This is a genomic window from Burkholderia sp. NLJ2 (genome assembly GCF_049487195.1).
Lineage (GTDB): Bacteria > Pseudomonadota > Gammaproteobacteria > Burkholderiales > Burkholderiaceae > Burkholderia > Burkholderia pyrrocinia.
Genome location: NZ_CP137810.1, coordinates 1,998,897 through 2,225,390, shown reverse-complemented (window position 1 = coordinate 2,225,390; position 226,494 = coordinate 1,998,897). Strand labels below are relative to the sequence as shown.

Genomic DNA, 226,494 nt, shown 5'->3' with positions numbered 1-226,494 from the left:
CGCGGCGGCGACCGCGTCGGCGGTGATTTCGCCGTCGCGCGTGGGCGTCAGGAAGCTGACCGACATGCCGCGCTTCGACAGGTTCGCCATCGTGTCGAGAATGGCCTTGTGCTCGAGGCGGCTCGTGATCAGGTGGCGTTTGTCGGTCGCGGCTTCCGCATAGCCCTTCAGCGCGAGGTTGTTCGATTCGGTGGCGCCCGACGTCCAGACGATCTCGTCGGCGTCCGCGCCGATCAGCGCGGCGACCTGCGCGCGGGCGTGCTCGACCTGTTCCCGCGCCAGCCGGCCGGCGGCGTGCGAGCTCGATGCGGGATTGCCGAAGATGCCGTCGAAGCCGAGGCAGGCCGTCATCGCTTCGATCACGCGGGGATCCGCGGGCGTCGTTGCCGCGTAGTCGAGGTAGTGCAGCGTGGTGGTATCGCTCATGTCCTTCTCTTGCTCTTTCTCTTTCGGAATGGGAGAAATGATACGGGGGACAGGAGGGAAAATGGATCCAAAATTCCTTGGGAAACCCGCCTGATATGGAATAACGTTTTCTTCTGGAGTGGAATGGGGGAAATGGTTTCTTTGCGGGCCGTGAGGGGCCGTTCGCGGCGGCCTCGATGTCTATGAGGGATTCCCCCGTGTCGCAGGCGTCAGCGCCATTCCAGCGCTGCGGCGATTCGCTCGATGCTTCCCCGCCGACACTTTCCGCCCACCGCGCCCGATTATTTGCATTTCGCGAATGGCGCGTTCGCCGGTTGTTCCATACCCGATCCGCAGCCTTGCCCCTATCGTTGTGGCGTCGGTTGACCGGATTCGATGCGTCGAACCGGAAAGGCGGCCGGCACTTCGTCGCGATTCGCGTCGCACACAAAAAACATCGGACCTGGCCCATGCGCAGGCGCTGCGGCGCGCGCAGGCAAGCCAGTCCTCGGAGACGGAAATGAAAGCAAACGAGTGGGATACCTCCTATGAGTGGAAGGCGGTGACGCTGCTGGCGCTCGGCTTCGGGCTGGTCGGCCTCGACCGCTGGCTCATCGCGCCGCTGTTCCCTTCGATCATGAAGGACCTCAACCTGACCGCGCAGGACGTCGGCAACTGCATCGGCGTGCTCGGTCTGTCGTGGGGCGTGTTCGCGGCGCTGATGGGCGGCATCTCGGACAAGATCGGCCGCAGGAAGGTGCTCATTCCCGCCATCATCGCGTTCTCGCTGTTGTCGGGTTTTTCGGGGCTCGCGGGCGGCCTGCTCGGGCTGATGGCGATTCGCGGGCTGATGGGCGTCGCGGAGGGTTCGTTCTGCCCGACGAGTTTCGCGGCGACCGCCGACGCGTCGCATCCGCGGCGGCGCGGCCTGAACCTCGGCCTGCAGCAAAGCGGCTTCGCGCTGTTCGGCCTGGCGCTGTCCCCGATCATCGCCACGCAGTTGCTCGGCTTCGTGTCGTGGCGCTGGGTCTTTGCGCTGGTGGCGATTCCCGGCCTGATCCTCGGCGCGATCATGTGCTTCGTCATCCGCGAACCGAAGGTCACGAAGGCGGTCGCGTCGGAACACGCGCCGGCTTCGCTCGGCCATGTGCTCAAGAGCCGCAACATCCTCGTCGCGATGGCCGCACTGTGCTGTGCGATGACCGGCGTCTTCGTGCTCGGCGCGCTGCTGCCGCTGTACCTGACCGATTACCTGTCGCTCGGCACGCAGAAGATGGGCCTCGTCGTGTCGGCGATCGGCTTCGGCGGCTTTCTCGGGCAGTTCGGGTTGCCCGGCCTCTCCGACCTGGTCGGCCGCCGCCTTGCGAGTATCGTCGGCTTCGCGGGAACGGCCGTGATGCTCTATATCTTCCGCGGCCTCGGCCCGCAGCCGCTCGTGTTGTTCGGGGTCCTGTTCGTCGCATCGTTCTTCACGCTCGGGCTGGTGTCGCTGCTGTCCGGCCCGGTCGCGACCGAGGCTGCGCCTGTCGGTCTCGTGTCGACGTCCATCGGTGTCGTAGTCGGCGTCGGCGAGATCTTCGGCGGCGGCATCGCGCCGGCGATGGGCGGCTACGTCGCAGCACACTTCGGTATCCAGAACATTATGTGGTTGCCGATGTGCGCGGTCGTGCTGGGTATCCTGGTCAGCATGCTGTTGAAGGAAACCGCGCCTGCCGTGCTGCAGCGTCGCGTGGTCGTGCAACCGGAGCTGGCTGCCGGAAAGCAACCGAGGTAATGCCTGAGCGGGCGCACCGGCGAACGCCGGTGTCGGTGCGCTCCGCGATTGACATCGATTCGGCGACACAGTGACGCCTTCCGCATGACACAGCCCGTTGCCCGGTGCAGGTAGACTGCCGGTTTCGCTGTCGAACAAGGGCGCGGTATGGACCGGTTTCTGAGCATCGAGGCATTCGTGAGAGTCGCGGAGGCGAGCAGCTTCGCCGAGGCCGCGCGGCAGCTTGGTGTAACGAGTTCGGTCGTGACGAACCGCATCCAGCAGCTCGAGAAGTTCGTCAATGCGCCGCTGTTCCATCGCAGCACGCGCCACGTGCGCTTGTCCGAAGTGGGCGAGGCGTTCTATCGCGAGTGCGCGGAGGTGGTGGGGCGCGTCAACGAGTTGACGGACCAGATGCGCGAGCTGCGCGCCACGCCGACCGGGCGGCTGCGCATCCAGATGCTGCCCGGTTTCGCGCTCGATCACTTCGGCGCGCCGATGGTCGAGTTCAATCGACGCTACCCGGGCATCCAGCTCGACGTGATCGTCAACGACCGCGTCGTGGACCCTGTCGAAGAAGGGTTCGACATCGCGTTCCAGATCTTTCCGCCGATTTCGGAGTCGCTGATCGAGCGACGGCTGTTCACCGTCAGGCGTCTCTTCTGCGCGTCACCCGCTTACCTGGAAGCGCATGGTGCGCCACACCATCCGCGCGATTTGCTGCAGCACACCACCGCGCTGTATTCGGGTTATCCGTCGCGCAACCGCTGGACGATGACGCGCGACGACGAGGTCGTCGAAATGGAGCTGCCGGGCATGATTCGCTCGAACTCCGTTCACCTGCTGCGCGAGTACGCGCTGACGGGCGGCGGCATCGTTTGCCTGCCCACGCTCGTGGCGAGCGACGCGCTCGTCGCGGGCCGGCTGGTGCCGATCCTGACCGACTACCAGCTCGCGCCGCTGAGCTTTGCCGCCGTTTATCCCGCAACGCAGCGACAGGCGCTGAAGGTGAAGGCATTGGTCGAATTCCTCGTCGAATACATCGGCGACGAATCCCCGTGGGATCTTCCGCTTCTGGAGCGTGGCTGGGTGCGGTGACCCGCGCGATTATTCGCGAAACGCAAATGCCGTAATCGCCATCCGTTGCCTTGTTGCTGTTGTCCGTTGCCCCTAGAGTGGAATCCAACAAGCGGTTCAACTCAGGAGACAGACATGACCGACACGGCATACCACACCGTCTTTGGCTCGCTCGACAACTACAAGAAGGGCGAGATCGAAATCACCAGCGGCAGCGCCCAGCACTACGCCTTCTCGAACGTCTTCGAGGTGGCATCGAAGTCGGCCCCTTACGAAAAGGTCGTCGCCGGCAAGAATCTCGAATACGTGATCGAAGTGCTGAGGACCGAGGGCCAGTCGCCCTGGTTCGCATGCGCGCATGACGAGTTCACGATCCAGATGGACGGCGAAGTCCGGATCGAATTCATCAAGCTCGACACGCCGCCGGCATCGGGCCGCGGCACGGTCAGTGCCGGCGCGCAACCGGTCGGCCGCAAGATGGGGTACGTCGTCCTGCGCAAGGGACATCAGGCGCTGCTGCCGGCCGGCTGTGCGTACCGCTTCGTCGCCGGCAAGCCGGGCGTCGCGCTCGTGCAGACCATCCTCGGCGAGCTGTCCGTCGAGAAGTGGGCCGAGATCTGCCTGCACTGATCCGTCCGACCGCTCACATTCGACTATCCCAGGAGACACGTTATGGCCACCCTCGAAACCCTCGACCCTTCCGCCGGCTTTGCAGCCGATCTGGTGCGAGCCACGGAAGCCGATGCCGTTACCGGCTACCGCCGCTTCCAGCTCGGCGAGTTCGCGTTCCAGCGCGACGAATATTTCGTGAAGATCAGCTGGCCCGCGAAAGGCCAGAACCGCACGCATGCGATGCCGGCGGACGCGTTCCTGCGCGCGATGATGCGCGACGTGGCGTGGGGCTTCTTCTACGGCTGGGTGAATTTCGATCACGTGTTCGGCACGCGCAATCACTACGGCAAGGTGGACATGTATGCGGGCACCTTCAACGGCATCCTGAAAGACGCCGGGGTCGACTACACCGAGACGTTCGAAACGCCGACGATCATGGCGACCTTCAAGGCGATGCTGCACGACTGGACGAACGAAGGCTTCGATCCGTTCGCGGCGCCCGAGGAAACGGGCACGGCATTCGGGCGCAAGCACGGCGACAACGGTTCGGCGATCGAGCGCACGCGGATCGCGACGCGCCGCATGCCGGGCCTCGAAGGCGATTCGCCGCTGCGCGACGAACTGCCGGTCAACCGCGCGTTTCTCGACGTCGCGCAGGACGAGCCGGAAGTGCATGCCGAGCCGGGCTTCGAAGGCGAACTGCACGCGTTCAACCTGTTCAAGTATCTGTCGCGCTCGGACGTGACGTGGAATCCGTCGGTCACGTCGGTGTGCGGGCGCAGCCTGTTCTGCCCGACCACCGAGGAATTCATCCTGCCGGTGTTCCACGGCAACGATCGCGTCGAATGGTTCCTGCAACTGTCCGACGAAATCGTGTGGGACATCGGCGACAAGAACACCGGCGCACCGCGGGCACGCGTCACGATGCGCGCCGGCGACATCTGCGCGATGCCCGCCGACATCCGGCACCAGGGCTACTCCACCAAGCGTTCGATGCTGCTGGTCTGGGAAAACGCGACGCCGGACCTGCCGCAACGCTACGAGAGCGGCGAGCTCGCGCCGTATCCGATCGCGTTCTGAGCAGCGCTTCAGCTTCAGCTTCAGCAACATACCGAGGACGATTCATGCAAACCCAACTCTTCATCGACGGGCGCTTCGTTGACGCCGTCGACCGCGGCACGATCGACGTGCTGAATCCTCACGACGGCTCCGTCATCACGAAGATCGCCGCGGCCACCGCGGCGGACGTGGACCTGGCCGTCGACGCGGCGACCCGCGCGTTCCCGAAATGGTCGGCCATGCCGGCAGCCGAACGCGGCCGGCTGCTGCTGCGCCTCGCCGATGCGATCGAGGCCCATGCGGAGGAGCTGGCGCAGCTCGAATCGCTGGACACCGGCCACCCGATTCGCGATTCGCGCGCGCTCGACGTGCCGCGCACGGCAGCCTGCTTCCGCTATTTCGGCGGCATGGCCGACAAGCTGCAAGGCTCGGTGATTCCCGTCGAAACCGGCTTCCTGAACTATGTGCAGCGCGCGCCGATCGGCGTCGTCGGTCAGATCGTGCCGTGGAATTTCCCGCTGATGTTCACGAGCTGGAAGATGGGCCCGGCACTCGCCGCCGGCAACACGGTGGTGCTCAAGCCGTCGGAAATCACGCCGCTGTCGACGTTGCGCATCGTCGAACTGATGGCCGAGGTCGGGTTTCCCGCGGGTGTCGTCAATATCGTTCCCGGCTACGGGCATACGGCCGGCCAGCGGCTCGCCGAACACCCGGGCGTCGGGAAGATCGCGTTCACGGGTTCGACGGCAACCGGCCGCCGAATCGTCGAAGCGTCGCAGGGCAACCTGAAGCGCGTCCAGCTGGAGCTGGGCGGCAAGGGCGCCAACATCGTCTTCGACGATGCCAACCTCGACGCGGCCATCAACGGCGCCGCATGGGCGATCTTTCACAACCAGGGGCAGGCGTGTATCGCGGGTTCGCGTCTCGTGCTGCACGAACGCATCGCGGACGCGTTCATCGAGCGATTCGTTGCGCTCGCATCGTCGATCCGGATCGGCAACCCGTTCGACGCCGATACCGAGATGGGCCCGCTGACGTCGAAGCAGCACCTCGAGCGCGTGCTGTCGTTCGTCGACGTCGCGCGCGAGCAGGGCGGCCGCGTGCTTACCGGCGGCAGCGTGCCGCAAGATCCGGCGCTGGCCAATGGCTACTACGTGCGCCCGACGGTCATCGAAGCCAAAAGCGCGACCGACCGCATCGCACAGGAGGAAGTGTTCGGCCCGTTCGTCACCGTGCTGCGCTTCGGCAGCGACGAGGAAGCGCTTTCCATTGCCAACGCGACGGAATACGGGCTGGGCAGCGGCCTCTGGACCCAGAACCTCTCGCGTGCACACAAGATGGCGTCGCAGATCAATGCGGGCATGTGCTGGATCAACTGCTACAAGCGCGTCAATCCGGGCAGCCCGTTCGGTGGCGTGGGCAAGTCGGGTTACGGTCGCGAGATGGGCTTCGAGGCGATGCACGACTACACTGAAGCTCGGTCAGTCTGGGTCAATGTCGACGGCAACGTGCCGCCGCACTTCAAGCGCTGAGGCTTGCATGGAACGCTTCGTCTATCAAGGTACGCCTTCCCGCGTGGTGTTCGAATGGGGGGCGCTCGCCAGGCTGCCGGACGAACTGTCGACGCTTGGCGCGCGCCGCGCGCTCATCCTGTCCACGCCCGAGCAGCGGCCGCTCGCCGACCGCGTGAAGGACGTGCTGGGCGAGCGTGCGGCCGGCGTGTGCGCACAGGCGGTCATGCACGTTCCGGTCGAAGTCGCGCGTGCAGCTCGCGAGATGGCGGCCGAACTGGGCGCGGACTGTTGCATCGCGATCGGCGGCGGCTCGACGATCGGGTTGGGCAAGGCCATTGCGCTCGAATCGTCGCTGCCGATCCTGGCCGTGCCGACGACTTACGCCGGCTCGGAGATGACGCCGATCTATGGGCTGACGGAAGGCCGGCTGAAGCGCACCGGTCGCGATGCACGCGTGCTGCCGCGTACCGTGCTCTACGACCCGTCGTTGACGTTGTCGCTGCCGCCGGGCATTTCGGCGGCGTCCGGCGTCAATGCGATGGCGCACGCCGTCGAGGCGCTCTATGCGGAAGACGCGAACCCGGTGATCAGCCTGATGGCCGAAGAATCGATTCGCGCGCTCGGCGAAGCATTGCCGGTCGTGGTGCGCGATCCGGAAGACCGAACGATGCGCAGCCGCGCGTTGTATGGCGCGTGGCTCGCGGGAACCTGCCTGGGCGCGGTCGGCATGGCGCTGCATCACAAGCTCTGTCACACGCTCGGCGGCACCTTCAACCTGCCGCATGCGCAGACGCACGCGGCGATGTTGCCGCATACCGCGCACTACAACCACGCCGCCGCGCCCGACGCGCTGCGCCGCGTCGCGCGGGCGCTGGGCGGGAACGATGCGGCTGACGCCGGCCCGCTGCTGTTCAGGTTGAACGAGGCGCTCGGCATCGCGCCGGCGCTCGCCGACATCGGGATGCCGCAAGACGGCCTCGACGAAGCGGCCGACCTCGCCTGCCGGAACCCGTATGCGAACCCGCGGCCGATCGAACGCGCGGCGATTCGCGCGTTGCTCCAGGACGCGTGGGAAGGGCGCGCGCCGCATTGAACGGCTGGATGCACAAACGGAGACAGACGTGATGAATGACCACCATGACAGCGACACGAGGCTGACCGAGCAGGTCGTCGCCAGCTTCGACGGCACGCCGAACCCGCGCTTGCGCGTGCTGATGCAGAGCCTCGTGCGGCATCTTCATGCGTTCGTACGCGAAACGGAGTTGACGGAGGCGGAGTGGATGGCGGCGATTCGCTTCCTGACCGAGACGGGGAAGATGTGCGACGACGTCGTGCGGCAGGAGTTCATCCTGTTGTCGGACACGCTCGGCGTCTCGATGCTCGTCGACGCGATCAACCATCGCTTTGCAACCGGCGCAACGGAAACCACGGTGTTCGGCCCGTTCTATATCAAGGGAATGCCCGAGCGTGCGTATGGCGAGAACATGGCGCTTACGTCGGGCGCACCGGTCGTCGTGCGCGGTCGCGTGCTGACCACCGACGGTGTTCCCGTGAAGGACGCCGTGCTCGACGTGTGGCAGACCGCGGAGAACGGCATGTATTCCGGGCAGGACACGGCGCAACCGCACGGCAACCTGCGCGGCCGCTACCGGACCGATGCCGAAGGCCGTTATGCGATCACGACGATTCTGCCGGTCAGCTATCCCATTCCGACCGACGGCCCGGTCGGCAAGATGCTCGACGCGACCGGCCGCCATCCGTGGCGGCCCGCGCATCTGCACTTCATGATCGACGCGCCGGGCTTCCGTACGCTCGTCACGCATCTTTTCGACGAGGACGACCCGTACCTGAAGTCGGATGCCGTCTTCGGCGTGAAGCCGTCGCTGATGGTCGCGTATCGCCCGCGTGCCGCGCATGACGAGCTCGCCCGCCAGATCGGCGTGAACGGCCCGTACCGCGAAGCGACGTACGACTTCGTCCTCGACCGGAGCTGATCGAATGGCTCGATTTTTCGCGGTATTTGCGACGGACCAGCCCGGTATGCGCGAGGTGCGCGACCGCGTGCGCCCGAGTCATCGGAGCTACCTGCGCGCGGCTGCGCAGCACGGCGTGTATGTGCGGCTCGGCGGCCCGACGCTGGACCCGCAGGGCGACGCGATGAACGGAACGCTGCTCGTCGTGGAGGCGGACGATATTCATGCGGTGATGCAGTTTGTCGGAAACGATCCGTATGTGAAGGAAGGGTTGTTCTCGCGCGTGGAAGTGCGTCCGTGGGACTGGAGTCTCGGAAACCCCGAGCAGAGAGTGTGAGTCATGGATGCAACGCAACTCTGCCGCTTTTCCGATGTGCCTGATGGCGGCGCGCGGGTCGTCGACGAAGCTTGCATCGGGCGTCCCGTGATCGTGGTGCGAAGAGGCGAGCAGGTGTGGGCGTACGTGAATCGTTGCCCGCATTTCTCGGTGCCGCTCGATTTCGTGCCGGGCAATGTTTCCTGCTATCGGTCGCAGGTATTGATGTGTGCCCATCACAGTGCGTTGTTCCGGTTCGATGACGGTGTCTGTATCGATGGGCCCTGCTCGGGCTCGGCGCTGGAAGCCGTGACTGTCGAGGTGGATGCCACATCTTGGGTTGTCTGTCGAGGCGCTTGATTCGAGTGTTCTGATCGGGACGGTTGGCGCCAATCCATGTGGCGTTTCTCATATTTATAACTCAGTAAAACTAATCATATTTTCGACGTTGTCATATCTGCCGGGGTGAAGGCGTTGTTTGACGAAGCATAAAGCGAGTACCCGCCACGTAGCGGGTAGCAGGCTCGCATTTCCACAAAAAGACGGAGACAAAATGAAACTCAGGTTTGGAGCAGTGGCGATTCTCGCCGTAGCGCAGGGCGCATGGGCGCAGAGCAGCGTGACGATGTTCGGTCTGATCGACTCCGGCATCTCGTATGTCAGCAACGAGGGCGGCGGAAAGAACGTCAAATTCGACGACGGCATATTCGCGCCTAACCTTTTCGGCTTCCGCGGTACGGAAGACCTCGGCGGCGGGTATCGCGCCACATTTGCGCTCGTGAACCAGTTCTCGATGGCGAACGGCGCCATCATCGGGTCCGGAGTCTTTGGACGTAATGCATACGTGGGCCTGGAGAGCGACCGGTTCGGCAGCATCACGCTGGGCAATCAGTACGACTTCATGGTCGATTCCCTCTTTTCCAAGGGGAATGCGATTGCGAGGGACATCAATGGGCTATACGGTTTCCGGAATGGCCCGTTCCAGCGTCTCGCGCTGCCGAACAATCCGACCGGTGCGTTCGATTGGGACCGCACCGCAGGCAGCAAGCCGATCGCGAATTCCGTCAAATACAGTTCGCCGATGGTCGCGGGCCTGTCCGGCGGCGTGATGTATGCGTTCGGCGGGGTGGCCGGCGCGATCGGCGCGGACAATGCCGTCAGCGCCGGGCTGAATTATGAACTGGGGCCTTTCGGGGTGGGCGCGGCCTATACGAACGAGAAGTACGGTCCGGCTCCGGGTGTGCCGTCGACGAGCGTGCGGAACTGGGGCGTCGGGATGCATTACGACTTTGGTGTCGTGACAGCGAGTGCGCTGGTGACTACCGTGCGGAATTCGTTCAACGATGCCGGGGTGTGGATGGCCGAAACGGGTGGTGTGTGGCACGTCAGGCCGGACGTCGTCCTCGGTGCGAAATACATGTACATGAAGGGGAATGAAGCGGTGAGCAACAACCATGCTCATCAGCTCAGCGTGGCGCTTCAGTACCTGTTGTCGAAACGGACGATGGTGTATGTTTCGGCTGATTATCAGCGTGCGAATAGTGGCGCGAATGCGCAGGTCAATGGCGTGCTGGATCCGAACGGGGCTTCAAGTTCGGCGAGCCAGGCGGTGGCGCGGGTGGGGTTGCATACGGTGTTTTGATTGGGGGTGGGGCGGCAGGCGGAACTTGCGTCAAGGTCCGCCCGGCACTGGACCAGTCGCGCGGCGACATGCCGACATGCGCGCCGCCGCTCGCTTCCGGTCGGTTGTTGTCGCCCGGGCAACACTGCAGTGTGCCCGTCGACCTGCTGCCGGGCCGACAATGCGCTTACGATGAGGCATGCCGGCCATCGGTGAATGTCGAGCGGTGGGTGCGTTGCCGATCATTCCACCCTATAGTGCTCGTCGTTGACCGATCTGCGAGAAAATCAGGAGTTCGCCGTGTTTCACCGGAAATCCAAGTTGGTTCGTTCGAACTTCGTGTGCGTCGTCGCGCTGACGATGATGCTGGCGCCAGTCGCGGCGCATGCAGAGGCGGAGGCTGTCGACGGCACGACGCGCATCGCGCCCGCTGTCAATCACGACACGTCACCCGCACGACCGATTGTCGGCGACGACCCGGTTGCAATTCGTGATGCCTTGAAGAAGCAGCACATCAGCCCCATCCCACCTTCGTTGAGCAACCGGGTTCGCGGCCTGGTCTCCGGCGCTGCCGAGCGGCATGGCCCGAATCCCGACCTGGCGGCCGTCGATCTGGATCGTGACGTGACGTTCGTGGTGCCGGTGCGGTACGGGCTGAGGTACCGGTCACAGCGACAGCTGTTGACGCTGGACGTCGACCTGTTCGACGCAGAGCGCGACGACCGGACGGGCATCCTGCTCAGAAAGGTCACGACGGGGCCACGAGGGCGAGGGCTCGTGATTGCACCCGAAGCGAAGGCAAAAGGGTACATCCAGCAGGTCGACATCATCGAACTCGTGTCCGGGAAAGGCAAGATGACCACGGTTCGCAGCCGCATGCAGCTTTCGCCCGCCGTGTACGCCCAAACGCATGGCGACTTCGCACTCGTTTTTTCCGGGCGCCTGGTTCGGCCTTACCTGACCGACCAAACCGAGCATGTCGATCCAAGCATCGACGAGCCGACGGACATTACGACCAGGATCTCCCGGTTGCACATGGATATCCATGCCATCTCGCTGGTGAGTCCGTCGAGCGGTGTCGTGCTGTCGAAGAAACTGCGTCTGTCGAAGTAGCGTGTTTTCCTGTACGAGGCGATGATCTTGACTGGCTTCCGGCGTGCGCTCATGCAAGCGGTATTCTCGAGCGATGAATGCGTTCCCGAGAAACCGCGGACGCTCCCGCGCCAGTTCGCGCAGACGCCGTCGAACGGCCTGATCGGCGTCTGCCGGAACCGGTTTGGTGTTCGGGGGAGCCAGCCCTCCTACTTGACGATATCGACCAGCTCCACCTCGAAGTTCAGCGTGCTATTCGGTGGAATCGGGCCGATGGTGCGATTGCCGTATGCCGTTTCCGGCGGGCAAGTGAGTTTGGCCTTTCCGCCGACGCTCAGCTTCTGCATGCCTTGGGTCCAGCACGGAATGACTCGATTGAGCGGGAACGTGGCGACGTCACCGTGCTTGGCGGAGTTGTCGAATTCCGTTCCGTCGGAAAGCGTGCCTCGATAGCGGACCTTGACTACGTCGGTTGCGGTTGGGTGTGGGCCGGTTCCCGGCTGCGTGATTTCCACTTTGATGCCCGACGGCAGTGTTTCGACGGTCCCGGCAGCGTGCGTTGTCGACGCGAAAATTGCCAGGATAGCGATTGCAAGCAACGGCTTTTTCATATGTTCTCCCTCTTTGACAATGGAAATAAACGCCTTGAGCGGTCGTCAGTCGAGGTCGTCTTCCTGCTGGCGGCAAAGGGCCACCCAATGACACGGCGCTGACAACCTCCTTCGTCGGATGAGCGCCCCGCACGGGTTCGCCGGCATCAGTATGCCGTGAAGGCCGCGCTATCCCAAGTGGCGTGTTGATACCGAGCGCCGGGTTGCCATCGGTAGCGCAGACGGAGGGGCACGGACGCACGGCAGCTACCGTAGCCTCGAAGGTCCCGGCTATTAAAATTCGTCCGGGGCTTATCGCTCTCATGGACCACATTGGGCTGCATCGGTGGTTGGGCTTGCACTCGACCGAAGAGCTCTTTGGCGATGCGGTCGACCTTGCCAAGGGGAAACTCATCCCGCATTGATGACTCATTCTTTGTCGGTGCGACTACCTGTCAGATCGAGTCCCGGCTAATACATTTAAGTAAAACTATGAGAACTTGCCACACCGTTCCGGATTCAACCGTTACCCATCACTCCACCGTCACCGACTTAGCCAGATTCCTAGGCTTATCGATATCCGTCCCTCTTGCCAACGCCGCGTGATACGCCAGCAACTGCATCGGCACCGTATGCAGAATCGGCGAAAGCGGCCCGTAGTACTCGTTGAGCCGAATCACCTCGATCCCGTCGCTCGGCACCAGCCCGCAGTCCACATCCGCAAAGACAAAAAGCCGTCCATTCCGCGCACTGACCTCATGCATGTTCGACCTGAGCTTTTCCAGCAGCATGTCATTCGGCGCCACGGCGATCACCGGCATCTCGTTACTGACGAGCGCAAGCGGCCCATGCTTCAACTCCCCGGCCGGATACGCCTCCGCGTGAATATATGAAATCTCCTTCATCTTCAGCGCACCCTCGAGCGCGATCGGATAATGCATCCCGCGCCCGAGAAACAGCATGTTGTCGCGTCGCGCGAGCAGTTCCGACCACGCCATGATCTGCGGCTCCAGCGCGAGCACTTTCGACATCGCATCGGGCAGATGCCGCAGCGCACGCAAATGCTCCTTCTCCTCGTCGTCACTCAACCGCCCGCGCACCTGCGCAAGCGACAACGTCAGCAAGAACAACGCAACAAGCTGCGTCGTGAACGCCTTCGTCGAAGCCACCCCGATCTCGATCCCCGCACGCGTCACGAACTGCAGCGCACATTCACGCATCAACGCACTTGTCGCAACGTTGCAGATCGCGAGCGTATGCACCATCCCGCGCTGCTTCGCGACATGCACGGCGCCGAGCACATCGGCCGTCTCGCCGCTCTGCGACACCGCGACAACCAGCGTGCGCGGATTCGGCACGCTGTCGCGATAACGAAACTCGCTGGCAATTTCAACACTCGCGGGCAGCTTCGCAATGCTCTCGATCCAGTATTTCGCGGTCAGCGCCGCGTGATAGCTGCCGCCGCACGCAAGCAGCAGCACCGAATCGACATCGTTGAACACGCGCCACGCACCGTCGCCGAACAGCTCGGGCATGATCGACGCGACGTCGAGCAGCGTATCGGCCACCGCCTGCGGCTGCTCGAAGATTTCCTTCTGCATGTAGTAGCGGTACGACCCGAGATCGGACGCGCCGCTATGCGCGGCGACCCGCTGCACCGCGCGCTCGACGCGCTGGCCGGCCGCATCGACGATCCAGTAGCGATGCAACTGGATATCCGCGACGTCGCCGTTCTCCAGATACGCAATGCGATCCGTAATGCCCGACAGCGCGATCGCATCGGACGCCAGGAAATTCTCGCCTTCGCCGACGCCGACCACGAGCGGCATCCCGTCGCGCGCACCGACGATCCGGTGCGGCTCGTCGCGGCACATCGCCGCGATCGCGTAGCTGCCGCGCAGCCTTGCGACCGCGCGCCGGACCGCGTCGAACAGGTCGCCGTCGTACAGGTGGTCGATCAGGTGCGCGATCGCCTCGCTGTCGGTCTGGCTCGCGAACACATAGCCGTGCGCTTGCAGTTCCGCACGTAACTGGTCGCAGTTCTCGATGATCCCGTTGTGCGACAGCGCGATGCGCGCGTTGGCGTCGCTCGGCGAGAAGTGCGGATGCGCGTTGAGTGTGACGGGGGCGCCATGCGTGGCCCAGCGCGTATGCGCAATGCCGGTGTAGCCCGACAGCGCATGCTCGGCGATCTCGCGCTGCAGGTTGGCCACGCGATCGACGCTGCGAGCGCGCGCCAGCGCACGGTCACGGTAGACCACGACGCCGCACGAATCGTAGCCGCGGTATTCGAGCCGCTTCAGGCCGTCCACAAGGTTCGGCAGGATGTCCCGCTGGGCGACCGCCCCGACAATTCCACACATATCGCGCTCCGTAAATGTCCTGTCTGGATCAGTGAGAGCGATGGTAGAACTGGTCGAATGGAATTAAATTTCAAAATAGCAAAATAAATGAAACGGACCGCAGATCGTCTATCATGTTGAAATTAAATTTCACCGCCTGACCGGAAGGAGCCGCCGATGGCCGGCATCACCCTCGACGATCTCGACCTGCGCATCCTCGCGATCCTGCAGGACGACGCGTCGGTGTCGAACCTGCAACTGGCGGAGCGCGCGCTGTCGTCGCCGCCGACCTGCATGCGCCGCGTGCGCCGGCTGACGGAAGCGGGCGTGATCCGCCGGCAGGTCGCGGTGCTCGATCCGGTCGCGATCGGCACGGCCGTCACGGCGCTGATCGAGATCAGTCTCGACCGGCAGACGGCCGAAGACTACGACGCGTTCGAAGCGTACGTCTGTGCGGAGCCGGCCGTCACGCAGTGCTACCGCGTGTCGCCGGGGCCCGATTTCGTCGTGGTGGCCGATCTGGCCGACGTCGCCGAGTACGACGAATTCGCACGGCGGCTGTTCACCGGCGCGTCGAACGTCCGCAACGTGCGGACTTTTTTCTCGACGCATCGCGCGAAATTCGAGGCGAACGCGCGGGTCGCGCATGCGATGCGCAAACGCGTGTGATCGTATCGTTCACGCTGCATCAGGCGGCGGCCGCGTCCGCCAGTTGCAGCGGCTTGCCGTACCCGAAGCAATGGGCCGGCTCGGGAAACACGCGTTGCCGCACGTCGTGCGCGTACTGACGGATCGCGTCGCGCATCACCGCATTCGCATCGGCGTAACGCTTCACGAAGCGCGGCGTGTATGCATCGAATGCGCCGATCATGTCCTCGGTCACGAGCACTTGCCCGTCGCACGCGGGCGATGCGCCGATGCCGATCGTCGGGATCGTCAGCGTTTCGGTCAGATGACGCGCAAGCGCTTCGGCAGTGCCTTCGATGACGACACTGAACGCACCGGCCCGCTCGGCCGCGCACGCGGCGTCGAACACCTGCGCGGCCGAACGCGGGTCCATCCCCTGCGCGCGGAAGCCGCCCGTTGCGTTGGCCTGCTGCGGCATCAGGCCGACATGCGCCATCACCGGAATGCCGCGCTCGGTCAGGAAGCGGATCGTGTCGGTCATCTCGCTGCCGCCTTCGAGCTTCACGGCCTGCGCGCCGGTCTCGGCGAGCAGGCGCGCGGCGGAGCGATAGGCTTGAGCGGGCGATTCCTGGAACGTCGAGAACGGCAGGTCGACGACGACGCACGCCTGCGCGGCGCCGCGTACGACGGCCGCGCCGTGTGCAATCATCATGTCGAGCGTGACGCGCAGCGTATCGGGCATCCCGTACAGCACCATGCCGACGGAGTCGCCGACGATGATCACGTCGGCCACGTCGTCGACGAGCTTCGCCATCGGCGCGGAATACGCGGTCAGCGACACGAGGCTGCCGATGCCTTTGGTCGAACGGATCGCGGTGACGGTCTTGCGGGTGGTGCGGGTATGAGCGCTCATGTGCGGAAGCCGTGTGAAAGAAGAGCCGCCACGGTAGCATCGCGCTCGTTCGTGCAATGACCTTCGGAGGACGTCTTATGTTGCTGGCGGGACAATCGGGTGCCCCTTATGCAGTAGTGCCGCCGATGGCGCGCCTGCCGAGGCCGCTGTATGTGCGTGCGTTCGGGATTCCCGGCAACGTGAGCGTCGATGCGCACAGTCATCCGTGGGCCCAGCTGATGTATGCGACGAGCGGCGTGCTCGAGGTGTCGACGCCGTCGGGCCGGCAGCTGCTGCCGCCGCACTACGCGATGTGGATTCCGCCGCACGTGCCGCATGCGGTGTCGACGCGCGATTGCGTCGCGTTCCACAGCCTGTATCTCGACGAAGCGATCGCACGCAGCGAGGCGAACGACGATTGCACGATCCTCTGCATGACGCCGCTGCTGCGCGAACTGGTGATTGCCACGGCCGAATTGCCGGTGAACTACGACGAGACGGGGCCGGACGGCGCGCTCGTGTGCCTGATCGCCGACCGCATCGCACGGATGCGGCCGGCGCCGCTGACGGTGCCGCTGCCGCGCGATCCGCGTCTGCTGAAAATCGCACGCGCGTTGCATGCGTATCCGGGCGATACGCGCAGTCTCGACGAATGGGGCCATCAAGTCGGTGCGACGCGGCGCACGCTGTCGCGGCTGTTCCGGCAGGACACGGGGCTGTCGTTTACCGAATGGCGGCAAGCCGTGCGGCTGCTCGCGTCGCTGCCGCTGCTCGATGCCGGCGAGCCGATCGGCACGGTGGCCGCGCAACTGGGCTACGACTCGACGTCGTCGTTCATCGCTCTGTTCCAGGCGAAATTCCGCGTGACGCCCGGTGCGTATGCGAAGCGTGAAGCGCGCCGGCCTGTATTGACTGCATGACGCGGCAACGCGTGCCGCACACCGTCACTCAGAACGCGAGCGCTGTTTGCACCGGATGATGGGCACCGCGCTCGAACCCGGCGCCTTCGAGCGACAGCAGCGCGCGCTTGCGGTCGATGCCGCCCGCATAACCGGTCAGGCTGCCCGACGCGCCGACCACGCGATGGCACGGCACCATGATCGATACCGGGTTTCGGCCGACCGCACCGCCTACGGCGCGCGCGGCGCTCATCGGCAACCCGACGCGTTCGGTGATGTCACCGTACGTCACGAGCTCGCCGAATGGAATCGCGAGCAGTTCCTTCCACACACGCCGCTGAAATGCGGTGCCGCGCAGGTGGATCGGCACCGAGAACGTCTCGCGCATGCCCGTGAAGTATTCGGCAATCTCTTCCGCAACCTTGCGCGCGATCGGCGAAATGACGAGCGCGTTTGCTTCCGGCGCGATCGCAAGCGACGGGAAGTATTTCTGGCCGACGAAGAACAGGCCCGTCAGCGCATCGTCCTCGATGCGCACGGCGATGTCGCCCAGCGGGCTCGGAATCAGGTGAGCGGGAGTCATCGCGATACATCTCCTTGAAGGCGCCACACATGCAGTGCGGCATACGCGCGCCACGGCGCCCAGTGCGCGGCATGCGGCGCAGATGATGGCATGCGCGTGTGTTCGGTGCGTTCGATGCGTTCGACGTGTTCGGTGCGTGCGGGAAGCAATGTATCGTCGGCAGGAAACGCATTCGGCCAGGCCAATGCACGCATCGCGACGTATTGCACCGCGCGCTCGTCGAAGCCGGGCATCGTGCGCAACGCGGCGAGCGTCGCGTCGAGCGGCGCCATCGGTTCGAGTGCGAGTATGCCGTCGGCGACCGCGCGTGCGAGCGACACGATGGCCTGCGCCGTTTCGCGCGCAATGGCGAGCGCTTCAAGCGCCGCCGGCGGCAGGGTGGCCAACGTCGCGGCAGAAGGCAGCGCGTGCGTTAGGCCCGGCGGCGCGCCTTCCAGCTTTGTACCGAAACGTTCGGCGATGCGCGCGAGTACCGCACTTGCATGCGCCGCCGCGAGCCGTTCGCCTGCGATCGCGCGTAGGGCGATTTCGAGGCCGTCGAACGCGCCGGGCACACGCAGGCCGGGCGAGCCGCTCGCGAGTTCACCGAGATGCGCGTCGATCACGTCGGGGCGGCTGTCGAGATCGAACAGCCGCCGCACGCGTGCGAGCACGGCCGGCACGACCGGCGTCAGCGCGGGCGACACGGTGACGGCCAGCGCGAACCGCTGCGGTACGTGCGCGACGGACAGCCAGCCGGTTACGCGGCCACCATCGTTTCGATTCGGCAATGCGACGACACGCGCATAACCCTGTGCATCGATCCGCTCGACACCGTCGATCTGCCGCTGCGCGAGAAAGCGCATCAGGTCGGCCCACGCGAACGGCGGCCGGTACGGCAGCGGGAACGTCATGTCGCCATCGGCGGACGCGCCGGCCCCCTTGCGAAGCCGCAGCGGATTGAGGCCATAGCGCTGCCGGAACAGATCGTTGAAGCGCCGCACGCTGCCGAACCCGGCCGTCGACGCGACGACGGCCACCGGCAGCGCGGTGTCGGTCAGCAGCCGCTTGGCCATCAGCAGCCGGTGCGTCTGCGCGAACTCGACCGGCGATACGCCGAACTGCGCGGCGAAGATCCGGCGCAGATGGCGTTCGGTCACACCGACGCGCCGCGCGAGCGCGTCGACGGAATGCGCGTTCAGGAAACCGTCCTCGATCAGCGTGGCGGCCGCGTCGGCGAGATTGCCGGACAGGTCGAGCAGCCCGTGACCGGGCGCGAGCTCGGGGCGGCAGCGCATGCACGGCCGGAAGCCGGCTTTCTCGGCGGCCGCGGCGGTCGGGTAATAGCTGCAGTTCTGCGCTTTCGGCGGCTTCACCGGGCAGACAGGGCGGCAATACACGCCCGTCGTCGCGACGCCGACGAAGAACCAGCCGTCGAAACGGCGGTTCCGCGAAAGCAGGGCGTCGTAGCAGGTGTCGGGATCGAGGCGCATGAAACGACTGTAAACCATCCCCGTCATCGATTCTGGCCGGAATCGGACATGTGGTTCGGCGGCCGTGCCCCAATTTGCGCGCTGGAAAATCCGGGAAAAACGGTTAATGCCACGCTACGAAACAGTCGTCTCTTTTGCCACGACCAATTTGAGATGACTCATCGAAATCCCCGACTGACAGCGTGCCGGCTGACGCCCTATCCTTTGAAAAACGTTTTCCAGATTAGTTGGCGATCGGCCGTGCCGCGATAGCGCGCCCCGGCCGGCCGCCCCGGCGCCGGTCGCCGATCAACGAATATCGTGCGGCGCGACGGGCGTGGCCGCGCATCGGAGACATTCATGCAATCTGCCGTCGTCGGCACGGTGCGCGCCGTCGCCAGCCGCTACCGCTGGACCGTCTGTGCGCTGCTGTTTTTCGCGACCGTCATCAACTACATGGATCGGCAGATCCTCGGCCTGCTCGCGCCGATGCTCCAGCACGACATCGGCTGGAGCCAGGTGCAGTACGGCCGCATCGTGATGGCGTTTTCCGCGTTCTATGCGCTCGGGCTGCTCGGCTTCGGGCGCATCGTCGACTGGCTCGGCACGCGCGTGTCGTACGCGGTGGCGATGCTGGTGTGGAGCATCGCCGCGATGCTGCACGCGGCGGTCGGCTCGGTAATGGGCTTCGCATTCGTGCGTGCGCTGCTCGGGATCGGCGAGGGCGGCAATTTCCCGGCCGCGATCAAGACGACGGCCGAGTGGTTCCCGCGCCGCGAACGCGCGCTCGCCACCGGCATCTTCAACTCGGGCGCAAACATCGGCGCGGTGTTCGCACCGGCGATCATCCCGGCGATCGCGGTGGCCTACGGCTGGCGCGCGGCGTTCGTGATCATCGGCGCGATCGGCATCGTGTGGCTCGCGGTGTGGCTCGTGCTCTATCGCCAGGCCGATACGCGCGCGCTCGCCGCGGAATACGACGAGCCGCGCGACGAAGCCGAAGCGCTGGATGCGGCGAACGCGAACGCCGGTGCGCCGCGCTGGGGCGAACTGATCCGCAAGCGCGAGACGTGGGCGTTCCTGATCGGCAAGTTCCTGACCGACCCGGTGTGGTGGTTCTATCTGTTCTGGCTGCCGAAGTGGCTCAACGAGTCGCGCGGGATGGACATGCAGCACATCGGCCTGCCGCTCGTCTGCATCTACGCGCTGACGACGGTCGGCAGCATCGGCGGCGGCTGGCTGTCGTCGATGCTGTTGCGCGCGGGCTGGAGCGTGAACCGCGCGCGCAAGACGGCGATGCTGATCTGCGCGTGCTGCGTGCTGCCGATCGCATTCGTGTCGCAGGTGCAGAGCCTGTGGATCGCGGTGCTGATCGTCGGGCTGGCCGCCGCCGCGCACCAGGGTTGGTCGGCGAACCTGTTCACGACGGCCTCCGACCTGTTCCCGCGTCGCGCGGTCGCGTCGGTGGTCGGCATCGGCGGGATGGCCGGTTCGATCGGTGGCGTGCTGTTCTCGGAAGTGATCGGCCAGGTGCTGCAACGCACGGGCCACTACTGGGTGCTGTTCGCGATCGGCGCGTCGGCCTACCTGATCGCGTTGGCCGTGATGCACGTGCTCACGCCGAAGATGAAGCCTGCGAAACTCGACGCTTGATCGCAGGTCGGCAAACGAACGCGCCGCTTAGTGCGGCGCGTTTGCTTTTGTGGAACGGAGGAGTGGTGCGGAGCAGGTATATCAACCGGCCGCCGCAGCCGTCGACGCACGCATGATCAACCGCGGCTCGAACGTCGAATAGCTCGCATCGGTGCGCCCCGCGAGCGCGTCGATCAGCTTCTGCATCGCGAGCTCGCCCATGTTCTCGCTCTGGATGTCGACGGTGGTCAGCGCGGGCGCCGCGTATTCGCCGTACGGCACGTTGTCGATGCCCGCGACCGATACGTCCTGCGGCAGCCTGAAGCCGAGCGACGCGGCTTCCTTCATGAAGCCGAGCGCGATCAGGTCGTTGTAGCAGATCACGGCCTGCGGGCGCTGCGGCCCGAGCATCACGCGCGAGCACGCGCGTTCGCCGGCTTCGGCGGTCGGCGCGTGCGCGTCGTGCACGTCGAGCGTGAGCCCGGCTTCGGCGAGGCAGTCGCGCGCGCCCTGGATCCGTTCGTCGTTCACGCGTGCCGTGCCGAAGCCGAGATACGCGATGCGCGTATGCCCGAGATTGAGCAGGTGGCGCGCGAGCATGTAGGTCGACAACCGGTTGTCGATGCCGACGCTCGGAATCGGCAGGCCGGGGCTGCGACGCAGCAGCACGAGCGGCTTGTTGAGATCCATCATCCAGCCGGCTTCGTCGTCGGGCATCCGCGTGCTGACGATCAGCCCGTCGACGCGCTGCGCGAGCGCCTCGATCAGCGAGCGTTCGCGCGCCTGGTTCTCTTCGGTATCGACGAGCAGCAGCGTGTAGTCGTGCTGCAGCGCGATGCGGTTCGCGCCCTTGACCACGTTCGTGAAGTGCGGGTTGCTGATATCGAGGATCACGAGGCCGATCGTGCGCGTGCGCCCGGTGATCATCGAACGCGCGAGCGGGTTCGAACGGTAGCCGAGCCGCTCGATCGCTTCCTTGAGCCGTGCCTCGACGGTCGGCGAGAAGCGCTGCGTGCCGTTCACGTACTTCGATACCGTCGCGACCGACACGCCGGCTTCCGCTGCCACGTCGCGGATCGTCGGGGAAACTTTTTTCATCGGAAGGGTAACGTTTTCGTTCGATAACGCCGGATTGTGGCAGAAAAAGCCGGCACACGGCCATGCGTCGATATCGGGAAAGTGCGGATGGCTGCGAACAGGTTCGACCATTGACGTTCGGTTGCGGTCCCGCGTATAGTTGGAAAACGTTTTCCGATTTGGGTCGAATACCGGATCGGAGTCCAGGTCAGATTCAAGGAGAAGGAGATTCGATGAACGCCTCATCCACCGGCGCGCGCAAACCGTTCGGGCGCCTGCTGCTGACGGGCGCGGCCGGCAACCTCGGCCGCCAGTTGCGCGGCGCACTCGCGGAATGGGCCGACGTCGTGCGCGTCAGCGACATCGCGGCGCTCGGCGACGCGGCCGCGCATGAAGAAACCCGTGTCGTCGATCTGGCCGACCGGCCGGCCGTGATGCAGCTCGTCGACGGCGTGGACGCGATCGTCCATCTCGGCGGCATTTCGGTCGATGCGCCGTTCGACGATCTCGTCGGCGCGAACATCACCGGCACGTACAACCTGTATGAAGCCGCGCGCAAGCACGGCGTGAAGCGCGTCGTGTTCGCGAGCTCGAACCATGCGATCGGTTTCCATCCGGTTACCGAAGTGCTCGACGCCGATTCGCCGCTGCGCCCCGACAGCCTGTACGGCGTGACGAAATGCTTCGGCGAATCGCTGTCGCGCTACTACTTCGACCGCTTCGGGATCGAAACCGTGTGCCTGCGGATCGGCTCGTCGTTCGAAGTGCCGAAGAACCCGCGCATGCTCGTGACGTTCCTCAGCTATCGCGACTTCATCGAGCTCGTGCGCTGCTCGCTGCTGACGAACCGCGTCGGCCATGCGATCGTCTACGGCGCGTCGGACAACCCGGTGAAGTGGTGGGACAACACGAAGGCCGGTTTCCTCGGCTTCCGTCCGCGCGACAGCTCCGAGCAGTTCGCGGAGCTGTTCCCGGTCGCGGCGCCGACCGCCGACTACGACGATCCCGCGCAGCGGTTCCAGGGCGGTGGTTTTGTCGTCGGGGAGCCGATGGAGCGGAAGGCGTAGGCGGCAGCGCGTTCCGAGGGGCGCTTCATTGACGACGGATTTGCGGTTGCGGTAAAAGGAAAGCCATCCGGTGCGACAGGTTCCGCCATGCGGAGCCGCAGAATGACGACACACGCCGGACGGCAGCATGCGGTGCGCGACGCTCGAGGGTACGACGTCGCGCTTCGCCGCGATCCGATCGAACAATCACAATATCGAGAGCAATGAAGAAAACCCTAGTGGCGCTGAGCCTTGTGCTGGCCATGGCGCCGGCGTTTGCCGACCTGCAGGGCGGCCTGGCCGCCTATAAGAAGAAGGACTACCAGACCGCCATTCCCGAACTGACGACCGCGGCGAACGCGGGTAACGCCGAAGCGGCTGCGCTGCTCGGCGAGTACTACCGTTACAAAGACGCCGAGCAGGCGGTGAAGTGGAGTTTCGTCGCCGCGCAGCATGGCGACGTGAAGATGCAGTACGACATGGGCGTGCGGATCGACGATATCGCGTGGAAACTGTTCCGGCACGGCGACGATCCGGCCAAGCGCTATTTCCGCGTGGCCGCGGATTGTTTCCAGCTGGCGGCCGACCGTGGTTACGCGCCCGCGCAGAGCACGCTCGGCATGTTGTACGACCAGGGGATGAAGCTGCCCCTCGACGTCGACAAAAGCGTCGTGCTGTATCGCGCGGCTGCACGCCAGGGCTATCCGCAGGGTCTCGAAAGCATGGGGACGCTGTACGAGCGGGGGCGAGGCGGCGTGCAGAAGAACCTGCTGACCGCCTACACGTTCTATCTTGCCGCGGTGAAGGCCGGGAACGGCAGTCGCGACGTCGAATTCTCGGAGGTGACGGCTCGCGAGCTCGAAGCCGTATTGTCGGCACGCGATCGCGCGCGGGCGAAGGCGACCGTCGACGCGTGGGAGCCGGGGCAGCCGCTCAACGGGATGTAACGCGGTAGCCGGGTGTGCGCACCGGCCCGCTTTGCGGGCCGATGGAGTGCAACGCGTCGCAAGCGCTGCCGGTGCCGCCGGTGTCGCAGATCACCGCAGGATGTCGGTCGCCTTGTGCCGTTCGTCGACGCCGTCGATCAGGATCAACGGGCCGCTCGCGTGCCGTGCGCGCAGCGGCTGGATCTGCCGGTACGCGTCCGACTCGTACCACGCGCGCGCCGTGTCGAGATCGGGAAACGCGATCGAGATCAGGTCGCCGCGCCACACGCCTTCGCGTACCTCCGGCCGCGCACCGTGAATCACGAAATGGCCGTCGAACGGCGCGAGCGTGCCGTCGATGCGTTCGAGGTATTCGACGATGTCGTCGCACATGTCGACGTCGTGCAGGTGGGCGATGGCGTAGGCGGGCATGGCGGGCTCCTTGGCGTGACGCGGTGCGGCGGTCGATGGAGCCATGATCGCGGCGCGGGTGTCGCGCGTCGATTACCTGCGACGTAAGCGAATCCGCACAGCCGCGCGCAAGCGTGCCGACCTGTACACCGCTCGCATGGTGCGACGGCATTCACGCGTATCTGTCGATGTCCGGCCCACTCTGAACCGGTGAAGGCTGTCGAGCAACGAGTTTCCGGAAGCTTGTTCACTGAGCGCTGAACGCGTAGTTCATTCAGCTTTGAACGATCAATGGTGCGGTTCACTTTATTCTGAACTTTCCGTGGCGAGAACCACGCGCTGCCAACGTCAGAAATAGCACAGCAGGTCGCTGTCGACCCTTCTGAGACGTTCGGCTGCTTCGAGGCGAGCGGCAGGTTCGGCCGGTGGATTCAACCGGCCGTTTGCACAGGCTTGCGTCGACGTCCGAGACGGGCCGGGTCGCGCCGATCGGTGAGCAGATGTCATTTGAACACCCATCGGCGCCCTCGCGGAATCCGGCCGTTGCGCGCTCCTACGCGAACGACAACTCAATGCGCATCGATGAACGCCAACACCGCAGCGTTAAACGCGGTTGGATTGATCCGCGGCATGGAGTGACTGGAGTTCATGATGCGCATCTGCTCTGCATGCTTCAGGCAGGGCAGGAGGTTGGCCTGGACCTGACTCATCGAGGGTGTGATCTTCTCGGAACGCAGCAGCAGAACCGGTGCTTCGATGTGCTGGGCGTCCTCACAGGTGTACGGCGCCCAGTGGTTGCCTTCGTTGTCGGGGGCAATGAAAGTCCACGCATTGTCCCGGTACCACTGCCTGGCGCTCTCCGGCATGGCATCCCAGGCGCCTGGGCCGTTGACGAATGTCGCAAAGGCGATCAGGCCGGCATCCTTGTCGCCCTGCTTGAATTTCTCGGCCATCTCGCGGTACAGCGCCCGCCGCTCTTCGCCGGCAGAAGAAGTCGAACTCGCAGGCATAAAGGCGCGCATGCCCGACGCGGGCTCGCTCAGCGAGAGACTACGGACCAGCTCAGGCGCGGCCTTGGCGACATACAGTGCCAGGGTGCCACCGCGCGAATGGCCGACCAAATGCACCGGTCCGGCCTTGAGTTGACGGATGAACGTGACCAGGTCATCGGCGTGCTGCTCCAGGCTGAACTCACCTTCACCGTTCCAAGGCTCCGGATAGAAATGCCGTAGGCTGACGGAGATAACCCGGTACTTCTGGGCAAACGGGCCCATCTGGGCGCCAAAGAAGCGGTAGTCGGATCCTGCTCCCGGGATCAGCACCACCGGGACGCCGGAGCCCTGCTCTATGTAGGCCATGTCGTAGCCATTCACAGGCATCGATTTCACGCCGGGTGGGAGGGTCCAGGTACGTGCGGTGGGCGCCGTAGCCGAGGCGGTTGGCAGTGGAGGCCGGCAAGCGGCCAGGCATAGAAACATCAAGGCCAGGAGCGTTGTTCTCATGAGACTCCTCCGTTTTGCGATGACGTGGAGGCCCCGTCTGTGTGACGGCAACCCTAGCCAAGCATAGGCGACGGCCAGCGACCTGAAAGCACGAAGAATGACCTGTGAGCGATCGGCAGGCTAATGGGGGGCCGCGGTCTGGGCGACGGGGACGCCTGAATGTCGGGATGAAGGTGTCGGCGAACGTCTCTTCATGGCCGGCAGGCGACGGCGAGATCGATGCAGCCGACCAGGTGGGATCGTGACTAGTCCTGGCGATTAGTCAGCTCGGTGCCACCGACCTGACTTGTCACACACGCTGACTCGTTCATCATTCAGCCGGACTTGCTCCTCATTTACCTTCAGCGAGGTCGAAAGATCAATGTCGAAGGCGACATTGAGCGCCTGCCTGACATGGATAGCCTCAACGGGAAGCTCCCAGGTCAGGAATAGCTGAGTGCAATCCTGGTCGGGCGGGAAGTCGTCCACATCAAAACCGCTGCTGCCGCGCCGAATGACGCCATGAGGCTGGCAGGTATCGAATATCAGAACCGAACCCCGGATCAGGGGGATTCGAAGACCCAACGACGGAAAGTGTACGTCCTGACCCTTATCCTCGCTCAGGAAGAGATTGCAGAAGGCCGCGCCGCCATACTGCTCTCCGTCGTGGTGATACCTCGCGCCGCGGCAAGCCATGAGAGCGACGTCACTGGAGGCAAGTACACCGGGCAGTCCAAGCTTGCTCGCCCAATCAGCCACTGCCTGCACGCAGTGCGAGTAGTCCGGCCAGCGCGCTCGTGCTCGTGCCAGAGGTAACGCCTCAACATCCCCAGGTTCCAGGGTCATGCGGGACGAAATCTCCCTGGCCCAATCCGCGAGCAGACGCGCCGGCGGCTCTGGCACGTCGACCGTGCCGGACAGCACGATGTCACTTACGCGCCGACTGCGGATGGCGTCGCCGCTCCAGAAATAGGAGGTGAGGACGTTTTGGGGCTGGGGTTGCAGGGAAGGGTAGCTCATTTGTCGCAGTGTAAAGCAGCTACCTTGGTCGCCGTGCCATCTCGCGCCAGCGAATGGCGCTTCCCGACCCATACCTGCCGGTTGACTAGCTTCCAGCCAGCGGCCGTTTCCGCACGCAACAACGGCCATTCACCCGTGCGGCCGATCAGCGAAATCTAGGGAATGTCACGAGCGTCTACTTGCGCGGCCTTGTGCTTTTTATCTCCAGATAATTCCGCTCGTATGCGTCTAAAAGCGCCCCAACTTGCTTATCAACGGCATCGTGCTTTTCTAGACTTCTCAGCTTTAAAAGTAGCTTGCAAATATATTTTGCCGGGAATTTCATAATAACGACATTGTGCGATTTATTTAGCTCCTTAATCCAATCAAGATCGCATATCGCCATAGCAGTCGGGTTGACGCGCGCGCTAAATTGAACGATGTCGAGAATGGCTTTAACATCGACCTGAACCTGATTACCTCGTCATCCTCAGGTGCGAATCCGAGGACATGAACGCGTTTGTCCGCCTTCCAGTGACGCTGAAGTTCTAAAAACAGGGCGCTCTTCCCTGTACCTCGTCGCCCGACGACCACCGTGCGCTCGTCAGACTCAATCAATGACCGAAAATCGGCGGTGGGAACAAATGCTGACGTGAGCATCCGCCGGTCGTTTTCGGCGGTTCCGTCTCCGAGCCGGTTCGTTTCGATCGTATTCTTTGAATTAGGGTCAGCCATTTCTGCTTCGCGTATGGACGGTATTGGGATTTGTACGTCAACCGATACTTTTCGAATAGGGCGGCATCGACTTTAGCGGCAAACAAGCTCCGCCGCCAGCTCCCGCACGCAAGCACAATCCACTACCGAACGGCAGTTTCAAGGAGTGATCCGACGTTCGAGCGTCCCAGTGTGGATGCTTCCGAACGGCCGCTCCTGGCCGAACGCGGCCGGCGCAGATCGACCCACAAGAGCCGCTCGACCGGCTTGAAAGCGGTCGCTTACGAAGTACGAGGTTGCGAGTGGCGATGCCACTCGTTAGGCTGCTGATGCTGCCATCGCCTCGGCAAGCGCGAACTTCGTGGACGAGGCATACCCTACTTCGTAGTCGCAACAACGCCCCTGCTTAAACCGGAAGCGTCTGCCCGTTTCTGCAGTCGTACCGTTAATCGACCATTCGCAGGAAGGGCTGAGATCGTCTACAGAGATATCGATGTTCCAGCACCGTTGCAACGCAAGCGCGAGGACATTGGCGCGGTTGAAAAGGTAGCGCCAATTTGCAGGGCTGGCCAGCAACAGCAACCGTAGGCGATGACGGCGTCATTCGCTTGTCGGAAATCACCTACACATGAAAGCGAAAGCGGCTACACAGTCTTCAGCAGGCGCTGACTATTAACGAGTTGTACGGTGAGCAAACTCGTCTTAGGATTGGTTGAAGGTGCATGCAGCAGCGCGACTGAGTGCCGACAACAGGATGCGCGAGAAGCAGGGTCACCCGTCGTACGAACGAACATTTGCGAACGAGTCGCCTCGGTCGCACTCCCGTGAATTTGCGTCGACGATTGGGAGGCCGGTGTAACCAATGAAGACAATTGCAAAGGCAGCGCTTGCCGAACGCAGGCGGTTTCGCAACCTGTTGCTATTCGTCGTGATCGGCTTGTCGGTCATGGGAAGCATCGTGGGCTTGGAAATGTACGGCGTATTGCAAGACGTTGCGACCGTGCGTCGGTCGACGACTGTGCTGCCCGCAGCGCGCAACCTTCTGGATGCGTTAAAAGACGCCGAAACGGGTCAACGTGGTTATCTGCTCACTGACGATCCAAAGTACCTGGAACCGTATCGCCAAGGTACAAGAAACGCAGTGACCGCATCCGAAGCGCTTCGGGGTGCACTGGCTAACGAACCTGCGGATCTGCCTTTGCTTGAACAATTGATGCATGACCGGGACGCGAAGCTGGCTGAGATGGCACAGACGATCGCACTGCGTGATGATGTAGGCCACGCTGCCGCGCTTGCCGTCATACGTACCGACGTGGGCCAACGCGTGATGGACCGTTTCCGCGCAGGCATGGCCGACCTGCTCGGCCAATGGTTCAACCTGCGAGAGGAGGCGTTCGTCGATCTCAATCGGCGCCTGACGAAGATGGGGGCGGCGTTTTCTGCTTTCGGATTGCTTGTCCTCGCTCTGCTGTTGGTGACAGCTCACCTGCAGCGCCGGTCGATGTCTGCGATCTCCTCTCACGTGGCCGCACTCGATTCCGCGTCGACCAAGGACGCACTGACCGGATTTGCCAATCGCCGCGGCTTGCTCGCCTACCTTCAAACGAAGTGCGAGTCAGCGACGATTGACGCGCGACGGGTCGGACTGATGTACATGGACCTTGATGGATTCAAATCGGTCAACGATGCACTCGGACATGCCGCCGGTGACGATGTCCTCCGTGCAGCGGGGACCACTTTCGCTAGGTGCCTTCGGCAAAACGACTGCTTGGCCAGGATCGGCGGGGATGAATTTGTCGTTGTCCTTCCCTGCATCGACTCAGACGAGGAGCTTCACAAGATTGCGAAGCGACTCGTTACAGAGGCACAGGCTCTCGGTCGAGACATGCACAGCGGGCGTTTTCCTATCAGTGTCAGCATTGGAATTGCGACGTATCCCGATCGGATCGCAGATCCGCACGATCTGCTGGCAGGTGCCGACAGCGCCATGTATGTCGCGAAGCAAGCCGGACGTTGCCGCTACCACTTTTATGAGGGCCAGCGTGCTGCTAATGTTGTGTGTCTGGATCGGGTCGTAGCCGACCGCCATATACAGGGAGAGTCCCGAGCACGGAGCACTGACACCTCAGCGGCGGGGAATTACGTTTCCTCATCCGGCGATGCTCATGAGAATCGCTGAAGAACGCCTGTTGTGTCGGACCTTTGCAGGCAGTCAAGGCAACGTTTCCCGGTCACATGAGCACTCAACCCATCGATCCACCTGCAAGCAGCGGTACCTGCGCCTTGTTTGATCAGGCGTCGATTGGAAAGCCACGCGAAGACCTACGCTTGCTTCTTTTTCAGGGACGGCCGGTGTCGACCTCAACCGCTGTCCGTGATCTCAACCGTAACGACCGCTTCCATGCGTCAGCGAGGCGCGGAAACGCTGAAGTTCTTCAACTGAGCGTTCGGCAACGGCACTCAGGCCGCCACGGACCTCGACTACATCTTGCTTCCCGATACTGTGGTGTCCGAAATCCGCAAGCAATGGAGGGCGAAAATCAAAGACGCCTCCGGTAAAGCGCTTGTGGAATGAGAGCGCCGAGCGGGATGCGATATCACCGCATGCGTCCCTTGGCGAACCGGAAACGGCCCTTCAGGAATTCTTCCCAAATTGCCGTTTGTGGCCGACCAGCGACTGTGGCCGTTGACACCGTGGGGCGTCGCGCGACAAGGCGGCACTCAGGGGATTTTCATGTCTACGCGCTGCTGAACCGCGGCATTCATCGCCTCAAAGTTCCGTTGAGTTTCCTCGATTACGTCTTTCGTCAACCGCCCAACGAGCAGTCCCGAAAAGGACTCCGTTTGCTCCAGACGGGTACCGCCAGTTACGGCCGTGAGGTGGATGCAATGTGTACCGTCGAAGACGCCGCGAATCCATACACTGCCACGCCAGCACAGGTCTTGCTCCGGATGAACGATCAGAACAGTCGGATTAAATATCATCGCATCCGGTCCAGTGCCTAGCACGATACGGATTGTCTCTCCCTCCCTGAACTCGCCGTCAACACGAGTAATGAAGGGATTCCAATCGGGATACGCGGTGCTGTTCGATACGACCTTCCAGACATCGGCAGGCGTCCGATCAATGAATGTTTCAGCATGCGCGCTAATATCTTCGTGCAGAAAAAACAGGGTTCCAATAATCCCGACGACAATGACAGCGATGCCTTTCAGTAGCAATCCCCACAAGCCCATATTTGCCTCGTAATCGGTCGAAATTACACCGCTGCAGTTTTGAACGCACAGATTGTTGACGATCTAGCCAGCGACGTCGAGTGTCTGAAGCTGGCCGAACCCGAGTCGGATGACCCGACGTCCGCGTCGCTTCCTATTGCAGGCCCGACCCAGCCGCGTGCTCGATGGCTTCGGTTGCTACGCCTGCGCCCAATCACTTTCGGCCGCCAGTGTGCGCTGCGCCGAGTTCAGCGTTACGTGAATCTCGACAGTACCAGCCTCCATCGTCATCAGCCGCGCCGCCGTCAATGCTGCTTGCGGCAAGCCGGATCGGTCTTGCGCCGCTCGCTCGATTCGCACCAGTAACTCGGCCGCCACGCTTCGAACGCGACGGCCTTGGTCGCGTTGGCGCGCGTGACGCGGACCGGATCGGCCTTCAGCGCGTCGCCGTCTTGCTCATAGTTGAAGCGCCAGTTCCGGAACACTTCGCGATGGAACACCCACGTGTGGCGCGCGACGTCATAGCGAAACGTCACGCGGTCGCGCCAGTGGTTATGGCCCGCGAATACACCCTGTTCGATCGTGAACGTACGAGGCTCGACCGTGAGTGCGTTCTCGGCGACGCCATCGAGATACGGGTCGCCCATGCCGCCTTCGTCGGCTTTCATGATGACGGTGTCGTTGCGCGCGGCCAGCCGGTAGCGCCCGTCCTTGCCCTGCAGGAAGATCAGCAGCGGACGCGGCCCAGGCTTGCGCATCGAATCGCCGGGCACGTGCGCGACGACGACGTAGCCGGTGCGGGCGCTGTCGGTCAGGCGTCCGGACGCGGCGTCCAGTGCTTCGTAACCGGCGGGAAGCTGCGCGACGATGTCGTCGGGGAGATCGGACGTGTCCGGGCAAGTGAGCGACGGCGGCGTGTCGCCGCACTGCGTGGCGTATGCATTGCCGATGCCGAATGTCAGCAGCGCGGCGACGAGGAATCCTTTGAAGCGGAGGATCGTCATGCGGATAAGGTCAGGAGATCTCGGTGCGGAAGCCGACGCATACGCGTCGACTCGTCTCGTCGCAGCGCGGGTTGATGGATCGGTGGGTGACGCAGTGTAATCAGTCTCACGCGCGCTTGCGCGTCGGCCGTGCGACGGGGGCCGGCGCCAGCGGTTCGCTGGCCTGCTCGCACAGACGGTCGAGCATGCGTTGCGCGGCGCCCGCGCAATCCTCGCCCGCCGGCTTGTTCTCGATCTCGTCGATCAGCGTCTCGAGATGACGCCGGTTCTGCGCGAGACGCTGTTCGAGCAGCGCGATTTCGTCGACCTTGTGCCGCAGCGCGACCAGCAGTTCGTCGCGCGGCCACGTGCCGAGATCGGGCGGCAGCACCGCGCGGATTTCGTCGAGCGCGAAACCCGCGCGCTGCGCGCGGTCGATGATCGCGAGCCGCGTCAGCGCTTCCGGCCCGTATTCCCGATAGCCGTTCGCCTGCCGGCGGGCCGGTTCGAGCAGGCCGCTCGCTTCGTAGAAGCGGATGCGCGACGCCGCGAGGCCGCTGGCCCGCGCCAGTTCGCCGATTTTCATGGGGGGCTCCTAAGGGGCTTGACCTTAAAGTTGACTTTAAAGTTATCGTTGGGCATCGTCAATCGAGGATGCTCTCCATGAACCTGTTTACGCCCCTGACACTGCCCAACGGGGCGGTGATCCCGAACCGGCTGGCCAAGGCCGCGATGGAAGAGAACATGGCCGATGCGGACCACGCGCCGTCCGACCCGTTGCTGCGCCTGTACCAGGCCTGGGCCGACGGCCAGGTCGGGCTGATGCTGACCGGCAACGTGATGGTGGACGGCCGAGCGATGACGGGGCCGAACGGCGTCGTGCTCGACAGCGACGCGCCGCTCGAACGCTTTCGCCGCTGGGCGCAGATCGCGCGCTCGGGTGGCGCGCAGGTGTGGATGCAGATCAACCATCCGGGGCGCCAGATGCAGGCGGCGCTCGGCCAGACGACGCTCGCGCCGTCGGCCGTGCCGCTCGAGCTCGGTGCGCTGTCGAAGCAGTTCCCGGTGCCGAAGGAAATGACGCAAGCCGATATCGCCGATGTGCAGCAGCGCTTCGTGCGCGCCGCGCAGCTCGCGGAGCAAAGCGGTTTCACCGGCGTGCAGATTCACGCGGCGCATGGCTACCTGCTGAGCCAGTTCCTGTCGCCGCTGACGAACCGCCGGCAGGACCAGTGGGGCGGCAGCATCGAAAATCGCGCGCGCCTGCTGCTCGACATCGTGCGGGCCGTGCGCGCAACGGTGTCGCCCGCGTTCGTCGTCGCGGTGAAGCTGAACTCGGCCGATTTCCAGCGCGGCGGCTTCAGCGCGGACGATGCGAGGCGCGTGGTCGAACTGCTGAATCCGCTCGACGTCGATCTCGTCGAACTGTCGGGCGGCAGCTATGAAGTGCCGGCGATGCAGGGCGAGGCGCGCGACGGGCGCACGCTTGCACGCGAAGCGTATTTCCTCGAATTCGCGCGCGACATCGCGGCCGTCGCGCGGATGCCGCTGATGGTCACCGGCGGCATCCGGCGCCGCGCGGTCGCCGAACAGGTGGTCGAAAGCGGCGTGGCGATGGTCGGCATCGCGACCGCGCTGTCGATCGATCCGAATCTGCCGCGCGACTGGCGGGCCGGCAAGGACAGCGCGCCGGTGCTGCAGCCGATCCGGTGGAAGAACAAGGCGCTGGGCGCGCTGGCCAACATGGCCGTCGTCAAGTTCCAGCTCGCGCGGCTCAGCGAAGGGCGCCGCACGAATCCGCTGGTGTCGCCGCTGCGCGCACTGGTCGGGCAGCAACTGGCCTCGCAGTGCCAGACGCGGCGCTATCGGAAGTGGATGGCGGGGCGCGCGGCGGGCACGCGAGCGTGACGGTGGTTGTTCGTGGCCGGGTGGTTGGTTGCCCGGCGGGGTGTGTGCCGGGCTGCTGAACCCGCTGATGCCGGGTATCCATGCGGTTGCGTTCAATGGCAGTCGCGGTCGACAGCCATTGCACGCAGAGTTGCCATGCATTCACGATGCAGCAACGATAACCGCGCTCGCCGACGCACACGCGCCGGCGAGCGCTCGCATCGCACCGCGCGGCATCAGAACCGGTAGTTCGCGAGCACCTCGAACCGCCGGTCGTTGCCGAGCAGATACTGCGTCTGGTTGTAGTACGCGGACTGCACGTAGCGGCGGTTGAACACGTTGTACGCACGCGCCGTGATCGTCGTGTCCTTGCGCGGCTTCCATGCGAGGCCAAGGTCGACCGTGGTGTACGACGGCATCACGAGCTGGTTCGCCGTGTCGGCAAACCGCTTGCCGACGTACTTGACGCCGGCAATGCCCGTCCAGTCCGGCGCGAAGCGCCAGCTTACCCACAGGTTCGCGAGCCGCTGCGGCACCGATACCGGTACGTTACCCGCGCGCGAGACCGTCGCGCCGCCGGACGTCTGCTGGAAGTCGTCGTATTTCGCGCGCAGGATCGACACGTTCGCGTCGACGCGCCAGTCCTTCGCGATCTCCGCGCCGACCGTCGCCTCCAGCCCGCGCGACGACTGCTGGCCGACCTGGATCGACTGGTTCGGGTTCACCGGATCGGCCGTCAACAGGTTGCTCTTCACGATCCGGTACGCGGCGAGCGTCCATTCCGCGTTGCCGCCGAGGAACGACTGCTTCACGCCGATCTCGATCTGCCGGCCGGTCGCGAGCGTGAAGTTCGCCTTCGACGCATTCAGCGACAGCAGCGAGCTGACCGGATCGGCCGCGACCGAGTACTGGCCGTACACGGCGAGACCGGGCTTCACGTCGTACACGGTGCCGATGCGCCAGCCCGTGTTCGCGAACACTTTCGTGAACGCGCCGCCGTTCACGAGATCGTCGCGGTTCACGCTCGCATGGTCGTAGCGCAGCCCGCCGATCACCGACCAGCGCGGCGTGAGCGCGAGGCGGTTCTCGGCGAACAGCGCGTACTGGTTCGACTGGCTGCGGTACTTCGGATACGTGCCGGCCGTGTTGATGAAGCTGCCCGGGTCGAAGCTGAACGGATCGACCGTCGACGTGCCGGAATACGGCGAGTTGTTGTCGTGCTGGAACGTCGTGTGGTTGAACTCGAAACCTGCCGAGAACGTGTTGCGCATCCCGAGCAGCGTGCTGCTTACGGTGGCTGTCGTCACGTTGCCGTACTGTTCCTGGTCGTGGAAGATCTCCGTGTAGCTGCTGCGCCGGACCTGCGCGGTCGACGGCAGGTACGTGTAGTACTCGGCGTCCTTCCAGTGACGGTTGCTTTTCATTCGGTAGAGCGTGGTCGTCACGTTCAGGCTGTCGCTCGGCTGCCAGTTCGCCGATACGGTTGCCCAACTGTCGCGGAACGCGATGTCGCTGTCGCCGACGTTGTAGTTCTTCTTGTCGAGCGCGCGATCGCGCGCGCCGTTCACGAGCGGTACGCCGAAATACTGCATCGGATGCTGGAAGCCCTGCGCATACGATGCCGTTACGTACAGGTCGGGCGTCACGTCGTAGCGCAGCGCGCCCGAGATCGACAGGTTGCGCGAATCGCCGCGGTCGACCCAGTTCGACGAGCGGTTGCCGCTGATGTCGAAGCGATACGACAGCTTGTCGTTGATTGCGCCGCCGCTGCCGAACGCGGCCCGCGCCGTGCCCTCGGAGCCGCCGCCGACCTGCAGTTCGTTGCGGATCGGCGTGCGGGCCGGCTTCTTCGGCACGACGTTGACGACGCCGCCGATCGCGCCTTCGCCATAGATCACCGACGCCGGGCCGCGCAGCACGTCGATATGGTCGACCGACCACGTGTCGAACGGAAACGTGACGCCGATCGCGCCGTACGGGCGCACGCCGTCGTAGAGCTGCGTGACCGACGACGCGCCGACGAAGCCGCGCGCGCCGAGCTCCGAGCCGCCGTTGCCGGGATGCGGCGATTCGCTGATACCGGCTGCGCGGCTCACCGCGTCGACGATCGAACTGTCGCCGCGCGTGTCGAGCGTCGCGCGGTCGATCTGCTCGACGCTCGCGGGCGTTTCGAGCGACGACAGCCCGAGACGGCTGCCCGTGTCGAGCGGCTGCGTCAGCGCGGCCGCCTTCGGTGCGTTGATGCGAATCGGCGCGAGCGTGGTACCGGTGCCCTTGATGTCGTTTTCCTGGGCCTGCCCGGCCGGCGCGAAAGCCGCGAGAACGGCAGCGGGCAGCATCAATCTGAACTTCATGCTTCGGAATCCTTTGATTTGGCGGAATCGCTTTGCGATCACGCTGCCGCGCGCGCCGCACGGCCGAACAGCAGGCGGTCGATCAACCAGACCGCGACGATCGTCATCCCCATCAGCGGGAATACGATGCCGAGCAGCACGAGCCCCGCGATCCAGCCGCGCATCGGCGGCGTGCCGCGTTCGCGCGACGGCGCGCCCAGCTTGGCCGCAGGGCGGCGCTTCCACCACATCACCGTGCCCGTGACGGCCATCGCGGCGAGCCCGAGCGACAGCACCGCGCAGACGATCTGGTTCGCGAGCCCGAAGTAGCGACCCATGTGCAGCGACGTGCCGTACGACACGGCTTTCGACACCGCGCCGTAGTCGTCATAGCGGATGTCCTTCAGCACTGCACCGCTGTACTGGTCGATGTAGATCGTCCGTTCCGCCTTAGGGTCGGCCGGGAAGTACGACGCGGTGAACACGCCGTCCGCGCCCGACGGCAACGCGAGCGTGTAGCCGCTCGTCACGCCGAGCCCCGCAACGATCCCGATCGCGCGTGCCAGCGGCAGCGGTGCCGGCGTCGGCGCCGACGGCGAATGCGGAACGGGCACATTGCCGACCGCCCACGGCGTTTGCGGCAACGGCAGGTCGTCCATCACCATCCCCGGCATCGACTCGTCCGATTCGTGATGATGGCCGGACGGCGCAGCGGCCTGCGCGTGCGCAGGCGCCGCGGCGGCGCCCGGGCGCGTCGAACGCACCGACGCGCCGCCCCATGCGCCCTCCGGTGCGCCGAGGTTCACGGTCGCGGCGAGCGCCTTGAAGTTCTTGCCCCACGAGCCCGACCACGGCAGTCCCGACAGGATGAATGCGACGGTGCCGGCCGCGAGCCAGATGCCCGCCGTCGCATGGATGCTCTTCCACAGCGGCCGGCCGCGCAGCGACAGGTCGGGCTGCAGCGCACGCCCGATGCGCGCCGTGCCACGCGGCCACCACAGCGCGATGCCGGTGCCGATCATCACGAACGTCCAGCATGCGGCGAGTTCCATCAGCAACTCGCCCGTCTTGCCGAGCAGCAGCTTGCGATGCAGCATCCGGTCGACCTGCATGAAGCGGCGCTCGACGCTCAGCGTGCCGAGCACGCTGCCGTCGTACGGGTTCACGTACACGCTCTCGCGGCTGCCGTCGCGAAGCCGGAATACATATTCGGCGCTGCGGTCCGGCGCTGTGGAGACCTGGACGGAAGCCAGCGTTGCTCCGGCCGGCATCGCGGTACGTGCGCGGGCGAGCAGCGTGTCCGGGTCGAGCTTCGGCGTGGCACGCGGCTCGACGACCAGCCGATGCGGATACAGAAGCGGCTCGATCTGCGGCTGGAAGCAATAAAGGGTTCCCGTGATCGCGAGGATCACGAGAAACGGCATGACGAACAGGCCGGCATAGAAATGCCAGCGCCAGAGTGTCCGGTAACCGGTGCTTGCGGAATGGGCGGGCGAGATCGTCCGCTCGATGGTGGTCGACATGGTGTCAGCTCCTCGTGATCGTCGTGATCGTCGATCGGCGAGGCCGGCGCGGGCCGGCCGCCGTCAACGCGCCACACACCGGCATGCGAGCGTCGACGTAACGGGCAACGCGGCCTGATGCGCAGGCCATGCGCAAGGCGGCGTTGCCCGCGCGACGCGGGCAGTCGGGTGAACGCTTGAATCAGGTGTGGTGAAACGAACGGCATGAAGGCCCATGCACATCGACGTGCACGAGCCGCTTGGCGGAACGTTCAGCAGAACAGCGGAGGGGCGCGGGAGGGCGGGCGATCGTCGAATATCGATCGCACGAAAGGAGGACAGTCGAGGTGAATCCGGAAACGCCGCGGCACCGCGGCGGGAAACAACAGCACCAGCAGCACGAACGACGCCAGCGCCGTGAACAGCGCGGCACCGAATGCGCAGAGGCTGTCGCCGTTTCCGGAGGACGCCGTCTTGTCGGCGTGCGCGTCATGTTTGAGCGCATCGACGAGCGCCAGCGCGTCGTTGGCCGGCGTGATCGGCGCGCCGGCATCGAAGCGGGCGGCGAGCGCGGCTACGCTGACGATCAGCGGGCCACGGCCCGAACACAGCACCACCGAGCCCGCATCCGGACCGTCCGGATCGAGCATCACGGCGCCCGACATCAGCGCGCGGGACAGCAGCGTCACGAGGAGGAAACCCCACAGTAGCTGTCGCGCGACGCCTGGCCGGAGCAGGAAGCGGCGAAGTGCGTTCATGGCGCGCGATTGTACATCGGTTAACGGGGAGGGACCGGCGCGCAGCGCTGATGAGCGGGATAAGCCGGCCAGCGAGCGGACGTGTGCGCGGGGTTGCCGCGTCGTGCGTCGCCCGGCTTCGCGATCGCAGCGACGATCGCTGCGCGCATGCGCCCGTTTCGGGAGCGCGTTCTATGGCAGGCGGGTCGTCAAGCCGCCTCGTCAAGCATGCGTCATGCCGGATACGCGTCGTCGACCTTCAGGTTCGCGAGCCGGAACAGCGTGCGCAGCGTCTGCGGATGAATGTCGCGGCGCGCGGCGAGCGACGTCAGCATGAAGTCGAGCACCTTCGCGTAGCGGAGCAGCACGAGGCAGCGCGGAAGATCGGGCGTGCGGCCGCGCATCTCTTCGGCGAGGTGGACCATTTCGGTCGACAGCGTGCGTGCCATCTCGAGTTCCATCTGCTGTTTTTCGGTCCAGTCGGGCAGCGGCTGTTCGAGCACCTTTGCGAGAAAGAGCTGGAACGCCGTGTCGGACGAATTGGGCAGCGCATCCATGAGGGGCCTCGTCGCTTGTGCGGATCGTTCGGGCGTATTCGTGGATGCGCCCGAGGTTGATGTGTGTCCGCGCGGGTCGTCGGCGCGGCTTTACCCGAACGGAATGCAGGTTCCGTACCAGCGCCGCGATCCGATTGTTGAGCAATGTTGAGCGGCGCTCCCGCGGCGGTCGGCGAGTCCCGTCGGTACTGGGTTGCGCAGACGGTCGAGGAGGATGTCGACAGGCAGGGCGCGATGGACGTCGGTCGCACGGAGCGGCTCGGCGACGCGAAATGCTTCACGGATGTAACGTAACGCCGCGACAAAACGCGCGGCACGTTTTTGCCGGCGAACGGCTGAAAGGTGCCCGCCTGCGCGTTCCGCCCGCGTCTGTCGTGCGTTCGCCGACGGGAAACGCCGGTACGGGACGACCTCTGTTGTACAGCGGAAACCGGCGGCGAATGCGCCAGTTGTTTCATAAACGAGACGGTTTTACGAACGGCGATTCGACTGGCGTGGTCATCGAACTGGCCCAGCGATTGGCCGCGCAATTGTCCATGGGCAGACGGCGCGCGTTTGCCAACAATCTCCGAACCCACCCTGCGAGATTCGACATGAGCGTCCACGCCTTCTTCTCGGCCAACCTGCTGCTGGCCTACACGGCCTATTTCATCGGTACGGCCAGCCCGGGGCCGAGCAATCTGGCGATCATGTCGGTCGCCGCGAACCACGGCCGCAAGGCGGCGCTGGCGTTTGCGCTCGGCGTCATTTCGGGGTCGATGTTCTGGGCGACGGTGGCGGCGCTCGGCGTGTCGGCCGCGTTGCTCGCGTGGTCGAAGCTGCTGGTCGCGATCAAGATCTTCGGCGGGCTGTACCTGCTGTGGCTCGCGTTCAAGTCGGGGCGCACGGCGCTGTCGGGCACGGCGGCGGCATCGCCGAACGCGGCCGGCGAGCAGCGGCTGTCGCGCTTCTACGCGCGCGGCGCGATGCTGCACCTGACCAATCCGAAAGCCATCCTCGTGTGGGTGTCGATCGTCGCGCTGTCGTCGAACGGCGCGGGCGCGTCGCACGGCGCCGTCGTGCCGGGTTGTGTCGTGATCGGGTGCCTGGTGTTCGGCGGTTATGCGCTCGTGTTCTCGATGGACGGCGCGCGCCGGCTGTACGTGCGCGGCCGGCGCGCGATGGAAGCGTGTCTTGCGGTCGTGTTCGGCGTGGCGGGGATCAGGTTGCTGGCGTCCAACGTATAGCAGTGTGCTGCTCGCTGAAACCCTCCGCCGCATCGACGTGCGGCGGAAGGCTCCCGCTTCACGATGGCTTCAGAAAATGAAGCCCGTATTGATGAACTTCGACGTGTGATCCGACACGATCGAGTCGAGCAACTGCTTGCTGCTGTCGGTCTGCTTCGCCGCGACCATCGAGCGGATCGAGAACGCGCGCAGCGCGTCGCTCACCGACAGCGTGCCTTCGGCCGAATCCTTGCGGCCCGCGAACGGGAACACGTCGGGCCCGCGCTGGCACTGGCAGTTGAGGTTCACGCGGCAAACCTGGTTCACGAGCGGATCGACGAGCGCGCCGATCTGCACCGGATCGGAACCGAAGATGCTGACCTGCTGGCCGTGATCCGACGTCGTCACGTAGTCGAGCGCGGTGTCGACGTCGTCGAACGGCGCGACCGGAATGATCGGCCCGAACTGTTCCTCGCGGTACAGCTTCATCCCTTCGGACACCGGATACACGACGGCCGGATTGAACAGCGTCTTGCTGAACTCGCCGCCCGAGTGGTTGACGACCTGCGCGCCCTTCTCCTTCGCATCGTCGATCGCGTCCGTCATGTAGGCCGTGCGATGCATGCCGGGCAGCGGCGTGATGCTGACGCTTTTCTCCCACGGCATGCCGATCTTCAGCTGTTCGAGCGCGGCGGTGAAGCGCTTCAGGAATTCGTCGACGATCGAGCGGTGCACGAGCAGCATCTTCAGCGCGGTGCAGCGCTGGCCGTTGAACGACAGCGCGCCGAGCAGGCATTCCTTCACGGTGAGGTCGAGATCGGCGTCGGGCAGCACGATCGCCGCGTTCTTCGCGTCGAGACCGAGGATCGCGCGCAGCCGGTGCGACTTCGGGTGCTGTTTCTTCAGGTGATCGGCCACCTTGCTCGACCCGATCAGCGCGAGCACGTTGATCTTGCCCGACGCGAGCATGTGCGGCACGACCACCGCGCCCGGCGCGTAGATCGTGTTGATCACGCCCTTCGGGAACGCGTCGCGGAATGCTTCGAGCAGCGGCTCGAACAGCAGCGTGCCGTACTGCGGCGGCTTGAACACCACGGTGTTGCCCATCAGCAGCGCGGGGATCAGCGTCGCGAAGGTTTCGTTCAGCGGATAGTTGTACGGGCCCATGCACAGCACGACGCCGAGCGGCGTGCGGCGGATCTGGCCGATCGTGCCTTCCGCGATCACGAAGCGCGAGTTCGCGTTGTCGAGCTCCTTCAGCGCATCGATCGTCTGCGTCATGTACGTGACGGTGCGGTCGAACTCCTTCTGCGAATCGGCGAGGCTCTTGCCGATCTCCCACATGATCAGGTTCACGACCAGCTCGCGCTGCGCGACCATCCGCTTGATGAAGTCCTGCATGCACGCGATGCGCTGCTCGACCTTCATCGTCGGCCACTCGCCGCGGCCCGAGTCGTACGCGCGCACCGCGGCGTCGAGCGCCGCGTCGCTCTCCGTTTCGCCCATCACCGGGTAGCTGCCGATCTCGACCTGCTCGACGCTGCCGTCCGCCTGCCGCACGCAAACGGGCGACAGCACGGTTTTGGTTGCACCGTCCCACGGTCGCAACTCGCCGTCGACGAGCGACACGCGCTGGTGAATCGGCGAAGCGAGCCGGAACTCGGCGGGGATGTCCTGATAGGCGGGAAACAGTTGCTGCAGGGAGGCGGAATCGGGCATGACGGTCTCGTTTGACGGGGTGTCCGGGAAGGACGGGCGATGCGAATCCTGAGCTGAGCGATCCTCGATCCTGAATCGGCATGATGACGCGCACACGACGACGCGTCACGCGGGAACATGGCCGAATCAGCGATTGGAACCAGTTCCATTAAAAAGGAACGCCGACGCGAATGCAAGAATTGCCGAATCGGCTCATGCGTATCGTAAGCATTTGGAAAGACTGTTTCCGAATGGCCGGTATAACGCGTCCGGTGCAACCGCAAACGTTTCACTCCGGCTGGATTGGGCGGATAATGGCGCGGCGCGACGAAGAAAAAAATGAAGCGAGCCTGAGAGAGCAGACGTAGTGAACAAAAGAAGAAGGTCCGCCGCGCTGCCGATGCGAGGTCGGCTGCCCGGAGCGCCGGGTCGGGGTTGCCCGGCTCGGCGCGCACCGGACCGTTGAATGCGTCCCGCCTGCTTTACTGGATCCTTCGTGATCCTCTCCAATCCCTCCGTAGTCGTTTTCCGAATCCCGTCTTCTGCCTGAGCGTTTCCGCACGATACGGCCGGTCGAATTCTTTCGTCTAGCTTACGCGTGCACGATCCAGTTACGCGAAAATGAAAGGCATTCGTCAGGAATGCAGAACGCAACGCGTCCGCACGTTGCGGGCAGGCGACACGTTAAAAATTAATCGAAAACACGAATCATTCTCGTTTATTATTTCGCACCATTACGAGCCGTGACGGGAAGTCACGGCTTTTTTCGTGCCGGTCGTGCCGGCCGGCATCCACCCGCGCCGGCCGTTCGCCCGCCGGCATGCGTGACGGGGCGATCCCCCGCGCGCGCCATCTTCCTTACGGAAAGGGCTTCGTCGGTCGATTCGCCGCGCGATTCGCGCGTCGGCCGGATGCGTTTCCGTTCGCCGTTTTTTCTTCACCCTCTACGTTCACGATGAAACTCAACACGAGCGCGTGCCATGCGCTTCTGATCGTCACGTCGCTGGCCGGCGCCCGCACTTCGTTCGCGCAGGCGAGCGACGCCGCAGCGACCTTGCCCGCGATTTCCGTCAAAGCGGCCGCCGAGCATGCGTCGTACGACGCGGGCCGGTCGCGCGCGGCGACCAAGACCGACATGTCGCTGATGGACGTGCCGCAGACGGTGAACGTCGTCCCGCACGCGGTGATCGAGGACCAGAACGCGTCGTCGATGCAGGACGCATTGCGCAACGTGCCGGGCGTCGGTTTCTCGGTCGGCGACGGCCAGCGCGACCAGATCACGATCCGCGGTTTCAACAGCATCACGGATCAGTACGTCGACGGCATTCGCGACGACGCGCTTTACTATCGCGACCTGTCGAACGTCGAGCGTATCGAGGTGCTGAAGGGGCCGGCGGCCGTGCTGTACGGGCGCGGCTCGGCGGGAGGCATCGTGAATCGCGTGCTGAAGCGGCCGGAGGCGAACCCGGTGCGCGACGTGGGCGTGACGCTCGGCACGCGCGGCGAGCGGCGTGGCGAATTCGACCTCGGCTGGAACGCGAACGACGCGGCGCGCTTCCGCATCACCGGCGCGGCCGAGAACTCGAACAGCTTTCGCGACCAGTTCCAGCTCAACCGCCAGGCGATCGCGCCGTCCGCGCAGTTCAAGCTCGACAGCGACACGGTGCTAAACGTCGAATTCGACTACCTGCATGACCGCCGCACGTCCGACCAGGGCCTGCCCGCCTATCGCGGCCGGCCGGTCGACGTGCCGATCAACACGTATTACGGCTCGGCCGACGCGGCGAGCAGCTCGTACAACGACGTCTCCGCGAAGAGCGCGACGGTGTCGCTCGATCACCGCTTCAGCGATTCGCTGTCGTTCCACGGTGCGATCCGCGCGTACGACTTCTCGCTCGAACGCAAGAACTACGTGACGTACGAGCCGATCAAGACCGCCACGCATCCGGTCGTGACGCTCGACCAGTCGACGCGCCAGCGCACCGACCACGGCATCGACGGCCTGTTCGAGCTCACGCAGAAGACGTCGCTGTTCGGCATGCGCCACGAGGTGCTGTACGGGCTGGAACTGTCGCAGCAGCAGAAGTTCGACACGATCTACAGCGTATCGAAGGTCGCCACCTACGATCTCTTCAATCCGCAGCAGGTGATCCTGCCCGGCGTGCCGACCGGCGCGCGTCCGAAGACGAACGCGTCGACCGTCGTCGGGCTCGCGGGCGTCTACGCGCAGGACCTGATCTCGCTGACCGAACACTGGAAGGTGCTCGCCGGCCTGCGCTTCGACTACCTGAACCAGATCCGCCACGACTACACGTCGTCGAACGTCAACCTCGACCGCACCGATCACGCGTGGAGCCCGCGCGTCGGCCTGATCTACGAACCGCTCGACTGGCTGACGCTGTACGGCTCGTTCAGCCAGTCGTTCTCGCCGCTCGCCGATACGCTGATCAGCTCCGGCGCGTTCGCGAACGGTGCCGCGCTCGCGCCGCAGAAGACCACCGCGTACGAAGTCGGCTCGCGTTTCGACCTCGGCGGCAAGGCGACGGCCAGCGTTGCGCTGTTCGACATGCGCCAGACGAACCAGCAGATCGGCGACCCCGCGAATCCCGGTTATGCGCTGCCGATCGGCACGCAGCACGTGCGCGGGATGGAGCTGGGCTTCACCGGCGAGATCGCGCCGAAGTGGTCGGTGTATGCGGGCTACGCGTACCTGAACGGCACGGTCGACGGTTCGCCGCAATCGACGGCGGCCGGCCTCGCGCTGTCGAGCAACACGCCGGGGCTGATGCCGCGTCACAGCGCGAACCTGTGGCTGAAGCGCGAGCTGCCGTACGGCTTCTATGCGGCGGCCGGCATGCAGTTCCAGTCGGCGCGTTACACGTCGGCCAGCGATCTCGTCACGCTGCCATCGTTCACCGTGTTCAACCTGGGTGCCGGCTATCGCAGCAAGAAGGTCGACGTGACGCTCACGCTCGACAACCTGTTCAATCGCCGTTACTTCATTGCCGCGCACGGTAACGCGGACCTGTACAACATGCCCGGCGATCCGCGTACGCTGACCGCGACGGTGAAGTGGCACATGTAACGCTCGTCACGCGCATCACGCGTGCGTTGCGCGACAATGCGGGTCATCGTCACGATGGCCCGCCTTTCACGACCCATGATCCGCCAAGCGTTTGATGTATCGAACCTGACCGGCCGCGCCCGCACGCTGTGCGCCGTGTTGTTGCTGGCGTGCGGTCCGGCCGCGGCGGGCGAGCAGCCGATCCTGGCCGATGCGGAGCCGGAATGCCATGCCGTGCATGTCGACCGCGCGATCACGCTGTCGGGTCGTTACGCAGTCGATTACGACGATGAAGCGATCGGGCCGGACGTGTGGTTCGAAGAGGACGATGCGTCGGCGAAGCGCTTGCCCGACCGCTCGCAACGCGCGGGCATGATCGTTTTCACGAACCAGGACGTTGCGCGACGCGGGCTGAGGCTGCCCGCCGCGCAGCCGCACGGCGTTTGCCTGCTCGACGGGCGCGCGACGCTCGTGATCCGCGATTTATATACCGCGTGCCCGGGGCTGGAAACGCCCGATAGCGCGCGGCTAGTGAAGGTCGTCATGGCCAGCGTGCCGGCGCGGCACGCCTGCAACGCCACCGCGCCATGACGCTGACGCAACCGCGCCGTTACTCGACGTCCTCGTCATCCTCCGCGTCGGCGTCATCCGCATCCCCCTCCGGCGCCGCATACGCGCTCGCCTGCTCGAGCAGCCAGCCGCGAAACAGCTCCAGCGGCTTGCTGTGGCTGAGCTCCGTCGGATACACGAGGTAGTACGCGGAATCGCCGACCGTTGCTGCGTCGCACGGCACGACCAGGCCGAGCTGCTGCAACTGTTCCTCGACGAAGAACTTCGGCACGAGCGCGATCCCGAGCCCGGCCGCGGCCGCGCTGATCAGCATCGTGTGCAGCTCGTAGCGCACGCCCTGCATCGTGCGGATGTCCTCGACGCCATGCGTCTCGAACCACTGCGCCCACGCGCCGGGGCGCGTCGTCGAGTGCAGCAGCGGGTAAGCGAGCAGATCCTCCACACGCTCGACGGGCCTGTCGAGCAGCGCGGGCGAGCAGATCGGCACGACTTCCTCGCCGAACAGGTAGTCGGACGACGTGCCGGGCCAGGTCGGCTTGCCGTAGTGGATCGCGGCCTCGAAGTGCGTGTCCTCGAACGAGAACAGGTCGGTGCGGCTGCCCATGTTCACGCGCACGTCGGGCGTGCGGTCGTAGAAGCTCTTGATGCGCGGGATCAGCCAGTGCGACGCGAACGTCGGCAGCACCGCGAGCTCCAGGTAGCCGCCGCCGCTGCCGTGCGCGATGATCGACAGCGTGTCGCGGTCGAGCGCTTCCAGCGCGCGCCGCACCTGCGTGCCGTACAGCTTGCCGGCGCGCGTCAGCACGACGCGCTGCTTCACGCGCGCGAACAGCCGCACGCCGAGGCTCGCCTCGAGCGTCGCGATCTGCCGCGATACCGCGCTTTCGGTCAGGAACAGCTCCTTGGCCGCGTGCGTGAAGCTCTCGTGGCGCGCGGCGGCCTCGAAAGCCACGAGCGCGCCCATGTTGGGAATCTTGAATTTACGCATGATGCTCTATTCGTCTGATGAACGGACCCGCTCGGCGCGGGCCGGCGAGCGGGATCAGGGACGGACAATAATTCCAAAAACTCATCACATCTCAATTTAATCTCGCTTTACGCCCGCCTGCAACCCTTTGAATAATGCTTGCCACGCAAGGTTGGCGCCCAATGGGCCGCCGGCCGACGAGTTGCCGGCACGTTTGCCGGCGGTCCCCCGAGACGAGAATCCTGATGCGCAATCCGAATATCGAGAGCTTGCTGACGAAGCTGCTGGGACAGGCGAAGACCGACGCCCTGTTCTCGACCCTGAACATGCCCGCCATCCTCGAAGAATGGGAAGACGGCGTCGTGACGCGCGCGGAGATCGCGCAGGCGATGAACATGGCGCTGTTCGAAGGGCTGCTCGAGCGTTCGGCGAACGGCCGCGCGTACACGGCCGACGCGATCGAAAGCGGCGGCTCGGTCTACTTCGACCACGGCGCGCTGCGCACGGTGCGCTGGCCGCACACGGGCGCGCTGCCGCCGGGCGAAGCCGCGTTCACGCGCATCCTGCGTCCGCTCGGCTTCCGCCTGAACGGCCGTTACCCGCTCGACAAGCTCGGCATGACCGGCCGCGCGTATGCGCACGAGGACGCACCGGACGAAATCGCGCAGTTCTTCGTCAGCGAACTGCATCCGGAGCGTTTCTCGAAGGAATTCCAGCAGGCCGTGACGAACGTCGTGAGCTCGTCGCGCGATCCGCTGTCGCCGGCGGCCGTTGCGCTGCTGTGGGAAGTCGAACGCGAAGGCTGGCTGTCGCTCGACGCCGCGCACGCGCTGCTGCCAGAGATCGTCGGCGCCTTCGCGCGCCAGCACGACCTGCCGAACGAACTCGACTACGAAACGCTGCTGATGGAATCGGCGGAAATGGCGTGGATCTCGACCGAAGGCAACGCGTTCAACCATGCGACCGACCGCGTCGCCGACGTGTTCAAGCTGTCCGACGACGAGAAGGCGAAAGGCCGGCCGATGAAGCCGGAAGTCGAGCGCTCGCGCTCGGGCCGCGTGTTCCAGACCGCGTATCGCGCGGATACCGTCGAGCGCGAGTTCCGCACGCGCGACGGCGGCACGGTGAAGCGCAACGTGCCGGGCTCGTTCTACGAATTCATCACGCGCAAGCGCACGTTCGACCAGGCGGCGCGCCGCTGGGTGACGGACCTGCGTTTCGACGCGGGCAACGCGCAGGGCATCTTCAAGATGACCGCGAACGCGGCGAAGTAATCGTGCGGCGAAGCGGGTGGTGATGCGGCGGCGGCATGATTGCCGCTTGCGTATCGACTCTCGGCTTTGCATGCAGCGAATCGATCGGGCGGGGCGTGCAAGCGCCTCGCCCGATTGAGTTTGGCCGCGGCCGAAGAACGACGGGGCGCCGGCCCGCCGACGCACGTGCCGCGCGCTTGTCGCGCACCGGAACTTGATGACGAATTCTCACAACATAGTTCCGATAATTCGTTTGCTGCACGGGTATTGGCTACCCACAATCCATTCACCTCTTTCGCGGTGAAAGGTTCTACAGAGACGGAACCACGGTGATCGGCAGGCCGGTTCTGCGCCTTCGTTGAATGGCGCGCTGGCAGCGGACGACTTCACCGGCACGCAGGAGGTTGCCGACGCGCGGCAGCCGCGCGTTGCATCCCGACCCACAGAACAAGGACTGCCATGACGTTCCGCATTCGTTCGCTTTCCGGCATTGCATTGACCGCCGCGATCCTCGCGTTCCAGACAGGCGCGGCCGATGCGCAGGAGACGGTCGTCAAGGTCGGCGTGGCCGGCCCGCTGACGGGCGGCGGCGCCGCATACGGCAAGGACATCGAGAACGGCGTGCGCATGGCCGTCGACGAAGCGAATGCCGCGCACACGACCGTGGGCGGCAAGGCCGTGAAGTTCGTCGTCGCGTCGCAGGACGACCAGAGCGATCCGCGCACCGGCGTGCAGGCCGCGCAGCAACTCGCCGATGCGCAGGTGGCCGTCGTGATCGGCCATTTCAATTCGGGCACGACGCTGCCCGCGTCGAAGATCTACGCGAAGGCCGGCATTCCGATGATTACGCCGTCGGCGACCAATCCCGACATCACGCGTGCCGGGCTCGGCACCGTGTACCGCGTGATCGCGACCGACACGCAGAACGCCGGCAACGCAGGGGCCTACGCGGCGAGCGTGACCAAGGCGAAGCGCATCGCGATCATCGACGATCGCACTGCGTTCGGCCAGGGCGAAGCCGACGAATTCGAGAAGTCCGTGAAGGCGAACGGCGGCACGATCGTCGCGCGCGAATTCACGAACGACAAGGCCGTCGACTTCAGCGCGCAGCTCACGAAGATCAAGAGCACGAATGCCGACCTCGTATTCTTCGGCGGCCTCGACGCGCAGGCCGCGATGCTCGTCAAGCGCATGCGCCAGCTCGGCATCCGCGCGCAGTTCCTCGCGGGCGGCGGCGTGATGAACGCGAACTTCATCAAGCTGGCCGGCAATGCGGCGGAAGGCGCGGCCGTGTGGGAATACGGGCAGCCGCTGTCGCGTCTCGCGAAGGGCAAGCTGTTCGAAACGAAATTCAAGCAGAAGTACGGCGTCGACATGCTCGCGTATGCGCCGTTCGCGTACGACGCGACGTGGATCGCAATCAACGCGATGCAGAAGGCGAACTCGACGAAGCCGGCCGATTTCAACGGCGCGCTGAAGGGCACCCGCTACGACGGCATCACCGGCACGATCGCGTTCACGGACACGGGCGACCTGAAGAACCCGAGCTCGACGCTGTACGAAGTGAAGAACGCCGCGTGGCAGCCCGTCACGACGAAATCGTCGGATTGAACGCACGCGCGCGCGGACTTTCGCGGCGATGCCGGACGTGCTGAAATACCGTGAGCGATCGGTTGCGATCGCGGCGCACGCCGGGGCGATCGCCCGGGAAGCCTGCAGACGCGACGCCGCGCGCGACGCGGCACGAACAACCAACGGGCGCGGCCGGCTGGCCGTGCCTTTTACGTGCAACTGGAGTCAGTCGTGAGTTCTCAAGTCGTCATCGTTGGCGGTGGTGTGATCGGCAGCTCGATCGCCTATTTCCTGCGCGCCACCGATCCGACGGTCGCCGTGACCGTCATCGAACGCGACCCCACCTATGCGCGATCGTCGTCGGCGCTGTCGGCCGCGTCGATTCGCCAGCAGTTCTCGACGCCGCTGTCGATCGAGATGTCGCTGTTCGGCATCGACTTCCTGCGCACGATCGGCGAACGGCTCGAAGTAGACGGCAACCGGCCGTCGATCGATCTGCACGAAGGCGGTTACCTGTTCCTGGCAACGCCGGCCGGCGATGCGACGCTGCGCGAGAACCATGCGCTGCAGATCAGCCTCGGCGCCGATATCCGGCTGATGGATCGCGATGCGCTGCGTGCGAAGTTTCCGTGGCTGAACGTCGACGATCTCGTGTCCGGCGCGTACGGCGTGAGCGGCGAAGGCTGGTTCGACGGCTACGGGCTCGTGCAGGCGCTGCGCAAGAAAGCGCAGGCGCTCGGCGCGCGGTATGTGGCGGCCGATGTGAAGTCGGTTGAACGCGATGGACGGAAGGTCACGCATGTCGTGACGGGCGACGGCGAGCGCCATGCGTGCGACACGCTCGTCAACGCGGCGGGTGCATGGGCACGCACGCTGTCGTCGATGATGGGCATCGACATCCCCGTGTATGCGCGGCGCCGCAGCATCTTCAACGTGTCGTCGCCGGCGAAGCTCACCGATTGCCCGCTGCTGATCGATCCGACGGGCGTGTATTTCCGGCCGGAAGGGCGCACGTATATCTGCGGGACGTCGCCGAGCCCGGACCGCGACCCGGACGATCTGCCGCTCGACGAAGTCGATCACGACCTGTTCGACGAGGTGATCTGGCCGACGCTCGCGAATCGCGTGCCGGAGTTCGAGGCGCTGCGCGTGGAGAACTGCTGGTCCGGGTACTACGAGTACAACGTGTTCGACCACAACGCGATCATCGGGTATCACCCGGAACTCGACAACGTCGTGTTCGCGAACGGCTATAGCGGCCACGGGCTGCAGCAGGGGCCGGCGACGGGGCGTGGCGTCAGTGAACTCATTCTGGGCGGGCGTTATGAAACGCTCGACCTGTCGTCGCTCGGCTGGGCGCGAGTGCTGGAAAACCGGCCGATCGTCGAAAAGAACGTCGTGTAGCGCGACGTAACCGCCCGCTGCAGGGGGCGGGATTCTCCTTGTGTCTCAAACCCATTGGCCCGACTTTGTCGGGCCTTTTTTCCTTATGGATTTCGGTGGAGGGGCGCTTGGCGATCGCCGCCTCGATACCGCGGTTGTGGACTGCATGTTCGATGTCACCCGGAGTCGTAACAGCGATCTGCGTAGAACCGCCCTTTCTTACCGGGCACCGCCAGCGCTAATCGTGAATGCCGACAGCAGCGTGTCGTGGCTATTCCGGACTCGGCAAGCCCAGCCGCCAGCTCAAATTCCTGCGCGCTCGCGTCTCGCAGCGCGTATGGAAGAAATCGGTCAGATAGATGCGCGGGCGGTCGAGCAGCCCGCGAAGAATCGTCCGTTCATGAAGGTCGTAAGCCCGGTCGTCAAGATCGGGGCGCTCTGCCCGGAGGTGCCGGCCGTCTTCGCGAAATCGGCTGCGAGAAGCGCCCAGCACGGCCAGGTCGATGTCGCATGCGAAACGGGTATCCAGTTCCGCGGCAATGCCCAGGTGGGTCGTCGCGAGAATCATCGCGCAGATACGGTCGCACGCGTGGATTCGCCCCTCTGCCTCGCGTCTGAACCAGTCCGCGCTACGCTGCTCGTTATCTTGCGCACCCGGAACGAAAATCGCGTCATGGAACCAGAGCGCGAGCTCGACGGCGTCCGGTTCGGGAATCGAGTCGCGCGCCAGGTCGAGATGACGCAAGCATCGCCGGACATGCACGAGCGTATGGTAATGGCGCGCCGGCTCCATATAGCATTGCGCCAGCATGCGATAGACATCCTCGGCATGTGTCCCGCCGCTGCACGACCACAACGCGACGAACCGCGCCTGCGTCCGGTTCACGTTCGCTCCTTGGCCCGGGACGGCCGCGCATGATCGCCCGATGCCGACATTACCGCGATGCGCTCAGAGAAATTCACTGCGGATGTCGATACTCGACCGCTGTCCGATGTTTCCGTAGTGATGCGCGAGCCACGCATCCGCTTCGCGTCGCCCGTAGTCATGCAGTTCGCTGAGAAATCCCCAATCCGCGTTGTACTTGCTCGATACGCTCAACGCGCACAGGGCGTCGTCGGCGCGAATGGAATGGATCAGCATTTCCTTCATCTCGCCACGTTTTATCGTGCCTTGCCGGATCAGGTCAGTGACAAACGAGATGGCTCGCATCTCGCGCATCAGCGACGAGTTGAAACTGATCTCGCTGATACGGTTGAGAATTTCCGCTGCCGTGATTGGCACGCCGCGGCGCACCAGCGGATTGATGTGCACGATCACGACGTCGCGCGTCGCGCAATTGTAGATGAGAGGATAGATGGCCGGATTACCCATGTAACCGCCATCCCAGTAGTACGCGCCATCGATCGTAACCGCCTGGAACAGTGTCGGCACGCATGCCGATGCAAGTACCGCGTCCGCACTGACATCCTCTCCGGTGAAGATGCGGATTTTCCCCGTCTCGACATTGGTTGCGCACAGGTACAACCGGATCGGACAGTGTTTGCGCAGCGCGTCGAAATCGACCTGGCTTTCGAGCACTTCGCGCAGCGGGTTCAGGTTGTTCGGATTGAACTGATAGGGCGAAAAAACGCGCAGCATCATGTCGGCGAATGCATAAAGCGGCGAATGATCGAGCCCGAAGCTGTGCGTGCCCTTCAGCCACGGCGCCCAACGCAGCGGGTTGTAGCGCTCCGCCGAGCGTGAGACTGCCTGCCAGAAGTCGTGCAGTGCCTGGCGCGCACCGTCTTCGCCCCCTTGTTGCAGCCCGTATGCGAGAACAGCGGCGTTCATCGCGCCGGCGCTGGTTGCACTGACACCCTCTATTTCGAGCCTGCTGTCGTCGAGCAGACTGTCAAGCACACCCCAGGTAAAGGCGCCGTGCATCCCGCCACCCTGCAAAGCCAGCGCGATCTGTTTGCGCGGTACATCGTTGCTGCGTCTCGTGTGCGTGATTGTCATGCCAGTCTCCCCAGCTCTCCGTGATGCGAAGGCAGGTAATGGACGGTACGTCGTCACGCGATACGTCGTCGTGCGCCGCCGGTCCATTCATCCTGCGCGCGCGTCCAACGCATCCAGCAGCGCCTTCGCCTCTCGCAGGTCGCTCGTGTCGAATCCTTCCGTGAAGCAGCGGTACACCTCGGACAGCGCCCGCTGTGCCTCCACAGTCTTCCCCTGCCGTTGCAATAGCCTCGCAAGGTCTGACGCTGCCCGCAATTCCAGCGCTCTGGCACCCTGCCGGCGCGCTCGCGCGATCGCTCGGTGAAAACAGTCTACGGCTTCGTTATCGCGTGCAGGTGCCGTGCCGTCCTTGCTTGCCTCTCCAGCCAAATAGATTCCCGTGAGCCGGCAGAGCTCGACTTCGTAGCAATGCTCGCCGGATTTCGCGACGATCGCCATCGCCTCTTCCAGCACGTCTCGTGCTGCCCGCTTATCACCCGCACGCCAGTAACTGTCGGCGAGCAACGCGAGCGCATAGGGCCGCAGGTCTGCGCCACCCGCTGCCCGCTGCGCGTCGAGGCCCAGCCGCATCTGCGCGATTCCGTCCCGGATGTTTCCTTGCTCGCTCGTCGCCCAGCCTCGCAGAATCGTTCCCCATGCGAGCCAGTAAGGCAATCCGTGCTCGGTCGATACGGCAATGACCGCATCTGCACGCTCACCGGCCAGCACCGGCTCCCTCCGCAGTTGATGCAGGTGGGCTGCGTAGGTCAGACTGAACGCGAGAGATGGCCCATAAGAAAGGCCCTGCGCGAGCGTGAGTGCTTCGGCGCTGCGTTTGAGCGCTTGTTCCGGATAGCCCTGAAACCACAAGGTCAATACGAGGTAATTGAGCGCCCGGATACCAGGATCCACCCCGTGTGCGAAGACGTGTGCCTGATGCTGCTTCGGATCGTAGATCGCACGGGCCTGTTCCAGGTTTGCGCGAGCAGCGCCGAAATCGCCCTGCAGGAAAAAGCAGGCGCCCAGCGCACCATGTGCCTCCACGAGCAAGCCTGGATCATTCGCATCCCGGGCAGTATCGAGCATCTGGTGGCTCAGATCAGTCGCGATTGCATACTCGCCGCGCACCAGATGGTGTATCCGCAAGCCCAGCTGCGTCGCAAAGCGTTGCGATGCCTCACCCGTCCGCTCGCATAACTCGAGCGCGCGCCTGTATGTCACGCCCACCTCGGTCGAACCGTACCCACGGACGTCCATCAAGACTGGCCCAAGGGAAAGCAGCAGCGTCAGTTCCCAATGCGCCTGCATGGGTGTATCCGGCAAACGCTTGAGCAGCGCAAGCGCCGCGCCGAGGTGATTCATTGCATCGGGGTGGGCAGCATGACGTAGCGCCTGCTGCGCCGCACGATGCAGATATTCGACAGCCTTGGGAATGTTTCCGCTCTGACTGTAGTGGTGCGCAAGTTCGCTGCAGTAATCGGCGATGCGTGTCGGGAACAGCACCTCGATCGCCTGCGCAGTGCGCTCGTGCAGTGTGGTACGCCGCTCCGTGAGCAACGAGCGCCCGGCCACTTCCTGAGTCAGCGCGTGTTTGAATGAGTAATTGACCTCGGGAAAGGCGGGGCGCTCGTAGATGAACTCCGCGGCTTCCAGATGGGCGAGCAGACGACGTAGTTCATCGTCCCGCGCCGGCGCTTCACTGCAGATTCGCTGGATCAGGCTGAACGGAAACTCGTGGCCTATCACTGCGAGCGCCTGCAGCAGTTCCTTTTCCTCGATGGGAAGACGATCGATCCGGGCAGCCAGCACGCCCTGCACGGTGGTGGGAATATGCAGCGTCGCCGGGGTCTCCACGATCCGATAATGCCCGGTATCGCCGAGCAGCGATTTCTCTTCGACAAGCGTCTGAACCACTTCCTCCATGAAAAACGGGTTGCCCTCCGTCTTCTCCAGAATGAGCTGCTTCAGAGGCACGAGTGTGCGATCCTCGCCGAGCAGTGCCGTAAGCAGTCCTTGCGCATCGGATGGACCAAGCGGTTCGAGACGGATCTTGCTGCAATGAACCGCGCGGTCCCACGCGGGCCGATACTCGGGCCGGTAGTTCACCAAAAGGAGCATTCGCTCGTCCGGCACGCGGTCGACCAGGTAGGTGAGGAAGGCTTCTGTCTCACGGTCCAGCCATTGCAGATCCTCGAACAGCAAATGGACCGGCTGATTCCGGCTCTCTCGCGCGAGAAGCTTCCCGATTGCGTCGAAGGTACGGTCGCGCCGGATCTGCGGATCCATCTCGACCAGTATCGTCCCGCCTTCACCGATTCCAAGCAGATAGAGGACGTATGGCACGAGGTCCTCGAAACTGCGCTCGAGCGTGAGCGCCTTGCCGATGACTTTTTCCCGGCAGCGCCGCTCGTCGTCCTGCGTCGTGATCTGGAAATAGTTCTTCAGGAGTTCGATGAGCGGCAAATTGGGAAATGCCTTGCCGTGCGAGACCGAAAATGTTTCCAGCACCAGCGCGCCACGCCGTGAACGCTCCTTGAACTCGTGGAAAAGGCGCGACTTTCCGACGCCCGCCTCACCCACGATGCCGACCACGCGCCCATGCCCGCCCCGCATTTCCTCCAGCGCGCGGTTAAGATGTTCCATTTCCGTTTCACGGCCGACAAACCGCGCGAGGCCGCGATGCGCCGCCCGCTGCAGGCGCGTGCGCAACGCCCCCAAGCCAAGCAGCTCGTATACGCACAGCGGCGCGGGAATGCCCTTGAGTTGCGTTGCCCCCAGCGCCTTGAACTCGAAATAGCCTTCGGCCAGCTTATGGGTGGACTCGCTGACGAGAATGGACGTGGGTGTGGCGATTCCCTCGATCCGCGACGCGATGTGGATCGTATGCCCGAGCGGATCGTATTCGGTGTGCAAGTCGTCGGTGCGGATGGAACGGACGACGACCTCGCCCGTATGAACGCCGACGCGAATTTGCAGAGGAATGCCTTCCTGCAGACGAATGCGGTCGCCGTGCTGCCGCATCGCCTGCTGCATGCGCAAGGCAGCGAACAGTGCTCGTTGCGCATGGTCTTCGTGGGCGATCGGTGCGCCGAACAGCGCGAGGATGCCGTCGCCGAGCGATTTCGCGACGTACCCTTCGTAGTAGTGGACCGCTTCCATCATCAACTCGACCACGGGCACGATCAAGCGATGCGCCACTTCGGGATCGAGATCGTGGATCAACGCGGTCGATCCGGCCATGTCGGCAAACAGCGCAGTAACGGTCTTGCGCTCGCCGGCGGGCTCGCCGCGCGCTGCCATGGCCGCGTGTTCGGCACGGATCCGCTCGGCCAGATGATCGGGCGTGTAATGAACGGGTGTCGGCGGCGGCTCCCGACCCGAAGGTAGAGAAAACGACGGCGCAGCGGCGGCTGGTGCCAGCGACGTCCCGCAATTGCTGCAGAAGCGAGCTGCTGGCTCGGCCGCATGTCCGCATTGCGGACAAGTGCGGGACAGCACGGCCCGACATTCCTGGCAGACCCTCGCACCGGGAGGATTCTCGGATCCGCATAGTGTGCAGCGCATAAAACCCTCTTCCTGCCAAGGGTCGACATCAAAACATTATGCGCCACTATCCGCGGGTATTCAGGCCGGCGAGCGTACCTTCGCATCGCTTCACGACTTCAGACGCCTGCGCATCCGGTTTGAACGCATCGCGGCCCTCCACGAGGCATTCATGAAGATCGCCGCCTGCGTCGTTTGCCGGCGACCGCTTCAAAATTCATTTTGTTGAGGCTTCCTATACACGGAACGTGAGACCGGTAGCGGCAGGCGATTCGCCGAGCGACGCGCAATCGGTTCGCGACGCGCCCGGCCATCGGCCGGGCCACGCCGGAACCTGGATCAGCGCCCGCTCTTCAGTTGCGCCCACAACCGGCTTTCGAGCCGCATGATGTCCGCCGGCATCGGCGACCCCAGCGTGAGCGTCTTCAGGCGTTCAGGGCCGGGATAGATCGCCGGGTTCTTCAGGATCTCGGCTTTGATCAGCGGTCGCGCGGCCGCATTGGCGTTCGGGTAGAACACCTGGTTCGTGATCGCGGCGCTCGTTTTCGGCTGCAGGATATAGTTGATCCACTGCATCGCCGCACCGGCGTGCGGCGCGTCCTTCGGCACGGCCATCAGATCGAACCAGAGCACGCCGTCGCCCGGTGGAATGACATAGCTGATCTCGTAAGCGCGATGCGCTTCGGCGGCGCGCGCCTTGGCGATCGCGACATCGCCCGACCACGCGAGCGCGAGGCAAATGTCGTTGTTCGCGAGGTCGTTGATGTACCCCGACGAATTGAACTGCGTGATGTAGGGACGAATGGTTCGATAGAGCTGGTAGACGGCCTGATAGTCGGCGGGATTCGTGCTGTTCTGATTCTTGTGCAAATAGGCAAGGCCAACGGCGAACGCATCTTCGGGCGAATCGAGCACCGACACGCCGCAATGCTTGAGCTTCGACACGTACTGCGGATTGAACAGCAGATCCCAACTGTCGAGCGGTGCGTCCTTGCCGAGGACGTCCTGGACCTTCGTCGCGTTGTAGCCGAGACCGTCGGTTCCCCACGACCAGGGCACGGCGTACTGGTTGCCCGGGTCGACGGTCGCCATCATCTTCATCAGCACCGGATCGAGATTCGCGAGGTTCGGTATCTTGCTCTTGTCGAGCTTCTGATACACGCCTGCCTGGATTTGCTTGCCCGCGTAGCCCGACGACGGAACAACGATGTCGTAGCCGGACGAACCGGCGAGCAGCTTCGCCTGCAGCGTTTCGTCGCCGTCGTAGACGTCGTAGCGCGTATGGATGCCGGTCTGCTTCTGGAAGCCGGATACGGTGTCGTCGGCGATGTTGTCCGACCAGTTGTAGACGTTCAGCTCGTCGGCGCGGGCGTGCGGGGCGGCCGTGGCGAGCCCGATCAGTGCGGCGGCGACGGCGGCCGCGATCGGCGTGATGAGGCTGGGAGCGGTCATGGTGGCTCTCGTTCGATGATGACGGGTTGCGGGAATCTGGAAGTCGATTGGATGCGCTATGCGCGTTGCGCGTCGTGGCGCCAGCCCACGCGGTCGAGCGCATGCAGCAGCCGCTCGGCGCCGAGCGCGCTCACCTGCACGCCCTGACCGTCGGCGTCGGTCGCGGCGAGGAGCGCATTGAGGATCGCTTCCTCGACGGCCTCGGCCGCGGCGACGAACAGCGGTGTCATGTAATCCGGATTGACGCTCTGCACGGTGGACAGCGGTGCGCTCAGGCGGCTGTAGTCGGCAACGGGTAATCCGCGATTACCGGTCGAGAACGCGACGAAGATGTCGCCGCTTGCGTATTCGGTGCCGCCGCCGACACGTGCGAGACCGACACCCGCACGATGCGCAACCTGCGTGCACTGGTGCGGCAGAAGCGGCGCGTCGGTCGCGAGCGCAATGACAATCGAGCCCATGCCGGGCACGCCGGCTTCGCGATTGCGGAACGGCGACGGTACGTCGCTCAGTACTTCGCCGACCGGGTAGCCGCCGACGCGAAGTTCCTCGCGGACACCGTAGTTTGCCTGCACGAGCGCACCGACCGTCCAGCCACCGTCGTCGCCGGTCAGCCGCCGCGACGCCGTGCCAATGCCGCCTTTGAATTCATGGCAGATCATGCCGGTGCCGCCGCCGACGCACCCTTCGGCAACCGGGCCGCCGCGCGCCGAGGCCAGCGCATCGCGAACGTGCGCGGCCGTCACGTGCTGGCCCCAAATGTCGTTGAGCACGCCATCGAACGTCTCGAGCACGACCGGCATGCACCAGTACTGATGCGAGCCCGCCGACGCGCGCTCCGCCTGCACCAGTGCGTCGCGCACCACGCCGACGCTGTGCGTATTCGTGAATGCAATCGGCGTAGTCAGCAGACCGGATTCGCGAATCCATTCGAGTCCGGTCGCATCGCCGTTGCCGTTGAGTACGTGGTAGCCGGCGTAGCAGGGTTCGAGCCTTGCCATGCCCGCGCGCGGCTCGATGACCGTCACGCCGGTCTGGATCGACACTGTTCCTTTTTTTTCGATCACGGTACGATGGCCGACGCGAACGCCGTCCACGTCGGTGATGCTGTTCAGCCGGCCGGGGGTGCCACGCCCGATCCGGACGCCGATGTCCCTGATGCGCATACCTGTTCTCCTGGGCACCATGACGGCGCCCTGTCGTTGAGTGCGACGGTTGAATGTCGAGGTACGGCGATGGTAGGCGGCGCAGCGCGGCACGAACATCGGTCCGGCGGGCTAGGGGTGCGGGTGCGAAACTACACCTTTGGGATTAGATGGCATGAAGCTCGACATTGCGGACCTGGCGTTCCATCAGCGGCTCGGACGCCTGATCGAACGCCTCGACGACCGGCAGTTCTGGAACGCGCTGATCGACCTGCTGCGCGGCGCGGTGCAGATCGACAACTGGGTGGCGATGGTCTTCAGCCCGACGCAGAAGCCCTGTCTGATCGCCGAGAGCGCACCCGGCGCGAAACCCGACACGCTGTTCGAGGGCTACCTGAACAGCGTGTATTTGCTGGATCCTTTTTATCAGTTCAGCCTCGGGCCGATCAGTCCCGGCGTGTATCGGATCGATGAGGTCGCGCCCGATCAGTTTCGCGAGACGGAGTACTTTCGGCGCTATTTCTCCGTGAATGTACGGGAAGACGAAATACAGTTTCTTGTGCCGCTACCGGGCGGGGAGCGTGTTTCGCTGTCGCTCGGCAGCCGGCAGCGCTTTAGTGCCGCGGATGTCGGCACGCTGTGCCTGTACGGCACCTGGATTCTGCCGCTGATGCGGCGCGCCGTGCCGTCGCCGGCCTGCGAGCGGCCCAGGACCGATCGCGCGACCGCCGAAAGCGAGCGGCGCGCGCATTTCGAGCAGGCGCTGCGCGAGCGCGCGAGCACGCGCTTGACTGCCCGGGAGATCGAGGTCGCGCTGAAGATTCTGGCGGGACATTCGAGCAAGAACATCGCGCGGTTACTGGGCATTTCGCCCGCGACGGCAAAGGTTCACCGTACCAATCTCTACCGAAAGCTCGATATTTCGTCGCAGGCTACGCTGTTCGGTCTCTTCATGGACGAAGTGCCGCAGGCAGAGTAGGAAGCGCTGACACGATGCGTTTTGAAGCCTGACTTCATTTCGTCGTCGAGTATCGGTTTGGGCATGGCCGCCTCGTTGGCGAAACAACGAGAAGGACGTTAACCGGGCGTGCGGCGGGTTGACCGCCCCCACAACGCATTGTGTCGGAGCGTGTCAGGGCATGATTGCGCGGTCTGTTCTGTCAGTTGGCCGGTGCTCGCTTGCCGGTGCTTCCCGGATGCATTTTCCGTAACACGAGGCGGCGAGGTTTAAAGCCGCGAGTGGGGCGAACCATGGATCAAGACGGTGACTTTATCGTGCGCACCATGTCGGCCGACGAGCTAGCCATGTCGGTCGAATGGGCGGCTGCGGAAGGGTGGAACCCCGGCTGGCATGACCCGCTCTGTTTCAGGGAAGCGGACCCGGCCGGTTTCTTCGTCGGCGTTTGGCGCGGTGAGCCGGTGGCATGCCTCGCCGCCGTCGCGTATGACGAGCGCTTTGGCTTCATCGGTCTTTATATCGTGAAGCCCGGGTTCCGCGGCAAAGGCTTCGGTATGCGGATCTGGCAGCACGGCATGCGTTATCTGGGAGACCGCAACGTCGGTCTCGATGGTGTCGTCGCCCAGCAGGCGAACTACAGGAAGTCCGGGTTTCGGCTCGCGTACCGCAACATTCGCTATCAGGGGCGCGTGGGCGGCATCGGGTGCGCGCATGTAGCGGCAGCGGCCGACGTGCCGTTCGAGCAGCTGCTTGCCTACGATCGCCAGTGTTTTCCCGCGGCGCGCGAGCGTTTCGTCTCGGCGTGGATCGCACAGCCGGATGCCGTTGCGCTCGCAACGGTCGACGCCGGCCGTGTCGCCGGATACGGGGTTGTGCGCCGCTGCAAGGCGGGCTGCAAGATCGGCCCGCTCTTCGCCGATGACGCAGGCGTCGCCACCGGGTTGTTTCGCGCGCTGGCGGCCAGCATGCCCGGCGAGGTCATCGTGCTCGACGTGCCGGAAACGAATCCCGCGGCCGTCGCGCTGGCGGAACGGCACGGCATGACAAGGGTCTTCGAAACCGCGCGGATGTACACGAAAGACGCACCCGCGATCGCGATCGATCGCGTGTTCGGGGTGACGTCGTTCGAGCTGGGGTGATGGGGCGGACAGGGCTGCCGCCGATGGCTGCATGTGGCAACATCGCGGTCATCCGTCCATCACGTCGGGGCGCGGGCGGGCCCCACTATCCGAGGGGGAACTCATGTTTGACCACGTCAAATTCGGAGTCAGCGATTTCGCAGCGAGCAAAGCGTTTTTCCTGAAGGCACTTGAACCGCTTGGCGTGGTAGTCGCGGGGGAGGGGGAGCCTTCGTACGGCGTCGAGCTTTGTCCGCCGGGGCCGTGGCAGCCTTCGTTGTGTCTGTTCCAGACTGCGGAGAAGCCCGCGCATCTTCACATCGCATTCAAGGCCGAGAATCGGCGGCAAGTCGACGAGTTCTATCGCGCGGCGCTGGCGGCGGGCGGGAAAGACAATGGGGCGCCGGGGTTACGGCCGCGTTATAACGCGAACTACTATGCGGCGTTCGTCATCGGGCCGGACGGGCACAATATCGAGGTGGTTTGTCAGCGGGCGGAGGAGTGATCCTGCCGGGCGAGGACCGGCGCTGCGGGATTATCTCGCGCGTGACACGTCGATAGATGGCGGCTGATGGATGTCTTCACGCTTGTCACGACGGTTGCCTTTCTCGCGATGGCGTTGCCATTCAATGTGAACCTGTTCGACGTGGCCTTGTTCGCCAATGCGATTGCAACCGTCCTCATTTACCCGGGGCCGTGTTCGCGTTGGTTTCAGCGTACGGCTTCGTAACATCGCCGCGCCGTTGCGATCGCGAATGCAGACGTGCGCGATAGCGGCGTTTGAGCACGACGTGAAGCTTCAACGGAGAGACGAGCGATGACCTCAAAAAGCGTCCGCAGAGCAACGGCAGACGATGTACCGGCGCTTACACAGATCCGGAACGACGCGCATGCGAAGAAGGTTGCGCACGGTGACTACGCGTGGGGCAAGGACGGCGACGGGTTCTCCGAGCGATGGGTGCGAAACAACGTCGCTGAAAAAGAAGTGTATGTCGTCGAACTGGATGGCGCGCCGGTCGGGACGTTTTCATTCGGTCTGGACGATGACAAACACTGGGGGCCTCAAGAGCCGATCGCCGGTTATGTCCATGGGCTGTGTGTGCGGCAAGGTTTTAACGGGCTCGGGCTCGGCAGCTTCATGCTTGATTGGTGCGCTCGCAAGGTGAGCGGATTGAACCGGCGCCTTGTTCGACTCGACTGCGCCACCGAAAACACGAAGCTCTGCGCTTACTACGAGTCGCTTGGTTTTACCCGCGCGGGAATGAAATCGGACGGCTATGTCTGGTCACTGTACGAGAAACTGGCTGACTAGTTTCGATCGGAGCGTCGACAGGTTTTTCGTACATGCCTGGCCAGATGACCGGATGTAGTCGGCTGCAATCGTCCGTTCGACAGAGGCCGCCGGATCATCGACAATCTGCGGAAATTAACGGAAGAGAGAGGAAGAGGGCATGCGCTGGATCTGCAAGACGCTCGGGGTGATCTTGAGCATTTCCGTCATCGGCATCGCCGATGCTCAGGCGACATCCAGCGAACCTGCTTTCCCGCGCTTCACCCAGACGGAAGGCAAGCATGATGCCGATGGGCTCCCGTTGTCCGGGGTGAAACTCTGCGTGCTTCCTGGTCGTGCGCCGTGCTTCGAGATGCCGCCTGCTCCTGTTTCCGGTTCTTCCAGGGAGCTATATCAGTTCGGACTGAATCCACGGTCCGAACGGTTGCCGATTGAATCGGGCGGTTCCTGGGTGTTCTTCTCGGGGATGTTCTCGGGCGGTGGCAGCGGGATGCTGGAGCGCGTAGCCGTACTGCGTTATGGCGCGAACGGAAAGATCGACAATCTGATGCCGGAAATCACCGAAACAGAGATGGCCGATCGCGCGATGTGGAAGGTGCCGGAAGTCTCGCCCTATCCGCTGTTTGTCCGGGCGGATTATGTCTGGGGCAAGGACGAGAGTCATTTCGAAAAGCACTTCTTCGAAGTGGATGCGTGGATGTTCGATCCCGCAACCAGTCAGTACAAGAAGCGGTTTTCCTACCGGACAGCCAAGCGCTACGACAGGGGCGAGGGCTCGGATCGTGTGCTGAGCGCCGAGCGCGGGGAAATCATGCGACGCCTCACCGCCAGCAAGTAGCCTACCGCAGACGCTCCGAGTCATGCCTGCTTTCGGCGGGCCTGCAACCTTATCGCCGCGCTTCCCCATACGTCTCTTTACACACCTCGCGTAGCGCGTCGACGAGCAAATCCCGCGCCGGCGAGCGCGAGTCGGCGGCGCGGGTAAACAGCGCAATCGGCGGAAGCGTCCACACCAGCGAGTAAGGCACGATCGCTACGCCTGCAATCCGCACCAGTTCCTCCGCGATATCGGCCGGCACGATCGAGACGGCTTCGTCGCTCGACGCAATCATTTCGCCGATCAGCTTGGACGAGTAACTTTCGACGACCGGAACCGGCGGCGGGATGCCGGCCGACAGAAACAGGTCGGTTACCTGTTCCCGCATCGGCGTATGCGGCGCGCCGAGAATCCAGTCGAGCGCGTGCAGCTTGTTCCAGTCCAGCGCCGTGCGAGCCAGTTTCGCGGCAAGGCGCCGGCTCGCGATCATCCGCGGCTGCTGCTGGTACAGCACTTCAAAGGAAACCTGCCCCAGATCGACCGCCGACGACGCGCGCCCGATCACGATGTCGACGCTGTGGTCCTTGAGCTGCAGCAGCAGTTGATCGCTGGTGCCTTCATGAATCGTCACGGTCAGGCGCCGCTCCATCCGCGCTTGCAGCCGCTTCAGCGCCGCCGACAGCATCTGGCCGGAGATGAACGGAATCACGCCGATGTGCAGGTGGGCCGCATGCCCGGCGGCGACGGCCTCCATCTCGCGGGCGAGGTGGTCGAGATCCTTGATCATCGCCTTCGCCCGTTCGAGCACGACCGCGCCGAGCGCGGTCGGCCGCATGCCGCGCGACGAGCGTTCGAACAGCGGCGTGCCGAACATGCTCTCCAGCTCGGACAGCGCGTTCGTCACGGCGGGCTGGCTGCTGGCCATGTGCTCCGCGACGCGCGTCAGCGACCCGTGCTGCTGGATCTGCAGCAACAGCACCAGATGCCGAATCTTCAGACGTGCGCCCAGCCGCCTGACCACGTCGTTTGCGTCAAAAGTCATTGACTGGTCATGCATTCATCATGAAAAAGTGATGGACCGATATTAAAACAGAATCATCTCCTTATGGCGGATCCCTAGAATCCCCTTCATGGATCGCGCCGGGACTGGCCTGGCGCCCGTGCCCGGACCGAAAAACATGAAACAGACAGAGACACAGCAGCAGGCAGCGTTCGACTATCACGAGTTTCCGACCCCGGGGAAGATCTCGGTCGTCGCCAGCAAGCCGCTCGTGACCCAGCGCGATCTCGCGCTGGCTTACACCCCGGGCGTAGCGGGGGTGTGCGAGGCGATCGCGGCCGATCCGCTGCAGGCGCACCGCTTCACGAGCCGCGGCAACCTGGTCGGCGTGATCACGAACGGCACCGCGGTGCTCGGTCTGGGCAACATCGGTCCGCTCGCATCGAAGCCGGTCATGGAAGGCAAGGCCGTCCTGTTCAAGAAGTTCGCCGGGATCGACGTCTTCGACATCGAGATCAACGAGACCGATCCGGACAAGCTGGTCGACATCATCGCCGGCCTCGAACCCACGTTCGGCGGCATCAATCTCGAGGACATCAAGGCGCCGGAGTGCTTCACGGTCGAGCAGAAGCTGCGCGAACGCATGAAGATTCCCGTCTTCCACGACGATCAGCACGGCACCGCCATCACCGTATCGGCCGCTTTCATCAACGGGCTGAAGGTCGTCGGGAAGTCGATCAAGGAGGTGAAGGTCGTGACGTCGGGTGCCGGTGCGGCCGCGCTGGCCTGTCTGGACCTGCTGGTCGACCTCGGGCTGCCGGTTGAAAACATCTGGGTGACCGATATCGAAGGCGTCGTCTATCGCGGCCGTACCACGCTGATGGACCCGGCAAAGTCGCGCTTTGCGCAGGAAACCGATGCGCGCAAGCTGTCCGAAGTCATCGGCGGCGCGGACGTGTTCCTGGGCCTGTCGGTCGGCGGCATTCTGAGCGCGGACATGCTGAAGCAGATGGCGGCGCGTCCGCTGATTCTCGCGCTGGCCAACCCGACGCCGGAAATCTTCCCGGAACTGGCGCATGCGACGCGCGACGATGTCGTGATCGCGACGGGGCGCTCGGACTACCCGAACCAGGTCAACAACGTCCTGTGCTTCCCGTACATTTTCCGCGGCGCACTGGACGTGGGCGCGACGACGATCACCCGCGAAATGGAAATCGCCGCTGTTCACGCGATCGCGGGGCTTGCCGAGGAGGAGCAGAACGAAGTCGTGGCGGCGGCCTATGGTGCGTACGACGTGGCGTTCGGTCCGCAATACCTGATTCCGAAGCCGTTCGATCCGCGCCTGATCGTTCGTATCGCGCCGGCCGTGGCCAAGGCGGCGATGGAGGGTGGTGTGGCGACGCGCCCCCTGGCGAACCTCGACGCGTATGTCGAGCAACTGCAGCAATTCGTCTACCACTCCGGCGCGTTCATGAAGCCGCTGTTCGCGACGGCGCGTCAGCTCGTGCGTGACGGCGGCAAGGCGCGGATCGTCTTCACCGAAGGCGAAGACGAGCGTGTGCTTCGTGCCGTGCAGGTGATCGTCGACGAGAAGCTGGCGCGTCCGATCCTGGTTGGGCGCCCGGAGGTGCTGCTTGCCCGGATCGAGCGGTTTGGTCTGCGCCTGCGACTCGGTCAGGATGTCGAAGTGACCAATCCGGAGTATGACGAACGGTTCCCGCAGTACTGGACGACGTATTGGGAACTGCGGTGCAGGGATGGTATTTCGAAGGAGATGGCGCGCGTCGAAATGCGGCGTCGCCTGACGTTGATCGGCGCGATGATGGTGCGGCTCGGCGATGCAGACGGGATGATTTGCGGGACCGTTGGCGAGTATCACAATCACCTGCGCTTCGTCGACGAAGCGATCGGCAAGAAGCCGGGTGCTTCCACGTATGCAGCGATGAATATTCTGCTGCTCGATCAGCGGACGGTGGCGCTGGTGGACACGCACGTCAACGATAATCCCGATGCGGAGCAGATCGCGGAATTCACGATTGCTGCGGCTCGGCAGATGGAATGGCTGAATCTCACGCCGAAGGCTGCGTTGCTTTCGCGGTCGAATTTTGGGTCAGGGAGTGCGGCTTCGGGTGTGAAGATGCGTCGGGCGCTGGAGATCGTTCGGGAGCAGGCGCCGGATATCGAGGCGGACGGCGAGATGCACGGCGACTGTGCGCTCGATGAAGGGCTGCGGTCGAAGCTGCTGCCGATGTCGCCGCTGAAGGGGGCTGCGAATCTGCTCGTTTGTCCGAACGTCGATGCGGGGAATATTGCGTACAACCTGCTCAAGACCGAGGCAGGGAGCAATGTGGCGGTGGGGCCGTTCCTGCTGGGCGTCAACGCACCCGTGAACATTCTCACTTCGAGCGCGACCGTGCGGCGGATCGTGAATATGGCAGCGTTGACGGTGATTGAGGCTAATCGGAGTGCTTCTGTCTGATTGATTGTGTGATGTGGGGCGGCTACGGCCGCCCCTGCGTTTGTCGGTACTCGGCCACAAACGGCCGTTCGACACAGCTTTTAGATCGTCGACAATCGGTGCAGATAAGGGCGTAGCCTTTAGCGGTTACCGTCGATCAGATCGTTCAGCAGCGCATCGAACGCGGCCTGTGCGTCTTCAAGTTCCTGCAGGGCGGCATCGAAGGTTTGCAGCGCGAACGGCGAAGGCTCGCCGCTGCCTTGCGGCGGAAATTGCTTCTGCATCGAGGCGAACGTACTCTGCACGCGCAGCGTGGCGGCCACCATGCGCTCCATCGCCTGGGTTTCTTCGGCTCGGGCCTGTTCCGGATTCATTCCACTCCCCTTGGATGGTTTTCTTGAAGACCAGATCGTACACGCTGTGTCCGTTCTTGCCGCCCTTGGCAGAACGACTCCGTTGAAGGTTCCAACGGCACGCTGCGCGAGAAGCGATTTAATCGGGAATGATTCCGCAGTCGCGCCGAGGCCAAGATACTCATCGAGCGTGGCTACAAAATCCGGCCGCAGGTCACAACGATTGGCCGCTTTGGATGAATCTGAAGGGCCGTTCAGGGTCGGCAACGGTCGTTGTTCCCCACTCGCTTGTCGCGGTGAACGCGACATTCACGTTATTTGATGCGAAGAAACATCCCCGCTTTCTCCGGAAGCACCGAAGGCTGGAAGCCATAGCGCTCATAGAACTTCGGCGTTCCATGGTCCGCCATCAGACTGACATAAGCGGTAGGTAGCGCATTCTCGTGAATGTAATCCATGAGCGCTCGCATGATCAGATCGCCCACGCCCTTCTTCTGGTGAGCCGGCAATACCGCAATATCGACGACCTCGAAGAAGCAACCACCGTCGCCGATAATCCTGCCGATCCCGACCGGGGCACTGCCCGAGTACGCTACTACGCTAAAGAGTCCGTTCTTCAACCCGATCGTCGCGGCTTGCTCCGACTTTCGGCTTAACCCGGCAGCAAGGCGGATCTCGATGTAAGTCGATACGGACGGTACTTCTTGATGGACGACGTAATCCATGTGAACCCTTCAAATTGGTCGTTTCGGCCGAGGGGCCGTGCTCGTTGAGAATCGCCGGGTCAGATTAACTCAGTTGAAGAATGGCATGCGCGTCCGCATCCAGTCTGATGTCGAGGGAGGGAAGGAGATTCTGCTTTTCCTGCCATCTCCGTTGTTGTCGTAGTAGGTGATGTCATCGCGACTGTATTCGAGTGCGTTCGGATATCAGCGGCCAAAAGCTGACCAGCGGCGGCGCCCCCCCATCCCTATACCCTTCGGCCAATCCCCCCCAACTCCCCATTTCTGAGATGCCAGCGCGACTACACTGGTCATGAAGCCTTGCTTCTCGCCCATCGGAGTTGGTCGCAGCACCCTTCGCACCGATGGTCGAAGAATCCGTCTTGCCCAACAAGACGCAGCGAAGGGGGAGAGAGAAGGGAAATCCACGGCAACAAAAAGCGCGGGCCGCATGGGCTGCAACCCATACGACCCGCTGACCACCACCAACTCACACCAGGAGTCGGAAATGGCTAACGCCTATAGTAAGTCACGTCCCAAGAAGCTCAAACGGTACCCCGAGGTTGAACTGACCCTCGACAACAAGCCCGATCTTCCCCAAGAGGGCCAGCCGTACATGCGATGGATGCGCGCCATCGACGCGCATTTCGAGATGTTCGGATTCAAACCGGGTGATCACGTCTATCTCGAGTTCAATTTCGATCTCCGAAAGGTCACCATCACGCCTGACCACAGCGCGCTGAACTGGCGAGAGCAGCCCTACGGTCAGGCTGCCCAGGAAGACGAAGCGGAATAAACAGCAAGGGCCGCTTTGCGTGGCCCTTGCGGGTGCATTGCAAGCTTTGCACGAACGCGACTGACTGCCGGGGCGCAACTGCCCCGGCCATGGCCTCGAATATTGCGATTCGCACTCACAGCCAGCTTCAACAACTGTCACGACCGCAAGGATCGTGAGGCCGCACAGCGCCCGACGAAACAATCGCCCGGATCAAACACTGGCGCGAATAAACACACTTAAAACCCCGCATTCCCCGTCCCCCGATGCCCCCCAATTAACGACCAAACCGCAAGACCTAGTGCATAGGTATCGTTTGCCGCGGCCTTACTGACTATCGACAATCGTGGCTCGAATTCGCCGCCGCGGCGCCAGAAGCATCACGGCGGCAGGCACCTGACGGCTATCTCGGCCGTCCGCGCCATCCAGCTCACGACGACATGTACGCGTTCACTTCCTCATTCCAGAATCCCGCCGGCTCGCCGATTCGCGAGTTGTTCAAGTACCTGTCCGAGCCGGGCATGATTTCCTTCGCGGGCGGCTATTCGGCCAGCGACCTGTTCGACGTCGACGGCCTGAACATGGCCGCCGAACACGGGTACGCACAGGCCATCCGCTGCCTGCAATACGGCCCGACTGCCACGTTTCGAGCGGCTTGCCGTAAATGGAATCGATCGTGTTCGGGTCAGACTGCGGAGTCAGATGCACTGGGAGACGATGCAGCATCGAGCACCGGCGGATGCGTGACCATCGACTTCAGGTCGACGTCCGATGCACGCAGCTTCGTGGCATCGGGAATCGGGCGGCGTGTTTCGTCGGACGACGCGAAGAGCGTTTCGAACGCGCGGGCCGCATCGAGCAGTGCGAGATCGCCACGGAAAGCGCCGATCATCTGCAGCCCAAACGGCATGCCCCGATGATCGACTCCGCACGGCAGCGACAACGCCGGATTCGTCGCGAGCGTCACGACGTACGTGAGCGACAGCCAGCGATAGTAGTTCTCCAGTTCGACGCCATTCACCGATTTCAGATACGGCTGCGTCCACGGGAACGGCGAGACAGGTGTCGTTGGCGAAAGAATCACGTCATAACGGTCGAACAGCGTCTGGAAGCGGCGAAACAGTCGCGTCTGGTCGCCGTGCGCACGCACGCAATCCGCAAGACCGAGGCCGATACCCATTTCATAGTTCGCGCGCGGATTCGGGCCAAGCGAATCGGGGTCGGTCTCATACGCCTTTTGAAGGCCGGCGACGAAGGCCTCCGCGCGAAGTACATCGAAGCAGCGATGCGCACCCTCGAAGTCCACTTCGATCGGCTCGCATACGGCCACCTCGCGACGGATAAACTCGATCTTGCGTCGGAACGTGGCACGGATGTCGTCGTCCACTTCGCACACGCCGAAGTCTTCCGTGTAACCGATGCGCAGTTTCGACACGTCCGTGGGCGCGCGGCCATCCATCGTCGGATTCATCGCGAATGGATAGCCGAGTGGATCGCTGCCCGACAGGCCGACCGTCGCCGCGAGTTGCAGCCACGTGTCGTCGACGGTGCGCCCCATCGGCCCAACCACTGCAATCGGCGTCCAGCCGAGCGGCTTTCGATCGCTCGGCACGAGTCCCGGCGACGTGCGCATTCCGACCACGCCGCACTTCGCTGCGGGAATGCGCAGCGAGCCGCCGGTGTCGGAACCGCTGGCCAGCGGCACCATGTCGAGCGCGAGCGCCACCGCCGAGCCGCCCGACGAACCGCCCGCGTTCAGGCGCGGATCGAACGGATTGCCCGTCGCGCCCCACACGGGATTGAAGCTGTTCGCGCCCGCGCCCATTTCCGGCACGTTGGTCTTGCCGACGACAATCGCGCCCGCCGCGCGCAGCCGACGCACCAGCGTGTTGTCGTGGGCGGGTACGTTCGCGCGATAGAGCGGCGAGCCGTAAGTGGTCAGAAGACCTTCGGTCTCTTCGAGATCCTTGATACCGATCGGCAAGCCGTGCAAGGGACCGACGGCATCGCCGCGTGCGAGCGCGATATCGGCAGCACCGGCTTCGATGCGCGCGCGTTCGAAGCTCGTCGCCGTGATGGCGTTGACATACGGATTGAGCCTTTCGATTCGCGCGATGCAGGCTTCGAGCAATTCGACGGCGGAGATTTCGCGTGCCTGCAAAAGCGAGCGCAGCGCAACGGCACTATGACGTGTGAGTTCGTAACGGTCGTTCACCGGACAGTCCTTCAAGCGACAATGCAAGAGTCCGCTCAATGTAGACGACGAGAAAAACGATCGCTAGTGATGTTTATCGAACGGTCAGTTCACTTTTGCTCAACGCGCGAGGGCGGAGACAGTTCGCCGCTGAGCCGCTCGATAAACGATTGCAGCAGAGGCGGCAACGCGCGCCGCGCGAGGGTTTGAATTTCGATGGCGCGTTCGCCGATGGCGAGTTCCGGAACGGGCAGCGCGACGAGTTCTCCGGACGCCAGGTGCGGACGCACGAAGAGTTCGCCGCTGAACGTAATGGCGTCGCTCGCGAGCACGAACCCCAGGAGTGTTTCGAGCGTTGCGCTGCGGAGCACGCTCGTGCATGCGACGCCTTCGCGGCTGCAATAGATATCGATCAGCTTGTGCAGCGTCGAATGCACACCCGGCAATGCGAGCGGATACGCAAGCAACTCACGAAACGAAACCTGTGCAGACCGCGCGAGCGGATGAGATGACGCGACGATCGCGAACACGGGAGAGGGTGCTGAAAACGCGACGTGAATATCTTTCGCCGGGCCGAAGCTGAACGTGAGGCCGACATCGCATTCGGCTTCGCGCACGCGCTGCGTGACGTCGGCGGCCGCATCGACGACGACTTCGAACGATGCGGGTGCGACGGTGCGGCGGAAGTCCGCCATCGCGCGCGGCAGGAAGGTGGAGGCGAATCCTTCCGTGCAGGCGATGCGGATCGTGCGTTCGGTTTCGCCGCGAAGCGCGTCGATTTCCAGCGAAATCTGCTCGGCGTCGAGTTGCGAGCGACGCGCGTAGGCGGCGAGCATTTCACCCGCTTTGCTCGGGACCATGCCGCGCGATTGCCGTACAAAAAGCTGCGCGCCGAGTTCGCTTTCGAGCCGCGCGATCTGGCGGCTCACGGCGGATGGCACGACGTTCAGCCGGTTGGCGGCATCGGCGATGGAGCCGGTGTTGACGACTTCGAGGAAGTAACGGACGGCGGCTTCCTGAAGAATGCGGGCGCTCATGGTGGATCGACGGGACGCGGAGTTTCCCATGATAGCGCCTGTCCGGCTGGCAAAGCGATCAGGCCTCCTCGGCGGTGACAAGGCGTGCACGGGTCTCGGGCGTCAGTCGTATCGACAGACTGGTGATGACCGCAAACGCTGTCGCCACGATCAGGAAGCCGAATACCGTGTCGTAGTTGCCCGTGATCGAAACCAGCAGGCCAATGACGGCGGGCGCGACGAATCCTGCGACCTGTCCGCCGAAATTGACCATGCCCGCACCTGTGCCGATGAGCTTGTGCGGCAGGAATTTGACCGGAAGCGCGAAGACACCCGCGAACACGAACGACTTGAAGAAGTAGACGATCGACTGATACGCGATCACGCCCGTCACCGTTTCCGCGGTGTACATCTCGTAGAGAAAGAAGCCGGAGATCGCGCAGCACGCGGCCATCAGCCACTTCTCGCGGCCGTCGAACCAGCGTGTGAGAATCCAGCCGCCCAGCGCTGTCGATACGCTCGCTGCGACGAAGGGAAGCGGCATGAGCATGCCGACTGCCTTGAGGTCGAGATGGCGCTCGGTCAGAAGATACGCGGGCATCCACGCATCGAGTCCCTTGTTGACGATGCCCATGCAGAACCATGTGAGCAGAATCTTCCACATGAGCGGCATCTTGAGGAGCGCGCGCGTTGCCGCGCCGTCGATGCGCGCGGAACGGCCAGCCGAATCGCGTTTCCGATGCGTGTCCTTCACCGCGATCAGATAGACGAGTGCGAACACGAGACCCGCGCCGCCAGCGACGAAGAACGCATGACGCCAGCCGAGATAGAGGATGAGCGGCGCGATAGTCAGTGGTGCGATGAAGCTGCCGACATAGTTGGACGACATCAGGAACGCCGACATCTTCGGGCGATCCTCCCGCGCACACGATTCGGTCACGCCCTTCACTGCAGCACCGGGATAACCGCCTTCGCCGAGACCGAAGATGAAGCGGATCGCGATCAGCGAAGCAAGCGACCACGCGAGACCGGTCATCAACGTGAACAAGGACCAGAACGCGACGGACACGACGATGACCTTTTTGCTCCCCCAGCGATCCGCTATCCATCCGCCGGGAATCTGCATGGCCGCGTAGCCGATATAGAACGTGCTCATGACGACACCCTGCACCGCAGTGCCGACATGGAACTCCTTGCCGATGGCAACGAGCGAAAGCGCGATCGCCGAGCGATCGATATAGGAGATGCAAAAGCCGAGGTAGAGCAGCGCGAATACCGCAAGGCTGGCACGCCTGCTTTTATTGGGGTCGATCATGGTGGACATCTGCCGATATAGGGAAGATCGGGCCCGCGTCGGTGATGCCGAGCAGTCCCACCGCGACTAGTCGAATTGATCGTAAGTAGCCGCAAATGGGTCGACAAGTGACATATTCAGATCGCTCCGTTCGCGAAAACGCACCTGAGAAGCGCGGCGACGGGGGGGATTGGCGGAGTTTTCCTGGCGGATGAAAGACGCCCTGCGAGTGCCTGCGGCCGGATGGGTGCGTGCGGCGGGACAATCTGGCCACCAATAAGACACGTCGGAGGAAGAACAAACCGGTCGACATGAAGAAGACGTTTGAGCGGGTCCTCCGCAACTACCCGGACCTTCCCAAACGCGGCTGGCCTGACCTGCCATGGATGCGCGCGATCGATCTGGATTTCAAGATATTTGGATTCAAACCGGGCGACCGCGTCTACCTCGACGTCAACTATGTCACCCGGAAGATCACGATCTCGCCTGACTACAGCCAGTTAGCACTGCGCGAGCTGCCGTACCACGACCCTGAACCGTAAGACATGACAAGCAGGAGCCGCTAAATACGGCTCTTGCTGGTGGGTGCGCACATCAACGACGATCCCGACTCGGAACTGATCGAGGAATTCACGACTGCTTCGCTCGCGCCTTTTTCCGATGTCGCCGCGCATGGGCGCTGCCAACCTGCTCGTTTGCCCGAACGCGGATGCGGGGAATCTCGCGTACAACCTGCTCAAGACCGAGGCGGGCCGAAATGCACCGGCGGAACCGTTCCTGCCGAACGCCAACGCACCCGTGAATACCCTCGCTTCGAACTCGACGGTGCAGCGGATCGCGAACATGGCAACATCGCCGGCGATCGACGCCGATCGCAACGCATCTACCTGATCGACCGTTCGAAGCTGGGCGGCGAGAACGCCGCAAGGCATCGCCTGGCCGGCTCCCGGTGGTCACGGGTTTCACTATTCGACCGCGTCGTGAACCAATGTTGCGGGGTATTCGATTAGGGATGCTGGACATGTCTCCCTGCGGCATCGCGTCGCAACTTCCCCTGTGTGATGCGCCGGCTTCACACCGTTCCGGAGCCATTTCTGTCGATATCATCCGATAATTGTCTTTTATTTTCGTCTAAAATCGCGCTTCTTCTTACTTTAAGATGGAAGGACGTTTTGAAAAGACTGACGAAAAACCTCTCGCGCACGGCCATTGCCGCGTGCGTTGCCTATGCAGGGCTCTTGCCCTTGTCCCAGTCGGCCCAAGCCCAGGTCGAACCCCTGAAGAATCCCGTCTACGGCGTCACGCTCGACGATCTGACGAAACTCGATGCGATCATCGCGTCGCTGCAGAACCTGCCGTACCGGCCGACCGTGCGTGTCGTGTTCGATCCGGGTACGTCGGCCGCGGACTACTATGCACCGCTGCTGCGCCTGCACGCCGTCGCATACGTGATGGGCGAGGTCTACGATTCCTACTATTTCCCGACGGATCTCGCCACGTATAAAGCGAGAACGCAGGAACTGGTGTCGCAACTGAAGAACACCGTCGACGTGTGGGAGATCGCCAACGAAATCAACGGCGAATGGCTGCGCAGCGACCCGAGCGGTACGAACTCGGTGGTCAATTCGGAAGAACAGCAGATCGGCCAGATGGTCGCCGCGGCCAACACGATCGTGAAATCGAACGGCGGCAAGACTGCGATCACGCTGTACTACAACGACGACAGCAAGGGCAACAACTGCTGGGAGAAACCCCAGGACTACTGGAAGACCTGGCCGACGACGTTCCTGTCCTCGACGGTTCGCCAGCAGGCCGACTACGCGCTGTTCAGCTACTACCCGTACCAGGATTGCCCGGGGCTGAGCCCGACGTGGAAGAACGATTTCGCGGCGCTGGAAAGCATCTTCCCGAACGCGAAGGTCGGCTTCGGCGAAATCGGTACCTCGGATACCGCCGCGCCGGCATCGGTGCAGCAGAACCTGATCAAAACCTATTACCCGATGGTCAACAGCATGGCCGACCCGCGTTTCATCGGAGGTTTCTTCTGGTGGAACTACGCCGAACAAATGGTCCCGTACACGACGAGCTCCTACTTCCAGTTGCTGCGTCAAACGATCATCACCCTCAAGTCGCCCAGCTGATTGCGCGATCCGCGCGTAAGCGTCAGCGTCGCTGGTTAGAACCACAATGTCGCGCGTACCACGAGACCACGTGCGCGTGCCGCTGACGTCAATGGAAACCGGTATTGCACCGTGACATCGAGATAGCTTGCCGGTGCGCTATACCTGCCTTCGCGAAACCAGTACCGAAACTGGATGCCGGGCCCCGCGCCGATTGCCGTCTTGTCCGGCTGGCGGTTGTCGTGATCGCCGGCCACCGCGGCATGCGGGTAGACGGTCAGCCGATCGCTGAGCGCCGTCAAACGCCAGGTGTGCCCGTAACGCAACTCCGAATAGATGATGTATCGGCCTGCCTTGATGAAGTACGCCCCTTCGACATAGGCCTGCCAGCTGCGCCAGCTCGGTTCGGTGACCCGCAGGTCGGTGCCCGCTTCCGACGAATAGCCGAGGCGCATCAGCCAGTCCGTCATCGACAGGCTGCCGACGTGGAAAAGCCGCTCGGCGGTCATTACGACGTTCTGGTCGGGTATCGGCTTGTAGCGCACCCCAACCGACCCCTGCACGGTCGGCATGCCGGTCACGTTGCCTTCTCCGTCGTATGCCGTGCCGTATCCGCGCACGAAGAACTGGAGAATGCGCCCGTTCTGGTAGCCGATCTTCGGCGGCTGCCAGTACGCCTCGATACCCGGCTGCAACACGCTGATGGTGCCTTGCGGACCGAACGCGGCCGACTGGTACGGCGCGCTCAGCACGAAGCCCCAGGTGCGCTGAAGTTGCTCGACTTCGCGCCGATAGCCGAACTTGTGCTGCGCATCGAACGTGTGTTCGTTTTCATCGGCGTCGAGACTGTGCTCGAACAGCTCGACGGACTGCTCGTTCAAGCCGATACGCTTGGCGGCATAACCTGCGTCCGCGTAGTTCATCGCGTTGCCGGCTCCGCCGTCGAAGCCCTCCTGGAACGCGTCGAGCGCCTCGCGATCCTTGTGTTCCCGCAGCAGGTCATAGGCCTGCTGCAACTTCCGTGTCGCGGTATCGTCCATCGGTATTTGTGGCGCCTGCTCGGGTTGCTGAGCCTGAGTCACGATCGACACGGCCATCTTCCGCTCGGCGTCCGTCGACGCGTCGCGGGCCGCGAGGTCCGCCACGCGGATGGCGCTTTCGCGATCGCCCGACATCAAGCTCAACTGCGCGATACGCAACTGAATCACGGCGGATTTTTCATCTGCCAGCGGCGCCAGCGCAACGCCGGCTTCATGCAGGCGATTCGCCGCGAGCGCGCTGTCGAACCATGCGAGACGCAGGTTGCGCTGTTGCTCCTTGCTCCATTTGCCCGTCTCGACGGCGGCCGAGAAATCGCTGCACGCGACGTCGTAACGCTTCTGCCGCTGCGCCAGGTAGCCATGCTCCGCCTGTACTGCCGCGCTCTTCGGAAAACGGACGCGCAGCGATCCCACGATGGCGTCCGCTTCGTCGATTTTTCCTTCTCGCTTGAATACGTCCAGGAGCAGCAATCCGAGTTGCTCGCTTCCGGGCTGAATCTTGAGGGCGCGCTGCGCATAGTCCTCCGCGCGAGGCAGGTCGCCGGTGCCGATCGCCTTGTATGCGCCGTCGGCGAGCCGATACGCTTTCGGCGTGAGCGGCTGCGTGGCGTACGCCGGGGCTTGCCAGGCCAGCGACACGGCGATCGCCAAGGCGCTCGACCGGGCGCAGCGCTTGAGGCCGACCGAGATCGGGAGTCTGGAGCGTTTCATGCCTGTTCTCCGGAAGGTCGCCTCATCGGAGATCCCTGCGACGTCGCGTCTTCGCCGTCGCGTGCCCGTGCGAGTTCGACGAAGCGCGAGTGTCGGGCGAGTTCGGCTGCGATCTCCACATCGCAGGCAATGAAATAGGCAACGTTCGTCCTGGCGCCGCGACGCACGACATCCTGTTCGTCTTGCGTGAGCGGGCGCCCGACCGCCACGTTCAGCGTTCCGTCGTCTGCGGTCGAAAACGGGACGGCCCGATACGCGTACTGCAGCTCGAATGCCAGCGAATCCGCGAAGTGGCCGACCGCCACATTGCCCAGGCTTACCCGCGGGAGTTCCGCTTGCTCGGCGATCGCGTCCGCCAGCGATTCGGTGGAGATCGCGCTGCCTTCGATCAACAGCTCGCCCAGCCGTTTGCCGCATGTCAGCTGTTTCTCGAGACTTCGCTGCAATTGCTCCAGTGAAACCACGCCCCAACCGACCAGGATCTCGCCGACCTTGAGACGCACTTTCCCGAGCTGTTCGTTCGACAGGTAGGTATGACTGGTCTTGTCCCAGGCGATGGGCTTGCCGCTGACGAGGTGGCCGATATAGATGCGCCACGCGCGGCAAACCGCGTAGAAATTGATCAGGTTGTTGACGAACATCCTCGGAATCGAGAGCAGCCCCTGGACCGGGCCGTTCAGCTTGCTGACGAAGTAGTAGCGCTGCCCGGCGCGGGCGAACAGCATGACGGTGTTCACCCACAGCAGCGGAGCCATCCAGTTGCTCGTCGTGACGAGAGAGGTGCTGACGGGAACGACGTGACCGAATTTCTGAAGGGCCGCAATCGCCAGGAAATTGATCAGTACACCGTAAGCAATCACTGAAAACAATGATGTGACGATACCCTTGCGGTCATGGAAGAACATGTAGCGGGTGCGGAAATCCCCCTTCCAGCCGAGTTGCTCCCACCCCTGAAAGGCAATGCCGAGGATCCAGCGCGCACGCTGCCGATATGCGGTGCGAAATGTTTTTGGAAAATACTCGCGCGTGGCGAGCAGGTTTCGATTGGCGGCTCTGCCATTTGCACGCTTGGCCCCTGCATCGTGCGTGATATCCGAAAGCGGAAAGCGGGCAAACGTCTCTGTCATGCCCAGGTCTCTCAGCCGGAAGCTGAAGTCGTAATCCTCGGTCAGCGAACTGGTGTTGAACGGACAGCCGTTGCGTTCCTTCATCGCCGCTTCGATGGCGCGCCTGCTGTAGCAGGATGCAACGCCGGCGCCCGGGACGATGCCGGTCAGGCGGGCTCGCGCCGGCACATCCTTCTGGTGCGTTTCGCTGAAGTCGTCCAGATAGCATCCGGCCACGAACTCGTTCCATTTCCGCGGCAACGACAGAACAGGAAGCTGGACCAGGTCGCTATCCGCAACGGCATGGCTGAGGTATTTGAGTTCGATCGGATGAATGACATCTTCGCAGTCGTGCATCACGACGCCCGCGAACTGAATACGATGCGTCGTTTCGTAACGCAGGATTGCTTCGATGATCCAGTTCAGGCAGTCCGCCTTGCAAGTCGGCCCGTCGTTCATGACCGTTGCGCGCGTCACCCGGCCCGGATACCGGCGAACCATCCGTTCGACTTCCGCCGTGGTTTCTGCGTCGTTGTGATAGGTTCCGACGAAGATGACATATCGCTGGTATTCGATGGTCGCCAATGTGTTTTCAATCATTTTGGCGATCACGTCATATTCTTTCCACGCCGGCACCATGAGTGCGAGATAGCGCTCTTCCTCGGCGCGCAGCATGCCGATATCGATAGTCTGCGTTTTTTCGTGACGCAGCATCCGCCCGATTTCGAATGACCAGTAGCAGGCGTCAAGCGTAAGGTCATCCAGTGTACTTATCAGGATGACGATCGCGGTCAAAATGGCGATAATGTCAAATGCATATAAATATGCAGTCCATATTGCGTTATCCATCATTTCCCCGAGATTTTGTATTGTGCTTGATTGTTCTCCCTGTACCGACGCAGGACGAAAATCTCTCCGTCCTCGTCGACCCCGTCACTCCCACTTCGCGGCTTGAGGCAAAATAAATCCCTTCACTCGAAAAAGACTCTGTCGGCGTTGATCTTTATCGATGCGATCACGTAATATCATTAAAAATGAAACGTGTTCAGTGGATGACTTTTGAAATGGACTTTCCTCGCTTGCTTCCGTTTCCTGCCAGTATGGATCCTGCACCATTAATGCTTGCGGTCGCTCTCGATCCAGTTTCTCGCAACGCTCCCTGCGTACCGTCGTTTCAATACACAGGTGACAAAGCAAGTCGCGCGCCATTGCCGTTCCACCCTTGACCGTCCGGGCGTCGCGGGGTGCCGCACAAGATCGGCACACCGAATCCGAGCCAAACGTTTCAGTGCTGAAACACGGGGTCGATTGATCCGATGAAACGTAATTTGCAGACCCGTTGCCAAACCCTGGCTGCCGCCATCGGGAAATCGCCACGCGATTCCAGCAATTGCTGACCGGGAAGATCGACGGCGAACCAGAAAAAATCAGCCGCTCCAGTCGCCATCACATATGCGAGCCACCCGAGTCGATTGCCGAGTCGCTATCCGCGAAGCGTTGGGAAGAAATGGTTTTCCCTGAATCGTCCGAGCAGACTCACTTGTTTGTCAGATGACAGCTTCGACAGCGGATACGTTGCACACCTGAAACGTTTTATCGCAACAATTCTGGATCGCGATGACGCGCCGATTTCAGTGTCTCGATCCCGTGCCCATTTGCGACCGATGGTACGGTTCTAGCTTGAATATAAAAACTTCCTTTCCTGGATTTTTGTCTGGCATCAGGTGCGCAGGAATAATTAAAGACATAACACCCTGATTATGAACGGCGGCACTGCCGTGCTCGTTTCGTTAACGAGATGGATTTATTTTGTATATCAAAGGATGAAAATCATGATTTCTCATCGCAATCGATATTTTCGGAGCGGATTTAGCACTGTCGGGTCACTCGTCACATTAATCTCTGCGCTTGCCTTCACCGTCGCCGTGCAGGATGCGAATGCGCAGGGGAATGGCAATTCATCTGCCGTAAAGATCAAACCGCCTCCGTTGCCGAACGGTTCCGCCCAGGCCGTGGTGAAGCCGGGTATGTCCGACGAGGAATGGGAGAAGGCATACAAGGAGACGGGGCGCCCCAAGTTCAACTTGAAATCCGTCAAGAAAGCCGGTGGCAACGTGCAACGCGACTAGGGAGAAACGGCCATGAAAAAGATCTTGCTTGTCATAGCCCTGCTTGCCGGACTCGCGCAAATGACGTTGCCGGGCACGGCGCACGCGCAGGCCACCACGGCACATACGCTCGTGCTGTACGACAACCCGGCCAACGACCCGTATTCGAAGCTTGGCCTGATGTACAGCATCATGTTGAGGAACCTGCTTGGCCATTTCAACGCGACGGTCGACCTGGTTCCGATACAGAACTACACGGCCGGAATGGTGACGAACCACGACGTCACGTTCTATATCGGCGACTACTACAACAACCCGATCCCGACGGCGTTCATGAGCGACGTGATGACCACCACGAAGACCGTGGTCTGGTTCAAGTACAACTTGTGGCAGTTGGCATGGAACACGGCGTACACCTTCAACCAGACCTTCGGGTTCAGCTTTCAAGGCATTGCCGGGTTGAACACGACGCCTTCGTCGAGCAATCCGAATCCCGGCTTCTACGACACGGTGACGTACAAGAACCTGTCGATGGTCAAGTACTACGCGTATAACGCGTCGACCGGCGCCATCAGTGCGGACCCGGATGTCGGGCTGACCCAGATCGTCGATGCCACCAAGGCGCAAGCACTCGTCACCATCAAGAACAGCAAGAGCGGCGCAACCACGCCATACATCATGCGCTCGGGCAAGTTCTGGTATTTCGCGGACATGCCGTTTTCCTACATCGGGCCGACGGATCGATACCTGGTGATATGCGACATCCTGCACGACATCCTGCAGACCAATGCCCCGGTGAATCACCGCGCTCTCGTACGTCTGGAGGATCTCGACGCGTATACCACGACGAGTTCGATGAAAAGGCTCACGGACTACCTGTACTTGAAGAGGATTCCGTTCACGATGGCCACCATTCCCGTGTATACGGATCCGAACGGCTATTACACCGGCGGCGTCCCGGAGACGATCCATCTTGCGCAGGCAACAGGCCTCAAGAGTTCGCTGAACTACGCGATCGCGCGCGGCGGCTCGATCGTGATGCACGGCCTTACGCACCAGTACGATTCGACGCCGAATCTTCTCACTGCGGTCAGCGGCAGCGACTATGAGTTCTGGTATGCGGTCCAGAACCGTCCCGTCGATGAGGATTCCATTCAATGGGCGGAAGGCAGAATGGCCGACGGCATCCTCGAGTTCACGACCAACGGCTACAAGATCGTCGGCTGGGCCGCGCCGCAGTACCAGGTGTCGCCGTTGGCAGCGGCGGCCACAGCCCTCACGTTCCCGACGACGTTCCAGCGGGCCGTCTACTACACCGCGACCAAGCCGCAACTCGGAACGGGGGCGCCCAACCAGGACTTTTCAGCCGGGCAGTTCTTCCCGTACATCATCAACTCCGATTACTACGGGCAGCGGATCATCCCGGAGAACCTGGGCAGTATCCAGTACAACATCTGCAATATCGACCCGTTCTCGTGCATCACGTACTCGTGGCAGACAATCGTCACCAATGCTCAATACGGATTGGCGGTGCGGGACGGTTTCGCGTCCTTCTTCTTCCATCCGTACTGGCTTGAACCCGATCTCGGATTACCGGCCTACCAGGACTTCCAGAGCCTGATCACCGGCATTACGAATCTCGGCTACAAGTGGGTGGACGGCACGACGGCCAAGTGACGTGAACGTGGCGGCAACCTCGTGCGACCCGCATCGAAAATGCGGGTCGCACGTTTGCGTTTGATCGGCTACGATGACGCGCAAGCATGCTTCCGGGGAGCCAGCGATGACCACGTACGCGATCCCGGCTTTGCGCAAGATCCAACAGCGTATGGGCCGGTTTCGGCTGGCAGGCCGACGGCGCCGCCGCGCTGACGCGCCGCGTTCGCCCCGGGCGGCGACGCTCGCGGCCATCGGCGCATCGATCGTCGTGGCAGCATGCAGCTGGACAGCGCACGACGTTCGCGCCGACGGCATCGTCTGGCAGGTGGACAACACGACGACGAATCCCGTCGGAAACTGGCAGATGCTCGGCGTACACGATCTGTTGATCCAATGGACCGTCGTCGACGATACCGCGTACGTTGCCAACACCCGTATCCCTACCGCGGCGCACCTTCCCGACTGGCAACGCATCGGTCGCGAGCCGTGGGCCAGAAACGTCATCCTGGGCCTGGCCGGCTACCAGGACGAAAAACGTGCGCGCACCCACCTGGCGACGCTCGCGGACCAGTCCGCGGAGGTGGTGCGCGTACCTGTCCCGCTGCATGTCGCCGGCTACTACTTCCCGGTCGAAATCGATCCGACCTGGCAGGAGGCGCCCAAGCTTGCCGAGATCCTGCAGCGGCTGCCTCGGCCGCTTTGGGTGAGCGTCTACGACCAGACCAACATCGGCGGAAAAACACTGGCTGACTGGCTCGCATCGTGGCTGCCGTCGGACGTCGGGGTGTTTTTCCAGGACGGCTGCGGGGTCTATGCCCGAGAGCCATCCGTCGCGCGTACGTACCTCGACGAGCTGACTTCACGCCTGGGCAAACGACGCGTGCGGGTCATCGCCGAGGCCTTCCGGCCAGCCGAGCATGGCGGATTCCGTTCTGCCAGCGCCGAGGAATTGAGCAAGCAGCTATTGGCTTATCGCGGCTATCAAGTCTATCTGTTCGATGGTCCCCACTATGTGTCGGACGACCTCACGCGCGCGCTCATGACACGGACGGCCAAGCCACCCGCTGCCGGTACGGAGCGCTGAGCCTGCTTCGCCCCCGGTAAACAGGGGCAGGCAAGGGCCGTGCGCGACGAAACAATCGGCTGCATTGAATTGCCGCGACAGCCCCATTTAATGACCAAACCGCAAGACCTAGTGCATAGATATCGTTTGCCGCGGCCTTAATGACTATCGACAATCGTGGCTCGAATTCGCCGCCGCGGCGCCAGAAGCATCACGGCGGCAGGCACCGGATGGCTATCCCGGCCGTCCGCGCCATCCAGCTCACGACGACATGTACGCGTTCACTCCTTCATTCCAGAATCCCGCCGGCTCGCCGATTCGCGAGTTGTTCAAGTACCTGTCCGAACCGGGGATGATTTCCTTCGCGGGCGGCTATCCGGCCAGCGACCTGTTCGACGTCGACGGCCTGAACACGGCCGCCGAACGCGCGTACGCGCAGCCCGTCCGCTGCCTGCAATACGGCCCGACCGACGGCCTTGCCGAACTGAAGCAGCAACTGATCGCGCTGATGGCGCGTCGCGGCGTCGCGTGCACACCGGCCGAACTGCTCGTCACGACCGGATCGCAGCAGGGCCTCGACCTGCTGCTGCGCGTGATGGTGTCGCCCGGCGACGTCGTGCTGACCGAACAACCGGCCTATCCGGCGACGCTGCAGGCGATGCGTCTGCAGCAGGCGCGCATCGTGACGATCCCGGTCGACGGCGAAGGCCTCGACGTCGATCGTCTCGCCGCACAGCTCGCGTCCGGCGCGATCGCCCAGCCGAAGCTGCTCTACACCGTCCCGACCTTCGCGAACCCCACCGGCGCGACGCTCACGCGCGAACGCCGGCTGAAGCTGCTGCGTCTCGCGGTGCAATACCGTTTCCTGATCATCGAGGACGATCCGTACGGCGACCTGCGCTTCGCGGGCGAAGCCGTGCCGTCGATGCTCGCGCTCGCCGGCGAAGTGGACGGCGCGCGCGACTGGATCGTGCATTTCGCGAGCCTGTCGAAGATCGTCGCGCCGGGGTTGCGCGTGGGCTGGACGATCGCGCCGGCCGAGATCGCGCGGCGCTGCGTGATCGCGAAGCAGACGGTCGACCTGTGCAGCACGCCGTGGACGCAGGCCACTGCCGCCGAATATCTGGCCGACGGCGCGCTCGAACGCCATCTGCCGCGCATCACGGCCGCGTATCAGCGCAAATGCGACGCGATGTGCGACGCGCTGCGCGACGGTTTCGGCGATGCGATCGAATTCCATCGCCCGGAAGGCGGGATGTTCGTGTGGGCACGGATCGGCGCGGTGTCGTCGGACGTGCTGCTGCAACAGGCGATCGCCAACAAGATCGTGTTCGTACCCGGCAAGGCGTTCTTCGCGGACAACGTCGACGCGGCATCGCTGCGCCTGTCGTTCGCCGCGCCGGACGTCGACGCGATCCGGGAAGGCGTCGCGCGCCTCGTGCGCGCGTATGGTGCGGCGCTGGCCGCGTGAGGAGACATGAACGTGAATATCACCGTCAACGAAACGGCATCGATGGGCGCAGCGTCAGTCGCTGGCGATAACCGGCCGGCAAAGCATCGCTCGTCGCAGATCAGCGCGGGGCCGCAGTATGTGGCCGACGTGCTCGGCCGTTTCGGCGCGGAGCCGACGACCGATGCCGGCGATGCGGCGCCGGTCGTACTCGGCTACAACTGAATGGCACGAACGCGGCGGCATTGCACGCGAGCCGTTGCCGAAGCAAACGGTTAAGCTTGCGCGATCGACACACGTCCGATCGCCGCCGCCCCTTATGTCCGACTCAGCCTCCGAATCGCTCAACGAAACGTACGACCGCCTCTGGTCCTGCCTCGAATCCGGCGTGAGCGTGCAGCGCTCGCCGTTCACGATGCTGCAGGCGGCAACGCTCGGCCTCGATGGTGCACCGAAGGTGCGTACGATCGTGCTGCGCCAGGTGAGCCGCGCCGATCGCGTGCTGTCGTTTCATACCGATGCGCGTTCGGAAAAAGTCGCGGAGCTGCGCCGCGATCCGCGCATCTCGATCGTCGCGAACGATCTCGATGCGCTCGTGCAGATTCGCGCGGAAGGCGTTGCGTCGATCTGCGACGACGACGGGCAGCGGCGCGCAATCTGGCAATCGAGCCGTCCGCATACGCTGTTGCTGTATCGCGCACCGTTGCCGCCCGGCACGCCGGTCGCCTCGCCTGAAGAAGCGCATGTCCCGGCGAGCCAGGGCACCGCGCCGACCGGCGACGGCTATGAAAACTTCTGCCTGATCCACATGACCATCAAGCGCATCGACTGGCTCGAACTCGCGCGCACCGGCCATCGTCGAGCGGCATTCGACTTGAACGAAAGCGGCTGCGAAGGCCGCTGGATTGCTCCCTGATCCGGACGCAGGCCGCTCAAGGCCGCTCGTCCGCCGCCGCCTGCCCGATCATCCAGTTTCGCATCACGGCGATCGCATCGTCGTCGCGGCGCTCGGCCGGATACACGAGATAGAACCCCACCGACAGCGGAAACGCGAAATCGAACGGCTTGCACAGCCGGCCTGCGGCGATATCGCGTTCGACCAAAGGATCGGTCGCGAGCGCAATCCCCTGGCCGGCCACGGCCGCATCGATCGCGAGCGACGTCTGGTTGAAGCGCAACCCCTTGTGCGGATCGATATCGACAGGCTCGGGCATCGCTTCAATGAACTCGGGCCACAGGTCGTGCGCATCGTGCAGCAATACGTGGCCGGCGAGCGCACGCGGTGACGCGGGCGCGGCCAGCAGCGCGGGGCTGCAAACGGCGCACACATCGAGCGGGAACAGCGCATGCGCGGCGAGATGCTTGCCGAACGGCGGCTTGCCGTAGCGGATCGCGAGATCGACGCCGTCGTGGCGGAACGTCGCGAGCTGCGGGTCGGCGATCACGCGCACGTCGTAGTCGGGATGTGCGTCGGTGAACTGCGCGAGCCGCGGGATCAGCCACTTCGATGCGAACGACGGCGTCGTGCTGATCGTCAGCGCCGCGCGCCGCTTCACGAGCTTGTCGGTTGCATCGGCGATCGCGTGCAGTGCGCGCTGCACGTCGGAGAAATACGCGGCGCCGTCGTGCGTCAGCGCGAGGCCGCGCGGCAGGCGCTCGAACAGCTTCAGGCCGAGCACGTCTTCCAGATGGCGCACCTGCTGCGCGACGGCGCCCTGCGTCACGCCGATCTCGTCGGCCGCGGCGCGGAAATTGAGGTGCCGCGCGGATACTTCGAACGCACGAAGCGCATTCAGCGGCGGCAGGCGGGAAGGGCGAGGCGGCATGGTCAGGCTGTAGAAAAACTATCGTCTGGAGGCAGAAATACTGGTTCGACAGTCGTCTGTGATGCGCCTACATTACCACCATGGCGCGCCGAATGGCGGCTGCGCGGCGGCAGGTTTCGAACGAGGAGCGGATCGTGACTGTAGAAAAAGTGGCGTTGATCACGGCGGCGGGCAAGGGCATGGGCGCGGCGATCGCGCGCGAACTGGCGGCGACGGGCTATCGCGTCGCGCTGATGTCGCCGTCGGGCAGCGCGGTGGCGCTCGGCGAGGAACTGGGCGGGTTCGGCATCCAGGGCTCGGTCACGGAAGAAGCCGATATCGACCGGCTCGTACAGGAGACGGTCGCGCGCTACGGCCGGATCGACGCGGTCGTGAACAACACCGGGCATCCGCCGAAGGGCGAGTTGCTGGCGATCACCGACGACAACTGGCACGCGGGGCTCGACCTGATCCTGCTGAACGTCGTGCGCGTGATGCGCCGCGTGACGCCGATCTTCCAGAAGCAGGGCGGCGGCGCGGTGGTCAACATCTCGAGCTTCGCGGCGGACGCGCCCGAGCAGCCGATGCCGGTGTCGTCGGCGCTGCGCGCGGCGCTGAGCGCGTGGACGCGCCTCTACGCGGAACGCTATGCGGCCGAGAACATCCGGATGAACGCGGTGCTGCCGGGCTTCATCGACAGCTGGCCGGAAACGCCGGAGATCGTCGCGCGCATTCCGGCCGGCCGTTTCGGCAAGACCGGCGAGATCGCGAAGACAGTCGCGTTCCTGCTGTCGGACGGCGCGGGCTACATCACCGGGCAGAACATTCGCGTCGACGGCGCGATCGTCAAGGCGCTCTGAGCGTCATATCGGCGAGCGGCGGCGCGGGCCGCTCGCCATTCCTTCGAGTCGTAGAACGCCGCCTGCTTCGTCTCCAGGGATCGGCTTACGTTGGTTCGTGCTGTCGGCGGAGCAGCGCGCTTTCGAGCCACGCATCGATATCGTGGTGAACCAGGTCCCGGTTTTGGTCGTTCAATATTTCATGCCGGTCGCCGGGATAGAACCGGTAGGTCAGTGCCAGATGCCCCTGGCGCATGTAACGGGCAATTAGCGACTGGATCGAAAGCGTATTTTCGCCAACCGGATCGCAGTTTCCGGCTACCACCAGAATCGGCAGGTCCGTGGGGATTCTCGATTCATGCTCAGGGATCCACAGGCTGCGGAAGCCTTCGATCACGGAGTACAGCATGCTGTTGGAAAACGGCTTGCCGCAGAGTTCGTCGTCCAGAAAGCGCTGTATCTCGACCGGGTCCGCAGTCATCCATTCGCAGCCTGTCGATGGTTGCCCGTGATGAACGAACGGTGCGTTGAATGCCTGCAGCACTTCGCCGAGGAGCATGGCGGGCTGGTTGCCGTCGTCGGAATGCGCCACGACCCTGAGCTTCGCCAGCGCGTCGTCGTCAATGCCGGGCAATGCACCCAGCGTGCCGCACAGTACCGCGCCTGCCAGAAGTGCGCCGTGGTTCTGGATGTGCGATTGCGTGAGTGCGGAGCCCATGCTGTGGCCGAATGCAATCAAGGGCAGGTCGCGAAACTGCGTCCCGATCATGCGGGATAGCTGGGCGATGTCGCTCGTCATGTCGGCCCACGCAGTGAGCCCGGCTTGCCCCAATGCAGCGACGCCGGCGGTACGGCCATGTCCGCGCAGATCAAGCGCAAAGACGGCGTAGTTTCGAGCCGCCAGATAACGGGCGAATCGATCGTAGCGGCCGCCATGTTCGCAGATCCCGTGCGTGATCTGCACGGCCGCTCGCGGTGTCCCGCTTGTCGACGGCGCCCATTTCCGGAAAAAGATCCTGGCGCCATCAACGTCCGACGAGAACGACGATTCTTCGTACCGGCAATCGGTTGAGGTAGTCATGTCGGCAACTCCGTTTCGCATGTGGGGGAGAGGCTGTCGAGCGTGCGCGTGTCTCGTGTTTTCGGAGCGACCGTGAAACGACGTCCTCACGCTCGTGCAAGCAGGAAGGCGGGTTCGCCTCGGGCGAGCATATCAGGAACGTGGGCCGGAGAAGGGTGAAGCCGGCGATTGTCGACTGTTGGTGGGGAATTGGCGGTAAATGCGGATATTTTCCGTCTTGGATCGTTGAATCTTCCATGGGTGAGCAGTTTGCCGATGCATCTGTCGACTCGCGCCCGTTCGCGTTCGACACGGGGAGTGCGGTTCACGGGCGACTACGTCGCGGTGCTCGGCGTGCCCGCGATTGCCAGGCGGTTCCGGCGGATCGGCTATGCAACCGCGCTCAACGCCCGCACAAACCGCTTGTCCGCCAGATACGCGACATTGAACCGGCAATACGCGGACGGACGATCGGCCTGCGGCGAGAACACGGCGCCCGGCGCGAGGATCACGCCGCGTTCCAGCATCGCCTGCGCGAGCTGCATCGAATCGGGCCAGCCGGGCAGCGCGGCCCACAGATACAGGCTCTGCTCGCACGGCCGGAAGACTTCCGCGCCGAGACGATCGAGCGCATTGAGCGCGGTGCCGGTCGCGCGCCGCAGCTTCTCCTGAAGATGATTCGTATGCCTGAGAAAGTGGCCGTCGCTGACGATCGCATCGAGCGTGCGCTCGCAGTATTCGGAGCTGCTGACGTGGGTCAGCATCTTCACGTCGGCGAGATCGCTCGCGAGCGCAGCGTTGCACGCGAGGAAGCCGACGCGCAGCGCAGCCGACACCGATTTCGAGAAGCTGCCGATATAGATGGTCCGGCGCAACTGGTCGAGTGTCGCGATGCGCGTGAGCGAGCGCGGCCGCAGGTCGGCCAGCGCATCGTCCTCGACGACGATCAGGTCGTGCGCGTCGGCGAGCTGCAGGATGCGGTGCGCCTTGGCCGCGCTCGTATCGGTCGCGGTCGGGTTGTGGCCGACCGATTGCGTGAAGAACAGCTTCGGCCGGTACGCGGCGATGTGTTCGGCCAGCTTCGCGACGTCGGGGCCGTCGATCTCGCGCGGCACGCCGACGATGTTCGCGCCGCTCAGCTTCAACTTGCCGAACAGCGGGTAATAACCGGGATCGTCGACGAGCACGGTGTCGCCGGGGCGCACGAAGTAGCGCAGCACGAGATCCATCGCCTGGTTCGCGCCGTGCGTGAGCACGATCTGCGCGGGCGGCGCCTCGATCTCGTAGCCGGCGAGCTTCTGTTGCAGCGACTGGCGCAGCGGCAGGTAGCCGAAGCGGCTGCCGTAGCGGAACAGCGATGCGGCGCTCGTGCGCATGATGCGCTGCTGGTACTGGTTCAGCCGCGTTTCCTCGAGCCACTCGATCGGCGGAAAGCCTTCGCCGAGGTTCAGCACGTCGGGCTTCACGTGCAACTGCTCGCGCATCAGCCACACGATGTCCATCGCGCGGTCGAGCGAACTCGGCTCGTCGATGTCGGGCGTGGCCGCCGCGCGCCGCGTGACGAAGAAGCCCGAGCCGCGGCGCGGCTCGATCAGGCCGTCGGCCGCGAGCATCTCGAACGCACTGATCACGGTGTTCTTCGAACAGCCGGACGCCTCAGCGTATTCCCTGATCGAAGGCAGCTTCGCGCCGGCCGGCAACACGCCTTCTTCGATCTGTCTGGCGAGATTGTCCGCCATCGCGCCAGACAGGCTGGCTTTTGCACGCTGTTTCATCGCAATGTTCCGTCGGGCCGGCCCACTGTCATGGGTACGGATGGGTGACTGTCTGCTCTGTCTGTACCTTTTCAATGGGTACAGCGTGACTATTATTCGGCTATCCGCTGGCCGCCGCAAGCGCGGACGGAGACACAGCGCCACCCCGAAACAGAACGACATCATGCCCATCGATTCCGCCTTGCCGAACTTCCGCTCGCTCACGCCCGAGCAACGCCTGTCCCACCTGTCCCATACCGTCGGGCTCGATGATGCCGAGCACGCGTTGCTCGCGAAGCCCGGCGCACTGCCGCTCGATACCGCGAACGGGATGATCGAGAACGTGATCGGCACGTTCGAGCTGCCGATGGCGGTCGCCGGCTACTTCCGGATCAACGATCGCGACGTGATCGTACCGATGGCCGTCGAGGAGCCGTCGATCGTTGCGGCCGCATCATATATGGCGAAGCTTTCCCGCGCGACCGGCGGCTTCCGCACGTCGAGCAGCGGGCCGTTGATGCGCGCGCAGGTACAGGTGATCGGCGTCGGCGACCCGTACCGCGTGCGGCTCGCGATCCTGCGGCACGCGGCCGAGCTGATCGCGCTCGCGAACAGCCGCGACAAGGTGCTCGTCGGCCTCGGCGGCGGCTGCCGCGACATCGAGGTCCACGTGTTCCCCGATACGCCGCGCGGTGCGATGGTGGTTGCACACCTGATCGTCGACGTGCGCGACGCAATGGGTGCGAACACGGTCAACACGATGGCCGAAACCGTCGCGACGCGCATCGAAGCGATTACAGGCGGCCAGGTACGGTTGCGGATACTGTCCAACCTCGCGGATCTGCGCCTCGCGCGCGCAGAGGTACGGTACTCGGCCGACACGCTCGCGACCGACGACTATCCGGGCGAAGCAGTGATCGATCGCGTGATCGATGCGTACGTGTTCGCGGCGACCGACCCGTACCGCGCGGCGACACACAACAAGGGCATCATGAACGGCATCGATCCGGTCGTGGTCGCGACCGGCAACGACTGGCGTGCGGTCGAAGCCGGCGCGCATGCGTACGCGAGCCGCAGCGGCCGCTATACGTCGCTGACGACGTGGGAGAAGGCCGCCAACGGCGACCTCGTCGGCACGATCGAGATGCCGATGCCGGTGGGGCTCGTCGGCGGCGCGACGAAGACGCATCCGCTCGCGCGTCTCGCGCTGAAGATCATGAACGTGACCTCCGCGCAGGAACTCGGCGAAATTGCGGTTGCGGTCGGGCTTGCGCAGAATCTCGGTGCGCTGCGCGCGCTCGCGACCGAAGGCATCCAGCGCGGCCACATGGCGCTGCATGCACGGAACATCGCCGTTGCGGCCGGCGCGACCGGTGCGGAGATCGACCGGATCGCGCAGCAAATGGTTGCGGCGAAGGACGTGCGCGCGGATTTCGCGGTCGCGTTGCTCGCGGGCGGCAGCAGCGCCTGATGCGCGGTACGCGCGCCGGATGCGGCGTGCGTGGCGTGCCGCGCCGGCGCGGCCGGCGACATATCAATCAAGGAGGAGACACATGGAACAGACCGGTTCAAGCGCCGTCGCACCCGCGCCGCATCGCGTACGGCCGTTCGCGGGCGCCGATGCGTCGGCCGCGACGCTTGTCGAAGTGTGGGGCGACACGGTGGCCACGAAGCACCTTGCATGGTCGGTCCTGCTCGGTATCGCGATCAGCCTTGGCGCGTTCGAGATTGGTCGGCTCGTGCTCGCGTCGTTCGTACACGACGTGGCGATCGCGCGGGCTTACGCGATGCTGATCGGCCTCGGCGGCTGCCTGCTGGCGGGCGCGATCTGCGCGGTGCTGTTCAAGCCGAAGCGCACGGTGATCGAACATGCGGCGGGCGGCGCCGAGCGCGACGAAGCACTCCGCCAGCTTGCCGAAGCATCGGGCGGCCTCGGGTCGACGAGCGACCTGTCGGCCAGCGCGCGCGCCGAGATGGAGGAACTCGGCCTGCTCGATCTGTTCGCTTCATACGACGCGTCGCCCGAGCGCGCACGCGCGGGAGGCCGCTGATGGACGCGCTGCTGCATGCATTGCCGGCCGCGTTCGCGATGGGGCTGCTCGGCGCGATCGTGTTCTCCGGCATCGGGCTGATCTCCGGCACCGACGAAACGACGACGATCGCGCCGCTCACGTTGCTCGTCGCGCTGCTCGGCGTGCCGCCCGCCGGCGTGTTCACGTTCTTCCTCGCGGGCGCGGTGGCCAAGCACATCACGCATTCGATCCCGACCGCGCTGCTCGGCATTCCCGGCGACACGATGGCCGCGCCGCTGCTGCAACAGGCGACGCTGCTGCGCGCGCTCGGCGTGCCGCACATCGCGCTGCGCAAGATGATCTCCGGCGCGATCGTCGCCGCGTTCGTCGCGCTGCCGCTCGCCGTGCTGTTCGCGTCGCTGCTCGCGCCGTTCGGCGCGGCGATCTCGAAGGCCGCGCCGTGGGTGTTCCTCGCGGCGGCCGTCGGCATCGCGTATTTCTCGGCGGGACGCTGGGCGTCGGTGCTGCTGCTCGTGCCGTTCGTGATGCTGGTGGTCGGGCTGCAGGCACTGACGGGCCGTTACGGCGTGAAGCTGAGCGTCAGCTACTTCCTCGGGATCGCGATCGGGCCGCTGGTCGCCGACCTGTTCTCGATCCTGTCGCCGGCCGAGCGGCGGCGCATGCGGCGCGACGGGCCGTCGACGTTCGTGCTCGCGCCCGACGTGAAAAGCTGGCGCGGCTACTTCCCGAATCCGCTGAAGGTGCTCGACCGCGAGCAGGTCGCGTGGACGGTCGGGACGGCCGCCGTGTCGAGCGCGACGTTCGTGTTCAGCCCGGTCGCGATGACGGTGCTGATGGGCGAGATCGTCGGCGCACGCGTGCGTCATGCTTACCATCGGCTGACGACCGTGATCGCCGCGCGCAACGGCGTGACCGAAGCGACCTACATCGCCGAAGCGCTGATCCCTCTGATCGCGTTCGGGCTGCCGCTGAGCCCGGTCGCGGCAGGCCCGGCCGCGCCGCTGTTCAATGCGCCGCCGCGCTTCACGGTCGACGCGGCGAGCGGGCAGATCCACAATCTTCATACGCTGATGAGCTGGCCCGAGTTCCTCGGCTACGGGCTGCTGTCGATCCTGCTGGCCGCGCTGATCGCGTATCCGCTCGCGATGCACCACGCGCACCGCGCGGCATCGTTCGTCGCGCGGAAGCTGAGCCATGAAGCGATCATCGCGACGTTTGCGGGGCTGATCGTCGTGATCGGCGTGTGGGAAGGGCAGTTGCTGGGGCTCGCCGTGATCGTGACGATCGGCCTGTTCGGCGGGATGCTGTCGCGCCTGTTCGCGTTCAACACGGGCGTGCAGTTCATGGGCTATTACGTCGCGGTGCTCAGCGTGCCTGCGATCGTCAAGCTGCTCTGACGCGCCGACGCACGGCGTCGCGTGTGCCGCGCGGCCCGCCGAAAACCGTCGTTCCACGGACGATTTTTGAATCGCTGTGTGTCGTGTTCGCACACAGATACGTTGGGATACAAAGCCTCCGGATCGTTCGGATATAAAACCGGTGAAGCGATTCACACGGCCGCGCGGTGTCATGCGCCGCCGCTGCGAACGGCGATACCGGAGCGCCTGCACGTGCCGCGGGCCCCTTACTTAGCGATCGACAATGGAGAACGAGTCATGCCTGATAACGTGAACCCCCGCCGCCGCCTGATTCTGGGGACGGCGCTTGCGGGCCTGAGCCTCGCCGACCTCGGGTTCGGCAACCTGGCGCACGCGCAGTCGGCGCCCGATGCACCGGCTGCGAAGGGTGCGGCCGGCGTTGCGTCGCTGGGCACGATCCACCAGATCGACGCGGGCGTGCTCAACGTCGGGTATGCAGACCTCGGGCCGAAGAAAGGCCCCGTCGTGTTCCTGCTGCACGGCTGGCCGTACGACATCTACAGCTACGCGGAAGTCGCGCCGCTGCTCGTCGCGGCCGGCTATCGCGTGATCGTGCCGTACCTGCGCGGCTACGGGTCGACGACGTTCCGCTCGGCCGACACGGTGCGCAACGGCCAGCAGGCGGTGACGGCCGTCGACATCGTCGCGCTGATGGATGCGCTGAAGATCGACCGCGCGGTGTTCGGCGGCTACGACTGGGGCGCGCGCACGGCCGACATCATCGCGGCGCTGTGGTCGCAGCGCGTGAAGGCGCTGGTGTCGGTGAGCGGCTACCTGATCGGCAGTCAGGAGGCGAACCGCAAGCCGCTGCCGCCGCAGGCGGAACTGCAGTGGTGGTATCAGTTCTATTTCACGACCGAGCGCGGCGAACTCGGCTACGCGGCGAACCGCGATGCGTTCAACAAGCTGATCTGGAAGCTCGCATCGCCGAAGTGGCAGTTCTCCGACGAAACCTTTGCGCGCTCGGCCGCGTCGTTCCAGAACCCCGATCATGTGGCCGTCGTGATCCACAACTATCGCTGGCGCCTCGGGCTCGCGAAGGGCGAAGCGCAATACGACGACATCGAGCGGCGTCTCGCCGCCGGGCCGGCGATTCCCGTGCCGACGATCACGATGGAAGGCGACGCGAACGGCGCGCCGCATCCGGATCCGGCCGCGTACGCGAAGAAGTTCACGGGCAAGTACCAGCACCGGACGATTACCGGCGGCATCGGCCACAACCTGCCGCAGGAAGCGCCGCAGGCGTTCGCCGACGCGATCCTGCAAGTGGAGCACCTGTGATGCGGGCGGGCGGTGGCATCCTGAGTCGCGGCATGGGCCGCGCGCTCGTCGCGGGCGCGCTGCTGGCCGGCGCGCTGTCGGCGAGTGGTCCGGCCGCGTTCGCGGAACAGCCGAACCCGGCCGCGTCGCCGATCTACGGCGTGACGATCCCGCCCGGCTACCGGAAGTGGGAAATGGTTGCGCCGGCCGAAGAGGCCGCGCCGCTCGACGAACTGCGCGTGGTGCTCGGCAACCCCGTCGCGATGCGCGCGCTCGAAAAGGCGACGCTGCCGTTTCCCGACGGCACGATCCTCGTGAAGCTCGCGTACAAGCGCAAGCAGTCCGACGAGTTCGCGCCGGCGACGGTGCCGGGCCAGGCGACGACCGTGCAGGTGATGGTGAAGGATTCGCGTCGTTATGCGTCGACGGGCGGCTGGGGTTTCGGGCGCTTCATCAACGGCGTGCCGGCCGATATCGGCCAGCATCAGACGTGCTTCGCGTGTCACCAGGCGCGTGTGAAGAACCACGATTACGTGTTCACGCGGCTTGCGCCGTGACGTGACGAGACAGGTTTGACGGAAAGGCGTGCCGCGCGAGGCACGCCTTTTTTTGTGGTGCGTGTGTGGTGCGTATGTGTTGGAGAGCACTCCGGCAGACGGGTTTGTATCGCACTGTATCTGCGGCCGTTCCGGAAAAACTGGCATGCAGAAAGCACCGGTTTCGGAAACATGCCGGATACGTGGGCGGGTTCTACTGTCGACATGCAGGAAACGTTCGATGCCAGACGTTTGCACCGAATGCCAAGTGCTCGATACCCCAACTTCCGTCAAGGAGAACACTCATGAAAGCCGCCCGAATCCTCGCTGTTGCCGTCCTCGCTGCCATCCCCGCATTGTCGTTCGCCGATACCGGCCACGGCCTGACGCGTGCCGACGTGCGCGCCGAACTCGTCCGGCTCGAGCAGGCCGGCTACAACCCGGCCCGCAGCGAACCGCATTACCCGGACGATGTCGCCGCCGCGCAGCAAGTCGCGCGTTCCGACCAGAACGGCCCGTCGAAGTCGCAGGGCGACAACGTGGCCGATGCGTCGGCACCGGCAAGCCATCGCGACGCGGCACGGGCGCGCGCGTCGCAGCGCGCCATCGACGACCTGTACGCGCATTCGTGATCCGTTGCCGCGCCTGTCGCATGCAGGCGCGGGCCGCTACCGCAGCACTTCATATGATTGATACAACAGAGAAAGGAGATTGACGATGGCCGGTTTGATGAAACGGGTTCTGGTATCCGCCGCGGTGATCGGCGGACTGTTCGGTGCGGTCGCGGCGCAGGCCGCGCCGAAGGACGACCTGAAGGGCACGAATGTCGTGCTCGTGCACGGCGCGTTCGCCGACGGGTCGAGCTGGAACCGCGTGATTCCGCTGCTCGAGGCGCGCGGGCTGCACGTGGTGTCGGTGCAGAATCCGCTGAGCTCGCTCGCCGACGATGCGGCCGCGACGAAGCGTACGATCGACGAGCAGAAGGGGCCGGTCGTGCTGGTCGGCCATTCGTGGGCCGGCGTCGTGATCAGCGACGCGGGCAACGACGACAAGGTGAAGTCGCTCGTCTACGTCGCGGCATTCGCACCCGACAACGGCCAGTCGATCGCCGACGTCACGCAAGGGCTGCCGGCACCGGCATGGGCCGGTGAACTGCGCAAGGACGCGGGCGGCTTCACGCGGCTGTCCGACAAGGCGATCGCGCAGGATTTCGCGCCGGACCTGCCGCCCGCGCAGCAGCGTATCGTTGCGGCGACCCAGGGGCCGTGGTTTGGCGGCTGCATCTCGGAGAAGGTCGCGCAGGCCGCGTGGCACGCGAAGCCGTCGACGTTCGTCGTCGCGACGCAGGACCGGATGATCGATCCGAAGCTGCAGGAAACGATGGCGAAGCGGATCGGCGCGACGGTCACGCGCGTGAACGGCAGCCATGTCGCGATGCTGAGCCAGCCGAAGGCCGTGGCCGATGCGATCATAGCAGCGGCGGAACGTGCGAAGCACGACGCGCAGTGAGCGGATGCGGCGCCACGTGATCGTTGAAGCGTGGCGCCGTGAATGATCGTGATGTCCTTCCACAAGGAGAAGTGATGACGCATCTCTGGCAACTGTCGGCAACCGAACTCGCGAAACGCGTGCGGCATCGAGAGGTGTCCGCGCGCGAAGTGGCGGATGCCGTGCTCGATCGTCTCGACGCGGTGAATCCGGCGATCAACGCGGTGATCGAACACCGGCCCGACGACGTGCGGCGGCAGGCCGATGAAGTCGACCGCGCGATCGCACGTGGCGACGATCCGGGCCCGCTCGCGGGCGTGCCCGTGACCGTGAAGATCAATGTCGACCAGGCGGATTTCGCGACGACCAACGGCACGCGCCTGCAGGAGAACCTGATCGCGCGCGCCGACAGCCCCGTGGTCGGCAACCTCAGGAAGGCCGGCGCGATCCTGCTCGGCCGCACCAATTCGCCGACGTTCGCGCTGCGCTGGTTCACGTCGAATCTCGTGCATGGCCACACGCGCAATCCGCGCAATCCGTCGCTGACGCCGGGCGGATCGAGCGGCGGCGCGGCAGCGGCCGTCGCCGCCGGGATCGGCCCGCTCGCACTCGGCACCGACATCGGCGGCTCGGTCCGCTATCCGGCCTATGCGTGCGGCGTGCACGGAATCCGGCCATCGCTCGGGCGTGTGCCGGCGTTCAACGCATCGTCGCCCGAGCGTGCGATCGGCGCGCAACTGATGTCGTCGGCGGGGCCGATCGCACGCACGATCGACGATCTCGCGCTCGCGCTGCGTGCGTTCGCCGCGCCCGACCCGCGCGATCCGTGGCACGTGCAGGTGCCGTTCGACGGGCGCGAAGTGCCGAAGCGCGCGGCGCTGTGCGTGCGTCCGGGCGGCTTGCAGGTCGTGCCCGAAGTCGAGGCCGCGTTGCGCGATGCCGCGCGCCGGCTCGTCGACGCGGGCTGGACCGTCGACGAGATCGACGATACGCCGCCGATGCGCGAGGCTGCGTTGCTGCAGGAACAGCTTTGGCTCGGCGACGGGTTCGATGCATTGTCGAACGCGGCCGCGAACGACGGCGATCCGGGCGCGGCTGCGGTGATCGCCGCCGTGAGCGGCAAGGTGCGCGACCTGCCGGCCGACGTGATCAGCCGCGCGCTCGTCCGGCGCACCACGCTGACGCGGCAGTGGCGGCAGTTTCTCGACGAGTATGCGGTCGTGCTGCTGCCCGTGTCGTCGGAACTGCCATTCCCCGACGATCTGGACCGGCAGGGGCCGGACGGGTTCGAGCGGGTGTGGGAGGCGCAGCTCACGCTGCGCGCGCTGCCCGCGATGGGGCTGCCGGGGCTGGCCGTGACGACGGCGCTCGTGAATGGCGTGCCGGTGGGCGTGCAGGTGGTCGCCGCACATCATCGCGAGGATCTGTGCTTGCTCGCGGGGCGCGACATCGAAGCGCGCGGCGTGCCGGTCGCGCCGGTCGATCCGGTGCAGTGATGGATTGACGGGCGGGCGCGTGCATCGGCGATGCCGTTCGGCATCACGCCGATGCCTGTCGCCCGCCGGTTGCCTTTCTTCGAATCATCCCTTCGAATCATCCAGGCATGCGCAGCGACGCATGCGCTCCATTTCGGATTCCATGACAACGCGCAGCATGCCGCGTTGATCGTCTCCCGCCATTCCTTTCAATGCCCTTCGATGCGTGACATCGAACGGTCACCGTCCCGCATTTCCCGACCGCAAGCGAGCCCGCGCCGATAGCGCGCCTCTGCTATTGCATTCCTCGCGCCGCTGATTAGGAAATGAATTTTTATTGGTTCTGCTTCCAGATACGCGCTCGCATAGTGGCGCTGACGGCTATAGACAGCACGCAAGCTGCACCAGCCGCATTCCCGGTGTTTTTGATCATACGAATCTGCGAAAACAAGGAAGTGTCATGACGGTTGCATTGGAAGAACGAACCGCTGCGCAGCAGGCGCTCGAAGGCGCCCGCGCGGCGGCCGCGGCGGCCGGCACGCCCTACGCGGGCGGCGTCGCGCCGGAAGCCGCGTGGGCGCTGTTCTCGGCCGGCGACGCATTGCTGGTGGACGTGCGCACCGCCGAAGAACGGAAGTTCGTCGGCCACGTGCCGGAGTCGCTGCATGTGCCGTGGGCGACCGGCACGAGCCTGACGCGCAACCCGCGCTTCGTGCGCGAACTGGAAGCGAAGACCGGCAAGGACGCGGTGGTGCTGCTCCTGTGCCGCAGCGGCAACCGGTCTGCGCAGGCGGCCGAAGCCGCGACGAAGGGCGGCTTCAAGCAGGTATTCAACGTGCTCGAAGGGTTCGAGGGCGACCTCGACGAAGGACGGCATCGCGGCGCCCACAACGGCTGGCGTTTTCGCGGCCTGCCGTGGGCGCAGGACTGATTCACGGCCGATACAGGGAGAAGTCAGCATGGCCGCATTCGATATCGACGACATCGTTCAATCGCTGCAGACCGTCCGCCGCGCATGGCGCGAGAAGCAGCGTCGCTCGCTCGAACCGGGCGGGCGCGACCTGCCGGCGCGCGAGGCGCTCGCGCAGATCGTCGGCGCGCTGAAGGGCGTGCTGTTCCCGATGCGGCTCGGGCCGCCCGACCTGCGCCAGGAGAGCGAGAACTTCCATGTGGCCCATGCGCTCGACGCGGCGCTGAACGCGCTGCTCGCACAGGTGACGCTCGAGTTGCGCTACGCGGCGCGCCAGCGCAATGCCGACGGGACGATCGACAACGTCGACGCGGTGGCTTCGACGGCCGTGCAGGCGTTCGCCGCGCGGCTGCCGGAGATTCGCCGGCTGCTCGACAGCGACGTGCTCGCTGCATTTCACGGCGATCCGGCGGCGGGCAGCGTCGACGAGGTGCTGCTGTGCTACCCGGGCATCCTCGCGATGATCCACCACCGGCTCGCGCATGAGTTGTACCGGCTTGGCTTGCCGCTGCTCGCGCGGATCATCGCCGAGCAGGCGCATGCGGAAACGGGCATCGACATTCATCCGGGCGCGCGCATCGGCGCGGGCTTCTTCATCGACCACGGCACGGGTGTCGTGATCGGCGAGACCGCGATCATCGGCGAGCGCGTACGCGTGTACCAGGCCGTCACGCTCGGCGCGAAGCGTTTCCCGCGCGATGCGGCCGGAAATCTGGAGAAAGGGCTCGCGCGCCATCCGATCGTCGAGGACGACGTGGTGATCTATGCGGGCGCGACGATCCTCGGCCGCGTGACGATCGGGCGCGGCGCGGTGATCGGCGGCAACGTGTGGCTCACGCAGGACGTGCCGGCCGGCGAGAACGTCACGCAGGCCGTGCTGCGCAGCGAAGCGACCGCCGCGCCGCGCGCGGCGGCGCGTGTCGCGTAGGAGGCGCGATGAGCGACCTCATTCATCACTTCGGCGCCAACGTGCGCAGGCTGCGCGAAGCGCGCACGTGGTCGCAGGAGCAGCTTGCCGAGCATGCGGGGCTGAACCGCTCGTATGTCGGCGAGATCGAGCGCGGCGAGGCGATCGCGTCGATCGTCACGGCCGACAAGATCGCGCGCGCGTTCGACGTGTCGATCTCGACGCTGCTGCCGGCCGCGTACGTCACCTGAGGCCGTACGGCTTCGTTTCCCTTTCGGTTGCGCGCGACATGACGGCTATAGCATGTTGAGCCGGCAGGTGCGTGCTTCCGATAATCCCCTCGCGTCATAAGCAATCCCGTTTTTCATCTTAAGAACCCGGAGCCACACATGTCGACCGTTGCAAGCGGCACGGCCGCGCTGAGCGATCACGCCGCCCGCCAACTAGCGAACGCTACCAAGACCGTCCCCCAGCTTTCCACGATCACGCCGCGCTGGCTGACCCATCTGCTGCAGTGGGTGCCGGTCGAGGCCGGCATTTATCGCCTGAACCAGGTGAAGAACCCGGAAGCCGTGCGCGCCGCATGCACGCAGCTCGAGGACGAAAGCGTGCTGCCGCAGACCTTCGTGCCTTACGAAGAGCAACCGCGCGAATACTTCCTGAACGCGGTGAGCACGGTGCTCGACGTGCATACGCGGATCTCCGATCTTTACAGCAGTCCTCACGACCAGATCAAGGAGCAGCTGCGCCTGACGATCGAGACGATCAAGGAGCTGCAGGAAAGCCAGCTGATCAACAACCCCGACTACGGGCTGCTGGCCAACGTGACCGACGAACAGCGGATCTTCCCGCTGACGGGCGCGCCGACGCCGGACGATCTCGACGAACTGCTGACGAAGGTGTGGAAGGAACCCGCGTTCTTCCTCACGCACCCGCTCGCGATCGCCGCGTTCGGCCGCGAATGCACGCGGCGCGGCGTGCCGCCGCCGACGGTCAGCCTGTTCGGTTCGCAGTTCCTCACGTGGCGCGGCATTCCGCTGATCCCGTCGGACAAGGTGCCGGTCGCGGACGGCAAGACCAAGATCCTGCTGCTGCGCGTCGGCGACAAGCGGCAGGGCGTCGTCGGCCTCTATCAGCCGGGCGTCGCGGGCGAGCAGGGGCCGGGCCTGTCGGTGCGCTTCATGGGGATCAACAACCAGGCGATCGCGTCGTACCTGATCTCGCTGTATTGCTCGCTCGCGGTCCATTCGCCGGATGCGCTGGCTGTCCTCGATGACGTCGAAATCGCCAAGTTCCATGACTATCCCGACACCTACCGTTAATCCCGGCCTGGCTGGCGGCGACGTGCACGCGCTGCCGCACGCGCCGTTGCCGGCCGGTTTGCCCGACCCCGCGACGCTGGCGCGGCTCGCGTCCGAGTTCTTCGCGACGCCGCCCGGGCAAGCCACGGCGCCCGGGCTGTCGGCGGGCAGCGGTGCGGTCGGCGGCGTGCCGTCGGCGTTGCCGGCTGCCGCGCCGATCCTCGCGTCGGTGAGCAACCCGGCACCCGGCGGCTCGCCGCTCGCGGGGCCCGGCGGCACGGGCACCGGCGTGCCGGGTCTTGCGTTGCCGCAGGGCAAGGCACCCGGCACGAACCTCGCGCCGTCCGCCCCCACGCACGTGCTGTCGCTCGGCAACCGCGTGCCCGCGCTCGCGCCGCATGCGGCCGCGCAGAACGGGCTGCCGGACAACGCCGTGTCGATCGCGCCGGCGCTCGAGCCGCGCATCGGCGGCGCGGCGCTCGGCGTGCCGCAGGGGAATGCGGCGGCATCGGAAGGCGCGGTGAAGGCAGCGCCGGCTGCGTCGCCGTACTACTTCACCGACGGCTCGCTGCAGGGCTGGCAGGCGACGCCGCAGGACATCGTCGTGCCGTCGAACGGCCTCGCGTCGCCGGAAGCGTTCGGGCTGCCGGGCGACGATGCGCTGCGCGACCTGCTCGCCGTGCATCGCGACGTGCCGGTGTCGCGCGCATCGGGCGCGGACGTGCCGCGCTACTTCATCGACGATGCGCACGCGGTCGAACCGCAAGGCCAGTTGCATCGCGGTGCGCACCCGCCGTTCGACGTGAACGCGATCCGCCGCGATTTCCCGATCCTGCAGGAGCGCGTGAACGGCAAGCAGTTGGTCTGGTTCGACAACGCGGCGACGACGCACAAGCCGCAGGCCGTGATCGACCGCCTCGCGTATTTCTATGCACACGAGAACTCGAACATCCACCGTGCCGCGCATGCGCTGGCCGGTCGCGCGACGGATGCGTACGAGCATGCGCGGGACACCGTGCGGCGCTTCATCGGCGCATCGTCGCCCGACGAGATCGTGTTCGTGCGCGGCACGACCGAGGCGATCAACCTGATCGCGAAGACGTGGGGCGCGCAGAACGTCGGCGAAGGCGACGAGATCGTCGTGTCGCATCTCGAGCATCACGCGAACATCGTGCCGTGGCAGCAGCTTGCCGCGCAGAAGGGCGCGACGCTGCGCGTGATTCCGGTCGACGACTCGGGGCAGGTGCTGCTCGACGAATACCGGAAGCTGCTCAACGATCGCACGAAGATCGTGTCCGTCACGCAGGTGTCGAACGCGCTCGGCACGGTCGTGCCGGTGAAGGAGATCGTCGAGCTTGCGCATCGCGCGGGCGCGAAGGCGCTCGTCGACGGTGCGCAGTCGATCTCGCACATGCGCGTCGACGTGCAGGCGCTCGATGCGGATTTCTTCGTGTTCTCCGGGCACAAGATCTACGGGCCGACGGGGATCGGCGTCGTGTATGGCAAGCGCGCGATCCTCGACGACATGCCGCCATGGCAGGGCGGCGGCAACATGATCGCGGACGTGACGTTCGAGCGCACGGTGTTCCAGCCGCCGCCGAACCGCTTCGAAGCCGGCACCGGCAACATCGCGGATGCGGTAGGGCTCGGTGCGGCGCTCGACTACGTGACCCGCGTCGGCATCGAGAACATCGCGCGCTACGAGCACGACCTGCTCGCGTATGCGACGAGCGTGCTCGCGCCGGTGCCGGGCGTGCGGCTCGTCGGCACCGCGCGCGACAAGGCGAGCGTGCTGTCGTTCGTGTTGAAGGGCTATGAGACCGAGGAGGTCGGGCAGGCGCTGAACGAAGAGGGCATCGCGGTGCGGTCCGGGCATCACTGCGCACAGCCGATCCTGCGGCGCTTCGGGCTCGAGGCAACGGTGCGACCGTCGCTCGCGTTCTACAACACGTGCGACGAGGTCGATGCGCTCGTTCGTGTGGTGCGGCGGCTTGCGACGCGGCGTTGACGTCGTTCGCTTGCGGCGGCCCTCATGGGTCGCCGCAAGTGCTTTCCTGTTACCCGGTCAGAACCGCACGACCTGCTTCTGCTCGACGCTGAAGCCGTCGCGCAGCACGCACGCGGAATCGGCGAAGTAGCGGCGCGTCTCCGACAGCAGGTCGGTATTGCCGCGGCGGCAGAACACCACGCCCGACCCCTCTTCGGTCAGCAGTTCGTCGATCAGCGATTCGGGTTGCCCGATATCGGCGAGATGGACGTTCTGCACACCGTGCGCGAGCGCATCGAGCGCCTCCCGTACGCAGGGCGCCGCATCGGCGGCCGGATGCTCGGTGAGCCATTGCTCGAGTTCCGTGATGCCGTACAGCCCCGCGAGTTCGCCGAGTTCGCGCAGCAGTGCGCTTTCGACCATCATCACCAGCGTGACGGCGCCCGTGCGCTGCGCGAAGAGGCTGCCCACCCGTTCCGGGCGCAGCAGGCGATCCTGGCCTGCGTCGTCGGGCGCGACCGGTATCACGACGGGCACCAGCCCGTTCCCGAGAAATGCGCTCAACGCGGCGCTGTCGCATTGCGCGACCGGGCTCGTGTTCGTGCGGTCGGATTCGGCGCCAGCGACCAGCAGGCCGCCGTCGTGGCCGTCGATGCCGATCGCCTTGGCGCCGTGACTGCCGATCAGGCGCACCAGCTCGTGGTTGACGTCGGCCATCGCGGCGCGCGCGGCCTGGACCAGTTGCGTGCCGGACGCGGCCGGCACGCCCTGGACGACGACCGGACGAATGCCGGTGAGCGCGAGCAGCGCGACATCCTGCGCGAATGCGTGGCGAGCATGCGTATCGCTCGCGGCGCCGTTATCGACGATGACGACGGTCTGCCCGTGCAGGGCCTGCATGAACGGCAGCGAGCGAGCCAGTCCGGCCACGCGCCGTGACGTAGGAGTGGGACTTTCAGGGTCTGGGAACATGGGAATCCGAAAGGATGAAGGGAGTGCCTGACGTCGCGCGGTGCGGCGTCAGTGCGTGCGTTGCATGAGCCGATGAATTTCGTCGGGCGTCCGCGCGTCGCGCGACGCCTGCCGGAACGGGCGTTCGCTGAAGCACCGCGCCGCGTCGGCGAGCAGTTCGAGGTGCGCGCGGTCGTCCTGTTTCGGCAGGACCAGCACGATGAATTCGCGCACGGGCTTGCTGTCCGGCGCGTTGAACGCGAACGGGTACAGCGCGCGAACGAACAGCGCGACGGCCGAGCCGAGCCCGTCGACGCGCGCATGCGGAATCGCGACGCCCTGGCCGAGGCCGGTCGAACCGAGCTGTTCACGCTTCGTCAGTTCGGTCCGGATCCGTTCCGCGGAAACCCCGCTACTGCGCGCGATGGTTCGCGCGGCGAGGTCGAACAACTGGACCGCGCTTTCGACCGGCACGTCGAGCAGGATGTTGTCCGGCGGACAGGCATCGGCCAGCCGGGCCGCGAGCGGCAGGCCGCCGCGTCGATGGGGAAGGTCGGGGTGGCCGCCGACGGCGGCCTGCTGCGTTTGCATGCGGATCTCTCCGTGTCGTGATGACAGGGAAATCCTAGACAAAACCGCGTAAAGACGGTGTCAGAGACGCGGGGGCCCGGTATTAAAATTTCGTATCGATTGCCGTGTGGGTTGCACCGTGCGCCCGATACGGACGTCTTCACGTGCCCGACAGGACGAACGGCAGCGTCGTCAGCAGAAAGACCGAAATGCCGACGACCGGCGCGCCGAACGCGATCGCCGCGAACGCCACGGCGGCGCTGGCCAGCACGAGCGTTCTCGACCGCCGGCGGTGCCGGTCGTGTGCCGTTGCCTTGTCTTCGCGGATGGCATCGGCCCGCGCGCCGATCACGTGTTTCCAGAACGTCCAGCCAAGCATGATTGCTCCTGTATGAAAGACGACCGAGACAGGGCGCGTGATGCGCCGTGCACGCGTGTCAGCAGCGCTTGAGCTTCAGCGCGCGCGAGATCTGCCCGGGCGTGAAGCCGCTGTTGCGCACGTAAGGCGCGCAGTCGAGCGGCGCCGTGAGCGATTCGCTGACGACGTACTGGCCGACGAAGCGGAACGCATCCGTTTCCATCTTGACGAACACCGGAATCGCATCGCGTTGCGCGGCGAGCGTCCTGCCGGCCGATCGCGCGGATGCGCTGCCGTCGCAGAGGATCACGTCGGGTGCGTGCGGGTTGAGGTCCGTGCGCAGGCAGGCAGCCACGACCTTGCCGTTCTTCGTCGGCAGGAATGCCTGTTTGCTGCCGCCGCATGCGGTGTGGATGAATTCGCGCGTGTACTGCTTGTCGATCTCGAACATGGCCGGGCTCCGGTATCGGAAATTTCCGTGAATGAAATCAGGTATGCAAAGCAATTCGACCGGATCGGCGTGCCGGATGCGGGCAGGCGATCGATCATTGACGGGGCGGCGGATCGATGGCGCGTCGTTGCGGGGAATTTGTCGCGAGCACACGCCTGAGCGCACGATGCGCGATTACCGCATCGACGTCGTATTCAAGCGTGCGCGGATCTGACTACGGCGCGCACCGTCCGCCTGTCGGCAGGACGGTGGCTCGGGAAAAGGAGACGCAGGCGTCCTGCCTGTCAGGCAGAAAAGCAACTCGGAGGGCGAGGACTTCGGATGCGCATGGTGCGTGCTCGGTGAGGGATGGCGAACACATTCTAGTGAACGCACGCACGGCCGCAAGTAAAAAGGTCGTAAAGGTGTGAGGGCGGTGCGTCAGTCGCGTCGCTCAACGCCCGGCGAGCATCCGCCCGCCGACGCCCATCAGCAGCAGGCCGGCCATCGTATCGAGCACGGCCTTGCGTCGAACCAGCAGCCGGCGCACCGACGGATGCGACGCGAGCAGCGCCATCGCGCAATACCACGCGCAAGATATCGCGATCGACAGCGCGACGACGGAGATATCGAGCCATGCCGGCGCGTGAGCCGGCACCATCAGCGCGAAGATGCTGCCGTAGAACGCGACGGATTTCGGGTTCGTCATGCTGACGACGTAGCCCTTCTTCGCGGCGTTCCAGTCGGTGGTTGTAGCCGGCGCGGAAGCGGGCAACGGCTTGCGCGCGGTCAGGATCATTTTCAGGCCGAGCCAGATCAGGTAGGTGGCGCCGGCAAGCCGCAGCGCGGTGTGCACCCACGCGACGTGGGTCACGAGCAGGCTCAGCCCGGCGATCGCGATTGCGGCCCAGGTGCCGGACGCGGCGGCCAGGCCGAGCCCCGTCATCACGCCGGCGCGGCGCGACATGACTGCGGTCGACGTGACGATCACGAAATTCGGGCCGGGGCTGGCGACGCTCAGGAGCAGGACACCGGCGAGCGGCAGAAGCGTGTTGACGGTGGTCGACATGGCGTGGAGGGCGGCGTGGCGGAGCGGGCTTTCATCTTACCCGAGCGCGGCAACCGACCTGTGCGCCGCAATATGCCGTCGATCCAAAGCAAAAACGCGTGACGACTCCCGTCGCCACGCGTTGCATGTTCCCGCAAAGCCGCGCGTTTGCCGGCGAACCGGCACGCGCGGCGCATCGTCAGAAATCGAACCCCGGCCCGCCCGCGCCCGGGCCGCCCGGCGCCGCGGCCGGTGCTGCATCCTTCGGCGCTTCGAACACGGTCGCATCGGTCGTCAGCAGCAGCCCGGCAACCGACGCCGCGTTCTGCAGCGCCGTGCGCGTGACCTTGGTTGGATCGAGCACGCCCGATTCGACGAGATCGCCGTACTCGCCCGTCTGCGCGTTGTACCCGAAGTTGCCCGAGCCTTCCGCGACCTTCGCGACGACGACGCTCGCTTCCTCGCCCGCGTTCGTGACGATCTGGCGCAGCGGTTCCTCGAGCGCGCGCAGCACGATCTTGATGCCCGCATTCTGGTCGGCGTTCACGCCCTTCAGTTCGCGGATCGCCTGACGCACGCGGATCAGCGCAACACCGCCGCCCGGCACGATGCCTTCCTCGACGGCCGCGCGTGTCGCGTGCAGCGCGTCGTCGACGCGATCCTTCTTCTCCTTCACCTCGATCTCGGTCGCACCGCCGACCTTGATCACCGCAACGCCGCCCGCAAGCTTCGCGACGCGTTCCTGCAGTTTCTCGCGGTCGTAGTCCGACGTCGCTTCGTCGATCTGCACGCGGATCTGCTTCACGCGCGCTTCGATGTTCTTCGCGTCGCCTGCGCCGTCGATCACGGTCGTGTTTTCCTTGCCGACCTCGATCCGCTTCGCCTGGCCGAGTTCGGCGAGCGTCGCTTTCTCGAGCGTCAGGCCCGTTTCCTCGGCGACGACCTGCCCGCCGGTGAGGATCGCGATGTCCTCGAGCAGTGCCTTGCGGCGATCGCCGAAACCCGGTGCCTTGACCGCGACCGTCTTCAGGATCCCGCGGATGTTGTTCACGACGAGCGTCGCGAGCGCTTCGCCTTCGACGTCCTCCGCGATGATCAGCAGCGGCCGGCCCGACTTCGCGACCTGTTCGAGCACCGGCAGCAGGTCGCGGATGTTCGAGATCTTCTTGTCGTGCAGCAGGATGTACGGGTTCTCGATCTCGGCGATCTGCTTGTCGGGATTGTTGATGAAGTACGGCGACAGGTAGCCGCGATCGAACTGCAGCCCCTCGACAACGTCGAGCTCGTCGGCGAGCGACTTGCCGTCCTCGACGGTGATCACGCCTTCCTTGCCGACGCGGTCGATCGCCTCGGCGATGCGCTGGCCGATCGATTCCTCGCCGTTCGCCGAGATCGTCGCGACCTGCGCGATTTCCTTGCTCGTGGTGGTCGGCCTGCTGATCTTCTTCAGCTCGTCGACGGCCGACGCGACGGCCTTGTCGATACCGCGCTTCAGGTCGAGCGGGTTGAGCCCGGCCGCGACGTATTTCTGGCCTTCGCGCACGATCGCCTGTGCGAGCACGGTGGCCGTGGTCGTGCCGTCGCCGGCCGCGTCGCTGGTGCGCGACGCGACTTCCTTCACGAGCTGCGCGCCGATGTTCTGCAGCTTGTCCGCGAGTTCGATTTCCTTCGCGACCGACACGCCGTCCTTCGTGACGACCGGCGCGCCGAAGCTGCGTTCGAGCACGACGTTGCGGCCCTTCGGCCCGAGCGTGACCTTCACCGCGTTCGCGAGAATGTTCACGCCTTCGGTCAGCTTCGCACGTGCGACGTCGCTGAAAATGATTTCCTTCGCTGCCATGATTGCGCTCCGTTATTGATTGACGACCGCGACGATGTCTTCCTCGCGCAGGACGAGGAATTCATTGCCGTCCACCTTGACGGCCTGGCCCGCGTACTTGCCGAACAGCACGCGTTCGCCGACCTGCAGGTCGGGCACGATGCGCTGGCCGTCCGTGTCCTTGCGGCCGGGGCCGACGGCGATCACTTCGCCCTGGTCGGGCTTTTCGGCGGCGCTGTCGGGGATCACGATGCCCGACGCGGTGGTGGTTTCCTGATCGAGTCGCTTCACGATGACGCGGTCGTGCAAGGGGCGTAGGCTCATCTTTTCGTCCTGTGCTGTTCTGTCGAAATTGGCTGGCACTCTTTGGGAGAGCGTGCTGACGAGTATAAAAATGCTCGACGGCGCGATCCAATAACGGATTCGGAAAAGCATTCGCGCGGATGCGCTATGGACGGGAGACGGGCGGGGGGAAGTCAGATCAGCAGCGATACCGTCCTGAACAGCGCAAGATCCTCCTTGCGCGCGGATCGCGCATGCTTGCGGATCACTTGCAGCAGGCAGTCGATGAAACAGCGCGCCGCGTCGCTCAGCGTGCTGCTGCGGCGCGTGACGATGCCGAGGTCGCGCGGCTCGAATGTCTCCTTCAGTTGCAACGGCCGCATCCGTTCGCCGAACGGCGGCACGGCCGCAAGTATCGTCGGGCACCACGTGCACATGTCGGCCTGCTCGAGCATCGTCTGCAACATCGCGACCGACTGCGCCCGCACGATGCGCCGTTCGTCGATCCGTGCGCCGTGGCGCGTGAACAGGTAGTCGACGAGCGCGGCTTGGCCGTCGGCCGCGAAATTCAGCACCCAGTCGTGGTCGAGCAAGTCGTGGATCGATTGTGCGCGCTCGCGCGGATGGCCGGCGCGCACCATCACCGAGGTTTCGTAGCGCAGCATCGGTTCGAACGCGAATTCCTGCGTGCCGCCCGGCTGCACGTGCCCAAGCGCGAAGTCCATGCTGCCGTCGCGCAGCAGCGGCTGCGCGACGGCCATCAGCGCTTCGTAGAGTTCGAGGCGCACGTCGGGCATCCGCTCGCGAAAACGCAGCACGGCTTCCGCGAGGAACGTCATCGTGAGCCACGGCGTGACGCCGATGCTCAGCCGGCCCTCGACGCGGCCCCGCATGCGTTCGAGATCGCTCTGCGCATGTTCGAGCTGCTTCAGCACGAGCTTCGCGTGCGTGAGCAGCGTCTTTCCGTATTCGGTGAAGCCGATGCCTTCCGGCGCACGCACGAGCAGCGGCAGGCGCTCGCTCGCCTCCAGTTCGCGCAGCGCGCGCGTGACGGCCGCCTGCGACAGCCCGAGCGTGCGCGCCGCGCCGCGGATGCTGCCGGCCTCCGCGCTCGCGACGAGCGCCTGCAACTGATGCAGCTTGATGTTGCTCATGGTGCGATACCCGACAACGAAAGGTTGTCATCATAACGAAACCGCGGCTGGTCGCCGGGTTTTTCGCTGCATACGATTCGGCCACGATCGGTCATCCAGGCGATCGACAACCGGAATGCATTCAGGAGAATCGGGGTTGGACCAGAAACATATTCATCCGGAAATTGCGGCCGTCGAGGCGGAGATGATTGCGCTGCGCCGCCGGCTGCATGCGCATCCGGAACTCGGCTTCGAGGAATACGCGACGAGCGATCTCGTGGCCGATTGCCTGACAACGTGGGGTTATCGGGTGACGCGCGGGCTCGGCGGCACGGGCGTGGTCGGCACGCTGACGCGCGGCACCGGGAAACGGCTCGGGTTGCGCGCGGACATGGATGCGCTGCCGATCCGCGAGACGACCGGGCTGCCGCATGCGAGCCGGCGCGACGGCGTGATGCACGCGTGCGGCCATGACGGCCACACGGCGATGCTGCTTGCGGCGGCCCGCTGTCTTGCCGGGCGCGCGCGCTTCGCGGGCACGTTGAACCTGATTTTCCAGCCGGCCGAAGAAGGGCTCGGCGGCGCGAAGCGGATGATCGACGACGGACTGTTCACGCAATTTCCGTGCGATGCCGTGTTCGCGATGCATAACGTGCCGGGCCTGCCGGCCGGCGTGCTCGGCTTCTGCGACGGCGCGGCGATGGCGTCGGCCGACGAGGTGCGCGTGCGCGTGATCGGGCGCGGCGGGCATGGCGCCGCGCCGCACACGACGATCGATCCGGTGGTCGTGTGCGCGTCGATCGTGATGGCGTTGCAGACGGTCGTGTCGCGCAACGTGAATCCGCAGGAACTGGCGATCGTCACGGCCGGATCGATCCATGCGGGCACCGCATCGAACGTGATCCCGCCGCATGCGGACCTCGAGCTCAGCGTGCGTGCGCTGTCGCCGGACGTGCGCGCGCTGCTGGAGCGACGCATCCGCGAGATCGTGGATGGGCAGGCCGCGAGTTACGGCGCGACGGCCGAGATCGACTATCGCTACGGCTATCCGGTGCTCGTCAATCACGCGGCGGAAACGGCGTTCGCGCGCGACGTGGCCCGCGAATGGGGCGGCGATGCGGCGCTGATTCCGCATCTGCGGCCGATCGCGGCGAGCGAGGATTTTGCATTCATGCTCGACGCGTGCCCGGGCAGCTACCTGTCGATCGGCAACGGCGACGGCGCGTCCGGCTGCGGGCTGCACAACCCGGGCTACGACTTCAACGATGCTTGCCTCGCGACGGGGGCGAGCTACTGGACTGCGCTCGCGGAGCGATATCTCGCGTGATGCGGCCGCACGATTTCGGTTCACGATTCATGATTTACACAAGGAGACGGGCAATGAAACAGTGGATGGCGGCGCTCACGATAGCGCTGGCGGCAGGATCGGTGCATGCGGGCGACTGGGCGGGCAAGGAGATCCGCCTCGCAGTCGATCCGACTTACCCGCCGCTCGAATACAAGCTGCCCGACGGCACGCTGACGGGCTTCGGGATCGACATCACGAATGCGTTGTGCGCGGAGCTGCACGCGCGCTGCGTGTGGGTCGAGTCGAGCTTCGACGGGATGATTCCGGGGCTGCTCGCGCGCAAGTTCGACGTGATCGCGTCGTCGATGACGATCACGCCGAAGCGGATGCAGCAGATCGCGTTCACGAACCGCATCTCGAACGCGCCTGCCCGGCTGATCGCACACAAGGGCTCGCCGCTGCTGCCGACGGCCGAATTGCTGAAAGGCAAGCGCGTGGGCGTCGAGCAGGGTTCCGCGCAGGCCGACTATGCGGTTGCGAACTGGCAGCCGGCCGGCGTGCAGATCGTGTCGTACCAGAATCAGGATCAGGTGTACGCCGATCTCGTGACGGGGCGGCTCGACGCGGCGTTCCAGGCATCGATCGCGGCCAGCGACGGTTTCCTGAAGAAGCCGCAGGGCAAGGACTTCATGTTCGCCGGCGCGCCGATCGACGACGCGAAGTACTTCGGGCAAGGCGACGGCCTAGGGTTGCGCAAGCAGGACAACGACCTGCGCGACGCGTTCAACCGCGCGCTCGCGACGATTCTCGCGAATGGCACGTACCAGCGGATCAACCGGAAGTATTTCGACTTCGACATCTACGGCGCGAAGTAAGCGGCAGCGCACGCAATGTGCGCGATCGACCATAAATAAATAAGGATTACGGATGAACTGGAGATCGGTTTTTGTCGCGATTCCGGCGCTGTGCGCAGCGCCCGCATTCGCGCAAGGCAGCGTCACGCTTTACGGCCTCGTCGATGCGGGCATCGACTATACGAACAACGTCGGTGGCCATGGCGCGTGGCAGATGGCGAGCGGCTTCGCGCAGGGCAGCCGCTGGGGGATGAAGGGTACCGAGGATCTGGGCGGCGGATACAGCGCGCTGTTCCAGATCGAGAGCGGCTTCAACGTGAACAGCGGCACGCTTGCGCAGGGTGGCCGCATGTTCGGGCGTCAGGTCTACGTCGGGCTCGGCAGCACGCGCTTCGGCACGCTGACGCTCGGCCGGCAATACGATTCGGTCGTCGACTATCTCGCGCCGACGACCGCGAACGGGAGCTGGGGTGTCTATCCGTTCTCGCACCCGCTCGACAACGACAACACCGGCAACACGTTCCGCACGAACAATACCGTGAAGTATGCGAGTCCGGATTTCTCCGGCTTCTCGTTCGGCGGCACGTACAGTTTCAGCAACGACACGGGCTTCGCGAACAACCGGGTATGGAGCGTCGGCGCGCAGTACGAGCAGGGCGGCTTGCTCGTCGGTGCTGCGTTCCTGAATGCGGACAAGCCCGGCGCGACGTCGGGCGGCGCGATTGCGGGTTCCGGGTCGGTCGGCGCCGATGCGAATTTTGCGTCGGCACGGCTGCGGATCTTCGGGGCGGGCATCAACTACACCGCAGGGCCCGCGACGGTCGGGTTCGCGTACACGAACAGCAACGTCACGCGGCCGACCGCGAACGTCGGCTACCTGTTCGGCGACGAAACGATCGAACCGGTGTCCGGGCCGCTTGCAGGCGGTACGGTGACGTCGATCAAGTATCAGAACGTCGAAGTGAACGGCAAGTACCAGTTCACGCCCGCGTTGTTCGTCGGCGCGCAATACGTGTACACGACGGTGCGCTACGACGCGACGACGGGCGCCGCGAAGCCGAAGATCCATTCGATCGGGCTGATGGCCGACTACACCCTGTCGAAACGCACGGATGTCTATCTGATGGGCGCGTACCAGCGGATCGCAGGCGACGCGACCGGCTCGTCGCTCGATCAGGCCTATATCCCGGGTGCGGCCGATCTGTCGTCGACATCGAAGCAGTTGATGGTGCACGCGGGGATTCGGCACAGGTTCTGATGGAACCCGCCGGAATGAAGGCGGCGGCCCGCCGCCTTCATTCATCACGACGCGACGCGAATCACGACCTTGCCGAAATGCTGCCCCGACTGCAGGTACGCATACGCTTGCGGCGCTTCGTCGAAGCCGAACACGCGATCGACTACGGGCTTGATCCGCTTCGCATCGACGAGCCGCACGACGTCGTCGAGCATTGCCCGGCTGCCGACCATGATTCCGTGCAGCCGGCGGATCCCGCCGATCAGCGACAGCAGCCCGAGTTCGGGGCCGCCGAAGCCGCTGACGCCGCCGATCACCGACACGATGCCGCCCAGCTTCGTCGCGGCGACCGAGCGCGGCAGCGTGTCGTGTCCGCCGACTTCCAGCACGAGATCCGCGCCCGCGCCGCCGGTGAGCCGCAGCACTTCGTGTTCCCACTCGGGCGTCGCGCGATAGTTGATCGTTGCGTCCGCACCGAGTGCGCGGGCGCGTTCGAGCTTCGCGTCGCTCGACGACGTGACGATCGTGCGCAGCCCCGCTGCATGCGCGAGTTGCAGCGCGACGATCGATACGCCGCCGGTGCCGAGCAGCACGACGGTCGAGCCCGGCCCCGCACCGCCGTCGGCGAACAGCGCGTTCCATGCGGTGATGCCCGCGCACGACAGCGTCGCCGCTTCGTCGTAGTCGAGATGCGCGGGGATCTCGACCAGCGCCGCTTCGTCTGACACGAAGTGCTCGGCGAGCACGCCGTCGAATTGCGCGCCGGGCGAACCCGAGACTTTCTGCGGCGTCGGCGGCCCGTCGATCCAGCGCGGGAAGTACGTGTTGATCACGCGATCGCCCGGCTTGAAGCGCGTGACGTCGCGGCCGGTTTCGACGACTTCGCCAGCGCCGTCGGCGACAGGAATCAGCGCGTCCTTGCCGATGCCGAGATAGTCGCCGCGCGCGAACATCAGGTCGCGGTAGTTCAGTCCTGCCGAATGGATCTTCACGACGACGTCGGTCGGCCCGACGGGCCGGCGTGTCGCGTCGATGCGCCGGAGCCCGGCAGTGCCGTCGCCGGGTTTGACTTGCCATGCGTGCATGTCGACTCCTTTTTGAGATGGACCGGCTTATCATAGTGTTGCGCATGGGGACGCATTGACGATATTTCGGCCAATGACTGTCGCCATGGCGGACACAAACCTGTCGTTCAACCGGAGTGGAATCGCATGGACGAGCGGCTGAGAGGCGTCGCCGAATTTGTCGACGTCGTGGAGTCGGGCAGTTTCGCGGCGGCGGCGCTGCGCCTCGGCGTCACGCGCTCGGCGATCGCGAAAGTCGTCGCGCGGCTCGAACGCCGTCTCGGCGCGCGGCTCCTGCAGCGTACGACGCGCCAGCTCAGCCTGACCGACGAAGGGCTCGTCTATTACGAGCAGTGCCGGCGGCTGCTGGCCGAACTCGGCGACACGGAGGCCGCGCTCGACGCGGGCCGCCGCGAGCCGTCCGGGCGGTTGCGGATCAGCGTGCCCGTGCTGTTCGGGCGGCAATGCGTGGCGCCCGTGATGCGGCGCCTCGTCGAGCGTCATCCGCGGCTCGAAATCGACGTGTCGTTCAGCGATCGCGTGGCCGACCTGATCAACGACGGTTTCGACATCGCGGTGCGCATCGGCGGGTTGGCCGATACGAGCACGCTCGTCGGGCGGCGGCTTGGCGTGCAGCGGATGGGCATTTGCGCATCGCCCGCGTATCTCGAACGTCATGGCCGGCCGACGGGGTGCGACGAACTCGCGTCGCACGTCGGCATCGCGTATTCGCGCGGCGGGCAGCCGACGCCGTGGCGGATCATCGGTGCGGACGGCGCCGTGCACGACCATCGCGCGGCCGGCCGCTTGCGGTTCGACGACCTGTTGGCGATCGCGGATGCGGCCGCTGCCGGCGCGGGCCTCGCATGGCTGCCGTGCTGGTTGATGGCGCCATACCTGCGCGACGGCCGCCTCGTGCTCGTGATGGACAGCAACAGCGTGTCGGGCGCCGAGGTGTTCGCGGTGCGGCCGTCGTCGCGCCACGTGCCGTCGAAGGTGCGCGTCGTCATCGATGCGCTCGTCGACGAGATTCCGCCGATGCTTGCGTCGGACGACTGAAGCGAGCAGGCGACCCGCCCAAGCGCGCACCGCATCCGGGCGGAGCGGCTGAACGACGCGAGTGTCGGCGCACCGTACGCGCTTTTTTCGGCCCGGTGCACAATCGGCGCGGAACGCGCATGCGCCGCGTGGCTGCGTACGCGTCGCGGCGCGGGCCGCACCAACCGGCCTGCATAGGGCGCGCATCGCATATTCCCGCGCCCCGTTAGCATGTGACGAATCCGACTTTGGGCGCCGCGCGCGCGACGCTAAGATCGCCGATCCCGTAGATCGAGCGTTCACGATAATGAAAAAGTCCGCGTCGCCGTTGCATGCTTTCCGTTTCCGTGTCGTCTGCGCCGCGATCGCCGGCGCGCTGTCGCTCGCATCGTGCGGCGGCGTCGACAGCGATTCGCCGCCTCCGCAGGCCGACACGACACCGCCGAAAGCCGCAAAACGCCCGAACATCCTGTACATCATGGCCGACGATCTCGGCTATTCCGACATCCATGCATTCGGCGGCGAGATCAACACGCCGAACCTCGACGCGCTCGTCGCGTCGGGCCGCATCCTGTCGAACCATCACACGGGCACCGTCTGCGCGATCACGCGCGCGATGCTCGTATCCGGCACCGATCACCATCTCGTCGGCGAAGGCACGATGGGCGTGCCGACCGACGAGCGGCGCGGGCTGCCCGGCTACGAGGGCTACCTGAACGACCGCGCGCTGTCGTTCGCACAACTGCTGAAAGACGCCGGTTATCACACGTATATCGCGGGCAAGTGGCACATCGGCTCGGGGATCGTCGGCAGCACGACGGGCAGCGGGCAGACGCCCGACCAGTGGGGCTTCGAGCGCAGCTACGTGCTGCTCGGCGGCGCGGCGACCAACCACTTCGCGCACGAGCCGGCCGGCTCGTCGAACTACACGGAAGACGGCCGTTACGTGCAGCCTGGCCAGCCCGGGCAGCCGGGCGGTGCGGGCGGTAGCCCGGCCGTGTTCTATTCGACCGATTTCTATACGCAGAAGCTGATCTCGTACATCGATTCGAACCAGCGCGACGGCAAGCCGTTCTTCGCCTATGCGGCGTATACGTCGCCGCACTGGCCGCTGCAGGTGCCCGAGCCGTGGCTGCACAAGTACGCGGGCGTGTATGACGCCGGCTACGACGCGATCCGCAACGCGCGGATCGCGCGGCAGAAAGCGCTCGGCCTGATTCCGGCCGACTTCAAGCCGTTCGACGGCCTGCCCGAAACGACGGCGGCGTCGCCCGCGACCGCGAACAACGGCACCGCGAGCGCGAAATACATCAGCGCGGTGCATTCGGCCGCGGACGGCTACAGCGACTACGGCCCCGGCAAGGTCGACAAGCTGTGGTCGAGCCTGTCGCCGGCCGAACGCAAGGCGCAGGCGCGCTACATGGAGATCTACGCGGGGATGGTCGAGAACCTCGACTACAACATCGGCCTGCTGATCCAGCACCTGAAGGACATCGGCGAATACGACAACACGTTCATCATGTTCCAGTCGGACAACGGCGCGGAAGGCTGGCCGATCGACGGGGGCGCGGACCCGACGGCGACCGATACCGCGAACGCGCAGGAGCCGATCTATTCGGCGCTCGGCACCGACAACGGCAAGCAGAACGCGCAGCGCCTGCAGTACGGGCTGCGCTGGGCCGAAGTGAGCGCGTCGCCGTTTCGGCTCACGAAGGGCTATTCGGCCGAAGGCGGCGTGTCGACGCCGACAATCGTGCGCCTGCCGGGCCAGTCGCAGCCGTTGCCGACGCTGCGCGCGTTCACGCACGTGACCGACAACACGGCGACCTTCCTCGCGGTCGCGGGCGTCACGCCGCCGTCGCAGCCGGCGCCGCCGCTCGTCAACACGCTGACGGGCGTCGACCAGAACAAGGGCAAGGTGATCTACAACAACCGCTACGTGTATCCGGTCACGGGCCAGTCGCTGCTGCCGGTGCTCACCGGTACGGCGACGGGCGAGGTGCATACGGCGCCGTTCGGCGACGAAGCATACGGCCGCGCGTACCTGCGCAGCGCCGACGGCCGCTGGAAGGCGCTGTGGACCGAGCCGCCGCTCGGGCCGCTCGACGGGCACTGGCAGCTGTACGACCTCGCGTCGGATCGCGGCGAGACGACCGACGTGTCGGCGCAGAACCCGTCGGTGATCGGCACGCTCGTCGCCCAGTGGAAGAACTACATGAGCAACGTCGGCGGCGTCGAGCCGCTGCGTCCGCGCGGTTATTACTGAGCGCCCCCGGACCTGTCGCTTCGCTCCGGGCCCCCGAGGGGATTTCCATCGGGGCGGAAAACCCGGAGCGGGCAGGCGCTTTCTTGAAAGGACGACACGATGCGGTTCCGGTTCTGGACGATCGGCGCGGCGCTTGCCGCCACGCTGTTCGCCACTGCGTTCGCGGTGGGCTATGCGAATCCGGCGGCGCCGGCGGGCGGCGCATTCGACGACGCGAATCGCGGTCGTGCGCTCGCGCCGCTTGGCTCGGAGCGGCAGTGCGAGCGCTATTCGGGGCTGCCCGCAAAGTGGCGCGACGACCCGAAGGCCGGGATGGTGCACCTGCGCGGCGGCGCGTTCGTGTTCGGCAGCACGCGCGGTTATGCGGACGAGCGTCCGGTCGGCGATGGCCGCACGCGCGTCGGCGGTTTCTGGATCGACCAGACCGACGTGACGATCGCGCAGTTCGCCGCGTTCGTGCAGGCGACCGGCTACGTGACCGAGGCCGAGCAGCAGGGCGGCGCGGCGGTGTTCCATGTGCCGACGCGCGACGAGATGAATGCGCGTGACCTCGCGTGGTGGTCGTGGGTGAAGGGGGCGTCGTGGCGTCATCCGCGCGGGCCCGGCAGCGGCGTCGACGGGCTCGGCAACCTGCCCGTCACACTCGTCACGCAGCGCGACGCGTTTGCGTATGCGCGCTGGCTCGGCCGCGATTTGCCGACCGAGGCCGAATGGGAATACGCGGGCAAGGCCGGCCGCGACGACGCATCGCTCGACGCGGCGCCGCGCGACGCGCAGGGCAAGCCGGCCGCGAACTACTGGCAAGGGGTGTTCCCGGTGCTCGATACGGCCGAGGATGGTCACGCGGGGCTCGCGCCTGTCGGCTGCTATGCGGCGAACGGCTTCCGGCTCTACGACATGATCGGCAACGCATGGGAATGGACGAAGGATGCGTACACGGGCCCGCACCAGTCGCACACCAACGGCGACACGGCGGCCGTCGCGCCGCCGACGCGCCGGCACGATACGCCGATGGTCATCAAGGGCGGCTCGTTCCTGTGTTCGCGCGACTACTGCGTGCGCTATCGCGCGTCGTCGCGCGAACAGCAAGAGGCCGATCTCGGCGCATCGCACATCGGCTTTCGCACGATCCTGAGGGATGCATCGTGACGAAGGGCATCGTTCGATTCGTCTCCGTATGGCTGCTGGCCGCGTGCGGTGTCGTGCATCAGGGATCGGCCGTTGCGACCGAATCGGCTGCGCCGGCCGTGCGCGTTGGCGTGACGCGCGGCGTGCATGCGCAGATTCTGGACCAAGTGAAGCGGGTCGCCGGTGCGCGAGGGTTGGGCGTCGACGTCGTCGAATTCGACGATGCGTCGCGCATCGACGCGGCGCTCGCCGACGGCCGGATCGACGCGGCCAGCTTCGAGGATGCGCAACAGCTTGCCGCGACGCGCGCGCAGAAGCGCTACGCGCTGACCGAAGTCGCGCCGACCGTCACGCTGCCGATGGCGCTTTATTCGCGCAAGCTGAAAAGCCTGAACGAATTGCAGCCCGGCGCGACGGTTGCAATTCCCGCCGATCCGCGCGGGATGGCGCGCGCGCTCGTGCTGCTGCAGAACGATACGCTGGTGACGCTGCGCGAGCAGGCCGGCCTGCATGCGACGCTGCGCGACGTGACCGGCAATCGGCTCGGGCTGAAACTCGTCGCGCTGCGTCGCGATCGTCTTTACGCCGCGCTCGACACCGCCGCGTTCGTCGCGATCGACAGCGACGATGCCGCCCGCGTCGGGCTGCAGCCCGCACGCGACAGCATCAGCCTCGAGGACGCGCGATCGCCGTACGCGAACGTGCTGACGGTGCGCAACGCCGATCGCGCGAAACCGTGGGTCGCGCAACTCGTCGCCGCGTATCACTCGGACGACGTCGCACGCTTCATCCTCGCGCGTTACCAGGATTCGGTGCGGCGGCCGTGGTAGGCACATACCTGCTCGCGTGCAATGCATGCGGACGCTGCTGCAACAGCGCGCCGACGCTGTCGTTGCGCGAACTGTTCCGGCATCGGCACCGCTTCGTCGGTGCGCTGACGATTCGTCGCGTGCCGAAGCGGCGAATCGGCGAACGCTGGCGAGCGGGCGGGCGCGAGCATGCTTTCGACGCGGACGATGTTGCGGACTCCGATGCGCTGGCGGACCGGTTGTTTCATCGCTTAGGCGGCGCGAATGGCGAATGGGTTGCGCTGACGCTGCAGGGCTACGACTATCCGTCGCTCGGCCGTTGTGCGGCGCTCGCCGACGACGGCCGCTGCAGCGTGCACGCGGAGAAGCCGTCGATCTGCGGCGCGGTGCCGCTCGATCCGATGCTGCCTGACCGGTTGCAGTCGCGCGTGCTCGCGGCGCGGCGCGACGAAACGGCATGGCTCGGCGCGAACTGCATCGTCGAGGCGGGGAGCGAACGGTCTGCCGCCGAATCCTCATTTCCGATTTCGCTGGTGACGGCCGGACAAATCGCGGATCGCGCGGCGCTCGACATGTACCGCGATGCGCTCGCGTTCGAGCGCGCGGTGTGGCGCGATGCCGTGTTCGCGTCGCTGGTCGGTGGCGGGCAGGACGTACGTGATGCGTTGTCGCGGCTCGCACCGGGCGGTTACCTGACCGTGTCGATCGTGCCCGTGCTGCTCGCTGTCGCGCCGGTCTCCGCGCATTGCCACGCGCTGTGCATCGATTTCATCGACGCGCAGCTCGCGTTGATCGGCGCGAACATCGAAGCGGCGCTTACGCGCCGGCACGCGGACGACCGGCCCGCGACACGAGAGTTGCGCGGTTTCGCACAGGCGCTCGAACGTGCGCGGCATGTGCTGGTCGCGATGCCGGCGCCCGCGGCCGGAGCACATGAAGACGCGCCACGCATCGATGCGTGGCTCGACGACCGGCCCGACGCCGATCCGCTCGCCGCGTAACGATCGCGGCCCGCCGCGCGTGCCTTACACTTGGCGCTCTTCCAATCGTTTCCGACGGAGCGGGCATGTACGCGTCGACCTTCATTTTTCGTGCCGGACAATACGATGACGAATTCCACCGGCTCGACCGGCAGATCGCCGACATGGCGCGCGCGGCGCCCGGCTATCTCGGCGAGGAGACGTGGGAGAACGTCGAAGCGGGGCTGATCCAGAACGTCTACTACTGGGAATCGGAGGCGGCGCTGCAGCAATTGATGCAGCATCCGGCACACCTCGAAGCGAAGGCGAAGCAGGCGCGCTGGCTCGACGGCTATCGCGTCGTGATCTCGAAGGTGCTCCGCGAATATGGCGACGGCAAGCTGACGCAGCCGCATGCGGGGCAATCGGTGTGATTGGATGTCTGATTCATTGCTTTCATATTGCGGATAAATAACGGGAGGCCGCACGCGGCGGCCCGCATTCGCATGCGGGTTGCGGCGGCATCGCGTGCAATCAATCCTTCATCAAGCATGGCTAAGGTGGCGGGGCTTCACGTCGTCAGTCCGTCCACAAAGGAGGCGCGTCCGCGTGGTCCGGCGGCCGTGCCTTCGAACGTCATCGCGACGCGCGTTCAGTCGGTACGTTGCGTTTTGCCGTCTTTGGGCTCCACTCGCGTCGTGCGTTCCCAGATCGGGAACATTGCGTTCTGGACCGACGTCTGCGCGTCGATGACCTTGCGGCGTCCGGCTGTGCCGGCCCGCGCCGTTTCAAAGCGCCTCAACCAACCGCCGCGTACTCTTCTCGCAATACTCGTGACACGCCGCCCGCGCGGCAATCGCTGCGCCGTGCACGAACCGCGGCGCGTCCGCGCGCCGCGACATCGACACCACGATCGACGGCGGCGACGGCTGCAGCGGCAGCTCGACAACCTCGCCGCTCTCGATCAGCGCATCGACGAACAGCACCGGAATCGCGGCGACGCCGAAGCCGTCGCGCACGAGCTGCACGATCACCGAGATCGACGGCGATCCGGTAATGCGCGTGTCCGACAGCGGCACGCCATGCGCATGCGCAAGGGTCCGAACGATGTCCTCCAGCGCCCGATGAGGCGCGGTGCCGCGCCCGTAGGTCAGGATCGGCTGGCGCAGCACCTGCCGCGCGAGGCCCGTGCGCGTGTTCGGCAACAGCCCCGCGCGCGCGATCCAGCGCACCGGATAGTTCGCGAGCGCGTCGCAGACGACCGACGCCTCGTCGCTGCCCTCGACGCGGATGATCAGGTCGAGCTCGCCGGCCATCAGCCGGCGCTGCAGCACGACGCTCACGTCGACGGTCAGGTCGATCTCGAGCTGCGGATAGTCGGCCGCGAGGCGGCGCATATAGTGCGGCAACCAGCTGTGCACGACCGTCTCGATCACGCCGAGCCGCAGCTTGCCGCGCAGCGCGCTTTCGCCGGACGCGGCGGCCTGCAGCTCCTGCGTCGCCTCGACCACGGCTTTCGCATAGCCGAGCAGGTACTCGCCGTTCGGCGTGAGCCGGAATTCGCGGCTGTCGCGGTCGACGAGTACCGTCTGCAATTCGTCCTCGAGCGCCTTCAGGCGCTGCGAGATCGCGGCCGGCGTCGCGTGCAGCGCGGCGGCCGTCGTGCGGAAGTTGCGCAGCTTCGCGAGCGTGACGAAGGTTTCGAGAAAACGCGTGTTCATGGCGGTCGGGCGGACGGTGGATGCGCAGTTTGCCGGTGAGGAAAAGTGAACGGGACCGGGGAAAACCCCAAGATCCGTTAAGAAATTCTATACACGAAGCGCAGAAAAACTCGTTGGCGACAAAATTTTTTCTTTTCTATTCTTCGCCGTATCCGATGACGCAACACCGTCATCCCGACGACATCCCGATCTGCCATTGAATCTCATGACGCCTTCCGAATTCCGCCAGTCCGTGCGCCACGGCGCGTTCCGCGGCCCGACCGCAGGCCACTGCGGCCCGTTCGCGCAAGCGAATCTCGCGATCCTGCCCGATGCGTACGCGCACGATTTCCTGCGCTTTTGTCAGGCGAACCCGAAAGCGTGCCCGTTGCTCGGCGTCGGCGAACCGGGCGCGTTCCGGATCGACGCGCTCGGCGAGGATCTCGACATCCGCACCGACGTGCCGAGCTACAACGTGTACCGCGACGGCCGCCTGACCGAGCGCGTCGAGTCGCTGGAAGCGCTGTGGCGCGACGATTTCGTCGTGTTCGCGATCGGCTGCTCGTTCTCGTTCGAGGACATGCTCGCCCGTGAAGGGATCGGGCTGCGCCACGTCGAGGAGGGCCGCAACGTGCCGATGTACCGCACGTCGATTCCGAACCGGCGCGCGGGGATCTTCGGCGGCCAGCTCGTCGTGTCGATGCGGCCGATGCGCGGCGCCGACGCGATCCGCGCGGTGCAGATCACGAGCCGGTTTCCGGGCGTGCACGGCGCGCCGATCCATATCGGCCACCCGCAGGAACTGGGCATCGCGGATCTGAGCGCACCCGAATTCGGCGATGCGGTGACGATCCGCGACGGCGAGCTGCCGGTGTTCTGGGCGTGCGGCGTGACACCGCAAACCGCGCTGATGGACGCGAAGCTGCCGATCGCGATCGCGCATACGCCCGGCTGCATGCTGATGACCGACATCACGAACGCGTCGCTGGCCGTGTTCTGATCCGACATCTCCGCGTCGCGGCGACGTGCGCGACGCACGCACGAAACCCGGCACACGACACACCACACGCAATTAGACGGCGCATAACGACAGGAGCACCACCATGGAAAGCAAGACCCTCGCGGCACCCGCCGCCGAGCCCGCGAGCCCCGAGCGCAGCGGCCTGTTCTCGTGGTACGCGGACGCGCAGCCGCGCGAGCGCCGCGCCTTCTGGAGCTGCAAGGTCGGCTACATGCTCGACGGGATGGACACGCAGATGCTGTCGTTCGTGATCCCGACGCTCGTCGCGACCTGGGGCATCTCGCTCGCGGATGCCGGCTTCATCGGCACGGTCACGCTGCTCGCGTCGGCGCTCGGCGGCTGGATCGCGGGCATCCTGTCCGACCGGATCGGCCGCGTGCGCACGCTGCAGCTGACGGTGCTGTGGTTCGCGGTGTTCACCGCGCTGTGCGGGCTCGCGCAGAACTATCACCAGTTGCTCGCGGCGCGCGCGCTGATGGGCTTCGGCTTCGGCGGCGAATGGACGGCCGGCGCGGTGCTGATCGGCGAAGTGATCCGAGCGCGCGATCGCGGCAAGGCGGTCGGCCTCGTGCAGTCGGGCTGGGCGATCGGCTGGGGGCTGTGCGCGCTGCTGTATGCGCTGCTGTTCTCGGTGCTGCCGGCCGAGCAGGCGTGGCGCGCGCTGTTCCTCGTCGGGCTGGCGCCCGCGCTGCTGGTCGTCGCGATCCGCCGGTACGTGAAGGAGCCGGACGTCTACGAGAAGGAGAAGGCCGCGCAGGCGAAGGTGGCCGATGCACCGCGTCTCACCGAGATCTTCGCGCCGAAGCTGATCACGACGACGCTGCGCGCGGCGCTGCTGACGACCGGCGCGCAGGGCGGCTACTACGCGATCACGACGTGGCTGCCGACCTTCCTGAAGACCGAGCGGCACCTGACGGTGATGGGCACCGGCGGCTATCTCGCGATGATCATCTTCGGCTCGTGGGTCGGCTACCTGACGAGTGCGTACCTGACCGACCGCCTCGGCCGCAAGCCGAACTTCATCCTGTTCGCGGTCGGCTCGATGGTGATTGCGTTCGCGTACACGTCGCTGAACCTGACCAACGCGTCGATGCTGTGGCTCGGCTTCCCGCTCGGTTTCTTCGCATCGGGCATCTTCTCGGGGATGGGCGCGTTCCTCACCGAACTGTTCCCGACCCGCGTGCGCGGCTCGGGCCAAGGCTTCTGCTACAACGTGGGCCGCGCGATCGGCGCACTGTTCCCGTTCCTGATCGGCGCGCTGTCAAAGCAGTACGGGCTTGGCACGAGCATCGGGATCTTCGCGGTCGCCGCGTACGGCGTGGTGATCGTCGCCGCGCTGACGCTGCCCGAGACGCGCGGCCGCGAACTCGACGCTGCGTAAGCGGCGGGGCGGCCCGCCCTTCGTTTTCTTCCCCTTTCATCGACACCGTGACACGGCGCGCGACGCGCGCCGTGCGGCGGCGCTCGTTCCGAGATTTCACGACGCATCGACCATCATGACCGACCGACACCTTTCTCCCGTTCCCTCCGACGCCGCGCGCTGGCAATTCTGGATCGACCGCGGCGGCACGTTCACCGACATCGTCGCGCGCCGGCCCGACGGCACGCTCGTCACGCACAAGCTGCTGTCGGAGAACCCCGAGCAGTATCGCGACGCAGCCGTGGCCGGCATTCGCCACCTGCTCGGCCTCGCCGACGGCGAGCCGATCAGGCCCGAGCGCGTCGACATGGTGAAAATGGGCACGACGGTCGCGACCAACGCGCTGCTCGAACGCAAGGGCGAACGCACTGCGCTCGCGACGACGCGCGGCTTTCGCGACGTGCTGCGCATCGCGTACCAGAACCGGCCGCGGCTGTTCGATCTCGACATCGTGCTGCCCGATGCGCTGTACGAGACCGTCGTCGAGATCGACGAGCGCATCGGCGCGCATGGCGACGTTGTCGTGCCGCTTGATGCGCAGGATGCCGAAGCGTCGCTGCGCCGCGTGTTCGACACCGGCGTGCGCACGCTCGCGATCGTGCTGATCCACGGTTATCGCTACACCGCGCATGAACGCGCACTCGCGGAACTCGCGCGCCGCATCGGCTTCACGCAGGTGTCGGTGTCGCACGAGGTGTCGCCGCTGATGAAGATGGTGTCGCGCGGCGATACGACCGTCGTCGACGCATACCTGTCGCCGATCCTGCGTCGTTATGTCGAGCAGGTCGCGCACGAGATGCCGGGCGTGAACCTGCAGTTCATGCAGAGCAGCGGCGGGCTGACGCGCGCCGATGCGTTCCAGGGCAAGGACGCGATCCTGTCGGGCCCGGCGGGCGGCATCGTCGGGATGGTGCGCGCGGCGCGCGCGGCCGGCTTCGGCCAGGTGATCGGCTTCGACATGGGCGGCACGTCGACCGACGTGTCGCATTACAACGGCGAGTTCGAGCGCGTGTTCGAGACGCAGGTGGCCGGCGTGCGGATGCGCGCGCCGATGATGAGCATCCACACGGTCGCCGCGGGCGGCGGCTCGGTGCTCGGCTTCGACGGCGCGCGTCTGCGCGTCGGGCCCGAATCAGCCGGCGCGAACCCGGGGCCGGCCGCGTACCGGCGCGGCGGCCCGCTGACGGTGACCGACTGCAACGTGATGCTCGGCAAGATCCAGCCCGATCATTTCCCGCGCGTGTTCGGCCCGCATGCGGACGAGCCGCTCGACCGCGGAGGCGTGGTCGCGAAGTTCGCGGCGCTCGCCGACGAGATCCACGCGGCGACCGGGCGGCGCGAGACGCCGGAAGCGCTCGCCGAAGGTTTCCTGGAAATCGCGATCGGCAGCATGGCGAACGCGATCAAGAAGATCTCCGTGCAGCGCGGGCACGACGTGTCGCGCTACGTGCTGACGACGTTCGGCGGCGCGGGCGGCCAGCACGCGTGCGGCGTGGCCGACGCGCTCGGGATGACGCAGGTGTTCGCGCATCCGCTCGCGGGCGTGCTGTCCGCGTACGGAATGGGCTTGGCCGACCAGACCGCGATGCGCGAGCGCGCGGTCGAGGCCGTGCTGTCCGATGCGTCGCTGCCGGCCTTGAACGCGGCGCTCGACCGGCTGGCCGACGAGGCCGTCGGCGCGCTGCTCGAACAGGGCGTGCCGCCGGAGCGGATCGCGACCGAGCGGCGCGTGCACCTGCGCTACCAGGGCACCGATTCGGCGCTCGACGTGCCGGCCGGCAGCGTCGACGCGATGCAGCAGGCGTTCGAGGCCGCGTACCGGCAGCGCTACGCGTTCCTGATGCCCGGCACGCCGCTCGTCGCGGAGCTGGCGTCGGTCGAGGCGATCGGCCGCTCCGACGCGCCGGTCGACATCGCGCCGCTTGTGCCGCGCCGGGACGGCGACGCCGCCGCACCGCGCGCCGATTCCGCCGTGCGCTTCTATTCCGGCGGCAAGTGGCACGACGCGTCGCTCTACGTGCGCGACACGCTGCTGGCCGGCGACGCGATCGACGGCCCGGCGATCGTCGCGGAAAAGAACGGCACGACCGTCGTCGAGCCCGGCTGGCGCGCGCGGATGACCGCGCAGGGCAACCTCGTGCTGACGCGCACGACGCCGCTGCCGACGCGCCGCTCGCTCGGCACCGACGCCGATCCGGTGCGGCTCGAGATCTTCAACAACCTGTTCATGTCGATCGCCGAGCAGATGGGGCTGCGGCTGCAGAACACCGCGTACTCGGTGAACATCAAGGAGCGGCTCGACTTCTCGTGCGCGATCTTCGACGGCGACGGCAACCTGATCGCGAACGCGCCGCACATGCCCGTGCACCTCGGCTCGATGGGCGAGAGCATCCGCACGGTGATCGAGCGCAACCGCGGCCGCATGCGCGACGGCGACGTGTTCATGCTGAACGACCCGTATCACGGCGGCACGCACCTGCCGGACGTGACGGTCATCACGCCGGTGTTCGCGGACGGCTCGGACACGCCGCTGTTCTACGTCGGCTCGCGCGGCCATCACGCGGACATCGGCGGCACGACGCCGGGCTCGATGCCGCCCGATTCGACGCATATCGACGAGGAGGGCGTGCTGATCGACAACTGGCAACTCGTGTCGGCGGGCGTGCTGCGCGATGCCGACACGCGCGCGCTGCTGGCATCGGGCCGCTACCCGGCGCGCAACGTCGAGCAGAACATGGCCGACCTGCGCGCGCAGGTTGCCGCGAACCAGAAGGGCGTCGACGAGTTGCGCCGGATGGTCGCGCAGTTCGGCCGCGACGTCGTGCTCGCGTTCATGGGGCACGTGCAGGACAACGCGGAAGAAGCGGTGCGGCGCGTGATCGGCGCGCTGCAGGACGGCGCGTACCGCTATCCGCTCGACAACGGCGCGGAGATTCGCGTCGCGATCCGCGTCGATCGTGCGGCGCCGCGCGCGGAGATTGATTTCACCGGCACGTCCGCGCAGCTCGACAACAACTTCAACGCGCCGAAAGCCGTGTGCATGGCCGCCGTGCTGTACGTATTCCGCACGCTGGTCGGCGACGACATCCCGCTGAACGCCGGCTGCCTGAAGCCGCTCACGGTGATCGTGCCCGCCCGCTCGATGCTGAACCCCGAGTATCCGGCGGCGGTCGTGTCGGGCAACGTCGAGACGTCGTCGGCGATCACCAACGCGTTGTACGGCGCGCTCGGCTGCGTCGCGTCGAGCCAGGGGACGATGAATAACTTCACGTTCGGCAACGACCAATACCAGTATTACGAGACTATCGCGGGCGGCAGCGGCGCGGGCGACGGCTTCGCGGGCGTCGGCGCGGTGCAGACGCACATGACGAACTCGCGGCTCACCGACCCGGAAGTGCTCGAATGGCGTTACCCGGTGCGGCTCGACTCGCACCGGATCCGCGCCGGCTCGGGCGGCGGCGGGCGCTGGCGCGGCGGCGACGGCGCGGTGCGGCGGATCCGCTTCCTCGAGCCGATGACCGCGTCGATCCTGTCGAACAACCGGATCCATGCGCCGTTCGGCGCGGCGGGCGGCGCAGCCGGCGCGCTCGGCCGCAACACGATCGAGCGCGCGGACGGCACGGTCGAGGCGCTCGACCATATCGGCCGCGCGCAGATGGCGCCGGGCGACGTGTTCGTCGTCGAAACGCCGGGCGGCGGCGGATACGGCGCGGCGGGCTGAGCCGCGGCACGCGCGCGGCAGCGGCGACGGCGGGCGTTCGTGCGGGGCGGCGAACGCCCGCCGCGCGTCGCGCGCGCCGGCCGCAACGGCGGCCGTACCGGTTCCACCCGCGCTGTCGGCCGGCTGCGGAATTCGACGACGCTGCGGCATCCGATAAAACACGTCGCATCGGCAGCGTCGCGATATTGCAACCGACTGTGGAATAAAGCGGCGCATTCACACCAGAACAGAAACAAATTGGCCGGATTTCGCGTCGCCGGAACACGATCCGACCCTGCCGCCGTAGTCCTGATTTTTATCGGTCCCCATATTTTTGGATTTCCCGAAACCCCTTGCGGAGCAAGGGGTTCCGCCCATCCGGCCGGCCCCGTTGCGCACCACCTCACCCGCTCTTGAGCATGCCGCCAATCATGAAAAATCCGGCTTGCCAATCGAGTCCCGATTCCTTGACACTCTTCTCTAAATGTGAGTCCCAATCCTCATCGTCATTTGATAAGATGGTTCTCATCATTCGTTAGGCAGAACCTGCGCGCTTTACGCGCGAACGCCGGGTCGCATTAGTTGGAAACAAGTACGGGACGAGGGCCGTTGTCACGGCAGTCACGGCTGCCTTGCCGGGAACGCGCGCTGCGCGGCCCGGGAGGGCGGTTGGCCAAATCGCCTCCGTCTACACTGTGCGTTTTTTCTGGATCGGGGCGTGTCCATGGATGACGAAAACGATAGCGCGGTGCTTGAGGCGCATGTCGGTACGCGCAGCCCCTGCTGGCGTCTCGGCAGCGACAGCAATGCACTCGAACTGGCCGCCGTCCGCGGCCTGACCAACGTCGCCATCGCGCTGACGGTCGAGCAGGCCGCGCGCATTCGCGCACTGACGGGCGTCACGTCGCATCTCGTGCTCGACATCACGCTGTTCGGCGAGCCGGTCAGCCTCAATCTCGTCGGCAGGAAGGTCAACACGACCGACTGGGCCGGCACGGCCTCCGCCTATTCCGATGCCGTGTCCGTCGCGGGCGATCTCGCGCACGGGCTCGCGTTCGCCGAGCAGGTCGTGTCCGAAGTGAATTCGCTCGTCGTGATCCTCGACCGCAACGGGATGGTGCAGCGCTTCAACCGCCTGTGCGAGGAAGTGACGGGCAAGCGCGAGGTCGACGTGATCGGCCGCAGCGCGTTCGAGCTGTTCATGAGCCCCGAGCAGGGCGCGCAGTCGCGCACCAACATCACGGGTTTTTTCGCGAGCAACCACTCGTACGCGGTCGAGCGCTACATCAATACGGTCAACGGGCCGCGCCTGTTCCAGTTCCGCAACAAGTTCGTGCAGAGCGGCAGCGGCGTCGAAGAGCAGTTCCTGATCTGCTCGGGCATCGACATCACCGAGGAGCGCAACGCGCAGCATCGGCTCATCGAACTCGCGAACACCGACGTGCTCACCGGGCTGCCGAACCGTCATGCGATCAGCGAGCGCATCCATGTGGCGATCGCCGACGAGAACGCCGCGGCGCGCGGCCACGTCGGCATCCTGTTCCTCGATCTCGACAACTTCAAGCGCGTCAACGATCACTACGGGCACATCACCGGCGACCGCCTGCTGCAGGACGTGTCGACGATCATCAGCGGCTGCCTGCCGTCCGGCGCGACGCTCGCGCGGCTCGGCGGCGACGAATTCCTCGTGCTGTTCGAGCAAGGCACGCGGCCGCTGCTCGAAGCGACCGCGCAGATCATCCTCGAACGGATGCGCACACCGATCCATCTCGGGCTGATGGAGGTCTACACGAGCTGCTCGATCGGCATCGCGATGCATCCGCAGCACGGCGATTCGCTCGAGACGCTGATCCGCAGCGCGGACACCGCGATGTACGTCGCGAAGGAAGAAGGCAAGCATACGTACCGCGTGTTCTCGCTGGAGATGAACCAGAAAGTCGCGAAATACATGTGGCTCGACACGAACCTGCGCAAGGCGCTCGATGAAGAGCAGTTCGTGCTGCACTACCAGCCGGTCGTCGATATCGCGACCGGCGACGTGCGCGGCGTCGAGGCGCTGATCCGCTGGCAGTCGCCCGATCGCGGGCTCGTCGCGCCGATCGAGTTCATCCGCTTCGCGGAGGAGTCGGGGCTGATCGCGCCGCTCGGGCGCTGGGTGATGCGCACCGCGGCCGCGCAGGCCGCCGCGTGGAAGGCGAAGGGGCTCGGCATCCGGATCGCGGTGAACGTGTCCGCGCGGCAGTTGCAGGACATGAATGTCGTGCACCAGTTCGCATCGATTCTCGACGGCGCGGGGCTCAAGCCCGGCCTGCTCGACATCGAACTGACCGAGAGCTGCTTCATCGAGGACGAGGATTCCGCCAACGGGCTGATGCGGCAGTTCCGCCAGCTCGGCGCGGAGATCCATCTCGACGATTTCGGCACCGGCTATTCGTCGCTGTCGCAGTTGTCGCGCCTGCCGCTCGACGCGATCAAGCTCGACCGTTCCTTCATCACGGGCATCGACCGCAATCCGCGCTCGCAGGCGCTGGTGCGCTCGGTCGTGTCGCTCGCGAAGGCGATGAATTTCGCGGTGATCGCCGAAGGCGTCGAGACGTACGCGGAAGCCGACTTCCTCAAGCAGCTCGACGTCGATCACGCGCAGGGCTACTACTACGCGCGCCCGATGCCGGCCCAGGCATTCGAGGCGTGGCTCGCGGAGACGAGAAAGCTCAGGCTGATCGCCTGAGCTTCGTTCCGGAGCAAGGGGCACCGCCGGCAGCCGGCGGCGCCCGCTACATTACACCGGGCGCAGCTTCGACACGCGCCGGTTCTGCAGCATCACCAGGCGTTCCATGTACGCGAGGTCCTTCGGCTCGATCGTGAACGCCGCATGCACCCACGCTTCCGTGATGTCCATCAGCTCCGAGCGCGACAACTGGAACACGCGCTCGCGTGCGCGCAGCATCGCGCGCACGCCGTTCAGCTTCGGCTTCATCACGTCGATGAAGGTGCGCGTCGCGAGATACGCGTCACCGGCATCGAACGTCACGTCGACCAGCCCGCGATCTTCGTACCACTCGGCCGCATGCGTTTCGCCGGTCGAGATCAGCGATTCCGCGAGGCCGCGGTCCGCCTTGCGTGCGACGAGCGAATAGCCGCCCATGCCCGGGAACAGGTTGAACGCGATCTCGGGGAACCCGAGCTTCACGCCCTTCTGCGCGAGCATGTAGTGATGCGCGAGCGCGGCTTCGAAGCCGCCGCCGAGCGCGCTGCCCTCGACCATCGCGATCGAGATCGACCCGGTGCCGAAGCCCGTGTAGATCTCGTACACGCCGTCGATGCATGAGCGCGCATAGGCCATCAGCTGGTCGCGCCGGCCGCTGCGGATCGCGTCGACGAAGAAGCTCAGGTCGCCGCCGACGTTGAACAGCTCGGGGACGAGCGAACCCGTCACCCAGAAGTCGAATGGCAGGCCCGTGTCGCGTGCGACGCGCGCGAGATGGATGATGTCGGTGACGAGTTGCTGGTTGAAGCACGGCCGCGGCTCCGATCGCAGCATCATCCACATGACGTTGCGGCCTTCTTCGTAAAAGGCAGTCAGTTGCGTGAGTTCTCCGGCTTCGTAAAACGGGCGGCACGCAGGATGGGATTGGAGTTGCATGGTATGTCCTCGTGAGTTGTGGTTTGCGTTTGAAAAACCGTCGCGTGCCAGTTCCATGCAATTGCAAGACGGCCGCATGGACCCGATCGCGCGGCATCGTCATTGTTGCGCGCGCAAACTCTGCCGCTTTGTTGAATGGGTCACCCGATTGCACGGTTGGCGATCACGAGGCAGCAGGAAAATCGGTTACACGCGATCGAATCGATGCGTGACATCCGTGCGATGCAGAAAGCCGGTTTCTCGCGGGGTTCGCGCAGGGCATGCGCGACTCGGCAGGCCGCCGACGTTGCGGCGATGGAAAGTGCGATGTGGCGTGGAGGTCGTTCCCGGTGCGTGCCGGAGCCGCGAAGACAGAAGGCTGCGCAGGTGCTTCGTGTGGGAATTTCTTTGTCGGGGACCGGCCGCGACGGCGATGCGGAGCGATCGCCGCTACAACGGAAACCGGATGGGCCGCGATCGCGTGAACACGGTGAACGCGGTGAGCGGCACCATGACGCCGTACACGGCACGGGCGATCGTGATCGGCAAGCTACAGCGCGACGTCGATTTCGTTCGTCATGCAGATCGATTGACGAAATCGCAGCGGATCGATGCGCTCGTGAGGCGCGCGTGACGTGTCGGCTGCCCGATCGTGTTCGGGCATCGGGTCGCAAGCACGGTCGGTGCCCCGGCGTGGCCCGCGCGCCCGGTGCAATCGGGCGGCATGCCGTATGCACGTCGGCTCGCACGTTCGGACGGCGGTCCGGGCAGGGTATTCACCGATCGCGGCGCGGTTCCACCGGGAATTTTCGACGTTAGAATCCCGCGCGCGTCTTATGGCGCCACGCGAAAGCGGTGCCGCGCCCATCCTCATGCCGATTCGCGTTCGCGGGAACTTGCCAGGATTGGCCCGGATCGGCCATCATTCGCTTCCGGCCGGACTGCGTCATACACCGCAGTCCGGCCTCATACCGACAGAAATGCCAGCTCGTACCGCGCGGCCGATCGAACCGGCGCGCGCGACCGGCTTGGAGGAGAACACCCATGTCAGAAAAACATCGGATCCTGGTGGTGGACGACGATCCGGACGTGCGCGCCTGGCTGAAGGGCGTGCTGGAAGAAGCCGGGTTCGAGGTCTCGGCGGTCGACAGCGCCGCGCGGATGCAGCAGCAGCTCGCGGCCGCGCCGCACGCGCTCGTGATTCTCGACCTGAAGCTGCGCGGCGAGGACGGCCTGACGGTCGCGCGCGAGCTGCGGCGCCGCTCCGACGTGTCGATCATCATGATCAGCGGGCTGGGCGACGAGACGGATCGCGTACTCGGCCTCGAGACCGCGGCCGACGATTTCGTCACGAAACCGTTCTCCGGGCGCGAACTGATCGCGCGGGTGCGCGCCCAGCTGCGGCGCACGACCGAGCTGTCGATGCCGCGCCCCGCATCGAACGGCGGCGGCCCGCGCTACTGCTTCGACGGTTGGACGATGGACCTGGCCGCGCGCACGCTGACGCACAACGGCGGCCCGTGCGCGCTGACGCAGGGCGAATTCGAGCTGCTCGCCGCGATGGTGCAGCAGCCGTCGCGCGTCTGGTCGCGCGACCAGTTGCTCGAACATACGCGCGGCTTCGGCATCGACGTGTACGACCGGACGATCGACGTGCTGATCCTGCGCCTGCGCCGCAAGATCGAGCCGAACCCCGAGCAGCCGACCTATATCCGCACGCAGCGCGGGATCGGTTATGTGTTCGCGGTGCCCGTCGTGCGCGTGTGACGCGATGCGCACGACGTTCAGGCTGATGCCGCCGTGGAGTGTCCGGGCCAAGCTGATCGCGACGTTCCTGCTGCTGTTCGGCATCACGCTCGCGGTCGTGGTGGTCGGCGTGCTCGGCATGCGCGCGAACCAGAACGCGCTCGACGAATACGAGGCAAACGTGGTGCCGGAGATTGCCCGCGCGCTCGAGTTGTCGGACAAGGTCGCGCAGCTCGCCGCGGTCGCGCCGAGCATGATGCTGACCGATTCCCCGGACCTGCTGCACAACGACACCGAGCTGCTGCGCGGGCTGCTCGGCGACATCCGGCGGCTGTCGCCGGGCTTCGGCAAGCAGCCGGGCCCCGCCGCGAAGGCGGGCGAGCAGCTCGCGGTGATCGACGATCTCGATGCGATCGACCAGGATCTCGCCCGGCTGCTGATCGTGTCGGGCCGGCAGCGGCAGCTCAAGGAGGAACTGAGTGACCTGCGTGTCGCGAACGACCGCATCGGCGACAGCATCGCGCGCGACAAGAGCGTGATCGCGCAGCGCGCGCCGACGCTGCTCGAGATCTGGGCCCGCACGGCCGGTGCGCTGCAGGCGGCGAACGCAGCGGAGCTCGGCAGCGCGGAAAGCGATAACGAGGCACTGTGGCTGCGCGTGCGCGAACGCGGCGAAGACCGCCGCCAGCCGGCGCTTGCCGACGCGCTGCAGCACCTCGACGGCGGCGCGCGCAGCGTGTTCGCGGTGCGCCGCGAGTTTCTGTCGAGCGAAGCGCAGACGGGTTATCTCGTCACGCTCCTGCGCGGCCACGCGGATCACCTGAGCGGCAAGTCGGCGCGCTACGTCGAGCGGTTGCGGCTGATCGCCAGCGAGCGCAGCGACAAGGTGCGCAAGGTCGCGGTCTCCAGCCAGTCGGGCCTGCTGCTGCTGGCCGTCGCGGGCGTCGCGGTGGCGCTGCTCGGCGTCGCATATGCGAGCCGCATCCTGCACAAGCTGCAGGCGATGACGCGCGTAATGGCGCGGCTCGCGAAAGGGATCACGTCCGACCGGATGCCGTCGACGCACCGGCCGGACGAAATCGGCGAGCTGGCGCGCGCGTTCGAAGTGTTCCGCACCAACCTGATCGAGAAGGAGCAACTGACCCAGGGGCTCGAATCGCAGCGCCGCCTGCAGGAGTCGGTGCTCAACTCGATGAACGACGGGGTGTCCGTCCACGACACGCACGGCAGCCTGATCGCGTGGAATCCGACCTTCGCGACGCTGCTCGGGATCGACCCGGGCGCGCTGCATGCGGGGCTGTCGCTCGCGACGCTGCGGCAGGCCATGCATCAGCCCGCGCGCTGGCGCCAGGTGTCGCGCGAGACCGCGACCCGCACGTCGGACGGCGCGCGCATCGCCGCGTCGGCCGAGCTGCACCTGCGCGACCAGCGGACCCTCGAATTCCACTGCCAGCCGCTTCCGGACGGCGGATGGGTGGCGGTCTGCCGCGACCTGACGAGCCGGCGCGCGGTCGAGGCGGAGCTGCGCCAGGCGCAGAAGATGGACGTGCTCGGCCAGCTGACGGGCGGCGTCGCGCACGATTTCAACAACTTCCTCGTCGCGATACTCGGCAACCTGGAGCTGCTGCTGCCGCGGCTCGACGGGCAGCAGGACGCGCAGACGATGGCCGAGCGGGCGCGCCGCGCGGCCGAGCGCGCGTCGCGGCTCACGCGGCGGCTGCTCGCGTTCGCGCGGCGCCAGCCGCTGCAGGCCGAACGCGTGTCGGTCAGGGCGATGCTCGCTGAGATGCTCGATCTCGTCGAATACTCGGCGGGTCAGCGGGTGGCCGTCGTGCTGGAGCCGGCCGCGGAGCCGATGTGGGTGAACGTCGACCGCGGCCAGCTCGAGAACGCGGTCCTCAACCTGGCGCTCAACAGCGCCGCCGCGATGCCGGGCGGCGGGACGCTGACGCTGGCCGCGCGCCGCGAACCGGCGGCCGACGGTGTCGCCGCGCCGCACGCGATCGTGCTGAGCGTCACCGACACGGGTTGCGGGATCGCGCCGGTGCTGCTCGACAAGGTGATCGAGCCGTTCTTCACGACCAAGGCGGCCGGCGAGGGGAGCGGGCTCGGGCTCAGCAGCGTCTACGGCTTCGTGCGCCAGAGCGGCGGCGATCTGCGCATCCACAGCGAGGTCGGCCAGGGGACGCGCGTCGAACTGTGGCTGCCCGAGAGCGCGCCGCCCGAACGGCGCGGCGCGCCGGCCGTCACGGCGGCCGCGCCGGTTGCCGGACCGGCCGGTGCCCGCGTGCTCGTGGTCGACGACGATCCCGAGGTGCGCGACACGGCGCTCAGCCAGTTCGCGGCGCTCGGCGCGCGGGCCGATGCGGTGGCGACCGGCGACGCGGCATTGCGCTGGCTGGCCGAGCACGGCCCCGTTACGCTCGTGCTGTCGGACATCTCGCTCGGCGCGGGCGGCAGCGGCATCGCGTTCGCGGCGCGGCTCGCCGAGCGCTGGCCGGCGCAGCGCGTGGTGCTCACGTCGGGCCTGCCGCCGGAGATTCATCAGACCCATCCCGACTGGCGCGCGGACCTGCCGTTCGTGCCGAAGCCGTTCGACCTGGCGGCGCTCGCCGCGCTGCTGGGCTGACGCGCGCCGGCGATTGTTTCGATTGTTAATGGCGCGGCGCGTTTCCGAAATTTTCGATTAACCGGACTGGAGTCTCATAGACCCACGGCACCCGGCGACGCGCTCGCGACACCGTGGCGCACGATTCGAACGATTCGAAAAAAACCGGAGACACCGAATGACGAAGCTCAAGGCAGGTTTGCTGACGATGGCGCTCGCGATGACGGCCGCCACGGCCGGCGCGGCGACGCTGCGGATCGCATGTGGCGCGGCCGGCGTCGACCAGGACATTTGCCAGGTCTCGGCGAAGCGCTGGGCCGAGAAGACCGGCAACGAGGTCGAGTTCATCAGCATGCCGAACAACTCGAGCGAGACGCTGGCGCTCTATCAGCAGCTGCTCGGCAGCGGCTCGGACAAGATCGACGTGATGCAGATCGACACGGTCTGGCCGGGCATCCTCGCGAACCACCTGATCGACCTGAAGCCGTACAGCAAGGGGCTGGAAAGCCAGTCGTTCCCGAGCATCGTCGCGAACGATACGGTGAACGGCAAGCTGGTCGCGATGCCGTGGTTCATCGATACGGGGCTGCTCTACTACCGCAAGGACCTGCTCGACAAGTACCGCGTGAAAGTGCCCGCGACGTGGGAGGAACTCGACGCCACCGCGCGCAAGGTCCAGTCGGGCGAGCGCGCCGCCGGCAACGAGAAGGTCTGGGGCTACGTGTGGCAGGGGCGCGCGTACGAAGGGCTGACCTGCGATGCGCTCGAATGGGTCAGCAGCTACAACGGCGGCACGGTGGTCGACGACAAGGGCCGCGTGACGATCGACAACCCGGGTGCGATCAAGGCGCTCGAGCAATCGGCGAAATGGGTCGGCACGATCAGCCCGAAGGCCGTGCTGAACTACGGCGAAGAGGAGGCCCGCGGCGTGTTCCAGGCCGGCAACGCCGTGTTCATGCGCAACTGGCCGTATGCCTGGGCGATCGCGAATCGCTCCGGCAGCCCGATCAAGGGCAAGGTCGGCATTGCGCCGCTGCCGAAGGGCGGCGCCGACGGCCGCCCGGCCGCCGCGCTGGGCGGATGGCAGCTCGCCGTGTCGCGCTACTCGCCGAACCCGAAACTGGCCGCCGATCTCGTGATGTACCTGGCGAGCGCGGAAGTGCAGAAGACGCGCGCGATCCAGGCGTCGTTCAACCCGACGATGCCGGCGCTCTACCGGGACAAGGACATCCTGCAGGCCAACCCGTTCATGGCCGACCTGCTGCCGACCTTCGGCACGGCGGTCGCGCGGCCGTCGACCGTGACCGGCGCGAAGTACAACCAGGTCAGCAACCAGTTCTGGAACGCCGCACACGACGTGCTCGCCGGCAGCGACACCGCAGCGGCTGCGCTCGCACGGCTCGCCGCCACGCTCAACCGGCTCGCGCCGGGCGGTACCTGGCACTGAGCGCCGCGGCGCGCGATTGATCGATCGGGCCGGCTGCCGCATGGCGCCGGCCTGACAGGAGACATCGAATGAGAACCGGAAGCATCGAGATCAGTAGCACTCCTGCATTCGTGCAGGCGCCCGCCCGGGTCCGCGCCGGGCTCGCCCACGCGCGCCGGCGCCAGGCGTGGCTGCTGGTGGCGCCTGCACTGCTCGCGCTGGCGGCGATCGCCGGCTGGCCGCTGCTGCGCACCGCGTGGTTCAGCCTGACCGACGCGCAACTGTCCGACCTGTCACAGCGCCATTTCGTCGGCCTCGACAACTATCTCGGCGCGGCGGGCGTGCTGCGCGACCCGGCCTGGTGGCAGGCCGTCGGCAATACCGTGCTGTTCGCCGTCGTATCGGTGGTGCTCGAGACGGCCGCGGGCCTCGGCGTCGCGCTGCTGCTCGACGTGCCGTCGCGGCTGCGTACGCTGCTGCGCGCGGCCGTGCTCGTGCCGTGGGCGATCCCGACCGTCGTGTCGGCGAAGATCTGGAGCTGGATGCTCAACGACCAGTTCGGGATCGTCAACGCGATGCTGATGTCGATCGGCGCGATCCATGAGCCGCTCGCGTTCACCGCCGATGCGCACCTCGTCTTCCCGACCATCGTGCTCGTCGACGTGTGGAAGACTACGCCGTTCATGGCGCTGCTGATGCTCGCCGCGTTGCAGACCGTGCCGCGCGATTGCTACGAGGCCGCGCGTGTCGACGGCGTGCCGCGCTGGCGCATGTTCCGCTCGGTGACGCTGCCGCTGATCCTGCCCGGCGTGCTGGTCGCGATGATCTTCCGCTCGCTCGACGCGTTGCGCGTGTTCGACCTGATCTACGTGATGACGTCGAACAGCCGGGTCACGAAAAGCATGTCGGTCTATGTGCGCGAACAGCTGATCGATTTCCAGCAGGTCGGGTTCGGGTCGGCGTCGGCGATGCTGCTGTTCGCCACGATCGTGCTGTTCACCATCGGCTACATGGCGGTCAGCCGCCGCCGGATGCAGGAGGCATGACATGAAGAAGCATCCGATCGACATCGCGATTCACGGGCTGCTGTCGGCACTCGTGCTGGTGATCGCGCTGTTCCCGTTCGTCTACATGATCGGCACGTCGATCAAGCACGGCGACGCGTTGTTCGATACGTCGCTGTTCCCGGCGAGCCCGTCGCTCGACAACTATCGCCAGCTGTTCCGCGACCAGCCGTTCGGCGCGTACCTGCTGAACTCGGCGCTCGTCGCGGGCGGGGCGGTCGCGCTGTCGCTCGCCGTGTCGGTGCTCGCCGCGTATGCGCTCGGCCGCGTGTCGTTCCGCGGGCGCGGGGTGCTGATGATGTGCATTCTCGGCGTGTCGATGTTTCCGCAGGTCGCGATCCTGTCGGGCCTGTTCGAGCTGGTCCGCGCGCTCGGCCTGTACGACCACCTCGGCGCGCTCGTGCTGTCCGACCTGATCTTCACGCTGCCGTTCACGATCTGGATTCTCGTCACGTTCATGCGCGAGCTGCCGCGCGAGCTGGAAGAGGCGGCGCTCGTCGACGGCGTCGGCGTGTTCACGCTGATCTTCCGGATATTCCTGCCGCTGCTGCGGCCGGCGCTGGCCGCGACGTCGCTGCTCGCGTTCGTGTCGGCATGGAACGAATTCCTGTTCGCGCTGACCTTCATGATCTCGTCGGGCCAGCGCACGGTACCCGTCGCGATCACGATGATCTCGGGCGCGAGCAGTTACGAGTTGCCATGGGGAACCATCATGGCCGCGTCGGTCATCGTCACGGTGCCGCTCGTGCTGCTGGTGCTGGTGTTTCAGCGGCATATCGTCTCCGGCCTGACTGCCGGCGCGGTCAAGGGTTGACGCGTATCGGCCCATCAGGAACAAGAGGGAAAACATGAGTCAGATCAAGTTGAGCGGTCTTCACAAGCAGTTCGGCACGGCCCCCATCCTCAGCGACGTGAATCTCACGGTCGAGCCGGGCGAGTTCTGCGTATTCATCGGCCCGTCGGGCTGCGGCAAGTCGACGTTGCTGCGGATCGTCGCCGGCCTCGAGGAACAGAGCGCGGGCGACGTGTGGATCGACGGCCGCTGCGTCAACACGTTTGCGCCTGCGCAGCGCGACATCGCGATGGTGTTCCAGAGCTATGCGCTCTATCCGCATATGTCCGTCTACGAAAACATGGCGTTCGGCCTGCGTCATCTTCGCCTGCCGAAGGACGAGATCGACCGCCGGGTGCGGCTCGCGTCCGAGTCGCTGCGCCTCGGCGAGCTGCTCGAACGCAAGCCCGGCGCACTGTCCGGCGGGCAGCGGCAGCGCGTCGCGATCGGCCGCGCGATCGTTCGCAAACCGAAAGTCTTCCTGTTCGACGAACCGCTGTCGAACCTCGATGCGGCGCTGCGCGTGAAGACCCGCGTCGAGATCGCGAAGCTGCACCGCAGTCTCGACAGCACCAGCATGATCTACGTGACGCACGACCAGGTCGAGGCGATGACGCTCGCCGACAAGATCGTGCTGCTGCGGCCGCTCGAAGGGCGCAGCGGGATCGCCAGCATCGCGCAGATCGGCACGCCGCTCGATCTGTATCACCGCCCGGCGAGCCAGTTCGTCGCCGGTTTCATCGGCTCGCCCGCGATGAACTTCCTGCCGGCAAGCGTCGCGGCGGCCGGCAGTGGCGAGGTACGCGCGCTGGCACGCGACTACCCGCTGAGCGCCAGCGTGTCCGGCGACGGCCTCGAGACGGGCGCGGGCGTGACGCTCGGGATCCGCCCCGAACACGTGCGAGTCGGCACCGGCGCCGTGACGGGCGAAGTCGCGCACGTCGAGCAGATGGGCGAACACACCTATCTGTATCTCGACACACCGCTGTGCAGCCAGCCGATCGTTGCGAAGACCGATGCCGGCGGTGCGCGGATCGGCGAACGCGTGCGCGTCGATCTGCCGGCCGGCGCGCTGCATCTGTTTCATCCGGACGGACGCGCGGCGGTACGCGCGCCGCACGAGCCTGCCGCGCCGGCGCTCGCGATTGCCTGAGCGGCGCGCGGCAAATCCAGTCACAGGTTTCAGGCGGCCACGGCGCATGGCCGCTGTCGAATTGGCGCCAAATCATCGATAAAGGATAGTCATGCTAAGCAAGAAGCTTTCAGTGATCGTGTGGAACGAGTTCGAGCACGAACGGGAAAACGCGGGCGTGCGCGCGATCTACCCGGACGGCATTCACCAGGTGATCGCCAGTGCACTCGCCGAGACGCCGGCGCTCGGCCACGGCGCGTTGCCGCTCGAGATCGGCACCGCGACGCTCGACCAGCCCGAGCACGGCCTCAGCGAAGCGCGGCTCGCCGCGTGCGACGTGCTGGTCTGGTGGGGGCACAAGGCGCACGCGAAGGTCTCCGACGAGATCGTCGAGCGCGTGCAGCGCCGCGTGCTCGAAGGGATGGGGCTGATCGTGCTGCATTCCGGGCACTTCTCGAAGATCTTCCGCCGTTTGCTCGGCACGAACTGTTCACTGAAGTGGCGCGAGGCGGCCGAGAAGGAACGGCTGTGGGTCGTCGAACCGTCGCATCCGATCGCGGCTGGGCTCGGCGAGTATTTCGAGCTGCAGAACGAGGAGATGTACGGCGAGCGTTTCGACATCCCGCAGCCGGACAGCACCGTATTCATCTCGTGGTTCGAAGGCGGCGAGGTGTTCCGCTCGGGCTGCTGCTGGGAGCGCGGCCACGGCCGGATCTTCTATTTCCGCCCCGGGCACGAAGCGTATCCGACCTATCACGACCGCAACGTGCAGCGCGTGATCGCGAACGCGGTGCAGTGGGCCGCGCCGCGCGTGAACCTCGCCGACCGCTGCCCGAACTCGCCGCCGCTCGAAACGCTCAGCGAAAAGAGCACGCAGTTCGCGCACGTCGGCATCCAGCAAACCGCGGGAGACCTCGCATGAACGACGACTACAAGGTGGAGCTGCCTGAAGCGGCGGCGATTGCGCGCGGCCGTCGCCTGCGCGTCGGCGTGATCGGGCTCGGGATCGGTCGCAAGCATATCGAAGGCTGGCGCGAGCATCCGGACGTCGACGTGGTCGCGATTGCCGACCCCGATGCGAAGCGGCTCGCGAAAGTCGGCGATGCGTTCGGCATCGACGCACGCTACGCGTCGGCCGATGCGATGCTGGCAACGGAGAAGCTGGATGTCGTCAGCGTATGCACGCCGAACAAGTTCCATCGCGAGCTGACGCTCGCCGCGTTCGACGCCGGCTGCCACGTGCTGTGCGAGAAGCCGATGGCGCTGAACGCGGACGAGGGGCGCGAGATGCTGATCGCCGCGCAGCGCGCCGGCAAGCGGCTGATGATCAATTTCTCGTACCGCTTCAGCGCGCAGTCGCGCGCACTGAAGGCGCAGGTCGATAGCGGCCTGTTCGGCGATTTCTATTTCGGGCGCACGGTCTGGCATCGCCGGCGCGGGATGCCCGGCTTCGGCGGCTGGTTCGGCACCAAGGCGCTGGCGGGCGGCGGGCCGCTGATCGATCTCGGCGTGCATCGCCTCGATCTCGCGCTGTGGCTGATGGGCTATCCGAAACCCGTGTGGGTGATGGGCAGCACCTACGATCCGATCGCGCGCGAGCTGGCGGCGCGCGCGGGCAAGACGTTCGACGTCGAGGATCTCGCGGCCGCGCTGATCCGCTTCGACAACGGCGCGACGCTCGCGCTCGAGGCGTCGTGGGCAACCAACATCCAGGAAGCGGAGCTGATGGAAACCCGCCTGCTCGGCACGCGTGCCGGGCTGCTGCAGAAGAACCTGAACGAGGGCTACACGTTCGACGCGCACGTGTTCATCGAGCAGAACGGCGCGCAGTTCGACATGCGCCTGAATCCGCCCGCGGAAGGTGCGCATTCCGCGATGTACGACTACGCGGAAGCGATCCTGTGCGACGTCCCGCATCCGGCGCCCGGTGAGGAAGGGCTGATCGTGATGGAAATTCTCGACGCGATCTATGCGAGCGCGGCCGCGGGCGAGCCGATCCGCATTCACGCGCCCGGACCGGCGGCCGTCAGCGCGCCGCCCGTGCTGGACCTCGACGTCGCGGGCTGACGTCGCCGGCTGACTTCACCCCGGGCCGGCGCGTGGATCGTCCACCGCGCCGGCCCGTCGATGGCAATACGGACGACGCAGCACACACACCTATTCGATGACGCCACGCATCGCACGCGGCGCACAAACAACGTTTGGAGACACGTTCATGATCGACGAAGCAGGCCACGCCGCGCGCGTCCCCGCACGCACCCCGTTCAGGCTCGCGCGGCTCGCCGCTGCCTTCTCGCTGGCCGTCGCATCGGCCGCGCTGCATGCGGCGCCGGATCCGGCAACGACCATCGCCGCGGACAGCGCGCCGGGTGGCCTCTCGCAGGCAACCGGCGTCGTGCCGGCCGACACGAGCCCCGCCAACGTGGCGACGCCGACGCCGTCGTCGGCCTGGAACCAACTGACGCCGTGGACGCAGTTTCACGGCTATTTTCGGGCCGGCATCGGGACCAGCGACGGTCACTCGCAGGCCTGCTTCCAGCTACCGGGCGCGCAGAGCAAATACCGGCTCGGCAACGAATGCCAGGTCTACGGCGAACTGGAGATCGACCAGACGCTGTACAAGTTCTCGAACGGCATGCAGCTGTCGGCGGTCGGCATGGCGAGCCTCGTCAACGATCTCGACCGCACACCGACCTTCAACGGCGATCACGGAAAGATCCGCCTGCCGCAGTCGTACGTGCAGCTCACGAACTTTCCGGGGCTCGACGACATGCGGATCTGGTTCGGGCGCATCTACTACCGGCGCAACGACGTCCACATGAACGACTTCTATTACTGGAACCCGAGCGGCCTCGGCGCGGGCGTCGAGAACGTGCCGATCGGCGGCGGCCTGAAGCTCAGCTATGCGCTGTTCCGCGAGGACTACATCGACCAGCCGAACTACGCGACGCGCCACGACCTGCAACTGTCCGGCGTGCATCCGAACCCCGGCGGCGAACTGCAGTTCGGGTTGTCGTACATCCCGGCTCGCGCGCCGGTGCTGAACGGGAACGGCGTGTTGCAGGACGCGCACAGCGGCTGGTCGTTCACGGTTCAGCACGTGCAGACCAACCTGCTCGGCGGCAAGAACAAGCTCGCGTTCCAGTACGGCGTCGGTCCGGGCACGGGCCTCGGCTATACGGGAACGCTGACCAACGACAACCGCTTCAAGAGCCTGCGCGTGCTCGACGCGTTCGACTGGCAGGCGACGCGCGACTTCAGCGGCCAGGTGGTCGGCATCTGGCAGCGCGACATCGCGCCGTCGGGCGGGTCGCAGACCTGGGTATCGATGGGCGTGCGGCCGGTGTATGCGTTCACGCAGCACATCAAGCTGCAGGGCGACCTCGGGCACGATCGCGTGACGCCGTCCGGCGGCCCGACGCGCACGCTGCTGAAGGCGAGCGTCGCGCTGACGCTCGCGATGGACCGCTCGTTCTGGTCGCGGCCCGAATTCCGCGTGTTCTACACGTATGCGCGCTGGAACAAGGCTGCGCAGGATGCGGCGGCGCCCGGCGATCCGCTGTCGACGACGGGCATCTTCGGCACGTCGCGCACGGGTTCGACGGTCGGCGCGCAAGTCGAATGGTGGTGGTGACGCGATGACGGAACGCTGTACGACGATATCGATGGGTGCCGATGCCGCACCGTTCTCGCGCATCGTGTTCGGGATGTGGCGGATCGGCGACTGGGCGTTGTCGGTCCGCGAGCGCCGTGCGCTGATCGAGGCGGCGCTGGAACTCGGCGTGACGAGCTTCGACCATGCGGACATCTACGGCGACTACACGGCCGAGGGCTTGTTCGGCGACGTGCTGGCCGATGCGCCGCACCTGCGCGAGCGGATGCAGATCGTCACGAAATGCGGGATCCGGCTCGTGTCCGCGCGTCGGCCCGCGCACGGTATCAAGCACTACGACACGCGGGCCGCGCATGTGGTCGCGTCGGTCGAGCAGTCGCTGCGTGCGCTGCGCACCGACCGGCTCGACCTGCTGCTGCTGCATCGTCCCGATCCGTTGATGGATGCCGACGAAGTCGCGACGACGTTTGCCGCGCTCCGGCGTGACGGAAAGGTGAGGGCATTCGGGATATCGAACTTTACGCCGGCGCAGGCTGCGTTGCTGCAAGACCGAATGGCGGCGCACGGGATGTCGCTCGCGACGAACCAGGTCGAATGCTCGCTGCTGCATCTCGCGCCGCTCGACGACGGCACGTTCGACCAGGCGCAGCGCTGGCGCTGTCCGCCGATGCTGTGGTCGCCGCTCGCGGGCGGACGCCTGTTGACGGACGCGTCGCCCGCCGCGACGCGCGTGCGCGCGACCGCGGCGCGGATCGGCGACACGCTCGGCGTGCCAGCGACGACGGTGCTGTTCGCGTGGCTGCTCGCGCTGCCGTGCCGGCCGCTGCCGATCGTCGGGTCGAGCCGGATCGCTGCGCTGCGCGAAGCGGTAGAGGCGACCCGCATCCCGCTCGAGCGCGAACACTGGTTCGAGCTGCTGGGCGCGGCGCGCGGCGTGGAGGTGCCATGACCGTTGCGTTCGACACACGATGACAATCCGGGAGAAACGATGAACGAAGCGACCCTGAACGGTCATCCGGTCGCACCGTGCGGCGCGCGCGCCGGCGAACCCCGCCTGCTGGCGGACATCGGCGGCACGCACGCGCGCTTTGCGCTGGAGACCGCGCCCGGCGGGATCGGCGACGTGCGTGTCTATCGATGCAGCGCCCATGCCGGCGTGGACGACGCGGTGCGTGCGTTCCTGCGCGACGCGGGGGGCGTGCGGGTGCGGGACGCGGCGATCGCGATCGCCAATCCCGTGGACGGCGACATCGTCAGCATGACCAATCATGACTGGCGCTTCTCGATCGATGCGACGCGCCGCGCGCTCGGATTCGACACGCTGCACGTGTTCAACGACTTTTCGGCGCTGGCGATGGCCGTGCCGCATCTGTCGGCGGGACAACGGCGGCAGGTCGGCGGCGGGCACGCGTCGCCCGCGGGTACGATCGGCGTGCTCGGCGCCGGAACGGGGCTGGGCGTCTCGGCGCTCGTGCGGGCGGGCGACGCATGGGTGCCGCTGTCCGGCGAGGGCGGACATGTGTCGTTCGCGCCCGCCGACGCACGCGAGACCGACGTGCTGCACTACGCGCGGGCGCGCTGGCCGCACGTGTCGTTCGAGCGGCTGGTCGCGGGCCCCGGCATCGCGGTGATTCACGCGGCGCTCGCCGCGCGCGACGGCTGGGACGCACCTGAGGCTGATGCGGTCGATACGGCCGCCATCATCGATCGTGCGCTCGCCGGCGATGCACGCTGCGTGGCGACCCTGGAGTGCTTCTGCGGCATGCTCGGCACGTTCGCGGGCAATCTGGCGCTGACCCTCGGCGCGACCGGCGGCATCCATATCGGCGGGGGCGTCGTGCCGCGCCTCGGTGCAATGTTCGATGGGTCGCCGTTTCGTGCCCGCTTCGAGGCGAAGGGCCGCTTTGCCGGTTATCTCGCGAGGATTCCGACCTTCGTGATCACCGCGCCGCATCCGGCCTTCGTCGGCGTGTCGCGCCTGCTCGCCCGCGCGTTGGGCGAGGTTGGCTGACGCGGTGCACCGGCTGCCGGGTCCGTGCGCAAAGGTGTGCGTTGCCGTCGGGCGTGGATCGGATGAACGCTCGCATCGGCACGCATGTGTGTCCTGTTGCATGTCGACCGGCCGCGCCGCCGCCGCACCCAACACGCACGTGTCGCAGCCGCACAGTCATGTCCGGCATGCATGCTTGTAGCGCGACTGTCTGCAAGATGTCGGCGTGTTGAAAGCAAGCCGGCTGTACGCGACGCCCACTATGGAATACGCCGACTGGAAGTTGTCCCGGAACTCATTTACTTTTAGAGCAGTGTCGCCGATGCGTCGTGCGTTCCGGAGGAGTCATGACCACATTCCAGAAAGTGTGGCAGTTGCTGGTCGGAAAGCCGCTGGACCCGCTCGATCCGCGCACGCGGCATGCGATCGCCGTGACGCCGTTGCTGGCCTGGGTCGGGCTCGGTGCCGACGGGTTGTCTTCGTCGTGCTACGGCCCGGAAGAGGCGTTCCTCGCGCTGGCGCAACACACGCCGCTCGCGCTGTTTCTCGCGCTCGCGACCGCGGCGACCGTGTTCATCATCGCGCTCGGCTACAACCAGGTGATCGAGCTGTTCCCGACGGGCGGCGGCGGCTATCGCGTCGCGACCGCGCTGCTCGGGTCGAAGCCGGGGCTCGTGTCGGGCGCTGCGCTGCTGGTCGACTACGTGCTGACCGTCGCGACCTCGCTCGCGAGCGGCGTCGACGCGTTCTTCAGCCTGCTGCCGGTGAGCGCGCAGGTGTTCAAGCTCACGACCGAGATCGTGCTGATCCTGCTGATGACGGGGCTCAACTTCCGCGGGATGCGCGAATCGATCATGGTGCTGCTGCCGATCTTCATCGGCTTCGTGATCCTGCACTTCGCGTTGATCGTGTATGGCGTCGCCGTACACGGCAGCAACCTCGCGATGATCGTGCCCGATGCCGTGCACGAGGCGCACGGGATGTCGCAGTCGCTCGGCGTGTTCGTGATGCTCGCGTTGCTGATGCGCGCGTTCTCGCTCGGCGGCGGCACCTATACGGGCCTCGAGGCCGTATCGAACAACGTGAACATGCTCGCCGATCCGCGCGTGCCGAACGGCAAGGTGACGATGTGGTACATGTCGACGTCGCTCGCGTTCACGGCCGGCGGCATCATCCTGCTGTACATGCTGTGGCATGCGCGGCCCGTCGAAGGCCAGACGCTCAACGCGGTCGTGTTCGGCAGCGTGATCGACCATCTCGGGCTCGGCTCCGCGTTCGCGCGGCATGCGTTGCTCGCGGCCGTGCTCGCGTTCGAGGCCGGGCTGCTGATGGTCGGCGCGCAGACGGGCTTTCTCGACGGCCCGGCCGTGCTGTCGAACATGGCGTCGGATTCGTGGGTGCCGCGCCATTTCCGCGACCTGTCGACGCGCCTCGTGCGGCAGAACGGCATCATCGTCGTCGGCCTGTCGAGCCTGCTGATCCTGCTGTGGACGCACGGCAGCGTCGACGTGCTCGTCGTGCTGTACAGCATCAACGTGTTTCTCACGTTCAGCATGTCGCTGCTCGGGCTGTGCACGTACTGGTGGCGCCATCGCAGCGAGCGCGGCTGGTTCAAGCATTTCTTCCTGTCCGCGCTCGGGCTGAGCGTGACGGCGACCGTGCTCGTCATCACGCTGGTCGAGAAGTTCACGGCGGGCGGCTGGCTCACGGTGCTCGTGACGAGCGCGGTGATCGCGCTGTGCTTCATGATCAACCGCCACTACGCGTACACGCGCACGCAACTCGCGAAGGAAGATGCGCTGTTCTCCGGCAAGCCGCCCGAAGTCGACGAGGCGAGCGCGCCGGGCAAGCCCGATCCGTCGCAACCGACGGCCGTGCTGCTGGTCGGCAAGCATCGCGGCGCGAGCATGCACGCGCTGCTGTGGGTCAACCGGCTGTTTCCCGGGCACTTCCGCAACGTGATCTTCCTCGCGGTCGGCGAGGTCGACGCGAAGGCATACGACGGGCACGAACATCTCGAACGGCTGCGTCACTCGATCACCGAAGCGCTCGACTACTATGTCGCGCATTGCCGCCGCAACGGCATCGCGGCCGACTACCGGATCGCGTTCGGCACGAATCCCGTAGTCGAATTCATGAACCTCGCGTCGTCGACGCTCGACGAGTACCCGAATGCCGTGTGCTTCGCGAGCAAGCTGATCTTCCGGCGCGTGAATTTCCTGACTGCGTGGCTGCACAACCAGACGCCCGTCGAGCTACAGGCGCGCCTGCATGTCGAGGGCAAGCAGATGGTGCTGTTGCCGATGAACGTCGGCTAGCTGCGGTGCGGCGGCCGGCGCGTACACGCTTGCGTGGACGTGGCGCGGCAAGCGCGTCGGCGACTGCCGGTAGCCGCCGTCAGGGCTGGTGATGCCGATGCGGGCGGTTAGGCCGCCGCAGCGGCGGATGACGGAATTTGGCCCTCAGCCGGTCGCGGCCCGGACGCTTGACGAAGAACAGCACGGCGAGCGCGACGAACGCCAGCAGCACGACGACTTCCACGATCCCGTTTTCCATGGTGCCTCCCGGTCGCGGGCGGACGATCCTTCTCCGGCGTTCGGCGTTCGAGCGGTTGCCGGCGGCCGCATGCGACGACGCTTTCATGTCTCATTGTAGGCCGGCGTGCACCGGCTTGACGCGTGCGTATGCGTCGCCCACACTGGCCGACACGGGAGTCGCGCGGTTGATCCTGTCCGCTGCGCGACCGCGCTTTCCGTGAACCGCGACGAGGTGCGATGTGGGGCGCTTTTCTGTCGGCCTGGCCGGCTGGATGCTGGTATGCGCTGCCGCGTTCGGCGCATCGAACGCTGTCGGTGCGACACCGGGCGCGGGCCCGGCGGCGGACGGACCGAACGCCGTTGCCGACGAAGCGCCCGTCACGCTCGTCAGCGATGTCCACGAATTCGTGATCGAGCATGACGGTTCGCTCGACGAGCACGACGATTCGACACTGCGCGCGAACAACGCGAACGGCATCGACGCGGTTGCGCAGCGCTACGTGTGGTTCGACAAGAATCTCGAGCAGGTCGACCTGCTCGCGGCCGAGACGATCGACCGCGACGGGCGCGCGCATCCGGTCGGCGCGGACGGCATCCGCGACGTGCAGGAGCCGCGTTCGGCCGGCGCGCCGACGTTCCAGGACGGGCTGTTGCGCACCGTCGTGTTTCCCGGCGTCGAAGCCGGGTCGAGCACGCGCGTGGCGTTCCGCAAGACGCGCACGAAGCCCGTCAATCGCGGCTACTTCGGCTACACCGTCGAGCCGTCGCGCGAACCCGTCGACAACCAGCGACTGATCTTCGACGTGCCGGCCGACATGCCGCTGTACGCGGACGCGCGCGGCTACGTCGCGCTGCCGCCGGTCACGGCGAACGGCCGCACGCGCTATGAATTCGACTACCGGCACGGCCCGTACGACCGCATCGAGAACGGCGCGGTGGGCTACCCGACCTACGGCGACCGGCTCGTCGTGTCGACGCTGCCCGACTACGCGGCGTTCGCCGCGCGCTACCGCAACGCGGCCGTCGATCCGAGCGTGGACGATCCGGCCGTCGTGCAACTCGCGCGTGCGCTCACCGCGGATGCCGCCGGTCCGCGCGACAAGGCGCGCATCCTGTACGACTGGGTGCAGGCGAACGTGCGCTATGTCGGGTTGTTCCTGGGCGAAACGGCGGCCGCGCCGCATCGCGCGACGGACATCCTGCGCAACCGCTACGGCGACTGCAAGGACCATGTCGCGCTGTTCGGCGCGCTGCTCGCGGCGGTCGGCATCCGCAGCGAACCGGTGCTGATCAATCTCGGTTCGGTGTACACGCTGCCGTCCGTGCCCGGTTACGGCGGCGGCGCGATCAATCACGCGATCACGTGGCTGCCCGATCTCGCGCTTTACGCGGATACGACGACGGCCGGCATCGCGTTCGGCTACCTGCCGCCGATCGTGATGGATCGTCCCGCGCTGCTGGTCGACACGGGCATGCTGTCGCGCACGCCGGCCACGCAGCCGCGCGGCCGCGTCGCACGGGTCGCGATCGATGCCGCGCAGCCCGGCGCCGCGCGCATTCATGCGTACATCGAGGACGACGGCTGGACGGCCGAACTCGAACGCAACCTGTTTCGCCGCGCGACGCACGACCGCATCGAGCAGCTCGCGACCGAGCGCCTGCGGCAAAGCGGCCTGCGCGGCCGCGCGCAACTGTCGACCAGCGACCGGCGCGTGACCGACGGACCGTTCGACGTGACGGTGTCGGGCACGCTCGATCATTTCGTATGGCCCGACGGCACGACCGCGTTGCCCGCGCTGTCGAGCCTCACGGGCGGCATCGCGACGCAGGTCGAGAACTGGCTGGCGGAGCCCGTGCGTACGCAGCCGTGGGGCTGCATCGGCGGCACGTTCGACGAGACCGGCCAGATCGCGCTGCCGGCCGGCGTCGTCGTGACCGACCTGCCGGCCGATGCGGCCGTGCACGACCGCTTCGTCGACTTCACGTCGCATTACGTGTTCGACGCGGCTGCGCGCGTGGTGCAGGTCACGCGGCGGATGAAGGCGGAGTTCGGCCGGCAGGTATGCACGCCCGACGAATTCACGGCGCTGCGCGGGTCGCTCGAACGCATCGAGCGCGACACGCAGGCGCAGATCGTCGTGCGCGCGAAAGGGCATTGAACGGGCAGGGGCAATGAGCGCGTCGCCGTCATCGGCCGACGCGCAGGAGCGACATCATGACGGAACGGGACTACGAGATCGCCGATCTCTCGAAGGATTTGCTGGGCCGGATCGTGCAGGGCACCGTCGCGAACGGTGCGGCCGTGGATGCCGAGCAGTGCGCGGCGCTCGCCGTGCAGTGCGCGACGGCGCTGGTCGACAAGCTTGGGGAGCGCAGCGGCTGAACGCGGAAGGACATCGCGCGCGGCGGCGGTGGCTCGGGCGACGTCGGAGTGGCGCATAGCGACCTCCGGTCAGCGTCGCACGTCAAGTGTCAGGCATGACGCTTCGACGCGCACCCTCACGCGCGGCGGCGGTGGCATGAGCGACACCGTCAAGCGAGCGGCTTCGAAGCAACGCGCAGCGGCCCCCGGTCAGCGTCGCACGTCAAACGTCAGGCATTACGCTTCGACGCGCGCCTCGCCATCCGCCCGCACCGCGCCCGGCGGTTTTCCGACCACACGCTTGAACGCGCGGCTGAACGCGGCCAGCGAACCATAGCCGAGCCGGTACGCGACGGCTTCGATCGCCTCGTGGTCGCGCGCGATCCACTGCGCGGCGAGCCGCATCCGCAGCTCGGTCAGGTAGCGCACGGGCGTCATCCCGGTCGCCGCGAGAAAGCGCTCGGCGAACACCGAGCGCGACACGCCCGCTTCGGCGGCCAGCTCCGCGACGCTCCAGTTGCGGCCCGGGTCGCGATGCAGCGCGACGATCGCGCGGCCCAGCTTCGGCTCGCGCAGCGCCTGCACCCAGCCCGTCGCGTCGCCGCATCCGCACTCGACCCAGCCGCGCACGATGAACGCCGCGACCACGTCCGCGAGCCGCGCGAGGATGCCCGCGAAGCCCGCGCGCGCCGAGCAGGATTCGCGCTCCATTGCGTCGAGCATCGGACGGATTTCCGGGTAGCGCGCGAGCAGCGTGCCGACGTGCATGAACTCGGGCATCGCGCCGACCAGCGGCTGCATGCCGCCGAGATCGAGCTCCATGCACGCGCTGAAGATCAGCGCATCGCCGGCGCCCGGCTCCGTCGTCGCGCAGGCCGCGGGCGACGTGCCGGCCGATGCCACCGATGCGACCGTATCGCAGATCTTCGCGGCTTCGAAGCCGTGGATCTCGCGGCACGGCGCATCCGGATCGGACACCAGCGCATGCATGCGCCCGTGCGGCAGCAGGATGGCGTCGCCGGCCTCGAGCCGCATTGTTGCGCCGGCTTCGTCGCGCAGCAGCACGGGCCCGCGTCCGACGAAATGGAACTGCGCGCGGCCCGGCGCGTGGCCGAAGCTCAACCCGAACGGCCGTGCGACCTGGATGCGGCGGTACTGGACGCCGCTCAGGCGCATCCCCAGCAGCAGCTCGCTGACGAGGTCGTGCACGTCGGGGACGGGGGGAAGCAGGGGCTCGGACATATCGAGATTCGGACGATCGATCAACAAGAGCGGATTGTATGTCATAGACCGTCCTGCTGCCGTTCCTTACGATACGCCGTCATCGGTATTTTCCCTATACGACAACGGAACGACGCATGAATCCCGGAATTTCCTCTGCCGCCTCGACGGCGGCCCCCCGCGAACCGGCCTGGGGCGCGGTATTCGCGATGGCGCTCGGCGTCTTCGGGCTCGTCACGGCCGAATTCCTGCCCGCGAGCCTGCTCACGCCGATGGCCGACAGCCTGGGCGTGACCGAAGGCGTGGCCGGGCAGGCCGTCACGGCCACCGCGACGGTTGCCCTCGTCACGAGCCTGCTGATCTCCGCGTTGACGCGCACGATCGACCGGCGGCGCGTATTGCTCGCGTTCTCGGTGCTGCTCGTCGCATCGAATCTGGCGGTCGCGTTCGCGCCCAACCTGACGACGCTGCTGATCGGCCGCGTCGTGCTCGGCGTCGCGCTCGGCGGCTTCTGGACGATGGCGACCGCCACCGCGATGCGGCTCGTGCCGACGGCGATGGTGCCGCGCGCGCTGTCGATCATCTTCAGCGGCGTGGCGGTCGCGACGATCGCGTCCGCGCCGATGGGCAGCTATTTCGGCCACCTGATCGGCTGGCGCAACGTGTTCCTGATCGCGGCCGTGCTCGGCGGCATCTCGTTCGTGTCGCAGGTCGTGACGCTGCCGTCGATGCCGCCGAGCGGCACGACGCGGCTGCGCACGCTGATCGACGTGCTGCGCCGGCCGACCGTCGGCCTCGGGATGTTCGCGACGATCCTCGTGTTCACCGGGCATTTCGCGTTCTTCACGTATTTGCGGCCGTTCCTCGAACAGGTCGCGGGCGTCGGCGTGAACGGGCTGTCGGCGATCCTGCTCGGCTACGGCATTGCGAACTTCGTCGGCACGTCGCTCGCGGGCCGCGTGCTCGAACACCGGCTGCGGCCGATGCTGATCGCGATGCCCGCGCTGATGGTCGTGCTCGGCATCGCGCTCGTCGCGCTCGGCCGCGCGCCGATGCTCGACGCGGTGCTCGTCGCGTTGTGGGGGATGGCGTTCGGCGGCGTGCCCGTCGCATGGTCGACGTGGGTCACGCGCACCGTGCCCGACGAGGCCGAGAGCGCGGGCGGGCTGATCGTCGCGGCGATCCAGCTCGCGATTGCGACGGGCGCGGCGGCCGGCGGCGTCGTGTTCGACGCGAACGGTGCGGCCGGCGTGTTCGTCGGCGCGGCGATCGTGCTGGCCGTCGCGGTCGCGACGATCGTGACCGGCGTGCCGAAGCGGGTCGGTGTGGCGGTGTCGTAACAGGCCGGGCGGGGCCCGCGTTTCGCGGGCTCCGCCGGCGGCCGTCGGTCCGTCAGGCCGCGTTGGTGTCCGCGATGCGGTCGAGTTCCGCGAGCGCATCGTCCGGCAGATCGAGGTCGGCCGCCGCGAGATTCTCGCGCAGATGCGCGACCGACGACGTGCCGGGAATCAGCAGGATGTTCGGCGCGCGGCGCAGCAGCCACGCCAGCGCGACCTGCATCGGCGTCGCGCCGACGCGTGCCGCCACGCCGGACAGCGTCGACGACTGCAGCGGCGAGAAGCCGCCGAGCGGAAAATACGGCACGTACGCGATGCCGTCGCGGGCAAGCGCGTCAATCAGCGCATCGTCGCTGCGATGCGCGATGTTGTAGTGGTTCTGCACGCAGACGATGTCGCAGATCCGCCGGCCTTGCGCGACCTGCGCGGGCGTCACGTTGCTCAGGCCGATGTGGCGGACAAGCCCGCGCCGCTGCAGTTCGGCGAGTGCGCTCAGCGGCGCCTCGATCGATCCTTCGGCCGGCCCGTGCGAGTCGAACATGATGCGCAGGTTGACGACGTCGAGCACATCGAGTCCGAGGTTGCGCAGGTTGTCGTGCACGGCCCGTTCGAGTTCGTCGGGCGCGAACGCGGGCAGCCACGATGCGTCGTCGCCGCGGCGCGCGCCGATCTTGGTGACGATCACGAGATCGTCGCGATACGGATGCAGGGCTTTGCGGATCAACTGGTTGGTCACGTGCGGGCCGTAGAAGTCGCTGGTGTCGATATGGTCGACGCCGGACGCGACGGCTTCGCGCAACACGCTCAATGCGGCGTCGTGGTCCTTTGGCGGGCCGAATACACCGGGCCCCGCGAGCTGCATCGCGCCGTAGCCGATTCGTTTGACGTTGCGATCGCCGAGCCTGAAGGCGGCGGTGTGCCGAATGTCGGACATGACTGTGCTCCTGTGGATCTGTCGATGAATGCGCCCAGCATAGGCATTGGCCGCCTGCGCGATAAGCCGTCATAATCCGCACGGGTTGTACGAAAAGGCGAACAATGCAAACCGATCTGGGCGATCTGAGCGCGTTCATGGCCGTGGCGCGCGCCAGCGGCTTCCGCGACGCCGCACGCATGACGGGCCTCAGCGCATCGGGGCTGAGCGAGGCCGTGCGCCGGCTGGAGGCGCAGCTCGGCGTGCGGCTGTTGCATCGCACGACGCGCAGCGTCGTGCCCACCGAAGCCGGCGAGCGCCTGCTCGCGCGTCTCGGGCCCGCGTTGACCGAAGTGGCGGCGGCGCTCGACGGTATCGGCGAATTCCGCGACAGACCGGCCGGCACGCTGAAGCTCAACGTGCCGCTCAGCGCGGCCCGGCTCGTGCTGCCCGCGATCGTGCCGCGCTTCCTCGATGCGTACCCGGAAATACGGCTGGAAGTGATCGCCGACGAAAGTTTCGTCGATGTGCTGGCGGCCGGGTGCGACGCAGGCATCCGCTACGACGAACGGCTCGAACAGGACATGATCGCGGTGCCGATCGGCCCGCGCATTCAGCGGTTTGCGACCGCGGCCGCGCCCGCCTATCTCGACCGTCATGGCCGGCCGCGGCATCCGCGCGAACTGCTCGACCATCGTTGCCTGCGCGGGCGCTTCGCCAGCGGGGCGATGCCGCCGTGGGAGTTCGAGCGCGACGGCGAGGTCGTGCGGGTCGAACCCGCCGCCGGGCCGCTGCTGGTGCAGGTCGGCGGCGCGTCGGACCTGCTGGTCGACGCGGCGATCGCCGGCACGGGCATCGTGCATCTCTTCGAAGAATGGCTGCGCCCGCATTTCGACAGCGGCGCACTCGAACGCATACTCGAACCGTGGTGGCGGCCGTTTTCAGGGCCCTTTCTGTATTACCCGGGGCGCCGTCTCGTGCCGCCGGCACTGCGCGCGTTCATCGATTTCATCAAGGCATCCTGAGCGTTGCGGGCCGGTGGCGCGCTTCGGTCGCGTCGTCGGCGGGAAACATGCACTCCATGCGCAGTTCCTGCGCAGCGGCGCTTTGCGGCGTGCCGACCGTCGTGATCAACGAGAAGTAACGCAGCACGACGCCTTCGTGCACGAAGCCGATCGGGATGACCGGCAGCGCGGGCGCGGCGGCCGGCGCCGGCGGCGTTTTCCAGTCGCGCGGCGCATCGGGAAAGGCGAGCAGGTCGTCGAGCAATCGCTGCGTCTCGTCGTCGATCACGCGGCCGACCGATTCGCGATACACGCGTTGCAGCAGGCTGCGCGACACGCTGTCCCAGTCGGCCAGAAACGGCCGCATGCCGTGCGGATCGAACATCAGGCGCAGCAGGTTGCGCGGGCCTTCGCGTGCGGCCATGTCGATGAAGCAGCCGAAAAAGCGCGGCGCCGCATCGTTGGTCATCAGCACGTTCCAGTGGCGGTCCATCACGATTGCCGGAAACGGATCGTGCTGGCGCACGACCCGCTCGAGCGCGCGGATCACGCCGTTCATTTCCTGCGCGTCCCACGGCGCTTCCGAATACATCGGCGCATAGCCGGCCGCGAGCAGCAGCGCGTTGCGCTCGCGCAGCGGCACGTCGAGCGTCTGCGCGAGCGTCAGCAGCGTGTCGCGGCCCGGCACGCTGCGCCCGCTTTCGATGAAGCTGATCTGGCGCTGCGAGATGCCCGCGTCGAGCGACAGGTCGAGCTGGCTCACGCCGCGCACATCGCGCCAGTAGCGCAACAACTGCCCCAGTTCGCGTGGCGGCGTGTTCGGATCGCGGCGGCTGGCGTTCATCGGCTGGTCCTGATCGTTCCGTGATCGACGCGAACGACTATATCGGACTCACGCGGCGTTCGCATGCCACGCGAACGCGTCGAACGGCGCTTCGAGCGTCGGGTGCGTGACGCTGCCGACGTAGTTCGTGATCGTCGATGCGGCGACCACCGCGATCACTTCGAGCAACTGTTCGGCGCTGAATCCGGCTTCGAGGAACGATTGTCGGTCGGTATCGGCAACGCGGCCGCGGGTTTCGATCAGCGTGCGCGCGATGTTCGACAGCGCGGCCAGTTTCGCGTCGCCGGGCAGGCCGCCGCGACGGATCGCGTCGACGTCGGCAGGGAGCACACCCTGTTTCAGCGCGAGCGCGGTATGGAACGCGACGGGCCATTCGCTCGCGTTCGTGACCGCGTTGGTGAGCAGCAGCGTCTGGATCTGCGGCTCCGTCAGGCTGCTGGCGTGCACGCGCTCGAACAGACCGATGAACCCGTTGATCAGCACCGGCGATGCGGCCATCGTCGCCGCGATGTTCGGGATCAGGCCGAAGGTTTGCTGAAGCTGTTGGAGTACGGGCTTCGATTCGGCAGGCGCCGAATCGATCGTATGAAGCGGATAGGCGGACATGATGTCTCCCGGGCGACGAGCGCCGCCGGAATGGCGGCGCGACACCCGAAGCGTAGGGACGGTCGTGTCGCGCGCCAATTACATCGCATGTAATCGTTCGACGCGCGTCGTGACGCCCGGCCGTCCTGCGAATCCGCTAGCCGCCTTGCTTGACCATCGCCGCCAGCGTTTTCATCGCCTGCAGATACGGATACGGTCCGTGGCTGACGCGGGCCACGCCGTATTCGGCGAGTTCGGCGAGCGTCGGCGTTTCTGCGACGCGCATCACGTTCACCGGCAGCGGCGACGCGGTCGTCAGCGCGCGAATGAGCGCAGGCGACTGAAGGCCCGGCACGAAGAGGCCGTCGGCGCCGGCCGCCGCGTAAGCGCGTGCGCGGGCCAGCGTTTCGTCGAGCAGGCGTTCGTCGTGCGAGTCGGCGGGTGCCTTGAAGAACACGTCGGTACGCGCATTGATGAAGTAGTCGGCGCCCGCGCGATCGGCCGCCTGCCGTGCCGCCGCGAGACGCGCTGCCGCTTCTTCGACGTCACGCAATTCGCCCGTCGCCGGAAAACTGTCTTCGAGATTGCAGCCGACCGCGCCGGCTTCGACGCTGAGCGCAATCGTTTCGGCGACATCTTCCAGACGCTCGCCGTACCCGCTTTCGAGATCGACGGTGACGGCCAGGTCCGTCGCACGCGCGATCCGCTCGAGCACTTCCATCACGAGCGCACGCGGCATCTGCTCGCCATCGCCGAATCCGTTCGCCGCTGCCACCGACCAGCTCCCGGTCGCCAGCGCGACCGCACCCGCGTCGGCCGCCGTGCGCGCGCTGCCGGCGTCCCACACGTTGAACAGCGCCAGCGGCTGGCCCGCGCGGTGAAGCGACCGGAAATACGCGCCTTTCTCATTGCTGCTCATGCTTGTCTCTCCTTGTGAAAACCGGATCGGTTGTCGTGCCGAACGATACTGCCACCGTATCGAGCGCCGCGAGGAAATCGCGCGCGTCGAACACTTCGCCGAGGCTGCGCACGCCGCCTGAAACGACGGCCTTGCCGGTCATCAGGCGCACGGCCGCCTCGACGATGATCGGCGCGCTGACCGCGTAGATGTCGCGCCCCGACGCCGTGACGCGATGCGTCGTGCCGCCCTGCACGACGATCGCGTCCATCGCGAACTGCTGCGCCGAGCGGCCCAGCGCATCGGTCGGCACGGGCGGCGGCGTGGCGGCATCGCGCACGTCGCGCACGTCGCGCAGCGCGAGCGTCGCGAGCCACGATTCGATCGTATCGATGCGCAGATGACGCGATAGCGTCATCACTTCGGAAAACGGCAGCAGCGTCACGTCGACGCTGCCGATCGGCGCCGGGAACGGCCACACGCGTTCGCGCGCCGTCGATGGCACCGGCGTTGGCTTGCCGTCCTTCTGGACGAGCCGCACCGCGCGATTGCGTTCGCCCGTCACGCGCGTGCCGCGCGTCGGGTGCCAGCTATCGAGGCCGGTTGCGATATCGACGCGATCGATAGGCATGCGCGGGTCGACGACGGCCGTGACCAGCAGGTCGGCCAGGCCGCCGTAGAACGCCGCGGCGGGAACGACGGTCACGCCTGCGGCGCGTGCACGGGCATCGGCCTGTTCGGCCAGCGCCAGCACCGATGGCTGTTCGGCCGTCAGGTCGAGATAGGGGATGCCGGCCCGCAGCGCGGCATCGGCCAGCGGCAGCGCGGTATCGAGGTACGGGCCCGCGCAGTTGATCACGGCATCCGCGCCGCGCAACGCGGCGTCGAGCGCGGCCATATCGTCGATTGCCGCGACGCGCGAAGGCGCAGCGTCGCTTGTGCCGCCTTCCTCGAGCCGCGCGGCATCGCGGCCGATGCGGATCGCGCCAACGCCGCGCCGGGCCAGTTCGGCGACGACAAACCGCCCGGTGTGACCCGTGGCGCCATAGACCGCAACCGTCTTTCGATCGTCCATGATCCACTCCGCTACAGAACGGTCTGTTTTATAGTACAGACCTGTAGCGTCGTCAACCTCGCGGTGCTATGATCGGTCCACTGTTGCGGTACGGGCGGCCCTGGGCGGCCGAGCTTGGATGAAAAAGGGAACGGATACACAAGGGGGCGCGCTCGATACGCGCGAGCGCATCCTGCAAACGGCCAGCGAGCTGTTCTACCGGGAAGGCACGCGCGCGGTCGGCGTGGACCTGATCGTCGCGCAGGCGGGCGTCGCGAAGACGAGCCTTTATCGTCACTTCACGACGAAGGACGACCTGATCGAGGCGTTCCTGCTGCGCGAGGACGCCGATTTCTGGGCGCATTGGGATGCGGTGGCGCAGCCGTACAAGCGCACGCCGCGCGAGGAGCTGGACGCGCAGCTTCAGTGGATCGGCGAGCGCATTGCGCGCCCCGGCTATCGCGGCTGCCCGCAGATCAACATCGCCGCCGAATATGCGGACGACAACCATCCGGCCCGCAAGGTCGCCGTCGCGCACAAGCAGGAGCTGCGGCGCCGGTTGACGGAACTGGCGAGTGCGATGCGGATCGACCAACCGGAAACCTTCGCGCTGCGGCTCGCGACCGTCATCGACGGTGCGCTGAGCAGCGGGCGTGCGCTGCACGAGCATGGGCCGGTGCACTTCCTGCAGGAATTCGCGCAACTGCTGCTGCCGAAGAAGGGCAGGAAGTAAGCCCGCCCACTGCCGCGATCCGCGCGCCCGTTCAGCCGCGCGCCGCCGGCTCCTGCGACAGCGTGCGCAACTGGCCGCGCAACAGATCGACTTCCCCTGGCGCGAATTGCCGTTCGATGTCGGCATGCGTCTGCTGCCACAGCGGAAACGCTTCGGCCAGCAGGTCGCGGCCGGCCGGCGTCAGTTCGAGCAGGCGGCTGCGCCCGTCGTCCGGATCCTGCGCGATCGTGACGAGCCCGCGCCGCTCGAGCGGCTTGAGCGCGGCGGTCAGCGTGGTGCGATCCATCGCGAGCAGCGACGCGACCGATTTCATCGGGGCCGGTTGCGGCCGGTTCAACGACATCAGCAGCGAAAACTGGCCGTTGGTGAGATCCAGCGGGCGCAGCACATCGTCGAAGATGCGCGCAAGATTGCGCGCCGCGCGCTGCATGTGCAGGCACAGGCAGCAATCGCGCACCATTAGCGTCGTTTCGAAAGGGAGCTTTTCTTTTCGTGCCATGTTGCAATTGTGTTGATATCAACCTATCTTGTCAAGGTCGAGGCGCGGCAGCCCGCCGCGCCCGTCACCGGAGGAGAAAGCATGAGTGCTCAACAGCAGTTGTATCTCGCCGTATTCCTCGGCAGCAAGGACAGCCCGGCGATGAAGGCGTGGGTCGCGCTGTCGGACCAGGAGCGGCGCGCGAAGGAAGAGGCGGGTATCGCCGCATGGAAGGCGTGGGTCGACCGCCATCGCGACGCGGTCGTCGAGCTGGGCGGGCCGCTCGGCAAGACCAAGACCGTCGACGCAGGCGGCGTGAAGGACACGGCCAACGCGATGGGCGCGTTTTCGGTCGTGCGTGCTGCTTCGCACGAAGCGGCGGCCGCGATGTTCGAAGGCCATCCGCATTTCACGATTTTCCCGGGCGAGCAGATCGACGTGATGCCGGTGCTGCCGATTCCCGGCGCGTGAACGATGCCGGTCGCAGCGCGTCGCGTTGCGTCGATGCGCGGTGGCCGGCATGCCGAAATTTTCCCGACATTCTGGATGGAGACTGGCGATGAAGCTTTACGGATTTGCCGGCACCCGCTCGCAACGCGCGCTGTGGGGGCTGAAGGAACTGGATGCGGATTTCGAATTCGTGTCGGTCAACCTGCTCGCGGGCGAGCACAAGCGGCCCGAATTCCTACGCATCAATCCGGCCGGCAAGGTGCCGGTACTGGTGGACGGCGACCGCGTGATTCCCGAGTCGGCCGCGATCGTGCTGTATCTCGCGGACAAGTACCCGGAGAAGGCGTTGCTGCCGGTCGATCCGGCGCTGCGCGCGCAGGTGTATCGGTGGGTCATGTTCGCGGTGACGGAGCTTGAACAGCCGCTGTGGCGGATCACGCGGCACACGTTCCTTTATCCGCCGGAGAAGCGCTCGCCGGCCGACATCGAACTGGCGCGCGAGGATTTCGCGACGATGGCCGCGATCCTCGACAAGCATCTCGAAGGGCGCGAGTTCATCGTCGGCGACACGCTGACGGTCGCCGATTGCGTGACGGCCTACCTGATCGACTGGGCCGGCGAATGCAATCTGATCGAACCGTTCCCGCAACTGAGTGCGTATCTCGAACGGCTGTATGCGCGGCCGAAGGCGCCGCAGCGGATTGCGGAGGCGCGCAAGGCGGCGTGACGGGCGGCGGTCGGTCATGTGCTGCATCGGCATGGCCGACCGCGATGTTTGCGCAAGGGGTAACCGGCGGACAGCCGCGTTTTACTGCGATGCAGTGTGCGGCGTGAGCGCGGCGCGCGCATGCGGTCACGATACGTTGTCGGGCCCGCCGAGCGCGCGACATAGCATCGACAGGTCGCGGAGGGTGAGGTGCGGCGTCTCGGCATGCTGCGGATCGCGCTCCACTTCCGGTTGATGGTCGCGCACCACCCATGCCGCCTGAAGCCCCGCATTCAATGCCCCGACGATATCGAGGTGGTAGTCGTCCCCGACGTGCAGCAATTCCGCCGGACGCACGTCGAGCGCCTCCGCCGCCGCATGAAATATTTCGGGTTCCGGCTTCGCGATCCCGAACGCACGCGCGCTGAGCGTTTCCCGAAAGAATTCGCCGCCGCCGGTCAGCCGGAGGTCTGCGTTGCCGTTGGTCACCGCGATCAACGGAAACCGGGCGCTCAGCCATGCCAGTGCCGGCAACGCGTCTTCATAGAACTCGACCCGGTTGCGCGCGGCATAGAAGACTTCGTACGCACGCTCGGTCAGCGCGACATCTTCGTTCGCGCGCTCCAGCGCAAGCCGGATCGATCCGAGTCTCAACGCGCGATAGTCGTTGACGAGGTCCGGGCACAAACGTTCGTATTCCTCACGTAGCTCGCCCAGCGCCTGTTGCGTGGGCAGCACGCTCGCGGTATCGGGTGCATGCTCGATCAGCCATGCGCGAAGCGCCGCTTCGGCTCGTGCGACGGACGGCCCGAACGGCCACAGGGTGTCGTCCAGGTCGAACGAGAGGGCGGATACTTTGGCGAGACGCATGGCGGTTGAAGAGGAGGAGTCGCTTACCACGGCCACGGAACGGAGATTCCGGTTCCGTTCTCGACGGCCTGCTCGTACAGGAAACGCGCAACGGTCAGGTCCTGAAGCGCGAGTCCGGTCATGTCGAATACGGTGACGTCGCTCGGCGAGCGGTCGATCGACACCGTCCCGGCGAGCAGGTCGCCGATTTCAGTGCGCGGCAGATCCGGCGCCCACTGACACTCGCCGATGCTGCGCGACTGATCGTGATCGTCGACGAAAATGCGCGCGCGTTCCAGCACGCCGGCCGGAAGTTCGCGCTTGCCCGCGGTGTCGGCGCCCACGCAAGTCAGATGGGTGCCCGGTTGAACCGCGTCCGCATCGAACAACGCACCACCGCCCGGCGTTGCCGTGATGATCACGTCGCTGTCGGCCACCGCGTCGTTCCGGTCGCGAGCGACGCGGATCGTGCATCGTTCGAGGAACGCCGATTCGAACACCGGATCCGGCTCGCCGCTGACGTTCACGTACTGCACCGTGCAGCGTTGCGGCAGCAGCCTGAGCGCGTATTCGAGCTGGACGCGCGCCTGCACACCCGTGCCGAATACGCTGATCCGCGTGCTGTCGCGGCGGGCCAGCAGTTGCAGCCCCAGGCCGCCGGCGGCTCCGGTCCGCGCGGTGGTGATCGCGTTGCCGTCCATGATGCAGAGCGGGCGGCCCGTGGCCGGATCGAACAGCGCGACGGTCGCCTGATGCGGTTCGCCGTCGCGGGTTCGGTTGCCGGGCCAGAATCCGGCCGCCTTGAACCCGAGCAGATCCTGGCTCGCGACGTCGCCCGACTTGATGCCGAATACGCCGCCGGTGTGCAGCTTCTCGCGGACCACCGGGAACACGCGTCCGGCCCTTTGGCTGTGCAGCACGAACGCTTCGCGCACCGCGGCCATCACTTGCTCGGCCTGAAGGGCGGGTTCGACGGCATCGCGGTCGAGAAGAAGGAGTCGGGCGTCTGTCGGCATGTCGGGTCGGGCTTTCCGCCGCAAGGCGAATCGGGAAGGTTTAAAGTGTGTCCAGATTTAGACAAATAGTCAATGCGTGGGCGGATGTCGTGAATGCGGGGTCGTTCACCACCCGTAGAAGCGCGGCCACGTGTGTACGGTGCCGTCTTCGCCGATAGCCTGATATTCGGGATGTTGCGCGCCGGTGGCGCACGCGTGGTTCGGCAGGATGCGCAGGCGCGTTCCGATCGGAAACCACTGCGCGATGCTCGTATCGGGCGAGCCAGCGCGCGACACGATGCCGTGCTCCTGGTTCGCTGCGCTCACGACGTAGTCGCCGAGCACTTCGCCGTCTTCCGTGCAGACCTGCCCGTAGCCGAAATCGCGGGCCTGTCGCTGCGTGCCGCGGTCGCGGCTCATCGCCATCCAGCCCGCGTCGACGATTGCCCAGCCTTTCTCTTCCTGGTGTCCGATGACGGTGGTCAGCACCGACAGCGCGATGTCGGACAGCTCGCACACGCCGATGTTGTGCATGACGAGATCGAACAGCACATACACGCCGGCGCGGACCTCGGTGACGCCGTCGAGGTTTTCCGCCGACAGCGCAGTCGGCGTCGAACCGATACTGACGACCGGGCAGGGCAACCCGGCGGCCCTGAGTCGCTGCGCGGCCCGCACGGTGCGGCTGCGCTCCTGTTCGGCGATCGCCGCCAGCGCATCCTGCGTGTCGTAGTCGTAGCTGGAGCCCGCGTGAGCGAGCACCCCGCCAAGCGCCATCCCGCCGTCGACCAGTGCGCGGCCCACGTCGATCAGCAGGTCGTCTTCGGGCGGGACGCCCGAGCGGTGGCCGTCGACGTCGACCTCGATCCAGACTTCGAAGCGCTCGCCGTGCTCGCGCCCGAATTCGGCGATTGCGTGCGCGGCCTGCAGGTTGTCGGCGACGATCTTCAGGTCGCAGCCCTGCCGGCGCAGCGCAAGCGCCTGGCTCAGCTTCGCGGGCACCATGCCGACCGCATAGACGATGTCCCGGGCACCGCCCGCGAAGAACTGCTCGGCTTCCTTGAGCGTCGACACCGTGATGCCTTGCGCGCCCGCCGCGATCTGCGCGTCGACGACGTGCCGGCATTTGGTGGTCTTGACGTGCGGCCGGAACCTGACGCCGAGTGCGTCCAGATGCGCCTGCATGCGGTCGATGTTGCGACGCATGCGGCCGACATCGATCAATGCGGCCGGGGTGTTGAGGGTTTGAATGTCCACGATGCGTTGCCTCGGAGGGTTGCCGACGCGAACACTGTAGGGCAACCGACGGTCGCCATGTTTAACGCGTGACTAATCCATCATTAAGCGTCGTTTAATCGGCCGAATCGCGCGGGCCGCGGTGCGGCTCATGCCTTGCCGCGCCACGGCGGCGGATCGAGGAACTGCCGCGCGGCTTCGAGAAAAACGCGTTGCCGCGCGGAGCGGCCGGTGCGCGACGGCAACAACGCCGTCACCGGTGCGGGCGGCAGGCTCCAGTCGGGCAGCAACCGGACGAGCTTGCCGTTCGCCAACAGCGGCGCGACGTCCCATTCCGAGCGTTCCAGATCCCGAGCCCGGCCAAGGCCCAATCGGTGATGACGGTGCCGTCATTGGAAGACAGCGCACCCGCAACGCGGATCACGGTGGACCGCCGGGACTCGCGTCGACCGTCGCCGCTTGGCGAGAAGCGCCATCGCGGGATGTCCTCGTCGTTTTCGCGCAGGCACAGGCAGTTGTATCGCGCGAGGTCGGACGGATGATTCAGTTCCTTGATGCGACGCGCGTAGCCGGGGCTTGCACACAGGAAGCGCTCGTTGGGCGCGAGCGGATAGCCGATCCACGACGACGACTTGAGGCTGCCGACGTGCACGACCACATCGGCCGCCGACGCGCTCGTCAGGGGGCTCTCGGACAGGTGGAGCGAAATTTCCAGCTTCGGATGTGCGCGTTGCACGTCGCGCACGATCCGCGCGACGTACTTGCGTCCGAAGCCGAACGGGGCGACGACGCGCAGCGTGCCTTGCACGTCGCCGTGGTCGCCCGAGATGCTGACGGGCAGCGCTTCCACGCGCTCGAGAATATCGACGGCTTCCTGGTACAGCCGTTGCCCTTCGTCGGTCAACGCGATCCCTTTCGACTGCCGCACGGCGAGCCGCGCGCTCAAGCGCGCCTCCATCCGCTGCAGGCGAATCGTGACCGCGGGCGGCGTGAGATCGAGCAGGCGCGCGGCAGCGGCCAATGAACGCGATGCGCCGATCGCGCGAACGAGTCGAAGGTCGTCGAGATCGAGCATTTCATCTCTCTTAATGCTGTCATTGCCAAGCATTAAACCGTACATCACGCGACGAATCCATCGATGCGGCTGCGGATCGCGGCAAATGCGTGCGATGACACGACCGTGTGCGAGCCCGTGTCGGGCCCGGCAGGTTGGCCTTTGTCGCGCGACGAAAGCGCAGCGCATCTCGTCACCCCCGGCTGCACGCAGTCCCGTCAAGCGTGCAGCCCGAAAATCAACGACCGGTGCGTACCGACCCCCGCCGCTACTCCCGACGCCGACGCGAACGTCGCGTTGGTCATCAGGCTCGATGCGTCGCCCGCGGCAAACACGCCGGCGACGCTCGTCTGCTTCCACGTGTCGACGCGAATCGCGGCGCCGAGCGGCCCTTCGTCGAACGCGCAACCGAGCTGCTGCGCGAGATCGCTTGCCATTACCGTGCGCGCGCCGACGAACAACGCGTCGATCGGCACGACCTGCCCATCGGCGAGCCGCAGCGCTTCGATACGCGGCGCGTCGCCCAGAATCTCGACGACCGGCGATCGCTCGATGCGCACGCCGCGCGCGTCGAGCAACACGGCTTCTTCTTCATTCGCTTCGACCACGCCCTGCGTGAACCACGTCGTCGGGCCCCAGTCCGGAATCAGGATCGCCTGATGCACGGAAAGCGGATGCGTGGCGAGCACGCCGAGCCGCTGGCCGCTCACCTCGTACCCATGGCAATACGGACAATGCAGCACGCTGACGCCCCAGCGTTCCGCGAGCCCCGCCAGCAGCGGCAGTTCATCGCGGATGCCGGTCGCGAGAATCAGCCGGTCGGCGCTCGCGCGGCGGCCGTCCGACAGCGTCACGTGGAAGCGGCCGTCGGCATCGCGCTCGGCCGTGCGCGCGTCGCCGTCGATCCGCTGCACGGTCGGATACGCGTCCAGTTGTGCGACGGCCTCAGCAACGATCCGCGCGGGCGGCTTGCCGTCCTGCCCGAAGAACCCGTGCGCGTGTTCGGCAAAGCGGTTGCGCGGCCGGCCGGCGTCGATCACGAGCACGCGGCGTCGCGCCCGCGCAAGCTGCATCGCGGCCGACAGCCCCGCAAAGCTGCCGCCGACCACGATCACTTCATGATGGTTATGCATGCATCCGCTCCTTTTCCTGAACCTGCGTGAATGACGGACGTGTCCCGATGGCGGCCAACTCATGAAACACGTGAAGTTGCATGATAGGGCGATGGTATCATTCATGCAACTTCAGAAGTTTCGAGAGAGGGGAGTACCGCCCGTGAGAACCGACAGCCGTTTGTCGCGCATGCTGCATGCGCTGATCCACATGGACCAGGCCGACGGCCCTCTGACGTCGGAGGCGATCGCGACGATGCTGGCCACGAATCCGGTCGTCGTGCGGCGCCTGCTCGGCGGTTTGCGCGACTGCGGCTACGTGCAGTCGGAGAAAGGGCATGGCGGCGGCTGGGTGCTGAGCGTCGCACTCGACGACATCACGCTGCTCGACGTCTATCGCGCGGTGGGCGAGCCGCCGCTGTTCTCCGATCTGGTGCCGGAGGACGAGCCCGAATGCCTGGTCGAACAGGCCGTCAACGCGCACCTGGCGGCGACACTGAAGGATGCCGAAGCGTCGCTGCTGGCGCGCTTCGGCGAAGTCACGCTCGGCATGCTGTCGCGCGATTTCGAAGCGAAGGCTGCGCTGCGGGGCTATACGCGCTGACGCGCCGCAGCATCCCGATCGATCACGCCTGACGTGCCATCCGGCACGATCCGGCGCGGCCAAAACCGTCGCACCGCGGCGTTCTGTCCCCCAACTTCTGCCCGGTTCGCCCGCCACAGGGCAAAATACGGGTTTTCCGCACCCGCGAGGGCGCGTCCGAATCACGCGCCGGGCGGCGGCAGTGCGCATTGCGCACGCCGCCACCGGGCGCCCAGGCAAGATTGCTCGCCGCGTCGCGAGCCCACAGGAGTCCAGACCCCATGCCCGAATCCAACCTGTCCTTCTTCGGCCGGCTGTCGCTTGCCGTCGGCACGTTCTTCTCCGTGCTCGGCAACCGCGAGTTCGCGGCCGGCGTGCTGCGCGTGCGCGACGGCGCCCCCGCACCGGTCGCGCCGGCACCCACAGCCGCGCCGGCCCCGGCGCCCGCGCCCGTGAAGGCCCCGGCGCCCGAACTGCGCGAAGCGAGCCCGCAGGCCGCGCTGCAACTGCTCGGCCTGCTGCAGCGCGATGCGCGCTTCATCGACTTCGTCGAGGAAGACATCGCCGGCTATGCGGACGCCGACATCGGCGCGGCCGCACGCCTCGTGCACGACGGCTGCCGCGCGGCGCTGCGCGAACACTTCACGATCGTGCCCGTGCGTGACGAAGCCGAAGGCAGCCGCGTGACGCTGCCGGCCGGCTTCGACGCGACGGCCGTGCGCGTGACGGGCAACGTGGTCGGCTCGGCGCCGTTCACGGGCACGGTCAGCCATCGCGGCTGGCGCGTCGCCGACGTGCGCCTGCCGAAGCTGACGGGCAGCCACGACGCATCGGTGGTCGCGCCGGCGGAGGTGGAACTGTGAGCGATCCGCGCTATTCGATCGGTATCGACCTCGGTACGACCCACTGCGCGCTGTCGTATGTCGACAGCGCCGCAAGCGACGGCGAAACAATCACGCAGCAGGTGCTGCCGATCGCGCAGCTCACCGCGCCCGGCGCGCTGGAGTCGCGCGACCTGCTGCCGTCGTTCCTCTATCTGCCGCATGAAAGCGAACTGACGCAGGGCGACCTGACGCTGCCGTGGACGGCCTCGCGCGGCTTCGCGGTCGGCGAGATGGCGCGCACCCGCGGCGCGGGCACGCCGATCCGCCTCGTGTCGAGCGCGAAGAGCTGGCTGTGCCACCCGGGCGTCGACCGCCGCGCGGCGATCCTGCCGAGCGATGCGCCGCCCGAAGTGTCGCGCGTGTCGCCGCTGGAAAGCTCGATCCGCTACCTGACGCACCTGCGCGAAGCGTGGGACCACACGCATCCCGACGCGCCGTTCGCCGACCAGGACGTGACGGTGACGATTCCCGCATCGTTCGACCCGGCCGCGCGCGAACTGACGGCTGAAGCCGCGCGTGCCGCCGGCTACTCGCGGATGACGCTGCTCGAGGAGCCGCAGGCCGCGCTGTACAGCTGGATCCAGAAGAGCGAAGGCGGCTGGCGCAAGCAGGTGCAGGTCGGCGACCTGATCCTGTGCGTCGACGTCGGCGGCGGCACGACCGACCTGTCGCTGATCGCGGTGGTCGAGCGCGACGGCAATCTCGAACTGCATCGCGTGGCGGTCGGCGAGCACATCCTGCTCGGCGGCGACAACATGGACCTCGCGCTCGCGCACGTGGTCGCGCGCAAGCTCGCGCAGCAGGGCGCGCAGGCCGATCCGTGGCAACTGCGTGCGCTCACGTACGCATGCCGCGCCGCGAAGGAAACGCTGCTGTCCGACCCGACGACCGACGCGGTGCCGCTCGTCGTGCCGAGCCGCGGCTCGAAGCTGATCGGCGGGTCGATCCGCACGGAGCTCACGCGTGCGGAACTCACGCAGACGATCCTCGAAGGCTTCTTCCCGCAGGTCGATGCGGCCGCGCGCCCCGTGAGCCGCGCGCGCGTCGGCCTGACGCAGCTCGGCCTGCCGTATGCGCAGGACGCGGGCATCACGCGCCATCTCGCGGCGTTCCTCGGCCGCCAGGTCGCGGCGCTCGACACGCTCGAAGGCGTGCAGCGCACGCTGCCGCAGGGCGCGACGTTCCTGCATCCGACGGCCGTGCTGTTCAACGGCGGCGTGTTCAAGTCGACGCTGCTCACGCAGCGCGTGCTCGATACGCTCAATAGCTGGCTCGCCGCCGAAGGCGCGCCGCCCGCGCGCCTGCTCGAAGGCGCCGATCTCGATCTGGCGGTCGCGCGCGGCGCGGCTTATTACGGCTTCGTGAAGCGCGGCCGCGGCGTGCGTATTCGCGGCGGCACGGCGCGTGCGTACTACGTCGCGATCGAATCGGCGATGCCCGCGGTGCCGGGGCTCGAACCGCCGGTGCAGGCGCTGTGCGTCGCGCCGTTCGGGATGGAGGAAGGCTCGGACGCGGCGCTGCCGCCGCAGGAGTTCGGCCTCGTCGTCGGCGAACCGGTGCAGTTCCGCTTCTTCGGCTCGTCGGTGCGCCGACAGGACCAGGTCGGCACGCTGCTCGACTACTGGTCGGCGGAAGAGCTACAGGAGCTCGAGGAAATCCAGGCCACGCTGCCCGCCGAAGGGCGCACCGTCGGCGAGGTCGTGCCGGTGAAGCTGCATGCGCGCGTGACCGAAGCCGGCACGCTCGAACTCGAGGCGATCCCGAGCGGCACGAACGAGCGCTGGAAGGTCGAGTTCGACGTGCGCGGCGCCGCCTGAGCGCGATGAAGCGCTATACGGTCGGCATCGACCTCGGCACGAGCAATACGGTCGTCGCATACGTCGAGGCCGGCTCCGACGCGATCCGCGTGTTCGACGTCGAGCAACTCGTCGGCCCCGGCGCGGTGGCCGCGCAGCCGCTGCTGCCGTCGGTGCGCTATCACCCGGCGGCGGGCGAACTCGCGGCGGATGCGTTGAGGCTGCCGTGGCAGGCGGCTGGTGCGCGCGGCGCGGCCGCCCGTTCTGACGGCGGCCGTGACGGCGGGTTAGTCGGTCGGGACAGCGGCGCCGGCGATGCACCGCCGCCCGTGATCGGCCGTTACGCGCGCACACTCGGCGCGCAGGTGCCGGGCCGGCTCGTGTCGAGCGCGAAGAGCTGGCTGTCGCACGCATCGGTCGACCGGCTCGCGGCGATCCTGCCGTGGGGCGCGGCCGACGGCGTCGACAAGGTGTCGCCGGTCGACGCGAGCGCGAGCTATCTCGCGCATGTGCGCGACGCGTGGGACGCCCGTTTTCCCGACGCACCGCTCGCGAAGCAGCACGTGATCCTGACGGTGCCCGCGTCGTTCGACGACGGCGCGCGCGCGTTGACGGTCGAGGCCGCGCGGCGTGCGAAGCTGCCCGCGCTGCGGCTGCTGGAAGAGCCGCAGGCCGCGTTCTACGACTGGTTGTACGGCCAGCGCGCGACGTTGCGCGACACGTTCGCCGACGCGCGGCGCGTGCTGATCTGCGACGTCGGCGGCGGCACGACCGACCTCACGCTCGTCGATGTCGCACGGGGCGACGACGGCGAGCCGACCTTTACGCGCGTCGGCGTCGGCAACCACCTGATGCTCGGCGGCGACAACATGGACCTCGCGCTCGCGCGCCTGGTCGAGACGCGGCTGACCGAGCCCGGCACGCGGCTGTCGGCCGCGAGCCTGTCGCAGCTCGTCGAGCGCTGCCGTGCCGCGAAGGAGCGGCTGCTCGGCGACGACGCACCGGCGTCCGTCACCGTCACGCTGCTCGGCGCGGGCAGCAAGCTCGTCGGCGGCGCGCGCTCCGCCGAGCTGACGCGGCAGGAAGTCGAACAGATCGTCGTCGACGGTTTCTTTCCGCAGGTCGCGGCCGGCGAACTGCCGCGCCGCGCGCGGGCGGCGATCGTCGAATTCGGGTTGCCGTATGCGAGCGACCCGGCCGTCACGCGGCACGTCGCCGCGTTCCTGAACCATCATGCGGAAGGCCCGCTGCCCGACACGCTGCTGCTCAACGGTGGCGTGTTCCGTGCGGGCGCGCTCGCCGGCCGTCTCGCGCAGACGCTCGGCGCGTGGCGCGGCGCGCCGCTCGACGTGCTGCACAACGCGCATCCGGACGTGGCCGTCGCGCGCGGCGCGGTGGCCTACGGGCTCGCGCGCGCCGGGCATGCGCCGCGCATCGGCGGCGGTTCCGCGCGCAGCTATTTCCTCGTACTCGACGACGGTGCCGGCGACGCAGCGGCGCGCGGCGTTTGCCTGCTGCCGCGCGGTGCGGAAGAGGGGCGCGAAATCCGGCTCGAGGATCGCACGTTCGCGCTGCAGCTCGGGCAGCCGGTACGTTTCCACCTCGTGTCGACGGTGGCCGAGACCGCGTACCGGCCCGGCGATCTCGTCGAACTCGACGGCGGAGATTTCGTGCGGCTGCCGCCGATCGCGACGGTCGTCGAGCGACAGGCGGGCAGCGATGCGCGCGAAACGCCGGTGAAGCTCACCGCGTCGCTGACCGAGGTCGGCACGCTCGAAATGCATTGCATCGCGACCGACGACGCGGCCCGCCGCTGGCGGCTCGAATTCCAGTTGCGCGGCGATGCGCCGGCGCACGGCGGCGACGATGCATCCGCGCGGCATCCGCGTCTCGACCACGCGATCGAGCTGATCGAGCGCTCGTTCGGCAGCAAGGCCGCGGACGTCACGCCGAAGGACACGCGCCGGCTTCGCGCGCAGCTCGAACAGGTGCTCGGTGCGCGCGAAGAGTGGGACGTCGCGCTCGCGCGCGAACTGTTCGACGCGTTGCTTGCGCGTGCGCGGCGGCGCCGGCGCTCGGCCGATCACGAACGCGCGTGGCTGAACCTCGCCGGTTATTGCCTGCGTCCGGGCTTCGGCCATCCGCTCGACGCATGGCGCATCGAGCAGCTGTGGCCGCTGTTCGACGACGGCATTCAATACGTGAACGACGGGCAGGTGTGGTCCGAGTGGTGGACGCTGTGGCGGCGTGTGGCCGGCGGCCTCGACGACGATGCGCAGACGCAGGTGCGCGACGCGATCGCGTTCCTCGAACCGTCCGACGACAAGCGGCGCAAGCTGCCGTTCGATCCGGGCAAGGTCGGCCCGGCCGACATGACGCGGCTGTCCGCTTCGCTCGAACGGTTGCCCGTCGAGCGCAAGGTCGAACTGGCCGAGCGCCTGATCGCGCAATTGCAGAAGCCGGCTGACCGTGCGCTATGTGCGTGGGCGCTCGGGCGCATCGGTGCGCGCCGGCCGTTCTACGGCAGCGCACACAGTGTCGTGCCTGCGGAAGTCGCCAATGGCTGGCTCGATGCGCTGTTCGCGCTCGACTGGAAGCAGGTCGAGCCGGCCGCGTTCGCGGCCGCGCAGATCGCACGGATGACGGGCGACCGTTCACGCGACCTGCCGGACGACACGCGCGACGCGGTGATCAAGCGTCTGTCGGCCGCGAATGCGTCGACGGCATGGATCGACATGGTGCGCGAAGCGATCGCGTTCGACGAAGCCGACACGGTGCGTGTGTTCGGCGAGACGCTGCCGGCCGGGTTGAAGCTGCTGGCCGGGTGAGCGGCGCGGCGGGCTCCGGCATCGTTCGGATGCCGGAGCATTTCACGGCATGCCGATTCAATACCCTTCGAATAAGCAAACGGCTGCCGTTGCATCGCATCGGCAGCCGTTTGCGCTTTGTGAACCTGCCGGTCAGATCTGCGGCGCCGTCTCGCGCGGCGATGCGGCAGCTTCCACGGCGATCGCATCCGGCGCGCTTGCGCGCCGCGCGAGATGAATCCCCGCGAGCATGCAGCGCACCGACCCGCCGGCCAGTTCGATCGTCGGCACGTCGAGCGGCAGCAGCCGCGCGGAGCGCTCGATCGTCGCGCGCTGGTCGTGCGTAAGGCAATCGAACGCACGCCGCGACAGCGCAAGCACGCGGCCGTTTCTTCCCGACAATTCCAGCGTATTGCCCGCGAAGTTCGCGATTTGCGACTGATCGAGCGCGATCACCGTGCGTCCCGTTTCGGTCAGGCGTTGCGCGATCTCGGCGCGACGCCGGCTGTCGGCGATCAGGTCGAGGCCGACCATCGCGAACGCCGTGGCGACGCTCATCATCACGTTCGTGTGATAGATCGGGCGCCCCGCGGCGTCGGCCGTATCGAAGCAGATCGGCTCGAAATTGAAGTGCGTGCAGAAGCGTTCGAGCGCGACCGGATCGGCACGGCGCGAGCGCGCGGTGTACGCGATCCGCGCGACGTGGTCGAGCACCATCGCGCCGGTGCCTTCCAGGAACACGTCGTCATATTCGAGGCCCGAATAGTCGATCACGTCCTGCACGCGATACTCGGCCTTCAGCATCTCGACGATGTCCGCGCGCCGCTCGCGGCGGCGGTTCGGGCTGTGCATCGGATACAGCGCGACGTGGCCGCCCGGATGCGTCGAGAACCAGTTGTTCGGGAACACGGAGTCGGGCGTGTCGCGCTCGCCGCGGTCGTCGAACACGTGCACGCGCACGCCCGCATCGGCGAGCGTCTGCGCAGCGGCCGTGACTTCGTCGCGTGCGGCGGCGGACACCGACGAAGTGTCGGCCGAGCCGCCGCCGGCCGTGCGCTGGAACGCGTTGTCGGCCGCGGTCTGCGGGTTCGGCAGGAAGCGGTGCGGCCGGACCATCACGACGGCGGCCGGCGCCTGGATCGATACGAGATTCATGGAAGGCAGGAGCGAAAGGCAGGGAACCGTGCGGCGTACAGGCCGCACGGCGACGACGGTCAGCGCGCGAACGCGGCGACGGCTTCGGTCACGAACGCCGCGTGACCCTGCGCGATCGCGGCCGGGTCGTCGATCAGCGCGAACAGGTTCTTCGGGTCGACGGCCGGCGGAATCAGCGCGATCTCGACGCCCGCGTTGTGTTGTTGCGCGAGTGCGTACAGATAGCGCAGCGCCGAATAATCCTCGAGCGCGAAGCCGACCGAGTCGAACACGGTGACTTCGTCCGCGTGTTCGCGGCCGGTCGTCTCGCCCTGCAGCACGCGCCACAGCTCGGTGACGGGGAAGTCGGCCGGCATCTGCTGGATCTCGCCTTCGATGCGCGACTGCGGCTCGAATTCGACGAACACGCGGCCCGCGTGCAGCACGCCCGCTTCGAGCTCGGTCTTGCCCGGGCAATCGCCGCCGACCGCGTTCAGGTGCATGCCGGGCTCGATCATGTCGGCCGTGACGATCGTCGCGTACGCCTTGTCCGCGGTGACGGTCGTCACGATGTCGGCGCCGCGCACGGCGTCGGCGGTCGACGCCGCACGCACGACGCGCAATTCGGGGTACGCGGCGAGGTTTTGCACGAGCTTGTCGGTCGCGAGCGGATCGACGTCGAACACGCGGATTTCGTCGATGCCGAGCAGAGTGTGGAACGCGATCGCCTGGAATTCGCTCTGCGCGCCGTTGCCGATCAGCGCCATCGTGCGCGAGCCGGGCCGTGCGAGCACCTGCGCGGCGAGCACCGACGTGGCGGCCGTGCGCAGCGCGGTGGTCAGCGTGAGTTCGGCGAGCAGCAGCGGGTAGCCGGTATCGACTTCGGCGAGCGCACCGAATGCCATCACCGTGTGCATCCCGCGCGCCGCGTTGACCGGGTGGCCGTTCACGTACTTGAACGCGAACAGCGACGCGTTCGCGACGGGCATCAGTTCGATCACGCCGTCGCGCGAGTGGCACGCGACGCGCGGCGACTTGTCGAAATCGGCCCACTGCAGGTAATCGGCGCGCAGCGTGTCGACGAGTTCGCGCAGGAACGTCGTGACGCCGGTCCTGGCGATCAGGCGGGCGGTGGCGGGAACGTCGAGGAAGCGAGTCATCGGTCTGTCTCCATTGTCTTTGCCGGTACGGGTGTCCTGGCATTCCGGTCGACCGGGCGGTGCTTCGGCGCGGGGATCCGGCTCCATCAAAAGCGGCAGCGCGGCGTATGCGGCCGGTCGATGGAGTCATTATTTCCGGGAGTCGAGCCAACAAAAAGACGGCAAAAGTGGCAGATTTATCGATAGACTTGGCAAATTGCCAGCCGATTCCGGCGGTTTGATAAGTTCACGCTGGTCGGAATGCGCAGCCTCCGGCACGCTGGCGGCCGGTTCAAGCTCAACAGGAAGGCCCCTTCATGATCACGCTCGACGACGTCGACCGGCAGCTCATCGCGCTGCTGCGCGACAACGCGCGACTGCCCGTCGTCGCGCTGGCGAAGGAATTGCGCGTGGCGCGCGCGACCGTGCAGAACCGGCTGACACGGCTGGAGAAAAACGGCGTGATCGTCGGTTATACGGTGCGGCTCAAGCCGGCGGCCGAACGGCACCGGATCCGCGCGCTGATGTCGATCGCGGTGCAGGGCAACCGCGGTGCCGAGGTGGTGAAGGTGCTGCGCGGGTATCCGAACGTCGCGTCGATTCACAGCACCAACGGGCGCTGGGATCTCGTCGCCGAGCTGCATGCCGATTCGCTCGAGCATTTCGATCGCGTGCTCGGCGCGATCCGGCTGATCGACGGCATCGCGAGTACCGAGACGAGCATTCTGCTGTCGACGCACAAGGCGTAACGCGGGCCGGGCCCGCGACGGGAGGTCGGCATGAAGCGGCCGCGCGTGACGGGCCGGCGCCCGTCGATCCCCGTCAGCCGAACGTGTCGACGCGCGCCCGCCAGCCGCTTCGCGAAAACGACTCCGTCAGAAACTCGACGAACGCACGCACCTTCGGTGGCGTGAGGCGGGCGTGCGTGTAGTACACGTAGATCGTGCCGGCCATTGCCGGATAGCGCGTGAGCACGCGCACGAGCCGGCCTTCGTCGAGATGCGGCAGTACATGATGCGCGCCGAGCCGCGCGAGCCCCATGCCTGCGACGGCCGCATCGCAGATGGCATCCAGATCGGTCAGCACGACGCGTCCGTCGATCGGCACCGTCACCGTTTCGCCATTCACCGTGAACGCCCAGTCGCGCACGCGGCCCGTCGTCGCCGAGCGCAACCGGATGCAATCGTGGCGCGACAGCTCGGCGAGCGTCGCCGGTTCGCCGTGCTTCGCCAGATACGCGGGGGAGGCGACCGTCAGCAACCGGATCGGCACCAGCTCGCGCGCGACGACGTTTGCGTCGTCCTCGACGCCCGAACCGATCGCGGCGTCGAAGCCTTCCTTCACCAGATCGACGTGGCGGTTCTCGAGGCTCCAGTCGAGCCGGAGATCCGGATAACGTTCGAGAAACGCCGGCATCAGCGGCAACACGTACTGGCGCCCGAACCCCGGCGCGATGCTGATGCGCAGCGTGCCGGCGGGGCGCGCGTCGCGCTCGGTCAGCGTCGCCATCGCCTGGCTCAGCGCGCTAGCCGCCGCCGACGTTTCCGCGTACAGCCTTTCGCCGGCCTCCGTCAGCGTGAGGCTGCGCGTCGTGCGGCGGAACAGCCGCGTGCCGAGGCTGCGCTCCAGTTTCGCGACATGCTTGCTGACGGCCGCAGGCGTGACGCCCAGCCGGCTGGCCGCCGCGGAGAAGCTGCCGGCTTCCACGGTCCGGAGAAAGCTTTCCAGCACACGCAGATCGTTCATGACGATTCGATCGAAAGCGTTGAAATTAATTCGACACATTATGGCCTATTCGGCATGAATGGGCGCGACTAGGATGAGATCCATCGTGTCGTGTTTCGCGGCCCGGCGGCGCATGTTCAGCAACCCGCGACGAACGCGAACGGGCGCGGAGCTGCTGGCGCGCCAGCACGGCAGCGATGGCGGCTTCGTGTGTCGAGGCGGTCGTCGCAGCCCGGCAATACGGCGCAAATTCCTTTTCGATCAGGAGATACATCATGTCCCACACCATTCTCGTGACCGGCGCGACCGGGAACATCGGGCGCGAACTCGTCGCGCAACTGAAGGCGGCCGGCGCGAATGTGATCGCCAGTTCGAACAGCGGCAGGGCGGTCGAAGGCGTCGAAACGCGTCGCGCGGATCTCGCCGACGCCGCGAGCCTGCCGCATGCGTTCGAGGGCATCGACACACTGTTCCTGCTGCTGCCGTTGCAGGCCGACATGGTGGTGCTGGCCGGCAATGCGGTCGCGGCGGCGAGGGCGGCCGGGGTCACGCATATCGTCCGCTCGTCGGGCGCGGGTGCCGATGCCGCGTCGGCGGTCGCGATCGGGCGCGTGCAAGGCGAGATCGACCGGCTCGTGATGGAGTCGGGCATCGCATACACGATCACGCGGCCCAACTGCTTCATGCAGAACTTCGTGACGTACTACGCGGGCATGGTTCGCGACGGCGCGCTGTATCTGCCGCAGGGCGACGGGAAGGTGTCGTTCGTCGACGTGCGCGACATCGCCGCCGTCAATGCGACGATCCTGCGGCACCCGGCCGGTCATGCCGGCCGGATCTACGAACTGACGGGCGGCGAAGCACTGTCGAACGCCGATGTGGTCGCGCGGATCGGCACGGCGCTCGGGCGCACTGTCGCGTATGTGCCGGTGACGGACGATGCGGCGATCGAGTCCATGCGCGCCACGGGTGCCGACGCGTGGTCGATCGATACGCTGATGAGCCTGAACCGGATGATCGCGGCCGGCGAGGCGGCGGCCGTCAGCGCCGACGTGCCGGCGCTGCTCGGCCGGGCGCCGATCGCGTTCGAGCGGTTCGTCGAGGATTACGCCGGAAGCTGGCGCTGAGCGGAGGCGACGCCGCGCAGGTGCGGCGGCCTGCGCGGCGGCACGCGCGATGCACGTCGGGTTCGCGCGTTCGGCGCCGTCGATGCATCGCACGATCGATGTGCCGGACGACATCCGGGCAGTGCATGCCGCCGGGTGCGCGTCGCCGTATCAGGCGTCGATTGCCGGCTCCGGAAACACCGGTTCGCCCAGCGTCAGCATCAACCGGTTCGCCCACGCGAAGATCGCGACCGCGTGCGACAGATCGAGAATGTCCTCATGCGTCAGCCCTTCGGCTTCGAGCACGGCGATGTCGGCTGCATCGATCGTATCGGGCCGTTCGGTCAGCGCGATCGCATAACGCACGATCGCGCGTTCGCGTGCCGTCGTGCCGGCCGTTGCCGGATCGTCGAACACCTGCTCGATCGCATCGGTGCGTTTCGCAAGCTGTGCGAAGCGCTGCGCATGAACCGACGCGCAATACACGCAGCCATTCACGCGCGACACGGCCGTGCTGGCCAGTTCGCGCTCCGCGCGCGACAGCCCGCCAGGGCCGTACATGATCGCGTTGAACACGCCCGAGCGCTGCCGCAGGATCTCGGGCAGGTGGACGAGCAGCAGGTAATAGTCGGACGTCTTCGCATGAGGGTGGCTCGCTTCGAGCACCGCAAGCTGATCGGGCGTCGCGGCATCGAGCGAGACGGTGTCGAGCCAGGCGCGCCAGCCGAGCGTGTCGGACGTGAAACCGTGGGCGGCCGTCGTCATGCGGCCTCCTTGGCGGCACGTGCCTGAAGCGCTTGCGCGGCAACCGCGACGCGCAACTGATACGCGACGAACGCGACGAGCTGCGACAGCGCGACGATCGCGGGCGTCGTGAGGCCGGCCGACTTCAGCGCGTCGAGGTCGGACGCGCGTGCGTCGACGGGCGCGTGTGTCAAAAGCCGCGCGTGAGCGAGGATCGCGCCGACGCGCGGGGCGAGCGCGTCGAACGCATCGGCATCGGCGTGCGCGATGTCCTCGGCGGTGCCGCCCGCGTCGAGCAGCCGCGTGCGATACGTCGAGGCCAATGCATGCGCGTTCGATCGCTGCGCGACATACCGCGCCGCGTGCAGTCTTTCGATCAGCGAAAGATCGGGCAACGCCGGATCGAACAGCGCGGCTTCACTCAGCCGCGTATGGAGCAGCACCTTGTCGCGCGCGCGGCGCAGCGCGGTCACCGCATCGCCGTCGCGCAGGCCGGCTACGGCGTCGATCGTATCCGGCGCGGCGGCCGGCGTGATGGATTCAGTCATCGTATCGGTTTCCCTTCGTCGTTTATGTCATCGATGAGCACGCGCTCATGCGTCGGCGTCGCGCCATTCGTCGCCTTGCAGCTCGGCGTTCGCGTACGCGACCAGCGCGTCGTAGTGACGGTCGCGGTCGGTGTCGAACAGCCGGCTCGCAATGCCGTGCGCCAGCCGTTTGGCGCCCGCGCTGATGGCCGGGATATCGCCGGACAGCTTGCCGTGGCTCAGGCTCGCCGCGTGGTTGAAGCAATGGATCTGCGTGACGGCCGGGCACGCACCGGGCTCGCGTTCCTGGAACGCGAATGCGGGGCCGAGATCGGGCGATTCGGCGAGTTCGTCGAGCCATGTGCCCGGTTCCGGTCGATAGCGATCCTTCCAGCGCCGCACGTGCGAGCCGAACGACGCGAATTCCGCGCGCGTCGTCCAGTCCGAATGAAAACCCGTTGCGAAGATCAGGAAGTCGACGGTGTAGCGCCCGCGCGGCGTCGTCACGTCGAGGCCGTCCGCACGTTCGGCGAGCGTCTCGATCGGGCTGCCCGCATGAAAATGCGCGTGCTCGTGGCGCGACACGCGCAGCACGCTGTCGCGCGGCGGCGGCGTTTGCGACGTCGACGCGTAGTGCATGAAGCGCCACTTCGTCGCATCGTCGAGATCGGCGTAGCCGTGCACGAGGCCCGGGCTGCCGATGCCGGTCAGCTTGTTGATGCGCGGAATGTCCGCGCGGCGGAAGAACAGGTCGACGCGCGCAGCGCCGGCTTCGAGCGCGGTGCCCGCATTGTCGAATGCGGATGCGCCCGCGCCGACCACGCCGACGCGCTTGCCCGCGAGCGCCACGAAATCGATCGGCTCGGACGAGTGGGCCCAGCGCGTGCGCGGTGCGCGTCGAGCGACGGGCGGCACGTACGGGCCGCCGAGTCCGTCGCGGCCGGTCGCGAGCACCACGTGCCGCGCGAGCAGCGTCTGCGCTTCGCCGTGGCCGCGCACGTCGAGCGCGAGCAGCCCGTCGTCGCGCGGGCGCAGCGCGACAAGCGTCGTGTCGTTGCGTACCTGCAGGTCGAGCACGCGCCGATACCAGCGCAGGTAGTCCATCCACTGCGTGCGCGGAATCTTGTAGAGCGCATCCCACGCGTCGCGGCCGTATTGCGCTTCGAACCACGCGCGGAACGTCAGCGCGGGCAGGCCGAGCGCGGGGCCCGCGAGCTGCTTCGGCGAGCGCAGCGTCTCCATCCGCGCGAACGTGACCCACGGGCCTTCGTAGCCGGCCGACGCGCGGTCGATCACGCACTGGTTGTCGATGCCGAGCAGGCGCAGTTCGGCGGAGGCCGCGAGCCCCGCCATGCCGCCGCCGACGATCACGACGTCGAGCACGCGCGTACCGTCGGCTTCGCGCGGCGACACCCACGACGGCGCGGGCAGGTCGAGCCAGCGCAGGTCCTGCGCGAGCCGCGCTTCGAGTGCTTCGAGTGAGTCGAGCGGCGTCGTCATGCGGCCTCCGGGCGGGTGCGGCGTGTACGTGTCGTGCGAGGCGGGCGCGGCGCTTGCTCGTTGCGCAGCCGGTCGCCGCGCAGCAGCGCGTCGTGCGCGGCGGCTTCGTGAAAGATCACGTCGTCGAGCAAGGTGCGCGTCGTGCGGTGCAGCGCGTCGAGCAGTGCATCGACGGCGGCCGTGCGCGCCTTGCCGGCCGGCGTCGCGACACCGAATGCGAACGGGATGTCGACGTCGAGCGGGCGTGCGACGACGCCGTCGACCGGCAGCGCGACGCCCGTGGCCGGATCGACGATGCCGATCCCGATGCCCGCGCGCGCGGCCATCACCGCATTCAGCGACGCATTGGTTTCGATGAACACGCGCGCATCGACGCGCGCGGCCGCGAACGCCGCATCGATCCGCTGGCGCAGCCGGTGACGGTTCGCGACCGTCACGATGCGGCGGCGCGCGAGATCGCGCAGCGCGATGCGCGGCTTCGCCGCGAGCGGGTCGCCGGCGGGCAGCACGGCGACGCATGGCGTCTGCGCGATCCAGTGCACGTCGAGCCCCGCGTGCGCCATCGGCAGCGTGACGACACCGATATCCGCCGTGCCGGCCAGCACTTCGTGCACGACGTGCTCGGCCGATTCGCTGCGCAACTGGTAGTGCGGCGCATGCGCGCCGTCGGGCAGCGCGGCGAGCGCGGCCGGCACGAGCGTGGCCGCGAGCGACGGCGTCGCCGCGATGCGCACGGGTTCGGCCGTTTCGTCGCCGAGCGCGCGTGCCCGTGCCTCGATCGCGCGCAGGCCGACCAGCGAGCGCTCGACTTCCTCGTACAGCAGGAATGCGCGCCGCGTCGGCGTCACGCGCGGGCCGTGCCGGTCGAACAGCGCGTAGCCGAGATCGGCTTCGAGTTCCTGGATCTGGCGCGTGACGGCCGGCTGCGAGCGGCCGAGCAGTTCGCCCGCGCCGGTCACGCTGCCGGCCGACATGACCGCGGAAAAAGCTTCGAGTTGATGCAGCTCCATGACGCGTTCCGATGATGCGATTTGCGCATTGTAGGAGTGCGAGCATGCGCGATTCATATAATGATTTTTGCTATCGACAGCGCGAAAACTGCGAAGCGTGCGATCGTCATGACGGTCGAGGGTGCGTGCCTGCGCATCGGCTGCGAGCGGTGCCGCGCGGGAAACGGCAATCGAATCAACGCGATGCGATGCATGCTCGCGCATCGCGCGAGACGCGACATGCGGATGGCCGTTCGCGAGCGTCATCCGCTTCGCGCCGCGCGCGATATCGATATGCGCAAAACTTCGTTGGATCGCCCTGAACCGGATGGTTACATGCCCTCACTCTTTTCGACTGACTGAAGGTGGGGGCGGCATGAACGTTTCGGGGAACGACGCACGCAGCGCATGGCGGCGCGTGCTGGGCACGGTGGCGGCGCTCGCCGCCGCATGGGGCTTGTCGGCGGGCGGCGCGCTCGCGGCGGGCGTGTCGGGCGAGCCGGTGGTGATCGGCGTGAGCGGGCCGCTGACGGGCCAGGACGCGCAATACGGCGAGCAATGGAAGCGCGGCTTCGATCTCGCGCTCGACGAGATCAACGGCAGCGGCGGCATTCACGGCCGGCCGCTCGCGATCGACTTCCAGGACAGCCGCAGCGACCCGCGCCAGGCCGTGGCGATCGCGCAGAAGTTCGTCGCCGATCCGCGCATCGCGATCGAGCTCGGCGATTTCTCGAGCGCGACGTCGATGGCCGCGTCGCCGATCTACCAGCGCGGGCAACTGATCCAGTTCGGCTTCACGAATTCGCACCCGGATTTCACGAAGGGCGGCGATTACCTGTGGAGCACCGCGCTGAGCCAGGCCGAGGAGCAGCCGTTGCTCGCGCGCTACGCGGTGAAGGAACTCGGCTTCAAGCGGATCGCGGTGCTGTATCTGAACACCGACTGGGGCCGCACCAGCAAGGACATCTTCGCGAAGGCGGTGGCCGGGCTCGGCGCGCAGGTCGTCGCGGCCGAAGGCTACCAGCCGGCAGAGAAGGATTTCCGCTCGACGCTCGTGCGGATCGGCGCGTCGAAGCCCGATTCGATCGTGCTGATCTCGTACTACGCGGACGGCGCACAGATCGTGCGGCAGGCGCGCACGTCGGGCGTCACGCTGCCGATCGCGGCGGTCGGCTCCGTGTATTCGCCGAAGTTCCTCGAGCTGGGCGGCGCGGCCGTCGAAGGCGTCTATACGGAATCGAACTTCTTCCCGGCCGAGCCGCGCCCCGAGGTGCAGGCGTTCGTGCAGCGCTATCGCGCGAAATTCCATGCCGATCCCGATTCGTTCGTTGCGCGCGCATACGACGCGCTGATCCTGTCGGCCGAGGTGCTGCGCCGCTACGGCACGACGCGCCAGGCCGCGCACGACGGTTTCGCGAAAGTGAGCGACGTGCCGAGCGTGATCTTCGGCAAGGTGCGCTTCGATCCGCAGACGCGCCGCGTCGCGGGCGCACGCACCGTGTATCTCGTCGTGAAGCAGGGGCAGTGGGCGCTGTGGGACGGCGCGAAGCCGCAGCTCGCCGCGCGCTGATTCGGCACCCGGACGCATCATGATGGCTTCCTGGCTCGACTACACGCTCAACGGCCTCATCGTCGGCAACATCTACGCGCTGCTCGCGGTCGGGCTCGCGCTGATCTTCGGCGTGTCGCACCTGATCAACTTCGCGCACGGCTCGGTCTACATGGTCGGCGCGTTCATCGGCTGGCTGTGCCTGACGCGCTTCGGGCTGCCGCTGCCGGTCGCGCTCGCGGCAGTCGTCGTCGGCTGCGGCGCGCTCGGCATCGCGATCGAGCGGATCGGGCTGCGGCCGCTGCGCCACGCGGCGCGGATCGCGCCGTTGCTCGCGACGATCGGCATCAGCTTCATCCTCGACCAGCTCGCACAGCTCGCATTCGGCGCGGACCCGCGTGCGGTGCCGACGCCGCTGCCCGACTGGCACGTGCGGATCGCCGGCGCGACGCTCGGCTCGCTCGACCTGCTGATCGCGGGCATCGGCATCGCGGCCGCCGCGCTGCTGTACGGCTTCCTGCGTTTTACGCGGCTCGGCTGGGCCGTGCGCGCGACCGCGCAGGATCGCGATGCGGCGCTGCAGATGGGCGTCGACGTCGACCGCGTGAACCAGACCGTGTTCGCGATCGCGTGCGCGCTCGGCGGCGTGAGCGGGCTGCTGGTCGGCATGTACTACAACAGCATCGATCCGGCGATGGGCTTCCAGGCGACGCTGAAGGGCGTGGTCGCGCTCCTGATCGGCGGGCTCGGCAACGTGCCCGGCGCGATCGCGGGCAGCCTGCTGCTCGGCCTCGTCGAAAGCTACGGCGTCGCGCTGTTCGGTACGAGCTATCGCGACCTGTTCGCGTTCGGGTTGCTGATCGTGTTCCTCGTATGGCGCCCGAACGGCTTGTTCAGTGCGAACCGCGCGCTGCCGCCCGAACCGATGACGGGCACCTTCCTCGCGGCCGCGAAAGCCGTGCGCGTGCCGCGCCCGGTGCTCGCCGTGCTGGTCGCGCTCGCGGCCGTACTGCCGTGGCTCGGCGCGTCGCCGTACGTGCTGCAGACGCTGACCAACGCATGGTTGTACGGCCTGCTCGCGCTGAGCCTCACGCTCGTCGCGGGCACGGTCGGGCAGATCTCGCTCGGGCACGCGGCGCTGCTCGTGATCGGCGCGTATGCGTCGGCGCTGCTGTCGTCGGATCTCGGCTGGCCGCCGGCGGTGACGATCCCGTGCGCGGGCGCGATCACGGCCGTGCTCGGCACGCTGCTCGTCTATCCGGCGTTCCGGCTGCGCGGGCACTACGTGTCGATCGCGACGCTCGGCATCGGCGAAGTGGTGAGCCTCGTGATCCTGAACTGGGACGGCCTCACGCGCGGCCCGCTCGGCATCACCGGCATCGCGCCGCTGCCGTGGGCGACGACCGCGCGCGCCGCGTACTGGTTCACGTTCGCGGTGCTCGTCGGGTTCGCACTCGTGCAGGTGCGGCTGCTGCGCTCGCATCTCGGGCGTACGCTGCGCGCCGTGCGCGAGGACGACGTGGCCGCTCGCGCGCACGGCATCGCGCCGAACCGCTACAAGGCGATCGCGTTCGCGGTCGGCGGCGTCGCGGCCGGCGTGGGCGGCGGCATTGCCGCTCACCTGTACAGCTACATCAATCACCAGACCTTCGATTCGCAGGTGTCGATCCTCGCGTTGACGATGGTGATCCTCGGCGGGCTCGGCAACGTGCTCGGCGGCATTGCCGGTGCGGTCGCGCTGATCGGGCTGCCCGAGCTGTTCCGCTGGGCGGCCGACTACCGGATGCTGATCTACGGCGTCGTGCTGCTGCTGCTCGTCCGGTTCCGGCCGCAGGGCCTGCTCGGCACGGTGTGAGGAGGAATGCGATGACCACCCCCCGACCCTTGCTCGACGTGCAGGGCCTGACGCGCCGCTTCGACGGCGTGACCGCGCTCGACGGCGCGAACCTGACGCTTGCCGACGGCGAACTGCTGAGCGTGATCGGGCCGAACGGCGCCGGCAAGTCGACGCTGTTCAACCTGATCGCGGGCGCCGACCGGCCCGATGCCGGCCGCGTGACGTTCGACGGCCGCGACATCACGGGCACGGCGCCCGAACGGCTCGCGGCGCTCGGCATCGCGCGCACGTTCCAGCACGGCCGCGTGTTCGGCAACCTGAGCGTGCTCGACAACGTGCTGATCGGCGCGCATGCGCGGCTGCGCGCGGCCCGGCCCGGCTGGCCCGCGCTCGGCGCGGCGGCCGAAGTCCTGCGCGCGCTCGTGCGGCCCGCATCGGTGCGGCGCGAGGAAGCGGCGCTGCGTGAAGAAGCGCGCACGATCGTCGCCGGGTTCGGCGAACGGCTCACGCCACGCATCGATCATCCGGCGCACAGCCTGTCGTATGCGAACCGGCGGCGCGTGGAGATCGGCCGTGCGCTCGCGCTGCATCCGCGCCTGCTGCTGCTCGACGAACCGACGGCCGGGATGAACGAGACGGAGACGGCCGAGATGCTGCAACTGATCCAGTCGCTGAAGGCGCGCGGCCTGACGATCCTGCTGATCGAGCACAAGCTCGAACTCGTGATGCGCGTGTCCGACCGCGTGATGGTGCTCGACAACGGCGTGAAGATCGCCGAAGGTGCGCCACGCGACGTGCGGCACGATCCGCGCGTGATCGAGGCGTACCTCGGCCGTCGTCATGCGGGCGGTGCTGCCGCGGAGCGCGCGACGCAGGCGGCCGCATGAACACGTTTTCCTCCGGACCCGACACGACCATGACCGACGCGCTGCTGAAACTCGAACACCTCGATACGTTCTACGGGCCGGTGCAGGTGCATTTCGACGTGAACTTCGAAGTCGGCCGCGGGCAGATCGTCAGCCTGCTCGGCGGCAATGCGAGCGGCAAGTCGACGACGATGAAGCTGATTCTCGGGCTGATGCGGCCGCGTCGCGGCGTCGTGCGCTTCGACGGCGACGACGTGACGGCGCTCGCGACGCCGCAGCGCGTGCGGCGCGGGATCGCGGCCGTGCCCGAGGCGCGGCGGCTGTTCGGCGACATGAGCGTGCGCGAGAACCTGCTGATGGGTGCGTACACACGAAGCGATCGCGCGGCGGTGGCTGAAGACTACGAGCGCGTGCTCGACCTGTTTCCGCGCGTGAGGGAGCGGCTCGCGCAGCGCGCGGGCACGCTGTCGGGTGGCGAGCAGCAGATGCTCGCAATGGCGCGCGCGCTGATGGCGCGGCCCAAGCTGATCTGCATGGACGAGCCGACGATGGGGCTGTCGCCGCTCTACGTCGACAAGGTGCTCGAACTGATCGACGCGATCAACAGGCAGGGCGTGACGGTGTTCATGGTCGAGCAGAACGCGAGTCTCGCGCTGGAGATCGCGCACTACGGGTACGTGCTGCAGACGGGGCGCGTCGTGCTCGAAGGGCCCGCGAAGGCGTTGCTCGACGACGAACGCGTGCGCGATGCGTATCTGGGCGGGGAGGCGGTGGCGGTGTAGTCGACGCGGCTCATCGGCGGCCGACGCATGATGACCTGCGGCTCATGAGTTGAAGCAGGCGCCCGATCGACCGTGCACCGGATTCCACCGCCTATACCTGCCTGACACCCATCCCCTGAGCCCGCGGAAACGTCAGCACCACCGCGAACCCGCCCGCATCCGGAAACGCGAACCCGATGCGCCCGCCGTGCGCCTTCATCACTTCCTGCACGATCGCGAGCCCGAGGCCCGACCCCGTGCGCCGCTCGTTGCCGTCCGGCGCGAGCCGCACGAACGGCTGCAACGCGGCGTCCCAGTGCTCGCGCGGAATCCCGCGGCCGTTGTCGGTGACGGTCAGCGTGACCGCGCCGTCGGCATTGCCCGCGGTCGCGACGGATACGACGATGTCGTCCGCATGACCGTGCAGCAGCGCGTTGTGCAGCACGTTCGACAGCGCTTCCTGCAGGCTGATCGCATCGCCGTCGATCCATGCAAGCGGCGCATCGCTCGCGAACGCGACCGCGACATCGCGCTCGCCCGCGAGCGGAATCGTGCGGCCGAGCACGTCCTTCGCGAGCGCGACGAGTTCGACCGGTTGCAGCGGCACGGCCTCGATGCGATGGATCACCATCGCGTGATTGAGCAACTGGCCGGTGAGGCGGCCGACGTCCGCGCTGGTCGCGCGCAGCGCGTCGAGGCGTGCCGCGTGGCGCGCGGGATCGGATTCGCCGTCGAGCAGTTCGATCTGCGCGTCGAGCCGCGCGAGCGGCGTGCGCATCTGGTGCGCGGCGTCGGCGATGAAGCGCTGCATCGCGTTGATGCGTTCGGCCAGGCGGTGTATCAATCCGTTGATCGACCCGATGATCGCGTCGATCTCGCTCGGCGTGTCGAAGGCCACCGGCCGCAGGTCGGCCGGGTCGCGCGCGGCGATGATCATGCCGATCTGCGCGAGCGGGCGCAGGCCGCGCCGGATCGCGAGGCCGCTCGCGCCGATCGCGAGCACGCTCATCAGCAGGATCAGCGTCCATACCTTGATGCTCATGTCGTTCGTAAGCTGCTGGCGCGCGTTGGTTGTCTGCGCAACGGTCACGAGCGCCCAGCCCGGCGTGCTTTCCTCGGGCATGTAGCGCGCGATCGTCGCCGTGCGGATCCGGTGCCCCTGGTAGACGGCGTTCGCGAACGCGGGGCCCTGTTTCGCGGCGGCGAGCGTCGCGGGGCTCGCGAGATCGTTGTAGCCGGCCACGACGACGCCGCGCGAATCGACGACCTTGTAGTAGACGAGGTCGTAGCGCGACAGCGTCGACAGCGCGGCCACCGGCGGATTCAGTGCGAGCACGCCGCCTTGCACGTAGAGGTTCTCCGCGACCTGGATCGACGCGCCGGCGAGCAACTGGTCGTACGCGCGTTCGGCCGCGACGCCCGCGTAGTAGCGCGCGATTGCCGCAAGCGCGAGCGCGCCGGTCGCGACGACGAGCGCGATGAACAGCAGCGTGCGCCCGAACAGCGTCTTCGGGAACCAGTCAATGCGCGGCAATCTGATACCCCATCCCGCGCGCGGTGCGGATCTCGACCGAACTGCCCTGAAGCTTCCTGCGCACGCGCGTCACGTATTGCTCGACCGCGTTCGCGGTCGGCTCGTTGCCGAAGCTGAACAGCTGGTTCAGCAATTCTTCCTTCGAGAAGATGCGCTGCGGGCGGCTCGCGAGGATTTCGAGCAGCGCGAACTCCTGGCGCGACAGCGACAGCGGCTGGCCGTCGAGTTCCGCGAGGCGGCTGCTGCGATCGATCACGAGGCCGCCGAGCGTCAGCACGTCGTTCGCGTGGCCGCTGTTGCGGCGCAGGAGCGCCTGCACCCGTGCATCGAGCTCGCGGTAGTCGAACGGCTTCACCAGATAGTCGTCGGCGCCGAGGCCGAGGCCGCTCACGCGGTCGTCGATCGCCGAGCGCGCGGTGACGAGCAGCACGGGCGTCGTGCTGCCCGACGCGCGCAGGTTGCGCAGCACCGAGAAACCGTCCATGCCGGGCAGGTTCGCATCGAGCACGACGAGGTCGAAACGCTCGACGCGCAGCAGCCCGTTCGCGGTCGCGCCGTCGGTTTCGAGATCGACCGCGTGGCCGAGCCGCGCCAGGCGGCTGCGGATCGCCGCGCCGATTTCGGCATCGTCCTCCACGACGAGAATGCGCATGGTGCCGTTTTGCAGGTGGGTGGATTAGGGGTTTTCCCGGGGCCGGGATGTCAGCATTTTCTCAGACTCGGTCGATAACCTGTGTCGAGCCGGAAGAAGCACGCAAGGACGGCATTAATACCAGAAATATTCAAGGAGACGGCAACATGCAGCAAGTCACGGGCACGACGCACGCGCGGCGCAGCATGCCGCCGGCCCCCGCGTGGCCGTTTGTCGCCCGTCGCACGGCGGCGCGCGCATGACGACGTCGCTGCGCCGCCGCGCATTGATCGCCGCCGGGCTCGGCGTGCTCGCCGCGCCGTCGTTCGTGCGTGCGAAGCCGCGCACCGTGCGGATCTCGAAAGGTTATGGCGTGCTGTACCTGCCGCTGCTCGTGATGGAGAAGCAGCGGCTGTTCGAGCGGTACGCGGCGCGGCACGGCGTGCGCGACGTCGCGGTCGACTGGGTGCTGCTCGACGGCGGCAATTCCGTGAACGACGCGATGATGGCCGGCACGCTCGATTTCGCGGGCGCCGGCGCGCCGGGTTTCATCGAGCTGTGGGCGCGGGCGCGCGGCATTCCGAATGTCGAGGTGATCGGCATCAGCGGGCTGTCGACCACGTCGCTGTCGCTGAACGCGAACCGTCCGGGCCTCACGTCGCTGCGCGACTTCACGCCGTCCGACCGGATCGCGGTGCCTGGCATCCGCACGTCGCTGTCGGCCGTCGTGCTGCAGATGGTCGCGAGCCGGCAGCTCGGCCCCGCGCATTTCGCGCAACTCGATTCGATCACCGTGAACCTGCCGCATCCGCAGGCGATGCAGGCGCTGATCCGCCGCGAGAACGGCGTCACCGCGCACTTCACGTCGCCGCCGTTCTCGACGCTCGAGTTGCGGCAGCCGGGCATCCACCGTGTCGTGAACTCGGTCGACGTGCTCGGCCCGCTGACGCTCGACGTCGTGTTCGCGCCGAAGCGGCTCGTCGATACGGAGCCCGCGCTGGCCGCCGCGTTTCTCGGCGCGCTCGACGAAGCGAACCGCCTGATCGCGCAGGACCCGCGCGCGGCCGCCGCGCTTTATGCGGCGTCGTCGGGCGTCGGCGTGTCGCACGACGACGTGATGCGGATGCTCGCCGCGCCCGACACGCGCTTCTCGGTGCGGCCGAACCAGCTGATGGACTACGTCGAATTCCTGTACCTGGCCGGCACGATCAAGGCGAAGCCGCGCACGTGGCACGAGATGTTCGCGCCGATGCTCGACGACTACCGGGCGGGTTGAGCGCTGCCGACGGCCGACCAACGACATTCATCGAAACATCCCGCGCCCGCGCCTTCGTCGCGCACGGCGCCGATTCAACCGACACGCAACCGTTTCACGTAAGGAGCCCGTAGTGAACGCTACCGAAACCCTGGACCCCGCGTCCGCCGAAGAACAGCGCATCATGTCGAGGATGGCGCGGCGCCTGCTACCCATCCTCGTCGTGATGTTCCTGATCGCGTTCATCGACCGGCAGAACGTCGGCTTCGCGAAGCTGCAGATGGTGCACAGCCTCGGGATGACGGAGGCCGCGTTCGGGCTCGCGTCGTCGCTGTTCTTCATCGGCTACCTGCTGTTCGAGGTGCCGAGCACGCTCGCGCTGCATCGCTACGGCGCACGCGTCTGGCTCGCGCGGATCATGTTGACGTGGGGCCTCATCACCGTGCTGATGGGCTTCACGACGTCGATGCCCGCGTTCTGTTCGCTGCGCTTCCTGCTCGGCATCGCCGAGGCCGGTTTCTATCCGGGCGTGATCTACTATCTGACGCTGTGGTTTCCGCAAAGCTACCGCGCGAAGGTGCTCGGCATCTTCACGCTCGGCAGCGCACTCGCGAACATGCTCGGCTCGCTGGTCGGCGGCGTGCTGCTGAGCCTGAACGGCGTGTGGGGGCTGGCGGGCTGGCAGTGGGTGTTCATCGCAACGGGTATCCCGGCCGTGATCGTCGCGATCGTCGTGTTCCGCGTGTTGCCCGCGTCGTTCCGCGAGGCACCGTTCCTCGACGAGCGCGAGAAGCAGATCGTCGCGGCCGCGCTGGAACGCGAGACGCCCGCGCAGGCCGAGCACGGTCAGCCGTGGAAGGCGCTGCTCGATCCGCGCGTGATGCTGTTCGCGGCGACTTACATGCTGATGTCGACGTCGCTGTACGGCGTCACGTACTGGCTGCCGACGCTCGTGAAATCGTTCGGCGTGTCGAGCAGCATGAACGGCTTCCTGAGCATGCTGCCGTGGGCGCTCGCGGTGCTGCTGCTGGTGTGGCTGCCGGCGAAGCTGCGTCGCGCGAAGAGCATCCTGCGCACGATCGCGATCGTCGCGGCGCTCGGCGCGCTCGGCTTCCTGCTGAGCCTCGTGCTGCCGTCGACGCCGCTGCGCTTCATCGCGCTCGTGCTCGGCGGCGCCTGCATCCCGCTGCTGTATCCGTGCTTCTGGTCGATGCCGCCGCGTTATTTCACCGGCGCGCGGGCGGCGGCGAGCGTCGCGGCGATCAACTCGATCGGCAACCTCGGCGGCTTCTTCAGCCAGAACCTGATGCCGTTCGCCGGCAAGGCGACGGGCACCGCGTTCGGGCCGATGATCGTGCCGATCGTGTGCCTCGCGCTGCTCGGGATCGGCGCGCTGGTCGCGTGGACGCGGTCGGAGCGGGGGATGGTGGCGGCGCGGGTGTGAGGGCGGGTGGCGTCACCGTATCGTCACCTGGTTCCCGACGACCTTGAAGTTGGTCGATACGTGCGCGTTGTTCGACAGCAGGTACTTGAGCGCGTCGATGTCCGGCGCGGTCGTCGAAAAGCGGTTCCCGCCGTCGAATATGAAGTCCCACGTGATGATGCCGCGGCTGTATTCGGGCATGTCCACGTGGATCTCCTTCAGCGACGCAAGCGGATACGCGCGCTCGTGCCAGTCGAACAGGTGCCGCACGTAGAGATGATCCTGCGTCACGATTTCGTAGCGTCGCAGGAACGGCATCGCAACGACGAAGAGCACGGCGGTGAGGATCAGCAACGAGCGGGCCGCGCGCCACGGGACGGCCTTCGATACGCGGCCGCGCGGCTTGGTGCGGTAGCGCTTGCAGGCGGATGGCACGATCATCAACACGCCGAACCACCAGATGATCGCGATGAACCCGAGCGGCACGTTCATGAACGGCACCGAATAGGCGCCGACGAAGCTCGTCGGAAAATCCGGGAGCCGCGCGGTCGACACGAACCCGAGCCCGATGTAGCTGCCGGCCGGATGCGGGATGAACAGGGTCGTCGTCAGCGCCTGCAGCGCGAGCAGGACGGGCCAGCACAGCAGCGACACCGCAAGCCAGCCGGCCGCGACGGCGCACAAGCCGAGTACGTAGGTGAGGAGGGTTTTCATCGTGGTGAAGGGGAGATCCGGTCGGGCGGCGCATCGGCACGTGCAGGGCGGCGACGAATTGTAGCGTCGTGCCGAGGCCGGTGCGGCTGATGTTGCCAAGGGGCGGCGGCACGCGCGCAGGACCGTGCGGCAAATGCGTCGCGATCAGCAGGCTGACGCTTTGCGTATCGTGCTGATGCGCTACCATGCGCTGCATAGGTGGCGTATGGAGCGTGCAATGAAAATGACGATGATGAATATGTTTCGCGATGGCATTGCGCGGCGACGCGTGCAGCGCGAGTTTGTCGCGCGTGGCGTGGCATCGCGCGACGAGGCGCTGCGGACCGGCGAATACATCGATGCTGCGAACGTTCAGGCAGAACTCGAGCGCATGCTGAAAGCCGCCCGGGCGGCGAAGGCAGTCGATTGAGCCTTCGAGACGGCGATATGCGCATCGCGGCGCAAGTCACGATCCTCGCCGTCCGGCGTCAACGAGAAGACGACTACCACTGACCGCGCCAACGACGCGGCGCCACCGCATTCGGCCGGACCTACCCGCGCGAAACCCCGTCCCCGGCATGCGCAACCGCCACCGGCGCGTGCGGCAGCGGAATATCCACCTCGACGGTCGTACCCTCGCCGAGCGTCGTCGTGATCTGCAGCGTGCCGCCGACGAGATACGCGCGCTCGCGCAAACCGACCAGCCCGAACGAGCCCGACTTGCGCGGCGCACCGGGATCGAATCCCGCACCGTCGTCGCGAATCGTCAGCGCGATCGCATCGTCCCTGTGCACGAGGTCGACGTCGGCATTCGACGCGGCCGCGTGCCGCGCGACGTTCGCGAGCGCTTCCTGCGCGATGCGGAACACGGCCGTCGCATACGGTTCGTCGAGCAGCAGCTCGGGCGGGTCGACGTGCAGCGCGCACGTTATCCCGTGACGGTGCCGGAAATCCTCCACGAGCCATTGCATCGCCGCGGCGAAGCCGAGATCGTCGAGCATCAGCGGGCGCAGGTCCGACGCGATGCGCCGCGTCGCGGCCACCGCCCCGCGTGCCATCGTGTGCATCGTCGCGATCTTGCGCGCAAGCATCGCGTCGTCCTGCGGCACGTGATCGATCAGCCATTCGAGATCGTTCTTCAGCGTCGCGAGCGTCTGCGCGAGTTCGTCGTGCAGCTCGCGCGCGATGCGGCGCTGCTCGGCTTCGCGCGCGGTCGCGCTGATCGCGGCGATCTCGCGCAGTTCCTCGCGTGACGCCTGCAGCGCGCGCTCCGCGCGCACGCGTTCCTCGACTTCGCGCCGCAGGTCGCGGTTCGACGCGCTCAGTTGCGCGGTGCGGGCGGCAACACGCTGTTCGAGCCGTTCGTTCGCGTCGTTCAATTGCTCGCTCTTCTGCGCGACGAGCAGATGCTGGTAGCGCGCGCCGGCCAGCGCGCGCACCGTCTGCGCATGCAGCCGGCCGTTCTCGAACAGCATCGCGGACAGCACGACGGCCGACGCGACGAGTCCGTACGCGCGGCCCGCGTAGAAGCCGAGATCGAAGCGCCCGTGATTCAGCATCGACGACAGCGCGATGTCGAACAGCCACGCAACGAGCACGGTCATCACCCACAGGTCGAGTTCCGAATGGTGGCGCCGCTGCCGCCACATCAGCATCAGCGCGAGCAGGTTCAGCCCCCAGACGACCGTGATCGCATACGTCATCGCCGCGGCCATCCGGTTGCCGTGCATGATGCGCGGCAGCAGGTCGTGGCCCGCGGTCGCGAGCACCGCGAGCGCGACCGTCGCACCGACCGCCACGGCGATGCAGAGCGCCACCGGGATCGCCGCGCGGCGCTGCGGGGCCGGGATCGGGCGTGCGCGCGATGCGGTGCGCAGCAGCGCATAGGCGGCGACCGCCAGCGGAAAGCCGCCGTGCCAGAACAGGTAGAGCCACGCGGTGGTCTGTTCGCCGGCGCCGAGCAGGCCGGTCGGCGCGAATAGCCCCGGAAAGGTCAGCATGTGCGTGCCGGCCATGAAGGCTGTAAACAGGTAGCCGCCCGCGAGCACGAGCAGCGATTTCTCGCGCAGGATCGCGTACTGGCCGAGCAGGAGGCCGGCCGTCACCATGTCGTTGACGACGATCGCCGACTGGTACACGGGGATGAACGCCCAGCCCTGCGCGAGCGGCATGCCAGCGAACGGCGCGAGCGCGGCGAAGATCACGGCCGACACGAGCACGGCCGCGAGCGCCAGCCGCCGCTCGCGCCGGCCCGGCGGCAGCGACGACATGAACAGGTGCGACGTGTCGGGATCGGCGTCGTCCGGGGGCGTGGGCGGGAAGCGGAAGGTGGCCGTCATGCGTCGTCGATGCCGGGGGCGAGATCGTGGCGCACCGCGTAGCGGACCAGCGCGGCTTCGTGCGGCAGTTCCATCTTGTCGAGGATCCGTGTCTTGTACGTGCTGACCGTCTTCGCGCTCAGCGCGAGTTCGGATGCGATCTGCGTGACGGTCTGGCCCGCGACGATGCGGTGCATCACGTCGAGCTCACGCGCGGACAGCCGTTCGTGCGGCAGCATGTCGGCCGGCGCGCGCAGCGTGCGCGCGAGGCTTTCGGCCGCCGACCGGCTCACGTAGACGCCGCCCGCCGCGACCTTGCCGACGGCCTCGACGAGCTCGGCGGTCGCGCTGTCCTTCGTCAGGTAGCCGGTTGCACCGGCCTTGAACGCGCGCGCCGCGTACTGCGCCTCGGCGTGCATCGTCAGCACGAGCGTGTGCAGCGACGGCGCGTGGCGCTTGACCAGCCGGATCAGCTCGATGCCGGTCGGCGCAGGCATCGACAGGTCGAGCAGCAGCACGTCGGCGACGGCGCGTTCGGCCAGCGCGAGCGTGGCCGAGCCGTCGCTCGCCTCGCCGACAATGTCGAAACCGCCGGCCATCTCCAGGATGTGACGCAGTCCGTCCCGCATGACTGCGTGATCGTCAGCCAGAATTACCCTGATCATCTTCTAGCGATCCTCTTCGGGATGACGCCGCGAACCCTGCCGTCCGGTTGTCGCCGCGACTGTTCTTCTGACCAATATATTCCGCCGAATCCCAAAACGATACACATCCGGGAAAGTTTCGAGATAGGCGATCTTGGACTGTGTACTGAAACGAAATAATCGACGGGAAAGAACACGGCGTGCGAGACAGGGTATTCCCTGATGCTTGCCGCGCCCGGGGCGGGCCGGCACGGTGTCACGCGAACCGCCCCGCGAACCGTCCTGATTCGGGACTAAACTGGTGCCCGATGCCACCGCGCCAATCGAGGAGCTCCGCGATGATCGACCTTGCCGATATCCTGCCGTCCGCATTGCCCGCCGCCGTCGCCTGGGCCGAAGCGGAGGCGGCGCGCGGGATCGCGCAGGGCGCGCCGCTGACGCCGGCGCAGGCCGACGACGCGCGCAAGGTGGGTGTCGCGCAGCCGGAGCGGATCCGCGTGGTGATCGTCAACCGCATGCCGTTTCCCGAAACGCCGTCGCTGGCCGCGATCACTCGCGACACGGGGCTGCTGTCGCCGGGGACGATCGGGCTCACGCTGGACCATGCGGTGTACGTGCTGCGCGGGCAAGACACGCGGCGCCTGCTGACCCACGAATTCCGTCACGTGTATCAGTACGAGGCCGCCGGATCGATCGGCGCGTTTCTCGCGCGCTATCTGCACGAGATCGCGACGGTCGGGTACCACGACGCGCCGCTCGAGGCCGACGCGCGGCAGTACGAGTTCGATTGACCGCTGACACCGACGCGACCGCGCGCACCTCGCGATGAACGTTCCCCACGCCACTGCCGGCCCGGTGTTCGCACACCGGGCCGCACCGAGTTGGAGCGAGCGATGAGCGACACGATCCACGCATGGATCGGCGCGATCGGCGCGCATCCGCTGCTCGTGCTGGCGATCGTGTTCGTAACCGCCTGCGCCGAGGCGATCGCGCTGGTCGGCACGGTCGTGCCGGCCGGGGCCGTGATGTTCGCGGCCGGCGCGCTGATCGGCGCGGGCGCGCTCGACGGGTGGACGACGATCGGCGTTGCGGCCGTCGGTGCCGTGGTCGGCGACGGGATCAGCTACGAGCTCGGGCGGCACTATCGCGGGATGATCCGCAACGCGTGGGCGCGCTTCGGCTACGCAGCCGCTTACTCGCGTGGCGAGGAGTTCGTGTTGCGCCATGGCATGAAGAGCATCGTGCTCGCGCGCTTCCTCGCGCCGGTGCGCGCGGTCGTGCCGGTCGTCGTCGGCTGCGCGACGCTGCCGCGCCGGTCGTTCTATCCGGTCAACGTGATATCGGCACTCGTGTGGGCGCCCGTGCACATCGCGCCGGGCATCGTGTTCGGCGCGTCGGCCGCGCTGGCCGCGGCGATCAGCGTGCGGGTCGCCGCGATCCTGGTGGTGGTCACCGCGCTGGTCGCGCTGGTGTGGATCGGCGTGCGTGTCGCGCTGCGGCGCGGCTGGCCGCTGCTGCGTCGCGCGCTCGTCGAAGTCGGGCAGGCCTGCGTGCGCCGCTGGCCGCGGTTCGGCGCGCGGCTGCACGACACGATCGCGCGCGTGCGCCGCCTGCCGGGCGCGGTGCCCGTGCTCGCGCTGCTGTTCGTCGGTTGCGTGTGGCTGTTCGCGGGTGTCGTGCAGGATGTCGTCGCGAACGATCCGCTGATGCACGCGGACATCGCGCTGTACGCGTTCCTGCAGAACCTGCGCACGCCGCCCGTCGATGCCGCGATGAGCGCGCTCGCGGTGCTGCACGGGCACGATACGGGGCTGATCGTCGCGGCCGCGTTTCTCGTCTGGCTGATGATTCATCGCTGCTGGCTGACAGCCGCGTGGTGGCTCGCGACGGTCGGCATCGCCGTCGTGCTCGTGCCGGCGTTCGGTGCGGGCGTGCCCGGCGCGACGCCCGCGAGCCTCCCGCCCGGCGCGCTGCACGTGCCGCTGCCCGATGCCGAAGCAGTGTTCGCGATGCTCGCGAGCAGCGGGCTCGGCTGGGTGCTGACGCGCGACCGGCCCGCGCTGTGGCGCATCCCGGTCGTGACGGCGGTCGTGCTGTGGATCGTGCTCGGCGGCTTCGCACGGCTGTATGTGGGCGACACGTGGCTGTCGGGTTTGCTCGGCGGCTGGAGCCTCGGGCTGGCGTGGTTCGCCGTGCTCGCCGGCGCCTATGCCTACTGGCGCGTGCGCGAGCATGTGCAGCCGAGGGGCGCGCTCGTCGCGGTCGTCGTGGTGCTCGCGACGGCCGGCGTATGGACGGTTCCCGCGCAATGGCAGCTCGACCGTGCGTCGCGCCCGCATGTCGGCGACGTGGTCGCGATGACCGTCGACCAGTGGATGCGCGGCGGGTGGCAGCGCGTGCCGACGCGGCGTACCGAGATCGGCGGCGATCGCGAGGAATATCTGCCGCTGCAATGGAGCGCGACGTCGGACACGCTCGATCGCCATCTCTCGCAGGCCGGCTGGCAGCGTGCGACGCCGTGGTCGCCGGCGACCGCGCTGCGCTGGCTGTCGCCGCAGGCGCCGGCCGACACGCTGCCGGTGCTGCCGCGCTACACGCACGGGGAAAGCACGCGCCGCGTGTTCGTCCGCGTCGATCCGGGCCGCCCGGAAAGCCGCCTCGTGCTGCGGCTGTGGCGTTATCCGTACGTGTTGCAGGATGCGGTCGGGATGCGGCCGTTGTGGTACGGCGCGCTGTACCGCGAGGCGCTGCACCGGCCGGCGCGGCTGATGACGATCGTGCATACGACGACGATCGACGATGCGGCGGCGATCGCGCAGGCGCTGGCGGTCGAGCCGACGATCGAGCATCCGCCGGCGGGGATGACTGCGGCGCCGGCCGAGATGCTGCTCGTGTGGATGGTCAGGCCGTGAGCGGGCCGGCGGGCGGTGTGCCGCTCACGCGTGCGCCGGCTGCGCGGGGACGACGGACAGGCGCAGGCCGACCGTCTTGAGCACCGCGAGCAGGGTTTTCAGCGTCGGGTTGCCGTTGGGCGACAGCGTGCGATACAGCGATTCGCGGCTGATGCCGGCTTCGGCCGCGACGGCGCCGAGCCCGCCGTACGCTTCCGCGACCGTGCGCAGCGCGAGCAGGCCGGCCGCGCGGTTGTCGGGATCGTCGAGCGATTCCATTGCGACGCGCAGATAGGCCACCGCGAGTTCGCGATCGGCGCCGAGTTCGGCGACTTCCGCGTCGTGGTGCGATACCGCGCCTTTGAGCTTGTTCACATTTGCCTCCGTTTCCAGTTCGACCAGTGTTCCTTTGCGCGCCTGATGTCGTCGGGTTGACTGCCCTTGTCGCCGCCGGACAGCAGCAGCACCAATGCGCCGCCGTGCCGGCCGAAGTACACGCGATAGCCGGCGCCGACATGGATGCGCAGTTCGATCACACCTTCGCCGACAGGCACGCAATCGCCGAAGTTGCCCGTCTGCACGCGGCGCAGGCGTTCGCGAATCCGTGCCTGGGCGAGTTTGTCGCGCACGGCGTTCAGCCATTCGGTGAAAGGCTCGCGACCGTCGTCGCGCTGATAGCGAAGCAGTTCGAACTTGGATAGCATTGTAACTTATAAGCTACAAGAAGGGTGAAGGAAACGAGGCGGCCATGCGGCCTGCCACGGGCGGTGTGAACGGGGTGCGAAGCACGCGTTGCCGGTCGTCGGATCGAGACGGCATGCAACGCGACGGCGCCGCGGCCGGAGCGCATGCGGTGCCTTCATGGTTCGGGGTTTCAGGCAGCGAAGCCGGCTTTCCGGACGACGATCATTCTTTCATCCGGTGCGTAGGGCGGCGATTCGGCCGAATGGCCGGTGTCGATGGCGCGATGACGAGGCACGCGCCGCGGACGGGGTGTCGGGAGGGAATGAGGGGAACTGCCAACCTGCCGGCGTCGGCGCGTTGCGCGCCTGTCATGCCGGCAGGTCTTTCCGCATTACTGCTTCGCCGCCTCGGTAGTCGCGACCTTGTCGAGTGCGGCCGGAATATACGTGTCGAGCTGCGCGGTCACCGATTCGTAGAAGTCGATCGGCTTGCCCCACGCGTCGGGCACGTCGACGTGCTTTCCGGACGCATAGTCGGCGAGCGTGAACACCTTGCCGGCCGCCGACGGATAGAGCGCGAGCACCTTCTCCTTGTGCTTGTCGGTCATCGTCAGGATCACGTCGGAATGCTTGACGTCGTTCGCATTCAGTTGCACCGCGCGGTGCGCGGACGTGTCGATGCCGCGCCGCTTCATCAGGATCACGCCGTTTTCCTCGGGCTTTTCGTCGTACGGATCCTCGTCGACCGCGCGCGAAATCACCGCGACATGCGCGTGGCGCTGCGCGATCAACTGGCCCGCGATCGCTTCGGCCATCACGCTGCGCCCGGTGTTGCCGGTGTCGACGAACGCGACCTTCTTCGGTTCGTCGGCGAATGCCGACGTCGCACACTGGATGCCGACGCAGCAGAGCAGCGCAAGCGCGTTGAGGGTGTGGCTTTTTTTCATTGATGTCTCCGCCAGGGTGGGGTGATGGCGCCGCGGCATCGCGCCGAGGCTTGCCGGAGATCATGACGGCCGTGTGCGACGGAAAAAAATAAACGACCGGTTTTTGCAAGACGATGTCGCTTCGTTGCAAGCGGGCACGGTGGCGGCGCATGCATCGTGAGGCGACGCGGCGGCGAGCGCCTGTCGAGCTTCTCGCAGGCGTTCAAGCGCTGGTATGGCGTGCCGCCGGGCGCGTATCGCAGCGGCGTGCAGCGGGACGGCAGCCGTCGATGAATCGCGGTACGATCGATTGCATTCCCGCCGACATCCCCTTCACGAGAGAACCCCGCATGATCACGCTTCGCCCGATGACCGACGACGATTTTCCGCGCTTCTGGCCGACCTACCGCGCCATCGTCGCTGCTCAGGAAACCTATGCATTCGATCCCGCGCCGACGCCCGAAGCGGCCCGCGCACTGTGGCTCGGTGCGCCGCTCTGCACGTGGATCGCCGAAGAGGACGGCGTGGTGCTCGGCTCGTACTACCTGAAGGCGAACGCGGCCGGCCCCGGCAATCACGTGTGCAACTGCGGCTACATGGTGAGCGACGCCGCGCGTGGCCGCGGCGTCGCGCGCCTGATGTGCGAGCACTCGCAGCAGGTCGCGCGCGAGCGCGGTTTCCTCGCGATGCAGTTCAACTCGGTGGTCGCGACGAACGAGGTCGCGGTCGCGCTGTGGCAGAAGCTGGGGTTCGAGATCGTCGGCCGCCTGCCGCGCGCGTACCGTCACGCTCGGCTCGGGTTCGTCGATTGCTTCGTGATGTTCAAGTGGCTCGGCGACGCGGCGGCCGCCGAAGCCTGAGTACGCCGCCGCTTCGTCAGATGGCGAACGCGCCGTCGAACACGATCCGCTCGTCGAGCGCGAGCGCGCCGCGCGCGAAGATCAGGTCGAGATGATGGCTGCCGTTTTCGCCGCCGCCGAGCCCGAGATGCAGGCCCGGATGGCGCTCCTCGAATCCCGCGTTGCGGCCGTACAACCCGCGGATCCCGAGGTTCGTGCCGATGCCGAATTCCTCGATCCGCCGGTGATTCGCGTGCCGGTCGAGATAGGTTGCGAAATCGCGCCGGAAGCCCGCGTCGTCGCTGTCGAAATCGACGATCGTGCTGTTCTCGACCCGCAGCGTCGCGAGCCGCTCGGCCACCTTGTACTTGATCGCGAACGGCACGGTGCCGAGAAACGTGCCGCTGAACACGACCGAGCCGTTCAGGTCGGTGACGTGTGTCGCGATCTCGCCGGGCACGACGTCGAGATTGCCCATGCCATCGACGCTCGTCCATTTCTGGTCCGGCGCGAGCGAGCCTGTCAGCGTGTTGCCGGCTTCGTCGATGAAGCGGATCTGCGACGAACGTGCGGCCGCGTCGATCAGCCGGCCGTTGCGTGCGGCGATGTCGTCGAGCGATTCGGCGAACGCCTCGTCGAGATGCGGGCCGTAATCCTTGAATAAAACCGACTTGCTCCAGTGCTCGACGATCGCTGGGCGGATCGCGGCGAGGAACGGCGGCCCGCTCGGCGACGGCGTCGGCAGGCACGACGAGTCGTACAGCAGCACGAACAGGTCGGCGCGATCGAGCGCGGCGGCGATGTCGGCGGGCGGGGTGGTTTCGAGGCAGAGGGTGGTCGCGTCGAGCGAATCGGGCAGGGCGGCAAACGCGCGCAACGCGACGTCGCGGTTGCGGGTGTCATGGCCGACCAGCAGTTTTCCCGACTCGCCGCGCGCAAGCTTGTCGCGCAGTGCGGGGTGAAAGCCGAGTGCGCGGTGCAGGTTCAGCATGCGTGTCTCCGGAAGCGGCGGAAGGGCCCGCGGCCCTTCCGCGAGAACGGGTGGCCCGCTCAGACCGGCCAGAGCGCGGTGCCGAACGGCACCACGGCGTCCTCGACCATCATGTCGACGGCCTCGGGGTGCGTGTCTTCCTGCATCCAGTCAAGCAATTCGATCTGCTGGGTGTCCTGCATGTCAATTCTCCTGTGGTGAACATGAGTGATTCAACATGAAAGCGCGGCATAAAACATTGCCGCCACTCGTTCAGCATTTCGTGAATGCCGGACGAGTGGCGTCGATATTAGTCTGACGATTTTGCGAATGCAATGCGTTGCACGAATTTTAGCCGGAGCGTGCTAAACAACGAGTATTTGCGATTCATGCATCGAAAAAGCCGGATAAAACGCATGATGGATTCGACGCTATTTTCCGGTGGAATGGAATCCTGATCGATGAAATACGATCGACGATTTTTTATTCGGCAAATCAATTGCCCGGATTATTGTGATTGACGTAATTCACGGAAACCGCATGCGTGATCGTCAGGCGTTCGACTCCGCCAATCGGTGGCGGCACGCAGTCGGTGTGCATGCGCGCGTTATCCGAGCAGCGCCTTGCCGATCGTTTTGGCCGGTTCGGATCGCAGCACCAGCGAAGTCGTGACCGCGCCGAAACGGGCAATCGCGTCGACGAGGGTCTCCAGCTGGCCCGGTGTCGGCACCAGCACCTTCAGCAGAAAACAATCCTCTCCGGTCAAGCGGTGGACTTCGATGACGTGCGGCATTTCGGCAAACGCGCGCAGGGCGGGTTTGATGTGTTCGTGCGTCGTTTTCAGCCGGATGATGGCCATCATGCCCAACCCCAGCGCCGCCGGATCGATCCGTGCGCCATAGCCGGCGATGATGCCGCGTTCTTCCAGCCGCTTGACCCGCTCCGAGGTGGCGGGCTGCGACAGCCCGATACGCCGGCCCACTTCCGACAGCGGCGTCCGCGCGTTTTCCTGCAGCGCTTCGAGGATCGCAAGATCCAGGCGATCCAGTGCTTCTTCCGGCATGACGGTCCTCCGGTACCGTTGATTCATCGGCATTTTGTCTCAATAACCGATGACTTGCCATTCCGCGCGCGTTGCCGGCAGGTCAGACTGCCAACTCCTGTATTCATGGAGGCGGGGATGGAACAAACGATCGTCATCGTGCCGGGCATCGGCAACTCGGGAGCGGATCATTGGCAGAGTCATTGGGAGGCGACGCTTCCCGGTGTCACGCGCATGACGCCGGCTTCATGGGACGCGCCCGACCTGACCGACTGGATTGCGGCGCTGGACGAGGCCGTCGCGAAAGCCGCGGCGCCGCCACTGGTGATTTGTCACTCCCTCGGTTGCTTGTTGTTCGCGCATTGGCATGCCGCTTCGACGCGCAGCTTGCGCGGTGCGTTTCTCGTCGCGGTGCCCGATCCGGGCGGCCCGCATTTTCCCGTCGCTGCAAAGGCGTTCGCGAATTTGCCGACCGGTGATTTCAACGGCTTGCCGGTTCTGGCGATCGCCAGTTCGGATGACCCGTACGACCCGTCGGGGAGAGGGATTGCATGGGCGAGCGCGTACGGCGCGACGCCGCTTCTGCTCGGCGCGCGTGGTCATATGAACGCGGCCGCGGGGTTGGGGGAATGGCGCGAAGGCGGTGCGTTGCTCGCGGCCTTTACTGCCGGATTGGGCGGATAGTGCACGCAAGTGGCCGGTGTGCTCCCGAGCGTGTCGTTGCCGCATGGAAGAACCGGAAGCGCGTCGCGATCGTCGCCGGATTCCGGCGCCGGCGCATGCCGTCGGGACGAGCGGTCAAGTATGATCGCTCGACGGCGCCGCCCGTTTCGGCAATCGGGATTGACGCATGCCCGGCGGCGGATTGCGCGTCGACGAAGCAGCGACTGACGTTCGCGACTCACGTCGGCGTTGCGGATGCGCGCGCCGTGGCCTCGAACGACAACGGAGACAACCTGATGCCCACAGCGCTGCAACCGGAGCGTGCCGGCCCGTCGCGGCCGGACGCCGGCGCAACCGAACCCGACCGCATGGCCGCGTGGCGGCGCGCGATCTGCCTGTCGCTCGGAAGCGCGATCGCGCTCGGCCTCGCGCGCTTTTCGTATGCGCTGCTGCTGCCGCCGATGAAGGCCGATCTCGGCTGGACGTTCGCGCAGGCCGGTGCGCTGAATACGGCAAATGCGGCGGGCTACCTGATCGGCGCGCTCGCGTTTCCGTTGTTGTCGCGGCGCTGGCGCGCGGGCACGCTGCTCGCGGCCGGCTGCGCGTTGACCGCGTTGCTGATGGCCGCGTGCGGATTCACGTCGGACATGCACGCGCTGCTCGTGCAGCGGCTCGCGACCGGCGTCGGCAGCGCGTTGATCTTCATCAGCGGCGGCGTGCTGGCCGCGCGGCTCGCGTCGGCGTCGCCGCGCGATGCGGGGCTGCTGCTCGGTCTCTATTACGGCGGCACGGGGTGGGGCATCGTCGCGTCGTCGCTGCTCGTACCGGCGACGCTCACGCATGGCACGCACGGCTGGCAGCCCGCATGGTTTGCGCTCGCGTTCGCGTGCGTGCTGTTCTCGGCGGTGGCCGTGTCGGCCGCGCGTCGGATCGAGCGCGCGCATGCGGTACAGGTTGCACCGCGCGACGGCGCGGTGCCGGCAGTCACCGCGAGCCCCGCTCGCTTCGCGCTCGCGCTGGCCGGCTACGGCCTGTTCGGCGTCGGCTATATCGGGTACATGACGTTCATCGTCGCGCTGCTGCGCGGCGCGGGGATGAGCGGCACGGTGGTCGCCGCGTTCTACGTGATGCTCGGCGTCGCGACCGTCGTGTCGGCGCGATTGTGGTCGCGGTTGCTCGACCGGATGCGCGGCGGCCAGGCGCTGGCCGTGCTCAACACGCTGCTCGGCGTCGCGACGCTGATGCCCGCGATGTTCGTGCATCCGGCCGCCGCGTTCGCATCGGGCGTGCTGTTCGGCGCGACGTTCCTGTCGGCCGTTGCATCGACGACCGCGTTCGTGCGGCACAACCTGCCGCCCGACGGCTGGGCGAAAGGAATCAGCGCGTTCACGACGGTGTTCGCGTTCGGTCAGATTGCCGGGCCGGTCGCGATCGGCTGGGTGTCGGACAGCGCCGGGCTCGCGCGCGGGCTCGTGTATTCGGCACTGACGCTGTTCGCGGGCGCCGCGCTCGCGGCCGGGCAGCGCGCGTTGCGGGCGTCCGCGTAGTCACGCGAAGATCACCGCACGCACGCCGTGCGCGACACGCGATGGAACGCGCGGCTGAAGTAGATGAGGCTGTCGCCGTCGTCGCGCACGCGGATCGACGTCGCCTCGATGAACATCACCGAATGCGAGCCGACTTCCTTCATGTCGGCGATCGTGCCCTGCAGGCTCGCGAGCGCGTCGCGCAGCACGGGCACGTCCTGCTCGCCGCGATCCCACACGGGCAGCTCGAAGCGCCCCTCCATCGGCAGATCGGTGAGCCCCGCGAAATGCCGCGCGAGCAGTTCGTGCTCGGCCGGCAGCACGTTGATGCAGACATGGCGGTTGCGCTCGAAGGTCGCGTGCATCGCGCTCGACCGGTTCAGGCACACGAGCAGCGTCGGCGGCGCGTCGGTGACGGAGCACACGGCGCTCGCGGTGATCCCGCAGCGGCCGTGCGGCCCGGCAGTGGTGATCACGTTGACGGCGGCGCCGAGGTGGGCCATCGCCTGACGGAAGGCCTTCTGCGTGTCGGTCGGTTCGACGCGTGCAGGTCGCGCGCTGGCGGGCGGGGAGATCGTGGAGGATGTGGCTGACATGGACGCTCCTGGGTCGACGAATGCGGCGATCGTGCGCGTTGCCGGTGCAGCGGTCGATCGCCGACGATGACCCAAGCGTACGTCGCGAAAATGCGGCCGACCATTCGCACGATTGACGGTGGAGATGGCGTTCTCGCCAACGCGTCTAAAGGTTCTACCTAGATGCGCGGCGCGCTGCGCGAAAAAAGCGCGATTGCGCGTTCGCGGGGCACGTAAAAGGGTGTTCAGCGGGTTTTCGGCTCGTTATGATGTGCCGCACACCCCCAGCGAACGACGCTCGCGACGAGCCGGCAACCGGCCCCCTGCGCGGCGCGTGCGATACCCATACCGATATTGAGCGAGACACCCGCGATGACGTCACCCGCACCGATCGTATACATCGTCGACGACGACAGCGGCATGCGCACGTCGCTCGCGTGGTTGCTCGAATCGGTCGGCATCGCGTCCGAAGGGTTCGCGAACGCCGCCGACTTTCTCGCGCGCTTCGACGTGAACCTGCCCGCGTGCCTGGTGCTCGACGTGCGGATGCCGGAGAAAAGCGGCTTCGACGTGCAGGCGGAACTGAATGCGCGCGGCGCGACGCTGCCGGTGATCTTCGTCAGCGGGCACGGTGACATTCCGATGTCGGTGCGTGCGCTGCAGAACGGCGCGATCGACTTCGTCGAGAAGCCGTACAACTCGCAGCAGATGCTCGAACGCGTGCAGCGCGCGCTGCGGCTCGCGCAGCAGCGGCATGCGGTCGGCCAGCGCCACCGCGAGTTGCGCCAGCGGCTCGATGCGCTGACCGCGCGCGAGAAGGAAGTGCTGCGCGGCGTGGTCGACGGCAAGGGCAGCAAGCAGATCGCGTCGGATCTGTCGATCAGCGTGAAGACCGTCGACGTGCATCGGGCGAGTATCAAGGAGAAGCTCGGTGCGACGTCGATCGCCGCGCTCGTGCGCGACGTGATGGTCGTGTGGGGCGACGACGGGGAGTCGTCGCGCTGACAACGGTCGGTATGCATGCGGACGCAGCCGCACCCGAACGTGCCCCGCGCGCGGCACCGGCCGGCACCGCGCAATCGACGCGTACCGCGCTCAGCGCATGTACAACCCGCCGTTGATATCCCAGCACGCGCCGTTCGCGAAATGCGCGTCGCCCGACGCGAGCAGCACGGCTGCGTCCGCAACGAAGCCGGCCGACCCGAGCTTGCCGCCCGGCAGATTCGCGAGCACCTGACGCAGTTTTTCCGGCGCGACGCTTTCATACACGATCGGCAAATCGAGCGGGCCCGGCGAGATCGCGTTGACGGTCACGCCCTGCGAAGCGAGATCGCGCGCGAATACCTTGGTCAGCGTCAGCGTGCCGCCTTTCGCGGCCGCGTAGTGCGCGCCCGTCGCCGAGCCGCCGTTCTGCCCGGCGAGCGATGCGATGTTGACGATGCGGCCTGCGCCGCGCGTCGCGAAGTACTGGCCGAACACCTGGCAGCCGAACAGCACGCTGCGCAGGTTCACGTCGATCACCTGGTCGAACTGCTCGGCCGTGATCTCCATTGCCGGCACGACCTTCGATGCGCCCGCGTTGTTGACGAGCACGTCGATCGCGCCCCAACGTGCGATGAGCACATCGCGCGCGGCTTCGAAATCGCGCTTCGACGTGACGTCGAGCGGCAGCGCGATCGCGCGTTCGCCGCTCGGATCAAGTGCGCGTGCATGCGCATGAATCGCATCGGCGGCGATATCGGCCAGTGCGACGCGGTAGCCGGCCGCATGGAAGCGCTCGGCGATGACGGCGCCAAGCCCGCGCGCGGCGCCGGTGACGAGGACGACTCGGTCTGACATGGTGCGTGATTCCCTGGTTCGCGAGTGCACGCTTGTTGTCGCTGCGCCCGCATCGTGATTCATGCGGCGAGCGCCGCTTCGAAATGTGCGGCGATCGCGCATACCAGTTCGTCCGCGCCCTTGCGCCCGACGATCTGCAAGCTGGCCTTCAGCGGCGAACCGGCCAGCGGCAGCGGCATGCTCAGCGCCGGATGGCCGCTCAGGTTGAACGGCCGGATCAGCGACGACATCGCGATGACCGATACGCCGTCGCGCGCCTGCTGCAGCGTGATCGGCAGCGCGGGCAGCGTCGGCAGGACCAGCACGTCGGCGTGTTCGAGCGCGGCATCGACCTGTGCGGTGAAGCGTGCGCGCACTGCTTCGGCTTCGGCGAGTGCCGCAGGCGTCATCGTCGCGGCCGTGCGCAGCCGCGCATCGAGATCGGCGCCGAGCCGGGCCGTCGCGACCAGATGGCCGAATGCGTGCGACGTTTCCGCGTTGATCACGGCGAGCCCCGCGGCGAACGCGGCCGGCATCTCGTCGAGCACGATCGCGTGCGAGCGCAGGTCCGACGCGCGTACCGCCGCATCGAGCGCGGCCGCGATCGCCGGATCGGCATCGACGATGACGTGCGCAACCGTGCAGTGCGCCGCAGCGGTTGCCGCACGCGCACGATCGAAGCCCGGCGCGATTGCGGCCATCACGGCGGCCAGCGTGCGGATATCGCGTGCGAACGGGCCGACGCAATCGAGCGTGGTGTCGACGGGTGCCACACCGCGCCGCGACACGCGGCCGAACGTCGGCTTTAGCCCGACCACGCCGCAGCACGCGGCCGGCCCGCGAATCGAGCCGCCCGTGTCGGTGCCGAGCGCCGCATCGACCGCGCCGAGCCCGACGAGCGATGCGGAGCCGCTCGACGAGCCGCCCGGAATGCGCGATGCGTCCTGCGGATTGACGGGCGTGCCCGTGTAGTCGTTGATGCCGGTCATGCCGAACGCGAGTTCGTGCATGTTCGCCTTGCCGGCGATCTGCCAGCCCGCGTCGAGCAGCAGGCGGACCACGTCCGCATGTTCCGCGGCGGGCGGCGCATCGGCGAGCGCGCGGCTTGCCGCGCGGGTCGGATGGCCGGCGATGTCGATCGTGTCCTTGATCGCGATCGTCGGGCCCGGGCCGCCGAGCGTGAAGATGTCGATGAAGCCTGTCATGGTCGGTGTCGTGAAGAAGCGGTGCGAGCGTCAGGACCGTGGCGCGGCGGCGAGCGGCCACGGGCCGTCGAGCACGCGCTCGGTGCGGAAATGGCGGATCAGCCAGGCCGAGCTGTCGGCGGCCGGCGCGAAATCGACGGTCAGCCGAGCGGCGATCAGCTCGGCCGTGCCGTCTGCGTAGCGCGACGCCTGCAGCATGATCCAGCGGCCGCGCGCGCTCGCGTTGCCGGCGCCGACCTCGATCGATTCCGACGTCAGGAAGTGCAGGTTCGCCGAGAAGTGCGGATCGGGCGGCAGATAGCGGTTCAGCATCGCGACGATCGCGGCCGTGCCTTCGAGGCGGCCGAACTTGCGCGCATACTGCGGGCCGATGCCTTCCCACACGGCGTCGGCCGTGAACAGGCCGGCGAGCGGAGGGCCGTCGCCGGCATCTTCCGGTACGTCGCACAGCGCCATGTAGCGCGTGATCGTCGCGCGCACCGCGCGCTCGGTGTCGAGCGCCGCGACACGCTGCGCGAGCGCATCGATCAGGCCGGGTGACGGGGCGGTCATCGCTTGCCTCACGACGCGGGCCGCGCGGCCGGCGGCACGGTCAGCGCGCGGCCGACCCGCGCCTCGATCTTGCCGTAGCGCCACAGGTTGTATTCGCCGACGGGCGTCGTGCGATACAGGTTGCACACGGCGACCGTCGTGTCGAAATCGGCCACATCGGCCATGATGTAGAACGTCCACGGCGCGCCGTCGGCCTGGCCGACCACGAGACGATCGTCGTCCATCACGCCGAGCACGCGCACGCCCGGCATCGCTTCGACGGCCGCGAGCATCGCGCCGTACGCCTGCCACACTTCGCCGATCTTCTCGCGCGGCAGGTCGAAGAAGTTTTGCGACACGCCGCAGCAGAACAGCACGCGCAGCGGCAGCGGATTCGAATCGGACATGTCAGGTTCTCCAGAGGAATCGGTTGCGTGCATGAGCCGGCCGGCGAGAGCGCTTCGGCATCGTCGACTTCATGCACTTTAAAAAACCCAGCTTCAGTCGACGCACGTTACAGATAGCCGGGAAACGGCGTGACGCCGGTAAACACCGCGCCGGCGCCGTCGAAGTTGCCTTCGGCGAGAAACGCGTGCTGCGTGACGACCATCGCGTCGCGCAGCAGCCGCTGCAACGGATGCGACCGGTAGATCGCCGCCGTGCCGCCGAGGCGGTACGCGCGTTCGACGACGCTCGCGCCTTCGCGCGCGATCTGCGTGGCCGCGAGCCGCAGCAGGCTGACCTGGTCGGGCGTCACCGGGTTGCCCGCGAGGATCGATTGCCAGACCGTGTCGGTCGCGTCGTAGAAGAACGCGCGTGTCGAGCGCAGTTGCGCCTCGGCTTTCGCGAGCTCGATGCGGAAATACGCGCGATCGGCGAGGCGCGGCGCGCCGGTCGTCGTCTGGCGTCCGCCCGACATCCGGTTCACGACGTCGAGCGCCGCGCGCGCGAGGCCGAGATTGACGACGGCCAGCACCTGCGCTGCATACGCGACGGTCGGATAGCGGTACAGCGGCTCGTCGACGGTCGGCTCGCCGCCGCGCACGAAGGTCCACGCTTCGGGCACGAAGCGGTCGTCGATGCGCAGGTCGTGGCTGCCGGTGCCCTGCATGCCGACCACGCTCCAGTTCTCGACGATCTCGACGTCGGCGGCGCGGAACACGGCCGTGCGCGGTTTGTTCGGTGCGGCGTCCTGCGCGCCCGGCACGGCGATGCCGACGCCGAGCCAGTCCGCGCCCTTGCAGCCGCTCGCGAATTTCCACGTGCCGTTCACGCGCCAGCCGCCCGGCGCGGGCTGCGCCGGCTGCACCGGGAACAGACCGCCCGCGAACACCTGGTCGGGGCCGCTTGCGTACAGCTCGGCCTGCGTTTCGAGCGGCAGCGCGCCGAGATAGACGTTCGCGGAACCGAAGCTCGCGACCCACGCGGCCGAACCGTCGGCGGTCGCGATCCGTTCGATCATGTCGAGGAACGCGGTCGGCGCGAGCGCATCGCCGCCGAAGCGACGCGGCGTGCCCGCGCGATAGATGCCGGCCTGCTTGAACAGCGCGATCACGTCGCGCGGCACGTGCGACAGGCGATCGAATTCTTCGCGTCGCGCGGCGACGGTCTCGATCACGGCATCGAACGGCGACAGCCGCCCGGCCGGGTCGCCCGCCACGGGCGGAGAGGTCGGCGCGGGTTCGATGGCGAGGGCGGCTTGGGGCATGGCTGTCTCCTGGGCGGATAGGGTTCGATTGCGGGGCGGCATGCGTGCTGTGTGCGTCAAAGCGATGCAGCACGACGATGCAGCCAGTCTAGAAACGCCGAAAACACGCAGCAATTGGTGCGTTGGGCCGTGCGACTGGTGACGTTCCGTGCCGGACTAAAGAAATCTTCAGATGCGATCGGCGCGCGCCGGTGCTATGTTGGGTTTCCGGCCGCGCGATGCCGCGCGCCTTCATCCGAATCCGATCATGAGTTTTCCCGACGAAGACGATTTCCACCGGCTGCTCGACGCGCTGACGACCTGCGTGCTGCTGCACGACGCGCAGACCAAGGCGATCGTGTGGGCGAATCGCGCCGCGTGCATCGCGCTCGGTTTTTCCGTCGAGGAGCTGCTGCCGTTGAAGGCGCCGGACATGACGCGTCCCGAGCCGAAGTACCGGCGCGAGATCGGCGTGAACGCGATGGACCGCGCGATCGTCGACGGGCCGCAGGTGTACGAGTGGTGCTACCGGTCGCGCACGGGCGTCGACATGCTGTCGGAGGCGATCGCCACCTACGTGCCGCTGCGCGGGCGCGATGTCGTGATGGTGCAGTTCCGCGACATCAGCGCAGAAGAAGCGATCCGCCAGCAGCTGCGCCGCTACGAGGCGCGGCTGCGCGAGTTCATGCAGGATCTCGACGAAGGCGTCGCGGTCGTGTCGCCGCACGGCGGCGCGCAGTTCATCAGCGAATCGGGGCGTCGCGTGCTCGGGCTCGCGCCCGACGAAGCGCTCGGCGAGGTGCTCGACTACTGCACCGAGGCCGATCGCGACCGGCTCGTCGCACAGTTGCGCGATGCGCCGTCGACGTGTCCGTCGGAGCCGCAGCGCTACCGGATCGTGCGGCGCGACGGCTCGACGTGCTGGCTGCGCATCACGTGCCGGCAGGTCGAGATCGAAGGCGATCTCGACGGGCTGCTCGTGCAATTCCGCGATGTCAGCGACGAAGTCGCGATCGAGGACGCGCGGCGCGCCGAGGCGCGGATGCTCGAATACGCGGGCCGCTACAACGCGATGGGCGAGATGGCGACGGTGATCGCGCACGAACTGAGCCAGCCGCTCGCGGCCGTGCGCAACTTCATCGAGGGCGCGGTGCGACGGCTGAACGGCAGCGGCGCCGTCGACGACGCGATCTGGGGGCTGCGTAGCGCGGATCGGCAGGCCGAACATGCGGCGCTGATCATCAAGAGCGTGCGCGAATTCATCGTGAAGCGCGAGACGGTCGTCGCGGTTGCGGACCTGCGCGACATCCTCGCCGATGTCGCGTATTTCATCGAGTTGCGCGCGAAGGAGGCCGGCGTGACGGTCGCGATCGTGCAGGCCGACGCGCCGCTGCCGATCCGCTGCGAACGCGTGTTGATCGGGCAGGTGATTCTCAATCTCGCGTTCAACGCGATCGAAGCGTTCGCCGGCTGCGAGCGCGTGCCGCGCACGCTGACGCTCGGCACCGCGAACGTGGCCGGGTACGCCGAGCTGCGCGCGATCGACAACGGCCCGGGCATCGCGGAAGGCGCGCACGACCGGCTGTTCGACGGCTTCTCGTCGTCGAAAGCAGGCGGCAACGGGATCGGGCTGTCGCTGTGCAAGAGCATCGTCACGCGCCACGGTGGCCGGATCGGTGCAAGCCCGGCCGATGGCGGCGGGCTCGACTGCCGCGTGACGCTGCCGCTCGCCGGTGAGCACGCGTAGCGGCTGCGACGCGTTATGGCAGGGCGACGACGCGCGGCGTGGCGAGGCCCGACGTATTGACGCCCAACGTACCGACGCCCGACCCATCGTCAGCGCCCCAGCGCCCGCGCGGTCTGGCCGCCGATGCCGAAGTCGGTGTTCGGAATGTCCTTGATGATCACGCGCGTCGCCTGCAGCGACGCGTCGAGCACATTCGCGCCGGCATCGGACAACGCGGCGATCAGCGCGCGTTTTTGTTCATCAGTGCGTCCGGCGATCAGGATCGCGACGATCACGGGCAGCGACGGCGGCGCGCCGTCCGCGGCACTGCGGCCACCGAGGCCGATGTGCGTCGCGGGCAATTCGGTGAGCAGCACGCGCACGGATTCGATCGGCGCGCCGATCGCGTCGACGGTCGCGTCGGTCAGCCGCGCGATCAGTTCGGACTTGCGGGCGTCGTCGTGGCCGGCCGGCAGGAAAACTTCGAGTGTGGGCATGGTCGTCCGGAAAGGTGAAGGTTGCCGGTTCACCGTTGCACGGGCAGCGGCGAACCGGCCACGGCTTACAGCAGGAAGCCGATCGCGCTGAGCGCTTCGGTCGAGTCGATCAGGCGCACGACTTTTTCCGCGATCCGCATCTCGCCTTCGGCGTCGACGTGCAGCTTGTGCGTGACATCGGCCGCGAACAGCGTCGCGACGCCGCGCTTGTACGCGACGACGACCTGCGCGGATTTCAGCTCGACGGTGTCGGCGCTGCCGCTTTCCAACGTGAAGCGCGAAACGGTGCGCACCGTGCGCGCCGCATCGGTCGCCGACGCCGAGTAACCGGACACCATCCGCTGCACGCGCTTCTCGCGCATGTCCTGGTCGTCGAACACGTAGTTCAGCGTCGCCGCGAAATCGATCGCGTCGGGATCGATCGGCACGACGTAGTGGCCGGCCGGATCCCACAGGTCGAGCCACGCGCGATAGTCGCGGCGGTCGAGCATCTCGGCTTCGCGCCACACGAATTCGACCGCGCGGGCGAAGGTCTGCTGCGAAAAAAGGGCGTTGCGGTCGTCCATCATTGCTGCTCCATCATCTTGCGCCATTGCTGGTAGGCCTCGCGCATGCCGGTCTCGTCGGTCGCATGCGCGGTCTTTTCGCCGTTCGCGGCGGTCGTCTCGCGGTTCAGCCCGCGATTCACGAGGATCGGCACGTCGGGGCCCGCGTGCGCGCCGCGCTGTACGCGCTCCCATGCTTCCGCGTCGTCGGGGCTGCCGAAGCCGAACGGGCCCTGGAAGTGCTCGTGGATGCGCAGCCGTTCTCGGTTCGCTTCGTCGGGGCCGCCGTCCATCGCGAGCGCGACGTGGCGGATCTCGGTTTCGTTCGCGGAGATCGGCCGCAGCACGCGGAAGAACGCCATCGACAGCGCGAGGTTCGGGAACAGGTTCAGGTTGAAGCCGACGCCCATCAGCGAGCGCACGATGCGGCGCACTTCGTCCGGCGCGTGGCGCTCGGCGAGCTTCGCGGCGAGCGGTGCGAAGCGCTCGGGCAGTGGCGCGCCGTCGTCCTCGTCGAGATCGATCAGCTCGGGCATCAGCACCGCGAGGCTGTGGCCGTTGCCGAGTCCGCGGCAGAACGCGTCCTCGCTCGTCATGAAGCTCGTGATCGCGGCGGCCGTCTCGTCGTCGATCGACTTCATCCACGACTTGTGCACGACCGGGAAGTGATAGAGGTCGGTCGTGTTCTCGAGCTGGATCTTCCAGTTGCCCTTGAACTTGAACTTGTGTTCGCCGTTTGCCTTGATCGGGTAGCCGGCGCCCTGCTTCATGAACAGGTCGATCCATGGCTTCGCGCCGCCGAGGAAATCGTCGAGCGGTTCGATGTCGTCGTTGAAGCTCGCGAAGATCAGCCCCTGGTACACGCCGACGCGCAGCTTCACGAGCGGCAGGTCGCCTTTCTCGCACACGCCTTCGTAACCGTCGCCGTACGGCAGCGCGCGCAGCGTGCCGTCGAGTGCGTACGACCAGCTGTGATACGGACACGTGAAGCCCTTCGCGTTGCCCTTGTGCGATTCGCACACGGTCGCGCCGCGATGGCGGCAGCGGTTCTGCAGCACGTTGATGTCGCCGGTCCTGTCGCGCACGACGATCACCGGCTGGCGGCCGATCGTCGTCGTGATGAAGTCGCCGGGCTGCGGCAGCTCGCTCTCGTGCGCGACCCAGATCCAGGTGCGGTAGAAGATGCGGTCGAGCTCGGCTTCGAACAGCGCCGGATCGTGATACATCGCGGGCGCGATGCGGTCGGGCTGCGCGAGACCGTGCAACGCGCGGGTGTCGATCGTCTGGTAGGGAATGTCGCTCATCGTTGTCGTGGGGAAGAGTCGCGAAATCGGGCCGCGCGGGGCGCGGTATCGAGAGATCAGTCTCGTCTTCCGCTACATATCCGTCAAATTGATCTAAAATTGGCGAGTCAATAAATACGGCAAATGATGGAGGCTACGATGACGTCGGTCGATCATCTCGATCTGAACCTGTTGCGCGTGTTCCAGGCGATCGTCGAGGAACGCAGCCTGACGAAGGCCGGCGAGCGGCTCGCGCTGTCGCAGCCGGCCGTCAGCTATTCGCTCGGCAGGCTGCGCACGCTGTTCGACGATCCGCTGTTCGTGCGCACGCGCTCGGGCATGCAGCCGACGCCGGTCGCGCTCGAACTCGCGGCCATCGTCGGCAAGGCGCTCGACATGGTGCGCGTGGCGTTGCGCTACGCGGAGCGCTTCGATCCGGCCACCAGCACGCGCACGTTCCGGCTGTCGCTGTCGGACGCCGGCGAGATGGCGTACCTGCCGGCGATCTGCCAGGCGCTGCGCGAGCGCGCGCCGCGCGCGACGCTGAGCGTGCAGCCGATGCCGGTGGAGGAGATCGAGGAAGCGCTGCGCGCGAGCCGGCTGGATTTCGCGATCGGCAACCTGCCGGAACTGATGCCGCGCACGCGCCACCAGGTGCTGTTCGAGGAAACCTACGTGTGCATGACGGGCCGCCGGCGCGGGTTGCCGGCCGGCGCGGCGCTGAATCTCGACCAGTTCGTGCGCGCCGCGCACGTCAACGTGAAATCGGTCGAGCACAGCCACCACGCGCTCGACGACGCATTGCGCGCGCAGGGCGTGGGCCGCAACATCGCGCTCGAAGTGCCGCACTTCGTCGCACTGCCGAGCGTGCTGTCGGTCACGGATCTGTACGCGACGCTGCCGAAGCGGCTCGCGCAGATCCTGAACCGCAACAACGCGTTCCGGCTTTACGCGCTGCCGGTGACGCTGCCGCCCGCGCCGGTGACGATGCACTGGCACGAGCACTTCCATGAAGACGAGGGCAACGCGTGGATGCGCGCGCTGCTGGCCGAGATCGTCGAGCGTTTCGACGACGCGTGATGGTCGGGGCGCGCGAGCGCGTCAGAGAGTTGGGTCTAGGGTTTCATAACATCGATCCGGTTGCCGCGCTTAGGTCCGCCATAGAAGATGGGCGCGTGTCGGTGTCCATAGTTCGGCCGGTGGGAGGCGGTGGCGGCTCTGCCGGAGGCTCACCCACAACACCACCTTTCCCAAAAGCCAGCAGGTTCGCCAGCGTGCCTGGAATGGCCGCGCTACCAGTCGACAAGCCTATGCCGAGTTGGGCCGCGCCTAGCGACGTATCGGCAGGCGGGCTGATGAGCTATCTGGAAGGCATTGCAGGTACGGGCTCAGGCGGCGCAGCAGGGTTTGCGGGCGGTGCATCCACGTTGCTTGGCGACGCGCAGCCGTTCGATTACATCGGAGGCGAGATCAGCGATAGCATTGAATCGCTCGCCGCCGCGACCAACAACCCGAACTTTGCGGCAAAGATGCTTGGGTACGACCGTAAGACGTTCGGGCAAATGCTGCATATCCTGAAGCCGGCAAACGGCTTAGGGCCTGCCGACAATGTCATCTTCCATGACAGCGGAGATGTCGAGTTCAAAGGCGTAATTATTGACAACATCCATGACTATGCACGCTGACTCACCTACGCCTCCCGAGAACACGCTTGCACACGCGACGTTCATCATCTCGTCGGAGGACACGCACCCGGATACGTGGACTGCATTCTTTGGCGTATTCCCGACTCGCACGATTACGCGAGGGAAGCCCTATGTGCTGCCATCCGGACGCCTCAGCACGCGGCCGGGCAAGCTCAATCTTTGGGCGTTGGAAAGCAAGGCTGTAGTGGATAGTGATCGCTTGGAGCCGCACCTGCGTTACCTGATCGATCGCCTTTCGTTGCCACGCGATGGTCTCCGGGAGCGCATCGAAAAGGCTGGCGCGCGTATGCGATTCTTCTGCTACTGGGACAACGAGACGGGTGATCGTGTTCCCTATGTGTCAGCGGACACCCGCAAGCTCATCGAATCGATCGGTGGTGTAGTTGAAATCGATGAGTATCGATAGCCGCGCCAGACGGAGTGAACAAACCGAGACGCGCGGCGCTTGAACGAAGGGTGCCGCGTGCTGGGCTCATCGGCGCAATGCGTCGGGAGATGCCGCGCGCGAACGGCTTGACCGGTCGAGAAGACCGATGTGAAACGAGGGAAGGGCTTGGTGCGGCCGGGCCGGCTTGAGAGACTCACGGACAATTTCCGTATGGCTGTACGTACATTGCGCGTATCAGACAGCCATATTGGCCGTAAGTCATTGTAGGGCGCGTCAGAGATCGAGAACCAGCACCGCCGAGCGCGCGCGCGACACGCAGCAGCAGATCACCGTGTTGCTCGCGCGTTCGGCCTTGCTGAGGCAGTGGTCGCGATGATCGGGCTCGCCGTCGATGACGGGCACCATGCAGGTGCCGCACACACCTTCGCCGCATGACGTGTCGACCTCGATGCCGATGCGCGCGAGCGCGTCGACGATCGACGTGTCCGGTGTGACGCGCACCGATTGCCCGCTGCGCTGCAGCCGCACTTCGAAGCCGTCGGCCGGGCCGGTGCTCGCGTTGGCATCTGCATGCGCATCGGCGGTGGCCGGTTCTGCCGCGAAGCGTTCGAGATGAATCGAATCCTCGGGAATGCGCGTCGCAGCAGCCGCGACGACCGCATCCATGAACGGCCCCGGGCCGCACGTATAGACATGCGCATGCGTATCGATCGATTCAACACAGCGGCCGAGTTCCATCGCGAGCGCAGCGGGCTCGACACCATAGTGGAACGTCACGTGCGACGCGAACGGTTCGGCCGACAGTTCGTCGACGAATGCCGCAAGCTCGCGGCTGCGTGCGAAGTAATGCAACCGGTAGCGCGCGCCGCGCTTGTCCAGCGCATACGCCATCGACAGCAGCGGCGTGATGCCGATGCCGGCCGCGATCAGCACGTGCTCGCTCGCGTCATCCGTCAGATGAAACAGGTTGCGCGGCGCGCCGATCGACAATTCGGCGCCGACTGTCACGTCGTCGTGCAGCGAACGCGAGCCGCCGCGCGACTGCGCTTCCTTCTTGACCGCGAACAGGTAGCTGCCGCGCTCGTCGGGGTTGCCGCACAGTGAGTACTGCCGCGTGATGCCGGACGGCGCGGTGACGTCGATATGGGCGCCCGGTTCGTACGCGTCGAACGGCTGGCCGTCGACGCGCGAAACCCGGAAACAGCGGATGTCCTGCGCCGCGTCGATCAGCGCGTCGATCCGGACCTGGTGGCGGTTCGCTTGCATGAAAAATTCCGTGGGGTAAGTGGAAGGCGGCGCGGCAGACACCGCGCCGTCATGCGATCGAGAATAGGGATGGGCATCGCATAAATCAAATCGATTAAAAAGCGATGCCTGAATCAGTGGGATGGATAATCGCCGGTCGCCGGTTGCGATCAGTGATCAGCGGTTAGCGATCAGCGATCAGCGCGCAGCGATCGCGTCGCCTGCATCGGCCGCCCGCGGCGCTTCCACCGACGCATGACCGCGTTCGCGATCGAGGCTGCGGCGATAGTGCCGGCACCCAGCGGCGAGCAGCAGCGCGGCGAGCGTGGCCGCCGCGACGTTGACGATCGACATCGAATGGCCGACCGCGGCCGGCACGCCGAACACGCGATCGGTGAACAGCGCGACGACGGTCGTGCCGATCCCAAGCGCGATCAGGTTCGACACGAGCAGGAACAGCGCGGAGATCTGCGCGCGCATCTGGTTCGGCGCGAGCGTCTGCATCGCGGCGGTCGACGTCGGCATCGGGAACGACGCGAAGAACATCGCGACGACGAGCATCGCGAGCGACGACGGCAGGTGGTCGAGCTGCGTGAACAGCGTCGCGGGGATCACCATGCAAGCGGCGCCGATCGCGCCGGCGCGCATCGGCGCATCGGCGCGGCCGCGGCGCAGCAGCCAGTCGTTGAGCCAGCCGCCGCAGAACACGCCGGCCGTGTTCGCGACCAGCAGCACGATGCCGAGCGTGTAGCCGGCTTCGACGGCGGTCATCCCGAAGCGGCGGATATAGAACGCGGGCGTCCAGCTCAGCAGGCAGTACAGCGTCATCGCGTAGAACGAGAAGCCGAGGTAGTGGCACGCGAAGGTCGCGCGGTGCGTGCCGACGAAGCGCAGCGAATCGCGCATCGACACGCGCCGCACGGCGCCCGAGCGATCCTGCGCGAGCCCCTTGCGCTGCGGGTCGCGCACGGTCGCGGCGAACAGCAGCGCGACGAACAGCCCCGGCAGCCCGACGATCAGGAACGTGACCTGCCACGCATGCACCTGCCCGACGACCGGCAGCGTGAACGCGCTCGCATGCTTGAGCAGCGCGATCACGTAGCCGCCGATCAGGAACGCGACGCCGCCGCCGATGAACGAGCCGAGCGAATACACGGCGATCGCGCGCCCGAGCTTTTCCTTCGGGAAGTAGTCGGCGAGCATCGAATATGCGCCGGGCGACAGCGCGGCCTCGCCGACGCCGACACCCATGCGCGCGACGAACATCTGCACGAAATGCTGGCTGAGCCCGCACGCGGCGGTCGCGATACTCCACAGCGCGATGCCGATCGAGATGATCCGCGGGCGCGCGTAGCGGTCGGCGAGATACGCGACGGGCAGCCCCATCACCGCATAGAACAGCGAGAACGCGAAGCCGTTCAGCAGGCTGAACTGCGTATCGGACAGGTGCAGGTCGCGCTTGATCGGTTCGATCATCAGCACGAGGACCTGGCGGTCGACGAACGAAAAGATGTACGCGAGCATGCAGATGACGACGACATACCATTCGTACGTATAGCGCTTGCCGTCGGCAGCGCGGGCCGTGAATGCGGACATGCGGATTCTCCAGGAGCGGGCGGTGGAAAAGCGCGGCAGCGGCCTTGCGGGCCGGGCGCCGTCGCGGCGCGAAAGCGTGCGGGTGACACGATCGGAGACGCAGCGTAGTCGGCCAAATTCGGCCGCCATAGCCGGAGTGACAGCCGCGCCACACGGGCATTTACCGACCCGGATAAAGAAAACACCAGTGCCGTGCGCGCGGGCCGCCGCGCAGCGCACGTACGGCGGGGCGCGCGCGCATCATGCGGCGCATCTATAAGCGATATAGATCGCATTGCGTCGACGTCCGAAATTGTCGTTCCTAGACTCGGCCCGTTTTTCATTGGCTGCGTTGGCCGCTTGCGGCGAACGCGCTTCACACCATGCGGCGCGATGCCGACAGGCGCCGGCATTTCTACGGGACGACAAAGATGAACCATCCGAACGGGCGGGCCGACCGGCTTGCCGTACCGCTTGCCACGCTGCTCGCGTGCATCGCGCTGCCTGCGTTCGCGCAATCGAGCGTGACGCTCTACGGCCGCATCGACACCGCGATCGAATACGCAAACGCCGGGCCGAACCACGTGACGCGCATGGGCAGCGGCAACCTGTTCGCGACGCAGTGGGGGCTGAAGGGCGTCGAGGATCTCGGCGGCGGTTATGCGACGATCTTCAAGCTCGAGGACGGCTTCAACGCAGCGAGCGGCGCGTTGTCGAACAGCAGCGCGCTGTTTGGCCGCGAAGCGTGGGTCGGCATCACGGGGCCGTTCGGCGGCGTGCAGTTCGGCGAGCTCTACACGATCGTGCACACGACGCTCGTCACGTACAGCCTGCCCGGCCTCGGCGCGGGGCTCGCATGGGGCAACGCGACGAACAACTTCGTCGGGCCCGCGTTCCTGCGCGTGCGCAACTCGATGCGCTACACGTCGCCGCGCTATGCGGGCTTCTTGCTGCGCGCGATGGCCGCGCGCGGCACGAACGGCGCGGCCGGGCAGCCGGCGACGCTGGGCGATACGTACGGCGCGGGCGTCAACTACGTGCACGGAGGGTTGTCGGTCGACGTCGACACCATGCAGCAGAAGTTCAGCCCGGTTGCCGCGTCGACGCTCGGCGATACGAGCCCGGCCGCAAACGGCAACTACACGGTCGGCGCGATTTCGTACGACTTCAACGTCGTGAAGGTCGCTGCGCTGTACGTGCGCCATCGCGGCGGGCCCGACGTCGCGGCCGCGATCGACAGCCAGAGCGCGTATCCGCACAGCGACATCGTGGAACTGAGCGCGACGGTGCCGATCGGGCGCGCGTCGCTGCTGCTGAGCGTCGGCCATTACCGCAAGGTCGCGGACAGCGAAGGCAATGCCGATTCGTACGGCATCCGCTTCGACTATCCGCTGTCGAAGCGCACGGTGCTGTACACGGGCGCCGCGATGGTGCGCAACGGTGCGCACGCGCGCTTCGTCGTCAACGGCGCGGCCGGCGGCGGCGTCGCGGTCGCGAAGCCGGGCGCGACCGCCAGTTCGATCGTCGCGGGCATCCTCACGTCGTTCTGATCGTCGCGGCCACGCCGGCCGGCCCGCGCCGGCGTGCGTCGTCATGCGCAGGCCGGCGGCTGCGGCGCGAGCCATGCGTCGAACGGTGCCTGCTGGCCGATATTGAACAGTTCGAGCAGCAACGCACGCAGCCAGCGATGGCCGGGGTCCGCATCGAAGCGCCGGTGCCAGTACGCGTTGACGGCCCATTCGCCGGCGCCGGCGATTTCGTACAGCACGCAAGGCTGCCGCGCCGCGAACGTGATCGCGATCGTCTCGGGCAGGATCAGCGCGTAGTCGCCGTCCTGCAGCAGCGCGGGCACCACCATGAAATCGGGCAGTGCCGCACGCACGCGCGGCATCAGCCCGTGCCGTTCGAGCAATTGCATCGACTGCGGATGCGACGTGACCGCGACGAAGCGCAGCGTGTCGGGCGCCGCGCCGTCGAGCACGAAATCGTCGGGCAGCGCGACGCGCTGCGCGGTGCGGCGCGGCATCAGCAGCACGCAGCGCTCGTGCAGCAGCGCGGTGCGCTGGAAGTGGCTCGACGCGTCGGCGAAATGCCCGAGCGCGAAATCGATGCGGCCCGATTCGAGCGCGACGTTCAACTGGCATTCGTCGACGTGCAGCGTCTCGATCACGGCGCCCGGCGCGCGCCGGTCGAATTCGGCGAGCAGCGTCGGCAGGAACGCGCTCGCCGCGAAATCGCTCATGTGCAGGCGGAACACGCGTTGCGTGCTGTCGGGCGTGAAGCGCGAGCCTTCGTCGAGCACGTCCTGCAGGATCGCGAGTGCCTTGTCGACCGATAGCGCGAGCCTCTGCGCGCGCGGCGTCGGCTCGACGCCGGTGCCGGTGCGCACGAACAGCGCGTCGCGGAACATCAGCCGCAGCCGGCCGAGCGCGTAGCTGACGGACGGCTGCGTGACGCCGAGCCGCAGCGCCGCACGGCCGACGTGCCGCTCCTCGTAGACCGCGCGAAACGTCTTCAGCAGGTTGAGATCGAGATCCTGCACGCGCAGGCCGTCGTGCGCGTCGCTGTCGTGCGGCACGGGTTCGGTGCGGGCCGGGGCCGCGGGGCGGCTGGTTGCTGGGAGCGTCATCGAATTTGCCTCGCGGTGACGGAAGGCGCGTGGCCGAAACGCCGCGCATACGCCTTCGCGAAATGGCCGAAGCCATGGATGCCGTGCGCGATCAGCACGTCGGTCACGCTGCGCGCGTCGCCGCGTTGCAGCGCCGCGTGCACGGCGGCGAGCCGACGTTCGCGCACATACGCAGCCGGCGTGGTGTGCAGGAACGCGCGGAATGCGTGTTGCAGCGTGCGCGGCGCGACGCCGGCGACGGCCGCCAGCGCGGCGAGCGCGAGCGGTTCGCCGAGATGCGCATCGACGTGCTCGCACGCGCGACGCACATGCGCCGGCAGCGGCGGCGTGCCGCGTGCGAGCGCGTCGCTGTACGAATGCGGCAGGTGCGTGAGCAGCAGCGACATCAGCCACGCGGTGAGGTCGGCGCCGAAGGTGGTCGCGGCCGTGCCGATGCCCGGCTGCGCGCCGAGCCGGCACAGGTATTCGAACGTCGGCAGCACGAGCGCGGCGCCCGCGCCGGTGCCGCCGGCCGCGAGTTCGAACTGCAGCGGCCGCGTGAGCGTCGCCTGCAGCATGTCCTGCAGCTTGCGTTCGAGCGCGCCGCGTTCGAGCCGCAGCACGAGGTTGCGGCAATCGGGGGTCGTGCTCAATCGGCTCGCGAGCGCGGGCGACGACACGGTCAGTTCGCCGGGGCCGGCGCGCGCGACGACGCTGCCGGCCTGTAGCTCGCAAGCACCGGCGAGCGTCAGCCTGAACAGGAAATGATCGGCGTCGCCGCCGAAGTCGATGCGCGTTTCGCGGCCATAGCAGAGTTCGAGCAGCGCGCCGTGATGCAGCGGCACTTCGTACAGCTCCGCGCGAAACGGATCGCGGCCGCGCGCGGCCATCCGGTGCGGCCCGAGCCGGTGCGCGACCGCGCGTTCGACTTCGTCGGGCGCCAGCAGCGTGCCGAGCCGGTTCGGCGCATGGCGGGAAAGGGCAATGTCCATTCATGGACCTCGTGTCGGATGCGTGGGCGCGGCTTCATGCGCCGCGCCGCGATTGCGTTGCGCGAACGGGCGCGCCGTTGCGCGTTTTGAAGCGACGCGGCGGCGGCGGCCGCGTAGTCTCGGAAACACTCGATCAACCGGAGACGACGATGAAGGTATGTGTACTGGGCGGCGGCCACGGCTGCCATGCGGCGGCCATCGACCTGCTCGAGAAGGGGCACGACGTGACGTGGTGGCGGCGCGATCGCGAGCCGCACGCGCGGCTGCGCGAACTCGGCACGTTGAACGTGACCGACTATCGCGGCAAGCGGCAAGTGCCGCTCGGCGATGCGCCGGGCGAGATCCGCCTGACCGACGATCTGGCAGCCGCGCTGCGCGGCGCCCGGCTCGTCGTGGTGCCGCTGCCGGCCACGTCGCACGACGCGCTCGCCGCGCAGGTCGCGCCGCTGCTCGACGACGGCCAGGTCGTGTTCCTGCCGCCCGGCACGTTCGGCAGCTTGGTGTTCGCGCGTGCGGCGGCCGATGCCGGCAACCGTTCGCGCGTCGCGTTCGCCGAGACGGGCACGCTGCCGTACCTCGTGCGCAAGCACGGCGACAACGATGTCGTGATCAGCGCGTATGCAACGCGGCTGCCGACCGGCGTGTTCCCCGCGAACGCGGCCGGCTGGGCGTTCGACGTGCTGCGCGCGGGCTATCCGTCGGTCGAGCCGGTCGAGGACGCGTTGTCCGGCGCGCTGATGAACGCGGGCCCCGTGATCCATCCGCCGCTGATCCTGATGAACGCCGGGCCGCTCGAACACTTCGACGCATGGGACATCCACAACGAAGGCACGCAGCCGGCGATCCGCCGCGTGACGAACGCGCTCGACGCCGAACGCATCGCGGTGCGCGAAGCGCTCGGCTACCGCGCGCCGCATTTCCCGCTCGCGGATCATTACGCGGCCGAAGGCGACGAGTGGATGTACGGGCGCGGCGCGCACGGCAAGCTCACCGATAGCGGCGACTGGCGCGAGCAGATCGATCTGCGCACGCATCGCTACATGCTCGAGGACACCCGGCTCGGGCTGTCCTTCATCGTGTCGTGCGGGCGCCGGGCCGGCGTGCCGACGCCGGTTGCGCAGGGGCTGCTGAGCATCGCGAGCGCGGTCGCGGGGCGCGACCTGTATGCGGAAGGCCGCACGCTGGAGCGGCTCGGGCTCGCGGCGTTGTCGACCGACGCGCTGCGTGTGCTGCTCGACGGCGGATACGCGGCATGAGCGCGGCCGCCGATGTGACGCGCGTGCATGTGCTCGGCGCGGGACGCATGGGGCAGGGGATCGCACTCGTGTTCGCGTTCGCGGGCCTCGACGTGACGCTGGTCGACTTCAAGCCGCGCGATGCGGCAGGATCGCGCGCATTCGAGGCTCGCACACGCGACGAGATCGCGCGGCCGCTGCACGCGCAGGTCGCGTTCGGCCGCATCGATGCCGCGCAGGCCGATGCCGTCGTCGCGCGCATCGCACTGGTTGCGCGGGACGGCGCGGCGGATGCGGTGCGTCGCGCGGATATCGTGTTCGAGGCGCTGCCCGAAGTGCTCGACGCGAAGGCCGACGCGCTGCGCTGGCTCGGCGAGCACGTCGATGCGCACGCAACTATCGCGTCGACGACGTCGACGTTCGTCGTCACCGAGTTGCAGCGCCATGTCGCGCATCCTGCACGGATGCTGAACGCGCACTGGCTGAACCCTGCGCTGCTGATGCCGCTCGTCGAGATCAGCCGCAGCGACGCGACGGATCAGGCCGTCGTCGACCGGCTCGCCGTGCTGCTCGAACGCGTCGGCAAGAAGCCGGTGATCTGCGGGCCGGCGCCCGGCTATATCGTGCCGCGCATCCAGGCGCTCGCAATGAACGAGGCCGCGCGGATGGTCGAAGAGGGCGTCGCGAGCGCCGAAGACATCGACACGGCGATCCGCACCGGTTTCGGCCCGCGTTTCGCGGTACTCGGGCTGCTCGAATTCATCGACTGGGGCGGTTGCGACATCCTGTACTACGCGTCGAAGTACCTGGCCGGCGAGATCGGCCCGCGCTTCGCACCGGCCGCGAGCGTCCTGCGCAACATGGAGGCCGGGCGCGACGGCGTGCGCACGGGCGCCGGGTTCCACGACTACGCGAACGTGGATGTGCCCGCGTACATGCGGCAGCGGCTCGGCGAGTTCGCACGGCTGCTCGAACACCTCGGGCTCGCGCCGGCGTTCGACGGTGCGCGGCGGGAGTGCGGCAACTAGGCGGCGCGTCGGGGCGGCGAGCGCGAGCAGCGGCACGCGCCGGGATCGGACGTGCCGGCCGCCGCCGTGTTTACCGCCCGCCGGTGCGGATCGGTCCGCTTGCGCGGAACGAAGCGTCATGGTCACGCCGTGTCGCCGCGCGTGGAGCTAGCGGGGGCAACGGGAGCGACCCTCACGATCCGCGTTTCACGCATCAAGCACAGCGTCGCGACGGTGACGAGGCCGAGCGCGACGAGGAACAGCGACACCGGCCACGACGCGTGATAGCGCGCGAGCAGCGCGGTCGCGATCAGCGGCGACATCCCGCCCGCGAAGATCGATGCGACTTCGTGCCCGAGCGCGACGCCCGAGTAGCGCACCTCGGTGCTGAACAGCTCGCCGACGAGCGCGGGCAGCGTGCCGATCATCGCGCCGTGGCTGACGGCCGTGCCGACCGTCAGCGCGAGCCACACGAGCGGCGTCGCACGTGTGTCGAGCAGCCAGAAGAACGGAAACGCGCACGCGACGAGGCTCAGCGCGCCGATCAGGTACACGGGCTTGCGGCCGATCCGGTCGGACAGCCTGCCCCACGCGAGCATCGCGCCCATCTCGACGATCATCGCGATCATCACGCCGGTCAGCATCACGCCGTTCGGGATGCCGACGTACTTGCCGTAGACGAGCGAGAACGCGAGGAAGATATAGGCGCCGCCGTTCTCGGCCACGCGCAGCCCCATCGCGAGCAGGATTTCCTTCGGGTGGCGGCGCAGGCACTCGACGATCGGCAGATGCGTGTGCGCGCCGCGCTTGCCCGCCTGCTCGAAGTCGCGGCTTTCCGGCAGATGGCGGCGGATATAGATGCCGATCGCGAAGATGGCGATGCTCGCGAGGAACGGCAGCCGCCAGCCCCAGGTGCGGAACGCGTCGTCCGGCAGCGCCTGCGCGGCGAGAAACGCGGCCGACGACAGCACGAAGCCGCCGCCCACGCCGAGCTGGCTCCACGCCGCGTAATAACCGCGCTGCTCGGGCGGCGCGTTCTCGCTGATCATCAGCACGCCGCCGCCCCATTCGCCGCCGGACGCGACGCCTTGCAGCAGGCGCAGCACGACGAGCGCGGCCGGCGCCCACAGGCCGACCTGCGCGTAGGTCGGCAACAGGCCGATCGCGAAGGTCGACGCGCCCATGATCAGCAGCGTCCATACGAGCGATGCCTTGCGCCCGTAGCGATCGCCGACGTGGCCGAACACGATCCCGCCAAGCGGCCGCGCGACGAAGCCGAGTGCGAACGCCGCGAACGCGGCGAGGCTGCCCGCGAGCGGCGACGCGCCGGGCGGAAAGAACACGTGGCCGAACACCAGCGCCGCGGCCGTGCCGTACACGAAAAAGTCATACCACTCCATCGCGTTGCCGGCGACGGAGGCGATGACGATCCGGCGCAACTGCCGGTCGGCGAGCGGCCGGGCGGCGCTCGGGGATTGCACGGTGTCGGTCGGGTACATGGCGGACTCTGAAGGGGGAGGCGGGCGCGTGCCGTCTTTGCAGCACTGTGACCCTAGGTTGTCGCCGCCGCCGGTCCCGGTCAAATCCGCAGAAAAAGGGGAGTGTCATCACTCCCGCAAATGATGGTCACGCAGCGCGCGGCCGTGCCCGCGCGCCCGGCATCCCGTCACCGCTCGATCTGGCGGTTCCAGCGCGTATCCCACTGCGCGCGGCGCGCGTTGATCGCGGCCCAGTCGACCACCGTCACCTTGCGCACCAGGTCGTCGACATTACCGAGGCTCTGCTGCATCGCGGCGGGCATCTTCGCGAGACGGTTGGTCGGGATCTGCTTGCCGGCCTCGGCGGCCTTCGTCTGCGCGGGCGCGGACAGCAGGAACTGCGCGAGCTTCTGCGCAAGCTGCGGATCGGGATTGTTCGCGACCACGCACAGGTCGACGAGCAGCAGCACCGGGCCTTCCTTCGGGTTCGCATACGCGACGGGAATGCCCTTGTCCTGCAGGTCGCCGACGCCCGTCGGCGTCAGCGGGAACAGGCCGGCTTCGCCGGTCTGCACCATCTCGGAGATCTTCGCCGAGTTCGGGATGTACTCGACGACGTTCGGCCCGACCGTGCTCGCCCACTTGCTGAAGCCGGGCTCGACGTTCTGCTCGCTGCCGCCGAGCAGCCGGTTGATCGCGAGGAAGCCGT

General features: G+C 66.5%; 205 protein-coding genes and 6 pseudogenes (2 of these 211 running past the window's edge). 118 read left to right on the top strand and 93 right to left on the bottom strand.

Annotation, left to right across the window (positions count from 1 at the left end):
* Nucleotides 1-426, bottom strand: partial view of an aminotransferase class V-fold PLP-dependent enzyme gene (locus R9B84_RS32375; protein WP_423761506.1) — the 5' portion only. Its footprint begins 1,053 nt before the window's first position; the window shows 426 of its 1,479 coding nt (coding positions 1-426); its start codon is at nt 424-426; the stop codon falls past the left edge of the window.
* A gap of 499 nt (nt 427-925) precedes the next feature.
* On the opposite strand from R9B84_RS32375, the gene R9B84_RS32370 reads away from it, so the two are divergent.
* From R9B84_RS32370 to R9B84_RS32320, 11 genes are all read left to right on the top strand, one after another.
* On the top strand, nt 926-2,179 hold the full coding sequence (locus tag R9B84_RS32370; RefSeq protein ID WP_423761505.1) for an MFS transporter: 1,254 nt from the start codon (nt 926-928) through the stop codon (nt 2,177-2,179).
* Between the two features lie 147 nt (nt 2,180-2,326).
* Nucleotides 2,327-3,256, top strand: a complete 930-nt coding sequence (locus R9B84_RS32365) for a LysR substrate-binding domain-containing protein (protein ID WP_423761504.1) — start codon at nt 2,327-2,329, stop codon at nt 3,254-3,256.
* Nucleotides 3,257-3,370: 114 nt separating this feature from the next.
* A complete protein-coding gene (locus tag R9B84_RS32360) occupies nt 3,371-3,865 on the top strand; it encodes a hydroxyquinol 1,2-dioxygenase (RefSeq protein WP_423761503.1) in 495 nt (164 codons plus the stop codon).
* Nucleotides 3,866-3,907: 42 nt separating this feature from the next.
* On the top strand, nt 3,908-4,927 hold the full coding sequence (locus R9B84_RS32355) for a hydroxyquinol 1,2-dioxygenase (RefSeq protein ID WP_423761502.1): 1,020 nt from the start codon (nt 3,908-3,910) through the stop codon (nt 4,925-4,927).
* A gap of 44 nt (nt 4,928-4,971) precedes the next feature.
* A complete protein-coding gene (locus R9B84_RS32350) occupies nt 4,972-6,438 on the top strand; it encodes an aldehyde dehydrogenase family protein (protein WP_423761501.1) in 1,467 nt (488 codons plus the stop codon).
* Between the two features lie 7 nt (nt 6,439-6,445).
* Nucleotides 6,446-7,513, top strand: coding sequence for a maleylacetate reductase (locus tag R9B84_RS32345; RefSeq protein ID WP_423761500.1), 1,068 nt, complete (start codon nt 6,446-6,448; stop codon nt 7,511-7,513).
* Nucleotides 7,514-7,541: 28 nt separating this feature from the next.
* Nucleotides 7,542-8,414 carry an intradiol ring-cleavage dioxygenase gene (locus R9B84_RS32340; RefSeq protein ID WP_423761499.1) on the top strand — a complete coding sequence of 291 codons (873 nt, stop codon included), beginning with the start codon at nt 7,542-7,544 and terminating at the stop codon, nt 8,412-8,414.
* A gap of 4 nt (nt 8,415-8,418) precedes the next feature.
* Complete coding sequence (locus tag R9B84_RS32335) at nt 8,419-8,730, top strand: YciI family protein (RefSeq protein ID WP_096475194.1); 312 nt, start codon at nt 8,419-8,421, stop codon at nt 8,728-8,730.
* A 3-nt stretch (nt 8,731-8,733) separates the two neighbouring features.
* Nucleotides 8,734-9,069, top strand: coding sequence for a Rieske (2Fe-2S) protein (locus R9B84_RS32330; protein WP_423761498.1), 336 nt, complete (start codon nt 8,734-8,736; stop codon nt 9,067-9,069).
* A gap of 193 nt (nt 9,070-9,262) precedes the next feature.
* Nucleotides 9,263-10,351, top strand: coding sequence for a porin (locus R9B84_RS32325; RefSeq protein ID WP_423761497.1), 1,089 nt, complete (start codon nt 9,263-9,265; stop codon nt 10,349-10,351).
* Nucleotides 10,352-10,630: 279 nt separating this feature from the next.
* Complete coding sequence (locus R9B84_RS32320) at nt 10,631-11,443, top strand: hypothetical protein (protein WP_423763527.1); 813 nt, start codon at nt 10,631-10,633, stop codon at nt 11,441-11,443.
* A 188-nt stretch (nt 11,444-11,631) separates the two neighbouring features.
* Here R9B84_RS32320 and R9B84_RS32315 read toward each other — a convergent pair whose 3' ends face one another.
* Both R9B84_RS32315 and glmS read right to left on the bottom strand, forming a co-directional pair.
* Nucleotides 11,632-12,033 carry an FKBP-type peptidyl-prolyl cis-trans isomerase gene (locus R9B84_RS32315; RefSeq protein ID WP_423761496.1) on the bottom strand — a complete coding sequence of 134 codons (402 nt, stop codon included), beginning with the start codon at nt 12,031-12,033 and terminating at the stop codon, nt 11,632-11,634.
* A 512-nt stretch (nt 12,034-12,545) separates the two neighbouring features.
* The gene (gene glmS / locus R9B84_RS32310) at nt 12,546-14,375 is read right to left on the bottom strand and encodes a glutamine--fructose-6-phosphate transaminase (isomerizing) (RefSeq protein ID WP_423761495.1); all 1,830 of its coding nucleotides are present in this window, start codon (nt 14,373-14,375) and stop codon (nt 12,546-12,548) included.
* A gap of 156 nt (nt 14,376-14,531) precedes the next feature.
* On the opposite strand from glmS, the gene R9B84_RS32305 reads away from it, so the two are divergent.
* The gene (locus R9B84_RS32305) at nt 14,532-15,023 is read left to right on the top strand and encodes an Lrp/AsnC family transcriptional regulator (protein WP_423761494.1); all 492 of its coding nucleotides are present in this window, start codon (nt 14,532-14,534) and stop codon (nt 15,021-15,023) included.
* 19 nt (nt 15,024-15,042) lie between these two features.
* On the opposite strand, the gene panB is transcribed toward R9B84_RS32305, so the two are convergent.
* The gene (panB, locus tag R9B84_RS32300; RefSeq protein ID WP_423761493.1) at nt 15,043-15,894 is read right to left on the bottom strand and encodes a 3-methyl-2-oxobutanoate hydroxymethyltransferase; all 852 of its coding nucleotides are present in this window, start codon (nt 15,892-15,894) and stop codon (nt 15,043-15,045) included.
* 77 nt (nt 15,895-15,971) lie between these two features.
* Here panB and R9B84_RS32295 point away from each other — a divergent pair, with 77 nt between their 5' ends.
* Nucleotides 15,972-16,793 carry an AraC family transcriptional regulator gene (locus R9B84_RS32295; protein ID WP_423761492.1) on the top strand — a complete coding sequence of 274 codons (822 nt, stop codon included), beginning with the start codon at nt 15,972-15,974 and terminating at the stop codon, nt 16,791-16,793.
* A gap of 28 nt (nt 16,794-16,821) precedes the next feature.
* Here R9B84_RS32295 and R9B84_RS32290 read toward each other — a convergent pair whose 3' ends face one another.
* A complete protein-coding gene (locus R9B84_RS32290; protein ID WP_423761491.1) occupies nt 16,822-17,355 on the bottom strand; it encodes a methylated-DNA--[protein]-cysteine S-methyltransferase in 534 nt (177 codons plus the stop codon).
* On the bottom strand, nt 17,352-18,845 hold the full coding sequence (locus tag R9B84_RS32285; RefSeq protein WP_423761490.1) for an AlkA N-terminal domain-containing protein: 1,494 nt from the start codon (nt 18,843-18,845) through the stop codon (nt 17,352-17,354). The genes R9B84_RS32290 and R9B84_RS32285 overlap by 4 nt, the downstream gene beginning before the upstream one ends.
* A gap of 321 nt (nt 18,846-19,166) precedes the next feature.
* Between R9B84_RS32285 and R9B84_RS32280 the strand changes: the two genes are divergently transcribed.
* Nucleotides 19,167-20,459, top strand: coding sequence for an MFS transporter (locus R9B84_RS32280; RefSeq protein ID WP_423761489.1), 1,293 nt, complete (start codon nt 19,167-19,169; stop codon nt 20,457-20,459).
* Between the two features lie 81 nt (nt 20,460-20,540).
* On the opposite strand, the gene R9B84_RS32275 is transcribed toward R9B84_RS32280, so the two are convergent.
* A complete protein-coding gene (locus tag R9B84_RS32275) occupies nt 20,541-21,647 on the bottom strand; it encodes a LacI family DNA-binding transcriptional regulator (RefSeq protein ID WP_423761488.1) in 1,107 nt (368 codons plus the stop codon).
* Nucleotides 21,648-21,748: 101 nt separating this feature from the next.
* Between R9B84_RS32275 and R9B84_RS32270 the strand changes: the two genes are divergently transcribed.
* Both R9B84_RS32270 and R9B84_RS32265 read left to right on the top strand, forming a co-directional pair.
* Nucleotides 21,749-22,582, top strand: a complete 834-nt coding sequence (locus R9B84_RS32270; protein WP_423761487.1) for an NAD-dependent epimerase/dehydratase family protein — start codon at nt 21,749-21,751, stop codon at nt 22,580-22,582.
* Nucleotides 22,583-22,785: 203 nt separating this feature from the next.
* Complete coding sequence (locus R9B84_RS32265) at nt 22,786-23,508, top strand: tetratricopeptide repeat protein (RefSeq protein WP_423761486.1); 723 nt, start codon at nt 22,786-22,788, stop codon at nt 23,506-23,508.
* 90 nt (nt 23,509-23,598) lie between these two features.
* On the opposite strand, the gene R9B84_RS32260 is transcribed toward R9B84_RS32265, so the two are convergent.
* The 3 genes from R9B84_RS32260 to R9B84_RS32250 all read right to left on the bottom strand — a co-directional run bounded on the left by R9B84_RS32260 (nt 23,599) and on the right by R9B84_RS32250 (nt 26,399).
* Nucleotides 23,599-23,919 carry a DUF1330 domain-containing protein gene (locus R9B84_RS32260; protein WP_423761485.1) on the bottom strand — a complete coding sequence of 107 codons (321 nt, stop codon included), beginning with the start codon at nt 23,917-23,919 and terminating at the stop codon, nt 23,599-23,601.
* Nucleotides 23,920-24,467: 548 nt separating this feature from the next.
* The gene (locus R9B84_RS32255; protein WP_423761484.1) at nt 24,468-25,400 is read right to left on the bottom strand and encodes an alpha/beta fold hydrolase; all 933 of its coding nucleotides are present in this window, start codon (nt 25,398-25,400) and stop codon (nt 24,468-24,470) included.
* 258 nt (nt 25,401-25,658) lie between these two features.
* Nucleotides 25,659-26,399 carry a hypothetical protein gene (locus R9B84_RS32250; protein WP_423761483.1) on the bottom strand — a complete coding sequence of 247 codons (741 nt, stop codon included), beginning with the start codon at nt 26,397-26,399 and terminating at the stop codon, nt 25,659-25,661.
* Nucleotides 26,400-27,954: 1,555 nt separating this feature from the next.
* Here R9B84_RS32250 and R9B84_RS32245 point away from each other — a divergent pair.
* Complete coding sequence (locus tag R9B84_RS32245; protein ID WP_423761482.1) at nt 27,955-29,271, top strand: diguanylate cyclase domain-containing protein; 1,317 nt, start codon at nt 27,955-27,957, stop codon at nt 29,269-29,271.
* A 231-nt stretch (nt 29,272-29,502) separates the two neighbouring features.
* Nucleotides 29,503-29,667: pseudogene (locus tag R9B84_RS32240) on the top strand (phosphate ABC transporter substrate-binding protein PstS); the annotation flags it as partial.
* 146 nt (nt 29,668-29,813) lie between these two features.
* On the opposite strand, the gene R9B84_RS32235 reads toward R9B84_RS32240, so the two are convergent.
* From R9B84_RS32235 to R9B84_RS32225, 3 genes are all read right to left on the bottom strand, one after another.
* Nucleotides 29,814-30,329, bottom strand: a complete 516-nt coding sequence (locus R9B84_RS32235) for an SRPBCC family protein (RefSeq protein WP_423761481.1) — start codon at nt 30,327-30,329, stop codon at nt 29,814-29,816.
* A 284-nt stretch (nt 30,330-30,613) separates the two neighbouring features.
* Entirely contained in the window at nt 30,614-31,312 is a 699-nt protein-coding gene (locus R9B84_RS32230) for a hypothetical protein (RefSeq protein WP_423761480.1), read from the bottom strand.
* Nucleotides 31,313-31,418: 106 nt separating this feature from the next.
* The gene (locus R9B84_RS32225) at nt 31,419-31,877 is read right to left on the bottom strand and encodes a MerR family transcriptional regulator (protein WP_423761479.1); all 459 of its coding nucleotides are present in this window, start codon (nt 31,875-31,877) and stop codon (nt 31,419-31,421) included.
* Between the two features lie 77 nt (nt 31,878-31,954).
* Here R9B84_RS32225 and R9B84_RS32220 point away from each other — a divergent pair, with 77 nt between their 5' ends.
* Entirely contained in the window at nt 31,955-33,199 is a 1,245-nt protein-coding gene (locus tag R9B84_RS32220) for an NADH:flavin oxidoreductase/NADH oxidase family protein (protein ID WP_423761478.1), read from the top strand.
* Between the two features lie 215 nt (nt 33,200-33,414).
* Here R9B84_RS32220 and R9B84_RS32215 read toward each other — a convergent pair whose 3' ends face one another.
* From R9B84_RS32215 to R9B84_RS32200, 4 genes are all read right to left on the bottom strand, one after another.
* Nucleotides 33,415-35,532, bottom strand: coding sequence for a TonB-dependent receptor (locus R9B84_RS32215; RefSeq protein ID WP_423761477.1), 2,118 nt, complete (start codon nt 35,530-35,532; stop codon nt 33,415-33,417).
* Nucleotides 35,533-35,570: 38 nt separating this feature from the next.
* The gene (locus R9B84_RS32210) at nt 35,571-37,034 is read right to left on the bottom strand and encodes a PepSY-associated TM helix domain-containing protein (RefSeq protein ID WP_423761476.1); all 1,464 of its coding nucleotides are present in this window, start codon (nt 37,032-37,034) and stop codon (nt 35,571-35,573) included.
* 251 nt (nt 37,035-37,285) lie between these two features.
* The gene (locus R9B84_RS32205) at nt 37,286-37,771 is read right to left on the bottom strand and encodes a hypothetical protein (RefSeq protein ID WP_423761475.1); all 486 of its coding nucleotides are present in this window, start codon (nt 37,769-37,771) and stop codon (nt 37,286-37,288) included.
* Between the two features lie 212 nt (nt 37,772-37,983).
* Nucleotides 37,984-38,307, bottom strand: a complete 324-nt coding sequence (locus tag R9B84_RS32200; protein ID WP_423761474.1) for a DNA-binding protein — start codon at nt 38,305-38,307, stop codon at nt 37,984-37,986.
* 593 nt (nt 38,308-38,900) lie between these two features.
* Between R9B84_RS32200 and R9B84_RS32195 the strand changes: the two genes are divergently transcribed.
* Nucleotides 38,901-39,533, top strand: a complete 633-nt coding sequence (locus R9B84_RS32195; RefSeq protein ID WP_096475168.1) for a LysE family translocator — start codon at nt 38,901-38,903, stop codon at nt 39,531-39,533.
* 69 nt (nt 39,534-39,602) lie between these two features.
* Here the strand turns inward: R9B84_RS32195 and R9B84_RS32190 are convergent, their stop codons facing one another.
* On the bottom strand, nt 39,603-41,231 hold the full coding sequence (locus tag R9B84_RS32190; protein ID WP_423761473.1) for an NADP-dependent glyceraldehyde-3-phosphate dehydrogenase: 1,629 nt from the start codon (nt 41,229-41,231) through the stop codon (nt 39,603-39,605).
* A 934-nt stretch (nt 41,232-42,165) separates the two neighbouring features.
* Between R9B84_RS32190 and R9B84_RS32185 the strand changes: the two genes are divergently transcribed.
* The gene (locus R9B84_RS32185) at nt 42,166-44,295 is read left to right on the top strand and encodes a TonB-dependent receptor (protein ID WP_423761472.1); all 2,130 of its coding nucleotides are present in this window, start codon (nt 42,166-42,168) and stop codon (nt 44,293-44,295) included.
* A 75-nt stretch (nt 44,296-44,370) separates the two neighbouring features.
* Nucleotides 44,371-44,865 (top strand): hypothetical protein, encoded by a 495-nt coding sequence (locus tag R9B84_RS32180; RefSeq protein WP_423761471.1) that lies wholly within the window; start codon nt 44,371-44,373, stop codon nt 44,863-44,865.
* A gap of 19 nt (nt 44,866-44,884) precedes the next feature.
* Here R9B84_RS32180 and R9B84_RS32175 read toward each other — a convergent pair whose 3' ends face one another.
* On the bottom strand, nt 44,885-45,832 hold the full coding sequence (locus R9B84_RS32175) for a LysR family transcriptional regulator (RefSeq protein ID WP_423761470.1): 948 nt from the start codon (nt 45,830-45,832) through the stop codon (nt 44,885-44,887).
* A 224-nt stretch (nt 45,833-46,056) separates the two neighbouring features.
* Between R9B84_RS32175 and R9B84_RS32170 the strand changes: the two genes are divergently transcribed.
* The 3 genes from R9B84_RS32170 to R9B84_RS32160 all read left to right on the top strand — a co-directional run bounded on the left by R9B84_RS32170 (nt 46,057) and on the right by R9B84_RS32160 (nt 50,040).
* Nucleotides 46,057-47,085, top strand: coding sequence for a DUF1338 domain-containing protein (locus R9B84_RS32170; protein ID WP_065502925.1), 1,029 nt, complete (start codon nt 46,057-46,059; stop codon nt 47,083-47,085).
* Nucleotides 47,086-47,523: 438 nt separating this feature from the next.
* On the top strand, nt 47,524-48,675 hold the full coding sequence (locus tag R9B84_RS32165) for a branched-chain amino acid ABC transporter substrate-binding protein (RefSeq protein WP_423761469.1): 1,152 nt from the start codon (nt 47,524-47,526) through the stop codon (nt 48,673-48,675).
* A 192-nt stretch (nt 48,676-48,867) separates the two neighbouring features.
* Complete coding sequence (locus R9B84_RS32160; protein WP_423761468.1) at nt 48,868-50,040, top strand: NAD(P)/FAD-dependent oxidoreductase; 1,173 nt, start codon at nt 48,868-48,870, stop codon at nt 50,038-50,040.
* Between the two features lie 250 nt (nt 50,041-50,290).
* Here the strand turns inward: R9B84_RS32160 and R9B84_RS32155 are convergent, their stop codons facing one another.
* The 3 genes from R9B84_RS32155 to R9B84_RS32145 all read right to left on the bottom strand — a co-directional run bounded on the left by R9B84_RS32155 (nt 50,291) and on the right by R9B84_RS32145 (nt 55,561).
* Complete coding sequence (locus R9B84_RS32155; protein WP_423763526.1) at nt 50,291-50,830, bottom strand: hypothetical protein; 540 nt, start codon at nt 50,828-50,830, stop codon at nt 50,291-50,293.
* 138 nt (nt 50,831-50,968) lie between these two features.
* Nucleotides 50,969-52,018, bottom strand: a complete 1,050-nt coding sequence (locus R9B84_RS32150; RefSeq protein WP_423761467.1) for a patatin-like phospholipase family protein — start codon at nt 52,016-52,018, stop codon at nt 50,969-50,971.
* Between the two features lie 87 nt (nt 52,019-52,105).
* The gene (locus tag R9B84_RS32145) at nt 52,106-55,561 is read right to left on the bottom strand and encodes an adenylate/guanylate cyclase domain-containing protein (protein ID WP_423761466.1); all 3,456 of its coding nucleotides are present in this window, start codon (nt 55,559-55,561) and stop codon (nt 52,106-52,108) included.
* A gap of 70 nt (nt 55,562-55,631) precedes the next feature.
* Between R9B84_RS32145 and R9B84_RS32140 the strand changes: the two are divergent.
* A pseudogene (locus R9B84_RS32140) lies at nt 55,632-55,769 on the top strand (IS5/IS1182 family transposase); the annotation flags it as partial.
* Between the two features lie 110 nt (nt 55,770-55,879).
* On the opposite strand, the gene R9B84_RS32135 reads toward R9B84_RS32140, so the two are convergent.
* Together R9B84_RS32135 and R9B84_RS32130 are read right to left on the bottom strand one after the other, a co-directional pair.
* Nucleotides 55,880-56,992, bottom strand: coding sequence for a polyamine ABC transporter substrate-binding protein (locus R9B84_RS32135; protein ID WP_423761465.1), 1,113 nt, complete (start codon nt 56,990-56,992; stop codon nt 55,880-55,882).
* 56 nt (nt 56,993-57,048) lie between these two features.
* Nucleotides 57,049-58,158 (bottom strand): P1 family peptidase, encoded by a 1,110-nt coding sequence (locus tag R9B84_RS32130; protein WP_423761464.1) that lies wholly within the window; start codon nt 58,156-58,158, stop codon nt 57,049-57,051.
* 154 nt (nt 58,159-58,312) lie between these two features.
* On the opposite strand from R9B84_RS32130, the gene R9B84_RS32125 reads away from it, so the two are divergent.
* The 6 genes from R9B84_RS32125 (at nt 58,313) to R9B84_RS32100 (ending at nt 62,342) form a co-directional block, all read left to right on the top strand.
* Complete coding sequence (locus tag R9B84_RS32125) at nt 58,313-59,116, top strand: LuxR C-terminal-related transcriptional regulator (protein WP_423761463.1); 804 nt, start codon at nt 58,313-58,315, stop codon at nt 59,114-59,116.
* A 272-nt stretch (nt 59,117-59,388) separates the two neighbouring features.
* Entirely contained in the window at nt 59,389-60,234 is an 846-nt protein-coding gene (locus tag R9B84_RS32120) for a GNAT family N-acetyltransferase (protein WP_423761462.1), read from the top strand.
* A gap of 103 nt (nt 60,235-60,337) precedes the next feature.
* On the top strand, nt 60,338-60,718 hold the full coding sequence (locus R9B84_RS32115) for a VOC family protein (RefSeq protein ID WP_423761461.1): 381 nt from the start codon (nt 60,338-60,340) through the stop codon (nt 60,716-60,718).
* Between the two features lie 66 nt (nt 60,719-60,784).
* Complete coding sequence (locus tag R9B84_RS32110; protein ID WP_423761460.1) at nt 60,785-60,943, top strand: hypothetical protein; 159 nt, start codon at nt 60,785-60,787, stop codon at nt 60,941-60,943.
* An 87-nt stretch (nt 60,944-61,030) separates the two neighbouring features.
* Nucleotides 61,031-61,525, top strand: a complete 495-nt coding sequence (locus tag R9B84_RS32105) for a GNAT family N-acetyltransferase (protein WP_423761459.1) — start codon at nt 61,031-61,033, stop codon at nt 61,523-61,525.
* Nucleotides 61,526-61,664: 139 nt separating this feature from the next.
* A complete protein-coding gene (locus R9B84_RS32100; protein WP_423761458.1) occupies nt 61,665-62,342 on the top strand; it encodes a hypothetical protein in 678 nt (225 codons plus the stop codon).
* 49 nt (nt 62,343-62,391) lie between these two features.
* Here R9B84_RS32100 and R9B84_RS32095 read toward each other — a convergent pair whose 3' ends face one another.
* Nucleotides 62,392-63,363, bottom strand: coding sequence for a LysR substrate-binding domain-containing protein (locus R9B84_RS32095; RefSeq protein ID WP_423761457.1), 972 nt, complete (start codon nt 63,361-63,363; stop codon nt 62,392-62,394).
* 136 nt (nt 63,364-63,499) lie between these two features.
* Between R9B84_RS32095 and R9B84_RS32090 the strand changes: the two genes are divergently transcribed.
* Nucleotides 63,500-65,800: an NADP-dependent malic enzyme gene (locus R9B84_RS32090; RefSeq protein WP_423763525.1), complete on the top strand. Its 2,301-nt coding sequence runs from the start codon at nt 63,500-63,502 to the stop codon at nt 65,798-65,800.
* A gap of 119 nt (nt 65,801-65,919) precedes the next feature.
* On the opposite strand, the gene R9B84_RS32085 is transcribed toward R9B84_RS32090, so the two are convergent.
* Both R9B84_RS32085 and R9B84_RS32080 read right to left on the bottom strand, forming a co-directional pair.
* A complete protein-coding gene (locus tag R9B84_RS32085) occupies nt 65,920-66,153 on the bottom strand; it encodes a hypothetical protein (RefSeq protein WP_011549124.1) in 234 nt (77 codons plus the stop codon).
* 293 nt (nt 66,154-66,446) lie between these two features.
* On the bottom strand, nt 66,447-66,857 hold the full coding sequence (locus tag R9B84_RS32080; protein WP_423761456.1) for a GNAT family N-acetyltransferase: 411 nt from the start codon (nt 66,855-66,857) through the stop codon (nt 66,447-66,449).
* A gap of 505 nt (nt 66,858-67,362) precedes the next feature.
* Here R9B84_RS32080 and R9B84_RS32075 point away from each other — a divergent pair.
* On the top strand, nt 67,363-67,650 hold the full coding sequence (locus tag R9B84_RS32075) for a hypothetical protein (RefSeq protein ID WP_338640918.1): 288 nt from the start codon (nt 67,363-67,365) through the stop codon (nt 67,648-67,650).
* A gap of 419 nt (nt 67,651-68,069) precedes the next feature.
* A pseudogene (locus R9B84_RS32070) lies at nt 68,070-68,267 on the top strand (PLP-dependent aminotransferase family protein); the annotation flags it as partial.
* 47 nt (nt 68,268-68,314) lie between these two features.
* Here R9B84_RS32070 and R9B84_RS32065 read toward each other — a convergent pair.
* From R9B84_RS32065 to R9B84_RS32055, 3 genes are all read right to left on the bottom strand, one after another.
* Nucleotides 68,315-69,844 carry an amidase gene (locus R9B84_RS32065; RefSeq protein WP_423761455.1) on the bottom strand — a complete coding sequence of 510 codons (1,530 nt, stop codon included), beginning with the start codon at nt 69,842-69,844 and terminating at the stop codon, nt 68,315-68,317.
* Nucleotides 69,845-69,933: 89 nt separating this feature from the next.
* Entirely contained in the window at nt 69,934-70,950 is a 1,017-nt protein-coding gene (locus tag R9B84_RS32060) for a LysR family transcriptional regulator (RefSeq protein WP_423761454.1), read from the bottom strand.
* On the bottom strand, nt 70,919-72,154 hold the full coding sequence (locus R9B84_RS32055; protein WP_423761453.1) for an MFS transporter: 1,236 nt from the start codon (nt 72,152-72,154) through the stop codon (nt 70,919-70,921). The genes R9B84_RS32060 and R9B84_RS32055 overlap by 32 nt, the downstream gene beginning before the upstream one ends.
* 290 nt (nt 72,155-72,444) lie before the next feature.
* On the opposite strand from R9B84_RS32055, the gene R9B84_RS32050 reads away from it, so the two are divergent.
* The 3 genes and pseudogenes from R9B84_RS32050 (at nt 72,445) to R9B84_RS32040 (ending at nt 74,274) form a co-directional block, all read left to right on the top strand.
* Complete coding sequence (locus R9B84_RS32050; RefSeq protein ID WP_423761452.1) at nt 72,445-72,675, top strand: hypothetical protein; 231 nt, start codon at nt 72,445-72,447, stop codon at nt 72,673-72,675.
* 97 nt (nt 72,676-72,772) lie between these two features.
* A pseudogene (locus tag R9B84_RS32045) lies at nt 72,773-73,024 on the top strand (phosphate acyltransferase); the annotation flags it as partial.
* Between the two features lie 317 nt (nt 73,025-73,341).
* The gene (locus R9B84_RS32040; RefSeq protein WP_423763524.1) at nt 73,342-74,274 is read left to right on the top strand and encodes a hypothetical protein; all 933 of its coding nucleotides are present in this window, start codon (nt 73,342-73,344) and stop codon (nt 74,272-74,274) included.
* Between the two features lie 35 nt (nt 74,275-74,309).
* Here R9B84_RS32040 and R9B84_RS32035 read toward each other — a convergent pair whose 3' ends face one another.
* The 3 genes from R9B84_RS32035 to R9B84_RS32025 all read right to left on the bottom strand — a co-directional run bounded on the left by R9B84_RS32035 (nt 74,310) and on the right by R9B84_RS32025 (nt 78,319).
* A complete protein-coding gene (locus tag R9B84_RS32035; protein WP_423761451.1) occupies nt 74,310-76,004 on the bottom strand; it encodes an NfrA family protein in 1,695 nt (564 codons plus the stop codon).
* Nucleotides 76,001-77,962, bottom strand: coding sequence for a glycosyl transferase family protein (locus R9B84_RS32030; RefSeq protein ID WP_423761450.1), 1,962 nt, complete (start codon nt 77,960-77,962; stop codon nt 76,001-76,003). The genes R9B84_RS32035 and R9B84_RS32030 overlap by 4 nt, the downstream gene beginning before the upstream one ends.
* A gap of 81 nt (nt 77,963-78,043) precedes the next feature.
* The gene (locus tag R9B84_RS32025; RefSeq protein ID WP_423761449.1) at nt 78,044-78,319 is read right to left on the bottom strand and encodes a hypothetical protein; all 276 of its coding nucleotides are present in this window, start codon (nt 78,317-78,319) and stop codon (nt 78,044-78,046) included.
* A 614-nt stretch (nt 78,320-78,933) separates the two neighbouring features.
* Here R9B84_RS32025 and R9B84_RS32020 point away from each other — a divergent pair.
* From R9B84_RS32020 to R9B84_RS31995, 6 genes are all read left to right on the top strand, one after another.
* The gene (locus tag R9B84_RS32020) at nt 78,934-79,239 is read left to right on the top strand and encodes a hypothetical protein (RefSeq protein ID WP_423761448.1); all 306 of its coding nucleotides are present in this window, start codon (nt 78,934-78,936) and stop codon (nt 79,237-79,239) included.
* A 12-nt stretch (nt 79,240-79,251) separates the two neighbouring features.
* Nucleotides 79,252-80,895, top strand: a complete 1,644-nt coding sequence (locus R9B84_RS32015) for a DUF2334 domain-containing protein (protein WP_423761447.1) — start codon at nt 79,252-79,254, stop codon at nt 80,893-80,895.
* A 106-nt stretch (nt 80,896-81,001) separates the two neighbouring features.
* A complete protein-coding gene (locus tag R9B84_RS32010; RefSeq protein WP_423761446.1) occupies nt 81,002-81,961 on the top strand; it encodes a hypothetical protein in 960 nt (319 codons plus the stop codon).
* 250 nt (nt 81,962-82,211) lie between these two features.
* Nucleotides 82,212-83,411 carry a PLP-dependent aminotransferase family protein gene (locus R9B84_RS32005; protein ID WP_423761445.1) on the top strand — a complete coding sequence of 400 codons (1,200 nt, stop codon included), beginning with the start codon at nt 82,212-82,214 and terminating at the stop codon, nt 83,409-83,411.
* 12 nt (nt 83,412-83,423) lie between these two features.
* Nucleotides 83,424-83,615 (top strand): hypothetical protein, encoded by a 192-nt coding sequence (locus R9B84_RS32000; protein ID WP_423761444.1) that lies wholly within the window; start codon nt 83,424-83,426, stop codon nt 83,613-83,615.
* 94 nt (nt 83,616-83,709) lie between these two features.
* Nucleotides 83,710-84,306 carry a pyridoxamine 5'-phosphate oxidase family protein gene (locus R9B84_RS31995; protein WP_423761443.1) on the top strand — a complete coding sequence of 199 codons (597 nt, stop codon included), beginning with the start codon at nt 83,710-83,712 and terminating at the stop codon, nt 84,304-84,306.
* Between the two features lie 16 nt (nt 84,307-84,322).
* On the opposite strand, the gene gcvA is transcribed toward R9B84_RS31995, so the two are convergent.
* On the bottom strand, nt 84,323-85,216 hold the full coding sequence (gcvA, locus tag R9B84_RS31990; protein ID WP_423761442.1) for a transcriptional regulator GcvA: 894 nt from the start codon (nt 85,214-85,216) through the stop codon (nt 84,323-84,325).
* 134 nt (nt 85,217-85,350) lie between these two features.
* Here gcvA and R9B84_RS31985 point away from each other — a divergent pair, with 134 nt between their 5' ends.
* On the top strand, nt 85,351-86,055 hold the full coding sequence (locus tag R9B84_RS31985; RefSeq protein ID WP_039354670.1) for an SDR family oxidoreductase: 705 nt from the start codon (nt 85,351-85,353) through the stop codon (nt 86,053-86,055).
* Between the two features lie 85 nt (nt 86,056-86,140).
* Here R9B84_RS31985 and R9B84_RS31980 read toward each other — a convergent pair whose 3' ends face one another.
* Both R9B84_RS31980 and R9B84_RS31975 read right to left on the bottom strand, forming a co-directional pair.
* Nucleotides 86,141-87,115 (bottom strand): alpha/beta fold hydrolase, encoded by a 975-nt coding sequence (locus R9B84_RS31980; RefSeq protein WP_423761441.1) that lies wholly within the window; start codon nt 87,113-87,115, stop codon nt 86,141-86,143.
* 368 nt (nt 87,116-87,483) lie between these two features.
* Complete coding sequence (locus R9B84_RS31975) at nt 87,484-88,869, bottom strand: PLP-dependent aminotransferase family protein (protein ID WP_423761440.1); 1,386 nt, start codon at nt 88,867-88,869, stop codon at nt 87,484-87,486.
* 163 nt (nt 88,870-89,032) lie between these two features.
* Between R9B84_RS31975 and R9B84_RS31970 the strand changes: the two genes are divergently transcribed.
* From R9B84_RS31970 to R9B84_RS31910, 13 genes are all read left to right on the top strand, one after another.
* Nucleotides 89,033-90,319, top strand: coding sequence for a hydroxymethylglutaryl-CoA reductase, degradative (locus R9B84_RS31970; protein ID WP_423761439.1), 1,287 nt, complete (start codon nt 89,033-89,035; stop codon nt 90,317-90,319).
* An 82-nt stretch (nt 90,320-90,401) separates the two neighbouring features.
* Nucleotides 90,402-90,899: a hypothetical protein gene (locus R9B84_RS31965; RefSeq protein ID WP_423761438.1), complete on the top strand. Its 498-nt coding sequence runs from the start codon at nt 90,402-90,404 to the stop codon at nt 90,897-90,899.
* Nucleotides 90,899-92,278, top strand: coding sequence for a tripartite tricarboxylate transporter permease (locus tag R9B84_RS31960; RefSeq protein WP_423761437.1), 1,380 nt, complete (start codon nt 90,899-90,901; stop codon nt 92,276-92,278). The genes R9B84_RS31965 and R9B84_RS31960 overlap by 1 nt, the downstream gene beginning before the upstream one ends.
* Before the next feature lie 258 nt (nt 92,279-92,536).
* A complete protein-coding gene (locus R9B84_RS31955) occupies nt 92,537-93,580 on the top strand; it encodes an alpha/beta fold hydrolase (protein ID WP_423761436.1) in 1,044 nt (347 codons plus the stop codon).
* Entirely contained in the window at nt 93,580-94,116 is a 537-nt protein-coding gene (locus R9B84_RS31950) for a cytochrome P460 family protein (protein WP_423761435.1), read from the top strand. Before R9B84_RS31955 ends, R9B84_RS31950 begins: the two co-directional genes overlap by 1 nt.
* 284 nt (nt 94,117-94,400) lie before the next feature.
* On the top strand, nt 94,401-94,727 hold the full coding sequence (locus R9B84_RS31945; protein WP_423761434.1) for a DUF4148 domain-containing protein: 327 nt from the start codon (nt 94,401-94,403) through the stop codon (nt 94,725-94,727).
* Between the two features lie 85 nt (nt 94,728-94,812).
* Nucleotides 94,813-95,604 carry an alpha/beta fold hydrolase gene (locus tag R9B84_RS31940; RefSeq protein ID WP_423761433.1) on the top strand — a complete coding sequence of 264 codons (792 nt, stop codon included), beginning with the start codon at nt 94,813-94,815 and terminating at the stop codon, nt 95,602-95,604.
* Between the two features lie 74 nt (nt 95,605-95,678).
* Nucleotides 95,679-97,079, top strand: coding sequence for an amidase family protein (locus tag R9B84_RS31935; protein ID WP_423761432.1), 1,401 nt, complete (start codon nt 95,679-95,681; stop codon nt 97,077-97,079).
* Between the two features lie 439 nt (nt 97,080-97,518).
* Entirely contained in the window at nt 97,519-97,989 is a 471-nt protein-coding gene (locus R9B84_RS31930) for a rhodanese-like domain-containing protein (protein ID WP_423761431.1), read from the top strand.
* Nucleotides 97,990-98,017: 28 nt separating this feature from the next.
* Nucleotides 98,018-98,956 (top strand): serine O-acetyltransferase EpsC, encoded by a 939-nt coding sequence (gene epsC / locus R9B84_RS31925; protein WP_423761430.1) that lies wholly within the window; start codon nt 98,018-98,020, stop codon nt 98,954-98,956.
* A gap of 8 nt (nt 98,957-98,964) precedes the next feature.
* Nucleotides 98,965-99,186, top strand: a complete 222-nt coding sequence (locus R9B84_RS31920) for a helix-turn-helix domain-containing protein (protein WP_423761429.1) — start codon at nt 98,965-98,967, stop codon at nt 99,184-99,186.
* 138 nt (nt 99,187-99,324) lie between these two features.
* Nucleotides 99,325-100,257: a family 2A encapsulin nanocompartment shell protein gene (locus R9B84_RS31915; protein WP_006479760.1), complete on the top strand. Its 933-nt coding sequence runs from the start codon at nt 99,325-99,327 to the stop codon at nt 100,255-100,257.
* Nucleotides 100,232-102,244, top strand: a complete 2,013-nt coding sequence (locus tag R9B84_RS31910; protein WP_423761428.1) for a family 2A encapsulin nanocompartment cargo protein cysteine desulfurase — start codon at nt 100,232-100,234, stop codon at nt 102,242-102,244. The genes R9B84_RS31915 and R9B84_RS31910 overlap by 26 nt, the downstream gene beginning before the upstream one ends.
* A 57-nt stretch (nt 102,245-102,301) precedes the next feature.
* Here R9B84_RS31910 and R9B84_RS31905 read toward each other — a convergent pair whose 3' ends face one another.
* From R9B84_RS31905 to R9B84_RS31870, 8 genes are all read right to left on the bottom strand, one after another.
* Nucleotides 102,302-103,195, bottom strand: coding sequence for an acetylglutamate kinase (locus R9B84_RS31905; RefSeq protein ID WP_423761427.1), 894 nt, complete (start codon nt 103,193-103,195; stop codon nt 102,302-102,304).
* 48 nt (nt 103,196-103,243) lie between these two features.
* Entirely contained in the window at nt 103,244-103,765 is a 522-nt protein-coding gene (locus tag R9B84_RS31900) for a PTS sugar transporter subunit IIA (protein WP_423761426.1), read from the bottom strand.
* 139 nt (nt 103,766-103,904) lie between these two features.
* Nucleotides 103,905-104,123: a hypothetical protein gene (locus R9B84_RS31895; RefSeq protein WP_423761425.1), complete on the bottom strand. Its 219-nt coding sequence runs from the start codon at nt 104,121-104,123 to the stop codon at nt 103,905-103,907.
* 58 nt (nt 104,124-104,181) lie between these two features.
* Nucleotides 104,182-104,553 carry a DUF6697 family protein gene (locus R9B84_RS31890; protein WP_423761424.1) on the bottom strand — a complete coding sequence of 124 codons (372 nt, stop codon included), beginning with the start codon at nt 104,551-104,553 and terminating at the stop codon, nt 104,182-104,184.
* Between the two features lie 433 nt (nt 104,554-104,986).
* Nucleotides 104,987-105,601 (bottom strand): LysE family translocator, encoded by a 615-nt coding sequence (locus R9B84_RS31885; protein ID WP_423761423.1) that lies wholly within the window; start codon nt 105,599-105,601, stop codon nt 104,987-104,989.
* A gap of 178 nt (nt 105,602-105,779) precedes the next feature.
* On the bottom strand, nt 105,780-107,420 hold the full coding sequence (gene groL / locus R9B84_RS31880; RefSeq protein WP_423761422.1) for a chaperonin GroEL: 1,641 nt from the start codon (nt 107,418-107,420) through the stop codon (nt 105,780-105,782).
* Between the two features lie 12 nt (nt 107,421-107,432).
* Entirely contained in the window at nt 107,433-107,723 is a 291-nt protein-coding gene (locus R9B84_RS31875; RefSeq protein ID WP_011694564.1) for a co-chaperone GroES, read from the bottom strand.
* Nucleotides 107,724-107,875: 152 nt separating this feature from the next.
* Complete coding sequence (locus tag R9B84_RS31870; RefSeq protein WP_423761421.1) at nt 107,876-108,835, bottom strand: LysR substrate-binding domain-containing protein; 960 nt, start codon at nt 108,833-108,835, stop codon at nt 107,876-107,878.
* 115 nt (nt 108,836-108,950) lie between these two features.
* On the opposite strand from R9B84_RS31870, the gene R9B84_RS31865 reads away from it, so the two are divergent.
* From R9B84_RS31865 to R9B84_RS31855, 3 genes are read left to right on the top strand one after another with little or no spacing between them, the layout of a single operon-like run.
* Complete coding sequence (locus R9B84_RS31865; RefSeq protein ID WP_423761420.1) at nt 108,951-110,141, top strand: M20 aminoacylase family protein; 1,191 nt, start codon at nt 108,951-108,953, stop codon at nt 110,139-110,141.
* 53 nt (nt 110,142-110,194) lie between these two features.
* Nucleotides 110,195-110,977, top strand: a complete 783-nt coding sequence (locus tag R9B84_RS31860) for an ABC transporter substrate-binding protein (protein WP_423761419.1) — start codon at nt 110,195-110,197, stop codon at nt 110,975-110,977.
* A gap of 52 nt (nt 110,978-111,029) precedes the next feature.
* On the top strand, nt 111,030-112,214 hold the full coding sequence (locus R9B84_RS31855; protein WP_423761418.1) for a porin: 1,185 nt from the start codon (nt 111,030-111,032) through the stop codon (nt 112,212-112,214).
* 44 nt (nt 112,215-112,258) lie between these two features.
* Here the strand turns inward: R9B84_RS31855 and R9B84_RS31850 are convergent, their stop codons facing one another.
* Complete coding sequence (locus R9B84_RS31850) at nt 112,259-113,278, bottom strand: zinc-dependent alcohol dehydrogenase family protein (protein WP_423761417.1); 1,020 nt, start codon at nt 113,276-113,278, stop codon at nt 112,259-112,261.
* A gap of 126 nt (nt 113,279-113,404) precedes the next feature.
* On the opposite strand from R9B84_RS31850, the gene R9B84_RS31845 reads away from it, so the two are divergent.
* The 6 genes from R9B84_RS31845 to R9B84_RS31820 all read left to right on the top strand — a co-directional run bounded on the left by R9B84_RS31845 (nt 113,405) and on the right by R9B84_RS31820 (nt 119,891).
* Nucleotides 113,405-114,316 (top strand): LysR substrate-binding domain-containing protein, encoded by a 912-nt coding sequence (locus R9B84_RS31845; RefSeq protein WP_423761416.1) that lies wholly within the window; start codon nt 113,405-113,407, stop codon nt 114,314-114,316.
* A 286-nt stretch (nt 114,317-114,602) separates the two neighbouring features.
* Nucleotides 114,603-116,561 (top strand): arylsulfatase, encoded by a 1,959-nt coding sequence (locus tag R9B84_RS31840; protein ID WP_423761415.1) that lies wholly within the window; start codon nt 114,603-114,605, stop codon nt 116,559-116,561.
* A 99-nt stretch (nt 116,562-116,660) separates the two neighbouring features.
* On the top strand, nt 116,661-117,710 hold the full coding sequence (locus R9B84_RS31835; RefSeq protein ID WP_423761414.1) for a formylglycine-generating enzyme family protein: 1,050 nt from the start codon (nt 116,661-116,663) through the stop codon (nt 117,708-117,710).
* Nucleotides 117,707-118,519, top strand: a complete 813-nt coding sequence (locus R9B84_RS31830) for a MetQ/NlpA family lipoprotein (RefSeq protein ID WP_423761413.1) — start codon at nt 117,707-117,709, stop codon at nt 118,517-118,519. Before R9B84_RS31835 ends, R9B84_RS31830 begins: the two co-directional genes overlap by 4 nt.
* Entirely contained in the window at nt 118,513-119,499 is a 987-nt protein-coding gene (locus R9B84_RS31825; protein ID WP_423761412.1) for a flagellin N-methylase, read from the top strand. Before R9B84_RS31830 ends, R9B84_RS31825 begins: the two co-directional genes overlap by 7 nt.
* Nucleotides 119,500-119,564: 65 nt before the next feature.
* Nucleotides 119,565-119,891, top strand: a complete 327-nt coding sequence (locus tag R9B84_RS31820; RefSeq protein WP_423761411.1) for an antibiotic biosynthesis monooxygenase family protein — start codon at nt 119,565-119,567, stop codon at nt 119,889-119,891.
* 354 nt (nt 119,892-120,245) lie between these two features.
* On the opposite strand, the gene R9B84_RS31815 is transcribed toward R9B84_RS31820, so the two are convergent.
* The gene (locus tag R9B84_RS31815) at nt 120,246-121,178 is read right to left on the bottom strand and encodes a LysR family transcriptional regulator (RefSeq protein ID WP_174378288.1); all 933 of its coding nucleotides are present in this window, start codon (nt 121,176-121,178) and stop codon (nt 120,246-120,248) included.
* Between the two features lie 205 nt (nt 121,179-121,383).
* Between R9B84_RS31815 and R9B84_RS31810 the strand changes: the two genes are divergently transcribed.
* From R9B84_RS31810 to pdeR, 4 genes are all read left to right on the top strand, one after another.
* A complete protein-coding gene (locus R9B84_RS31810) occupies nt 121,384-122,157 on the top strand; it encodes a putative hydro-lyase (protein ID WP_423761410.1) in 774 nt (257 codons plus the stop codon).
* 103 nt (nt 122,158-122,260) lie between these two features.
* Nucleotides 122,261-123,559 (top strand): MFS transporter, encoded by a 1,299-nt coding sequence (locus tag R9B84_RS31805; RefSeq protein ID WP_047901691.1) that lies wholly within the window; start codon nt 122,261-122,263, stop codon nt 123,557-123,559.
* A 115-nt stretch (nt 123,560-123,674) separates the two neighbouring features.
* Nucleotides 123,675-127,319, top strand: a complete 3,645-nt coding sequence (locus R9B84_RS31800; RefSeq protein ID WP_423761409.1) for a hydantoinase B/oxoprolinase family protein — start codon at nt 123,675-123,677, stop codon at nt 127,317-127,319.
* Nucleotides 127,320-128,022: 703 nt separating this feature from the next.
* The gene (gene pdeR / locus R9B84_RS31795) at nt 128,023-130,026 is read left to right on the top strand and encodes a cyclic di-GMP phosphodiesterase (RefSeq protein WP_423761408.1); all 2,004 of its coding nucleotides are present in this window, start codon (nt 128,023-128,025) and stop codon (nt 130,024-130,026) included.
* A 51-nt stretch (nt 130,027-130,077) separates the two neighbouring features.
* Here pdeR and R9B84_RS31790 read toward each other — a convergent pair whose 3' ends face one another.
* Nucleotides 130,078-130,941, bottom strand: a complete 864-nt coding sequence (locus tag R9B84_RS31790; RefSeq protein ID WP_423761407.1) for a crotonase/enoyl-CoA hydratase family protein — start codon at nt 130,939-130,941, stop codon at nt 130,078-130,080.
* A 412-nt stretch (nt 130,942-131,353) separates the two neighbouring features.
* Between R9B84_RS31790 and R9B84_RS31785 the strand changes: the two genes are divergently transcribed.
* The 13 genes and pseudogenes from R9B84_RS31785 to R9B84_RS31725 all read left to right on the top strand — a co-directional run bounded on the left by R9B84_RS31785 (nt 131,354) and on the right by R9B84_RS31725 (nt 147,649).
* Nucleotides 131,354-131,554, top strand: a complete 201-nt coding sequence (locus R9B84_RS31785) for a hypothetical protein (RefSeq protein ID WP_423761406.1) — start codon at nt 131,354-131,356, stop codon at nt 131,552-131,554.
* A gap of 410 nt (nt 131,555-131,964) precedes the next feature.
* Entirely contained in the window at nt 131,965-132,687 is a 723-nt protein-coding gene (locus tag R9B84_RS31780) for a response regulator (protein WP_262543651.1), read from the top strand.
* A gap of 4 nt (nt 132,688-132,691) precedes the next feature.
* Nucleotides 132,692-135,295, top strand: a complete 2,604-nt coding sequence (locus R9B84_RS31775; RefSeq protein ID WP_423761405.1) for an ATP-binding protein — start codon at nt 132,692-132,694, stop codon at nt 135,293-135,295.
* Between the two features lie 157 nt (nt 135,296-135,452).
* A complete protein-coding gene (locus tag R9B84_RS31770; RefSeq protein ID WP_423761404.1) occupies nt 135,453-136,721 on the top strand; it encodes an ABC transporter substrate-binding protein in 1,269 nt (422 codons plus the stop codon).
* Between the two features lie 68 nt (nt 136,722-136,789).
* Nucleotides 136,790-137,746 carry a carbohydrate ABC transporter permease gene (locus R9B84_RS31765; protein ID WP_423761403.1) on the top strand — a complete coding sequence of 319 codons (957 nt, stop codon included), beginning with the start codon at nt 136,790-136,792 and terminating at the stop codon, nt 137,744-137,746.
* A 1-nt stretch (nt 137,747) separates the two neighbouring features.
* The gene (locus R9B84_RS31760; RefSeq protein ID WP_423761402.1) at nt 137,748-138,578 is read left to right on the top strand and encodes a carbohydrate ABC transporter permease; all 831 of its coding nucleotides are present in this window, start codon (nt 137,748-137,750) and stop codon (nt 138,576-138,578) included.
* Nucleotides 138,579-138,612: 34 nt separating this feature from the next.
* On the top strand, nt 138,613-139,749 hold the full coding sequence (locus tag R9B84_RS31755) for an ABC transporter ATP-binding protein (RefSeq protein ID WP_423761401.1): 1,137 nt from the start codon (nt 138,613-138,615) through the stop codon (nt 139,747-139,749).
* Nucleotides 139,750-139,840: 91 nt separating this feature from the next.
* Nucleotides 139,841-140,650, top strand: a complete 810-nt coding sequence (locus tag R9B84_RS31750; RefSeq protein ID WP_423761400.1) for a ThuA domain-containing protein — start codon at nt 139,841-139,843, stop codon at nt 140,648-140,650.
* Nucleotides 140,647-141,795 carry a Gfo/Idh/MocA family protein gene (locus tag R9B84_RS31745; protein ID WP_423761399.1) on the top strand — a complete coding sequence of 383 codons (1,149 nt, stop codon included), beginning with the start codon at nt 140,647-140,649 and terminating at the stop codon, nt 141,793-141,795. The genes R9B84_RS31750 and R9B84_RS31745 overlap by 4 nt, the downstream gene beginning before the upstream one ends.
* A gap of 148 nt (nt 141,796-141,943) precedes the next feature.
* Nucleotides 141,944-143,362 carry a maltoporin gene (locus tag R9B84_RS31740; protein ID WP_423761398.1) on the top strand — a complete coding sequence of 473 codons (1,419 nt, stop codon included), beginning with the start codon at nt 141,944-141,946 and terminating at the stop codon, nt 143,360-143,362.
* A 4-nt stretch (nt 143,363-143,366) separates the two neighbouring features.
* Nucleotides 143,367-144,290 carry an aldo/keto reductase gene (locus R9B84_RS31735; RefSeq protein ID WP_423761397.1) on the top strand — a complete coding sequence of 308 codons (924 nt, stop codon included), beginning with the start codon at nt 143,367-143,369 and terminating at the stop codon, nt 144,288-144,290.
* A gap of 39 nt (nt 144,291-144,329) precedes the next feature.
* Nucleotides 144,330-145,337: pseudogene (locus tag R9B84_RS31730) on the top strand (glucokinase); the annotation flags it as partial.
* A gap of 341 nt (nt 145,338-145,678) precedes the next feature.
* Entirely contained in the window at nt 145,679-147,649 is a 1,971-nt protein-coding gene (locus R9B84_RS31725; RefSeq protein WP_423761396.1) for an APC family permease, read from the top strand.
* A gap of 79 nt (nt 147,650-147,728) precedes the next feature.
* On the opposite strand, the gene R9B84_RS31720 is transcribed toward R9B84_RS31725, so the two are convergent.
* On the bottom strand, nt 147,729-147,974 hold the full coding sequence (locus tag R9B84_RS31720) for a hypothetical protein (RefSeq protein WP_423761395.1): 246 nt from the start codon (nt 147,972-147,974) through the stop codon (nt 147,729-147,731).
* A 166-nt stretch (nt 147,975-148,140) separates the two neighbouring features.
* Between R9B84_RS31720 and R9B84_RS31715 the strand changes: the two genes are divergently transcribed.
* On the top strand, nt 148,141-150,027 hold the full coding sequence (locus R9B84_RS31715) for a DUF3857 domain-containing transglutaminase family protein (RefSeq protein ID WP_423763523.1): 1,887 nt from the start codon (nt 148,141-148,143) through the stop codon (nt 150,025-150,027).
* 56 nt (nt 150,028-150,083) lie between these two features.
* On the top strand, nt 150,084-150,251 hold the full coding sequence (locus tag R9B84_RS31710) for a hypothetical protein (protein ID WP_423761394.1): 168 nt from the start codon (nt 150,084-150,086) through the stop codon (nt 150,249-150,251).
* 216 nt (nt 150,252-150,467) lie between these two features.
* On the opposite strand, the gene R9B84_RS31705 is transcribed toward R9B84_RS31710, so the two are convergent.
* Nucleotides 150,468-151,517 (bottom strand): AraC family transcriptional regulator, encoded by a 1,050-nt coding sequence (locus tag R9B84_RS31705; protein WP_423761393.1) that lies wholly within the window; start codon nt 151,515-151,517, stop codon nt 150,468-150,470.
* A gap of 71 nt (nt 151,518-151,588) precedes the next feature.
* On the opposite strand from R9B84_RS31705, the gene R9B84_RS31700 reads away from it, so the two are divergent.
* A complete protein-coding gene (locus R9B84_RS31700) occupies nt 151,589-152,791 on the top strand; it encodes an MFS transporter (protein WP_423761392.1) in 1,203 nt (400 codons plus the stop codon).
* Nucleotides 152,792-152,843: 52 nt separating this feature from the next.
* Here the strand turns inward: R9B84_RS31700 and R9B84_RS31695 are convergent, their stop codons facing one another.
* On the bottom strand, nt 152,844-153,722 hold the full coding sequence (locus R9B84_RS31695) for an aldo/keto reductase family oxidoreductase (protein ID WP_423761391.1): 879 nt from the start codon (nt 153,720-153,722) through the stop codon (nt 152,844-152,846).
* 104 nt (nt 153,723-153,826) lie between these two features.
* On the opposite strand from R9B84_RS31695, the gene R9B84_RS31690 reads away from it, so the two are divergent.
* A complete protein-coding gene (locus R9B84_RS31690; RefSeq protein ID WP_423761390.1) occupies nt 153,827-154,726 on the top strand; it encodes a LysR family transcriptional regulator in 900 nt (299 codons plus the stop codon).
* Here R9B84_RS31690 and R9B84_RS31685 read toward each other — a convergent pair.
* From R9B84_RS31685 to R9B84_RS31670, 4 genes are all read right to left on the bottom strand, one after another.
* Nucleotides 154,713-155,549 (bottom strand): helix-turn-helix domain-containing protein, encoded by an 837-nt coding sequence (locus R9B84_RS31685; protein WP_423761389.1) that lies wholly within the window; start codon nt 155,547-155,549, stop codon nt 154,713-154,715. The two genes, R9B84_RS31690 and R9B84_RS31685, sit on opposite strands and share 14 nt — an antisense overlap.
* Before the next feature lie 48 nt (nt 155,550-155,597).
* On the bottom strand, nt 155,598-156,155 hold the full coding sequence (locus R9B84_RS31680) for a carboxymuconolactone decarboxylase family protein (protein ID WP_423761388.1): 558 nt from the start codon (nt 156,153-156,155) through the stop codon (nt 155,598-155,600).
* A 136-nt stretch (nt 156,156-156,291) separates the two neighbouring features.
* A complete protein-coding gene (locus R9B84_RS31675; protein WP_423761387.1) occupies nt 156,292-157,053 on the bottom strand; it encodes an isocitrate lyase/PEP mutase family protein in 762 nt (253 codons plus the stop codon).
* Nucleotides 157,040-158,107: a saccharopine dehydrogenase family protein gene (locus R9B84_RS31670; RefSeq protein WP_423761386.1), complete on the bottom strand. Its 1,068-nt coding sequence runs from the start codon at nt 158,105-158,107 to the stop codon at nt 157,040-157,042. The genes R9B84_RS31675 and R9B84_RS31670 overlap by 14 nt, the downstream gene beginning before the upstream one ends.
* 118 nt (nt 158,108-158,225) lie before the next feature.
* Here R9B84_RS31670 and R9B84_RS31665 point away from each other — a divergent pair, with 118 nt between their 5' ends.
* The gene (locus R9B84_RS31665) at nt 158,226-158,819 is read left to right on the top strand and encodes a TetR/AcrR family transcriptional regulator (RefSeq protein WP_423761385.1); all 594 of its coding nucleotides are present in this window, start codon (nt 158,226-158,228) and stop codon (nt 158,817-158,819) included.
* A 31-nt stretch (nt 158,820-158,850) separates the two neighbouring features.
* Here the strand turns inward: R9B84_RS31665 and R9B84_RS31660 are convergent, their stop codons facing one another.
* A complete protein-coding gene (locus R9B84_RS31660; protein ID WP_423761384.1) occupies nt 158,851-159,318 on the bottom strand; it encodes a MarR family winged helix-turn-helix transcriptional regulator in 468 nt (155 codons plus the stop codon).
* An 81-nt stretch (nt 159,319-159,399) separates the two neighbouring features.
* On the opposite strand from R9B84_RS31660, the gene R9B84_RS31655 reads away from it, so the two are divergent.
* Both R9B84_RS31655 and R9B84_RS31650 read left to right on the top strand, forming a co-directional pair.
* Nucleotides 159,400-159,768 (top strand): hypothetical protein, encoded by a 369-nt coding sequence (locus R9B84_RS31655; protein ID WP_423761383.1) that lies wholly within the window; start codon nt 159,400-159,402, stop codon nt 159,766-159,768.
* Nucleotides 159,769-159,856: 88 nt separating this feature from the next.
* On the top strand, nt 159,857-160,474 hold the full coding sequence (locus R9B84_RS31650; RefSeq protein ID WP_423761382.1) for a glutathione S-transferase family protein: 618 nt from the start codon (nt 159,857-159,859) through the stop codon (nt 160,472-160,474).
* A 126-nt stretch (nt 160,475-160,600) separates the two neighbouring features.
* On the opposite strand, the gene R9B84_RS31645 is transcribed toward R9B84_RS31650, so the two are convergent.
* From R9B84_RS31645 to R9B84_RS31625, 5 genes and pseudogenes are all read right to left on the bottom strand, one after another.
* Nucleotides 160,601-161,323, bottom strand: coding sequence for an HAD family hydrolase (locus tag R9B84_RS31645; RefSeq protein ID WP_423761381.1), 723 nt, complete (start codon nt 161,321-161,323; stop codon nt 160,601-160,603).
* A 23-nt stretch (nt 161,324-161,346) separates the two neighbouring features.
* Entirely contained in the window at nt 161,347-162,318 is a 972-nt protein-coding gene (locus R9B84_RS31640; protein ID WP_423761380.1) for an ornithine cyclodeaminase family protein, read from the bottom strand.
* A gap of 105 nt (nt 162,319-162,423) precedes the next feature.
* Nucleotides 162,424-163,503 carry a DSD1 family PLP-dependent enzyme gene (locus R9B84_RS31635; protein ID WP_423763522.1) on the bottom strand — a complete coding sequence of 360 codons (1,080 nt, stop codon included), beginning with the start codon at nt 163,501-163,503 and terminating at the stop codon, nt 162,424-162,426.
* Nucleotides 163,504-163,682: 179 nt separating this feature from the next.
* A pseudogene (locus R9B84_RS31630) lies at nt 163,683-164,608 on the bottom strand (LysR substrate-binding domain-containing protein).
* A 197-nt stretch (nt 164,609-164,805) separates the two neighbouring features.
* The gene (locus R9B84_RS31625) at nt 164,806-165,720 is read right to left on the bottom strand and encodes an NAD(P)/FAD-dependent oxidoreductase (RefSeq protein WP_423761379.1); all 915 of its coding nucleotides are present in this window, start codon (nt 165,718-165,720) and stop codon (nt 164,806-164,808) included.
* Nucleotides 165,721-165,862: 142 nt separating this feature from the next.
* On the opposite strand from R9B84_RS31625, the gene R9B84_RS31620 reads away from it, so the two are divergent.
* The 4 genes from R9B84_RS31620 (at nt 165,863) to R9B84_RS31605 (ending at nt 171,790) form a co-directional block, all read left to right on the top strand.
* Nucleotides 165,863-166,303, top strand: a complete 441-nt coding sequence (locus R9B84_RS31620) for an Rrf2 family transcriptional regulator (protein WP_423761378.1) — start codon at nt 165,863-165,865, stop codon at nt 166,301-166,303.
* A 260-nt stretch (nt 166,304-166,563) separates the two neighbouring features.
* A complete protein-coding gene (locus R9B84_RS31615) occupies nt 166,564-167,145 on the top strand; it encodes a DUF2760 domain-containing protein (RefSeq protein ID WP_423761377.1) in 582 nt (193 codons plus the stop codon).
* Nucleotides 167,142-168,983 (top strand): Hsp70 family protein, encoded by a 1,842-nt coding sequence (locus R9B84_RS31610; RefSeq protein WP_423761376.1) that lies wholly within the window; start codon nt 167,142-167,144, stop codon nt 168,981-168,983. Before R9B84_RS31615 ends, R9B84_RS31610 begins: the two co-directional genes overlap by 4 nt.
* A gap of 5 nt (nt 168,984-168,988) precedes the next feature.
* On the top strand, nt 168,989-171,790 hold the full coding sequence (locus R9B84_RS31605) for an Hsp70 family protein (RefSeq protein ID WP_423761375.1): 2,802 nt from the start codon (nt 168,989-168,991) through the stop codon (nt 171,788-171,790).
* 132 nt (nt 171,791-171,922) lie between these two features.
* Here R9B84_RS31605 and ctlX read toward each other — a convergent pair whose 3' ends face one another.
* Nucleotides 171,923-172,924: a citrulline utilization hydrolase CtlX gene (gene ctlX, locus R9B84_RS31600; protein ID WP_423761374.1), complete on the bottom strand. Its 1,002-nt coding sequence runs from the start codon at nt 172,922-172,924 to the stop codon at nt 171,923-171,925.
* Nucleotides 172,925-172,983: 59 nt separating this feature from the next.
* Complete coding sequence (locus R9B84_RS31595) at nt 172,984-174,063, bottom strand: ornithine cyclodeaminase (protein WP_423761373.1); 1,080 nt, start codon at nt 174,061-174,063, stop codon at nt 172,984-172,986.
* 296 nt (nt 174,064-174,359) lie between these two features.
* Between R9B84_RS31595 and R9B84_RS31590 the strand changes: the two genes are divergently transcribed.
* Complete coding sequence (locus R9B84_RS31590) at nt 174,360-174,791, top strand: Lrp/AsnC family transcriptional regulator (protein ID WP_423761372.1); 432 nt, start codon at nt 174,360-174,362, stop codon at nt 174,789-174,791.
* Between the two features lie 73 nt (nt 174,792-174,864).
* Here the strand turns inward: R9B84_RS31590 and R9B84_RS31585 are convergent, their stop codons facing one another.
* On the bottom strand, nt 174,865-175,788 hold the full coding sequence (locus R9B84_RS31585; RefSeq protein ID WP_423761371.1) for a LysR substrate-binding domain-containing protein: 924 nt from the start codon (nt 175,786-175,788) through the stop codon (nt 174,865-174,867).
* Between the two features lie 254 nt (nt 175,789-176,042).
* On the opposite strand from R9B84_RS31585, the gene R9B84_RS31580 reads away from it, so the two are divergent.
* Entirely contained in the window at nt 176,043-176,894 is an 852-nt protein-coding gene (locus R9B84_RS31580; protein WP_423761370.1) for an NmrA family NAD(P)-binding protein, read from the top strand.
* A gap of 150 nt (nt 176,895-177,044) precedes the next feature.
* Here the strand turns inward: R9B84_RS31580 and R9B84_RS31575 are convergent, their stop codons facing one another.
* Genes R9B84_RS31575 through R9B84_RS31560 form a run of 4 tightly spaced genes read right to left on the bottom strand, consistent with a single transcriptional unit; the run spans nt 177,045 to nt 180,654 of the window.
* Entirely contained in the window at nt 177,045-177,638 is a 594-nt protein-coding gene (locus tag R9B84_RS31575; RefSeq protein WP_423761369.1) for a peroxidase-related enzyme, read from the bottom strand.
* Nucleotides 177,635-178,165, bottom strand: coding sequence for a CMD domain-containing protein (locus tag R9B84_RS31570; RefSeq protein ID WP_423761368.1), 531 nt, complete (start codon nt 178,163-178,165; stop codon nt 177,635-177,637). Before R9B84_RS31570 ends, R9B84_RS31575 begins: the two co-directional genes overlap by 4 nt.
* Nucleotides 178,166-178,210: 45 nt before the next feature.
* Complete coding sequence (locus tag R9B84_RS31565; RefSeq protein ID WP_423761367.1) at nt 178,211-179,644, bottom strand: NAD(P)-binding domain-containing protein; 1,434 nt, start codon at nt 179,642-179,644, stop codon at nt 178,211-178,213.
* Nucleotides 179,641-180,654 (bottom strand): LysR substrate-binding domain-containing protein, encoded by a 1,014-nt coding sequence (locus R9B84_RS31560; RefSeq protein ID WP_423761366.1) that lies wholly within the window; start codon nt 180,652-180,654, stop codon nt 179,641-179,643. The genes R9B84_RS31565 and R9B84_RS31560 overlap by 4 nt, the downstream gene beginning before the upstream one ends.
* A gap of 60 nt (nt 180,655-180,714) precedes the next feature.
* Here R9B84_RS31560 and R9B84_RS31555 point away from each other — a divergent pair, with 60 nt between their 5' ends.
* From R9B84_RS31555 to R9B84_RS31535, 5 genes are read left to right on the top strand one after another with little or no spacing between them, the layout of a single operon-like run.
* Nucleotides 180,715-180,996, top strand: coding sequence for a hypothetical protein (locus R9B84_RS31555; RefSeq protein WP_423761365.1), 282 nt, complete (start codon nt 180,715-180,717; stop codon nt 180,994-180,996).
* A gap of 13 nt (nt 180,997-181,009) precedes the next feature.
* Complete coding sequence (locus R9B84_RS31550) at nt 181,010-182,203, top strand: ABC transporter substrate-binding protein (protein ID WP_423761364.1); 1,194 nt, start codon at nt 181,010-181,012, stop codon at nt 182,201-182,203.
* 22 nt (nt 182,204-182,225) lie between these two features.
* Complete coding sequence (locus R9B84_RS31545; RefSeq protein ID WP_423763521.1) at nt 182,226-184,037, top strand: ABC transporter permease; 1,812 nt, start codon at nt 182,226-182,228, stop codon at nt 184,035-184,037.
* Between the two features lie 11 nt (nt 184,038-184,048).
* Nucleotides 184,049-184,906 (top strand): ABC transporter ATP-binding protein, encoded by an 858-nt coding sequence (locus R9B84_RS31540; RefSeq protein WP_423761363.1) that lies wholly within the window; start codon nt 184,049-184,051, stop codon nt 184,904-184,906.
* On the top strand, nt 184,903-185,667 hold the full coding sequence (locus R9B84_RS31535) for an ABC transporter ATP-binding protein (protein WP_423761362.1): 765 nt from the start codon (nt 184,903-184,905) through the stop codon (nt 185,665-185,667). Before R9B84_RS31540 ends, R9B84_RS31535 begins: the two co-directional genes overlap by 4 nt.
* A gap of 91 nt (nt 185,668-185,758) precedes the next feature.
* Here R9B84_RS31535 and R9B84_RS31530 read toward each other — a convergent pair whose 3' ends face one another.
* The gene (locus R9B84_RS31530) at nt 185,759-187,180 is read right to left on the bottom strand and encodes a sensor histidine kinase (RefSeq protein WP_423761361.1); all 1,422 of its coding nucleotides are present in this window, start codon (nt 187,178-187,180) and stop codon (nt 185,759-185,761) included.
* Nucleotides 187,167-187,832 (bottom strand): response regulator transcription factor, encoded by a 666-nt coding sequence (locus tag R9B84_RS31525; RefSeq protein WP_034182068.1) that lies wholly within the window; start codon nt 187,830-187,832, stop codon nt 187,167-187,169. Before R9B84_RS31525 ends, R9B84_RS31530 begins: the two co-directional genes overlap by 14 nt.
* Nucleotides 187,833-188,070: 238 nt before the next feature.
* Between R9B84_RS31525 and R9B84_RS31520 the strand changes: the two genes are divergently transcribed.
* Both R9B84_RS31520 and R9B84_RS31515 read left to right on the top strand, forming a co-directional pair.
* On the top strand, nt 188,071-189,087 hold the full coding sequence (locus R9B84_RS31520) for an ABC transporter substrate-binding protein (RefSeq protein WP_423761360.1): 1,017 nt from the start codon (nt 188,071-188,073) through the stop codon (nt 189,085-189,087).
* A gap of 112 nt (nt 189,088-189,199) precedes the next feature.
* Nucleotides 189,200-190,510, top strand: a complete 1,311-nt coding sequence (locus tag R9B84_RS31515; RefSeq protein WP_423761359.1) for an MFS transporter — start codon at nt 189,200-189,202, stop codon at nt 190,508-190,510.
* Between the two features lie 12 nt (nt 190,511-190,522).
* Here R9B84_RS31515 and R9B84_RS31510 read toward each other — a convergent pair whose 3' ends face one another.
* Nucleotides 190,523-191,203: a hypothetical protein gene (locus R9B84_RS31510; protein ID WP_423761358.1), complete on the bottom strand. Its 681-nt coding sequence runs from the start codon at nt 191,201-191,203 to the stop codon at nt 190,523-190,525.
* A 133-nt stretch (nt 191,204-191,336) separates the two neighbouring features.
* On the opposite strand from R9B84_RS31510, the gene R9B84_RS31505 reads away from it, so the two are divergent.
* A complete protein-coding gene (locus tag R9B84_RS31505) occupies nt 191,337-191,612 on the top strand; it encodes a prevent-host-death protein (protein ID WP_423761357.1) in 276 nt (91 codons plus the stop codon).
* A gap of 121 nt (nt 191,613-191,733) precedes the next feature.
* Here R9B84_RS31505 and R9B84_RS31500 read toward each other — a convergent pair whose 3' ends face one another.
* Nucleotides 191,734-193,521, bottom strand: coding sequence for an MASE4 domain-containing protein (locus R9B84_RS31500; protein WP_423761356.1), 1,788 nt, complete (start codon nt 193,519-193,521; stop codon nt 191,734-191,736).
* A complete protein-coding gene (locus R9B84_RS31495) occupies nt 193,518-194,165 on the bottom strand; it encodes a response regulator (protein ID WP_423761355.1) in 648 nt (215 codons plus the stop codon). Before R9B84_RS31495 ends, R9B84_RS31500 begins: the two co-directional genes overlap by 4 nt.
* A 317-nt stretch (nt 194,166-194,482) precedes the next feature.
* Here R9B84_RS31495 and R9B84_RS31490 point away from each other — a divergent pair, with 317 nt between their 5' ends.
* Nucleotides 194,483-194,935, top strand: a complete 453-nt coding sequence (locus tag R9B84_RS31490; protein ID WP_423761354.1) for a hypothetical protein — start codon at nt 194,483-194,485, stop codon at nt 194,933-194,935.
* A 102-nt stretch (nt 194,936-195,037) separates the two neighbouring features.
* Nucleotides 195,038-197,056 carry an LssY C-terminal domain-containing protein gene (locus R9B84_RS31485; RefSeq protein WP_423761353.1) on the top strand — a complete coding sequence of 673 codons (2,019 nt, stop codon included), beginning with the start codon at nt 195,038-195,040 and terminating at the stop codon, nt 197,054-197,056.
* Nucleotides 197,057-197,080: 24 nt separating this feature from the next.
* Here the strand turns inward: R9B84_RS31485 and R9B84_RS31480 are convergent, their stop codons facing one another.
* From R9B84_RS31480 to R9B84_RS31470, 3 genes are all read right to left on the bottom strand, one after another.
* The gene (locus R9B84_RS31480; protein ID WP_047901651.1) at nt 197,081-197,410 is read right to left on the bottom strand and encodes a DNA-binding protein; all 330 of its coding nucleotides are present in this window, start codon (nt 197,408-197,410) and stop codon (nt 197,081-197,083) included.
* On the bottom strand, nt 197,407-197,739 hold the full coding sequence (locus R9B84_RS31475) for a type II toxin-antitoxin system RelE/ParE family toxin (RefSeq protein ID WP_423761352.1): 333 nt from the start codon (nt 197,737-197,739) through the stop codon (nt 197,407-197,409). The genes R9B84_RS31480 and R9B84_RS31475 overlap by 4 nt, the downstream gene beginning before the upstream one ends.
* A gap of 371 nt (nt 197,740-198,110) precedes the next feature.
* The gene (locus R9B84_RS31470; RefSeq protein ID WP_423761351.1) at nt 198,111-198,665 is read right to left on the bottom strand and encodes a protein tyrosine phosphatase; all 555 of its coding nucleotides are present in this window, start codon (nt 198,663-198,665) and stop codon (nt 198,111-198,113) included.
* 329 nt (nt 198,666-198,994) lie between these two features.
* On the opposite strand from R9B84_RS31470, the gene R9B84_RS31465 reads away from it, so the two are divergent.
* Nucleotides 198,995-199,504, top strand: a complete 510-nt coding sequence (locus R9B84_RS31465; protein WP_423761350.1) for a GNAT family N-acetyltransferase — start codon at nt 198,995-198,997, stop codon at nt 199,502-199,504.
* Between the two features lie 16 nt (nt 199,505-199,520).
* On the opposite strand, the gene R9B84_RS31460 is transcribed toward R9B84_RS31465, so the two are convergent.
* The 3 genes from R9B84_RS31460 to R9B84_RS31450 all read right to left on the bottom strand — a co-directional run bounded on the left by R9B84_RS31460 (nt 199,521) and on the right by R9B84_RS31450 (nt 201,516).
* Entirely contained in the window at nt 199,521-200,474 is a 954-nt protein-coding gene (locus tag R9B84_RS31460) for a leucyl aminopeptidase (RefSeq protein ID WP_423761349.1), read from the bottom strand.
* Nucleotides 200,475-200,533: 59 nt separating this feature from the next.
* Nucleotides 200,534-200,656 (bottom strand): hypothetical protein, encoded by a 123-nt coding sequence (locus R9B84_RS31455; protein WP_006766865.1) that lies wholly within the window; start codon nt 200,654-200,656, stop codon nt 200,534-200,536.
* A gap of 404 nt (nt 200,657-201,060) precedes the next feature.
* A complete protein-coding gene (locus tag R9B84_RS31450) occupies nt 201,061-201,516 on the bottom strand; it encodes an Lrp/AsnC family transcriptional regulator (RefSeq protein ID WP_423761348.1) in 456 nt (151 codons plus the stop codon).
* 117 nt (nt 201,517-201,633) lie between these two features.
* Between R9B84_RS31450 and R9B84_RS31445 the strand changes: the two genes are divergently transcribed.
* Together R9B84_RS31445 and R9B84_RS31440 are read left to right on the top strand one after the other, a co-directional pair.
* Complete coding sequence (locus R9B84_RS31445) at nt 201,634-202,179, top strand: RBBP9/YdeN family alpha/beta hydrolase (RefSeq protein ID WP_423761347.1); 546 nt, start codon at nt 201,634-201,636, stop codon at nt 202,177-202,179.
* Nucleotides 202,180-202,454: 275 nt separating this feature from the next.
* Nucleotides 202,455-203,705: a YbfB/YjiJ family MFS transporter gene (locus R9B84_RS31440; RefSeq protein WP_423761346.1), complete on the top strand. Its 1,251-nt coding sequence runs from the start codon at nt 202,455-202,457 to the stop codon at nt 203,703-203,705.
* 11 nt (nt 203,706-203,716) lie between these two features.
* Here R9B84_RS31440 and hpaC read toward each other — a convergent pair whose 3' ends face one another.
* The gene (gene hpaC / locus R9B84_RS31435) at nt 203,717-204,280 is read right to left on the bottom strand and encodes a 4-hydroxyphenylacetate 3-monooxygenase, reductase component (protein ID WP_423761345.1); all 564 of its coding nucleotides are present in this window, start codon (nt 204,278-204,280) and stop codon (nt 203,717-203,719) included.
* 351 nt (nt 204,281-204,631) lie between these two features.
* Here hpaC and R9B84_RS31430 point away from each other — a divergent pair, with 351 nt between their 5' ends.
* Nucleotides 204,632-205,264, top strand: coding sequence for a response regulator transcription factor (locus tag R9B84_RS31430; RefSeq protein ID WP_044845365.1), 633 nt, complete (start codon nt 204,632-204,634; stop codon nt 205,262-205,264).
* A gap of 90 nt (nt 205,265-205,354) precedes the next feature.
* Here R9B84_RS31430 and R9B84_RS31425 read toward each other — a convergent pair whose 3' ends face one another.
* The 5 genes from R9B84_RS31425 to R9B84_RS31405 all read right to left on the bottom strand — a co-directional run bounded on the left by R9B84_RS31425 (nt 205,355) and on the right by R9B84_RS31405 (nt 209,521).
* Nucleotides 205,355-206,098, bottom strand: a complete 744-nt coding sequence (locus tag R9B84_RS31425) for an SDR family NAD(P)-dependent oxidoreductase (protein WP_423761344.1) — start codon at nt 206,096-206,098, stop codon at nt 205,355-205,357.
* Nucleotides 206,099-206,157: 59 nt separating this feature from the next.
* A complete protein-coding gene (locus R9B84_RS31420; protein WP_423761343.1) occupies nt 206,158-207,282 on the bottom strand; it encodes an amidase in 1,125 nt (374 codons plus the stop codon).
* Between the two features lie 30 nt (nt 207,283-207,312).
* A complete protein-coding gene (locus R9B84_RS31415) occupies nt 207,313-207,834 on the bottom strand; it encodes a nuclear transport factor 2 family protein (protein WP_423761342.1) in 522 nt (173 codons plus the stop codon).
* An 8-nt stretch (nt 207,835-207,842) separates the two neighbouring features.
* Nucleotides 207,843-208,220, bottom strand: coding sequence for a hypothetical protein (locus R9B84_RS31410; RefSeq protein WP_011660268.1), 378 nt, complete (start codon nt 208,218-208,220; stop codon nt 207,843-207,845).
* A gap of 107 nt (nt 208,221-208,327) precedes the next feature.
* A complete protein-coding gene (locus R9B84_RS31405) occupies nt 208,328-209,521 on the bottom strand; it encodes an acyl-CoA dehydrogenase family protein (protein WP_423761341.1) in 1,194 nt (397 codons plus the stop codon).
* A 172-nt stretch (nt 209,522-209,693) separates the two neighbouring features.
* Here R9B84_RS31405 and R9B84_RS31400 point away from each other — a divergent pair, with 172 nt between their 5' ends.
* Nucleotides 209,694-211,247, top strand: coding sequence for an ATP-binding protein (locus tag R9B84_RS31400; protein ID WP_423761340.1), 1,554 nt, complete (start codon nt 209,694-209,696; stop codon nt 211,245-211,247).
* Between the two features lie 89 nt (nt 211,248-211,336).
* Here the strand turns inward: R9B84_RS31400 and R9B84_RS31395 are convergent, their stop codons facing one another.
* From R9B84_RS31395 to R9B84_RS31385, 3 genes are all read right to left on the bottom strand, one after another.
* Complete coding sequence (locus tag R9B84_RS31395) at nt 211,337-211,723, bottom strand: tautomerase family protein (RefSeq protein WP_423761339.1); 387 nt, start codon at nt 211,721-211,723, stop codon at nt 211,337-211,339.
* A 65-nt stretch (nt 211,724-211,788) separates the two neighbouring features.
* Complete coding sequence (locus R9B84_RS31390; RefSeq protein WP_423761338.1) at nt 211,789-212,292, bottom strand: aromatic-ring-hydroxylating dioxygenase subunit beta; 504 nt, start codon at nt 212,290-212,292, stop codon at nt 211,789-211,791.
* Nucleotides 212,289-213,572 (bottom strand): aromatic ring-hydroxylating oxygenase subunit alpha, encoded by a 1,284-nt coding sequence (locus R9B84_RS31385; RefSeq protein WP_423761337.1) that lies wholly within the window; start codon nt 213,570-213,572, stop codon nt 212,289-212,291. The genes R9B84_RS31390 and R9B84_RS31385 overlap by 4 nt, the downstream gene beginning before the upstream one ends.
* A 138-nt stretch (nt 213,573-213,710) precedes the next feature.
* Between R9B84_RS31385 and R9B84_RS31380 the strand changes: the two genes are divergently transcribed.
* The 3 genes from R9B84_RS31380 (at nt 213,711) to R9B84_RS31370 (ending at nt 215,663) form a co-directional block, all read left to right on the top strand.
* Complete coding sequence (locus R9B84_RS31380) at nt 213,711-214,631, top strand: LysR family transcriptional regulator (RefSeq protein WP_423761336.1); 921 nt, start codon at nt 213,711-213,713, stop codon at nt 214,629-214,631.
* Nucleotides 214,632-214,906: 275 nt separating this feature from the next.
* On the top strand, nt 214,907-215,236 hold the full coding sequence (locus R9B84_RS31375) for a hypothetical protein (RefSeq protein ID WP_423761335.1): 330 nt from the start codon (nt 214,907-214,909) through the stop codon (nt 215,234-215,236).
* Complete coding sequence (locus R9B84_RS31370; RefSeq protein ID WP_423763520.1) at nt 215,226-215,663, top strand: DUF4279 domain-containing protein; 438 nt, start codon at nt 215,226-215,228, stop codon at nt 215,661-215,663. The genes R9B84_RS31375 and R9B84_RS31370 overlap by 11 nt, the downstream gene beginning before the upstream one ends.
* Before the next feature lie 255 nt (nt 215,664-215,918).
* Here R9B84_RS31370 and R9B84_RS31365 read toward each other — a convergent pair whose 3' ends face one another.
* Nucleotides 215,919-216,911, bottom strand: coding sequence for a PDR/VanB family oxidoreductase (locus R9B84_RS31365; RefSeq protein WP_423761334.1), 993 nt, complete (start codon nt 216,909-216,911; stop codon nt 215,919-215,921).
* A 177-nt stretch (nt 216,912-217,088) separates the two neighbouring features.
* Nucleotides 217,089-218,486: a spinster family MFS transporter gene (locus tag R9B84_RS31360; protein WP_423761333.1), complete on the bottom strand. Its 1,398-nt coding sequence runs from the start codon at nt 218,484-218,486 to the stop codon at nt 217,089-217,091.
* A gap of 410 nt (nt 218,487-218,896) precedes the next feature.
* On the opposite strand from R9B84_RS31360, the gene R9B84_RS31355 reads away from it, so the two are divergent.
* On the top strand, nt 218,897-220,015 hold the full coding sequence (locus R9B84_RS31355; protein WP_423761332.1) for a porin: 1,119 nt from the start codon (nt 218,897-218,899) through the stop codon (nt 220,013-220,015).
* A 41-nt stretch (nt 220,016-220,056) separates the two neighbouring features.
* Here R9B84_RS31355 and R9B84_RS31350 read toward each other — a convergent pair whose 3' ends face one another.
* Both R9B84_RS31350 and R9B84_RS31345 read right to left on the bottom strand, forming a co-directional pair.
* A complete protein-coding gene (locus R9B84_RS31350; protein ID WP_423761331.1) occupies nt 220,057-221,094 on the bottom strand; it encodes a LysR family transcriptional regulator in 1,038 nt (345 codons plus the stop codon).
* A complete protein-coding gene (locus R9B84_RS31345) occupies nt 221,091-222,065 on the bottom strand; it encodes an AraC family transcriptional regulator (RefSeq protein ID WP_423761330.1) in 975 nt (324 codons plus the stop codon). Before R9B84_RS31345 ends, R9B84_RS31350 begins: the two co-directional genes overlap by 4 nt.
* Nucleotides 222,066-222,214: 149 nt before the next feature.
* Here R9B84_RS31345 and R9B84_RS31340 point away from each other — a divergent pair, with 149 nt between their 5' ends.
* Together R9B84_RS31340 and R9B84_RS31335 are read left to right on the top strand one after the other, a co-directional pair.
* Nucleotides 222,215-223,321 (top strand): NAD/NADP octopine/nopaline dehydrogenase family protein, encoded by a 1,107-nt coding sequence (locus R9B84_RS31340; protein ID WP_423761329.1) that lies wholly within the window; start codon nt 222,215-222,217, stop codon nt 223,319-223,321.
* Nucleotides 223,318-224,328, top strand: coding sequence for a 3-hydroxybutyryl-CoA dehydrogenase (locus R9B84_RS31335; protein ID WP_423761328.1), 1,011 nt, complete (start codon nt 223,318-223,320; stop codon nt 224,326-224,328). The genes R9B84_RS31340 and R9B84_RS31335 overlap by 4 nt, the downstream gene beginning before the upstream one ends.
* Nucleotides 224,329-224,450: 122 nt before the next feature.
* Here the strand turns inward: R9B84_RS31335 and R9B84_RS31330 are convergent, their stop codons facing one another.
* A complete protein-coding gene (locus tag R9B84_RS31330) occupies nt 224,451-225,806 on the bottom strand; it encodes an MFS transporter (protein ID WP_423761327.1) in 1,356 nt (451 codons plus the stop codon).
* Between the two features lie 167 nt (nt 225,807-225,973).
* A protein-coding gene (locus R9B84_RS31325) for an ABC transporter substrate-binding protein (protein ID WP_047901624.1) crosses the window boundary here: on the bottom strand, nt 225,974-226,494 show its end. Its footprint extends 526 nt past the window's final position; only the last 521 of its 1,047 coding nucleotides appear in the window; its start codon lies off the right edge, out of view; its stop codon occupies nt 225,974-225,976.

What these genes read in the sequence shown, in the direction of transcription:
- R9B84_RS31785 (WP_423761406.1), top strand. Translation starts at nt 131,354, where the DNA reads ATGCGGAGCGATCGCCGCTACAACGGAAACCGGATGGGCCGCGATCGC.
- R9B84_RS31780 (WP_262543651.1), top strand. Translation starts at nt 131,965, where the DNA reads ATGTCAGAAAAACATCGGATCCTGGTGGTGGACGACGATCCGGACGTG.
- R9B84_RS31820 (WP_423761411.1), top strand. Translation starts at nt 119,565, where the DNA reads ATGTACGCGTCGACCTTCATTTTTCGTGCCGGACAATACGATGACGAA.
- R9B84_RS31475 (WP_423761352.1), bottom strand. Translation starts at nt 197,739, where the DNA reads ATGCTATCCAAGTTCGAACTGCTTCGCTATCAGCGCGACGACGGTCGC.
- R9B84_RS31885 (WP_423761423.1), bottom strand. Translation starts at nt 105,601, where the DNA reads ATGTCGACCACCGTCAACACGCTTCTGCCGCTCGCCGGTGTCCTGCTC.
- R9B84_RS31575 (WP_423761369.1), bottom strand. Translation starts at nt 177,638, where the DNA reads ATGACGACGGCCGCCCACGGTTTCACGTCCGACACGCTCGGCTGGCGC.
- R9B84_RS31440 (WP_423761346.1), top strand. Translation starts at nt 202,455, where the DNA reads ATGCCCACAGCGCTGCAACCGGAGCGTGCCGGCCCGTCGCGGCCGGAC.
- R9B84_RS31425 (WP_423761344.1), bottom strand. Translation starts at nt 206,098, where the DNA reads ATGTCAGACCGAGTCGTCCTCGTCACCGGCGCCGCGCGCGGGCTTGGC.
- R9B84_RS32370 (WP_423761505.1), top strand. Translation starts at nt 926, where the DNA reads ATGAAAGCAAACGAGTGGGATACCTCCTATGAGTGGAAGGCGGTGACG.
- R9B84_RS32330 (WP_423761498.1), top strand. Translation starts at nt 8,734, where the DNA reads ATGGATGCAACGCAACTCTGCCGCTTTTCCGATGTGCCTGATGGCGGC.
- R9B84_RS31550 (WP_423761364.1), top strand. Translation starts at nt 181,010, where the DNA reads ATGAACGTTTCGGGGAACGACGCACGCAGCGCATGGCGGCGCGTGCTG.
- R9B84_RS32275 (WP_423761488.1), bottom strand. Translation starts at nt 21,647, where the DNA reads ATGGTCGAACCTGTTCGCAGCCATCCGCACTTTCCCGATATCGACGCA.
- R9B84_RS32185 (WP_423761472.1), top strand. Translation starts at nt 42,166, where the DNA reads ATGAAACTCAACACGAGCGCGTGCCATGCGCTTCTGATCGTCACGTCG.
- R9B84_RS31810 (WP_423761410.1), top strand. Translation starts at nt 121,384, where the DNA reads ATGACGCCTTCCGAATTCCGCCAGTCCGTGCGCCACGGCGCGTTCCGC.
- R9B84_RS32215 (WP_423761477.1), bottom strand. Translation starts at nt 35,532, where the DNA reads ATGAAGTTCAGATTGATGCTGCCCGCTGCCGTTCTCGCGGCTTTCGCG.
- R9B84_RS31415 (WP_423761342.1), bottom strand. Translation starts at nt 207,834, where the DNA reads ATGACCGCCCCGTCACCCGGCCTGATCGATGCGCTCGCGCAGCGTGTC.
- R9B84_RS32350 (WP_423761501.1), top strand. Translation starts at nt 4,972, where the DNA reads ATGCAAACCCAACTCTTCATCGACGGGCGCTTCGTTGACGCCGTCGAC.
- R9B84_RS31385 (WP_423761337.1), bottom strand. Translation starts at nt 213,572, where the DNA reads ATGAGCGACATTCCCTACCAGACGATCGACACCCGCGCGTTGCACGGT.
- R9B84_RS32180 (WP_423761471.1), top strand. Translation starts at nt 44,371, where the DNA reads ATGATCCGCCAAGCGTTTGATGTATCGAACCTGACCGGCCGCGCCCGC.
- R9B84_RS31650 (WP_423761382.1), top strand. Translation starts at nt 159,857, where the DNA reads ATGAAGCTTTACGGATTTGCCGGCACCCGCTCGCAACGCGCGCTGTGG.
- panB (WP_423761493.1), bottom strand. Translation starts at nt 15,894, where the DNA reads ATGAGCGCTCATACCCGCACCACCCGCAAGACCGTCACCGCGATCCGT.
- R9B84_RS32295 (WP_423761492.1), top strand. Translation starts at nt 15,972, where the DNA reads ATGTTGCTGGCGGGACAATCGGGTGCCCCTTATGCAGTAGTGCCGCCG.
- R9B84_RS31800 (WP_423761409.1), top strand. Translation starts at nt 123,675, where the DNA reads ATGACCGACCGACACCTTTCTCCCGTTCCCTCCGACGCCGCGCGCTGG.
- R9B84_RS31675 (WP_423761387.1), bottom strand. Translation starts at nt 157,053, where the DNA reads ATGAGCAGCAATGAGAAAGGCGCGTATTTCCGGTCGCTTCACCGCGCG.
- R9B84_RS32110 (WP_423761460.1), top strand. Translation starts at nt 60,785, where the DNA reads ATGGATGTCTTCACGCTTGTCACGACGGTTGCCTTTCTCGCGATGGCG.
- R9B84_RS32265 (WP_423761486.1), top strand. Translation starts at nt 22,786, where the DNA reads ATGAAGAAAACCCTAGTGGCGCTGAGCCTTGTGCTGGCCATGGCGCCG.
- R9B84_RS31455 (WP_006766865.1), bottom strand. Translation starts at nt 200,656, where the DNA reads ATGCAGGACACCCAGCAGATCGAATTGCTTGACTGGATGCAGGAAGAC.
- R9B84_RS31845 (WP_423761416.1), top strand. Translation starts at nt 113,405, where the DNA reads ATGGACGAGCGGCTGAGAGGCGTCGCCGAATTTGTCGACGTCGTGGAG.
- R9B84_RS31765 (WP_423761403.1), top strand. Translation starts at nt 136,790, where the DNA reads ATGAGAACCGGAAGCATCGAGATCAGTAGCACTCCTGCATTCGTGCAG.
- R9B84_RS31520 (WP_423761360.1), top strand. Translation starts at nt 188,071, where the DNA reads ATGACGACGTCGCTGCGCCGCCGCGCATTGATCGCCGCCGGGCTCGGC.
- R9B84_RS31470 (WP_423761351.1), bottom strand. Translation starts at nt 198,665, where the DNA reads ATGAAAAAAAGCCACACCCTCAACGCGCTTGCGCTGCTCTGCTGCGTC.
- R9B84_RS31965 (WP_423761438.1), top strand. Translation starts at nt 90,402, where the DNA reads ATGGAACAGACCGGTTCAAGCGCCGTCGCACCCGCGCCGCATCGCGTA.
- R9B84_RS31485 (WP_423761353.1), top strand. Translation starts at nt 195,038, where the DNA reads ATGAGCGACACGATCCACGCATGGATCGGCGCGATCGGCGCGCATCCG.
- R9B84_RS32125 (WP_423761463.1), top strand. Translation starts at nt 58,313, where the DNA reads ATGAAGCTCGACATTGCGGACCTGGCGTTCCATCAGCGGCTCGGACGC.
- R9B84_RS32100 (WP_423761458.1), top strand. Translation starts at nt 61,665, where the DNA reads ATGCGCTGGATCTGCAAGACGCTCGGGGTGATCTTGAGCATTTCCGTC.
- R9B84_RS31790 (WP_423761407.1), bottom strand. Translation starts at nt 130,941, where the DNA reads ATGCAACTCCAATCCCATCCTGCGTGCCGCCCGTTTTACGAAGCCGGA.
- R9B84_RS31555 (WP_423761365.1), top strand. Translation starts at nt 180,715, where the DNA reads ATGATTTTTGCTATCGACAGCGCGAAAACTGCGAAGCGTGCGATCGTC.
- R9B84_RS31805 (WP_047901691.1), top strand. Translation starts at nt 122,261, where the DNA reads ATGGAAAGCAAGACCCTCGCGGCACCCGCCGCCGAGCCCGCGAGCCCC.
- R9B84_RS32120 (WP_423761462.1), top strand. Translation starts at nt 59,389, where the DNA reads ATGGATCAAGACGGTGACTTTATCGTGCGCACCATGTCGGCCGACGAG.
- R9B84_RS32305 (WP_423761494.1), top strand. Translation starts at nt 14,532, where the DNA reads ATGGCCGGCATCACCCTCGACGATCTCGACCTGCGCATCCTCGCGATC.
- R9B84_RS31350 (WP_423761331.1), bottom strand. Translation starts at nt 221,094, where the DNA reads ATGACGCTCCCAGCAACCAGCCGCCCCGCGGCCCCGGCCCGCACCGAA.
- R9B84_RS32090 (WP_423763525.1), top strand. Translation starts at nt 63,500, where the DNA reads ATGAAACAGACAGAGACACAGCAGCAGGCAGCGTTCGACTATCACGAG.
- R9B84_RS32075 (WP_338640918.1), top strand. Translation starts at nt 67,363, where the DNA reads ATGGCTAACGCCTATAGTAAGTCACGTCCCAAGAAGCTCAAACGGTAC.
- R9B84_RS31665 (WP_423761385.1), top strand. Translation starts at nt 158,226, where the DNA reads ATGAAAAAGGGAACGGATACACAAGGGGGCGCGCTCGATACGCGCGAG.
- R9B84_RS31540 (WP_423761363.1), top strand. Translation starts at nt 184,049, where the DNA reads ATGACCACCCCCCGACCCTTGCTCGACGTGCAGGGCCTGACGCGCCGC.
- R9B84_RS31755 (WP_423761401.1), top strand. Translation starts at nt 138,613, where the DNA reads ATGAGTCAGATCAAGTTGAGCGGTCTTCACAAGCAGTTCGGCACGGCC.
- R9B84_RS31725 (WP_423761396.1), top strand. Translation starts at nt 145,679, where the DNA reads ATGACCACATTCCAGAAAGTGTGGCAGTTGCTGGTCGGAAAGCCGCTG.
- R9B84_RS32250 (WP_423761483.1), bottom strand. Translation starts at nt 26,399, where the DNA reads ATGAGCTACCCTTCCCTGCAACCCCAGCCCCAAAACGTCCTCACCTCC.
- R9B84_RS32155 (WP_423763526.1), bottom strand. Translation starts at nt 50,830, where the DNA reads ATGCTGGCGCAATGCTATATGGAGCCGGCGCGCCATTACCATACGCTC.
- R9B84_RS31900 (WP_423761426.1), bottom strand. Translation starts at nt 103,765, where the DNA reads ATGCAAACGCAGCAGGCCGCCGTCGGCGGCCACCCCGACCTTCCCCAT.
- R9B84_RS31490 (WP_423761354.1), top strand. Translation starts at nt 194,483, where the DNA reads ATGATCGACCTTGCCGATATCCTGCCGTCCGCATTGCCCGCCGCCGTC.
- R9B84_RS31980 (WP_423761441.1), bottom strand. Translation starts at nt 87,115, where the DNA reads ATGACTACCTCAACCGATTGCCGGTACGAAGAATCGTCGTTCTCGTCG.
- R9B84_RS32270 (WP_423761487.1), top strand. Translation starts at nt 21,749, where the DNA reads ATGAACGCCTCATCCACCGGCGCGCGCAAACCGTTCGGGCGCCTGCTG.
- R9B84_RS31465 (WP_423761350.1), top strand. Translation starts at nt 198,995, where the DNA reads ATGATCACGCTTCGCCCGATGACCGACGACGATTTTCCGCGCTTCTGG.
- R9B84_RS31420 (WP_423761343.1), bottom strand. Translation starts at nt 207,282, where the DNA reads ATGACAGGCTTCATCGACATCTTCACGCTCGGCGGCCCGGGCCCGACG.
- R9B84_RS31340 (WP_423761329.1), top strand. Translation starts at nt 222,215, where the DNA reads ATGAAGGTATGTGTACTGGGCGGCGGCCACGGCTGCCATGCGGCGGCC.
- R9B84_RS31355 (WP_423761332.1), top strand. Translation starts at nt 218,897, where the DNA reads ATGAACCATCCGAACGGGCGGGCCGACCGGCTTGCCGTACCGCTTGCC.
- R9B84_RS31835 (WP_423761414.1), top strand. Translation starts at nt 116,661, where the DNA reads ATGCGGTTCCGGTTCTGGACGATCGGCGCGGCGCTTGCCGCCACGCTG.
- R9B84_RS31545 (WP_423763521.1), top strand. Translation starts at nt 182,226, where the DNA reads ATGGCTTCCTGGCTCGACTACACGCTCAACGGCCTCATCGTCGGCAAC.
- R9B84_RS31955 (WP_423761436.1), top strand. Translation starts at nt 92,537, where the DNA reads ATGCCTGATAACGTGAACCCCCGCCGCCGCCTGATTCTGGGGACGGCG.
- ctlX (WP_423761374.1), bottom strand. Translation starts at nt 172,924, where the DNA reads ATGAATCTCGTATCGATCCAGGCGCCGGCCGCCGTCGTGATGGTCCGG.
- R9B84_RS31775 (WP_423761405.1), top strand. Translation starts at nt 132,692, where the DNA reads ATGCGCACGACGTTCAGGCTGATGCCGCCGTGGAGTGTCCGGGCCAAG.
- R9B84_RS32195 (WP_096475168.1), top strand. Translation starts at nt 38,901, where the DNA reads ATGAGCGTCCACGCCTTCTTCTCGGCCAACCTGCTGCTGGCCTACACG.
- R9B84_RS31970 (WP_423761439.1), top strand. Translation starts at nt 89,033, where the DNA reads ATGCCCATCGATTCCGCCTTGCCGAACTTCCGCTCGCTCACGCCCGAG.
- R9B84_RS31895 (WP_423761425.1), bottom strand. Translation starts at nt 104,123, where the DNA reads ATGCTTGGCTGGACGTTCTGGAAACACGTGATCGGCGCGCGGGCCGAT.
- R9B84_RS31510 (WP_423761358.1), bottom strand. Translation starts at nt 191,203, where the DNA reads ATGAAAACCCTCCTCACCTACGTACTCGGCTTGTGCGCCGTCGCGGCC.
- R9B84_RS31360 (WP_423761333.1), bottom strand. Translation starts at nt 218,486, where the DNA reads ATGTCCGCATTCACGGCCCGCGCTGCCGACGGCAAGCGCTATACGTAC.
- hpaC (WP_423761345.1), bottom strand. Translation starts at nt 204,280, where the DNA reads ATGTCAGCCACATCCTCCACGATCTCCCCGCCCGCCAGCGCGCGACCT.
- R9B84_RS31930 (WP_423761431.1), top strand. Translation starts at nt 97,519, where the DNA reads ATGACGGTTGCATTGGAAGAACGAACCGCTGCGCAGCAGGCGCTCGAA.
- R9B84_RS32135 (WP_423761465.1), bottom strand. Translation starts at nt 56,992, where the DNA reads ATGACCGCTCCCAGCCTCATCACGCCGATCGCGGCCGCCGTCGCCGCC.
- R9B84_RS32130 (WP_423761464.1), bottom strand. Translation starts at nt 58,158, where the DNA reads ATGCGCATCAGGGACATCGGCGTCCGGATCGGGCGTGGCACCCCCGGC.
- R9B84_RS32050 (WP_423761452.1), top strand. Translation starts at nt 72,445, where the DNA reads ATGAAGAAGACGTTTGAGCGGGTCCTCCGCAACTACCCGGACCTTCCC.
- R9B84_RS31715 (WP_423763523.1), top strand. Translation starts at nt 148,141, where the DNA reads ATGCTGGTATGCGCTGCCGCGTTCGGCGCATCGAACGCTGTCGGTGCG.
- R9B84_RS31370 (WP_423763520.1), top strand. Translation starts at nt 215,226, where the DNA reads ATGCACGCTGACTCACCTACGCCTCCCGAGAACACGCTTGCACACGCG.
- R9B84_RS31890 (WP_423761424.1), bottom strand. Translation starts at nt 104,553, where the DNA reads ATGTTCGAGATCGACAAGCAGTACACGCGCGAATTCATCCACACCGCA.
- R9B84_RS31605 (WP_423761375.1), top strand. Translation starts at nt 168,989, where the DNA reads ATGAAGCGCTATACGGTCGGCATCGACCTCGGCACGAGCAATACGGTC.
- R9B84_RS32325 (WP_423761497.1), top strand. Translation starts at nt 9,263, where the DNA reads ATGAAACTCAGGTTTGGAGCAGTGGCGATTCTCGCCGTAGCGCAGGGC.
- R9B84_RS31950 (WP_423761435.1), top strand. Translation starts at nt 93,580, where the DNA reads ATGCGGGCGGGCGGTGGCATCCTGAGTCGCGGCATGGGCCGCGCGCTC.
- R9B84_RS31920 (WP_423761429.1), top strand. Translation starts at nt 98,965, where the DNA reads ATGAGCGACCTCATTCATCACTTCGGCGCCAACGTGCGCAGGCTGCGC.
- R9B84_RS32345 (WP_423761500.1), top strand. Translation starts at nt 6,446, where the DNA reads ATGGAACGCTTCGTCTATCAAGGTACGCCTTCCCGCGTGGTGTTCGAA.
- R9B84_RS31735 (WP_423761397.1), top strand. Translation starts at nt 143,367, where the DNA reads ATGACGGAACGCTGTACGACGATATCGATGGGTGCCGATGCCGCACCG.
- R9B84_RS31870 (WP_423761421.1), bottom strand. Translation starts at nt 108,835, where the DNA reads ATGAGCAACATCAAGCTGCATCAGTTGCAGGCGCTCGTCGCGAGCGCG.
- R9B84_RS31525 (WP_034182068.1), bottom strand. Translation starts at nt 187,832, where the DNA reads ATGCGCATTCTCGTCGTGGAGGACGATGCCGAAATCGGCGCGGCGATC.
- R9B84_RS32080 (WP_423761456.1), bottom strand. Translation starts at nt 66,857, where the DNA reads ATGGATTACGTCGTCCATCAAGAAGTACCGTCCGTATCGACTTACATC.
- R9B84_RS32020 (WP_423761448.1), top strand. Translation starts at nt 78,934, where the DNA reads ATGAAAATCATGATTTCTCATCGCAATCGATATTTTCGGAGCGGATTT.
- epsC (WP_423761430.1), top strand. Translation starts at nt 98,018, where the DNA reads ATGGCCGCATTCGATATCGACGACATCGTTCAATCGCTGCAGACCGTC.
- R9B84_RS32145 (WP_423761466.1), bottom strand. Translation starts at nt 55,561, where the DNA reads ATGCGCTGCACACTATGCGGATCCGAGAATCCTCCCGGTGCGAGGGTC.
- R9B84_RS31380 (WP_423761336.1), top strand. Translation starts at nt 213,711, where the DNA reads ATGACGTCGGTCGATCATCTCGATCTGAACCTGTTGCGCGTGTTCCAG.
- R9B84_RS32165 (WP_423761469.1), top strand. Translation starts at nt 47,524, where the DNA reads ATGACGTTCCGCATTCGTTCGCTTTCCGGCATTGCATTGACCGCCGCG.
- R9B84_RS31330 (WP_423761327.1), bottom strand. Translation starts at nt 225,806, where the DNA reads ATGTACCCGACCGACACCGTGCAATCCCCGAGCGCCGCCCGGCCGCTC.
- R9B84_RS32150 (WP_423761467.1), bottom strand. Translation starts at nt 52,018, where the DNA reads ATGACAATCACGCACACGAGACGCAGCAACGATGTACCGCGCAAACAG.
- R9B84_RS32105 (WP_423761459.1), top strand. Translation starts at nt 61,031, where the DNA reads ATGACCTCAAAAAGCGTCCGCAGAGCAACGGCAGACGATGTACCGGCG.
- R9B84_RS32365 (WP_423761504.1), top strand. Translation starts at nt 2,327, where the DNA reads ATGGACCGGTTTCTGAGCATCGAGGCATTCGTGAGAGTCGCGGAGGCG.
- R9B84_RS31690 (WP_423761390.1), top strand. Translation starts at nt 153,827, where the DNA reads ATGCAAACCGATCTGGGCGATCTGAGCGCGTTCATGGCCGTGGCGCGC.
- R9B84_RS31660 (WP_423761384.1), bottom strand. Translation starts at nt 159,318, where the DNA reads ATGGCACGAAAAGAAAAGCTCCCTTTCGAAACGACGCTAATGGTGCGC.
- R9B84_RS32115 (WP_423761461.1), top strand. Translation starts at nt 60,338, where the DNA reads ATGTTTGACCACGTCAAATTCGGAGTCAGCGATTTCGCAGCGAGCAAA.
- R9B84_RS32245 (WP_423761482.1), top strand. Translation starts at nt 27,955, where the DNA reads ATGAAGACAATTGCAAAGGCAGCGCTTGCCGAACGCAGGCGGTTTCGC.
- R9B84_RS31615 (WP_423761377.1), top strand. Translation starts at nt 166,564, where the DNA reads ATGCCCGAATCCAACCTGTCCTTCTTCGGCCGGCTGTCGCTTGCCGTC.
- R9B84_RS31875 (WP_011694564.1), bottom strand. Translation starts at nt 107,723, where the DNA reads ATGAGCCTACGCCCCTTGCACGACCGCGTCATCGTGAAGCGACTCGAT.
- R9B84_RS32285 (WP_423761490.1), bottom strand. Translation starts at nt 18,845, where the DNA reads ATGGTTTACAGTCGTTTCATGCGCCTCGATCCCGACACCTGCTACGAC.
- R9B84_RS31565 (WP_423761367.1), bottom strand. Translation starts at nt 179,644, where the DNA reads ATGACGACGCCGCTCGACTCACTCGAAGCACTCGAAGCGCGGCTCGCG.
- R9B84_RS31720 (WP_423761395.1), bottom strand. Translation starts at nt 147,974, where the DNA reads ATGAAAGCGTCGTCGCATGCGGCCGCCGGCAACCGCTCGAACGCCGAA.
- R9B84_RS31940 (WP_423761433.1), top strand. Translation starts at nt 94,813, where the DNA reads ATGGCCGGTTTGATGAAACGGGTTCTGGTATCCGCCGCGGTGATCGGC.
- R9B84_RS31655 (WP_423761383.1), top strand. Translation starts at nt 159,400, where the DNA reads ATGAGTGCTCAACAGCAGTTGTATCTCGCCGTATTCCTCGGCAGCAAG.
- R9B84_RS31375 (WP_423761335.1), top strand. Translation starts at nt 214,907, where the DNA reads ATGAGCTATCTGGAAGGCATTGCAGGTACGGGCTCAGGCGGCGCAGCA.
- R9B84_RS32085 (WP_011549124.1), bottom strand. Translation starts at nt 66,153, where the DNA reads ATGAATCCGGAACAGGCCCGAGCCGAAGAAACCCAGGCGATGGAGCGC.
- R9B84_RS31645 (WP_423761381.1), bottom strand. Translation starts at nt 161,323, where the DNA reads ATGCGTCTCGCCAAAGTATCCGCCCTCTCGTTCGACCTGGACGACACC.
- R9B84_RS31505 (WP_423761357.1), top strand. Translation starts at nt 191,337, where the DNA reads ATGCGTCGCGATCAGCAGGCTGACGCTTTGCGTATCGTGCTGATGCGC.
- R9B84_RS31570 (WP_423761368.1), bottom strand. Translation starts at nt 178,165, where the DNA reads ATGACTGAATCCATCACGCCGGCCGCCGCGCCGGATACGATCGACGCC.
- R9B84_RS32235 (WP_423761481.1), bottom strand. Translation starts at nt 30,329, where the DNA reads ATGGGCTTGTGGGGATTGCTACTGAAAGGCATCGCTGTCATTGTCGTC.
- R9B84_RS31590 (WP_423761372.1), top strand. Translation starts at nt 174,360, where the DNA reads ATGATCACGCTCGACGACGTCGACCGGCAGCTCATCGCGCTGCTGCGC.
- R9B84_RS31855 (WP_423761418.1), top strand. Translation starts at nt 111,030, where the DNA reads ATGAACTGGAGATCGGTTTTTGTCGCGATTCCGGCGCTGTGCGCAGCG.
- R9B84_RS31625 (WP_423761379.1), bottom strand. Translation starts at nt 165,720, where the DNA reads ATGCATAACCATCATGAAGTGATCGTGGTCGGCGGCAGCTTTGCGGGG.
- R9B84_RS31760 (WP_423761402.1), top strand. Translation starts at nt 137,748, where the DNA reads ATGAAGAAGCATCCGATCGACATCGCGATTCACGGGCTGCTGTCGGCA.
- R9B84_RS31680 (WP_423761388.1), bottom strand. Translation starts at nt 156,155, where the DNA reads ATGTCCGCCTATCCGCTTCATACGATCGATTCGGCGCCTGCCGAATCG.
- R9B84_RS31390 (WP_423761338.1), bottom strand. Translation starts at nt 212,292, where the DNA reads ATGATGGACGACCGCAACGCCCTTTTTTCGCAGCAGACCTTCGCCCGC.
- R9B84_RS31750 (WP_423761400.1), top strand. Translation starts at nt 139,841, where the DNA reads ATGCTAAGCAAGAAGCTTTCAGTGATCGTGTGGAACGAGTTCGAGCAC.
- R9B84_RS31500 (WP_423761356.1), bottom strand. Translation starts at nt 193,521, where the DNA reads ATGACGGCCACCTTCCGCTTCCCGCCCACGCCCCCGGACGACGCCGAT.
- R9B84_RS32175 (WP_423761470.1), bottom strand. Translation starts at nt 45,832, where the DNA reads ATGCGTAAATTCAAGATTCCCAACATGGGCGCGCTCGTGGCTTTCGAG.
- R9B84_RS32255 (WP_423761484.1), bottom strand. Translation starts at nt 25,400, where the DNA reads ATGAGAACAACGCTCCTGGCCTTGATGTTTCTATGCCTGGCCGCTTGC.
- R9B84_RS31860 (WP_423761419.1), top strand. Translation starts at nt 110,195, where the DNA reads ATGAAACAGTGGATGGCGGCGCTCACGATAGCGCTGGCGGCAGGATCG.
- R9B84_RS31975 (WP_423761440.1), bottom strand. Translation starts at nt 88,869, where the DNA reads ATGAAACAGCGTGCAAAAGCCAGCCTGTCTGGCGCGATGGCGGACAAT.
- R9B84_RS31580 (WP_423761370.1), top strand. Translation starts at nt 176,043, where the DNA reads ATGTCCCACACCATTCTCGTGACCGGCGCGACCGGGAACATCGGGCGC.
- R9B84_RS31915 (WP_006479760.1), top strand. Translation starts at nt 99,325, where the DNA reads ATGTCGACCGTTGCAAGCGGCACGGCCGCGCTGAGCGATCACGCCGCC.
- R9B84_RS32025 (WP_423761449.1), bottom strand. Translation starts at nt 78,319, where the DNA reads ATGGCGCGCGACTTGCTTTGTCACCTGTGTATTGAAACGACGGTACGC.
- R9B84_RS31695 (WP_423761391.1), bottom strand. Translation starts at nt 153,722, where the DNA reads ATGTCCGACATTCGGCACACCGCCGCCTTCAGGCTCGGCGATCGCAAC.
- R9B84_RS32205 (WP_423761475.1), bottom strand. Translation starts at nt 37,771, where the DNA reads ATGAACGCACTTCGCCGCTTCCTGCTCCGGCCAGGCGTCGCGCGACAG.
- R9B84_RS31495 (WP_423761355.1), bottom strand. Translation starts at nt 194,165, where the DNA reads ATGATCAGGGTAATTCTGGCTGACGATCACGCAGTCATGCGGGACGGA.
- R9B84_RS31705 (WP_423761393.1), bottom strand. Translation starts at nt 151,517, where the DNA reads ATGACATACAATCCGCTCTTGTTGATCGATCGTCCGAATCTCGATATG.
- R9B84_RS31640 (WP_423761380.1), bottom strand. Translation starts at nt 162,318, where the DNA reads ATGCCGACAGACGCCCGACTCCTTCTTCTCGACCGCGATGCCGTCGAA.
- R9B84_RS31865 (WP_423761420.1), top strand. Translation starts at nt 108,951, where the DNA reads ATGCATTCAGGAGAATCGGGGTTGGACCAGAAACATATTCATCCGGAA.
- R9B84_RS31335 (WP_423761328.1), top strand. Translation starts at nt 223,318, where the DNA reads ATGAGCGCGGCCGCCGATGTGACGCGCGTGCATGTGCTCGGCGCGGGA.
- groL (WP_423761422.1), bottom strand. Translation starts at nt 107,420, where the DNA reads ATGGCAGCGAAGGAAATCATTTTCAGCGACGTCGCACGTGCGAAGCTG.
- R9B84_RS32360 (WP_423761503.1), top strand. Translation starts at nt 3,371, where the DNA reads ATGACCGACACGGCATACCACACCGTCTTTGGCTCGCTCGACAACTAC.
- R9B84_RS31700 (WP_423761392.1), top strand. Translation starts at nt 151,589, where the DNA reads ATGAATCCCGGAATTTCCTCTGCCGCCTCGACGGCGGCCCCCCGCGAA.
- R9B84_RS32200 (WP_423761474.1), bottom strand. Translation starts at nt 38,307, where the DNA reads ATGGATGCGCTGCCCAATTCGTCCGACACGGCGTTCCAGCTCTTTCTC.
- R9B84_RS31960 (WP_423761437.1), top strand. Translation starts at nt 90,899, where the DNA reads ATGGACGCGCTGCTGCATGCATTGCCGGCCGCGTTCGCGATGGGGCTG.
- R9B84_RS31670 (WP_423761386.1), bottom strand. Translation starts at nt 158,107, where the DNA reads ATGGACGATCGAAAGACGGTTGCGGTCTATGGCGCCACGGGTCACACC.
- R9B84_RS31560 (WP_423761366.1), bottom strand. Translation starts at nt 180,654, where the DNA reads ATGGAGCTGCATCAACTCGAAGCTTTTTCCGCGGTCATGTCGGCCGGC.
- R9B84_RS31460 (WP_423761349.1), bottom strand. Translation starts at nt 200,474, where the DNA reads ATGCTGAACCTGCACCGCGCACTCGGCTTTCACCCCGCACTGCGCGAC.
- R9B84_RS32055 (WP_423761453.1), bottom strand. Translation starts at nt 72,154, where the DNA reads ATGATCGACCCCAATAAAAGCAGGCGTGCCAGCCTTGCGGTATTCGCG.
- R9B84_RS31910 (WP_423761428.1), top strand. Translation starts at nt 100,232, where the DNA reads ATGACTATCCCGACACCTACCGTTAATCCCGGCCTGGCTGGCGGCGAC.
- R9B84_RS31430 (WP_044845365.1), top strand. Translation starts at nt 204,632, where the DNA reads ATGACGTCACCCGCACCGATCGTATACATCGTCGACGACGACAGCGGC.
- R9B84_RS31635 (WP_423763522.1), bottom strand. Translation starts at nt 163,503, where the DNA reads ATGCGTCGCAACATCGACCGCATGCAGGCGCATCTGGACGCACTCGGC.
- R9B84_RS32190 (WP_423761473.1), bottom strand. Translation starts at nt 41,231, where the DNA reads ATGCCCGATTCCGCCTCCCTGCAGCAACTGTTTCCCGCCTATCAGGAC.
- R9B84_RS31585 (WP_423761371.1), bottom strand. Translation starts at nt 175,788, where the DNA reads ATGAACGATCTGCGTGTGCTGGAAAGCTTTCTCCGGACCGTGGAAGCC.
- R9B84_RS31850 (WP_423761417.1), bottom strand. Translation starts at nt 113,278, where the DNA reads ATGCACGCATGGCAAGTCAAACCCGGCGACGGCACTGCCGGGCTCCGG.
- R9B84_RS32035 (WP_423761451.1), bottom strand. Translation starts at nt 76,004, where the DNA reads ATGAAACGCTCCAGACTCCCGATCTCGGTCGGCCTCAAGCGCTGCGCC.
- R9B84_RS31945 (WP_423761434.1), top strand. Translation starts at nt 94,401, where the DNA reads ATGAAAGCCGCCCGAATCCTCGCTGTTGCCGTCCTCGCTGCCATCCCC.
- R9B84_RS31840 (WP_423761415.1), top strand. Translation starts at nt 114,603, where the DNA reads ATGAAAAAGTCCGCGTCGCCGTTGCATGCTTTCCGTTTCCGTGTCGTC.
- R9B84_RS31405 (WP_423761341.1), bottom strand. Translation starts at nt 209,521, where the DNA reads ATGCCCCAAGCCGCCCTCGCCATCGAACCCGCGCCGACCTCTCCGCCC.
- R9B84_RS31595 (WP_423761373.1), bottom strand. Translation starts at nt 174,063, where the DNA reads ATGACTCGCTTCCTCGACGTTCCCGCCACCGCCCGCCTGATCGCCAGG.
- R9B84_RS31395 (WP_423761339.1), bottom strand. Translation starts at nt 211,723, where the DNA reads ATGCCCACACTCGAAGTTTTCCTGCCGGCCGGCCACGACGACGCCCGC.
- R9B84_RS31770 (WP_423761404.1), top strand. Translation starts at nt 135,453, where the DNA reads ATGACGAAGCTCAAGGCAGGTTTGCTGACGATGGCGCTCGCGATGACG.
- R9B84_RS31450 (WP_423761348.1), bottom strand. Translation starts at nt 201,516, where the DNA reads ATGCCGGAAGAAGCACTGGATCGCCTGGATCTTGCGATCCTCGAAGCG.
- R9B84_RS31410 (WP_011660268.1), bottom strand. Translation starts at nt 208,220, where the DNA reads ATGTCCGATTCGAATCCGCTGCCGCTGCGCGTGCTGTTCTGCTGCGGC.
- R9B84_RS31365 (WP_423761334.1), bottom strand. Translation starts at nt 216,911, where the DNA reads ATGCAAGCGAACCGCCACCAGGTCCGGATCGACGCGCTGATCGACGCG.
- R9B84_RS32280 (WP_423761489.1), top strand. Translation starts at nt 19,167, where the DNA reads ATGCAATCTGCCGTCGTCGGCACGGTGCGCGCCGTCGCCAGCCGCTAC.
- R9B84_RS32005 (WP_423761445.1), top strand. Translation starts at nt 82,212, where the DNA reads ATGTACGCGTTCACTCCTTCATTCCAGAATCCCGCCGGCTCGCCGATT.
- R9B84_RS32335 (WP_096475194.1), top strand. Translation starts at nt 8,419, where the DNA reads ATGGCTCGATTTTTCGCGGTATTTGCGACGGACCAGCCCGGTATGCGC.
- R9B84_RS31710 (WP_423761394.1), top strand. Translation starts at nt 150,084, where the DNA reads ATGACGGAACGGGACTACGAGATCGCCGATCTCTCGAAGGATTTGCTG.
- R9B84_RS32010 (WP_423761446.1), top strand. Translation starts at nt 81,002, where the DNA reads ATGACCACGTACGCGATCCCGGCTTTGCGCAAGATCCAACAGCGTATG.
- R9B84_RS32290 (WP_423761491.1), bottom strand. Translation starts at nt 17,355, where the DNA reads ATGACTCCCGCTCACCTGATTCCGAGCCCGCTGGGCGACATCGCCGTG.
- glmS (WP_423761495.1), bottom strand. Translation starts at nt 14,375, where the DNA reads ATGTGTGGAATTGTCGGGGCGGTCGCCCAGCGGGACATCCTGCCGAAC.
- R9B84_RS31445 (WP_423761347.1), top strand. Translation starts at nt 201,634, where the DNA reads ATGGAACAAACGATCGTCATCGTGCCGGGCATCGGCAACTCGGGAGCG.
- R9B84_RS32230 (WP_423761480.1), bottom strand. Translation starts at nt 31,312, where the DNA reads ATGACGATCCTCCGCTTCAAAGGATTCCTCGTCGCCGCGCTGCTGACA.
- R9B84_RS31905 (WP_423761427.1), bottom strand. Translation starts at nt 103,195, where the DNA reads ATGTTCCCAGACCCTGAAAGTCCCACTCCTACGTCACGGCGCGTGGCC.
- R9B84_RS32355 (WP_423761502.1), top strand. Translation starts at nt 3,908, where the DNA reads ATGGCCACCCTCGAAACCCTCGACCCTTCCGCCGGCTTTGCAGCCGAT.
- R9B84_RS32095 (WP_423761457.1), bottom strand. Translation starts at nt 63,363, where the DNA reads ATGACTTTTGACGCAAACGACGTGGTCAGGCGGCTGGGCGCACGTCTG.
- R9B84_RS32170 (WP_065502925.1), top strand. Translation starts at nt 46,057, where the DNA reads ATGCGCAATCCGAATATCGAGAGCTTGCTGACGAAGCTGCTGGGACAG.
- pdeR (WP_423761408.1), top strand. Translation starts at nt 128,023, where the DNA reads ATGGATGACGAAAACGATAGCGCGGTGCTTGAGGCGCATGTCGGTACG.
- R9B84_RS31535 (WP_423761362.1), top strand. Translation starts at nt 184,903, where the DNA reads ATGAACACGTTTTCCTCCGGACCCGACACGACCATGACCGACGCGCTG.
- R9B84_RS31345 (WP_423761330.1), bottom strand. Translation starts at nt 222,065, where the DNA reads ATGGACATTGCCCTTTCCCGCCATGCGCCGAACCGGCTCGGCACGCTG.
- R9B84_RS31815 (WP_174378288.1), bottom strand. Translation starts at nt 121,178, where the DNA reads ATGAACACGCGTTTTCTCGAAACCTTCGTCACGCTCGCGAAGCTGCGC.
- R9B84_RS31740 (WP_423761398.1), top strand. Translation starts at nt 141,944, where the DNA reads ATGATCGACGAAGCAGGCCACGCCGCGCGCGTCCCCGCACGCACCCCG.
- R9B84_RS31745 (WP_423761399.1), top strand. Translation starts at nt 140,647, where the DNA reads ATGAACGACGACTACAAGGTGGAGCTGCCTGAAGCGGCGGCGATTGCG.
- R9B84_RS32260 (WP_423761485.1), bottom strand. Translation starts at nt 23,919, where the DNA reads ATGCCCGCCTACGCCATCGCCCACCTGCACGACGTCGACATGTGCGAC.
- gcvA (WP_423761442.1), bottom strand. Translation starts at nt 85,216, where the DNA reads ATGCCGCCTCGCCCTTCCCGCCTGCCGCCGCTGAATGCGCTTCGTGCG.
- R9B84_RS31685 (WP_423761389.1), bottom strand. Translation starts at nt 155,549, where the DNA reads ATGAACGCCAGCCGCCGCGATCCGAACACGCCGCCACGCGAACTGGGG.
- R9B84_RS32220 (WP_423761478.1), top strand. Translation starts at nt 31,955, where the DNA reads ATGAACCTGTTTACGCCCCTGACACTGCCCAACGGGGCGGTGATCCCG.
- R9B84_RS31935 (WP_423761432.1), top strand. Translation starts at nt 95,679, where the DNA reads ATGACGCATCTCTGGCAACTGTCGGCAACCGAACTCGCGAAACGCGTG.
- R9B84_RS32225 (WP_423761479.1), bottom strand. Translation starts at nt 31,877, where the DNA reads ATGAAAATCGGCGAACTGGCGCGGGCCAGCGGCCTCGCGGCGTCGCGC.
- R9B84_RS32315 (WP_423761496.1), bottom strand. Translation starts at nt 12,033, where the DNA reads ATGAAAAAGCCGTTGCTTGCAATCGCTATCCTGGCAATTTTCGCGTCG.
- R9B84_RS31400 (WP_423761340.1), top strand. Translation starts at nt 209,694, where the DNA reads ATGCGATCGGCGCGCGCCGGTGCTATGTTGGGTTTCCGGCCGCGCGAT.
- R9B84_RS32030 (WP_423761450.1), bottom strand. Translation starts at nt 77,962, where the DNA reads ATGATGGATAACGCAATATGGACTGCATATTTATATGCATTTGACATT.
- R9B84_RS31995 (WP_423761443.1), top strand. Translation starts at nt 83,710, where the DNA reads ATGTCCGACTCAGCCTCCGAATCGCTCAACGAAACGTACGACCGCCTC.
- R9B84_RS32210 (WP_423761476.1), bottom strand. Translation starts at nt 37,034, where the DNA reads ATGTCGACCACCATCGAGCGGACGATCTCGCCCGCCCATTCCGCAAGC.
- R9B84_RS32015 (WP_423761447.1), top strand. Translation starts at nt 79,252, where the DNA reads ATGAAAAAGATCTTGCTTGTCATAGCCCTGCTTGCCGGACTCGCGCAA.